We start from the raw sequence: 230686 nt of genomic DNA on the forward strand, positions 1-230686 counted from the left end.
GAGCTCACCGCCCGCGGCACCCCCGTGGCCCTCCTCGACGTCCGGCGCCACTACGCGCCGCCCGACGAGGTCAGGCGCCGCACCGAGCGGCCCGAGGACGCCGCCGACCCGTACTACTGCACGCTCGCCGAGAACCCCCTCGACGACCTCTTCGACACCCCGCCCGAGGCCACCCGCCCCGACACCGGGCTGCTGCTGGTCTACGGCCCCGGCGCCGCCGTCGTACCGCACGACCTGCTCTGGTACGCCGACGTGCCCAAGCGGTACGCCGAGGCCGCCGTCACCGCCGGCGCCACCGGCGCCAACCTGGGCCTGCCCGGCGAAGCACCCGCCCTCCGGCGGCTGTTCTACGTCGACTGGCCCATGCTCGACCGGCACCGCGACGCGCTCGCCCGCCGCCTCGACGGCTGGCTCGACGTCCAGGACCCCGACCACCCCGTCCACCTCGACGGCGACGGCCTGCGCGGCACCCTCGCCGCCCTGGCCCGCCGGCCCGTACGCACCCGGCCGTACTTCAACTCCACCCCCTGGGGCGGCCACTGGGCACAGGCCGAACTGGGCTTCGCCCCCGGCGCGCCCAACACCGCCCTCGGCTACGAGCTGATCGCCCCCGAGGCCGGCATCCTCGTCGGCACCGGACCGGACGCGCAGGCCGAGGTGCCGTTCCAGCTCATGTGCGTCCTCGCCCCCGAGGACGTGCTCGGCGCCGAGGTGCACGCCCGCTTCGGCACCTCGTTCCCGATCCGCTTCGACTACCTCGACACGGTCGACGGCGGCAACCTCTCGCTGCACTGCCACCCCCGGGAGGCGTACATGCGCGAGCGGTTCGGCTGGCCGTACACCCAGCACGAGACGTATTACATGACGCTCGGCAGTGCCGAGACGAAGGTGTACCTCGGGCTGCGCGAGGACGCCGACGTCGGGCAGTTCCGCAAGGAGATCGAGAAGGCGATCACCGACGCGGTGCCCATGGACCCCGAGGACCACGTGCTGGCCTTCCCGGCCGAGCGCGGGCAGTTGTTCATGATCCCCGCCGGTACGCCGCACGCGAGCGGCGCCGGCAACCTTGTCCTGGAGATCAGCGCCACCCCGTACCTCTACAGCCTCCGCTTCTACGACTGGCTGCGGCCCGGCGCCGACGGCAGGCCGCGGCCCATGCCGTACGAACACGGGCTGGCGAACCTCGACACCGAGCGCCGCGGCGAGGCCGTGGCGAGGCAACTGGTCCAGGCACCGCGCGAACTCCGCTCGGGTCCCGGCTGGCGCGAGGAACTCCTCGGCGCGCTCGACGAGATGTTCTACGAAGTCAGGAGGTACACCCTGGACGAGGGCGCCGAGGCCGGCGACGACACCGAAGGCCGCTTCCACGTCCTCAACGTGGCCGAGGGGGAGGGCGTGACGGTGCACACCGCGGCCGGCGACACCCACGAGCTGTCCTACGCCGAGACGCTGACGGTACCCGCGGCGGTCGGCGGCTACCGGCTCGTGGCCGCCGCGGGCGGCGGCCCGGTGCGGGTCGTCAAGGCCCTCGTCCGCAAGGCCGCCGGGCGTTGATCCCCGTCCTGGAGATCGGCGGCACCCACGTCACCGCCGCGCTGGTCTCCCCGCGGACCGCCGCCGTGGCCACCCGCGTGCGGCGCCCGCTGGACGCGCAGGCCCGCGCCGGGGACATCCTCGGCGCGGTCCTGCGCTGCGCGCGCCGCCTGCCGGCCGCGCCGGCGGGGGCGCGGTGGGGCGTGGCCGTGCCCGGGCCCTTCGACTACGCGAAGGGCGTCGCGCTCTTCGCGGACGTCGGCAAGTTCGACGCGCTGTACGGGGTGGACGTGCGGGCGGCACTGCTCGACGGGCTGCCGGGAAACCCGTCGGACGTCGCCTTCCGCAACGACGCGCACGCCTTCCTCGCCGGGGAGTGGACCGCCGGTGCCGCCCGCGGCCACACCCGCGCGGTCGGCATCACCCTCGGCACGGGCGTCGGCTCGGCGTTCCTCGCGGACGGCGCGCTGCGCACGACGGGCCCGGGGGTGCCGCCGGAGGGCCGGATGGACCTGACCCGGACCGGCGGCAGGCCGCTGGAGGAGGTCGTCTCCCGCCGGGCGATCCTGTCCCGGTACGGCGCCGCCGCCGGCGCGGCCGTCGACGTACGCGAGATCGCGGAACGGGCGCGGGCGGGGGAGGAGCGGGCGCGCCGGGTGCTCGACGCGGCGTTCGGCGCGCTCGGCGCCGAACTGGGCCCGCGGCTGGCGGCGTTCCGCGCCACGGTGCTGGTCGTCGGCGGCTCGATGGCGGAGTCCTGGGACCTGGTCGCGCCGCCGCTGGCCGCCGCCCTGGCGGCGGGCGGCTGGCACCCGGCGGTGGAGGGAGCGGTGAGCCCCACCGACGCCGTGCCACCGCGCGGCGAGCACGGGGGCGACGTCCCCGGTGCGTCGCACCCCGACAGTCGGCCGCGAGCCGTCAGCCCGGCGCGCCACGCCCCCTCGGCCGGCGGCCCGCCGCTTCGCGGCGAGAGCGACGCGGCGCGGGAGACGAGCCGTACGCCCTCCGGGTCTCGTCCCGGCGACCCGCCCGGCCCCGCCGGGCCTCAGGTGGCCCGCCTGTTGGTACGTGCCCTGCTCGGCGAGGACGCCGGGCTGATCGGGGCCGCCGCCGCGGCCGGGGGTGCCGGATGACGCCGCGCGCCGGTGCCGGCGGCGCGGGCGGCGGCAGCGGCGGCCCGCCGGGCGCGCGGGAGGCGCAGCCCACGCTGCGGGACGTCGCGGAACGCGCCGCCGTCAGCGCCATGACCGTCTCCCGCGTCCTGCGCGACGACCCCAGGGTGCTGCCCGCCACCGCCGCCCGCGTCCGCGCCGCCGTCGCCGAACTCGGCTACCGGCGCAACGAGGTCGCCCGCAGCCTCCGCCTCGGCAGCGGCACCGGACTCGTCGGCCTCGTCGTCACCAACCTCGCCAACCCCTTCTACTCCCGCCTCGCCCTCGGCGTCGACTCCGTCGTCGCCCGGCACGGCCTGAAGGCCGTCATCGGCAACACCGGCCAGGACCCCGACACCGAACGCAGCCTCGTCGAGGACCTCGTCGCCCGCCGCGTCGACGGCATCGTCGCCGTCCCCGCCGGCGTCGACCAGCGGCACCTGGCCGCAGCCGCGGCCGAGGGCGTGCCCGTCGTGCTGGCCAGCCGGCCGCCCGCCGGGTTCGCCGCCGACCACGTCCTCGTCGACGACTACGGCGGCGCCCGCGCGGCGACCGAGCGGCTGCTCGCCGCCGGGCACCGCCGCATCGGCTTCCTCGGCTCCCCGCCCGCCGTCTACACCGGCACCGAGCGGCTCCGCGGCTACGCCGCCGCGCTCGCCGGCGCCGGGCTGCCCGTCGACGACATTTACGTACGGCAGGGGCAGCAGCAGACCGCGGAAGCCGCCCGCGCCGCCGCCGGGCTGCTCGCGCTGCCCGACCCGCCGACCGCGCTGTTCTGCTCCAACAACCGCAACACCATCGGCGCCTTCCGCGCCATCCGCGCGGCGGGCACCGCCACCGCGCTCGCCGGCTTCGACGACTTCGAGATGGCCGACACCCTCGGACTGCCGCTCACGCTCGTCGCGTACGACACCGACGAACTCGGCCGCGAAGCCGGCCGCCTGCTCCTCGCCCGCCTCCGCGAACGCGCCGGCGGGGGCGCCGCACCGGCGCCGCCGGAACGCCGGACCATGGTCCCGACCACCCTCGTCGCCTACGGCACCTCCGACCCGTGAGGGGTTCCGCGCCCTCGACCCCTTCTGCCCATGTAACATCCGCTATCTGGATGAGCCATCTTCCCGTCGACGGGAACGGGGCCGGGACCGGGAACGGAGGTCGCGATGGCGGCAACGGGAGGCACCGCGTCGGGCACGCAGAGCGTCGAGCGCGCCCTGTCGCTGCTGTCGTACTTCACCGACGAGCAGCCCGAACGGCGCATCGCCGAACTCGTCGAGCTGAGCGGCCTCGGCCAGTCCACGGTCTCCCGGCTGGTCGCGGCCCTGGAGTCGCTGGGCTACCTCGTCCGCGACGAGCGCAGCGGCCTGCACCGCATCGGCCCCAAGGTCGTCGAGCTCGCCGGCGTCGCCCTCAACCAGTCCACCGTCCACCGCGCCGCCCGCCAGGTCGCCCAGAACCTCGCCCACGAACTCGGCCTCGGCGCCAACGTCGCCGAGCGTCACGGCGACCGCATGTTCTATCTGTGCCACTTCGAAGGCCCCCTCGCGCCGCGGACCTTCACCCTCACCGGCCGCTCCGCGCCGCTGCACGCCACCGCCATGGGCAAGGCGCTGCTCTCCGGCCTGCCGGAGGACGAGGTCCGCGACGTCATGGGCCCGGACTACCCCGCGTACACCGGCAAGACCATCACCGGCCTCGCCGGGCTGCTCGACGCGCTGGCGGAGACCCGGGCCCGCGGCTACGCCACCGAGGTCGAGGAACTGGCCTTCGGCCGCGCCTGCCTCGCCGCGCCCGTACGCGACCGCTCCGGCGCGGTCGTCGCCGCGCTGTCCGTCTCCGGCTCGCTGTCCACGATGGACCTGACGGCCCGTCAGGACACGCTCGCGGCCCGGACCGTCGAGTACGCCGACCAGATCTCCACCGGCCTCGGCTTCCTCGCCCACGCCCGCCCCGCCGCCCCCTGACCGGAGCCTCGGCTCAGGCGCCCAAGCCCGCCCGGGTGCTCCCTGTGCGGCTACTGGCTGCGCTGTTACCGTGGCGTTCGGTCATCAGGACCCAGAAGGAGCACGGGTGTTGGAGCAGACCCTGGCGGCGCTGGCCATGGCCGGCGGTACCGCGGTGGTGGAAGCGGCGGGCACGGACCTGTGGGGCGGGTTCCGCGACGCGATGGCCCGGTGGTTCGGCCGCGGCGACGACCGCCGCGAGCAGGCCGAACTGGAGCGCCTGGACCGCACCGCAGCCGAGCTGGAGTGCGGGCAGGGCGCCGGCGACGAGCGGGCCCGCGTCCGCCAGGAGGTGTCCTGGCAGACCCGCATCGAATCCCTCCTGGAGGACCTCGACGGGCCGGCCCGTGCCGCCGCCGCCGAGGACCTGCGCGCCCTGCTGACCGCACACGGCCCGCAGGGCCACGTCACGGCCGCCGCCGGCGGACTGGCGGTCGGCGGCGACCTGACCGTACGGGCCGAGACGGGTTCGATCGCGGCCGGGGTGGTCCAGGGCGCCGTACGGCTCACCCCGGCCCCGCCGCGGGCCCCCCGCCCGGCGACGACGCCGGCGCCCGGCCAGGACGCGGTCTACGCCGCGGGCAACAGCGTCGCCATCGGCAGCGTCGGCCAGGTCGTCTACCAGCAGGCGCCCAGGTCCGCGGTGAACTGGCCGCACCAGGTGGGCATCGTGCCCCGGGCGGCCGAGCACTTCCGGGACCGCGCGGCACTGCGCCGGCTGCAGCGGCCCGCGACGGACGGCGCCGCCATCCCCGCCCAGGTGCTGGCGGGAGCCGGCGGCGTGGGCAAGACCCAGCTCGCCGCCCAGCACGCCCGCGCGCTCTTCCAGACCGGGCAACTCGACCTGCTCGTCTGGGTCACCGCCACCACCCGCTCCGCGATCGTCGAGGCGTACGCCCAGGCCGCCGAGGAGGTCCTGGGCGCCGATCCCGCCGACCCGGAGCGGGCCACGCGCAAGTTCCTCACCTGGCTCGAACCCCACCCCGGCCACCCCCGCTGGCTGGTCGTGCTCGACGACGTCGCCGACCCCGCGGACCTGCGCGGCCTCTGGCCCCCCGTCAGCGCCCAGGGGTTCACCCTGGTCACCACCCGCCGCCGCGACGCGGCCCTCAGCGGCACCACGCGCCGCATGCTGCCCGTCGACCTGTTCACACCCGAGGAAGCGGCCACCTACCTCGCCACCGCCCTGGCCGACCACGCCCCGCCCCCGGCGCACGAGTCCCGGGCCCTGGCCGCCGACCTCGGCTACCTGCCGCTCGCGCTGTCCCAGGCAGCCGCGTACCTCATCGACGCCGGCATGGACATCCCCGGCTACCGCCGGCTGCTCGCCGACCGGGCCCACAGCCTCGCCGAATCGCTGCCCGACCCGTCCGGGCTCCCCGACGACCAGGGCACCACGGTGGCCGCCGCCTGGGTCCTGTCCGTGGAGCGGGCCGAGGGGATACGCCCGGCCGGCCTGGCGCGCCCCATGCTCGGCCTCGCCGCGATGCTGGACCCCAACGGCATACCCGAGTCCATCCTCACCCCCGCGCCCGTCCTCGAGCACCTCCACGCGGCCGGCGGCGAACCCACGTCCGACGGCTCCTTCCCCCGGCGCCGCGACGCCATCGGCGCCCTGCGCGCCCTGCACCGCCTCAGCCTCATTGACCACGCCCCCGGCACCCCCCGCGCCGTCCGCATCCACCAGCTCACCCAACGGGCCGTACGGGACTCTCTCGCGCCCGGCGAATACCGCGGGCTCGCCCGGATCGCGGCCGACTCCCTGCTCGCGGCCTGGCCCGCCCTCGAACGCGACCCCGAACTCGCCCAGGCCCTGCGCGCCAACGCCGACGTCCTGGCCCGGCACGCCCACGAGGCCCTGTGGCAGCCCCGCGGCCACCCCGTGCTCTTCCGCGCCGGGCTGAGCCTCGCCGAGTCCGGCCAGGCCACCGCCGCCGTCGCCTCCTGCCGGCAACTCGCCGACACCGCCCACCGGCGCCTCGGCCCCGACCACCCCCAGACGCTCGGCGCCCGGCACGCCCTCGGCTACCTGCGCGGCGAGGCCGGCGACCCCGCGGGCGCCGCCGCGGCCCTCGGCGAACTGCGCGACCACATGGCGCGCGCCCTGGGCCCCGACCACCTCCAGACCCTGGGCGTACGCCACGACCACGGCCACTGGCGGGGCGAGAGGGGGGACGCCGCCGGCGCCGCGTCGGTCTTCGCCGAACTCCACGCGGACCGCGAAAGGACCCTGGGCCCCGGCCACGCGCACACCACCGCCGCGTGGCACGGCATGGCCCGCTGGCGGGGGATCGCGGGCGACCCGGCCGGCGCCGCCGCCGCGTTCACCGAACTGCACGCGAACGGGCTGCGGGCCCTGGGCCCCGAGCACCCCCGGGTCCTCGCCGCTCGGCACGCCCTCGGGCACTGGCGGGGGCGGGCAGGCGATCCGGCGGGCGCCGTGGCCGTCCTCGGCGACCTGCGCGACCACATGGTGCGCGTGCTGGGCCCCGGCCACCCCCAGACGCTGGCGACCTGGCGGGATCTCGCCCTGTGGCGGGGCGAGGCGGGTGACCCGGCCGACGCCGTCGCCGAACTGACCGAGGTGCTCCAACACCTGCTCGGTGTCCGGGAACCCGACCGCGAGGACGTGCCGGGGGCGCGCAGAGACCTCCCCTACTGGACCGGGGAGACGGCGGAGGCCGACGGCCTGGTCGCCGGGCTGGCCGACCTGGTCGAGCACACCCTGCGAAGCGTCGGCCCCGACCATCCCCACACCCTCGGCGTCCGGCAGGACCTCGCCAACTGGCAGGGGCGGGCCGGGAACCCGGCCGCGGCCGTCGACGCCCTGACGGAACTGCTCACGGACAGGGAACGGCTCCTGGGCCCCGGCCACCCCGACACCCTGGCCGTCCGGCGAGACCTCGGCCGCTGGCGGCAGTGACACCGGGCCCCGGGCCCCGGGCCCCGGGCGCTGCGGCCCCGCAGCCTCGCGGTGACGCGGGCGCGGTCCCGCGCACCCGCGGGTGAGCCCGGTCCCGGGGTGCGGCCCTCGGGACCGGGCTCCGGCGGCCGTCGGCCGAACCCTCGACGGCGACGGCCGCCCGCTTCACCTGGAGGCGCTCACGGCCTCCCGCCCACCAGCCGGTAGTCGTGCCCCGCGCGCAGCGGGAACCCGACCGCGCCGGTGACGGGGTCCACGGAGAAGTCGACCGCGCGGGAGGCGGTCGTGTCCAGCACCTTCAGCGACTTCGCATGCCAGCCCGCGTTCGCGTTCACGATCCTCGAACTCCGCTCCCCGTCACCGTAGTCGTACACCGAGTCCCGCGTCACCGGGAAAACCTGCGCCGTGAGCCGCGCCGACGAGCCCGCGTCCACCCGCCGCACCAGCACGCCCTTCCCGCCGACGAACGCCGGCACGTCACCCCGGGCCACCTCGTGGCCGGTCAGCGTCACCGGACCCTCGTGCCGCTCGCCGGTGTTGACGTCGATCCACGTCCCCGCCGGCAGGTACACGTCCCGCCCGGTCGCCGTCGCGAAGTCCGACCCCCACACCGGCGCCGCGAGCAGCGACTCACCGAGCATCCACTGGTAGCGCCGGGTCGACTCGTCGACGAGCCCGTACGTCTCCTCGTCGGCCGGGTACGCCAGGTGCAGCGGCGTCATCGCGTACGGGAAGCCGGAGGCGTGGCCGTCGAGGACCGCGTCGTAGATGTACGGGTGCAGCGAGTCGTGCCACAGCGCCAGCTTCTTCGCGTCCGCCGCCACGTCCTCCCCGAACACCCACGGCCCCTGGCCGAAGCCCAGCACCGGGGTGAGCGCGTTGAACTGCACGTTGCGGGCGAAGTACGCCCGGTACGCCGGGTCGGTCGGCTCCGCCTTGCCGGGGGTGCCGCCGACGAAGTCCGGATAGAGGTTGCCGAAGCCTGCGGCGGCGATGTTCAGCAGGTTCACCGGCATCCGGTCCGGGTCCTCGTGGTACACCGCGCCCGTGCCGTAGATCGTGTCGTTGATACGCGCCCAGTCACCGGGCAGCGAGTAGGCCGTGTTGCGGACCATCACGGCGTCCCCGGCGTCGTGCAGCGCCTTCAGCAGCGCGTTCCAGTTCCCGTCCCGCCACAGGTCGGGGCTGTAGAGCATGGTGTCCTCCTTCCACCCGTCCACACCCCACGCCCGGGTCCGCGCCACGTACCAGTCCACGGCCTCCGGTTTCCGGCCGTCCAGCACGTACGACGCACCGGAGGGGAACTGCGCCCTGGTGACCTTCACCGGCTCGCCGTCCGCGCCCGTCAGCAGATAGCCCTTGCGCCGGGCCTCCGCCATGAAGCCGCCGTCGGTGACCGGGTTGTGGTTGCCGCCGTCCTCCGCCGCGGCCTTGAAGTTGTTGCGGGCACCGAGCAGCAGCGCCACGTCGTTCTCCGCGAAGAGCCGCTTCAGCGCCTCCGGGTCCGGGTAGCGAGGGTTGGGCAGCCCGTCGTCGCGGCCCTCCTCGGCGGTGTCGTCCCACATGCCGAAGGAGTTCGTCGTGCCCTCCGCCGGGTCGCCCCGCTCGCCCGGCCAGAAGCCGGAGCCGACCACGCCCCAGCCCAGGGGATAGCCGTGGGCGAGGAAGTCCCGCACGGTGCCCTCCACCGACGACTGGTACGTGTTCCAGCCCAGCGCCCCGTACGCCTCCCAGCCCAGCTCGAACATCCGCGGCCGGGGCTTCGCGTCCACGTAGCCGGCGGCGTGCCTGGCCCGGCGGTAGTCCGCGTAGAGCTGCTTGACGTCCGTACCGAGGAAGTAGTGCAGCCCGTCGACGCCGTCGGCGCCCGCCACCCCCAGCCGGTTCTCCGTCGCCGTCAGGCCGACGCGCTTCTGCCCCTCTGTGAACAGCACCTCGGCGAAACTCTGCCGCGGGAAGACCGCGAACGTCGACACGAAGCGCTTGCAGGAGCCCTGGTTGGTGACGTTGTCCAGCACCAGCCCGGTCAGCTCGGCCCGCGGGCGCGCCTCCACCCTGCCGCTGCACGGGGTGCCGGTCTCCGGCCGGCCGTCCCCGAACGAGCCGTGGTCGCCCAGCCCGTACGCCGGGCCGACGTGCCCCGTGCGCAGGTCGACCGTGCTCGACCCGGGCACCCTGGTCACCGCCACGCCCACCGAGCGGGCCCGCGGCCGCAGCACGACGCGCATCGCATCGCCGTCGGCGAGCCGCACGTCCAGCACCGCCGCCGACCGGCCCGCCGTGACGAGCCGGACGGACTCCGCGTCCGCGAACTCCGCGTCTCCCGGGCTCTTCACCCGCAGCCCGGACACGGCGTGCGGCGGCGCCACGGCCGTGCCGTCGCGCCGCTCGAAGCCGTAGCGGAAGCCGTCCTGCGCGATCGTCATCCGGTACGTCGCGCCCGTGACGACCAGGCCGGGCCCCCGCTCGGTGACGCGGTACCCCACCGGGCTTCCCGCCGACCCCGCCACGCCGGGGACCCCGGCCCCCAGTTCCGCGGGCGCCGGCTGCGCCGCCTGCGCGAGCGGCAGCGCCGGCAGCAGCGTACGGCGCACCGCGCGCGCTCTGCGACCTCTGCGCACGCTCACTCCTCGATCAGGCGGGCGACGTCGTCACCGGCCGTCCTCATCGCGTCCTTCGCCGAGGAGTCGCCCACCAGCACCGCCTGCACCTGCTTGGCCACCGCCTCCTCGATCTGCGCGTTGTTCGCGTACGTCCAGAACGGCCCCGGCGTCGCCGTCGCGGTGATCTTCTCCGTCCACTCCGTGGTGAACGTGTCCGACGCCACCTCGCGGGCCGCAAGCCCCTCCGCCGTCGTCGGCGGCAGCGCCAGCTTCCCGAAGTAGTCGACGACCGTGGCCTGGTCGGAGGTGGTGTGCACGGCGAAGTCCGTGGCCGCGGCGGAACCCTCGCCCTTCGTCACCACGAGGACGTGCCCCCACAGCAGCGCCTGCGGGTCGTCCCCCTTCCTCAGCACCGGCCGCGGCACCGCGACCATCGCCTCCGCCAGCGACTCGTCCGCCGCCTCTGCCAGCGTCGCGCCCTTGCCGACCAGCGCGTCGTCGTAGAAACCCACCTTCCCCTGGGCGAACAGCGCGCGGGCGTCGAACCGGTCCACCGCCTTCGCGATCAGCTTCTCGTCGTAGAGCTTCTTGAACCACTCCACGGCGTCCACCGAGGCGTCGTCGCCGATCGCGACCTCGCCGTCCGCCGTGATCGGGCAGCCGAAGGTCTGCATCCACGGGAAGATGTCCTTGAGCTGCTCCACCTTCGTCGCCGCCGCGTACGGCGTCACCCCGCCGCCCAGGTCCTTCAGCGCCCGCAGCGCGTCCTCGAACTCCGCGATCGTGCCGGGCAGCCGGCGGATCCCTGCTTCGTCCAGCAACTTCCGGTTGCCGATCAGCCCGATGGAGCCCGTCGTCCACGGCAGCCCGTACTGCACCCCCTCGTACTGGCCGCTCTGCAGCGCCACGTCCGTGTAGCCCGCCCCGGCCGCCGCGTCCCCCAGGTCCAGCAGCGTGCCCATCTGCGCGACCGCTGCCAGCCACGCGATGTCCAACTGCACCGCGCCGCTGATCTCCCCGCTGCTCAGCTTCAGCGTCAACTGCTTCAGATACTCGTTGTACGGATACTCCGTGGTGGAGACCTCCACCTTGCCGGCCTTCTCCCAGGCCGTGATGATCCCCTCCACGACGGGCTTGCTGGCCTCCTCGTTGAGCGCCCAGGACGTGAAGCCGAACTTCTTGGCGTCGGCGTCGCCGCCGTCGCCCGAGCCGCCCCCGGAGGGGGCGCAGGCGGCCAGGGCGCCGGGCACGGCGAGCCCAAGTGTGCCCAGGCCCAGCAGTTTGAGGGTGTCGCGGCGGGGTAGTGCGTGGCGGGACATGCCGACTCCTTGAAGGTGGGGAAGCGTGGCGCGATAGGGGACCGGGCGCGGCGGCGCCGGTCAGCTCTTGACGGCTCCGGCGGTCAGCCCGCCGACGAGGTAGCGCTGCAGGAACATGAACGCGACGACCACCGGCACCGAGACGATCAGCGACGCCGCCATCAGCGCCGGCCAGGCCGTCTGGAACTCGCCGATGTACGTGTTCACCAGGCCCGGCGGCAGCGTCATCGTGTCCTCGCCGGAGAGCGTCAGCGCGAAGATGAAGTCGTTCCAGCCGCGGACGAACGCGAACAGCCCGGCCGCGATCATCCCGGGCGCCGCGAGCGGCGCGACGATGCTGTGCAGGGTGCGCCAGCGGGACGCGCCGTCGATGGCCGCTGCCTCCAGCAGCGCGTCCGGGACCGTGTCGAAGATGCCCTTCAGCATCCACACGCACAGCGGCATCGTGAACGTGGTGAAGGACAGGATCAGCGCCGTGTACGTGCCCAGCAGGTCGAACTGGCGGAACACCGCGTACAGCGTGATCAGCAGCAGCGCCTGCGGGAACATCTGCGAGGCGAGCACGAAGTTCATCAGCGACTTGCGGCCGCGGTAGCGGAACTTGGAGAACGAGTAGCCCATGTACGTGGAGACCACCACGCTCAGCAGAGCGGTGACCCCGGCCACGATCACGCTGTTGACCATGTAGTCGAAGAGCTTGTCGTTCTCCGCGAACGCCTCGAAGTGGGCGAACGTGATCTCTGTGGGGAAGAACCGCGGCGGGAAGCGGAACGCCTGCCCCGGCGGGCTGAGCGCGGTGACCAGCATCCAGTACATCGGCAGCAGGCCGAAGAGCCCGATAACGCCGACCGCGGCCCACGCGGCGACGGAGGAGCGGACCTGGTCTGGGCGGCGCGGGCCGCGGCCGCGGGGGCGGCCGCCGGCGGGGGGCCTCGGCTCGCCGGCGGGCGGGCCCTTGGGGGACGCGCCGTCGGCCCTGGTGAACTGGGCGGTGGTCACGAGTGCTTGTCCTCCCGCTCGGAGGTCTTGAGGTACACCCCGACGAGGACCAGGAGCAGCAGCATCCACAACCCGCCGAGCGCGGCCGCGTGGCCGAGGTCGAAGCCCTTGAAGGCGTCCTGGTAGACGGCGACCGCGAAGGTCTCCGTGGCGCCGGCGGGGCCGCCGCCGGTGAGGACGTAGATGGTGTCGAAGTGCTGGAAGTTCCAGATGAACTCCAGCAGGATCACGATCGCCGCGACGCCCCGTACCCCCGGCCAGGTGACGGCGCGGAACCGGCGCACGGCCCCCGCCCCGTCCACGGCCGCCGCCTCGTGCAGCTCGCGCGGCACGGTCTGCAGGCCGGCCAGCATCATGACCATCATCCACGGGAAGCTCGCCCAGGTCTTGGTGACGATCACGGCGACCATCGCCGTCGTCGGCTCGCCGAGCCACGAGACGCTCTCGTCGATGATGCCGAGTTCCAGCAACGCGCCGTTGAGGACGCCGTAGTTCGCATTGAAGATCCACATCCAGAGGAAGGACACCACGACGCCGGGGATCACCCAGGGGAAGAGGAAAAGCCCGCGCAGGAACCCGCTGCCCTTCAGCCCGGTGTTGAGCGCCAGCGCGAGCGCGAACCCGACGGCGAACGGCGCGAGGGTGGCGCCGACGGTGAAGACGAGGGTGTTCTCCAGCACCGGCCAGAAGTCGCGGTCGAGCACGTCGGCGTAGTTGTCCAGGCCGACGAACGTACGTCCCGGCAGCCGCAGATCCTGGTCGAAGAAGCCGGTGACGAGGGAGGCGACGAGCGGGTAGAAGACGATCGCCGCGAAGAGCGCCAGACCCGGCACGGTGAGGAGGAAGGCGAAGGCGCCGTTCGACAGCCGCTGCCCCTCGTGCCTGGACCGCCTGCGGGCGGGGGCCGGCGCCGGGGAGGCGGCGGGCGGCACCGGGGCCGCCTGCTTCGGGGAGGCGGTCGGGGGCGGCGTCACGGCCGGCTCCTCTCGGGCTCGCGGGGGTGGCCCGGCCCGTTGCCGTGCCCGTTCCCGTTGCCGGATCCGTGGCCGGTCCGGGCGGGCGGTGCGGCGCGCGGGCCGACGTAACCGAGCCCGACGCTCACGGAGTCGGCGGCCTCGACCGCGGCGCGGGACAGCTCCTCCTCGCGCCGGTCGAGCGCGACGGTGGACAGCGGCCCGGAGATGGAGATGGCCGCGACGATGTCGCCGGAGCGGTCCCGGATCGGCGCGGCTACGCAGGAGCGGCCGTGCGCCAGTTCCTCGACCTCGGTGGCGTAGCCGCGCCGGGCGACAGCCGCCAACTCGGCGTCGAGAGCGGCGTGCGAGGTGAGGGTGGCCTGCGTGTAGCCCGGCAGCCCGTCCTCGGGGAGCAGTTCGCGGCGGCGTTGCGGAGCCAGGCCCAGCAGCAGGCACTTGCCGAGGCCGGTGGCGTGCAGCGGCTTGCGCTGGCCGGTGAGCACGGTGGACCGCGGGGCCAGCCGGCCTTCGAAGTTGAGCAGGTAGAACAGCGCGGCGCCCTGCCGGACGGCGACGTTGGCGCCGAGGCCGAGACGGGCCGCGAGCTCCTGGGCGAGCTGGCGTGCCTCGCGGTGGACGGGGTGGTGGTTGACGGCGGCGCCGCCGAGGGTGATGGGGGCGGTGCCCAGCCGGTACAGGCCGCTGACGGCGTCACGTTCGACGTAGTCCAGCGACTCCAGGGTGGCCAGCAGCCGGGAGGTGGTCGAGGTGCCGAGGCCGGTGAGGCGTACGACGTCGGAGACGCGCAGCTCCGGGTGGCCGTTCTGGAAGACCGCGAGCACGGCCACCGCGCGCTCGACGCTCTGGTTGTTGCCCTGATCCGATGCCATCCGCGACTCCAGTGAATCTGCTTTGCAACATGCGGGATCGTTGCCCACATATTGCGACGGCGTCAACCCTTGTGGCCGGGCTTCTGCGCCAACGGACCGGATCCGGGCCGAGAATGACACCCGGCTTCTCGTGCGGCGGGGGTTGACGGCCGTGCAACATGTGGACACTCTTCCTGTATTGCGGATGCCATTTGCGAAATGGGGAGCGTGTCATCGATGCCCAGCCGCCGGAGTTTCGTGAAGGCCGCGGGAGTCACCGCCGTGGCAACGTCAGCCCAGGCAGGGGCGGTTGCCGCCGCGGCGCCCGCCCCCGGGAACCAGGACACCGGCCCCGGGACCCTGCACCTCGACGGCGAACGCGTCCGCATCACCTGGAGCCGCACCGACGCCGGCTGGCGCGCGGTACGGGTACGGATCCGCACCCACCGCGGCTGGCGCGAACTCCCCGGCGCCCTCGGCGAGTACGGCCTCACCCACCACGCCGGCGCCGAGCCGCCCGACGCGGCGCAGGTCCGCCGCGAGGAAGCCGGCACCCACCACGCCTTCCTCCCCGCCGAGGCCGCCGTCGAGCGCACCGGCGGGGGAACCGCGGTCGTCTTCCGCCACACCCACGCGCTCGGCACCCTCGACGCCCGCTGGCGCATCGACCGCCGCCACCCCCGCGACGTCCGCGTCACCCTCACCTGGACCGCCGCCCGGGACGGCTGGGTCAGCCTGCGCACCCCCACCCTGTGCGCCCTGCCCGAGCAGGCCCTCGCCTTCGGCTGCGTCCCCGGCGGCTGGTACGGCCACGAGGCCAACCCCGACCTGCGCATGGCCGCCGAGTACGGCCACGGCCTGCCCGCCGTACCGCACCTGTTCTACGACGACCTCGCCACCACCCTCGCCCCGGTCCTCAGCACCACCGAAGGACTCACCCTCGCCGCCGTCGCCGAACCCGGCATGGCCCGCGACCCGTACGCGGCCGACCGCGTCACCCATCGCGACGTGCGCCTGGCCCTGTCCACCCGCGACCGCGCCGGCCGCCTCACCCCGCACCTCGCCCGGCCCATCCTCGGCTGCGCCGACTCCCGCTGCACGGCGGGCGACACGCGGGTCCTCGACTTCCGCTTCACCCTCACCGACGCGGACTGGTTCGAGGCGCTGCGGCACGCCGCCACCGACGTCTACGGCTTCGGCCGCTACCTCGAACTCGCCGCCAACAAGCACGCCCTGACCGAGCGCCTGGCCCGAATCCAGGCCACCTACATCGCCGACCCCGTGCTGTCCCAGTGGCTCACGGACGAGTACGAGGGCACCGTCATCGGCGCCCAGAAGTACAACGGCTTCGTCCAGGGCGCCGAGAACGACGCGATGAAGAACTCCGACATCGGCGCCATGTGGGGCCTGGCCGCCGCCACCTCCGACCCCCTGCTGGAACGCGACCGGCTGCCGTACGTACGCGCCTTCAAGCTCGCCCAGCAGCAGACCGCCGCCGGCCACTACCGCGGAGCGCTCAAGGGCCAGTACTACCTCTTCGACTCCGACCGCTTCGTCGAGGAGGGCAACCCCGACGCCGACATCGCCGACTACGTCGAACCGCTGGCCACCGCGTACTACGTCATCACCGACCTCGCGCACATCCTGCTCTTCCACCCCGGCGACGCCGAGCTGACGGGCCGCATCCGGCTCGCCGCCGACCACCTCGCCGACGCCCAGAAGCCCGACGGCTCGTGGGAGGTGGCCACCGACAAGGAGCCGCCGTACGCGGTCACGTACCCGCACCTGACCGAGGACCTGCGGCCCACCTGGTACGGACTGCTCGTCGCCCACCACGCCCTCGGCGACCGGCGCTACCTCGACGGCGCCGTGCGCGGCGCCGACTGGTACCTGGCGCACGCCGTCGAGCGCGCCCGCTACCTCGGCTCCACCGGCGACTCCGGCTTCCGGATGGACCTCTCCCTCTCCCAGGGCATCCAGGGCCTGCTCGACCTCGCCGAGGCCACCGGCGAGCGCCGCTACCGCGACGCCGCCGTCGAGGTCGCCCGCCTCCACACCACCTGGATCTACACCCACCCGGCGCCGTCCACCGAGCCGCGCATCCGCGCCGGCGCCACGTACGAGGCGTGGCAGCTCACCCAGCTCGGCCTGCAGAGGGAACAGAACGCCAGCGCACCGGGCAACGGCCCCATCCTGCTCTCCAGCTTCGCCGGCACTTACCTGCGCGTGCACCGGCTCACCGGCGACCCCCTCTTCCGCGACATGGCCCGCGCCGCCGCCCTCGGCCGCGACGCCTTCGTCGCCGAGGAGCCGGGCGTGCACTCGTACTACTGGGTGAAGTTCACCGACGGCATCGGCTCCTTCCCGCACCACGCCTGGTGGCAGATCGGCTGGATCCTCGACTACCTGCTGGAGGAGGTACGCACCCGCACCGGCGACCGGGTCGGCTTCCCCCGCGGCTACTTCACGCCCAAGGTCGGCGGCCAGCTCACCTACGGCTTCGCCCCCGGCCGCGTCCACGGCACCCCCGCCACCCTGCGCATCCCGCCGCGGCTGCTGACCGCCGACACCCCACACGCCGAGACCCTCGGCGCGCTGGCCACCGACGGCGGCCGGCTCTTCGCGCTGGTGCTGAACAGCAGCGCCCGGCCGCTGACCGCCACCGTGACCGCCGACCCGGCGCTGGCGCACCCGGACGGGCCCCGCACCCTCACCGGCATCCGCGCCGTCTCCGGCCGCCTCCTCGCCGCCGACGCGCCGCGCTTCACCGTCGGGCTGAAGCCCCACGGAATTGCGGTGGTCGCGCTCGACCTCGCCGAATAGTTCTGCCGCCGACGTGAACGGAAGGACGACCCATGCCCCGTGCCACCCCCCTCGTCGCGGCGGTCGCCGTCGCCGCCGCCCTGCCGCTGCTCGCCGCCGCCCCGCCCCCCGCCGCCTCACCGGCCCCCGCCGCGCCCGCCGCGGCGGAGGCCGCGGGGCCGCCCGGGGCCGGCTGGACCCAGGTCTTCGGCGACGAGTTCGCCGGCACCGCCGTCGACACCGCGAAGTGGAACTTCCGCACCGACGTGAAGGCCAACAGCGCCCAGCGCCCGCAGAACGTCTCCCAGTCCGGCGGCGCCCTGCACGTCGCGCTCAGGAAGGAGGACCACGCCGGCAAGCAGTTCACCGGCGGCGGCGTCATCTCCAGGAAGCACCTGCGCTACGGCTACTACGAGACCCGCGCACGGATCAACGACGGCGCCGGCTGGCACACCGCCTTCTGGCTCCAGGCCGGCGACGGCAGCACCACGTTCCCGGCCGAACAGCGCACGGAGATCGACGGCTTCGAGACCGACTCGGTCAACCCCACCAGGACCTCGCACAACGTGCACGGCTGGGTGGGCAGCGGCGTCCACGGCCCGGTCACCTACGGCTCCGGGACGTACGACACCGGCCTCGACCTCAGGCAGTGGCACACCTACGGCATCGACTGGTCCGAAAGCGGCGTCCGGTTCTACGTCGACGGCAGCCTCACGTACACGGCCCCGTACACCCCCGGCCAGTGGATGCACGACTACACCGCGGTCTGGCTCACCAGCATCGCCACCGGTTCGCTGCCCGACGCGGGCAAGCTGCCGTCGGCCGCCTCCTTCGACTACGTCCGCTACTGGCAGCGCGACTACTACGTCGACAACGACGGCGCCGCCGCCTACGGCCACTCCACCACCGGCACCTGGCAGCCCAGCGCGCTCACCGGCTGGACCAGGGACTCGCCCGTCTCCTACGGCTGCGCGGCGGGCGCCGAGGCGACGTGGCGTCCGCGGCTGCGGGCGGCCGGCACGTACGAGGCGTTCATCCGCAAGTCCGTCTCCTCAACCGGCGGCGACCCGGCCGCGCAGGTGACCCTGGACAACGGCGGCGCCGTGTCCACCCGCACCCTGGACGAGCGCTCCGGCAGCCCGGGCTGGGTCTCGCTGGGCACCCAGGAGTACGAGGCCGGCACGGGCGCGTCGGTGTCGCTCACCGCGAGCGGTACGGGCTGTGCGCACGCCGACGCGGTGAAGTTCGTACGCCGGTAGCGCCCGCAGCCCGCAGCCCGCAGCCTGTAGGGGACGTTTCGCGGATGCCGGTCTCGTCATACGGGACCGGCATCCGGCTCCAGGAAGCGCTCCCGCAGGTCGGGGCGGAGCCAGGCGGCGGGGGAGGAGATGCTGAGGCCGCCGTCGACCGGCAGGACCGCGCCCGTGACGAAGGACGCCGCGGGCGACGCCAGGAAGTGCACGGCCGCGGCGACCTCCGGCGGCGTGCCGGTGCGGCCCAGCGGATAGCCCTCGGCCACGTGCGCCAGGGGCGGGGCGCCGATCATGCCCGGCGCCACCGCGTTGACGCGGATGCCGCGCGGGCCGTAGTCCAGGGCGAGCTGACGCACCAGGCCCTCGACGCCCGCCTTCGCCGCCGCGTAACCGGGCAGTCCGGGTGCGGCGAGGAAGGCGTTCACCGAGGTGACGGCGACGACGGCCGACCCGGGCGGGAGCCGGGGGAGCGCCGCGCGGGCGACGAAGAACGCCGTGTCCAAGGTGGCGGACTGGGCCAGCCGCCACTGCGCGTCGGTGGTCTCGGCGGCCCGGGCCACCGGCTGGGCCGCCGCGGCCAGCACCACGACGTCGAGCCGCCCCAGTGCCTCCGCCGCCGTCCGCACACAGCGGGCCGCGATCGCCGGGTCCGCGCAGTCGGCGGTGGCGTACGCGGCGTACGACGGGTGCGCGCAGTCCGTCAGCCCGCAGCCGGCGACCCGGTCGCCGGCGTCGGCGAAGGCGTCCGCCACCGCGAGCCCGATCGCCGAGTCGCCCCCGACGACGAGGACTCCGCGCGCCTGCCCGCGCCGGACCGCGTCCTGTCCGCCCGGCGCCTCCCGCCTGCCCGCGGCGTCCGCCGGGCCCGCCGCGCCCGGCGCCCCGCCCGCGCCGCTCACCGCGCCCCGCCCGCGGCCACCGGCGGCAGCGCCAGCCGCGACAGGATCCCGTCCAACTGCCCCCGCAGCGGCTCCGTGAGCCCCTTCGCCGGCAGCCGGACCGCCGCGGAGCCGATCACCCCGCGCCGTACCAGCACCTCCTTGTGCACCGCCCAGGCGAACCCCGCCTGCATGCCGAACCGGATCAGCGGCAGCAGCCGTTCGTACGCCCCGTGCGCCTCCGCCGCCCGCCCCGCGGCCCAGGCGTCCAGCACCGGCCGCAGCGCGTCGGTGAACTCGCACGCCGGCATGGTCCCCACCGCGCCCGCGGCCAGCTCCTCCAGCAGGAAGAAGGCGTTCTGCCCCCCGAGCACGTCGAACCCCGCCGGGGCCGCGGCCACCGTCTCCGCGATCTTCGGTACGGTCGGCGCCGACTCGACCTTCACCGAGTCCACCCCTTCGAGCTTGGCGAACTCCGTGACCAGCGGCACCGGCATCGCCACCCCCGTCGTGGCGGCGGCGTCCTGCACCATGACCGGCGCACCCGCGCGCTCCCCGAGTGCCCCGTAGAAGTCGACGAGCTGCCGGGCGCCGGGCTTCGCGAGGTACGGCGGCAGCACCATCAGCGCGTCCGCGCCGCCCGCGACGGCCTGCCCGCACTGCTCCAGGGCCGTCGCCAGGCTCGTCGGGCTGACGCCGGCCACCACCGGCACGGCGCCGGCGACCACGTCCCGTACGTCCGCGAGGACCGCGTCCCGGTCGGCGGCGGTGAGCGCGAAGCCCTCGCTCGCCATGCCGAAGACCGCCACCCCGTCCGCCCCGGCGCTCAGTTGGAACGCGGTGAGCCGGCGCAGCGAGGCGCGATCGAGGCTCCCGTCCGGGTGGAAGGGGGTCGCGAGGACGGGGACGAGACCTCGTACGGGCCGGCTCATGCTGGGGTCCTTTCGTTCGCCCGGCCGGCCGCGCGGCGGGTCGGCGCGGCCTCGCCGCGGTCGGGTCGGGGTGCGGGGTGCTGCGGGGCGGGGGACGCGGCGCCGCGGCCGGGCGGCCCGGTCTCGGCGCCCCTCACCCGGTGATCTCCTGCGCGTGCCGTACGACGAACCCGGCGTCCACCTCCACGCCCAGGCCGGGCCCCGCGGGCAGCGGGATGCCGGTGTCGGGGCCGCCGGCGAGCGGGGTGCGCAGGATGCGGCCGGCGACCTGCCAGGTGGTGGGCTGGTACTCGAAGTACGGCATGTCGGCGACCGCGGCGGCGAGGTGCAGCCCCGCGGCGGTGGCCACGCCGAGGCCCGTGGAGTGGTGCGGGGCGACGGGGACGTGGTGGGCGGCGGCCAGCTCGGCGACGGCGAGGGCTTCGGTCAGGCCGGTGCGGCCGGCGTCGGGCTGGGCCAGGGCGAGGGCGCGGCGGCCCAGCCAGTGCGCGAACTCGTAGCGGTTGCGCAGGGCTTCGCCCACGGCTATCGGGAGGTCGAGGCGGCGCTGCAGGTCGCGGTGGCCCTCCACGTCCTCGGGGGCCAGGGGGGCCTCCAGGAACAGCACCCGGCCGCGCCGCTGCAGCTCGCGGCCGAGCCGCGCGGCCTCGGCGGGGGTGTACGCCCAGTGCGCGTCGACGGAGACGCGCAGCCGCTCGTCGGCGGCGAGCACGGCGTCGACGGTGGCGAGGTCGGCCTCGACGCCGCGGCCGAGGTGCAGCTTGATCCGGTACGCGCCGCGTGCGGCCCACTCGGCGGCCAGCCCGGCGCGCTCGGCGTCGGTGCCGCGGGGCAGCCCGGAGACGTACGCGGGCAGCACGGCGCGGAACGCGCCGCCCAGCAGCTCGGCGACGGGCAGGCCGGCGCGGCGGCCGGCGAGGTCCCACAGGGCGATGTCGACGGCGGCGAGCGCGTCTGCCTGATGGCCCGTCAGGTGCCCGCGTTCGCGCATGAGGTCGCGCAGCCGGTGCCAGGCGGGGCGTACGGCGCCGGCGGGCGCGCCGAGCAGTGCGGGGCGCAGCAGGGTGGCGACGGCCTGCCCTGCCACCTCGGGGCCGACCGGCGCCAGCGCCTCCCCCCAGCCTTCGGCGCCGTCGTCGGCGACGACGCGGACGAGGAGGGTCTCGAAGCGGGCGGAGTACAGGCTGCGCCAGGGTGCGCGCACCACGTACCCGCGGTCCTCGGTGAGGTCGCTGCCGTCGTCGAGCCGCCCCAGGTACGCCTCGCCGTGCGGCAACTTGAGCGCGTAGACGCGGACATCGGCGATGCGGGCCATGCTCACCATCCCTGCTTCGGCAACGGGCTCGGGTGATGGCAGATTCCCACATCATGCAAGCGATATGCAAGAAGTGCATTGACCTTTACGGGCAGGAGGAACCCGGTGGGCGGCAACACCCCTGAGCCGCCCACCGGGTGTTCGTGGACCCGCGCCGGGCGTCAGGCGGCCCGCACCAGCCGCATGTACTTCGTCCAGTTCCAGTTGGCGCCTGGGTCGGTGTGGGTGGCGCCGGGGACCTCGTTGTGGCCGATGACGTGGTCGCGGGTGCGCGGGATGCCGTAGCGGTCGCAGATCGCGGCGGTCAGTTGCGCGGACCGCCGGTACATCACGTCGGTGAACCAGGCCGGCTTGTCCACCCAGCCCTCGTGCTCGATGCCGATGCTGCGGGTGTTGTAGTTCCAGTTGCCGGCGTGCCAGGCGATGTCCTTCTCCCGGACGAGCTGGGCGATGTAGCCGTCGGCCGAGGCGATGAGGTAGTGCGAGGAGACGTCGCGGCCGGGGTTCTGGAAGATGTCGACGGCGTCCTGGAAGTACTCCTGGGTGACGTGGACGACCACGAAGTCGAGCGGGTACGCGGAAGGGCGGCTGGAGACCGTGTAGTTGGACCGGTCCGCCGGTATCCAGTGCGTCGGGGGGTATTGCGAAGAAACGGCCTGCGCGGGGGTGGCGGCGAGCCCGCCGAGGCCGGTCGCCGCGGCGGTGGCGGCGGCACCCTGGATCAGCCGTCTGCGGGGGAGGTTCGCGAAGTCCATGGGGCTCCTGACAGCGGAGGGACATTTGCGCGTACATGACAGTCCGAAATCCATCATGAGGACACGTCGGGCCCGTGCCAAGACATGGCAGGTCATGCCAATGGGCGCACCAAAGGCGGTGGTTGGGGGCGGGGCGAGGGGCGCGCCGGGAGGGTCAGCCGGCGGCGACGGTGCCGGGCGTCTCCATGACGGCGTCGACCTCGCTCAGCGCCGCCCCGAGCAGCGGCCCGTCGGCGCCGAGCGCCGAGACGGTCAGCCGTACGGTACGGGCCGGGTCGGCGACCCGGCGGCCGAGTTCGCGTTCGACCGCGGGCACCACCCAGGGCGCGAGGCCGGCGAGCGCGCCGCCCAGCACGACGGTCTCCGGATCGAGGATGTTCACGGCGCCGGCGATCGCGATGCCCAGCGCGCCGCCCGCCTCGCGCAGCGCCGCCCGCACCCGGGCGTCGCCGGCGGTGGCGCGGGCGGCGAGCACGGCGATCCGCCCGCCGGGGCCGGGGTGTGCGGCGCGGGCCCGCTCCGGGTCGATGCCGGAGGCCCGCAGCACGGCCTCCTCGCCCGCGTACTGCTCCAGGCAGCCGCGCCCGCCGCAGGCGCACGGCTGCCCCTGGGGGCGTACGGGCACGTGGCCCAGCTCCCCGGCGAACCCGTGTGCTCCGCGCAGCAGTTCGCCGTCCATGACGACCGCGGCGCCGATGCCGATCTCGGCGGAGACGTGCAGGAAGTTCCGCCCGGGCCCGGGGGAGCGGCCGCCTTCCGCCGGTATCGCCGCGGGTGGCCGATCCGCCGCGGCTGACTCCCCGTCGCCGACGGTGCCGGACGGCTCCGCGGTGCCCTGCTCCAGCCGCTGTTCGGCGAGCGCGCCCAGGTTCGCCTCGTTGCCCACGCGGGCCGGCGGGACGACCGGGAGCAGCGGGGCGAGGTCGACGCCCTGCCAGCCGAGGTTCGGGGCGCGCACGACCGTCGACTCGTCGCGCGCGATCAGCCCCGGCACCGCCACCGTCAGCCCGGTCGGCGTCAGGCCCTCGCCCCGTACCTCCGTCACGACCTGCTCGATCAGCCCGGCGAGCCGCTCCAGCACCGGCCCCGGCGGGTGGTCGCGGTTCGCGGCGTCCGCGGCGACCCGGGCCCGTACACGCCCGCTCAGGTCCACCGCGCAGACCGCGAGGTGGTCCACGCCGATCTCGGCGCCGAGCCCGCAGGGCCCCCGGTCGTTGAGCGCCAGCGCGCTGCCGGGCCGGCCCACCGTGCCCGGGCGGCCCGGGCCCAGCTCCACCAGCAGCCCGGCGCGCAGCAGCTCGTCGACGACGGCCGCGACCCCCGCCCGCGTCATCCCGATCCGCGCCGCCACGGCCGCGCGCGACAGCGGGCCCCCGGCGGCCACGGCGCGCAGGGCCAGGGAGAGGTTCCGCTGCCGCAGCGCCTGCTGCGTGCGGGGAGAGGGCGCCGACACGGGCGGCTCCTTCCTGGCGGGGGCCGTGAACGGCGGTGATGACCGTCACGCGGGGCTCGGGCAGGACGACCCTACGGCCTGGCGGCGCGGTTCCGGAGCATGGGAGACAGGCTCGAAACCGTTAGTTGCGCGGACTGCGCAGAAAATCTTGGAAGACTGCTTGTTTCGCGCAGGTTGCGCGTGCATGATGTGCCTGTCCGAACGGACGTCCCCAGCAAAGTCGGAGGAGATCGGCGTGGATCTTCAGCTCTTGGCGGCGCTCGTGCTCGGTATCGCCACGATCATCGTCATCGTGCTGCGCACCAGGCTCGACGCCTTCGTCGCACTGCTCGTCGCCTCACTGGTGACCGGCTTCGTCGCGGGTGCGCCCGCGACGGACATCCTCGATTCGATCACCGCCGGCTTCGGCACGACGCTCGGATCCATCGGCATCGTGATCGGCCTGGGCGTGGGCCTGGGCAAGATCCTCGAGGTCTCGGGCGCCGCGGACGCGCTGGCCAGGGCGTTCGTCCGGGCGTTCGGCAAGGGCCGGGAGCCGTGGGCGATGGGCACGACCGGCGCGGTCGTCTCGATCCCCGTCTTCTGCGACTCCGGCTACGTGATCATGAACCCGCTCGCCCGCTCCATAGCCCGCGTGAAGCGCGCCGGGTACGTGACGCTCGCGCTCGCGCTGGGCTGCGGCATGACGCTCACGCACCACCTGGTGCCGCCGACGCCCGGCCCGCTGGGCGTGGCCGGCATCCTCGACGCGGAGCTGGGCGCGCTGGTGCTCGCGGGCCTGGCCTTCTCCGTCGTGCTCCTGCCCGTCGTGATCGGGTACGCGCGCTGGATCGGGCCGAAGCTGGAGAGCGAGGTCTCCGACGAGGTCCGCGAGGCCGTCTACGGCAAGGCCGCGGTCACCGCCGGCGTGGGCGCGGGCCCGGGCTCCGCGGGGGCACCCGCCGACCCGTCCACGGGCGGTGACGGCGCCGAAGACCCGGAGCCGGAGCCGGAGCGCGACCCGGCCGCCGCCCTCGGCACCCCGCCGCCCGGCGCCAAGCCGCACCGGATGAGCCCCGGCCTGGCCGTGCTGCCGCTGCTGGTGCCGCTGCTGCTCATCGTCGCCAACACCGTGGCGTCCGCCATCGACCAGAGCAACCAGGGCGCGGTCGGCTCCGACGACTACGAGCCCTCGGCCCTGCCGAAGGCCCTGGCCTTCATCGGCAGCCCCGTCGTGGCCCTCCTGATCGGCATCGTGCTCGCCGTCTACGTGCTGCTGCCCCGCTGGACGACCCGTACCCAGGTCAGCGGCTGGCTCTCCGAGGCCGCCGCCTCGGCGGGGCTCATCATCCTCATCACCGGCGCGGGCGGAGCGCTCGGCCAGGTCCTGCGCGACACCGGCGTGGGCGACGAACTGGCCGAGGCCATCTCGTCCTGGAACCTGCCGGGTGTGCTGGTCCCGTTCCTCATAGCCTCGCTGGTGCGGGTGGCGCAGGGCTCCGGCACGGTGGCGATGATCACCGCCGCGTCCGTCACCGCACCGCTCGTCGACGGTCTCGGGATCTCCGCGCTCCTGGCCGCACTGGCCTGCTGCGCCGGCTCGATGGTCTTCAGCTACTTCAACGACTCCTACTTCTGGGTCGTCACCCGCTTCACCGGTCTCGACGGGATCGCGGCCATCCGCGGCTGGTCCGGCATCACCACGGCCGTGTGGCTCGGCTCGCTGCCGCTGCTGCTGATCGCGAGCACGTTCATATGAGCGGGTCGGCGGGCGCGCGTCCGGGCGGCAGGCGAGCGGCCGTGCTGGTGGCCGCGGACGACCTGACGGGTGCGAACGCCACGGCGGCGGGCTTCGCCCGGGCCGGGCTGCGCGCCGTCACCGTCGGCGCCGACCAGGGTCCGGACGTCCTCGCCGGGCTCGCGGAGCGGTTCGACGCCGTGGTGGTCAGCACCGACAGCCGCCACTGCCCGCCCGCCGAGGCGGCGCGCCGGGTGGCCGGTGCCGTACGCGCCGGCTGGCCGGCCGAACTGGTCGGCAACCGCGTCGACTCCACCCTCCGCGGCAACGTCGGAGCCTCCACCGCGGCCCTGCTGGAGGCTGTGCGCGCGGCCTCCGGCCGGCGGGCCGTGGCCCTGTGCGCGCCGGCCCACCCCGAGGCGGGCAGGCACACCGTGCAGGGCACCCAACTGCTCGACGGCGTAAGGCTGGAGGAGACCGAGCTGGCCCGCGACCCGCGCTCCCCGGTGCCCACCTCGGACGTCGCGGAGCTGCTGCGCCGCCAGGCGGACCTGCGGATCGCCCGCGTGCCGCTGTCGGTGGTGACCGCCGAGACCGGGACGCTCCAGGCCCGTCTGGACAAGGCGGTCGCCGAAGGCGCAGAGGTGATCGTCGCCGACGCGCTGACCGTGGAGCACCTGGAGCGCACGGCCGCGGCGGCCGTCGCCGCCGGCGGCGACGAGATCGTGTGGACCGGCGTCGACTCCGGGCCCGGCTCGGTGGCGCTGGCCCGCGCGCTCGGCATCACCGGCCGCGCCGCCGGCGCTCCGGTGCTGGCGGTCTCCGGCTCCGCCACGGCGCTGACCCGCACCCAGCTCGCCCGGCTGCGGGCCGCCGGGCCGGTGCGCGTCGTACGCCCCGTCACCGCGCCCGGCTCCCCCGTCCCCGAGCCCGCCGCCACCGCCGGGGCGCTGGCGGCGGAGCTGGCCGCCGCGGGCCCCGGCGAGGTCGTGCTGCTCGCGACGGTGCTCGACGAGGCCGACGTCGTCGCGCTCGACCCGGCGGACGCGGCGCGGCTGCCGGCGGAGCTGGCCCGCACGGTCCGTACCGCCCTCGAACGACAGCCCATCGACGGCCTCTTCGCCACCGGCGGGGACGTCTCCGCGGCCCTGTTCGCCGCGTTGGGCGCGGCCGGGCTCGACGTCGAGGAGGAACTGGAGCCGCTGGCGGTCGCCGGCAGCTTCGTCGGCGGCGACTGGGCCGGGCTGCCGGTCGTCACCAAGGGCGGCCTGATCGGGGACGCGGACACCACCGTCGCCTGCGTCGCCCACCTGCGCCGGGCGGCGGCCGCCGCCCGGCGGCACGTTCCGGCCGCCGGTAGACGTTGAACGGCTGAACACGTGAACCGAACCGCTGAACCGTGAACCCGTGAACACCCACCGGCCCAGGGAGTTCGGGCCGACCGCACCGCACCGGACGGCGAGCGCACCGCGCCGCCGCACCACGAGGAGGAACCACCGATGACCCGTCCCGTCCTCGCCGTGACCCTCGGCGACCCCGTCGGGATCGGCCCGGAGATCACGGCGCGCACCCTCGCCGAGGTCGCCGGGCAGACCGGGCACCACGGCATCGCCGTCGGCGACGCCGAGGCGCTGCGCCGCGGCGCCCGCGCCGCCGGCCTGGACGCCGAGGTGCGCGCGGTGAGCGGCTTCGACGCCGAGCCCGCGGGCCCCGGCGTCATCGACGTCTTCGACACCGGCGAACTCGGCGCCGACGTACCGGAGTGGGGCAGGGTCGACGCGCGCGCGGGCCGCGCCGCCGTCACCGCCATCGAGGTCGCCACCCGCGCCGCGCTCGACGGCCAGGTCTCCGGGATCGTCACCGGTCCCATCAACAAGGAGGCCATCTGGAAGGCCGGCTCGAAGCACCTCGGCCACACCGAGATGCTCGGCGAGCTGACCGGGGTGACCCGCCAGGACACCATGTTCGTCGTGCGCAACACCGCGGCCGAAGGCCATCACCTGCGCATCTTCTTCACCACCCGGCACGTCGCGCTGCGCACCGCGCTCGACCAGATCACCGCGGAGCGCGTCGGCAAGTCGATCCGCGAGGCCGTCACCGCGCTCAAGGTCTTCGGCACCGAGTCGCCCCGCCTGGCCGTCGCCGCGATCAACCCGCACGGCGGCGAGAACGGCGCGTTCGGCGACGAGGAGATCGTGCACCTCGCCCCCGCCGTCGAGGCGGCCCGCGCCGAGGGCCTGGACGTCAGCGGCCCCGTCCCCGCCGACTCGGTCTTCCACCAGGGCCTGGTCGGCCGCTACGACGGGGTCCTGTCCCACTTCCACGACCAGGGCCACATCCCCGCCAAGACCTACGACTTCGACGGCACCATCTCCGTCACCGTCGGGCTGCCGATCCTGCGCACGTCCGTCGACCACGGGACGGCCTTCGACATCGCGGGCACCGGCCGCGCCGATCACGGCACAATGCTCTCGGCGTATCTCGCGGGCGTGGACTACAGCCCGTTCGCGGAGCGGATCCGCCGGACGTACGGCTGACCCACCCCGCCCGCCGCGGGACCCGCCGCGGCGGGTCCCGCGGCGGGCGGACACGACAGACGGAGGCACGTGTGGCCCACCCGACGGCGCGACGCGGCACGCGCGAGCGGCACGAAGCGATGCTGCGGCTGCTCCGCGAAGGCACCACGCAGGTGGAGGAGCTGGCCGCGGCCCTCGCCGTGTCGCCGTCGACCGTACGGCGCGACCTGGGCCGGCTCACCGAGGGCGGCCGGGTGACGCGCACCTACGGCGGCGCCGTGGTGCCCGAGGCGTTCCCCGAGCGGCCGGTGGGCGAGAGCGCGCTGGTACGGCTGCACGCGAAGGCCGCGATCGCGGAGGCGGCGCTCGCGCTGGTGCCGGCCGGCGGCGCGGTGTTCGTCGACGCGGGCACCACGTGCGCGGCGCTCGCCCGCCAGTTGCTCGACGCCGACGCGCACGCCGGCGGCAGCGTCGTCGTCACCCGCGGCCTGGAGACCGCGCAACTGCTCGCCGGGGCCCGGGACATCGACGTGGTGATGCTCGGCGGGAGCGTACGCCCGCTCAGCCACGGCCTGGTCGGCCCGCTCACCGACCTCGCGCTGGACCGGCTGTCGTTCTCGGTGGCGTTCCTCGGCGCGGACGCCGTCGACCCCGAACGCGGGGTCGGCGAGCCGACGCTGGAGGAGACGGCGGTCAAGGAGCGCGTCGCCGCCCGGGCGCACCGCGTCGTGGTCCTCGCCGACGCGACGAAGCTGGCCGTCGACGACGCCCCCGCCTGGACCCGGCTGCACCGGGGCTGGACGCTGGTGACCGACGCCGAGGCGCCCGCGAACCTGGAGGAGCGCTGCGCGGCGGCGGGCGTGACGCTCGTGCGCGCGGGCTGATCCTGCGCGGACCGATCCGTTCTGATCCGGACTGAATGCCGCCCCGGTCCGTATGCCCCTCAGCCCGCCCGGCGCAGCAGCGCGCCCGCGTCCGCGAGGACCGCGCCGATCCGCTCCAGTGTCGCGTCGTCCCGCTCCACCGGCTCGTAGGTGCGCCCCTCCGCCGTGGACCAGCGCCGGGCCACCGCCGCCGGGTCCTCGTCCAGAAGCAGTCCCGTCGCCTGCGCCGCCGCGCCGAGCGCCACCAGCTCCTGCGCCCGCGGCACCTGCACCGCACGGCCGGACAGCCGCCGCACCGTCTCGCGCCACGCCGCGCCCTGCGCTCCGCCGCCGATGAGCAGCAGCGGCGCGTCGGGGTCGGCGTCCGGGCCGGAGACCTCCGCCAGCGCCGTCAGCAGCGCGTGCACCGCGCCGTCGTACGCGGCCTGGAGCACCTGCCCCGGCGTGGTGTCGTGGCGCAGCCCGTGGACGAGACCGGAGGCGTGCGGCAGGTCGGGGGTGCGCTCGCCGTCGAGGAAGGGCAGCACGACGGCGGAGCCGCCGGGCCGCACCTCCTCGCGGTAGCGACCAAGCAGGGCGGCGATCCGGTCCACGGCCTGCGTGCAGTTGAGGGTGCAGGCCAGCGGCAGCCAGTCGCCGCGCGCGTCGGCGAAGCCGGCGACGGTGCCGGTGGGGTCGGCGGGGCGGTGCCCGGAGACGGCGTAGACGGTGCCGGAGGTGCCGAGGCTGAGCACCGGCTGCCCGGGGGCGAGCCCCAGCCCCAGGGCGGCGGCCATGTTGTCGCCGGTGCCGGGGGCGACCAGCGCCCCGCGGGGGACGGGCAGGTCGTCGACGCGGACGGTCCCGGCCGCCTCGCCCGGCCGCAGCACACGCGGCAGCCGGGCGGGGGAGAGGCCGACGTGCTCCAGCGTCGCGGTGTCGTACGTCTCCGTGGCGGCGTCCCACCAGCCGGTGCCCGAGGCGTCGCCGCGGTCGGTGACGGCCTCGCCGGTGAGCCGCTCCGTGAGGTAGTCGTGCGGCAGCCGCACGGCCGCGGTGGCGGCGGCGGAGTCCGGCTCCTCCTCGGTGAGCCAGGCCCACTTGGTGACGGTGAAGGAGGCGACCGGCACGCTGCCGGTGCGCTCCGCCCAGCCCTTCGGCCCGCCCAGCTCCGTGACCAGCCGGTCGCGCTGGGCCGCCGAGCGCACGTCGTTCCAGAGCAGCGCGGGACGCACCGGACGCCCGTCGGCGTCCAGCGTCACCAGCCCGTGCTGCTGCGCGCCGACGGCGATCGCGCCCGCCTCCCGCGCCGGCTCGCCGCAGGCGGCCAGCGCCGTGCCGAGCGCCTCCCACCACTGCTCCGGATCGCTCTCCCGCCGGCCGCCGGCGCTGACGGCGTGCGCGGCCTGGCCGTGCGCCACCACCTGCCCGGTTTCACTGTCGACGACCAGCGCCTTGGTGGACTGCGTCGAGCTGTCGACGCCGATGACGAGGGGCCCCATGCTGTGTCCTCCGCGACTCGTGGGCCGGCTCTTCCCTCCGACCCGGTCGGCATCCTATTTTGTAAAGCGGCCTTACGAAATAGATCCGCCGAAGGAGCCGTCATGTCGTATACCCCGACCCCCGAGGACAAGTTCAGCTTCGGCCTGTGGACCGTCGGCTGGCAGGGCCGCGACCCCTTCGGCGACGCGACCCGCGCGCCGCTCGACCCGGTCGAGAGCGTCCGCCGACTGGCCGAGCTGGGCGCGTACGGCGTCACGTTCCACGACGACGACCTCATCCCCTTCGGCGCCTCCGAGACCGAGCGCGAGTCGCACGTCAAGCGCTTCCGGCAGGCGCTCGACGCCACCGGAATGGCCGTCCCCGCGGCCACCACGAACCTCTTCACCCACCCCGTCTTCAAGGACGGCGCCTTCACCGCCAACGACCGCGACGTCCGCCGCTACGCGCTGCGCAAGACGATCCGCAACATCGACCTGGCGGTGGAGCTGGGAGCGAAGACCTACGTCGCCTGGGGCGGCCGCGAGGGCGCCGAGTCCGGCGCCGCGAAGGACGTGCGCGTCGCGCTCGACCGGATGAAGGAGGCGTTCGACCTCCTCGGCGAGTACGTCACCGGCCAGGGGTACGACCTGCGCTTCGCCATCGAGCCCAAGCCCAACGAGCCGCGCGGCGACATCCTGCTGCCCACGGTCGGCCACGTGCTGGCCTTCATCGAGCGGCTGGAGCGCCCGGAGCTCTACGGCGTCAACCCCGAGGTCGGGCACGAGCAGATGGCCGGGCTCAACTTCCCGCACGGCATCGCCCAGGCGCTGTGGGCGGGCAAGCTGTTCCACATCGACCTCAACGGCCAGAACGGCATCAAGTACGACCAGGACCTGCGCTTCGGCGCAGGCGACGTACGGGCCGCGTTCTGGCTGGTGGACCTGCTGGAGACGGCCGGCTACGCGGGACCGCGCACCTTCGACTTCAAGCCGCCGCGCACCGAGGACACCGACGGCGTGTGGGCCTCGGCTGCGGGCTGCATGCGCAACTACCTCATCCTCAAGGAGCGCGCCGCCGCCTTCCGCGCCGACCCCGCCGTGCAGGAGGCGCTGCGCGCCTCGCGCCTGGACCAGTTGGCGCAGCCCACCGCCGACGACTCCGGCCTCGCCGGGCTGCTCGCCGACCGCGGCGCGTACGAGGACTTCGACCCGGAGGCCGCGGCGCGGCGCGGCATGGCCTTCGAGCACCTCGACCAACTGGCGATGGACCACCTGCTGGGCGTCTGAGCCCCGCGGGGCCGCGGCCCCGCGGCACCGGCCGCGTACGGGGCCGGCACCCCGTACGCGGCCCCCCGGCGCTCTGACCGGCGGCGGAGTGTCGCAAACCTGTCACGACCCCGGCGGAGGCATCCCGTCCGCCGCCGCCGCGGGCAAAGCTGGGGCCATGAGCTACCCGCCGCCCGCAGACGCCCCGCCGCCGGACCACACACCTCCGGCCGGCAGCACGCAGCAATGGCCCGCACCTCCCCCGCCGCCGCCCCCCGGCGGGGATCGGCACCGGAACAAGCTGGTGCTGGCGGTGGCCGCGGCGGTCGTGGTGCTCGCGGGCGGCGTCGGCGTGACGTACGCCGTGCTCAGCGGCGGCGACGACGACGAACCGACGTGCGCCTGCACGCCGCCGCCGAGCGAGAGCCCGTCCGCCGGTCCCGACGACCCCAAGCTCCCCGAGGACATCCCGACCGAACTGCTGCCCAGCGGAATGGACCCGGAGGACATCCCGACGGAACTGCTGCCCAGCGGGCTCGACCCGGAGGACATTCCGACCGAGCTGCTGCCCAGCGGGATGGATCCGGAGGACATCCCGACCGAGCTGCTGCCGGAGGGCGTCTCCTAGGCCGCCGGGGTCCGCCCCCGGTCCGCCGGTCGCCGCGGTGCGTCGCCGCCGTAGGATCGATCACCATGACGACCCGGGCGGAGACCGTACGGCGGGCCGAGCGGCACGAGTTGACGTATCGCGGGCGCCGCCGGCGCTTCCTCTTGCTCCGCCCCGGGCCCGGCACCCGCGCCGGCGCCGACGACGCCGCCGGGCCCGCACCGCTCGTCGTCGACCTGCACCCCAGCGGCCTCGGCCCCTCCGCCCAACTGCGCGGCAGCGGCCTCGGGGAGCTGGCCGCGCACGGCTACGCCGTGGCGGCGCCGCAGGGAGCGCTGCCGTACCGGGGCGGCTGGGCATGGGCGCTGCCCGGGGTGCCGCTGGCGGGGGAGGAGCGGATACGCGACGAGGCCGCCGACGTCGACGACGTCGGCTTCCTCGGCGCGCTGCTCGACACCCTCGACGGCCTGCTCCCGGTCGACCCCGCCCGCCGCCACCTGGCCGGTTTCTCCGGCGGCGCCCGGCTGGCGAGCCACGCCGCCGTCGCCTTCGGCGGCCGGCTCGCGTCGGTCGCCTGCGTCGGCGGCGTCCGCCGGCCGGGCGGTCCCGACGACCCCGCCCCGCCGCTGCTCGCCGTCCACGGCCTGCGCGACGACACCAACCCGTACCGCGGCGCCGCCGGCCCCCGCTGGGACGAGCCCGTGCCCGACGCCGTCGCCCGCTGGGCCACCGCCGCGGGCTGCGCGGCGGAGCCCGTACGGACCGAACCCGCGCCGGGCGTCACGGAGTTCCGCCACCGCGACACCGCGGGGCGCGAGCCCGTCCGCCTCGTCGCCGTCACCTCCCTGGGCCACGCCTGGCCGGGCACCCCCGACCCGCTGCTGGGCGGGCACGGCAGCGGCGGGGACAGCGACGCGTACGACGCCTCGGCGGCCGTACGCCGCTTCTTCGGCGAGTTCGGCGGGACACCGGCCGCGCCCCGAGCCTGACCCCGAGCCGAGCGGCACGGGCGGGGGCAGCCCGCCCTACAGCTCCCCGACCTCCGCCGCCGCCGGGTCGAGCACCCGCGCCAGGAACGTCCGGGTCCGCGCGTGCTGCGGGTTGCCGATCACCTGATCCGGCACCCCCTGCTCCACGATGGCGCCCTCGTCCATGAACACCACCCGGTCCGCCACCTCCCGCGCGAAGCTCATCTCGTGCGTGACCACCAGCATCGTCATGCCGTCGTCCGCGAGGTGCCGCATCACCGCCAGCACGTCGCCGACCAGCTCGGGGTCGAGCGCCGAGGTCGGCTCGTCGAAGAGCATCAGCTCCGGCTCCATCGACAGCGCCCGCGCGATCGCCACCCGCTGCTGCTGCCCGCCGGACAACTGCGCCGGATACGCCTTCTCCTTGTCCGTGAGCCCCACCCGCACCAGGTTGGCCCGCGCCACCTTCTCCGCCTCCGACCTGCTGCGCCCGAGCACGCGCCGCTGCGCGATGGTCAGGTTGTCCAGCGCCGTCAGGTGCGGGAAGAGGTTGAACGACTGGAAGACCATGCCGATCCTGCGCCGTACCCGGTCGATGTCGACGTCCGGGTGGGTGAGTTCCGTGCCGGCCACGGAGATCCGCCCCGCGCTCGGCTCCTCCAGCAGGTTCACGCATCGCAGCAGCGTCGACTTGCCGGAGCCCGAGGGGCCGATGACGCACACCACCTCGCCGGGCGCGACGGTCAGGTCGATGCCGCCGAGCACCTCCAGGTCGCCGAACGACTTGTGCAGCCCCTCGACGCTGATGGCCGGGGCGTCCGCGGCCCCCTTCTCCACGGTGGTCACCTGGCCTTCGCCGCCTTCGCCTCTAGCCGCCGGACGAGGTGCCCGAGGGGGATGGTGATGATGAGGTAGCACAGCCCCGCGACGAGGATCGGCGTCAGGCTCAGGTTGTCGTTGAGCGCGTCGCGCCCGAACTTCGTCAGCTCCTGCTCGTCCACCGTCAGCCCCAGCACGTAGACGAGGGAGGAGTCCTTCGTCAGCAGGATCAGCTCGTTCGTCAGCGGCGGCAGCACGATCCGGAACGCCTGCGGGATGACGATCGTGACCATCGCCCGCGTCTGCGACATGCCCAGCGACCTGGCCGCCTCCACCTGCCCCTTCGGCACGGCCTGGATGCCCGCGCGGATGGTCTCCGCCATGTACGCGGCGCCGACCAGGCCGAGGGCGAGCATCGTGGTGACGAGCAGGTTGATGTTCACCTGGAAGGCCAGCGGCACGCCGTAGCCGAGGGCGATGAACACCAGCAGCGCGGGCACGCCGCGGAAGAGCTCGATGTACCCCGTCGCCAGCCACCGGTTCGGCGGCACGGACGACAGCTTCATCAGCGCCAGCACCAGCCCGAGTCCCAGCCCGAAGACGAAGCCGAGCGTCGTGTACGTGACGGTGTTGACGAGCGCGGTGGTGATGACGTCGGGGAACTGGTCCTGCGCGACGTCGAGGTTGAAGAACGCGTCCTTGACCTCGCCCCAGTCGGCCAGCAGGCCGACCGCGACGGCCGCCGCGAGCAGCGCCCCGTACTGCGCGCCGCGGGCCAGCCTCACCCGCTGACGCCGCGTCAGGGACCTGCCCGCGGGCTGTGTGCCGGGCTCTTTCACTGGGGCGCCTCGCCGAACCACTTCTGGTAGATCTCGTCGTAGGTGCCGTCGTCCTTCGCCTTCGCGAGGACGTCGTCGATCACCTTCAGCAGTTCCTCGTTGTCCTTGCCGACGCCGATGCCGTACTGCTCGCCGGTGTCGAACTCGGTGGAGACCTCGAAGTCCGGGCGGTCCTTGACCCAGTCGTAGAGCACGCCGTTGTCGTTGATCGCCGCCTGGATCTGCCCGCCCTCCAGCGCCTGCAACTGCAGCCCGAGGTCCTCGTAGTCCTTGACCTCGGCGCCCTCCGCGTTCTCCTCCGCGTACATCTGGCCCGTGGTGTCCATCTGCACGCCGAGCCGCTTGCCCTGCAGCGCCTCCAGCGAGTCGAGGCCGGAGCCCTTCTTCGTCGCCAGCGCCTGGGTGGCGTCGAAGTACGGGTCGGAGAAGGCGAACTTCTTCTGCCGCTCCTCCGTGATGGTCATGCCGGCCGCGGACAGGTCGCACTTGTTGGAGGCGAACACCGCGCCGGACTCGATGCCTTCGAAGGGCGTGTCGATGACTTCCTGCTCGACGTCCAGCTCCTTCGCGACGAGATCGATCAGCTCGATGTCGAAGCCGACGATGTCGCCGCTCTTCTTGTCCTTGTACTCGAACGGCTCGTACGGCAGTCCGGTGCAGTTGAGCAGCTTGCCGTCCTCGACGAGCGACACGTCGCCGCTCTGCCCGGACTTCTCGGTGCTGCTGCACCCGGCGAGGAGCAGGGCCGCCGCACCGACGGCTATGAGCGGCAGCGGGGGGCGGTACGACACGATGCCTCCTGGGCAGGTCGGCCTGGGTGAGTGCTGCTGGAATGCGCATCCTGCCACCGGTCTACGCGCGTGTCGCCGCCCGGGTCATTGCGAGCAGGTAACGGCGGTGTTCACATGATCCGTAACGCTCCCTATGGGAGGGGTTGTTCGGGGGGCGGACCGGTGTAACGGCCGCTCGGACGCATGCGCAGGGGGCGCTCGGCGTACTCCTCCAGCGCGTGCGCGATCCAGCCTGCCGTGCGGGCCACGGCGAACACCGTCTCGCCCGCCTCCGCCGGCATGTCCGCGGACACCGACAGCACGGCCAGCGCCAGGTCGACGTTCGGCCGTACGGACACGTGCCGCGCGGTGATCTCGGCGACCTCGCGGGCGGCGGCCAGCGCCGCGGCGGCCCGCGGGATCCGCTCCAGCAGCGCGAACAGCGCCTCGGCGCGCGGGTCCTCGCCCGCGTACAGCCGGTGGCCGAGACCGGGGACGCGGCGCCCGCCGCGCAGGTGGTCGGAGACGACGGCGGCGGCGCTGCCGCGCGCGAGCGCCTCGGCGAGCATCCGGTGCGCGAGGCCGCTCGCGGCGCCGTGCAGCGGGCCGTCGAGGGCGCCGAGTCCGGTGGTGACGACGGCGTACGGGTGCGCGCGGGCTGATGCGGCGACGCGGGTGGCGAGCGTGGAGGCCGCCAGGTCGTGGTCGATGAGCAGGGTGAGGGCGGTGTCCAGGCAGCGTACGAAACCGGCGTCGGGCGGCAGCGCCGTCAGCCGCGCCCACAGCCGGCGGGCCACGGGCGCGGACGGGGCGTGCGCGGGGCCGGCCGGGGGGAGCGCGGTGGCCATGGTGGCGACCAGGCCGCGGGCGGTGGCGCGGACGGCGTCGTCGGCGAGGTCGAAGCGCAGCGGGTCGGCCGCGGCGGCGGCGACCGCGGCGGCGCGCAGCCGGTCGACGGGGCCGGCGTGGGCGGGGAGCGCGGCGACGGCGGCGGTGGCGGCGGCCAGCAGCTCGGGCGGGGCGGTGAAGCGGACGCCGGGGGTGAGCCGGCCGGTCCACAGCCAGTCGGCGACCTCCTCGTAGCCGTACGCGGCGGCCAGCGCGGTGGCGTCGACGCCGCGGAAGAAGTAGCGGTCGCGCTCGATGAGGGTGATGCCCGTGCGGACCGGGGTGCCGGCCGGGGTCTCGGTGTCCTGCGCGACGGCGTGCGGCCGGCGGTGCCGGCGGGCCAGCGCGTCGACCTCCCGGGCGTCGAACCGGCTGCCGCGGCCGCCGGGCGCCTTGCGGCTGCTCAGCAGGCCCCGGCTGACGTAGGCGTAGACCGTCTCGGGCTTCACGCCCAGCCGCTCGGCCGCCTCGCGCGTGCTCAGTTCGTCCACCGGCCTTTTCCTCCGCGTGTTGATCCGATCAAGATTGACAGCCATTGAATCAAGGGTGGACAGTCGAATCAATATCGGAGAGAGGAAAACCGTCATGGCCACACCCCGGGCCGACGCCCCGGCCCCCGCCCCGCGGGGGCTCAGCGGCGTCGTCGTCACCGAGACCCGGCTGGGCGACGTACGCGGACGCGAGGGCTTCTACCACTACCGCCAGTACTCCGCGGTGGACCTCGCCCGCGAGCGCACGTTCGAGGACGTCTGGTACCTGATGTTCGAGGGCGAACTGCCGGACGCCGCGCAGCGCGCCGCGTTCACCGCGCGCACCGCGGAGCTGCGCCACCTGCCGGACGACCTGCGCGACGCGCTGCCGGGCATCGCCCGCTCCAGCGTCCTGGCGGGCCCGCTCGCCGGGCTGCGCACCGCGCTCTCCCAGGCCGGCGCGGCGGCCGGCTTCCGGCCGCTGTACGACCTCACGCCGGCGCGGCGCCACGAGAACGCGCTCGCCGCGTGCGCGATGGTGCCCACGCTGCTGACCGCGCTGCACCGCATCAGCCAGGGGCAGGAGCCGGTCGAGCCGCGCGACGACCTGCCGTACGCGGCCAACTACCTGCACATGCTCACCGGCGAGGAGCCGGACCCCGCCCGCGCGCGGGCGATCGAGGCGTACCTGATCTCCACGGTCGACCACGGCTTCAACGCCTCGACCTTCACCGCCCGGACGATCGCCTCCACCGGCGCGGACCTGGCGGCGTGCCTCGTCGGCGCGGTGGGCGCGCTGTCCGGGCCGCTGCACGGCGGCGCGCCGAGCCGCGCGCTGGACGCGCTCGACGCCATCGGCACGCCGGACCGCATCGACGCGTGGATCCGCGAACGGGTGCTGGCGGGCGAGCGGATCATGGGCTTCGGCCACGCGGTCTACCGCACGGAGGACCCGCGTTCGCGGCTGCTGCGGGGGTTCGCGGAGTCGTTCGGCGGGCCGCTGGTGGAGTTCGCGGTCGAGGTCGAGCGACGGGTGGTGGAGATCCTCGCGGAGCTGAAGCCGGGGCGGGAGCTGCACACGAACGTGGAGTTCTACGCGGGCGTGGTGATGGAGCAGTGCGGGCTGCCGCGGGAGATGTTCACGCCGACGTTCGCGTCGGCGCGCGTGGTGGGCTGGAGCGCGAACGTCCTGGAGCAGGCGGAGGACCCCAAGATCATCCGTCCCGCGGCCCGCTACGTGGGCCCGCCTCCGCCGCAGCCGATCCCGGCGGTGGCCTGAGGTCCGGTCCCGCCCTCGGCCCGGCTCTCCGGCCCCGCCCTCCGGTCCCGGACCGGGCCGGGCCGGAGGGCGGGCGAGGGGTCAGCCGGCGAGGAAGTCCCGTACCTCGGCCAGCATCCGCTCGCGACCGAAGGCCGGGCGCTCCAGGTGGAGGTAGTGCGACGCGCCGGGCAGGGTGCGCACCCGGGCCTCCGCGGCGCGCGAGAGGTGCCGCCCGAGCAGCTCGGCGTCCTCGGGCCGGGACCAGAAGTCGTCCGCCCCGCGGAGCACGAGGGTCCGGGCGCGGATGAGGCCGGCGTCGTAGAACTGCCGCCCCTGCGCGAGGTAGAAGGCGTCGACCAGCGGCCCGGTCGGGTTGCGGAAGCTCTGCGGTGCGGGCGTGCCGGCCGGCGGGCCGTGGCGCAGCGCGGCCTCGCGGTACGCGGCCCGTACCGCCGGGTCGCGGCGCGCGTCGGGTGGCTCGCCGGCGGGCAGCCCGGCATCCCAGCGGGCGGTCAGCGAGTCGGCCGTGACCGCGCGCCAGCCCGGCTGGGGCAGCGGCTCGCCGGGGCGGCCGGGGTCCTCGAGCTCACCCTGCAGCGGCCAGTGGCTCGTGCCCGCGTAGAGGGTGTTGAGCACGATCAGATCGGTGATGCGGTCGGTGTGCAGCGCGGCGTACATCCCCAGCCAGTGCCCGCCGGTCGCCCAGCCGAGGGCGGCGAGCCGCGGGGAGCGGTGGCGGCGGCGGAGGAAGGCGACGGCGGTGCCGATGTCGGCGACGGCCGCGTCGGAGCGGACCTGCGGCTCGGCGCCCTCGGCCGGGGCGCGCATGCCGGGCGGCAGGTCGGAGCGGCCGAAGCCGCGCAGGTCCATGACGTAGACGGGGCGGTCGGTGGCCCGTACGAGGTCGGCGGCGAGGGAGCCGCCGGGCACGGGGAGGTCGAACGCCGAGGTGCCGTCCGGCCGGGCGCCGTGCACGAGGAGCAGCGGTGCTCCGCGGCCGGTCCGGCGGGGGGCGGTGACCTCACGGACGAAGATGCGGACGCCGTCGGCGCCGCGGGTCGTGAGGTCCCGGCGTATCAGGCCGTCGTCGTGTCCGTGGACGGCCGCGGTTCGCGTCGCGGCGCCGGTACGGCGGGAAGCGGCGGCCGCGTAGGGGGTCGCCGTGGCGGCGAGGCCGCCGGCGCCGGCGGCGGCGCCCAGGAAGTGTCGTCTCCGCATGCCGGTGACCGTAGGCACGGGTCGGTGAGACGAACAAGTTATCTGTGCTTATCAATTGATCGCCGATGCTTATAACCTGACGTCATGGAGCTGCGTCAGTTGCGATACTTCGTCGCCGTCGCCGAGGAGCTGCACTTCGGCCGGGCAGCGGGCCGGCTGGGCATCGCCCAGCCCGCGCTCTCCCAGCAGATCCGGCGGCTGGAGACCGGCCTCGGGGTGGAGCTGCTGACCCGCAACCGCCGGCGGGTCGCGCTGAGCCCGGCGGGGGCGGCGTTCCTGCCGGAGGCGCGGGAGACGGTCGCCCGCGCCGCGCACGCGGCGCGCGTGGCGCAGCGCACGGCGGCCGGCGAACTCGGGCGGCTCGCGCTGGGCTTCGTCGGCTCGGTGACGGACGAACTGCTGCCCCGCGCGATGCCGGTGATGCGGGCGCGGTACCCCGGCCTGGACGTCGCGCTGCGCGAGCTGACCAGCTCCGAGCAACTGGCCGGCCTCGCGCGCGGCGACCTGGACCTCGGCCTCCTCCGCCCGCCGTCACCCCTCCCGGCGGGTCTGCGCACCCGGCTGCTCACCCGGGAGCCGCTGGTCGCCGCGCTCCCCGCCGGCCACCGTCTCGCCGGGCTGCCCCGCCTCGGGGCCGCGGACCTGCGCGGCGAGCCCTTCGTCCTCTTCCCGCGGGCGAAGGGCGCCTGGCTGCACGACCTCATCACCGACTACTGCCGCGGCGACGGCGGCCCGCCGCCCGAGGTGGCGCAGGAGGCGGTGATGATGCAGACGATCACGGCCCTGGTGGCGGCGGGCACGGGCGTCTCCCTCGTGCCCGCCTCCCAGCGAGCCCTGGCCCGGCCGGGGGTGGCCTTCCGTCCGCTGGTGTCCGCGCCCGTGGTGGACCTGGTGGCCGCCTGGCCGCACGCCCACCCCAACCCGGCCCGCGCGGCGGCCCTGGAGGTGCTGACCGCGGTCGCGCCTGCGCCGGGGTCCGCGGCGCGGGGCCCGTGGCCGGAGAGCTGACCGTACGTCCCACGCGCCGCGGCCGTGGCGCGGGGCGGGGAACGAGCGGCGGTGCCGTGCCGCGCGCTCCCTGCCGGACGGGTCAGGCGTCCTCCAGGACCGTTGCCAGCGCCGTCGCCGGGTCCGGGGCCGGGGGGCCCGCCGGGGTCCAGGCGGTGCCCTCCTTGCGGTACGGCCACCAGCGGCCGTCCGGGCCGTAGCGGAGCTGGGCGCCGGTGCCCACCGCCGTCCAGCGGCCGCCCGCCGCGCGCAGGCGGGGGCGGCTGCCCGGTTCCCAGGCGGCGGCCAACTGGTCCGTGGCGCGGGCCAGGGCCGCCGGGTCCGGCGTCCAGTCCTCCTCCAGCACCGCGAGGCCCGCGGCCCCGCCGTGCCGCCAGGCGCGAACCGCCCGCTCCATCCCGCCCCGGTCCCGCCCGGTGCCCCGGGCCAGCCGTACGGCGATACGCGCCGCCGGCCCGCCCGCCGCCATCCGCACCGCGTCCTGTGACACCGTCAGCTCCGGCGGCGGCGGCGTACGGCCATGGTCCGGCGCCAGCGCGTCGGCCAGCAGCCGCCGGGCCCGTACCGCCGTGTCCGCGGCCAGGAACTCCAGCGCCGCCACGTCCAGCCCCGCCGCCGGCTCCGCGCCGCCGGTGAGCACCGGGGGCGTACCGGCCCCTGCGACCGGTCCCACCGCGGGCAGCGGCGGCAGCGAGCCCGCCTCCGCGTACGCCACGTCGGCCCGCACGCCCGGCGCGCCGCCGGGACCCGTGTCCTGCTCCGCCCGCGCCGCGCTGCGCTCCTGCAGGTCCGCCAGCAGCCGCGCCTCGCCCCGCCCCCGCATCAGCAGCAGCACGAACGGGTCCGCGTCCAGTAGCCGCGCGACCAGATAGCTCAGCGCCGCCGTGTGCTCGCAGTGGTCCCACTCCCCGCACCCGCACTCCGGCTGCAGGTCACCGATGCCTGGCAGCAGCGACACCCCGGCCGCCGCCGCGTCCTCGTCCAGCTCCGGCGGCATGTCCCGGTCCAGCAGCGCCGCGATGTGCCCCGCGCGGTCGGCGATGGTGTCCAGCAGCCGCTCCCAGTCGGCGTCATCGAGTTGCTGCACGAGCACGTCCGTGCGGTACGGCGTCCGGTCCGCGCCCAGCACCCGCGCCGTGATCCGCCCCGGTCGCACCGCGACGGCGCCCACCGCGCCCGCGCGCGCGTGCTTGCGCCCGCGGCGCAGCAGCGTGGCGTCCAGCACCGTGTCCTCCAGCGCCTGCTGCCAGGCCCGCCCCCACCACGTACGGGCGAACCCGCGGCCCTGGCTCGGCGGCAGCGCCTCGAAGGTCAGCTCCTCCTGCTCCGTCATCACTCGCCCCCTCGCGGCCCGGCCAGCCGGACCAGCTCCGCCAGTTCACGGTCGGACAGTTCGGTGATCGCCGCCTCGCCGCCGCCGAGGACGGAGTCCGCGAGGCCCTGCTTGTGCTGGAGCATCTGCGCGATACGGTCCTCGATGGTGCCCTCGGCGACCAGCCGGTGGACCTGCACGGGCTGCGTCTGCCCGATGCGGTACGCGCGGTCGGTGGCCTGTGCCTCGACGGCGGGGTTCCACCAGCGGTCGTAGTGCACGACGTGGCCGGCGCGGGTGAGGTTGAGGCCGGTGCCCGCGGCCTTCAGCGAGAGCAGGAAGACCGGCGGGGCCTCGTCCGGAGGGCAGTCCTGGAAGCGCCGTACCAGCTCGTCGCGCTCCGCCACCGGCGTTCCGCCGTGGAGCAGTTGGACGGGTACGCCGCGGGCGGCGAGGTGGGTCCGCAGCAGCCGGGCCATCTGCACGTACTGGGTGAAGACCAGCGCGCCGCCGCCTTCGGCGAGGATCACGTCCAGCAGCTCGTCGAGGAGTTCGAGCTTCCCCGAGCGCCCGGAGATGCGCGGGTCGTCCTCCTTGAGGTACTGCGCGGGGTGGTTGCAGATCTGCTTCAGGGCGGTCATCAGCTTCAGGATCAGCCCGCGTCTGGCCATGGCGTCCGCCTCGGCGATCGCCGCCAGCGTCTCGCGCACCACCGCCTCGTAGAGCCCGGCCTGTTCGGGCGTGAGGGCCACGGCCCGGTCGGTCTCGGTCTTGCGCGGCAGCTCCGGCGCGATGCCCGGGTCGGACTTGCGGCGGCGCAGCAGGAAGGGGCGGACGAGCCGGGCCAGCCGCTCGGCGGCGTCGGCGTCCGCACCCGACTCGGCCGCGTCGGCGTAGCGCGTACGGAACCGGCGCAGCGGGCCGAGCAGCCCCGGAGTCGTCCAGTCGAGGATCGCCCACAGCTCGGAGAGGTTGTTCTCCACCGGCGTGCCGGTCAGCGCGACCCGCGCCCGGGAGGGGATGGTGCGCAGCGCCCTGGCGGTCGCCGAGAACGGGTTCTTCACGTGCTGGGCCTCGTCGGCGACGACCAGGGACCAGCCGGCCTCGGCGAGACGCTCGGCGTCGAGCCGCATCGTCCCGTACGTCGTGAGGACGAACTCGCCGCCCGCCAGGGCGTCCAGCGAACGCCCGCCGCCGTGGAAGCGGCGCACGGGCGTGCCGGGGGCGAAGCGCTCGATCTCCCGCTGCCAGTTGCCCAGCAGCGAGGCCGGGCAGACCACCAGCGTGGGGCCCGCGGTCTCGTCCCGCTCCTGCCGGTCGAGGTGCAGGGAGATGAGCGTGACGGTCTTGCCCAGGCCCATGTCGTCCGCGAGGCAGGCGCCGAGGCCGAGCGAGGTCATCCGGCGCAGCCAGCCGAGCCCGCGCAACTGGTAGTCGCGCAGGGTCGCCGCGAGGGCCGCGGGCGGGGCGGTCGGCTCGGTCTGCCGCTCGGGGTCCGCGATGCGCTTGCGCAGCGTGTCGAGCCAGCCGCTCGCGGCGACCTCGACGTGCCCGCCGGGCACGGCCGGGTCGTCGATCTGGCCGGTGAGCGCGGCGCCGAGGGCGTCGACGGGGGTGAGGTCGGCGTCCTTGCGGTCCAGCGCGCGGCGTACGGACTCGGGGTCGACCAGCACCCAGCGGTCGCGCAGCCGCACCACCGGGCGGGCGGCCTCGGCGAGCCGGTCCAGCTCGGCGCGGGTCAGCTCCACGTCGCCGACCGCGTAGCGCCAGCCGAACGCGACGAGCGCGTCGGCGGACAGGTAGGAGGGGCCGGGGTGCCGGCCGTCCGGGTCGTCGGCGGGGCCGACGACGGCGCGGGCGGTGAGGTGGCGGGTCAGGTCGCGGGGCCAGTGGATCTCGACGCCGGCCGCGGCCAGGTCGCGGGCCCCCGGGCCGAGGAGCGCGGCCAGGTCCTCGTCGCCGAGGTCGACGGCGTCGGGCACGGCGGCGGAGAGCAGCGGGGCGAGGGCGTCCCAGGCGTGGGCGGCGCGGCGGAGCGTGAGCAGGGCCTGCATGCGGGCGCCGGGGCCGAAGTGCGCCGCCGTGCCGGCCCAGACGTCGGCGGCGTCGGCGAGGAGGGTGGGGTCGGCGGTGCCGTGCAGTTGGACGACGGCGCGGAAGGCCGGGCGGGCGCCGGTGGTGTCCATGTCGATGCGCAGGGAGACGCGTACGCCCGCGTCGTGTCCGGCGGCGACGTCGTCGGCCCAGGCGCGCTGCTCGGGGACGTGGCGCGGCTCGGGCGCGGCGAAGGCCCGGCCGCCGGCGGCGAGCACGGCGGCGGGGGAGCGGGGCAGGCCGTCGGCGACGGCGTCCAGGAAGGCGCGCAGCAGGTGCCCGGGCTCGGGGAGGAGAAGCGGTGCACCCGGTGGGCCGTCCGCCGGCTGCGGCGCCGCGTGCGCCTCCGGCGGCATCGCCGCCGCCAGCTCCCGCAGGTCCCGTACGTCGTCCTCGCCCAGCGGGCCGCAGCGCCAGGCGTCGTACGCGCCCTCGCTCAGCCCCGGCAGCAGCTTGCCGCGGGCGGCGAGGCGCAGCGCCAGCAGTGCGGCGGTGCCCCAGAACACCGCGGCCGGGTGCACGCCGTCCGCGCCGGCGGCGTGCGCCGCCCGGGCGCGGGTGAGCACGGGCACCGCGTCCGCGGCGGACAGCAGCAGCGCCGGCACCTCGCGGGCGCCGCCGCCGGGGACGGCGACGGTCAGCTCGGCGCGGGTGCCGCGGGCATGGTCGGGCGGGCCGGCGGGGTGGGTGGCGGGGCCGGTGGCGGGGTCGTAAGCCTGGTCCGGGAGCCAGAAGGCCATCCGGCCCGTGCGAGCGGGGTCGGCGGAGAGGAAAAGGGCGGCGCAGCGGGAGAGCGGGGGAAGGGCGGTCACGTACGGACGCACTCCTCAAGTTTGACTACCGGGCGGTCGAGGGTACCCCAGGCGCCGCCGCGCCGGACGTCGCCGAGGAGTGATCAACTTCACTTTTCCGTGTGCGGGGTGGCGGGGGGTGTATCTGGCACTACCTTGTGCCGGGTGGATTGCACCCGGGCGTTCCGGGTGCTGACGTCACCGCGCCGCGCTGTCCGGTTCCGTAGCGTCGAGGTCCTCGCACCGAGAGACCGGAGGCGCCATGCCGCAGGCCGCTGTCACGCCGACCGCCAACAGGTCGGCCACCGCCAGGAGTTCGGAGTTCACGCCGCTGCTGCGGGAGGTGAAGGCCGCCGGGCTGCTGCGCCGGCGCCGCGGCTGGTACGGGTTCAGCATCGCGGTCACGCTGCTGTCGCTGGCCGCCACCGGCGTCGCGATCCACGCCCTCGGCAACACCTGGTGGACCCTCTTCCTCGCGGTCCCCGCCGCGGTCTTCACCACCCGTGCCGCCTTCATCGGCCACGACTCCGGCCACGCGCAGATAGCCGGCACCCGCCGGGTCAACCGCGCGTTGGGGCTCTTCCACGGCAACCTGCTGATCGGCATGAGCTACCACTGGTGGACGGACAAGCACAACCGCCACCACGCCAACCCCAACCACGTCGACAAGGACCCGGACGTCGGCGTCGGCGCGCTCGTCTGGACCCAGCGCCAGGCCGCCCAGCGCGAGGGCTTCGCCCGCTGGCTCACCCGCAACCAGGCGGCCCTGTTCTTTCCGATGCTGCTCCTGGAGGGCATCGCGCTGAAGGTGTCGAGCTGGCAGGACCTGCGCCGGCAGGACGGGCGCGAGCGCCGGCTCGAAGCGCTGCTCCTCGGCGCCCACGTGATCGGCTACGCCGCCCTGCTGCTGACCGCCATGTCGCCCGGCAAGGCGGTGGTCTTCGCGCTGGTGCAGCACGCGGTCTTCGGCCTGCACCTGGGGATGTGCTTCGCGCCCAACCACAAGGGCATGGAGATGCCCGAGACCGGCGACGACGACTGGGGCCACCTGCGCCGCCAGGTGCTCACCTCCCGCAACGTGCGCGGCGGGACCGTCACCGACTGGCTCATGGGCGGCCTGAACTACCAGATCGAGCACCACCTCTTCCCGAACATGCCCCGCCCCCACCTGCGCCGCGTCCAGCCGCTGGTGCGCGCGCACTGCGCGGCGCTCGGGCTGCCGTACGCGCAGACCAGTGCCGTCGACTCGTACCGGCTGGCACTGGCGCACATGCACGAGGTCGGCGAGCCGCTGCGCACCCCCGCCGCCCCGTAAACGGCGCCCGTCCCGTAATGGGCCCCTCATCCACATGTATGACGCCCTTCTGCCCGGGTCATGGGATAAAGGAACCGGGGGAGCGGCGCGGCCGTTCCCCAGTCGAGGGCGGTGTGCCGCCGCTGTAGGAGGCAGGAAGATGTCGAACCGAGGGAAAGTCGCGGCCGGCGGGGTGGCGGTCGGCTTGCTGCTGTGGTGGTTGACCTCGTTCTGGATCGCCGTGCTGGTGATCGTCGGTGTGCCGGTGGCCGCCTATCTGGCGCTCGACCCCGGGCAGCGCCGCAGGCTCAAGAGGGTGACCCGCAAGGAACTCGGCCGCTGATCTCGCGCCCCCGCGGAGGCACGCGACCGCGAGGCATGTGCCAGAACAAATTTGCCAGGGATGTGCCTCTTTAGGCTCGGCCTGATCGGTCGAGGGCATGACTCTGTCAAATTCAGTCAGGTTTGGCATGCGCCCCGGTCGTGCGCCCCCGACCGGACTAGCGTCCCTGAAACATGGGACACCTCGACCACGCAGCCTACGGGTGGCTGACACCCGTCCTCTCGTACGCGATGGCGTGCTTCGGCGCCGCGCTCGGGCTGCGCTGCACCGTCCAGGCGCTGGCGGCCCTCACCGCCCGCTCCCGGCGCAACTGGCTGCTCGCCGCCGCGTCCGCCATCGGGACCGGCATCTGGACGATGCACTTCATCGCCATGCTGGGCTTCACCGTCGGCGGCACCGAGATCCGCTACGACATCCCCCGCACCGTCCTCAGCCTCCTCGTCGCCATGGCCGTCGCCGGAGCCGGCGCCTTCGCCCTCGGCTACGGCCGCGCCCGGGGCCCCGCGATGCTGGTCGCCGGACTCGCCACCGGGCTCGGCGTGGCCGCCATGCACTACATCGGGCTGTCCGCCGTACGCCTGCACGGCTCGATCGGCTACGACCTCCCGGCCGTGGCCCTCTCCGTCCTGATCGCGGTCGCCACCGCCACCGCGGGGCTGTGGACGGCGCTCAACGTCCGCTCCTCGCTCGCCGTGGGCCTCGCCTCCCTGGTCATGGGGGCAGCGGTCACCAGCATGCACTACACCGGGATGGCCGCCGTGACCGTGACCGTCACGCCCTCTCCCGAGGCCCTCGCCGGAGCCACCGCCTCGCAGTTCGTCTTCCCGCTGACCGTGGGACTCGGCGCGTACCTCTTCCTCACCTCGGCGTTCGTCGCGCTCACGCCGACCGCCGCGGAACGCGCCGCCACCGTCTCCGCCCAGCGCCCGACCCGAGCGCCCGGCGCGGTCTAGCAGGCCGCGCCGCGTCCGCACACCGGCCGGACGGACCCCGCGGAGCGGGCCGGTCCCCGCAAACCCGATACGAGGTGGCCATGCGAACCCCGGACAGCAACCCGCCGAGCGGCTCGTCCGGCACGCCGTCCGGAACCCCGGCCGCGCGGCCCGCGGAGGGCGGGGCGGGCGGGGCGCCGCCGGTGCCGGCGCCGGTGCGCGGCCGGCGGGCGCACGCGGGGCCGCCGGCCGACGAAACCGGGGCGGAGCCGAGCGCCTGGGAGCGCACGTACCTGCCGGGCGGCCCGGGCACGGGGAGCGCCGGCGACGCGGCGGGGCCGGGAGGTTTGGATGAGGGGAGTGCACTGAAGACGCCGGCGTCCGGACACCGCGGGCGGCGCCGGCCGCTCGGGCCCCGTACCGTGCGCGCCAGGGTCATCTGCCTGCTGACCGTCCCGGTCGTCTCCCTGATCGCGCTGTGGGGCTACGCCACCGTCGGCACCGCCCAGGACGTCGCCCGGCTGCGTCAGGTCGAGCAGGTCGAGACCCGGGTGCGGCAGCCGCTCGCCGCCGCCGTCGCGGCGCTCCAGGACGAGCGGCGCGCCGCGGCCGGCTATCTCGCCGCCCCCGGCGGCGACCTCCGCGGCGCCTACGGCGCGGCGGCCGACCGCACGGACCGGGCCGTCGACCGGCTGCGGCTCGACGGCGGCCACACCGTGGCCGAGGGCGCGGGCCTGCCCGGGGACGTCACCCGGCGGCTCGACCGCTTCGTCGCCGGTACGGAGTCACTGGGCCGGCTGCGTACCGGGGTGGAGGCGCGTACGACGGGCTGGTCGCGGGCGTACGCCGCGTACACCCGGGCCGTCGACCGCGCCTTCGGCGTCTCCGGCGCGCTGACCGGCATCCAGGGCGCGGAGGCGGCGTCCGAGGCCCGGGTGCTGCGGGAGTTCGGCAGGGCCGGCGAGATGCTCGCCCGCGAGGACGCGCTGCTGGCCGCCGGCCGGTCCCCCGGGGTCCTCGGCGCCGCGCACCACCGCGCCTTCGCCGAAGCCGCGTCCGCCCGAGCCGTGCTGGAGCAGGGCTCGGCCGCCGATCTCGGCGGCGCTGAGGCGGAGGTCTGGCGGCGGGCCCGCGAGAGCGAGGCGTACCGCACGCTCGGCGAGTTGGAGAAGGCCGTCACCGCCGCGGACTCCGGCACCGCCGCCGTCGCCGCCGCCCCCGCGCGGGCGTGGGAGGGTCCGTACGAGGACGTGGCCGGCGCCTTCCGCGACGTGGCACGGGAGCACGCCGCGGACGCCGGCCGCACCGACCCCTTCGTCGACGGCATGCTCACCCCCTCCGGCGCGGCGGCGGTCCTCGGCCTCGCCGCCGTGGGCGCGGCGCTCCTCATCTCGGTGCGGATAGGGCGCGGACTGATCGTCGAACTCGTCGGCCTGCGCAACACCGCGCTCGAACTCGCCCGCCGCAAGCTGCCCCACGCGATGCGCAGGCTGCGCGCCGGACAGGAGATCGACATCGCCGGCGAGGCCCCCGCGGGCGACCCGGGCGACGACGAGATCACGCAGGTCGGCGAGGCGCTGACCACCGTGCACCGGGCGGCGCTGCGCGCCGCCGTCGAGCGGGCCGAGCTGGCGAACGGCATCTCCGGGGTGTTCGTCAACCTCGCCCGCCGCAGCCAGGTGCTCGTCCACCGCCAGCTCGCTCTGCTGGACAGCATGGAGCGGCGCGCCGAGGACCCCGAGGAACTGGACGACCTCTTCCGGCTCGACCACCTCACGACCCGCATGCGCCGGCACGCCGAGAGCCTGATCATCCTCTCGGGGGCGGCTCCCGGCCGCGCCTGGCGGATGCCGGTGCCGCTGCAGAGCGTCGTGCGGGCGGCGGTCTCGGAGGTGGAGGACTACGCGCGCGTCGAGGTGCGGGCGCTGTCGGACGTGGCGGTGACGGGCGCGGCGGTGGCCGACCTGACGCATCTGCTCGCGGAACTGGTGGAGAACGCCGCGCAGTTCTCGCCGCCGCACACCAAGGTGCGGGTGTACGGCGAGCAGGTCGGCAACGGCTACGCGATCGAGGTCGAGGACCGCGGTCTGGGCATGGGCAAGGAGGCGCTCGGCGCGGCGAACCGGCGGATCCGGCAGTCGGAGGCGCTGGACCTTTTCGACAGCGACCGGCTGGGGCTGTTCGTCGTCAGCCGGCTTGCGGCGCGGCACGGAATCCAGGTCAGTCTGCGGCGTTCGGCGTACGGGGGGACGACGGTGGTGGTGCTGCTGCCCACCGCGCTGCTGCAGGCGGCGGTGGAGGGGGCGGTGGATCCGGGGACCCGGACGCGGGGCGGGGCGGCGCGGCCGGTCCCCGGCGGGCCGGTCCCGGGGCTGCCGGGCGGTTCGGGGGCGACGGGGCTGCCGGGGGCGACGGCGCGGCGCGGGGGCGGTGCCGGGGCGCACGGCTCGGAGAACGGGGTGCGGGGCGCGGAGAACGGGCTGCCGGAGCGGCGGGCCGGGCGGGCGTTGCCGGGGCCGTGGAGCACGGGGCCGGGGCCCGCAGAGCCGGCGGCCGGGCCGGCGGGGGAGCGGCCGGTGCTGGCGTCGCGGGAGGACGTGGTCCTGTTGCGGGCCCGGCTCGGTGTGGATCCGGCGGACGGGACGGATGGTGGTGGTACGGCCGGTGGTACGGCGGACGGAGTGGACGGCGGCGCAGGGCCCGGGGACGGCGCGGGGGTGGCCGCGGGCGAGGCGGCGGCGGACCACGGACCCGGCGGCGGATCCGGGACGTACGCCGGGCGCGCCGGGCAGGCGGCTGCCGCCGTCCAGTCGCCGGGGGACGTCACCGAGCTGCCCAGGCGCGTACGACAGGCGAGCATGGCGCCGCAGTTGCGGCTGGAGCCGGACCCGAACGGCGGTGCGGCCGCCCGGGACGACGCGGACTCCGCGGCGGGCACCGGCACGGGGGACGGGGACGCCGGATCGCACGGGAAGCCCGGCGCCGCGGGCACACCCGTACCGCGGGAGCGCACGCCCGAAGAGGCGCGCGCACGCATGGCCGCGTACCGCAGCGGCTGGTTACGCGGCGGCGGCCTTCCCGCGGGCCGCCCGTACGACGGCGAACCGGGCGACGGGCGCCGGGAGTCGGACGAGACCGCGCACACGTCGAGGGAAGGAGATCGCCCATGATCGAGCCGGACACCGTGCACACGCAGAGATCCGGAGGGCTCGGCTGGCTGCTGGACGACCTCGTCGGGCGCGTCGCCGACGTGCGCCACGCCGTGGTGCTCTCCGGCGACGGGCTCGCGGTCGGCAACTCCAGAACCCTCTCCCGCGAGGACGCCGAGCACCTGGCGGCGGTCGCGTCCGGCTTCCACAGCCTCGCCAAGGGCGCGGGGCGGCACTTCCGCGCCGGGGGCGTACGGCAGACGATGGTCGAGATGGACGACGGCTTCCTCTTCGTGGCCGCGGCCGGGGACGGCTCCTGTCTTGCCGTTCTCAGCGCGGCGACCGCGGACATGGGCCTCGTCGCCTACGAGATGGCCCGCCTGGTCACACGGGTGGGCGAACATCTATACACCGCTCCGCGTACAGCCGCAGCGAAGCCGCGGAATCCGGGCTGAGCACGGCGGTGACACGTTATGACTGAAGATATGAGTGGCACCCCTCCGCATCACGGCAGTCACTGGTACGACGCCGAGGCCGGCCCGCTGGTCCGCCCGTACGCGATGACCGGCGGCCGGACCCGGCCGGTGACGACCACGGTGCGGTTCGACCTCATCGCGCTGATCGACCTGGAGGAGGAGGCGCTCGAGGCCGTGCCGGCGGGGAAGGAGGCCGAGACGTTCGGGCCCGAGCACCGGGCGCTCATCGACCTCTGCCGGATCGAGACCCAGTCCGTCGCCGAGCTGGCGGCGGAGACCGATCTGCCGGTGGGGGTGGTACGGGTGCTCCTCGGCGACCTGGTCGAACTCGGCTGCGTACGGGTCAGCAGGCCCGTACCGCCCGCGCAGCTTCCCGACGAGAAGATCCTGAGAGAAGTGATCGATGGACTCCGCGCCCTCTGACCGCAGGGTCGACGACGCGCTGGCGCTGAAGATCCTCATCGCCGGCGGCTTCGGGGTGGGCAAGACCACCCTGGTCGGCTCCGTCAGCGAGATCCGTCCGCTGCGCACGGAAGAGCAGTTGAGCGAGGTCGGCACCGCCGTCGACGACACGGGCGGCGTGGACGAGAAGACCACGACCACGGTGGCGATGGACTTCGGCAGGATCACGATCCGCGCCGGGCTCGCGGTCTATCTGTTCGGCACGCCCGGCCAGGACCGCTTCTGGTTTCTCTGGGACGAGCTGGCCACCGGCGCGCTGGGCGCGGTGGTGCTGGCCGACACGCGCAGACTGCAGGACTGCTTCCCGGCGGTCGACTACTTCGAGCATCGCAGCATCCCGTTCATCGTCGCCGTGAACTGCTTTCCCGAGTCGCGCAGTTACGGCGCCCACGAGGTCGCCCGTGCCCTCGACCTCGACCAGGGCACTCCCGTCGTGCTGTGCGACGCCCGCGACCGCGACTCCGGGAAGGAGGTGCTGATCAGGCTCGTCGAGTACGCCGGGCGCGTGCACTCCGCCCGGCTGCTCGACACGGTGGGCACGGAGCCGGTGGGGTGAGCGCGGCCCGGCGGGGCGGCGGGCGTCACTCGGCGACGCGTGCCTCGGAGACCACCGTGTCGATGCCGACGCGGACGAGGAGTTCGCCGGGGACGGCGTTGCGTACGCCGAAGGCCTCGGCGCTTTGCCGGTCCACGTAGCGGGCGGCGATGACCGTGGCCCAGCGGCGCATCTCGTCCAGGTCCTCGCTGAGCCGGGCGCGGCCGGAGAGCACGGCGAACGAGTACGGCATGCGCTCGTCGTCGACGCAGAGGGCGGCGCGGCCGTCGCGCGCGAGGTTGCGGGCCTTGACGCTGTTCGCGCCGGTGGTGATGACGACGTCGTCGCCGTCGAGCACGAACCAGACGGGGGCCACGTGAGGGCTGCCGTCGGCGCGGACGGTGGCCAGCTTGCCGGTGCGGGTGCCTGCGGAGACGAAGGTGCGCCACTCTTCGTCGGTCATCTTCTCGCCCATGGGAGCACGTTATCCACAGGGGGACGCGGACCGGAGGGCGACGCGCTAGGCTCGTCACTGAGAGTAATCGAGATGGCGCTTTTCGAGCGACACGACGGGGGAGATGGTCATGGCGGTACGGACCGGTGCGGGGACGGGTGCGCGGGCGGCGGGGGACGCGGAGGAGCCGGCGGAGCCGCTGCCGTTCGGCCGGGCGGCGAAGGAGCTGGGCCTGCTGCCGCGGGAGTTGGAGCTGGCCGTGCAGCTCGGGCTGGTGCTGACGGAGCCGCCGCGGCGGGCCGGCGGGCGGCGCCGGGTGGCGCGGGCCGAGGTGGCGCGGCTGCGAGCCGGCGACAGCGCGGGCGGCCCGGGCGGCCCGGGCGGCACAACGGGTGGTGCCGGGGGCGCCGGTGCGTGCGCCGTGACGGCTGCGCTGCGTGAGCGGCTGCGGCTGGTGGGGACGGTGGCGGGCGCGGAGGAGCTGGGCATCTCGGCCGGCCGGTTCACGCGGCTGGCGCGGGCGGGATGCTTCGCCCCCGCGCGGTTCTACGTGAACCGGTATCGCGTCGTGGTCTGGCTGTATCTCGCGACGGAGGTGGAGCGGTTCGGGGAGCGGGAGCCGGGGCTGCTGCGCGGACCGCTGCCGCCGGCGATGCGGGCGGAGCTGGCGGACGGCGCGGACGCCCGCGCCCGCGGCTGGCGGCAGCGGCGGGTGGAGCAGTTGCTCGCGGAGCGCGTGGACCCGTGGGAGCGGGCGGGCGCGTACGCGGCGGTGCTGAGCGACGCGGAGCTGGCGGAGGAGGTGCCCGACGCCGGCGAGCGGGCGCGGATCGTCGAGCACCGGGCGGAGCTGGTCGTCCCGGTGCCCGGGGGCAGCGAGACGGCCCGCCGGGTGGCGGAGGACGTGCTGCTGGCGGAGTCCGACGCGGAGGCGCTGGGCTTCCGGCTGGGCCTGGCGGTGGAACTGCAGGCGGCCCGTGCCGAGCGCCCGGTCCCGCAGGCGGCTCCGCTCCGGGCCCCGGCGGCGCCCCCGGGCGGCGCCCCGCCGGCGCGGCCGGGGGGCGGGAACCGGCCACGGCGCGGCAGCCTCACCTGGCTCCGCCGCGGTCGGCGGCGCCGCACGGGGCTGCCGCGCTGACGGCGGGTCAGCCCGCCGCCCGGCTCAGCGGGCCGACGTCGGTGACGCGCAGGACGGCGCGGCCCTCGGCGTCGGAGGCGGTCAGGTCCACCTCCGCGGAGATGCCCCAGTCGTGGTCGTCCTCGGGGTCGGCGAAGGTCTGGCGGACGCGCCACAGCGCGTGCTGCGGGTCCTCCTCGATCCGCAGCAGCCGCGGCCCGCGGGCGTCCGGTCCGGTGCCGATGTCCTCGTACTCCTCCCAGTAGGCGTCCAGCGCCTCGCCCCAGCGCTCCGCGTCCCAGCCGGACTCCTCGTCCAGCGCGCCCAGCTCGTCCGCGTCGTCGAGCGCCGCCAGCTCCACCCGGCGGAACAGCGCGTTGCGGACGAGGACCCGGAAGGCGCGCGCGTTGGCCGTGACCGGACGCACCTGGTCGGCGTGCTCCATGGCCTGCTCGGCGGTCTCCTCCGCCGGGTTGGCCAGTTGCTCCCACTCGTCCAGCAGGCTGGAGTCGACCTGGCGGACCATCTCGCCGAGCCAGGCGACGATGTCCTCGAAGTCCTCGGACTTCCGCTCGTCCGGCACCGTGTGGTCCAGCGCCTTGTACGCGCCGGCCAGGTAGCGCAGCACGATGCCCTCGGTGCGGGCCAGTTCGTAGAAGGAGACGAACTCGCCGAAGGCCATGGCCCGTTCGTACATGTCACGGATGACCGACTTGGGGGAGAGGGGGTGGTCGCCGACCCAGGGGTGGCTCTTGCGGTACAGGCCGTAGGCGTGGGAGAGCAGTTCCTCCAGGGGCTTGGGGTAGCCGACGTCCATCAGCCGTTCCATCCGCTCCTCGTACTCGACGCCGTCCGCCTTCATCTGGGCGACCGCCTCGCCGCGCGCCTTGTTCTGCTGGGCGGCGAGGATCTGCCGGGGGTCGTCGAGGGTGGACTCCACGACGGAGACCATGTCGAGCGCGTAGGAGGGGGACTCGGGGTCGAGGAGGTCGAAGGCGGCCAGCGCGAAGGTCGACAGCGGCTGCTGGAGGGCGAAGTCCTGCTGCAGGTCGACGGTCAGGCGCACGATGCGGCCCTGCGCGTCCGGCTCGTCGAGCTGCTCCACCACGCCGCCGTCGAGGAGGGAGCGGTAGATGGCGATGGCGCGGCGGATGTGGCGGAGCTGCTTCCTGCGCGGCTCGTGGTTGTCCTCCAGCAGCCGGCGCATGGCGGTGAAGGCGTTGCCCGGCCGGGCGATGACCGACAGCAGCATGGCGTGGGTGACGCGGAAGCGGGAGGTGAGCGGTTCGGGATCGGCGGCGATGAGCTTCTCGAAGGTGTTCTGCGACCAGTTGACGAAGCCCTCCGGCGGCTTCTTGCGCACCACCTTGCGGCGCTTCTTCGGATCGTCGCCGGCCTTGGCGAGCGCCTTCTCGTTCTCCACCACGTGCTCGGGCGCCTGCGCCACCACGAGCCCGGAGGTGTCGAAGCCGGCCCGCCCGGCGCGCCCGGCGATCTGGTGGAACTCGCGGGCCCGCAGGGTGCGCACCCGGCTGCCGTCGTACTTGGTCAGCGCGGTGAACAGCACCGTGCGGATGGGCACGTTGACGCCGACGCCGAGGGTGTCGGTGCCGCAGATGACCTTCAGCAGCCCGGCCTGCGCCAGCTTCTCCACCAGCCGCCGGTACTTCGGCAGCATCCCGGCGTGGTGGACGCCGATGCCGTGGCGGACGTAGCGGGAGAGCTGCTTGCCGAACCGGGTGGTGAAGCGGAAGTTGCCGATGAGGGCGGCGATCTCGTCCTTCTCGGCGCGGCTGCACATGTTGATGCTCATCAGCGCCTGCGCCCGCTCCACCGCCTGCGCCTGGGTGAAGTGCACGATGTACACCGGCGCCTGCCGGGTCTCCAGCAGCTCCGTCAGCGTCTCGGTGAGCGGGGTGGTGCGGTACTCGTACGACAGCGGGACCGGCCGGGTCGCCGAGCGGACCACCGCGGTGGCGCGGCCGGTACGCCGGGTCAGGTCCTCCTCGAAGCGGGAGACGTCGCCGAGCGTCGCCGACATCAGCACGAACTGCGCCTGCGGCAGCTCCAGCAGCGGGATCTGCCAGGCCCAGCCGCGGTCCGGCTCGGCGTAGAAGTGGAACTCGTCCATCACCACCTGGCCGACATCGGCGTCCCTGCCGTCGCGCAGCGCGATGGACGCCAGCACCTCCGCGGTGCAGCAGATGACGGGTGCGTCGGCGTTGACGGAGGCGTCGCCGGTGAGCATGCCGACGTTCTCCGTGCCGAAGACCTTGCACAGGTCGAAGAACTTCTCCGACACCAGCGCCTTGATCGGCGCGGTGTAGAACGAGACCTGGTCCCGGGCCAGGGCCGCGAAGTGGGCGCCCGCCGCGACCAGCGACTTTCCGGATCCGGTGGGGGTGGACAGGATCACGTTCGAGCCGGAGACGACCTCGATCAGAGCTTCTTCCTGCGCCGGATAGAGGGAGATGCCCCGCTCCTCGGTCCAGGAGGAGAACGCCTCGAAGAGGTCGTCGGGGTCGGCGGTGGGCGGCATCTGATCGATAAGGGTCACCCGTCCATACTGCCCTCAGCCGACCCCGAAGTGTGAACCCCCGGGATGTGTGAAGATCACCCACGCTAGGCTGTGCCGCCGACGGGCGGCGGCGGTGGGGCCAACGGCCGTGCACCACACGGGCGGACGAGGGACGGGGGAGCGTTCATGATGGGTCCAGCGCACTCGCTTTCGGGGGCGGCGGCGTGGCTGGGGGTGGGCGCGGCGGCCACCGCGGCGGGGCACGGGATGCCCTGGCCCGTCCTCGTCGTCGGCGCCCTCATCTGCGCCGGCGCCGCGCTCGCGCCGGACCTCGACCACAGGTCCGCGACGATCTCCCGCGCCTTCGGCCCGCTGTCCCGCATCCTCTGCGGGATCATCGACAAGCTCTCCTACGCCGTCTACAAGGCGACGAAGAAGCGCGGCGACCCGCGCCGCACCGGAGGCCATCGCACCCTGACGCACACCTGGCTGTGGGCCGTGGCGATCGGCGCCGGCTTCTCCGCCCTCGCGGTCCTCGGCGGCCGGTGGGCGGTCCTCGGCATCCTCTTCGTCCACATGGTGCTGGCCGTCGAGGGGCTGCTGTGGCGGGCCGCCCGGGTCTCCAGCGACGTGCTCGTGTGGCTGCTCGGCGCCTCCAGCGCCTGGATCCTGGCCGGCATCCTCGACGAGCCGGGCAACGGCGCCGGCTGGCTGTTCACCGAGCCCGGCCAGGAGTACCTGTGGCTGGGCCTGCCCATCGTCCTCGGCGCACTCGTGCACGACATCGGTGACGCCCTCACCGTCTCCGGCTGCCCGATCCTGTGGCCGATCCCGGTGGGCGGCAAGCGCTGGTACCCGCTCGGCCCGCCGCGCTTCATGCGCTTCCGCGCCGGAAGCTGGATCGAGCTGAAGATACTGATGCCGGCCTTCATGCTGGCCGGCACCGCCGGCGGCCTCACCGCGATGGGCGTCATCGGCTGACGCCCCGGCCGGGGGGCACGGAAAACTTCCCGTCCGGTGCGCGTGCGAGGGTGCGGGCGGGCGCCGCCCGCACGCCGGTGCGGTCAGCCGTGCCAGGAGCGCCACAGCGCGGCGTACGCACCGTTCGCCGCGACCAGTTCGTCGTGGCTGCCCAGTTCGCTGATGCGGCCGTCCTCGACCACCGCGATCACGTCCGCGTCGTGCGCGGTGTGCAGCCGGTGGGCGATGGCCACGACCGTGCGCCCGTCCAGCACCTTCGCCAGCGACCGCTCCAGGTGCCGCGCCGCCCGCGGGTCGAGCAGCGACGTCGCCTCGTCGAGGACCAGCGTGTGCGGGTCGGCCAGCACCAGCCGGGCCAGCGCGATCTGCTGCGCCTGCGCGGGGGTGAGCGCCGCGCCGCCCGAGCCGACCTCCGTGTCCAGGCCGTCGTCCAGCGCCCGGGCCCACTCACCCGCGTCGACCGCGCCCAGCGCCGCCCACAGCTCCGCGTCGCCCGCCCCGGTGCGTGCCAGGCGCAGGTTGTCGCGCAGCGAGCCGACGAACACGTGGTGCTCCTGGTTGACCAGCGCCACGTGCTCGCGTACCCGCTCCGCCGGCATCCGCGCCAGCTCCGCGCCGCCGAGCCGTATCTCGCCGCGCCGCGGCGAGTAGATCCCGGCGAGCAGCCGCCCCAGCGTCGACTTGCCCGCGCCCGAGGGGCCGACCAGCGCCAGCCGGCTGCCCGGCCGCAGCCGGAGCGAGACGCCGTGCAGCACGTCCGCTCCGGCGCGGTAGCCGAAGCGGACCTCGTCGGCGTGCACCTCCCGGCCGCCCGGCCGTACGGCCGCGTCGCCGGGCTCCGCCTCGATGTCCCGTACGCCCACCAGCCGGGCCAGCGACACCTGGGCCACCTGCAGCTCGTCGTACCAGCGCAGGATCATGCCCACCGGCTCCGTGAGCATCTGCGCCAGCAGCGCGCCCGTGGTCAGCTCGCCGACGCTCATCCAGTCCTGGAAGACGAACGCGCCCCCGATCAGCAGCACCGAGCCGAGGACCACGATGTGCGTGGCGTTGAAGACGGGGAAGAACATGCAGCGCAGGTAGAGCGTGTAACGCTCCCACGCCACCCACTCCTTGACCCGCTGGTCCGACAGCGCGACCCGGCGCGCGCCCAGCCGGTGCGCCTCCACCGTCCGCCCGGCGTCCACCGTCTCGGAGAGCGCCGCGGCCACCGCCGCGTACCCCGCGGCCTCCGAGCGGTACGCGCTCGGCGCCCGCTTGAAGTACCAGCGGCAGCCCGCGAGCAGCACCGGCGCGGCCAGCACCACCGCCACCGCCAGCGGCGGCGCCATCACCACCATGCCGCCGAGCACCAGGGCGACCCACACCACCGCGATGGTGAGCTGCGGCACGGCCTCGCGCATCGCGTTCGCCAGCCGGTCGATGTCCGTGGTGATGCGGGACAGCAGATCGCCGGTCCCGGCCCGCTCCAGCACGCCCGGGGGCAGGCCCACGGACCGGACGAGGAAGTCCTCGCGCAGGTCCGCCAGCATCCGCTCGCCCAGCATCGCGCCGCGCAGCCGCACCAGCCGGACGAAGACCGCCTGGAGCGCGAGCGCGACCGAGAACAGCACCACCGCCCGCGTCAGATGGAGGTCCCGGGCGCCCGCGGACAGGTCCTCGACCAGGCCGCCGAGGAGGTACGGGCCGGTCATCGAGGCGCCGACGGCGACCGCGTTCACGGCGACCAGCAGCAGGAACGCCGCCCGGTGCCGGCGCAGCAGCTCCGCCACGTAGCCGCGCACGGTCGCCGGCGCGCCCACCGGCAGGGTGGTCGCGGTGCGCGGGGCGGCCGGGTCGTACGCCGGCGGTCGCACGCCGATCATGCGGTCTCCTCCATCATCTGCGGCAGGCCGCCGTCGTCGCGTACGGCGTCGCCGTCCCGTACGCGGTCGGCCGCCTGCTTCTCGTCGTCCGTCTCCCTGGTGACCACGGCGCGGTACGTGACGTCGCCGTGCAGCAGCTCACGGTGCGGGCCCTCGGCGGCCACCGCGCCGTCCTGCACGAACACCACCGTGTCGGCCCGGTCCAGCAGCAGCGGGCTGGAGGTGAACACCACCGTCGTGCGGCCCGCGCGGATCTCCCGCAGGCTCTCGGCGACACGCGCCTCGGTGTGCGAGTCGACCGCCGAGGTCGGCTCGTCGAGCACGAGCACCTCCGGGTCGGCCACCAGCGAGCGCGCCAGCGCCAGCCGCTGGCGCTGGCCGCCGGAGAGCGACCGGCCGCGCTCGGTGATCGGCGCGCCCATCGGCGCCCCGTCGCCGTCCGGCACCTCCGCCGCCGCCTGGGCCAGCGCGGTCAGCACGTCGCCGCACTGGGCGGCGGCCAGCGCCGCGGCGGGCTTGACGGAGCCGGACGCCGGTACGTCCAGCAGGTCGGCCAGCGTCCCGGACAGCAGCATCGGGTCCTTGTCCTGCACCAGCACCGCCGCCCGCGCCCCCGCCAGCGGCACGCCGTCCAGCTCCACGCCGCCCAGCCGGACCGACGGCAGCCCGCCCGGCTCCGCCGGGTGCCCGCCGAGCCGGTCGGCGAGCCGCCCCGCGGCGTCGGGGTCTCCGCACACCACGGCGGTCAGCCGCCCCGCCCCGGCGCGCAGCCCGGTCGCCGGGTCGTACAGCTCGCCGCCGAGCACGCCCCGGCCGGCGGTGTCGCGGTTGTCGCCGGTGCTGCCGTCGCCGCCCGTGGTGGTGCGGGCGAGCCCGAGCACGCGGGCGGCCCGCTTGGCGGACGGCCGGGAGAAGGAGTACGCCATGGCCAGTTCGGCGAAGTGGTGCATCGGGAAGAGCAGGAACGTCACGGCCCCGTAGACCGTCACCAGCTCGCCGACCGTGATCGCCCCGCTGCGGGCGAGGCCCACCCCGTGCGCGACGACGACCACCAGCAGCACCCCCGGCAGCGCCACCTGCACGGCGTGGATCAGCGCCCACATCCGCGCGCTGCGCACCGCGGCGGTCCGCACCTTCTGCGACGCCTCCCGGTAGCGGTCGAGGAACAGCTCCTCGCCGCCGATGCCGCGCAGCACCCGCAGCCCCGCGACGGTGTCGGCGGCCAGCTCGGTCGCGCGGCCGGCCTTGGCCCGCTGGTCGTCGGCGCGGCGGGTGGCGTACGGCAGCAGCGGCAGCGGCGCGAGCGCCAGCACGGGCAGCGCGAGGGCGACGACGACGCCCAGCTCCGGCGCGTAGACGACGAGGCCCACGGCGACGGCGAGCGCGGTGACGAGCGCGGCGGTGAACCGCGAGAACGACTCGACGAACCAGCCGATCTTCTCCACGTCGCCCGTGCTCACCGCGACCACCTCGCCGGCCGCCACCCGCCGGGTGAGCACCGAGCCCAGCTCGGCCGCCTTGCGGGCCAGCAACTGCTGGACCCGCGAGGCGGCCGTGATCCAGTTGGTCACCGCCGCGCGGTGCAGCATGCTGTCGCCGAGCGCGACGAGCACGCCGAGGACGATCAGCAGCGCGCCGGCGCCCGCCAGCCGCCCGCCGTCGCGGTCCACGACCGCCTGCACGGCCATGCCCACGGCCAGCGGCATCGCCCCCAGGGGCAGCATCCACACCAGGCCCCACAACAGCGCGGCGACCTGCCCGCCGAGCTGCATGCGGCCGAGCCAGACGAGGAAGTGGCGGCCGGATCGGACGTCGGGTTCACCGGGGTCCGTGTGCGGCAGGTCGCGCAACTGCATGGCATCCCAAACAGGTCGTCTCGGGTGGGGGGTGAGCCGTGCAAGGCTGGCGGTTTACGGACCGGTTTTCAACCGGTTTTCCCCCGTGGCGCGCCTTTGCGGCCACGGGGCGCGGGGCCCGCCCGGCGGAGCGCGGGACGCGGCGTGTGACGATGGGCGTATGCGTGCGTACGGGACGAGCGGGCGGCTGCCGCGCCGGACGGCCGCCGCGGCGGTGGGACTGCTTCTGCTGGCGGGCTGCGGCGGTGCCGGCGACGGCGGCGGTGACCCGGGCGGTCCGGGCAAGGGCACGGACACCGGCGGCGCGAGCGCGTCCCCCGCCACCGCGCCCGGCGACATCCCCGGCGTCGGGCCCCGGTTGAACGGGCAGGTGCCCGAGGACTCCCGCCAGGCCGTCGCCGTCTACGGCAAGGGCCCCGACTCCGCCGACGCCACCGTCGTGCTCTACGAGAAGCGCGGCGGGAACTGGCAGCGGCAGGAGAGCTGGCCCGCGCACAACGGCAAGAAGGGCTGGACCCCGAACCACCGCGAGGGCGACAAGCGCAGCCCCGTCGGGGTGTTCACGCTCTCCGACGCCGGCGGCGTCCTCGCCGACCCGGGCGCGAAGCTGCCGTACCTGGAGAGCCCGGCCTTCGCCGCGCCCCACTACTGGCCGAAGACGCACTGGAACGACTTCGACCTCGTCATCGCCATCGACTACAACCGCGTACGGGGCACCTCGCCGCTCGACCCCACCCGGCCGCGCGGGCAGGAGAAGGGCGGCTCGATCTGGTTCCACATGGACCACGGCAGCGGCACGTCCGGCTGCGTCAGCATCTCCAAGGCGGGCATGACGAAGCTGCTGACGACGCTGGACCCGAAGAAGGACCCGGTCGCCGTGATGGGCGACCGGGCCTCCCTGGCCGGTTAGCGGCGCACACGCCGATCAGCCGTCAGCCGTCGGCCGACAGCCGGCGGCGCTCACGCCTCGTCGGGCTTCTCGGAGTCCACGCCGGAGCGCTTGTCCTTCCACCCGCCGCGGGTGAAGTCCGGCATCGGCAGCGGCCTGCCGCCCGCCTTGATCGACAGGTGGCTGAGCGGCACGGGCGCGGTCCACGTCACGGCGTCGTAGACGTCGAAGTCCGGGACCAGGCCGAGCCGCATGCACTGCATCAGCCGGAAGATCATGATGTAGTCCATGCCGCCGTGTCCGCCGGGCGGGTTGGAGTGCTCCTTCCACAGCCAGTGGTCGTACTCCGCGAACTCGCCGAAGTCGTGCCACTGGTCGTCGGTGTGCCCCGGCTCCAGGTAGATGCGCGGCTCGTAGTCCTCGAACACGCCCTTCGTGCCGCCGAGGGAGTTGATCCGGCTGTAGGGGTGCGGGGTCGAGACGTCGTGCTCCAGCCGGATCACCCGCCCCTTGGCGGTCTGCATCATGCTGAAGGTGCGGTCGCCCTTGATGTACGTCTCCTTCCAGCTCGGGTCGCCCGGGGGCATGTTCGCCTCGCGGTACTCGGCGAGGGTCAGCGCCGGGGTGCCGAAGCTGGAGATGTGGGTGACGCGGTCGCCGCGGTTGACGTCCATGTAGTTGGCGGCCGGGCCGAAGCCGTGGTTGGGGTAGAGGTCGCCGCGCAGCCGGGTGTGCCACAGCCGGCGCCAGGGGCCCTCGTAGTAGTCGGGGTCGAACATCAGCCCGCGCAGGTCGTGGTTGTACGCGCCGGCGGCGTGCAGCAGCTCGCCGAAGAGCCCGGCGTGCGCCATGCGCAGCACCCGCATCTCGTTGCGGCCGTAGCAGCAGTTCTCCAACTGCATGCAGTGCCGGCGGGTGCGCTCGGAGAGGTCGACGAGGTCCCACAGCTCGTCCAGGCGCATCGCGATGGGGCACTCGACGCCGACGTGCTTGCCGTTCTCCATGGCCGCCTTGGCCATCTCGAAGTGCCAGTCCCACGGGGTGGCGACGTAGACGAAGTCGATGTCGCCGCGGGCGCAGAGCTGCTCGAAGTCGTGGTCGCCCTTGGTGTACGTGGCGGGCGCCGGCTGGCCTGCGTCGACGACCTTCTTCGCGGCCCGCTCCACCTTGTCGACGACCGGGTCGCACAGCGCGGTCACCTGCACGCCCGGCTGGGCGAGGAACAGGTCGATCATGCCGCCACCACGGTTGCCCAGGCCGATGATCCCGACCCGTACGGTGCCGTGGCTCTCGAACGGCACACCGATCATCGTCTTGCCGCGCCGCGGCGGTGCCGCCGGTGCGGCGGCCTCCCCGGCTGCCCCGGCCTCCGCCGCCTGGGCCTGCGAGGCGCCGAAGGCCCCCAGGCCGAGCCCTGCACCGGCGATGCCCGCCGAGCGCAGAACCGAGCGGCGGGAGTAGCCGTCGTCGGAATCGCCGGGTCTCGGGGTGGGGTTCTCCTCGCGCATGCGTCCTCCGGATGGTGTGCGGACGGTTCGCGGCCACCCTCGCCGGACCCGGGCGCGCCGACAAGAGGTCTGCACCACTGAGGAGTTGGACTTACCGCCCGGGCCGGATGGACTTCTCCACCGGGGGTGTCAGCGGCGCTCCCGCACGCCCGCGGGGCGGGTGGCGCGCTCCAGCTCCAGCAGCACGGAGCGGTAGGAGCGGCCGGTGGCCCGGTCCATGCCGATCTCGCACATCCGGTTCGCCGACAGGTGCGTGTCGTAGTCGCGGGCGGTGACCTCCGCGGCCTCGCGCGCGGTCGCGGACGCGGTCAGCTCCTTGTGCAGCATGCCGCGGTCGCCGGCGAAGGCGCAGCAGCCCGCGTCGTCGGGCACGACGACCTCGTCGGCGACCGCCTCGGCCAGGGCGGTGAGCCGGCCGGTGTTGCCGAGGTGGCGCATCGAGCAGGTCGGGTGGACCACGGCGGCGGGCGTCCGCCGCTCGACCGTCAGCCGGGGCAGCAGCTCGTCGGCGGCCCAGTCGAGCGAGTCCAGGACGGTGAGCCGCGCGTGCAGCGCGCGGCTCACCTCCGTCAGGTACGGCACGACCTCGTGCGCGAGGCCCAGGGTGCAGGACGAGGCGTCGACCACGACCGGCAGCCGGCCGCCGTCGGTCCACCGCCAGGCGGCCTCGACGATCCGCTCGGCCATCAGCCGGGTGCCGTCGTCGTACCCCTTGGAGTGCCAGATGGTGGCGCAGCAGGTGCCGGTGACGTCGCCGGGGATCCACACGGGCCGCCCGGCGCGGGCCGAGACGGCGACGACCGCCTCCGCCAGGTTCGGCCCGCGGGCGTCGTCGGGGCCGCCGAAGATCCGGTTGACGCACGCGGGGAAGTAAACGGCGGCGGTGCCCTCGCGGGCGGTGGCGGGCAGCCGGCGCGCGGCCGGACCGGGGATCTCCGGCAGCCACTCGGGTACGAGGTCGGGGCGCACCGCCCGGCGCGCGAGCCGGGTCGCGGCGCCCGGCACCCGGTCGCCGAGCCGGTGCGCCACGGCGACGGCGAGCCGGGCGGCGCGTTCGACCCGGCGGAAGCGCCGGGCCGTGCCGGCGGCGGCGCGCTCCTCCCGGGCGGAGTGCCGCGCGTGCCGGAAGTCCTTCATCATCCGCCCGGTGTCGATGCCGACGGGGCAGTCCAGGCCGCACGTCGAGTCGCCGGCGCAGGTGTCGACGGCGTCGTACCCGTACGCCTCGAGCAGGCCGCCGGTGACCGGCGCGTCCGGCGGCTGGCGCAGCATCTCCCGGCGCAGCACGATGCGTTGCCGCGGGGTGGTGGTGAGGTCGCGGCTGGGGCAGGTGGGTTCGCAGAAGCCGCACTCGATGCACGGGTCGGCGACGTCCTCGATCCGCGGGATCGTCTTGAGCCCGCGCAGGTGCGCCTTCGGGTCGCGGTCGAGCAGGACCCGCGGGGCCAGGATGCCGCTCGGGTCGACCAGCTCCTTGATCCGCCACATCAGCTCCGTGGCCCGCTCGCCCCACTCCAGCGCGAGGAACGGGGCGATGTTGCGGCCGGTGGCGTGCTCGGCCTTCAGCGAGCCGTCGAAGCGCTCGACGGTCAGCCGGCAGAAGTCGTCCATGAAGGCCGCGTAGCGCTCGACGTCGGCGGCCTCCGCGGCGTCGAAGGCGAGCAGGAAGTGCAGGTTGCCATGGGCGGCGTGGCCGGCGACCGCGGCGTCGAACCCGTGCCGCGCCTGGAGTGAGAGCAGCGCCTCGCACGCCTCGGCGAGCCGGCCGGGCGGCACCGCGAAGTCCTCGGTGATGAGGGTCGTACCGGCCGGGCGGGAGCCGCCGACGGCGGTGACGAACGCCTTACGCGCCTTCCAGTAGCCGGCGATACGGCCGGGGTCGCGGGTGAACGCGTTGCCCGTGGCCGCGACGGACTCCACCGGCGCCACGAGGTCGAGGCCCGCCAGCACCTCGCCCGCCGCCGCCTCGTAAGCCTCGCGCGCCGCCTCGTCCGGCGCCCGGAACTCCACCAGCAGCGCCGCCGTCTCCTTCGGCAGCTCCGCCCAGTCGGCGGGCACGCCGGCGACGCTCACCGAGGCGCGCAGCGTGTTGCCGTCCATCAGCTCCACGGCCCGTGCTCCGGCGGCGTTGAACCCGGGCACCGCGGCGGCCGCCGCCTGCAGGGTGGGGAAGAACAGCAGCGCGGTGGCGGTGTGCCGGTCCAGCGGCAGGGTGTCGAAGACGGTGTCGGCGATGAAGCCGAGCGTGCCCTCGGAGCCGACCATCAGCCCGCGCAGGATCTCCACGGGGGTGGCGCCGTCGAGGAAGGCGTCCAGCCGGTAGCCGTTGGTGTTCTTGATCTCGTACTTGGCGCAGATCCGGGCCGTCAGCCCCTCGTCCGCCTCGATCTCCGCCTTGAGCGCGAGCAGCCCGCGGCACAACTCCGGCTCGGCCGCGGCCAGGTGCGCGTCGGCGTCGGGCGCGGCGGTGTCCACGACGGTGCCGGAGGGGAGCACGAAGGTCAGCGAGGCGAGGGTGCGGTAGGAGTTGCGCGTCGTGCCGGCCGTCATGCCCGAGGCGTTGTTGGCGACGACGCCGCCGAGGGTGCAGGCGATGGCGCTGGCCGGGTCCGGGCCGAGGACGCGGCCGTGCCGGGCGAGGGTGGCGTTGGCCCGTACGACCGTGGTGCCCGGGCCGACGCGGACCCGTGCCGCGGCGGCGTCGAGCACCTCGACGCCCGCCCAGTGCCTGCGGACGTCGACGAGGATGTCCTCGCCCTGCGCCTGCCCGTTCAGCGACGTGCCCGCCGAGCGGAAGACGAGCTTGCGGCCGCGCTCGCGGGCGAACCGGAAGAGGGCCGAGACGTCCCTCACCGTCTCGGCGACCGCCACGGCCCGCGGCACGAACCGGTACGGGCTGGCGTCCGAGGCGTACCGCACCAGATCCGAGACGCCCGTCAGCACCTTCTCCGCGCCCAGCAGCGCCGTCAGCTCCCCGCGCAGCGGCTCCGGCGTACCCCCGGCGAGGTCGTCGGCGACCCGGTCCGGCGCCGGCGCGGGGCCGCGGCCGGGGCGCAGCGCCGAGGGCTTGGGCTGGAGCAGCGGCATGGAGCGGACCCTTCAGCAGGCGTGGCCGTGCGTGTCGACCAGGGGGGCGATGAGCCCCAGCAGCTTTTCACGCTGCCTTTCCGACAGCGGCTCCAGGACGTCGGCGGCGGCGGCGAGGCGCGCCCGGTGCAGCTCGGCGAGCGCCGTGCGCCCGGCCTCGGTGGTCTCGATGCGGATCACGCGCCGGTTGGCCGGGTCCGGCACGCGCCGGACCAGGCCGCTCGCCTCCAGCGCGTCCACGTGCGTGGTGACGGCGCGGGGCACGACGCCGAGGCGCTCGGCGAGGTCGGCCATCCGCGGGGGCTCCGCGTGGCGCTCCAGGGTGCGCAGCAGCCGGGACTGGGCGGGCGTGATGCCCAGCGGCTTGAAGTGGTGCTTCTGCGCGTAGTGGATCTTCCGGGTGAGCAGCAGGAGCTGCTCCGCCAACTGGCCGGTCACGTCTGCGGGGGGCGGGGGCGACTGGGACACGCTCCGAGGATAGCAGGACCATATTCATTGTGCATATAGGTAACAATGAGCTATCCTCCAAAGTCGTCGTACTCTCCTAGGAGGCTCATGCCGCACGATCCCCTCGACGGGTGGACACCCCCGCCCTCCGATCCGGAGCAGCCCGCCCAGGTGCGCCGGATCCTCGCGCTCTTCCGCCCGTACCGCGGCCGCCTCGCCGTGGTCGGGCTGCTGGTGGCCGCGTCCTCACTGGTCTCGGTCGCCTCGCCCTTCCTGCTCCGCGAGGTCGTCGACACCGCTCTGCCGCAGGGCCGCACCGGCCTGCTCAGCCTGCTCGCGCTCGGCATGGTCGGCGTCGCCGTGCTCGGCGGCGTCTTCGGCGTCCTGCAGACCCTCATCTCCACCACCGTCGGCCAGCGCGTCATGCACGACCTGCGCACCGCCGTCTACGCCCAGTTGCAGCGGATGCCGCTGGCGTTCTTCACCCGCACCCGCACCGGCGAGGTGCAGTCCCGTATCGCCAGCGACATCGGCGGCATGCAGGCCACCGTCACCACCACCGCCACCTCGCTGGTCTCCAACCTCACCAGCGTCATCGCCACCGTCGTCGCCATGCTCGCGCTCGACTGGCGGCTGACCGTCGTCTCGCTGCTCCTGCTGCCGCTCTTCGTCTGGATCGCCCGCCGTGTCGGCCGCGAGCGCAAGAAGATCACCGCGCAGCGGCAGAAGCAGATGGCCGCCATGGCGGCGGGCGTGACCGAGTCGCTGTCGGTCAGCGGCATCATGCTCGGCCGCACCATGGGCCGCTCCGACAGCCTGACCCGCGGCTTCGCCGACGAGTCCGAGGGCCTGGTGGACCTGGAGGTACGGGCCAACATGGCGGGCCGCTGGCGGATGGCCGTCATCGGCGTCGTCATGGCCGCCATGCCGGCCGTCATCTACTGGACCGCGGGCCTCGCCTCCAGCACCGCCGGGCAGGGCGTGTCCATCGGCACCGTCGTCGCCTTCGTCTCGCTGCAGCAGGGGCTCTTCCGGCCCACCGTCAGCCTGCTGGCCACCGGCGTGCAGATGCAGACCTCGCTCGCCCTCTTCCAGCGCATCTTCGAATACCTCGACCTGCCCGTCGACATCGCCGAGCCCGAGCACCCCGTGCGGCTGGCGAAGCCCCGCGGCGACGTGCGCTTCGAGAACGTCGACTTCGCGTACGAGCCGGGGCGGCCGACGCTGCGCGACGTCGCGCTCACCGTGCCGGCCGGCAGCAGCCTGGCGATCGTCGGCCCCACCGGCGCCGGCAAGTCCACCCTGGGCTACCTGGTGCCGCGGCTGTACGACGTCACCGGCGGCCGGGTCACGATCGACGGCACCGACGTGCGCGACCTCGACTTCGACTCGCTCGCCCGCGCGGTCGGCGTCGTCGCCCAGGAGACGTACCTCTTCCACGCCTCCGTCGCCGACAACCTGCGCTTCGCCCGCCCGGACGCCACCGACGCCGAGATCGAGGCCGCCGCCCGCGCCGCGCAGATCCACGACCACATCGCCGGCCTGCCCGACGGCTACGACACCCTCGTCGGCGAGCGCGGCTACCGCTTCTCCGGCGGCGAGAAGCAGCGCCTGGCCCTCGCCCGTACGATCCTGCGCGACCCGCCGGTGCTCATCCTCGACGAGGCCACCAGCGCGCTGGACACCCGCACCGAGCGCGCGGTGCAGCAGGCGGTCGACGCGCTCGCCGAGGGCCGTACCACGATCACCATCGCGCACCGGCTCTCCACGATCCGCGACGCCGACCAGATCGCGGTCCTGCACGACGGCCGCGTCGCCGAACTCGGCACGCACGACGAGCTGATGGCCGCCGGCGGCCGGTATGCGGCGCTGGTGCGCCGGGACCTCGACGCCGCCGCTCCGGACGCCGCCACCGCGGACACCGCCGCGCCGGACGAAGCCGCCGCCGACGCCGTCGCGGAGGGCGCGTCGGTGACGGTCTGACGCGCCGCACGGGGCGGCGCCCGGCGCCGGCCCCGTGCCCGTACTACGGTGGCGGCATGGGTGTGCTCACGGCCGTGCGCGGCGACATCACCGGCCAGGAGGTCGACGCGGTGGTCAACGCCGCGAACTCCTCGCTGCTGGGCGGCGGGGGCGTCGACGGCGCCATCCACCGCAGGGGCGGCAAGAGCATCGTGCGGGAGTGCCGCGAACTGCGCGCCTCCGCGTACCCCGACGGCCTGCCCGCCGGCGGCGCGGTGGCCACCACCGCCGGGCTGCTGCCGGCCCGCTGGGTGATCCACACGGTCGGCCCGGTCTGGTCGCGGACCGAGGACCGCTCGGCGCAACTGGCCTCCTGCTACCGCGAGTCGCTGGCCGTCGCCCGCGAACTGGGGGCCCGCACGGTCGCGTTCCCCGCAGTGTCCACCGGCGCGTACGGCTGGCCGCTGGACGACGGGGCCCGGATCGCGGTAGCCGCCGTCCAGGAGGCGGTCGGCAAGGAGGACTTCGACGAGGTGCGCTTCGTGCTCTTCGACGACCGGTCGTACGAGTCGTTCGCCCGGCGCATCGGCTGACGCGGCCGCGGGCGGGTCCGCTCCCGGCATTCCGGGGGCGTGATCTGTTGCGTTCATTCTCGGTCGAGAAATGCGCAACTTTGAGCGCGTTCTGGTCAGGTCTTGGCTCCCGCCGGTGTTTTCCCCGGCGAGGCTCAGCCCACAGGTTGCACTGTGAGGCACGTCACGATCCGGGATTGGTATAGACCCCGGCCGAATCGGCTTGGTGAACTCGCAGTTCATGCCGCGTTACCGCCGGTTATTGAGCGGACGTGAGGAGAATTCGTTGATCACCGGGCGAAATCGGAGCGCCGCGTATGCGTGTGCGCCCATTCCGTCCGGTTGGCTGGGGTGCAGCAGTTCATCGGGTGACGCAGGTGTCACCCGATGCTTCATATCGGCCCCGCTCGAAGAGGATTCATGACCGAAGAAGCTCCCGCAGAGGACCATGGCAGTCCGGTGACGCACGCCATGTTGCACGTCCCGCCGGTGTGCGAGGCGCTGTACCTGGCCAACGCGGACGCCTACTACACCTACGCCCAGCACTGGCTCGACGACGACACCGCGGTGGAGGCCGTCGGCCTGACGTTCCACCAGATCCGTAACCGCTGGGAGGAGCTGGGCCGCCACGGCGACCTGCGGCAGCAGGCGTGGGCGATCCTCCGCCGCGTGGTCGCCTCGTACGTGGAGGAGTCCGAGGTCCGCCGCGAGATAGCCGGCGTGCTGGCCGCGTACCAGGGGCTCCTGGCACAGCAGATCGAGGGGGTCGGGCTCTACGAGGCCATCGCCCGGCTGTCGCCGCGGCAGTTCGACGTGATCGTCCTGCGCTACCTGTGCACGTTCCCCACCGAGCGGATCGCCTGGTACCTGGGCGTCACGGCCAGCACGGTCGACTACCACTGCCGCCGCGCCACGAAGCGCCTGGAGCGGGACCTGGCGCAGTTGCTGAAGAAGGAGGGGGGCACCCGGTGAGTGACCACAGTCCGACGGTGGAGCAACTCCTGGCGGGGGCCGGGAAGATCATGACGGCGGGCCGGCGGCCGTTCGACGTGGCCGCGGGCCTGAGGCGGCTGAGGGAGGGCCCGGCCGGACACACGGCGCCCGGTACGGACGCCTCACCCGTGGTGCAGGCACGGGACGAGCTGTCCGTGCTGGTGCGCTGGACCGTCAACCAGGCGGGGGCCACCGGCTTCGTCGGCCGGCTGGCCAGCCTGCTCAGCGACCACGGTCCGCAATACCACGAAGTATGGCTGGAGGAGTCGCAGATAGACGGGGCGATCGACGGAATGCAGGTGTTCGCCTGCATGCTGTACCAGGCCGATCACCGGGAAAGCGCCCAGTTCTGGTGGCAGTTGGCCGCCGGCGCGGGAAATCGCGCCGCCGCCTATTGCCTGCACCTGCATCACCTCGGCCTGGGCGAGCCCGCCGAGGCCGGCCACTGGCGGACCCAGCTCCAGAAGGACGGCGGTCCCGACGACGAATTCATCTACGGCATCAGCCGGTTCGCCGATTACGTCGACCGCAACTGCGCACCCGGCTGGGAGCCGCACATGCACCGGGAAATCCAGCGCCTGGCGTCCCGGGAGGATGTCCGCGACGCGCTGGTCTGCCGCCCGGAAAGCGAGATCGCCGACCGCTTTCACCGCTGCTGCGAACAGTACTGACGCGGACGGCGAATCCCGCACGGTCACCGGTCACCGGTCACCCGGCCGCCGCCGCGGCCGGGTTCCGGTGTCCCGCCCGCGGTCAGCCGCCGAAGCGGGTGCCGTAGCGCGGCGAGCCGTCGATGGAGATGCCCAGGTCGGGCGGGTAGATGGCGGACGCGCCGATGCCGCCCGCGGTCGTGCCGTCGGAGCGCAGGGAGTGGACCATGCCGTTGCCGTCGTTCTCGCCGGGCGAGCCGACGGTCACGTCGTCCTTGCGGTCGCCGTTGTGGTCGCCGACGTGCACCTCGGCGCCGAAGACGTCGTCCGCCTCGTTGTCGTTGGGGACGCCCGGGGCGTTCTGGTGCAGGAGCTCGCTGGTGTGGGCACCCTCGCCGGCGTGCAGGTCGTAGAGCACGGTGACGGTGCCCGTGTCCGCGATGCTGCCCCTGTCCTCGTACGGCGCGCCCACGGCCAGGTCGAGGTGGCCGTCGCCGTCGATGTCGCCGAGGTGCAGGTCGGAGCCGAAGCCGTCGCCCTCCTCGGAGACGCCTTCGACGCCCGGGGTGTCCTGGTCGAAGCGGGTGATCCGGTCGGGCCCGGCGGCGGAACCGTAGGTGATGCTGACGCCCCCGCCGAGGACGCCGTCGGGGTGGCCGCCGTCGCCGAACGCGTCGTGGGCCAGGCCGGTGACGACGTCGCCGTAGCCGTCGGAGTTCAGGTCGCCGATGTCGGTGGCGGTGCCCGCGGGGAGTGCCACCTCGCCGGTCCTGGTCAGGCCGTCGGCCGAACCGGGCAGGAAGCGGTTGGTGTCGTAGTAGTCCGGGCCGAGGCCGGCCACGACGAGGTCGTCCATGCCGTCGCCGTTGACGTCGCCGGCGCGCAGGTGCTTCGCACCGCCGCCGTCCCCCGCACCGCTGCGGATGTTCGGCGCGACGACGTAGCGGGAGTCGTAGGTGCCGGTGGACTTGTCGAAGGGGCCGCGGAAGACGTCGACGGCGTTGGTCGCGGAGCCGACCGCGAGGTCGGTCGTGCCGTCGCCGTCGAAGTCGCCGGTTTCGAGCGTGCGGCCGAACTGGTCGTGCTTCGACGGCCGCGGGTCGGCCAGCGTGACGCTGCGGGACAGACCGCCGCCGGCGCCCCACAGGATCTGCACGACCCCGTTGCCGGGGTCCCCGGTGATGTCCTCGCCGGGGGCGCCGACGGCCACGTCGGACAGGCCGTCGCCGTCGAAGTCACCGGTCGCGACGGCCTCGCCCCAGGCGTCGTCGGCCTCGGCGTTCGCGGGGACGCCGTTGCTGTCCTGGCTGAAGGTGTGCGAGTGCTCGGCGGACAGGCCGGCCCGGGCGCGCTCGGCGGCGGAGCCGTAGTGGGCGACGATCTGCCCGGCGGCGCTGTGGCCGCCGACGTGGGCGCCGGGCGCGGAGACGACGAGGTCGGGCAGGCCGCCGTTGAGGTCGGCGACGGGGCGGGCGGCGTCGGCCGTCGCGGGCGCGGCGGCGACGGCGAACAGGCCGCCGGTGAGCGCGGCGGCGGTGGCGGTTGCTAAGGCGATGCGGAGCCGCTCGGACATGGGTGTCTCCTGGAGCGTGCGGGGATGCGGGTGGCGCATCCGGTCGGATGGGCCCGCTGCCGGTGACGGGGGGTCGGTCGCCTGGGATCGCCGGTCAGTCGGCGCTGAGGAGACCCGCGGACGGAGCGGAGGGTTGTGCGGATTTGCGAAGTCCCGCGCAATGTCCCGGTCTGCTCGTCGAACCGGTGTCACCCGGGGAAAATGTCAGTGACGGGGAGGTGGGCAGCAGGCCACCGGACTGCCGGCCGCCGGCCGCGCGTACGGTGCGCCCGGAACCCCGGCCGCACCCGGCGCAGCGCTCGGCCGCACGGCCCCGAGTGCGCTTGCATCCGCTCTTGTGCTGGTCAAGACTCGTCTGCAGCGGGGTGATCTCGCCCCGGTGGACGAAAGGTGACCCATGAAGTTCGCAGTGATCGGCGGCACTGGTCTCATCGGCTCCAAAGTGGTGGAGAAGCTGAACGCGGGCGGCCACGAGGCGGTGCCGCACTCGCTGTCCTCGGGCGTCGACGTGATCAGCGGCCAGGGCCTGGAGGAGGCGCTGTCCGGCGCCGACGTCGTCGTCAACCTGACGAACTCGCCGACGTTCGACGACGCCTCCCCGGACTTCTTCCGCACCTCGATGGAGAACCTGCTGGCCGCCGCGCAGAAGGCCGGGGTGCGGCACGCGGTGATCCTCTCCATCGTCGGCGTGGACCAGGTGCCCGACCTCGTCTACTACCGGGCCAAGGCCCTCCAGGAGGAGCTCCTCACCGCCGGACCGATCCCGTACTCGATCGTCCGGGCCACCCAGTTCATGGAGTTCATGGACGCGACCATGTCCTGGACCACCGAGGGCGACACCGTCCGGCTGCCGGCCACCCCCATCCAGCCGATCGCCGCGCAGGACGTCGCCGACACCGTCGCCGAGGTCGCCGCCGGCAGCCCGCTGAACGGCATCCTCAACGTCGCGGGACCCGAGGTCTTCACCCTCGACGAACTCGGCCGGGTCACCCTGGCCGCCCGCTCCGACGACCGCACCGTCGTCACCGACGCCGCCGCGGGCATGTTCGCCGCGGTCCCCGGCGACGTCCTCATCGCCGGGCCCGACGCGCGCCTCGCCACCACCCGCTACCGCGACTGGCTCTCCTGACCCCCCGCCCGCGGCGGCCCGCCGCCGGGGTCCGGTCGTCCGCCGCGGGGCGGACGCTGCGATCCTGGCGGCGTGCAGAACTCCGCGCCCGTCACGCCCGACGCCCCGCATGCCGTACGTTCCCCGCTGCTCACCCAGCAGTGGCTGGACCTGACGTTCGTCCACTGGGCCGCCGAGCCGGCCGCCGTGGCGCCGCTGCTGCCCCGCGGCACGGTGCCGGACACCTATGACGGGCTCACGTACGTCGGGCTCATCGCGTTCCGGATGGACCGCGTCGGCTGGCTGCGGCTGCCCCCCGTGCCGTACCTCGGCAGCTTCCCGGAGACCAACGTGCGCCTGTACTCGGTCGACGCGCACGGGCGGCGCGGCGTCGTGTTCCGGTCGCTGGACGCCGCCCGGCTGGTCCCCGTGGTGCTGGGGCGGCTCGGCTTCGGGCTGCCGTACGTGTGGTCGCGGATGTCCGTCAGCCGGGCCGGCGACACCGTCGCCTACACGAGTGCCCGCCGCTGGCCGGGACCGCGCGGCGCGTCCAGCCGCCTGACGGTGCGCCCGGGTGAGCGCGTCGGCGAGGCGAGCGGTCTCGAGCACTTCCTCACCGCGCGCTGGGGGCTGCACCGGGCCTTCTTCGGCAGGACGGGCTACCTGCCCAACGAGCACCCACGCTGGCCGCTGCACCGCGCCGAGCTGATCGAGTGCGAGGAGGACCTGGTCGCGGCGGCGGGCCTGCCCGCGCCCGCCGCCGACCCGGTCAGCGTCCTGTACTCGCCGGGCGTCCCGGTACGTCTCGGCCGCCCGGCGCGCGCCCCGGGCATCCCCGGTCGGTGACAGGTCCGACCGGGGGGCCTCAGGTCAGCGGACGCCGCCGATGATGGCGTCGATCCGGGACTTCACCGACGTCACGTCGCCGTAGATCGCCGGCGAGACGGCGCAGGTCCCGGCCGTGCCGCGGCTCGTGGCACCGACGAGACGCCAGTCGCCCGGGCCGCCGACGACCGCCGGGCCGCCGGAGTCGCCGTAGCACGCGCCCCGGCCGCCGCCGCCGTTCACGCACAGCTCGTACGCGCCCTGGATGCCGCCGCAGGAGGAGTCGCCCAGGACCGTGGTGTCGAGCTGCCGCAGCCCCACGGGCGGGGCGCCGCAGCCGCGGGTCGGGCAGGTCTGGCCCCAGCCGATCAGCCGGGTCGCCGAGCCGGGCGGCGCGGAGGCGGCGATGGGGACGGGCGTCTTCGTCGACGGGGTGGCGAGCCGCAGCAGGGTCATGTCGGCGGCGAGCTGGCGGCGTTCGACGACGCGGCGGACCTCGCCGCCCGCGGTGCGGTCGGTGGTGCCGATCCGCACCTGGTACGGGGTGCCGCAGTGCGCGGCGGTGACGACCCAGCTCGGGTCGACCAGGCTGCCGCCGCAGGTGTGGCCGCCCGACGCGCTCTGCAGGGAGGCCATGAAGGAGTACGTCTCGGAGGCCGGCTGGCCGCCCACGATCCGCGTGCTCGGCGGGGGCGCGGGCTCGGAGCCGCCGGCGGCCACGGCAGCACCCGACATCGACAGCAGGGCCGCCACGGCGGTCGTTAAGCCGCCGAGGCGCAATATGGTGCGCATTCGTCCGTTCATTCGCGTCTTCCTCCCATGGGGACTTCGGCGTGGATACGCGGAAGGGGATGGCGGGATCGTAAACACGAGCCGCGTGGCACGTAAACAGTGCACGGGCGGACGCGGGAATTGGCGAACCCTGAAATACCCGCGCTGAGCTGGGAGTTCGGCATCCGGAAATTCATGTTCCGCGACCCTGGTGCAGAAATCGCTTACATAACGCGGCGTTATGGCCATCGAATAATGGAAGCCGGTGTGGGTGACGGGAATTACCGCCTCGGTGGTGCGGTGGCGGGTCCGGAAGTCGGTGGCCCCGCCGCGGCGGGATTCCCGGGTGGCCGCGGGCGTGCCCGCGCCCAACTGCCGGATGCCGGGTGCCGGTACGTCCCCCCGCCTGCCGCTAAAACTAAGCGAACGATCGTGCTATCTTCTGCCCATGAAACCTGTCGTCACCGCGCTCACAGGCAAGGTCCTCAACGCCACCGCCGCCGTCCTCCCCGGCCTCGCCGGCCGCGGCGCCCTCGTCCTCTACCGCTATCCGCGCGCCGACCGCTCCGTCGAGGACGCCGAACGCCGGCTGCTCGACGGCGCGTTCACCGGCAGCCTCACCGTGGCCGGCAAGAACGTCGTCACGTACTGCTGGGGCGACGGCGAACGGCCCGTGCTGCTCGTGCACGGCTGGCGCTCCCGGGCGGCGCACTTCGCGCCGTACGTCACCGCCCTGCGTGCCGCCGGCTACACGCCCGTCTCCTTCGACGCCCCCGCCCACGGCGCCTCCGCGGGGCGGCGCACGACCGTGCTGGAGTACCGCGAGATCATCGCGCGGCTGTACGAGGAGCACGGCAGGTTCGAGGCCGTCGTCGCGCACTCCCTCGGCGGCTCCGCCGCCTTCCTCGCGCTGCGCGGCGCCGCGGCGGCGGACCGGCTGGTCGTCGTCTCCGGCGTCGCCGACTTCGACCACGTCGTCGACGTCTTCTGCGCCGGCCTCGGGCTCGGCCCGCGGGTGAAGGCCGCGCTGCGGCGGCGCATCGAGATCGACATGTTCCCCGGCGAGCACGACCTGTGGCGGCGCTTCGACGTCACCTACCGGCCGGCCGAGGTCACCCTGCCGATCCTCCTGATCCACGACGAGAAGGACCGCATGGTCGCGGCCGCGCAGGCCGACAAGACCGCCGCCGCCTACGGCGATCAGGTCCGGCAGCACCGCACCAGCGGCCTCGGCCACCGGCGGATCCTGGCGGACCCGGAGGTGGTGCGCACGGCGCTGGAGTTCGTCTCAGCCGGGGAGCGCGTCCGGGACTGAGTCCGGGTCCGCGGCCGCCGCGCGCAGCCGTGTCACGACGGCGGTGGCGGCGAGGTCGTACGCGTCCGGCGCGCCGTGCAGCAGCGACAGCAGGTTGGCGTGCTCCAGCAGCGCGATCAGCTCGAAGGCGAGCCCGGCCGGGTCGGTCTCCGGCCGCAGCTCGCCGGCGGTCCGGGCCTCCTCGGCCGTGCGCGCCACGTACGCCGCCCAGTCGCGGTGCGCCGCCGCCACCGCGTCGTGCACGGGGCCGCTGCGGGAGGCGAACTCCGCCGCCGCGCCGTAGAAGAAGCAGCCGCCGGGGAAGACGCGCTCGCGCGAGTAGCGCAGCCAGTGGGCGCAGAGCGCCAGCAGCCTGCCGACCCCCGGCGGCCGGTCCTGCACGGGCACCACCACGGCCTTGGCGAACACCGCCCCCGCGGCCCGTACCGTCGCGAGCTGCAGCTCCTCCTTGGAGCCGAAGAGCGCGAAGACCCCGCTCTTGCTCAGCCCCAGCTCACCCGCGATCCGGCCCAGCGACAGCCCTTCCAGGCCCTCCACCGAGGCGATGTCCATCGTCCGGCGCAGCACGAGCCGGCGCGTCTGGTTGCCCCGCTCGACCCGCCCGTCCACCCGCGTACCGGCCACCCCACTCGCCTCCTCTTCGGTGCCCGCCAGTCTACTGACCAGCGCCGTCACCGACCCCGACCGGCGAGCGCAGGGAGCGTGCGCTCCCGGGCCGCCCGCCCGGGGACCGTCCCCGGCGGCGGGCAGCACACTGGGTCGGCATGGGTGACACGCGAACCGCGAACGAGGAGCTGAGCGGGCTGTGGTTCTCCACCGGCGACGAGGACGGGCCGATACCCACGCGCGCGCACGGACCTCGGGCGGGCGCCTGCCGCGGGGCTCGCGGCTGATCGCGATCGGCGCGGTCGTGGCCGGGCTGCTGCTGGTCAGCGGGGTGTGGGCGGTGCTGGGGGACGAGGAGCGGAGCGCGGGGGCGCCGGTGCCGGGCGCGGTCCTGGTGCACTTCGAGTCCGGTCACGGGTACGAGCCGGTGCGTACGGTGCTGCGCTCGCGCGCGGACCTCGCCGCCTTCGCGGACCGTTTCCCGTCGGCGGCCCGGGGCGGCAGGGGCCCGGGCCGTCCGGCCGGGCGGCACTTGGGGACCGAGGCGCTGGTCGCCTTCGCCTGGCGCACCGGGTGCACCCGGGCGGACTCCGCCGAACTGCGCAGCTCCGCCGAGCAGGGCCTGTTCGCGGTGCCCGCCGGCAAGACGGCGCAGCGGGCCTGTGCGGAGCCCTGGGACGCGCTCGCCGTGTTCGCGGTGGAGCGGGCGCGGGTGCCGCACGACGTCGAGCTGGCGGGCGCGCCGCCGGACCCGCCCGGGCCGCCCGCGGGGGCGGCAGACCGGCCGTGACGGCCCGTCAGAAGAACTCGTCCAGCAGGGTGTAGAACTCCATCCGCGCCGGGTCGACGCGGACCTCGTCCGCACCCGCCGCGCGGTACGCGCGCAGGAACAGCTCGGCCGCCGCCGGGCCGTGCTGCGGGTTCAGGTTCTCGTCCGCGAGGCTGCGGAAGGCCAGGGCGAGGTCCAGGTGCCGGTCGGCGACGCCGAGGCGGCCCAGGTCGATGACGCCGGAGACCTCCAGCGTCCCGGGGTCGACCAGCACGTTCGGCGCGCACAGGTCGCCGTGGCAGACGACGAGGTCCTCGGCTGCGGGGCGGGTGCGCTCCAGCTCGGCGAGGAGGCCGGCGGCGCTCCGGCCGCGCCGCTCGGCGTCGAAGTCCCCCTCGTCCACGAGCCCGGCGGCGACCGCCGCGCCCGCGAGAGGCACCGTCACCGCCAGGTCCCGGACGAACGGGCAGCCGTCGACCGGTAGTCCATGCAGTCGGCGGGCGAACCGTGCCAGCGCCTCGACGGCTGCGCCCCGCAGGTGCTCCGGCCACGGTTCGGCGAGCGACCGCCCCGGCCGCGCCTCGGTCACCAGCCACGCCGTCCCGTCCGCCGCCCCGGCGTCGACCACCTCGGGCGCGGGCAGTCCCTGTGCCCGCAGCCATCCGGCGCACGCCGCCTCGTGCCGCAGACCTGCCCCGGGCCCGGCGTGCTCCTCCTCCGCCGCGGTCTTCACGAACAGCTCGCCGGGCCCGCTGAGCCGCCACACCCCGGCGCCCGACATGCCGTCGGTCACCGGCCGCCAGTCGTACGCGGCGTACCTCGCCCGCAGCGCGGTCGTCACCGCTCCTTCTCGAAGACGCAGAACTCGTTGCCCTCGGGGTCGGCCATGACGTGCCAGCCGATCTCGTCGTCCCGCCGGCGGACCATCGTCGCGCCCAGCGCCAGCAGCTCCTCCGGGGCACCCCAGACGTCGAGGTGTATCCGGTTCTTGACCGTCTTCTCCTCCGGGACGGGATTGACCCAGATCAGCGGGCCGCGCCCGGCCGGGTCGTGGATGGGCACCGGCCACTCGGCCGGCCGCGGCTCGCCGGGGTCCTGCCGGCGGGCGTAGCCCAGGGCGGCGCACCACCAGTCGGCGAGCGCCTGGTGGTCCCGGGCGTCCAGCGCGAGATCCTTGAAGCGTGCGGGCATACGCGTGATCTTAACCACCCGCGGGCCGCCGGGGCCCGCCGCGGCGCGGGCCCCGGGGGTGCCGTCAGCGGTAGAGGAGGTGGCGCCGGCGGCGCCGGGCGAAGTCGGCCAGTTCCTCCCGCCAGGCCGCCACGACCTCGGCCACGTCCCGGCCCTCGTCGATCATCGTGCGCATCCGCGGCGAGCCCGACAGCTTGTCGATCCAGAACGGCCGCTGGGGATCCCAACTGTCCTGCCGCCAGGCGAACTCCGCGTAACGCCTCGCCTCCACGAGCATCGCCACCGCCGCGGTCACCGGCTCGTAGTGCCGCCGGTCGACGACGTGCACCTGCACGCCGGCGCACGTCTCGCCCTCGTGCTTGCCGAACGTCGGCACGAAGTACGCCTCGCGGAACTCCACCCCCGGCAGGTCGCGCGCGTTGAGCCGGTCGCTGTAGTGGTAGTCCAGGTACGGCGCGCCGATCCACTCGAACGGGCGCGTGGTGCCGCGGCCCTCGGAGAGGTTGGTGCCCTCGAAGAAGCAGGTGCCCGCGTACACCAGCGCCGTGTCGGCGGTCGGCATGTTCGGCGACGGCGGCACCCAGGGCAGGTCGTTGTCCTGGGCGTACGACTCCGGGTCCCAGCCCCGTACCCGTACCACCTCCAGCTCCACCCGGCCGCCGGCGCCCTCGTCCGGCAGCAGTTCGCCGTTGAAGTAGCGGGCCAGCTCGCCGACCGTCATGCCGTGCTGCTGGACGATCGGCTTGAGGCCCACGCCGGAGGTGAAGCCCGGGGTCATCATCGCGCCGTCGGCACGGCGGCCGATCGGGTTGGGGCGGTCGAGGACGACGAAGGCGGCGCCGGTGTCGCGGGCGGCGACCATCGCGTGGTACATGGTCCAGATGTAGGTGTAGAAGCGCGCGCCGACGTCCTGGATGTCGAAGACGATCGTGTCCGCACCGGCCTTGGTGAACAGCTCGGCCATCTTCGCGGCGTTCGCGCCGTACGCGTCGTAGACCGTCAGGCCCGTGCGCGGGTCGATGGTCTCCGGCTCGGCCTCCCCGGCCTGCGCGCTGCCGCGGAATCCGTGTTCCGGGCCGAACACGCCGGCGATGTCGAGGGTGCCGGAGGCGTGCATGGAGTCGACGACGTGGCGGGTGTCGCGCAGGACGCCGGTCGGGTTGCTGACGATGCCCAGCCGGCGGTCGCGCAGCAGGGACCAGCCCTGCGCGGCGGCGGCGTCGGCGCCGGTCAGCACCTCGCCGGGCCGCCCGCCGCCGCGAGCGTGCGCGGCGGCTGCCCCGCCGGGTGCGGCGCCGGCGAGCAGGGGGGCGGCCGCGCCGGCGGCGGTGCCCGTCAGGAGCGTACGGCGGGACGGTGCGGAAGGTCTCGGCATGGCGGAGAAGCTAACCGACCGCGGGGGAGGCGACCAGGGGCCCGGCGGGTTGCCAGAGGTGTACAACTCTGGTGGCGGCAGGCGACCGGGTCCTGTGTCTCCCGGAGCTACGGCGAAGTGACGAGGAGCGCTCTGCAGCACAAGTCGGGGGCGACCCGTGGGGGTTCGCGCTGCTGCTGAAGTTCCGAAGGGGTGTACGCCATGTGGTAGGCGGCGAAAGGCCGGCCGGCGGTACTCTCGCGCTCTCAGGCGGCTCCGTCCCGGCACCGGCGGGCCACCGCCCCCCGGGCGGGGCCATCCGGGTGCCACCCGCCCCCCGCCCGGCGCAGCACCGCGCGCCGGGCGCCGGTGGCCCGGTCTACGGTCGCCACATGGCGCCCGCAACGCCGCACAGCGAGCCGAGCCCCGTCCCGCCGACCACGCCGCCCGCGTCGAGCCCGTCGGGCGACACCCAGACACGCGTCGCCCTGGTGATGAACGGCGGGGTCAGCCTCGCCGTGTGGATGGGCGGCGTCACCCACGAGTTGGACCTGCTGTGCCAGGCGTCGCGAGGGGACCGCAAGCGCGTCCCGGCCGGCAAGGACGCCGGCGTCCTGGCGCTCTGGCGCGAGCTGACGGACCAGGCGAGGAGCGAGTTCCTCGTGGACATCGTCTCCGGCACCTCGGCGGGCGGCCTGAACGGCCTGATCCTGGCCACCGCACTGGGCCGCCGGGCGGCGCTGCCGCGCCTGCGCGACGTCTGGGAGCGGTCCGCCGCCCTGGAACAGCTCCGGGGAAACCCCTCGGAGCCGAGCCTGCTCAGTGGCCACGCCTTCCGCGAGAAGATCGAGGCCGAGGTGCGGCGGATCGGCGAGAGCGACGCGGGCGTGAGGCCGCCGCAGCCGGTCACGCTGTTCGTCACGGCCACCGCGCTGGACGGGCTTCCACGCTCCTACACGGACGGCTTCGGCAACCACTTCGACGTCCGCGACCACCGCCGCCTCTACCGCTTCGCCTGCGAGACGAGACTGCGCTACGCGAGGAGCGGCGACGGCGACGGCGACCGCGAGGAGCGATGCGCCGAGCCCGGCGTGACCTGGCGATTCATGCCCCACGAGGTGAACGACTTCAACCGGCACAGGACCGACCACCTGGTCACGGCCGCCCGGGCCACCGCAAGTTTCCCCGTCGCGTTCTCGCCCATCAGCGAGCGGTGCCTGATCGACAACCGGGAGATTCCCCAACTCTCCCGCAACGACCGGGCGAGCTGCGTCATCGACGGCGGCATCCTCAACAACGCCCCCTTCCTGCCGGTCCTTGAGACGATCACCCGGCGTCCGCTCGCGAACAAGCCCGTGCGGCGAGTGCTGGTGTTCGTCGTCCCGACGGCCGGGCGGCTCGGACGGGAGAAGGCCGGCGCCGAGCAATGCGAGGACACCCCGTGGATGAGGGTCGGGATCAGCGCCATGAGCTACCGAAGCGAGGCGGATCTGCGATCCGGCACGGAGGAAGTCTGGCGGCGCGTCGCGGGAGACGCGAAGGACACGCAGCTCGGGCTGTTCGAGCGCGCCCGCCTGGACCCGCGCCTGGCCGGCACCCTCATGGACATGGCCGGCAGGGCGCTGCCCGAGTACCGCCGCAACCGTGTCCGGGGCGTGCTGGCCGAACTCCGCAGGGAACTCGCCGACGCCCGGTCGGTCACCACGCTGGCGCGCGACCCGGAGCCGGCCTCCGGCCCCATCGAGGCCGTCCTGAACGGCGACCCCCTGTGGGTGCCGCGGGACTCGGAACGGGAGCTGTCCCAGCCCTGGGCCGATGGCTGGCGCTGGGGACTGGGCACCTGCGAACGCGTCCTGCAGAGCCTCCAGGACAACCTGCGGGATCTGCCCCGCGCCCACATCGAGCTGAGCCATGAGCAGCGCAGGGCGCTGGCCCGCGGCGCCACGCGGGTCAGCGCGGGGCTGACGAAGGCGCTGGCCGTCAACGCCGCCGTCCGCGAGGAGGTGCGGCGGCGCGTCCCGGCCGAGCGCGCCGACACCCTGCCCGACGAGGAGGCGGCCGAACTCATCCAGCAGACCTTCACCCTGATGCGGATCCCCCAGCAACTCGGTGCCCTCGTAGCCGAGGCGGCGCAGGACTACACCGAAGCACTCCGGGCGGCGGGGCAGGGCGGCTGGCAAGACGCGACGGGCGCCGTGCAGGTGTGCCTGGCCGTCGACGTCCTCACCCGCGCCTTCGCCTCGCCGCAGGCCATGGTCGAACCCCTCGGCCCGGGCTTCGACTTCCTGCGGCTCGGGCCCGACGCCATGAGCCCGCTGTTCAACGAGGACAGGTTCGCCGACATCGGCGCCCGCAAGCTGTACGGGCTGCGCTTCGGGCACTTCGGCGCCTTCGTCCACGCCCCCTGGCGTGCCTCGGACTTCACTTGGGGACGCCTGGACGCCGCCCACCACCTGCTGCGCCTGTTCGGCCTGCCCCCCGCCGAGCGCCGGTCGTGGGAGGAACGCCTCCACGACGCGATCCTGCGCGCCGAGGCACCGGAGGGCGAGGACCACCGTGACTGGATGTACCGCCACCTGCACCAGTTGCGGGAGCCGACGGACAACGGACTGCTGCGGGAGCTCAAGAAGGACCGGAAGACCTCCGGCAGCGCCTGGAGGTCCCTTCGCCAGCTCACCAGGGAGTCGCTCCGCCTGCTCCCCCTGCGCCCCCGGGCCCTCCTGGCCGTCCGCGCCCTCACCAAGCCCATGCGGAACGCCGCGTGGCGCGCGTACCTGAGAGACCCGCGCACCGTGCGGAACCGCGTGAAACGGGCGGCGTACGCGACGATCACCACGCTGGCCCTGGTGGTGCTGCTGCTCGGCGGCGTGCTGGGCTGGGCCTTGGAGCGGATCACCTGAGAGCGCCGAGCCGTCTCGCCGGGATGCGTCTCCCGCCGCTTCGTCCGCCTCCTCGACGAGCTGACGGACCCCCTTCCCGCCGAGGCCCCGGGCATCGCCACCGTCGTCGAGGAACTGTCCCGTACGCCGGTCAGGACGGAGCCCGCCGCGCCGTCATCCCTCCCCGGCCCGCCGGACCGCGCGCGACGCCTGGTCAAGGAAACCCGCGCGGCCGCCCTGGCCTACCTGGAACGCACGGTCGACCCGGAGCGGGATGACCGGCTGATCCCCGGCGACCTGACCGCCTTCGAGACCAATCCGCCGTCGGTCGCGCACGGCGCGGCCGGCGTCCTGCACGCGTTCAGCCGCATGTGCGGAGAGGCGCCCCCGGAACCGGTGGCGTGGACGACGCGGAAGAAGGTGACGAACGAGCAGTATCCCCGGGCTTGTACGCCGGGCAGGCGGGCATCGCGTGGGTGCTTCACGAACTGGGCCACTCGGACGACGCCGTCCTGATCATGCGCGACGCACGGCGTCACGAGCTGCTCATGAGGACCCCCGACGTCCTCCACGGCGCGGCCGGGCCCTGGCGGTGCACACTGGCGTGACCGGAACGGTGACATCCCGCTCGGGTGCGCCCGCGGTGGGAGCGGCATCGCCCTTTTCCTGCTGATGCTGCACCGGGCCACCGGCGACGAGCGGCCCCTCGCCACAGGACGCTCGGCGCTGGGCTTCGACCTCGGCCACGCGGTCTGGCAGGGGGAGGAACTCGCCGGATTCCCGGCCCTGATGCCGCAGGACGTCCCCGCGGAGCTGATCGTGCCACGGTGTTACTGGGACTCCGGGTCCGCCGGGATTCTCACCACCCTGGCCCGCTACCTGACCGCCGTCGCGGAACACGACATGTCACTTCGCCGTCGCTTCGGGAGAACAGGGCCGGCTGACGGGGTGTCAGTCTGTGACGAGCACGACCTCCAGCGTCCGCGGCCCGTGCACCCCCTCCACCCGGTCCAGCTCGATGTCGCTGGTCGCCGACGGCCCGGAGATCCACGTCAGCGGCCGGGCCGGGTCCAGCCGCTCCATCGCCTGCGGCAGCGAGTCCACCACCTGCTCCGGCACCCGCACCACGCACACGTGGTGGTCGGGGATCAGCGTGATCCGCCGCCTGCCCTGGCCGGGCCCGGCGTCCAGCACGAGTGTGCCCGTCTCCGCGACGGCCAGCGCGCAGCCCGTCAGCACGCTGTCGACGGCGTCCAGCTCCCGGGCGGTTGCGGCGGCCCGGTCGGGCACGCGGTCGGCGTCGACCGCGGCGGTCCAGGCCGGCGGCAGCCCGTCCGGTACGAGCAGGGTCCGCGTGCCCCGCTCGGCGAACAGCCGCGCCAGCAGCTCCGGCAGGCCGGCCGCGTCCGTACGGTGCACGAGGGCGCGGTAGTCGGCGAGGTTCTCCGCGAGCAGGTCCGCGGACTCGGCGGGGGAGCGGTCGCCGTGCACGCGCAGGTAGTCGCGCGGCACCGGCGGCCCGGGTGTGCCCGCGGCGTCGCGGGTGGCGGCCCGTACCCGCGCGAGGATCGTCTCCCTGCTGCTCACGGCGTATCCCTTCCCCTCACGAGCCCGCTCCCCGGGTGCGCCGCCACCAGGCGCGGAACGACTCCGGCGGCACCGTCGGCAGCTCCCGGCTCGCCGACCACGCTTTTCCCGGGCCCGGAAGCCGGCGCGGGTGCAGCCGCCGGGTGCCGGTGGTGGTGCGCAGCACCGCGCCCCAGGCGCGCGGGTGGGCCATCGTCCAGCGCGCCGCGCGCATCGCGGCCCGCTCCGCGGCGTGCCCCTTCGCCGGCTTGATCACTGCCTTCGTCCCGCGCACCGTGTACGCGCCGCCCTCCGCGACCCGCGTGCGCAGGTGCACCAGCACCTCGGGGATGTCGATCGCGACCGGACACACCTCGTAGCACGCCCCGCACAGCGTCGAGGCGTACGGCAGCGAGGCGTCCAGCGCGCTGGCGGTGCCACGCAGTTGGGGGGTGAGGATCGCCCCGATCGGGCCCGGGTAGGCGGAGCCGTACGCGTGCCCGCCGGCGCGCTCGTACACCGGGCAGACGTTGAGGCACGCCGAGCACCTGATGCACCGCAGCGCCTGGCGTCCGACCCGGTCGGCCAGCGTGTCGGTGCGCCCGTTGTCGAGCAGGACGAGGTGGAAGTCGCGCGGCCCGTCGTCCTCGGCGGGGCCGGTCCAGGTGCTCGTGTACGGGTTCATCCGCTCGGCGGTCGAGGAGCGCGGCAGCAGTTGGAGGAAGACCTCCAGATCGCGCCAGGTCGGCACCACCTTCTCGATGCCGACGACGGAGATCAGCGTCTGCGGCAGCGTGAGGCACATCCGGCCGTTGCCCTCGGACTCCAGCACCACCAGCGTGCCCGTCTCGGCGACCATGAAGTTCGCCCCGGAGACGGCGACCCGGGCGCCGAGGAACTTCTCCCGCAGGTGCAGCCGCGCCGCCTCGGCCAGTTCCGCGGGCCGGTCGCCGAGCCCGGCGGGCGCGGGGCGGCCCCAGTCGCCCATGCGGTCGCGGAAGACGTCGCGGATCTCGCCGCGGTTCTTGTGGATGGCGGGGACCAGGATGTGCGACGGCTCGTCGTCGGCGAGCTGCACGATCAGCTCGGCGAGGTCCGTCTCGTACGCGCGGATGCCGGCCGCCGCCAGCGCCTCGTTCAGCCCGATCTCCTGCGTGGCCATCGACTTGACCTTGACCACCTCGTCGGCGCCGGTCTCCCGCACCAGCCGGGTGACGATCGCGTTGGCCTCCGCGGCGTCGACGGCCCAGTGCACGTGCCCGCCCGCGGCGGTCACCGCCGCCTCCAACTGCTCCAGATAGCGGTCCAGGTGGCGCAGCGTGTCGTCCTTGATGGCGGCGCCCGCCGCGCGCAGCCGGTCCCAGTCGGCGAGTTCGGCGACGGCCGCCGCGCGCTTGCCGCGGATGGTGTGCGTGGCGTGGGTGAGGTTGGCGCGCAGGGTGGCGTCGGCGGTGGCCGCGGCGGCGGCCCGCGGGAAGGCCGCGGGGCGCCCGCGCGGCATGCCCAGGAACGTCCGGGCGTCCCCGGGCCCCGCTGTCTGTGCCGTCTGTGCTGTTTTGGAACTCTCTGCGCTGCCGCGGGTGCCGGTCACCGGACGTCCCCCTCCGTGCTCGCCAGGATCTCCGCGATGTGCACCGGCCGGACCGGCGAGCCGCGGCGGGCCAGCGTGCCGCCGATGTGCATCAGACAGGAGTTGTCCGCCGCGCACACGGCATCCGCGCCCGAGTCCTCCACGTGCCGGGCCTTGTCGGCGCCCATCGCGGCCGAGACCGCCGGGTTCTTCAGCGAGAACGTGCCGCCGAACCCGCAGCACTCGTCCGCGCCCGCCAGCTCGCGCAGCGTCAGCCCCTTCACGTGCTCCAGCAGTTGCCGCGGCCGGTCACCGAGGCCCAGCACGCGCAGCCCGTGACAGGTCGGATGATAGGTGACCGTGTGCGGGTAGTACGCGCCGACGTCGGTCACTTCGAGGACGTCGGTGAGGAACTCCGTCAGCTCGTACGTGCGCGGCGCGACGGCCGCCGCGGCGGGCTCGTCGAGCCGCGGATAGTTGTCGCGGACCATCGCCGCGCACGAGCCGGACGGCGTCACGACGTACTCGTAGTCGGCGAAGACGTCCGCGTAGCGGCGCGCGAGCGGCCGGGTCTCCTGCCGGTATCCGGTGTTGAACTGCACCTGTCCGCAGCAGGACTGCGCGAGCGGGAAGTCGACCGTCACCCCCAGCCGCTCCAGCAGGGTCACGACGGCGCGCCCGGTGTGCGGATAGAGCGTGTCGTTGACACACGTCACGAAGAGCGCAACGCGCATTCCGCTTCCTCCCAGGCCGATGAGCCGCCGCCGGGTTCATACTCCCTCAGCGACTGCGTTCTGTGAAGCAGAGATCGGAGGTCTGAAAGGGTGCCGTCGATCGCGCCGGCCGCCCGCGCCTGCACGAGGACGTTGCCGAGCGCCGCCGCCTCCACGGGTCCCGCCACCACCGGCAGCCCGCAGGCGTCCGCCGTCAGCCGGCACAGCAGCCCGTTGCGCGCACCGCCGCCGACGACGTGCACCACGCGCACCGTACGTCCCGAGAGCCGCTGCGCGTCGGCCACGGCGCGGCGGTGCGCCAGGGCGAGCGAGTCCAGCACGCAGCGCACGGTCTCCGCCGCGGACCGCGGCTCCGGTAGTCCCGCCCGCCGGCACGCCGCCGCGATCCGCTCCGGCATCCGGCCCGGAGCCAGGAACGCCGGGTCGCCGGCGTCCACGTACGAGCGCAGCGGGGGCGCCGCGGCGGCGCCGGCCAGCAGCGCGTCCAGCTCGTACGGGTGCCCCTCGGCGTCCCAGGCTCGCAGGCACTCCTGGAGCAGCCACAGGCCCATGATGTTGCGCAGGTAGCGCACGGTGCCGTCCACGCCCAGCTCGTTGGTGAAGTTGGCGGCGCGGCTCTCCTCGGTGAGCACGGGGGCGGTCAGTTCGACGCCGGCGAGCGACCAGGTGCCGGTGGCGATGTACGCGAAGTCCGCGTCCCGCGCCGGTACGCCGACGACTGCCGAGGCGGTGTCGTGCGAGCCGACCGCGGTCACCGGCACCGGCCCGGTCAGGCCCGTCTCCTCCAGCACCGCGGGCAGCAGCTCGCCCGCGGGATCGCCGGGGCGGCGCAGCGGCGGGAAGAGCCCGAGGTCGATGCCCGCGGCCTCGGCGACGCGGCGCGAGAACACGCCCGTGCGCGGGTCGACCAGCGCCGTGGTGGAGGCGTTGGTGAGCTCGGTGCCCGCCTCGCCCGTCAGCCAGTACGCGACGAGGTCGGGGACGAGCAGCAGGCGCCGGGCCGCGGCCAGCGCGGGGGTGCCGCGGGCGGCGAGGAGCTGGTAGACGGTGTTGAACGGCAGGCGCTGCAGGCCCGTCGCCCGGTACAGCTCCGCCGCCGGCAGCACCGCGTCGAGCTTCGCCGCCATGCCCTCGGTGCGCGCGTCGCGGTAGTGCACCGGGTTGCCGACGAGCGCGCCGGAGGCGTCGAGCAGGCCGTAGTCGACCGCCCAGGAGTCGACGCCGGCGCCCGCGAGCCGGCCCCCCGACCGCCGGCCCGCGGCGCGCAGGCCGTCCAGCACGCCCGCGTAGAGCGCGAGGACGTCCCAGTGGAGCGTGCCGGCCAGCCGTACGGGGCGGTTGGGGAAGCGGTGCACCTCCTCGATGTGCAGCTCGCCGCCGCCGGCGCGGCCCAGCATCACGCGCCCGCTGGCGGCGCCGAGGTCGACGGCCGCGAACGGCAGCGATTCCCCGTCGCCCGAGCCGTCGCCCGCGCCGCCGCCCGCCGCCGGCCGCCCGTACGCCCCGCTCACCGCAGGAACGCCGCGGCCACGCCCGCGTCCACGGGGACGTGCAGCCCGGTCGTGTGGCTCAGCTCGCCGGCCGTCAGCGCGAACACCGCGTTCGCCACGTGCTCCGGCAGCACCTCCCGCTTCAGCAGCGTCCGCTGGGCGTAGAACTCGCCGAGCTTCTCCTCCGGGACCCCGTACACCGCCGCCCGCCGGGCGCCCCAGCCGCCGGCGAAGATACCGGAGCCGCGCACGACGCCGTCGGGGTTGATGCCGTTGACGCGTACGCCCAGCTCACCCAGCTCCGCGGCGAGCAGCCGGACCTGGTGCGCCTGGTCGGCCTTTGCGGCCCCGTACGCGATGTTGTTCGGCCCGGCGACCACGCCGTTCTTGGAGGCGATGTAGACGATGTCGCCGCCCATGCCCTGCGCGGCCAGCACCCGCGCCGCCTCGCGGGAGACGAGGAACGAGCCGCGCGCCATGATGGCGTGCTGGGTGTCCCAGTCCGCCGCCGTGGTCTCCGCCAGCGGCTTGGAGACCGAGATCCCGGCGTTGTTGACGACGAGGTCCACGCCGCCGAAGGCGAGCACCGCGGCTCGGAAGGCCGCCGCGATCTGCTCCTCGTCGGTCACGTCCACCACCGCCGCGACGGCCCTGTCGGGCCCGCCCAGTCCGGCGGCGACCGCCTCGGCGCCCGCCGCGTCCCGGTCGGCGACGACGACGCACGCGCCCTCCGCGGCCAGCCGCTGGGCGATGGCCCGGCCGATGCCGGAGCCCGCGCCGGTGACCAGCGCCACCCGGGCCGCCAGCGGCTTCGGCGGCGGCATGCGGCGCAGCTTGGCCTCCTCCAGCTCCCAGTACTCGATGCGGAACTTCTCCGCCTCGGCGATGGGGGCGTAGGAGGACACGGCCTCGGCTCCGCGCATCACGTTGATCGCGTTGACGTAGAACTCGCCCGCCACCCGGGCCGTCTGCTTGTCCTTGCCGAAGCTGAACATGCCGACGCCGGGGACGAGGACGATCGCCGGGTCGGCGCCGCGCATGGGCGGCGAGCCGTCGTCGGCATGGCGCTCGTAGTAGGCGCGGTAGTCGTCGCGGTAGGCGGCGTGCAGTTCCCGCAGCCGTGCGACGGCCTCGGCCACCGGCGCGTCCGGCGGCAGGTCCAGGACCAGCGGGCCGACCTTGGTGCGCAGGAAGTGGTCCGGGCAGGAGGTGCCCAGCGCGGCGAGCCGCGGATGCTCCTCCCGCGCCAGGAAGTCCAGCACGGCGTCGGTGTCGGTGAAGTGCCCCACCTGCGGCCGGTCGGTGGAGGCCAGCCCGCGGACGACCGGCGCCAGCGCGGCGGCCCGCTCGCGGCGTTCGGCGGCGGGCAGCGGCCCGTAGCCCTCGACGGGCGGGCCGAACGGGTCGGGCCGCCCCTGCTCGGCGAGGAACCGCTCGGCGGTCCGGATGATCTCCAGCGAGTTGCGCTCGCACTCCGCGGAGTCCGCCCCCCACGCCGTGATGCCGTGGCCGCCGAGTACCACCCCGATCGCCTCGGGGTGCGCCTCGTACACGGCCGCGATGTCCAGGCCGAGCTGGAAGCCGGGCCGCCGCCACGGCACCCACACCACGCGCTCGCCGAAGCACCGCCGGGTCAGCTCCTCGCCGTCCGCGGCGCAGGCCAGGGCGATGCCCGAGTCGGGGTGCAGGTGGTCGACGTGCGGGGCGCCGACCAGCGCGTGCATGGCGGTGTCGATCGAGGGCGCGGCACCACCGCGACCGTGCAGGCAGTAGTCGAACGCGCCCACCATCTCGTCCTCGCGCTCCACCCCCGGGTACGTGCCCGCCAGCGCCCGCAGCCGGTCCAGCCGCAGCACCGCCAGGCCCGCGGCCGTGAGCGTGCCGAGGTCGCCGCCGGAGCCCTTGACCCACATCAGCTCCACGCCGCCCCCGGTCACCGGGTCGGTCGCGGTGCCCTTCGCGGAGGCGTTGCCGCCCGCGTAGTTGGTGTTGCGCGGGTCCGACCCCAGCCGGTGCGCCCGCGCCAGCAGGTCTGCCACCGGGTCGTACGCGCCGGGCCCCCCGCTCACGCGCCCCACCCGGCCTGCGTGCCGCCGACCCGCTCCGCGACGATCCGCTCGGCCCACCTCGAGCGCCGGTACGCGGCCATCGGGTCCGGGTCGAGCCCCATCTCCTCGCGCACCTCGGCCAGCAGCGGCCGTACGTCCGTGTTGTAGGCGTCCATCAGCACGGCGTTGGCGGCCAGCACGTCGCCCTCGCGCTGCGCGGCGGCCAGCGCCTCGCGGTCGACGAGCAGCGCCTTGGCGGTGGCCTCCTGGACGTTCATCACCGAGCGGATGATCGCGGGGATCTTCGGCTCGATGTTGTGGCACTGGTCGAGCATGAACGCCACGTCGGGCCCGAGGCCCCCGCCCCGTACGACCTCGTACATGATCCTGAACAACTGGAACGGGTCGGCGGAGCCGACCATCAGGTCGTCGTCGGCGTAGAAGCGGGAGTTGAAGTCGAAGCCGCCGAGCTTCCCCTCCCGCAGCAGCACCGCGACGATGAACTCGATGTTGGTGCCCGGCGCGTGGTGCCCGGTGTCCACGACCACCTGCGCCCGGTCGCCCAGGCGCAGGCAGTGCGCGTACGCCGTGCCCCAGTCCGGCACGTCGGTGTGGTAGAACGCCGGCTCGAAGAGCTTGTACTCCAGCAGCATCCGCTGCCCCTCGCCGAGGCGCTCGTACACCGCGGCGAGCGCCTCGGCCAGCCGGTCCTGGCGCTCGCGCACGTCGTCCTGGCCGGGGTAGTTGGTGCCGTCGGAGAACCAGAGCTTCAGGTCCCGCGAGCCGGTGGCGTCCATGATGTCGACGCACTCCAGGAGGTGCGCCAGCGCCTTGCGCCGCACCGCCGGGTCCGGGTGGGTGACCGAGCCCAGCTTGTAGTCGTCGTCCTGGAAGACGTTCGCGTTGATCGCGCCGAGGGCGAGGCCCCGCTCCTTCGCATACGCCGCGAGCGCCGCGTAGCCGTCGGCGCCCTCCACCCGGTCCCAGGGGATGTGCAGCGCGACGGACGGCGCCACGCCGGTGTGCTCGTGCACCCGGGCGGCGTCGTCCAGCTTCTCCTGGGGCGTGCGCGGCACCCCCGGCTGCGCGAAGACCTTGAAGCGTGTGCCGGAGTTGCCGTACGCCCAGGACGGTGTCTCGACTGCCTGGGACTTGAGTGCCGCTTTCACGGTCATCGCGAAGCCTTTCCGCGCGGGGTGTCGCTGTCAGGTGGGGTGTCGTCAGTTGGTGAAGCGGTGCGTGCCCGCGTCCGCGGCGAAGACGGCGCAGCCGTCCTCCGTCCGCAGGAAGCGGGCGCGGCCGTGGGAGACGTCCGCCGCGGACCGGGCGGGGACCCAGACCTCGGCGGTGGTGTTGAAGGGGAGCGTCACCTCCAGCCGCAGCCGGCCGTCGCGCTCGCGCCAGTCGGTGGTGACGGGGCCGTAGAGCGTGGTGAGCCGGCCGGTGGCCCGGTCGACCTCGCCGCCGGGCCGGGGCCGGATCAGCACCTTGCGGAAGCCCGGCTCGGCGGGGGCGATCCCGGTGATGTGCCGGTACATCCACTCGCCGACGCAGCCGTAGGCGTAGTGGTTGAAGGAGTTCATGCCCGCGTCCTGGAACGAGCCGTCGGGCTTGATGGAGTCCCAGCGCTCCCACATGGTGGTGGCGCCGCTGGCGATCTGGTAGCCCCAGCCGGGGAACGTGTCCTGGTGCAGCAGCCGGTAGGCGACGTCGTGGTGGCCGGTGGCGGTGAGCACGGGCAGCAGCCGCGGGGTGCCGAGGAAGCCGGTGGACAGATGCCAGTCGCGGGCCTCGATCAGGGCGACGAGACGGTCGGCGGCGGGCCCGCGGGCGTCCTCGGGCAGCAGGTCCATGGAGAGCGCCAGCACGTACGCGGTCTGCGTGTCGCCCTTGATCCGGGCGCCGCCTTCGGAGACGTACGCGGCCCTGAACGCCTCCCGTACGGCGCCGAAGAGCGCGTCGTACGGCGCCGGGTCGCGGCCGAGGACGCGGGCGATCCGGCCGACGAGGTCGGCGCTGTGCGCGAAGTACGCGGTGCCGATGACGTCCTTGGGAGTCTCGTCGTCGGTGTTGAGCCAGTCGCCGTAGCCCTCGGCGGGGCGCAGGTGGCCGGTGCTGTTGCGCTTCAGGTACTCCAGCCACGCCAGCATCGAGTCCCACGACTGCTCCAGCACCCGGGTGTCGCCGTACGCCTGGTACAGCGCCCACGGCACGGTGGTGCCGGCGTCGCCCCAGCCGGCGACGCCCTTGCCGACGGGGCCGACCCACGGGGCGACGTCGGGGTACGCGCCGTCGTCCGCCTGGTCGTCGCGCAGGTCGTACAGCCACTTGGTGAGGAAGCGGGCGGACTCCATCGTGTACGCCGCGGTGGGCGCGAAGACGTTGATGTCGCCGGTCCAGCCGAGGCGTTCGTCGCGGGCGGGGGTGTCGGTGGGCACGGACAGGAAGTTGCCGCGCTGGCCCCAGGTGATGTTGGAGTGCAGCTTGTCGAGCGTCTCGACGTTGGTCGCGAAGTCCATGGTGAACGGCGCGTCGGTGTGCATCACCCGGCCGGTGACGGCGTTCTTCTCCGGCCTGCCCGGATAGCCGGTGACCTCGACGTAGCGGAAGCCGTGGAAGGTGAACTTCGGCTCATAGACCTCGCCGTCGTCCGCGCCGCGCAGGGTGTACGTGTCGGTGGCGCGGGCGGTGCGCAGGTTGGCGGTGTACAGGGTGCCGTCCGGGTTGAGGACTTCGGCGTGGCGCAGCGTGACGACGGTGCCGGCTTCGCCCCGCACGCGCAGCCGGACGGCGCCGACCAGGTTCTGGCCGAGGTCGAAGACGAACACCCCGGGCGCGGGCTCGGTGACCTTCCGCGCGGGCAGCTCGCTGACCACCCGGGTCGGCGCGTCCACCTGCGCGACGATCGCCGTGCCGCCGCCGTCGGCGGCCTCGGCGGGCCCCCAGCCGGAGTCGTCGAAGCCGGGCGCGGTCCAGCCGGGGGTCTCCAGGCGCGCGTCGTGGTCCTCGCCGGCGATCAGGTCCGCGGCGGTCACGGGGCTGCCGGCGGCGCGCCAGCCGGTGTCCGACAGGATCCGCTCGACGCCGCCGTCGGCGTACGTGACCTCCAACTGCGCCAGCAGCGCGGGGCGTTCGCCGTAGTGGTGCGGGCCGAACCAGCCGAGGTTGCCCGCGTACCAGCCGGCGGCCAGGTCGACGCCGACGGCGTTGGCGCCGGGCCGCACCAGGCCGGTGACGTCGTACGTCTGGTACTGCACCCGCGTGTGGTAGTCGCTCCACCCGGGCGCGAGCACGTCCTCGCCGACCCGGCGGCCGTTGAGGTGCGCCTCGTACAGCCCGAGGGCCGTCGCGTACAGCCGCGCCCGGGCGATGGGCCGCGCCGGCAGCCGGAACTCGTGCCGCAGCCGGGCCGCGGGCAGCGAGACGGGCACGGTGACCTCGCCCCACGGGCCTGAGCCCCAGGGAGCCAGGACCTTCGCGGCGGACCACGCCGAGTCGTCGAAGTCCGGCGCCGTCCAGCCGTCGGCGGGCTCGGCGTCGGCGGCCTTCCAGCCGGCGTCGGTGACGCGGGTGGTCACACCGTCGGCGGTGGTGAGTTCGAGGGCGCCGAGCAGCCCGGCGGGTCCGGCGGCGCCGTTGGTGGCGGCGACGGCCACGACGACGGTGCCGGCGCCGAGCAGGCCGGTGACGTCCACGACGTCGGGGCGGTTCCAGGCCGTGCCGGCGGCGACCTCGGTGCCGTCGACGTACGTGGTGTGGCGGTCGTCGGCGGCCACGGCGAGCCGGGCCCGGGTGACGCCCTCGGGGACGTCGAGCCGGGCGCGGAACCAGCGGGTCTCGGCGGGGGCGCTGTTCGCGGGGTCCCCCTCGGGGAACCAGATCCACGAGGCGCCGGTGATGTCCGGCGCGTCGGTGGGCAGGTCGGGCGCGGCGATCCAGGTCGCCGCCCACTCCTCGCCGCGCAGTCCGGTCTCCCACCAGGTGGGCTCGCTCCAGTCGGAGGCCGTGCCGTCCCGGTCCCAGACGCGGACGGTCCAGTGGTAGCGGGTACGGGGCCGCAACGCGGGCCCGCCGTACGGCACGAGGACGGAGTCGGCCGAGGCGACCTTGCCGCTGTCCCACACGTCGGGGTCGCCCAGCCGGTCCGGCGAGGTGGCCACCCGGACCTGGTACGCGCTCTGCGCGCCGCCCGGCGCGCCGGACTCCACCGGCCAGCTCAGCCGGGGCCGGTCGACGTCGAGACCGAGGGGCCGGACCGCGTACTCGGCGGTCGGCCGGGTCACCTCCGCCCTCCGGACCGCATCAGTCCCGGCTGCCGTGGCAGCGCGGGCGGCGGGCGCGGCGCCGGTGGCGGCGGCGGTGCCGAGGGCGGTGGCGGTGCCGAGGAGTCGACGTCTGCTGATCACGGGGTCCTCCGGGGGACGACGCGAGCATGAATCGTTTCAGATCACGAAGTTAAGGAGGCGTGGAAGGGGTGTCAAGGGGCTGCGGGCGATGTGGTGTTGCCCGGAAGGTTTCCATGTCCGACCCATTGACGGGCCTGTTGGGGGAGGTCTAGCTTCCGTGAAAACTCATTGAAACCTTTCACGACCGCCGACCGCAACGGTGCTGACCATGACAGAAGTGCCCGTCCTGGCCGCGCGCGGCCTGAGCAAGTCCTTCGGGGCCGTACGCGCCCTGCAGGACGTCTCCCTCACGCTGCACGCCGGCGAGGCACACGCCCTCGCCGGCGAGAACGGCGCGGGGAAGTCCACCCTCATCAAGATCCTCGCGGGCGTCCACCGCCCCGACGCCGGCCACCTGCTCCTCGACGACGCCCCGGTGGCCTTCCACGGCCCGGCCGACGCCCGCGACGCGGGCATCGCCGTGATCTACCAGGAACCCACGCTCTTCCCCGACCTGTCCATCGCCGAGAACATCTTCATGGGCCGCCAGCCCCGCCGCACCCTGCGCCGCATCGACCGCGCCTCGGTCCACGACGCCACCGCCGCGCTCATGCGCCGCCTCGGCGTGGACCTCGCCCCGGACCGCCCGGCGCGCGGGCTGTCCATCGCCGACCAGCAGATCGTGGAGATCGCCAAGGCGCTGTCGTTCGACGCCCGCGTCCTGATCATGGACGAGCCCACCGCGGCGCTCACCGGCAGCGAGACCGCCCGTCTCTTCGCCGTCGTCGAGGCGCTGCGCGCCGAGGGCGCCGCCGTGCTCTTCATCTCGCACCGGCTGGAGGAGATCTTCCGGCTCTGCCGCCGCGTCACCACGCTGCGCGACGGCCGCCGGATCGCCACCGACGAGGTCGACGCGCTCACCGAGGACGCCCTCGTACGCCGCATGGTCGGCCGCGACCTGGCCGAGCTGTACCCCAAGCAGGACGCCGACCTGGGCGAGACCGCCCTGTCCGTGCGGCGGCTCACCCGCGAAGGCGTCTTCCACGACGTCTCCTTCGACGTCCGCCGCGGCGAGATCGTCGCGCTCGCCGGCCTCGTCGGCGCCGGCCGCAGCGAGGTCGTCCAGGCCGCGTTCGGCGTCGACACCCCCGACGCCGGCGAGGTGCACGTGGCCGGCCGGCCGCTGCGCCGCGGCTCGCCGACCGCCGCCATGGACGCGGGGGTCGCCCTCGTCCCGGAGGACCGGCGGCAGCGCGGCCTGGTCATGGAGATGTCCATCGAGCGCAACATCGGCCTCACCGGCCTCGGCCGCCTCGGCTCCGCCGGGCTCGTCAAGCGCGCGCTGGAGCGCGGCCGGGCCGCCGACTGGGCGGCGCGGCTGCGGCTGAAGTACGGCAAGCTCACCGACGACGTCGGCGTGCTCTCCGGCGGCAACCAGCAGAAGGTCGTCCTCGCCAAGTGGCTGGCCACCGAGCCGTCGGTGCTCATCGTGGACGAGCCGACCCGCGGCATCGACGTCGGCACCAAGGCCGAGGTGCACCGGCTGCTCTCCGAACTGGCCGCCGGGGGCCTCGCCGTCCTCATGGTCTCCTCCGACCTGCCGGAGGTCCTCGGCATGGCCGACCGGGTGCTCGTCATGCACGAGGGCCGCCTCGTCGCCGAGATCCCCCGGGCCGGGGCCACCGAGGAGTCGGTGATGACCGCCGCGACCGGCCGCGGCGCCAGGGGGGCGGCGGCATGAGCGCGACCGCACAGAAGACCGGGCCCGCCCCCGCGGGTGGCGACGAGCGCTCCGCACGCTCGCTCGTCGACGCCGTCTTCCGCGCCCGCGAACTCTCCATCGGCGGCGCCCTCGTCCTGCTGATCCTCTGCACCTGGATCGCCAACCCAGGTTTCCTGGACGACCAGGGTGTCGAGGACCTGCTGCTCAACTCCTCGATCCTGGTGCTGCTCGCCGTCGGCCAGTCCGTCGTCGTCATCACCCGCAACATCGACCTGTCCGTCGGCTCCGTCGTCGGCCTCACCGCCTTCGCCTGCGGCGACTTCGTCTCCGGCACCGACCACGGCGCGTTCACCGTCGTGCTGCTCGGCATCGCGCTGGGCACCGCGTGCGGACTGGTCAGCGGGCTGCTGGTGAGCTTCGGCAAGGTGCCCGCGCTGGTCGTGACCCTCGGCATGCTCTACGTCATCCAGGGCCTGGACTACTGGTGGGCGGGCGGCGAGCAGATCAACGCCGCCAACCTCCCCGACGACGTCCTCTCCCTCGGCACCGGCAGCGTCCTCGGCATCCCGTACCTGCCGCTGATCACCTTCGCCGTCCTCGCCGGCACCGCGTACTACCTGCGCTCCTACACCGGCGGCCGGGAGCTGTACGCGATCGGCTCCAACCCCGAGGCGGCGCGGCTCGCGGGCATCCCCATCCGCCGCCGCGTGCTCGGCGCGTACGCCTTCTCCGGCGCCGTCGCCGGCTTCGCCGGCGCGCTGTGGCTCGCCCGCTTCGGCACCGTCGTGGCGGACGCGGCCAACGGCTGGGAGCTGACCGTCGTCAGCGCCGTCGTCGTCGGCGGCGTCGCCATCACCGGCGGCGTCGGCTCCGTGTGGGGCGCCGCGCTCGGCGCCGCGCTGCTCACCACCATCGGCAGCGCGCTGGTCGTGCTCAAGGTCAGCTCCTTCTGGCAGCAGGCCATCACGGGCGTGCTGCTGCTCGCCGCCATCACCACCGACCGCATCGTGCAGCGGCGCACCACCAGCGCGCTGCGGAAGAGGAGGCGGCAGTGAAGTCGCTCGGCACCTACCTGCGGTGGGACACCGCCGTCGGCATCCTGCTGATCGCGGTGTTCCTGGCCGGCACCTCGTCCACCGACGGCTTCGCCTCCACCGGCAACATGTCCGCCGCGCTCAACGACACCGCCGAGATCGCCCTCATCGCGCTGCCGATGACGCTGCTCGTCGTCGCCGGCCAGGTCGACCTGTCCGTCGCCTCCATGCTCGGCCTGTCCAGCGCGCTCGCCGGCTCGCTCTGGGACGCCGGCTACGCCTTCGAGCTGATCGTGCCGGTCTGCCTGCTCGCCGGCGCGGCCGGCGGACTGCTCAACGGCTGGCTCGTCACCCGGGTCGGGCTGCCGCCGCTGGCCGTGACCATCGGCACCCTCACCCTCTACCGGGGCCTGGCCTCGGTGGTCCTCGGCGACAAGGCCGTCGCGGGCTTCCCCGACGACTACGCCAAGTGGGCCTCCGCCACCGAGACCGTGCCGGGCACCTTCGTGCCGTACCCCATCGCGCTCTTCGCGGTACTCGCCGTGCTCGCCGCCGTGCTGCTGCACATGACCGGCTTCGGCCGCTCGCTGTACGCCATCGGCGCCCAGGAGGAAGCCGCCTGGTTCGCCGGCATCCGCGTCAAGCGCATCAAGCTCGCCCTGTTCGTCGTCTCCGGCCTGACGGCGTCCTTCGCCGGCATCGTCTACACCCTGCGCTACGGCAGCGCCCGCGCCGACAACGGCCTGGGCCTCGAACTCGTCGTCATCGCCTCCGTGCTCCTCGGCGGCGTCGACTTCAACGGCGGCAAGGGCACCCTCGGCGGCGCCGTCGCCGGCGTGCTCCTCATCGGCCTGCTCAACAACCTGCTCACCCTCAACGACGTGGCGAACGAGATCCGCGTGATCGTCACCGGGCTGCTGCTCATCGCCTCCGTCCTCGCCCCGCGCGCCGTCGCCGCGCTCGCGGACCGCCGCAACCGCCGCCTCGCGGCGGCCCCCTGACCCACCGACCCTCGTCCGACTCTGCTCCGCGACTCGCGGAACCGAACGCGAAAGGTTCACCCGCATGCGTAACAAGAGCCGCACCCTCGCCGCGACAGCCGCGCTGTGCGCCCTCGCCCTGGCGGCCGGCGCCTGTTCGGGCACCACCAAGGACGACGCGGAGAACGACGCCGCGGAGCAGGTGTCGGACGCCACCGCGAACCCGGACGCGCCGCTGAAGAAGGGCCTGAAGATCGCGTTCCTGCCCAAGCAGATCAACAACCCGTACGAGCAGATCGTCGACGAGGCCGGCATCGAGGCCAGCGCGGAGTTCGACGCCGAGGCCAAGGAGGTCGGGCCCTCCGACGCCAAGGCGTCCTCGCAGGTCTCGTACATCAACACCCTGATCCAGCAGCGCCAGGACGCCATCCTCATCGCCGCCAACGACCCCAACGCGGTCTGCGGCCCGCTGAAGACGGCCATGCAGCAGGACATCAAGGTCGTCGCGTACGACTCCGACACCGCCAAGGACTGCCGCCAGCTCTTCATCAACCAGGCCAGCTCCGAGGAGATCGGCCGCAGCCAGGTGCGGCGGATCGCCGAACAGCTCGACCACAAGGGACAGATCGCGATCCTGTCGGCGACGCAGAACGCCACGAACCAGAACACCTGGATCAGGTTCATGAAGGACGAGCTGAAGAAGCCCGAGTACAAGGACATGGAGCTGGTCAAGGTCGCCTACGGCGACGACGACGACCAGAAGTCCTTCCAGGAGACCCAAGGCCTGCTCAAGGCGTACCCCGACCTGAAGGGCATCATCTCGCCCACCACGGTCGGCATCGCCGCCGCCGCCCGCTACATCAGCTCCTCCGACTACAAGGGCGACGTCGTGCTCAACGGCCTCGGCACGCCGAACCAGATGCGCAAGTTCGTCAAGGACGGCACCGTCGAGGAGTTCTCCCTGTGGGACCCCAAGGACCTCGGCTACCTCGGCGCGTACGCCGCCGCCGCGCTGGCCTCCGGCCAGATCACCGGCAAGGAGGGCGAGAAGTTCGAGGCGGGCCGGCTCGGCGAGTACACCGTCGGCAAGGACGGCGAGGTCATCCTCGGCCCGCCGACCGTGTTCGACGAGAAGAACATCGACGAGTACGACTTCTGAGGAGCGCGGCGCGATGCCCCGCGTCTGCTTCCTGCTGAAGGTGCACGCCGACCGGCTGGCGGAGTACCGCGAGCGGCACGCGGCCGTGTGGCCGGACATGCTCGCCGCGCTCTCCGCCGCCGGCTGGCGCAACTACTCGCTCTTCCTGCGCGACGACGGCCTCCTCGTCGGCTACCTGGAGACCGACGACTTCGCCGCCGCGCAGGCCGCGATGGCCGCGAGCGACGTCAACGCGCGCTGGCAGGCCGAGATGGCCCCGTTCTTCGAGGCGCTCGACGGCGCCGCGCCGGACGCGGCCGTACGCCCCCTCGCAGAAGTCTTCCACCTCGACTGAGGACCCCCCATGAGACTGCTCTCGCACCCCCTCGTGAAGCCCGCGCTCCTGGCCGCATCGCTGCTGCTGACGGTGACCGCCCTCCCCGCCGCCGCGGCGCCCGGCCCGGCCGCCGGCCCCCGAACCGCCGCGGCCCCCGGCCCGTCGCTGACCCGGATCGCGGACACCGAACCCGACCCGGAGGCGATCTTCTTCGTCTCCTTCGACGGCCTGGTCAACAACAGCTCCTTCACCAAGAACGGCATCCTCACCCACGCCGGCCACCAGTACGCGGCCTGGTACACCGCCGACCGCAGCGCCGTCCTCGGCCGCCGCGCGCCCGGCGAACGGGACTGGGAGACCGTCACCCTCGACCACAAGCTCAAGTACGACGACTCCCACAACGTCATCTCCCTCGGCGTCTCCGCCGCCGACGGCCGGCTGCACGTCAACATGGACTCGCACGCGGACGGGTACTTCTACCTCAAGTCCGTGCCGGGCCTGATGAACCGCCCCGGGGCGCACGACTGGACGGCGGACGCCTTCGGACCCGTCCAGACCACGCTGGACGGGCTCACGCTCACCGACCGCTTCACCTACCCCCAGTTCGTCGCCACCCCCGACGGCGGCCTGCTGCTCAGCTACCGCGAGGGCGTCTCCGGCAACGGCCGCAACGCGCTGGCCGCGTACGACGGGAAGCGGTGGCGGGAACTCGGCGTGTGGTCCGGCTCCACCGGCACGTACACCACCGCCCACGGCAGCAGCAACGCCCGCAACATGTACCTGCACGGCATCGACTACGGCCCGGACGGCACCCTGCACGCCTTCTACACCTGGCGCGAGCAGAACGCCGCCGTGATGTGCGCCCCCGGCGGCCTCAGCAACCACGACACCGGCTACGTGCGCTCGACCGACGACGGCCGCACCTGGACCAACGCCGAAGGCCGGGTCGTCGGCACCACCGGCGGCGCGGACGCCGTCGCGTTCGACGACCCCGGCACCGTCGCCGACCCGCTCGCCCCCGACCACGCGCTGATGAACCAGGAGCACCAGGCCACCGACTCCGAAGGCCGTCCGCACGCGCTCATCAGCTACGTCCCCGGCCGCTTCGGCCAGTGCTCCACGAACTACGTCGCCGACCGCAAGGCGAACGCCCGCGCCTTCCACGTCCACCGCGACGACGCCGGACGCTGGCACAAGACCGAGATCCCCGTGCCCCTGGAGTCCAGCCAGCGCGGCAAGCTCGCCTTCGACCGCCACGACAACGCCTACGTCGTGCTGCCCTACGGCCGCGTCGTCGCCGCCTCCGCCGCCTCCGGCTGGACCGACTGGAAGGTCCTCTTCGACGGCGCGGACCTCGACGCCTTCGGCGAGGTGAACCTCGACGAGACCCGGCTCGCCCGGGACGGCGTCCTGTCCTTCATGTACCAGCAGAAGTCCACCGGCACCACGCCCTCGCCGCTGCGCACCGTGGACTTCGCCCTGCCCCGCTAGGAGCCACCGATGACGACCGCACGCACCCCCGCCACCGCACGCAAACCCAGGATCGGCCTGGTCGCCGGCGGACTCGGCGCGTACTGGCCGCAGTTCCCCGCACTGCTGCCGCAGCTCAAGCGCTCCGCCGCCCGGGTCGCCGAGCGGCTGGCGGGCTTCGACGCCGACGTCGTCGACGCCGGCTTCGTCTCCGACGCCCCCGAGGGCGCCGCCGCCGCGGAGAAGCTGCGTGCCGCGGACTGCGACCTGATCGTCGGCTTCCTCACCACGTACATGACCGCGACCATGCTCGTCCCCGTCGCCCGGCGCAGCGGCGCGCCCGTCCTGCTGATCAACCTGCAGCCCACCGAGGCGATGGACCACGCGAGCTTCGACACCGGGCAGTGGCTCGCCTACTGCGGCGCCTGCCCGCTGCCGGAGATGGCCAACGCCTTCGAGCGCTGCGGCGTCCCCTTCCGCTCCGTCTCCGGCCACCTGGAGGACGAGCGGGCGTGGACCCGCATCGGCCGCTGGATCCGGGCGGCGGGGGTGCGCGCCGCGCTGCGCGGCGGCCGGCACGGGCTGATGGGCCACCTCTACCCGGGCATGTACGACGTCTCCACCGACCTCACCATGGTCACCGCGAACCTCGGCGGGCACGTCGAGGTGCTGGAGTTCGACGACCTGCGGGTACGGGCCGAGAAGGCTGGCGACGCCGAGGTGGCCGCCAAGCTCGCCGAGACCCGCGGGGTCTTCGACCTCGACGAGACCGTCGACCCGGACGACCTCGCCTGGGCGGCGCGGGTGTCGGTGGGTCTCGACCGGCTCGTGGCCGACTTCGACCTGGACTCCCTCGCGTACTACCACCGCGGCCTCGACGGCGAGACGCACGAGCGGCTGGGCGCCGGCATGATCCTCGGCGCCTCCCTGCTCACCGCCCGCGGCATCCCCGCCGCCGGCGAGTACGAGCTGCGCACCTCGCTCGCCATGCTCGTCGCCGACCGGTTCGGCGCCGGCGGCTCCTTCACCGAGATGCAGGCGCTCAACTTCCGCGACGGCGTGGTGGAGATGGGCCACGACGGGCCCGGACACCTGGCGATCAGCGAGGGCCGGCCGCTGCTGCGCGGCCTCGGCGTCTACCACGGCAAGCGCGGCTGGGGGGTGTCCGTGGAGTTCGACGTACGGCACGGGCCCGTCACCGCCGTCGGCCTCGGCCAGACCCGCGACGGCCGCTACCGCCTCATCGCCTCCGCGGGCACCGTCACCGCGGGACCGCTGCTGGCCATCGGCAACACCACCTCCCGCGTCGACTTCGGCCGCGACCCCGGCGAGTGGTGCGACGAGTGGAGCGCCAGCGGCGTCGGCCACCACTGGGCGCTGGCCACCGGGCACCTGCTGCCCGAGCTGCGGGCGCTCGCGGACCTCGCCGGCCTCGACCTGGTGGAGGTCGCGGGGGCCGGCGCACCCCGTGCGTAGCATGAGCGGCGGGCCGCGGCCGGGGCGCGCCGCGTACGACCGGCTGGACGGCTGAAGGGGAACGCGCGTGGGGCGCATGGTGGGCATCAAGGACGTCGCGCGGCACGCGGGCGTCTCCGTCGGCACCGTGTCGAACGTCATCAACCGGCCCGACAGCGTGGCCGCCGCCACCCGCGAGCGGGTGCAGGCGGCCATCGACCGGCTCGGCTACGTGCGCAGCGAGTCGGCGCGGCAACTGCGCGCCGGCCGCAGCCGCATCATCGCGCTGCTCGTGCTCGACATGACCAACCCGTTCTTCGTCGACGTCGCCACCGGCGCCGAGCGCGCCGCGCGCGCGGCCGGCCTCGGCGTGATGCTCTGCAACAGCGCCCAGAGCCCCGCCGAGGAGGCCGAGTACCTGGGCCTCTTCGCCGAGCAGCGGGTCCGCGGGGTGCTCGTCACCCCCGCCGACACCAGCGGGCGCACCCTGGAGTCCTTCGGCCGGCACGGCATCCCGTACGTCTTCGTGGACCGCACCGTCGCCAGCGCCGACGCCTGCTCGGTCTCGCTGGACGACGTCCAGGGCGGCGTGCTCGCCGCCCGTCACCTGATCGGCGCGGGCCACACCTCCCTGGTCTACGTCAGCGGCCCCATGCAGCTCCCGCAGTGCCAGGACCGCCACACCGGCGCCCTGGCGGCGCTCGCCGAGGAGGGGCTCGGCCCGGAGTCGCTGGTGCACGTCGAGACCGAGCAGATGGACGTCGCGGCCGGCCGCGACGCCGGCGCCCGGCTGCTGGGCATGTCGCCGCGCCCGTCGGCGGTGTTCTGCGCCAACGACCTCCTGGCCCTCGGCGTCCTCCAGACCCTCTTCGCGGCGGGCGTCTCGGTGCCGGGCGACATCGCGCTCGTCGGCTACGACGACATCGAGTTCGCCGCCGCGGCGGCGGTGCCGCTGACCTCGGTGCGCCAGCCGGCGCACCGGATGGGGCGGGAGGCGGCGGAGCTGCTGATCGAGGAGACGGAAGAGGGCGTGGAGCACCACGACCACCAGCGCATCGTGCTGCAACCGGAGTTGGTCGTCCGCAGCTCCAGCCTCAGACAGCAGCGCTGAGCGCGCCGCGCGCCCCGGGTGCGGGGCCGGGGCCCGGCGGATCGGCGAGGAGGCGGGTCAGGTCGCGGGCCGCGGTGCGGCCGGCGCGGTTGGCGCCGATCGTGCTCGCCGAGGGGCCGTAGCCGACCAGGTGGATCCGCGGGTCGCGGGCCGCGCGGGTGCCCTCCACGCGGATGCCGCCGCCCGGCTCGCGGAGCTTCAGCGGCGCCAGGTGGTCGACGGCCGCGCGGAAGCCCGTCGCCCACAGGATCGCGTCCGCCCGGAAGACCGTCCCGTCCGCCCAGGCCACGCCCTCCGGCGTGATCCGCTCGAACATCGGCCGCCGCGCCAGCACGCCCGCGGCGCGCGCCGCGCGGATCTCGTCCGTCAGCGGCAGCCCGGTCTCGCCGACCACGCTCATGGGCGGCAGCCCGGCCCGTACCCGCTCCTCGACCCTGGCCACCACGGCCCGGCCCCAGTCCTCGTCGAACGGGCCCTCGCGCCACACCGGCGGCCTGCGTGTCACCCAGGCGGTCTCCGCCGCGGTGCCCGCCAGCTCCAGCAGGTGCTGCGTGCCCGAGGCGCCGCCGCCGACGACCACCACCCGCTGCCCGGCGAACTCCTGCGGGCCGCGGTACTGCGCCGTGTGGAGCTGCCGGCCGCGGAACGTCTCCTGGCCCGGGTAGCGCGGCCAGAACGGCCGGTCCCAGGTGCCCGTGGCGTTGACCAGCGCGCGCGCCGACCACGTGCCCGCGTCCGAGACGACCAGCAGCCGCCCGGCCTCCGTCCCGGTGCCCTCGCGCACCTCCGCGACGTCCACGGGCCGGCGCACCGGCAGTTCGAAGGCGCGCTCGTACGCGGCGAAGTACTCGGCGACGACCTCCGCGGCCGGCAGCCTCCCGTCGCTCTCCGCGGCGGCCAGCGGCATGCCCGGCAGGTCGTGGACGCGGTGCGCCCTGCCGTACGTCAGCGTCGGCCACCGGAACTGCCACGCGCCGCCGGGTCCGGGGGAGTGGTCCAGGACGGTGAAGTCCAGGCCCGCGCGGCGCAGGAAGTACGCCGTCGACAGCCCCGCCTGGCCGGAGCCGATCACCACCACCTGCGTCCGTACGATGCCGCTCATGTGTGCGCCAACACCCGTGGCGGCACGGATCTTCCCCATGCGCGATGCTGACCCCATGACCGACTTCAGGACCCACTCGCTCCGGATCACCACGGGGGCCGGCGAGACCGTGCACGATCTCACCGCCGACTGCGACGCCTTCCTGCGCGAGGCGGCCGACGGCCGCGACGGGCTGCTCAACGTCTTCGTCCCGCACGCCACCGCCGGGATCGCGATCATCGAGACGGGCGCCGGCAGCGACGACGACCTCCTCGCCGCGCTGCACGACCTGCTGCCCGCCGACGACCGCTGGAACCACCGGCACGGCAGCCCCGGCCACGGCCGCGACCACGTGCTGCCCGCGCTGGTGCCGCCGCACGCCACGCTGCCGGTGATCGGCGGCCGGCTGGAGCTGGGCACCTGGCAGTCGGTGGTGCTGGTCGACACCAACCGCGACAACCCGCAGCGCAGCGTGCGGCTGTCGTTCCTCGGCTGAGCGGGGGGCGCCGCGCCGGGACCCGGGACTCAGGACCCGGCGCCGGAACACCCCTACGACGGCGCCGCCGACGGCCGGCGGCCCGCGGCCCGGGCCATTCGGGGACGTCCCCGAGGAATACCTGCGGCCGATCGCGGCATACTGATTCGTAAGCAACCCGGTCGAACCCGCCGGGCCGCCGCGGCGGTTCCCCGCTGACTGCCCCGCGACGCCCCCGGCCGGCTCCCTCCGCTACCCGGGACCGAGTCGGGCGCGGCAGCTCCGCCAGGGGCGCGCGCACGAGGGGCGGAGGTGGAGCCGCTGATGGCGACCGAAGCGGAGCGGACGGCGGGGGCGGACGACAGTGACCGGGCGGCGCGCGGGGCGCGTGCGGACCGGCTGGCGCGCGCGGGGTGGCCGGCGGTGCTGCCGCTGCACACCGGCCCGGCCCGCGACCCCGACCGCGCCGGGGCCAAGGCCGCGAACCTGGCCCGTGCCGCCGCCGCGGGGCTGCCCGTACTCCCGGGCTTCGTGCTCACCGACCCCGCCCTCGCGCCCGGCGTCCCCGCCGGCCCCCGCGCGCTGCGCGCCGCCTGGCGGGACCTGAGCGAGGCCGGGCAGCGGCCGCTGATCGTACGGTCCTCCTCCGCGTACGAGGACGCCGCCGACTCCTCGATGGCCGGCTGGTACGAGACCGTGCCCGACGTCCGCGGCTGGGAGGACTTCGCCGCCGCGGTGCGCCGCGTGCTCGACTCGGCCGCCCGCGGGCTCGTCGGCCCCGCCGCCGCGCCCCGCGAGGCGCCGCTGCGGGCGGGGGCGCACGCGCGCATGGCCGTCCTCGTGCAGCCCATGCTGCGCCCGGCGGCCGGCGGCGTCATGTTCGGCGCCGACCCCGTCGCGGGACGGCACGACCGGCTGCTGGTCAGCGCCGTCGACGGCGGCCCCGACACCCTCGTCGACGGCACCGCGCAGGGCATCCGCTACCAGCTCAACCGCCGCGGCCGGCGCGTCGCCGTCGATCCCGCCGAGCCGCCAGGGGAGGGGCTCCTCGGCCGCGGCGAGCTGGCCCGGCTGGCGTCCCTGGCCCGGCGCGCGGAGCGGGTCTTCGGCGGGCCGCAGGACGTCGAGTTCGGCTTCGACCCCGACGGGCGGTTGTGGCTCTTCCAGTCCCGGCCCATCACGGCGATGCCGCCGCGCCCCCCGCGTACCGCCCGGCTGCTGGGCCCCGGACCCGTCGCCGAGACCTTTCCCGCGGTGCTCCAGCCGCTGGAGGAGGACCTGTGGGTGGCGCCCATGGCGCACGGCCTGGCCGTGGCCCTCGACATCGCCGGCACCGCGCCCCGGCGGCACCTGCGCGCGCTGCCCGTCGTCACCACCGTCGACGGCCGGGCCGCGGCCGACCTGAGGCTGCTCGGCGCGGCGAAGCCGGCGCACCCGGTACGGGACTTCCTCAACCCCCTGCGCGGTGCGCGGCTGCTCGGCGCGGCCTGGCGCATGGGGCGGCTGCGCACCGCGCTGCCCGCGCTCGCCCTCGACCTCATGGCCGAGGTCGACGAGCAGCTCGCCGCGGTGCCCGGGCCAGCGGCGGCCGGCGGCCGGCTGCTGGACGCGGCGGGCTGGGGCCGTACCGTGCTGTCCGCGCTGCACGCCCAGGAGTCGCTGGCCGGCGCGCTGCCCGGCGCGGGCGCCGGGGCCACCGCGGCGGGCGAGGCGCTGGCGGTGCTGGCGGAGGAGGGACGGGACGGGGCGTACGACGACGCCGAGTTGATCGCCCGGCACCCGGTGCTGCTGGCGCTGCTGCCGCCGGCGCTCGGTGCGGCGCCCGTGCTGCCGGCACGGACCCGGTGGAGCGGGGTGCCGCGCGGGGTGGGCGCGCTGCCCGTACGGGAGGGGCTGCGGCTGCGGATCCGGTGGGTGCAGGAGATGCAGAGCCGGGTCGTCGCGGAGCTGGCGGAGCGGCTGGTGGCGGCGGGGGCGCTGGACGAGGCGGCGCGGGTGGCGCTGCTCCGGTGGCCGGAGCTGGTCGCGGTCGCCGAAGGCAGGGGGCTGCCGCGGGACTTCGCGGAGCGGCTGCCGCGGCCGGAACGGCTGGTGCTGCCCGCGGCGTTCCGGCTGGCCGGCGGGCGGCCCGTCGCGGAGCCGGGGCGCACGGCGGGCGCCGCCGGGGCGGCGGGCGGCGGGCAGGGCGCCGGGGGCGGCGCCGGCGCGGGGGTGGCGTGGGACGGGACGGGGGAGCGGCCCCCGAACGCGGTGCTGGTGGTGCCGGTGCTCGACCCGGGGCTGGCGCCGCAGCTCGCCGGGCTCGCCGGGCTGGTCGCCGAGACCGGCAGCGCGCTGTCGCACCTGGCGGTGCTGGCCCGGGAGTTCGGGGTGCCGACGGCCGTGGGCGTACCGGGCGCGGTGGGCCGCTTCCCGCCGGGCACGGCGCTGACGGTGGACGGCACGACGGGCGCGGTGACGGCCGCCGGGGGTGAGGCACGTACCGGCGACGGGGCCCGCGGGGACAGCCGCGAGGCCGCGGCGTGACCGGCATAACCTGCGCGACCGGCGGCACCCGCTGCCCGGCCGGCACGGCGGGGGAGGCGGCGTGAGGTACGCGGGCTACGTCATCGGCGGGCTCTCCGGCGCCGCCGCGGGCGGCTACTTCGTGCTCTACCTCTACCGCTGGGAGTGGCAGCGCGCGCTCATCAGCGGAGTGCTGCTGCTGGCCGTCGAGGTGCTGCTCGTCGGCATCGTGCTGCACACCCGTGTCTCCCGGCTCCGGCGCGAGGTCGCCGCCGGCCGCGACCGCACCGAGGAGATCCTGCGCGGCCTGGAGCGCACCAGGACCGAGCCGTCCCCGCGGTTCCGCTGGCTGGAGGGCCGGCGGACGGACGGCACGGACCGCACGTACGTCTTCGTCCCCGTGCTGATGGCCGCCGGCGCGGTGATGTCGGCCGCCGCCTGGGCGGTGCAGAAGGTCGCCGCCGCCACCGGCCGCCCCGCCGACCGCCGTACGGCCGCCCGCCTCGCCGGCCTCGCGGCCCCGCCCGGCGGCGTGGCGCGGGCGGAGCCGCTGGAGGCTCGCCCCGCGGTACGCCGCCCGCCCCGGGTCCGTACGCTCGTCGTCGGCGTACTGGCCCTGGCCGCCCTGGTCCTCGGCCTCGGCCTGCTCGCGGACGCCACCCGGACCCGGTCCCAGCAGCGCCCGCCGGCCGCGGCGACGACGGTCGTCTTCGAGGTCGCCGTGCGCGGCTCCGCCGACGCGGCGGCGGGCCGGATGGCCGCGCGCGACCTGTGGGAGAGCTGCCGCCGCGCGACCCGCGTCCCCGCCCGCCACGCGCCGCTGAGCCGGCTGGAGGGCGACGTCTGGGTGGGCAGCGTCCGTCCTGCGCTCGGCGACCATGACCGCATGCGCCTGCGCGGCTGCCTGGGCGACGCCACCGCCGAACGCACCACGGCGAAGGTCCTCGGCGACGGCCAGATCGGCGGCTGAACCGTCCGGGCCGCGACGGGTGACCGCCCGGACGGCCCGCCCGCGGTCAGCTCGCCGCGCCCGTCACCCACGCGAAGGCCCGCTCCGCCGAGAACTCCCGCTGCCCGCCCCCGAACACCAGCCCCGCGCCCGCGGCGACCGCCTCGTCCGCCTGCTCCGGCAGATACGGCACCGCCACGCACCGCATCCCCGCCCGGCGCGCGGCCTCCCAGCCCGGCGGCGCGTCCTCCACCACCGCGCAGTCCTGCGGCCGCACGCCCAGCCGCCGGGCCGCCTCCAGGAACACGTCCGGCTCCGGCTTGCCCCGCGCGACCTCCTCCGCCGAGACCAGCGTGGTGAACAGATCGTCGAGGCCCGCCGCGGGCAGCACCGCCTCGATCGCGGCGCGCGAGGAGCCGGACGCGACGGCGATCGGGCACCCGGCCGCCCGCAGCATCGCGGCGAACGTCCGCATCTGCGGGTACGCCCGGGTCGAGGTCCGGGCCAGCCGCAGGTACGCGGCGTTCTTCTCCGTCAGCAACTCCGCCACCGGCGCCGCCAGCCCGTACCGCTCCCGGAGCGTGCGCAGCGTCTCCCGGGTGCCCACGCCCAGGAACCCGGCGTGCTCCTCCCAGGTGAAGCCCGTGACGCCGTGCCGCTCCAGGACACGGCGCCCGGCCTCGTAGTAGTTCGGTTCGCTGTCGACGAGGGTGCCGTCGAGGTCGAAGACGACGGCGGTGGTACCGGTGGCGCTCATGCGGCAAGCATGCCAAGGCCGGCTCGAAGCGGACGGTCCGGGTCCGCCGGCCCGGGGGAGGGGTCAGCCGGTGACCGGGATCCCGGGGTTGACCAGGCCGCGGCCGCCGGTGACGGTGTTGCTGCCGGAGACGGTCACGGGGCAGCTCTGCGCGTCGTGGTTGGTGACGTTGATCGCGTACCGGTCGGGGCCGGTCGCGCCGGTGAGGTCGGACCTGTTGTTGCGGAACGTGGCGTTGCAGCCCCAGCCGTCCTGCACCTCGTGGGTCTGGTAGCCGTCGTTGGTCGTGCCGCGGCCGGTGTTCTGTGCCACCAGCACGTCGTCGCCCTTGATGTCGACCCACGAGTCGTCGTAGTTCGCGCCGGTCAGGCCGCTCCCGTCGAAGGTGTTGCCGATGATCCGGGCGCCGGTGGTGCCTTCCTTGATGTCGACGTTCTCGCCGCCGACGCCGGGGCCGATCGTGTTGCCCTCGATCAGGATGCGGTCGCTGCGGTCGTCGGTGCCGCCCGCGCTGCCGACGTACACACCCTCGCCCATGCCGCGGCCGTCCTGCCCGGTGTCGTGGATCCGGGAGTCGGTCAGGGAGCCGTCGGAGCTGGAGTTGCGGAAGTGCACCGCCTCCATGTCCAGGTCGTGCACCGTGACGGAGGCGATGTCCACGTGGTCGGCGTCGTCGAGCACGATGCCCTTCTGCCCGCCGGTGACCGTGAACCCGGTCAGGTTCCAGTACGAGGAGCCGTCCAGGTGCAGCCCGTAGCCGCCGCCGGCGACCAGCACGGCGGCCCCGGAGCCGGTGAGGGCGGCGGGTGCGGAGTCGCTGCCGGAGGCGGTGACGTCGAAGTTGCCGCGGTAGGTGCCGTCGGCCATCCGGATCGTGTCGCCCGGCCCTGCGGCGGCGAGGGCGGCCTCCAGTTCGCCGGCGGTCGACACGTCGACCACGTCGGCGGCGTCCGCGGGCCGGGCGGCGGCCGTCGTCTGGAGGCCGCCCAGGAGTGCGGCGGCGGACACCAGGGCGTACGCGATCCGGGTGCTGTGCGCTCCGTGCATGCTGAGTCTCCTCACGTCCGGTGGTCTCACGGTGCGCGGCCCCTGCGCGTACGGCATTGTCCTGCACCCGCGCCGTACGCGATACGGAAAACGGCCTTCCGCCGGCGGCGCGCGGGGCGGTTCCGGGCGGCGGTGGCGGCGTGCGGAGTTGGCCGGACGGGCGGGAGATCGTCGGGTAGGGTCGCCCGGACCGGCTCCGGACCTGCTGGAAGGGGAAGACGCATGGATGAATCGGTTCTGCGGGCTTGTGTCGGCTCGTTCTCCAGCGAAGGGGGCGCCGGGATCACCGTCGCCGACGTCGACCCCGCGACGGGCGCCCTCACCCCGCGGCACTCCACCGACGCCGTGCGCGACCCGTCGTTCCTCGCCGTCGCCGAGGGCGGCGGCATGCTGTACGCCGTGAGCCAGACCGAGGGCGGCACCGTCGCCGCGTTCCGGCTCGTCGACGACAAGCCGGAGCCCGCCGGCGACCCCGTGCCCGTCAGCGGCGACCACCCCACCCACCTCGCGCTCGCCGGCGGGCACGTCCTCACCGCCAACTACTCCTCCGGCAGCTTCAGCACCGTGCCCGTCACCCCCGACGGCACCCTCGCGGGACCCGCCGCCCTGCTGCAGCACGAGGGCGGCGGCCCGGTCCCCGAGCGCCAGGAGGGCCCGCACGCCCACCAGGTGGTCCCCGACCCGTCCGGCCGCTGGATCCTCGGCGTCGATCTCGGCACCGACTCCGTGCTCGTCTGCGCCCTCGACGCCGACCGCGGCGCCCTGCGGCTGAACCACGAGGTGCCGCTGCGCCCCGGTACCGGCCCGCGCCACCTGGCCTTCCACCCCGAAGGACACCGCGTCTACGTCGCCTGCGAGCTGGAGCCCGTCGTCACCGTCTGCTCCTGGGACGCCGCCACGGGCACCCTCGAACCGCTCGCCGAGGCCCCGATGCTGACGGACGAGACGGCCGGCTCCGACGAGACTCCGTACGCCTCCGGCATCGCCGTCTCCCCGGACGGCCGTTTCTGCTGGACCGCTGTGCGCGGCCCCGACGTCCTCGCCACCCTCGCGCTCGACGGGGACGGCGGCGTCCGCGCCCTCGTCTCGAACGTCCCCTGCGGCGGTACCTGGCCGCGGGACCTCGCGATCGACCCGGCGGGCCGGCACCTCTACGCGGCCAACGAGCACTCCGGGGACGTCACCTGGTTCGAGATCGACGCCGAGACCGGGAGCCCGCGCCGCACCGGCTCGGCCGCGATGCCGGCGGCGTCGTGCGTCGTGTTCACCTGAGCCCTCGCCCACCCGCCGGCCCGTACCCCGGGCCCCTGACGCGACGGAGCCGCCGGCCCCCGCCGGCGGCTCCCGGTGTCCTGCTCCCGCCCGATGTCCTGCTCCCGGTGTCCCGCACGGGGCCCGCGCGCCCCGCCTCCTGCGCCCGCCTCGGCGTCAGCGCATCGGCGACCCGGCGGGCTGCGGCGCGATGCCCAGCGTCGTCGTGTACTGCGTCAGCGCCAGTTGCCCCACCGACGGGTACGGCCCCAGCGGCTCCGCCGCCTCGCACGCCGCCTCCTGCGCCGCGGCGGCCAGGAGCTCCGCCGACAGCTCCGGGCCCAGCGCGAACGGCGCGAGCGCGAGCCGCGCGGAACCCGAACTCCGCAGCGACTCCGCGACCTCGGCCACCGCGCCCGCCCGGTCCAGCGGTGCCGCCATCACCGGCACCGCCAGCCGCGCCGAGAGCAGCATGCCCGTCACGCCCGCCGCCTGCACGGCCTCCTCGCCGCCGACCGCGCCGAGGATGATGCCGTCCGCCGCCGTCGCGACGGTGAACAGCCGCGCGCGGTCCGCGCGGGCCAGGCCCGCCTCGGAAAGCCGCACGTGCAGCGCCTCGGCGAGCAGCGGATGCGGCCCGAGGACGTCGGTGAGCTCGACCGCCGCCCCGCTCGTCGCGATCGCGTCGCGCAGCCGGTCCAGCACCACCGGGTCGGGGCCCGCGAGCAGCGGCACCACGACGGCCACCGGCACGTCCTCCGCCACCTCCAGCGTCCCCGCCTCGGCGAGCGCGGCGCGCTGCGCCGCGGCCTGCGCCAGCACCGCCGTCAGCGGCGGGAACTCCTCGTTCCCGCCCTCGACGTAGGCGACCCGGCCGTCGAGCCCCGGAAGGTCGGAGCGGGCGATGCTGAGGACCTCCTCCGCCATGCTGCGGATGGCCGCGGAAGGTGCCCCGGGCACGGCCAGAACCAGCGCCGGCGCGCCCTCGGGCGCGCTCGGCCGCTCCGGCTTGCGGTGCCGCCCCGGCTGACGGCGGGGCATACGTACGGGCAGACCGGCTGCGTGTCCATCGGCAGAGCTCATGGCGCCGCATGCTAACGCGTCACCGCCGTCCGCCACATGCCCGGGGTCGCCATTCGCCCGCGGGCGTGACCACGGGAGCACGGCGGCGGACAGGCGGTGACGGGTCTCGTACGGACCGTCCCCGCGCCGCTACCCGCGGTCGCCGCACCGGCCGCCCGCCGCACGGGAGAGACCGGCTACCAGACGTCGAGCATGCCCCGCTCCACGGGCAGCACCAGCTCCTCCGCCGCGAGCGCGGCGGCGATGCGCAGCGCCCCCGCGAGCGGCGTCGCCGTCGCGCTGGAGACCCGGGCCCGCGGCAGCCGTACCGCCAGCTCCGCGCGCAGCGGCGCGAGCAGGGGCTCCCCGATGCCGAAGAGCCCGCCCGTGAGCGCGACCGAACTGCCGGGGTCGGCGGGGCAGACCGCGACGGCCGCGGCGGCGATGTGCTCGCCCGCCTCCGTGAGGATCCCGGCCGCGACGGGGTCGTGCGGGGCGCAGCGGGCGACTTCCGGGGCGAACGACGCCAGCACCGCCGGGCGGTCGGTCCGCGGATACAGCAGGCCCGGCATCTGCGTGCCGGTGCCGAACACCGCCTCCATCCGGGCCAGCAGCGCCGCGGAGCCCCCGCGGCGGCCGTCGAACGCCCGCATCGCCGCCTCGAGACCGGCCCGCCCGATCCACGCGCCGCCCCCGCAGTCGCCCAGCAGGTGCCCCCAGCCGTCGGCGCGCCGCCACCCCGCCGCGTCGAGGCCGGTGCCGACCGCGATCATGCCGGTGCCGGCGGCGACGACGGCGCCGGGGTGCTGTCCGACGGCGCCCGCGTACGCGGTGACCCCGTCGGCGGCGAGCGCCAGGCGCCGTACGCCGAGCGCGTCCCGCAGGCCGCGGGGCAGCCGGGCGCGCAGATCGGCGCCGAGGGAGGCCATGCCGGCGGCGCCGACGCACACGGCGGTGAACGACCCCGCGCCGGCGGCGTCCAGGAGCCGGCGCGCGGCGGGCAGCACCTTGCCGAGGAGGTCGTCGGCGTCGATCCCGCCGTCCCCGGTGGCGACGGGCTCCGCGGTCTCCACGGCGTCGCTCTCCACCGGGTCGCCGCCGTCCGCGGGGACGGCCGCCGCGGCGATGCGCAGCCCCGAGCCGCCGGAGTCGACGCCGAGCACCCATCGGGCCGTGTCGGTGGTCATCGCGGCTATCCGTTCGTCGGCAGCGTCCAGTCCACCGGCTCCGCGCCCTGCTTCTGCAGCAGCTCGTTGGCCCGGCTGAAGGGGCGGGAGCCGAAGAAGCCGCGGTCGGCGGACATGGGGGAGGGGTGGGCGGACTCGATGGCGGGGTAGTCGCTGAGCATGGGGCGCAGGTTGCGCGCGTCCCGGCCCCACAGGATCGCCACCAGCGGCCGGCCGCGGGCGGCCAGCGCCCGGATCGCCTGCTCGGTGACCTGCTCCCAGCCCTTGCCGCGGTGCGCGGCGGGACGCCGGGGCGCGGTCGTGAGCGCCCTGTTGAGCAGCAGCACGCCCTGCGCGGTCCACGGAGTGAGGTCGCCGTTCGCGGGGCGGGGGTGGCCGAGGTCGTGGTGCAGCTCGCGGAAGATGTTCTCCAGGCTGCCGGGCAGCGGGCGCACGTCGGGGGCGACGGAGAAGCTGAGGCCCACGGCGTGCCCCGGGGTGGGGTACGGGTCCTGGCCGACGATGAGCACCCGTACGTCGTCGAACGGCTGCTGGAAGGCCCGTAGCACGTGGGGCCCGGCGGGCAGGTAGGTGCGCCCCGCCGCGATCTCCGCGCGCAGGAAGTCGCCCATGGCGGCGATCTGTTGGGCGACCGGCTCCAGGGCCTTGGCCCAGCCGGCTTCTACGGTGTCGGGGAGAGGACGTCCAGCCATGGCCGGTCACTCTACTGGCTCCGCGACCCCGCTCCCGCCACGCGCGGGGCGCTCACCGCCTCCCCCGGCGGCCTCCCTCGCGCTCCTTCACACCCCCGCACGCCCGCCTCACACCGCGGCCGCCCGGACGCACAGCACGTCCGGCAGGTGCGCGGCGAGCTGCTGCCAGCTCTCCCCCTCGTCGGCGCTGGCGAAGACCTCCCCGTTGCGGTTGCCGAAGTACACCCCCGCGGGGTCGGCGTCGTCGGTGCAGAGCGCGTCGCGCAGCACCGTGCCGTAGTGGTCCTCCTCCGGCAGCCCCGCCGACAGCGGCTCCCAGGTCGCCCCCGCGTCCGACGTGCGGTAGACCCGGCAGCGGTTCTCCGCGGGCACCCGGTCGGCATCGGCGGTGATGGGGAAGAGGTACGCGGTGTCGCCGCGCGAGGGGTGCGCGGCGACGGCGAAGCCGAAGTCCGAGGGCAGGCCGGCGCCGATGTCGGTCCAGGTGGCGCCGGCGTCGTCACTGCGGTAGACCCCCCAGTGGTTCTGCAGGTAGAGCCGGTCCGGGTCGACCGCGTCCCGGGCGACCTTGTGCACGCACTGGCCGAACTCCGGGTACTTCTCAGGCTGGAAGACCACCTGCACCCCGGAGTTCGACGGGGCCCAGCTCGCCCCGCCGTCCAGCGTGCGGTACACCCCGCCGGCGGAGACGGCGACCGTCACGGCCTCCGCGGCCCGCGGGTCGGTGACCACCGTGTGCACCGCGAGCCCGCCGCCGCCCGGCTCCCACTTCTCCCGCGTCGGGTGGTCCCACAGCGAGCGCACCAGCTCGAACGTCTCGCCGCCGTCCGCGGACCGGAACAGCCCGCCGGGCTCCGTGCCCGCGTACACCACGCCGGGCGCCTCGGCCCCCGCGGGCTGCAACTGCCAGACCCGCTCCAGCGAAGTGCCGGTGTCCTTCGGGTACTTCACCGGCTGCCGGCGGGGCTCCTCCCACGTGCCGCCGAGGTCGTCGGAGTGGAAGACCGACGGGCCCCAGTGCGCGCTGTCGCCGCCGGCGAGCACCCGGGGCACCGCCCCGCGGGTGTCGATGCCGACCGAATAGATCGCCTGGGCCCTGAAGTGCGGCCCGTCGAGCTCCCATGCACCGCCCCGGCGCCGTCCCAGGAACAGCCCCTTGCGCGTTCCGACCGCCATCACTACGTCCTGCATCCGGATCCACCTCCGTGGGACCTCGTCGTCCACGGGCCAGTCTGCACCCGGCCACTGACACCGCCCACGAGACGCGCGGAGCCCGGGCAGGACCTAGGCCAGCTTCTCCATCCGACCGATCTCGCTCACCTGCTGGGCGATCACCCCGGTCGCCAACTGCTCGACGTACTCGTTGTTGCCCTCGCCGAGCACCTCCTCGGCCATCGTCACCGCGCCCTCGTGGTGGGCGATCATCAGCTTGAGGAACAGCGCGTCGAACTCCTCGCCGCGCGCCGCCCGCAGCCGGTCGAGGTCCGCCTCGCTCGCCATCCCCGGCATCGACGCGTGGTCGTGCCCGTGGCCGTCGCCGTCCCCCGGGTTCTCCTCCACCCACGCCTCCATCACCGCGATCTCCGGCTGCTGCCCGGCCGCGATCCGCTCGCCGATCCTGCGCACGTCCTTGGCGTCGGCGTGCTTCTTCGCCAGGTCGGTCATCACGACCGCCTGCCCGTGGTGTTCGATCATGCCGCGCATGTACGTGACGTCCGCCGCGTTGGGGCGGTCCTCGCCGCGCGCCTCGTCGACCTCGTCCGCGGGGATCGTGGCGGCCTCCTCGCCCGGCTTCCCGGGCGCGATGACGGATGCCCCGCCGTCGCCCCCGGCGTCGTCGGAGGAGTCGCCTCCGGTGCAGCCGGCGAGCAGCAGCGCTGCGGTGAGCGGGACGAGGGAGGCGAGTGCCCGGCGGTGCCGCAAAGTGACCTCCGTACAGGTGGTTCGGGCGTGGTGCCAGGTACGTCCTAGCACGGGCGTGCGCTGTCAGGACCAAAACTTTGCATTACGGCTGTGTTTCCATCTGTTGTTCTGTACATGCTTGGCGGGATACTGCCTTGATTTCAACTGCCAAGGCGCCACCACAGGAGGGAATCACGTGACGTCGTTGCACAGATCGCGCACGCGGCGCAGAGGTCTTGCCGCGGCCGCAGCCCTGATCGGGCTCGTGGGCTCGCTGCTGACCGCAGGTTCTGCGACGGCCATCCCGGGCCCGGGTGACGAGCCGCTCGCCCCCAAGAAGCTGAGCAGTAGCGAACGGTCGCAGGCACAGGCCGCCATCGAGCGCGGTGACGTGCCGGGCGTGGACGAGATCGACAAGTCCGACAACATCGACCACGTCGCCCACGTGGACAAGCGCGCCCTGCAGGGCACCAACTCCGACATCGCCTTCCAGGGCCGCTACGCCTTCGCGGGCAACTACGACGGCTTCGTCATCTACGACATCTCCAAGCCCAAGAGCCCGAAGATCGTCAGTGAGGTGCTCTGCCCCGGCTCGCAGAACGACGTGTCGGTCTCCGGCGACCTGCTGTTCCTGTCCACGGACTCCTCGCGCAGCGACGAGTCCTGCAACAGCACCACGCAGCCCGCCACGGAGAAGGACTCCTGGGAGGGCATGAAGGTCTTCGACATCAGCGACAAGCGCAACCCCGAGTACGTCGCCGCCGTCGAGACCGCCTGCGGCTCGCACACCCACACGCTGCTGCCCGAGCGCAGGAACATCTACATCTACGTCTCCTCGTACTCGCCCAGCGACACCTTCCCCGACTGCCAGCCGCCGCACGACGGCGTCTCGATCGTCAAGGTGCCGCGGTACGCGCCGGAGCGCTCGGAGGTCATCGACTTCCCGGTGCTCTTCCCCGACGGCGGCAACCCGGGGAGCACGGGAAAGTCGGCCACGACCGGCTGCCACGACATCACCGCCTACCCGAAGCTCGACCTCGCGGCCGGGGCCTGCATGGGCGACGGCATCCTGCTCGACATCTCCGACCCGGAGGAGCCGGAAGTCATCGACCAGGTGCGCGACTCCGAGAACTTCGCCTTCTGGCACTCGGCGACGTTCAGCCAGGACGGCAGGAAGGTCGTCTTCACCGACGAGCTGGGCGGCGGTGGCGCGCCCACCTGCAACGAGGAGATCGGCCCGAAGCAGGGCGCCAACGGGATCTACGACCTGAAGCGCCGCGGCCACGACTCCGAGCTGGTCTTCCGCAGCTACTACAAGATCCCGCGGCACCAGGCGGACACCGAGAACTGCGTCGCGCACAACGGCTCGCTGGTCCCCGTGGCCGGCGGGCGCGACATCATGGTGCAGGCCTGGTACCAGGGCGGCGTCTCGGTCTGGGAGTTCACCGACTCCCGCCGGCCGAAGGAGATCGGCTACTTCGAGCGCGGCCCGCTGTCCGACACGGACCTCGTCGGCGGCGGCTCCTGGTCCGCGTACTACTACAACGGCTACGTCTACTCCAACGACATGGCCAAGGGCCTGGACGTCCTCAGGATCGACGACCGGCGCACCGACAGCGCGCGCTGGGTGTGGCTGCACGAGCTGAACACGCAGACGCAGCCCGACTACCGCTGATCGGCGCGCCCCGCTGATCCGCACCGCTCCGCCCCGCGCACCGGCGGTGGTCGCGTCCCGCGGCTACCGCCGGTGCGTGGCCTGCACCGGCGTCCCGTCGGAGGGCAGCACGCCCTCCGGCGGCTCGCCGAGGTGCCAGTCCAGCCCGTAGCGCCGGAACAGCTCGCCGCGCAGCCGGTCGAGCGGCATCGGCACCCCCGGCAGCAGCAGCGCGAAGACCGCGCCCATGAGCTGCGCGCGCAGCATCGGGTACTCGGTGTCCGGGTCGGGCGAGCCCCAGCTCGCGACCGTCTCGCGCAGCAGGAACGCGAGCCGCTGCTGCTCCGCGCACTGGATGAACCCGTCCGCCTGCAGAATGCCGGCCATGTGGTGCCGCATGAGCACGGGGTGGTCCTGCGAGAGGCCGAGGACCGCGTCGATGGCGCGGGCCATCCGCTCCTGGCCGTCCTCCGTGCGCGACGGGCGCTCCAGCGCCTCCGCGAGCGTAAGATGCATCAACCTGTGCACGGCGGACTGCACCAACTGGCGTTTGCCGGGGAAGTAGTACGACACGAGACCGCGCGCCGACCCCGCGCGTTCCGCGATGTCTCCCAAGGTCGTGCCCTCGAAGCCCCGTTCGTCGACCAGCTCCACCGTGGCCTGCAGCAGACGCTCCCGGGAACGCCGTCGGAGTTCTTCATTGACTGCGGGCCTGCGGGGGGACATCCTGTAACTCCTGCCTTCACTGGCTGAGAGCCAGTATACTCAGTGAGGCTTCCGGCACCGACGTGAGCATGTCCGGTGCCGGGCGGAGCGGTGGGCTCGGGCGATGCGGGGGATCGCCTGAGCCCACCCTGCCCGTGGCAGAGAATTTTTCTTCCTGCCGGGAACCCGGAGCCCACGTCGGCCGTTTGACGGTGTGAGGCCCCGCGCTCCCCCGTCGCGGGGCCTCACCAATTGCCCCGCGGGCGGCTCGCCCCGGCGGAGTGCCCGGGGGACGCGCACGGGAGGAAGGGCATGCTGACACCGGGCCGCGAGGTCGAGGTCACGCTGGTCAAGCAGCTCCGGCCGGGTCTGAGTTACCCGGCCGTCGTCGTCCGCGACGACGGCAACCACGCTGTCGTACGGGCCCCCTGGGCCGGCTCGAAGGAGCGCGACGCCGGGTACGTGCGCTTCGAGCGGGGCGACGTGTGGACCGAGCACTTCTGGCGCGACCGCTGGTACTCGGTCAAGGAGATCCACGCCGCCGACGGCCGCCTCAAGGGCTGGTACTGCGACGTGGCCCGGCCCGCCCGCGTCGACGAGGACCGGGTCACCGTGCACGACCTGGAGCTCGACCTCTGGCTCTCCGGCGACCGGCAGACCCTCCTCCGGCTCGACGAGGACGAGTTCGTCGCCAGCGGCCTGCCCGAGCGGGACCCCGGGACCGCCGCCCGCGCCCGCGCCGCGCTCGACGAGCTGGAGGACCTGGCCCGTGCCGGTCTCGACGAGCTGCTGGCCGCCTGACGTGGCCGTGCACGACGCGGCCCGCCCGCTCCTCGACCGCTTCCTCGCCGCCCTGCGCACCGCCGTGCCGCTGGAGGCCCTGTGGGCCCACGGCTCGCTCGCCCTCGGCGACTACCGGCCGTACCGCAGCGACCTCGACCTCATCGCCGTCGTCCGCGAGGACGCCGGCGCCGACCCGGCCGCCCGCGAGCGGCTGAAGGCGCTGCACCGCAGGCTCCACCGCGAGGTGCCGCTCGCCGCCAAGCTGCACTGCTCGTACGTCGCCGTGGACCGCCTCGCCGGCGCCGGCCTCGACCACCTCACCTGGGCCCACGCCGAGCTCTTCAGCCGCCCGGTCACCCCCGTCACCCGCCGCGAGCTGCACACCGGCGCGCTCGTGCTGCACGGCCCCGGGCCCGAGGGGCTGCTCCCGGCGCCGCCGGACGCGGAGTTGCGGGCGTTCATCCGCAAGGACCTCGCGGAGTACTGGCTGCCGACGACGGCAAAGAAGCGGCTGTGGCTGCGCGACGTGTGGGTCGACCTCGGCCCGGTCACCGTCGCCCGCGCCGGCGTCACCCTGCGCGAGGGCCGGCTGATCACCAAGGGCGAGGCCCTCGACGTCCTCGCCGCGACCGGCGCCCCCGCGCGTCTGGTCGCCGACATCCGCGACCGCCGCTACGCCGAGCACCCGGCCCGCACCGCGCCGCTCTGGCGCCTGCGCCGCGCCACGCTGGCCCGGGAGTACGTCCGCTCGCGCATCCCGGTCACCCTCGCGGAGCCCGACGCCACCGCTTGACGGGGAGCGTGCGCAGTTGTGCGTGCGCGGTCCCGCGCGCTTCCCCACACCCGGACCCGGCCGGACGCCCCGCCTCAGCCGACGAGCCCCAGCACCGGCCGCAAGCCGTCCGGGCGTTCGCCGGCGGGCAGGTGGTCCACCGGGAAGTAGCCGCAGCCCAGGGCCGCGGCGCCGCCGTCGGCGCGGCGGTCGTCGCCGACCATCAGCACGTCCTGCGGCGCCTGCCCCAGCGCCTCGCACGCGGCCCGGAACAGCCGCGGGTCCGGCTTCTGCACCCCGTGCTCGCAGGACAGCGTGTACGCGTCCACGTATGCGTCGAGGCCGTGCGCGCGGAACACCGGCCGCAGGTCCCAGCCGATGTTGCTCACCACCCCCACCCGCACGTCGCGCTCCCGCAGCCCGCGCAGCACGGCCGCCGCGTCGGGGTACGGCTCCCACGCCGCCGGCGCCATGTGCCGCTCGTACAGCGCGTCGTACACCGCGTCCGGCCACGGCAGCGGAACCAGCCGGGCCAGGGCCGTGTACGCGGCCCGGTGCCGTTCCGCGCCGCGGTCCCGGGTCCGCCACATCTCGTCCAGCCACTCCGGTACGCGCTCGGGGAACGCGCCGCCCGGCAGTGCGCCGGCGCGCTCCAGCGCGGCGGCGTAGCGCGTGCACGCGGCGTCGTCGGCGGCCACGCCCGCGGCGCCGAGCGCGGCGCGCAGCCAGCGCTCCGCGGGCTCGATGCGGAACAGCGTCCCGGAGAAGTCGAAGAGCACGGCCTTGGGACTCATCCGCGGACCTCCACCCGATCCTCGCGCGCGGCCGGTGCCCTCGCGCCGTACGCCACCGCCGTGATCGCCGCGACCGCGGCGCCCATCAGGGTCCCGCCCACCACGTCGCTCAGCCAGTGCACCCCGAGCCACACCCGGGTGAAGCACACGCCCGCCACCGACACGGCCGCCGCCGTCCACGCGGCGTACCTGAGGCCCGGCGGCACGCCGTCCGCGCGGCCCAGCACCCACAGCAGCAGCCCGCAGACCAGCGCGACGGTCATGGCGTGCCCGGAGGGGAACGCGGCGTGCGAGGCGGAGTCGACCGGGTCGCTCCACTTCGGCCGGTCGCGGCCGACCGCCGCCTTCATGCCGTACTGCAGCACCCAGCCCACCGCGACCGCGCCGGCCAGCCACAGCGGCAGCCGCCGCGCGCCGCGCCACAGCAGCCAGAGGATCACGGCCAGGATCAGCAGGCGCATCGTCGCGGGGTCCCAGACCCAGTCGGTCAGCACCCGGTTCGCCCTCGTCCAGCCGGGTTCCGACACGGCGGCCGAGTGCAGTCGCCGCGCGACGCTCCGGTCGGTGTCCGTCAACGGCTGCCAGGTGGCGGCCACCAGAGCCGTGAGCAGGGCGCTCAGCAGCGTGAGGACGGCGGCGGTGGTGCGCAGGGCGGGGGAGGGGTGGCGCGGCGCGGCGGCTGTCACGCCGCCGACCCTACGTGAGCGCGCTGAGCCCCGGGCCGAATGCGACGAGCAGGGGTACGGCGGGCGCCGCCAGCGCGGCGACGGTCAGCCGCAGCCGGCGGGCCGGGGTGAAGCGCGGCGCCGCCGCCAGCAGCCGGTCGACGCGCTGCGGGAGGTGGGCGTGGTGACCGTGGCCGGGGCCGGGGCCGAACACGCCGCGCTCCTCGTTGAGTTCGACCAGCGCGGTGGCGAACGTCATCCGGCCGAAGCGGCGCGAGGCGACGTCGTCGGCGGCCAGTTCGCACAGCCGGTGCACCTCGTCGCGGAACGCCCGGAAGACGGGCATGCGCGGCACGCCGGCGAGCGCGCCCGCGCAGTGCTGCAGCCAGTGGTGGCGCGCCCGGCTGTGCCCCTGCTCGTGCGCGAGCACCGCGTCGAGCTGGCGCTTCTTCAGCCGGCGCAGCGCGGCCGTGGTGATGATGAGCTGGGCGGCCTGCCGGCCGGGCAGCCACCAGGCGTCGGGCCGCTCGCCCTCCAGCACCACCAGCGGCTCGGCGCCGGTGTCCTCGCCGGGCAGCAGCGGCGCCCGGCGGCGCAGTTCCTCGCGGCGCCGGCGGTGCTGCGCGCGGGAGGTACGGACCTCGCGGACGAACATCACGGCCGTCCACAGCCCGCCCGCCGCCAGCGCCACGGCGAGCGCCGCGGCCCACGGGGCGCCGGTCGCGTCGCCGTACGCGTCCCGCACCGCGGCCGGCGCCGGGGCGAAGACCCCGCTGTGCACCTGCGCCCAGGCCACGGCGGCGCTCAGGGACATGGCGAGCCCGCAGCACAGCAGCACTGCGGCGACGACGCACTGCCACACCCACAGCGCCAGCACCGGCTCGCGCTCCGCCCACGCGGCGCGGGTCAGCAGCCGGGGCGCGACCGCGGCGACGAGGGCGGCGATGGCCAGCAGCGTGAGCGGGATCACCATGTGATCAGCGTACGGAGCGGGGGCGCCGGCCGGTACGTGTGTGCCCGTGAAGTGACGGACGACACCGGGGAGTCAGAGGGCGAGGAGCATCGCGACCATGCCCGCCGCCATGCAGACCCGGCACGCGCCCGCCAGCTCCGGCCGCACCGCCCAGCCGCCACCGCCATCGGCGCCGGGACCGGCCCCGCCCGTCCGCGGCGGACCCGCCGCCCCCGCGGCGACCGGCCGCAGGCCCCCGTGCAGCACATAGAGCACGAAGTACGCCAGCAGCCCCGCGGTGACGGCCGGCAACCCGGCGGCGGCGTGCCCGCCGTGGTCCGCCGCGGCCATCGCCACCGCCATGTACACCATCGCCAGCGCGCCGATCGCGTGGTGCAGATGGTGCCCCGCCGCGCGCAGCGGCAGCAGGGCCCGTAGGAACGCGGCCCCGAACACCGCCGCGAACGCGCCCGCCGTCCACGCCGCCGGCCCCGGCAGCCCCGCGGGCAGCGCCATCGCCGCCATCCCCAGCCCCATGAGCGCGTCCCCGGCGGCGCCGCGCCGCTCCTCGGCGGCGACGGCCCGCATCCGCAGCAGACAGAGCCCGCCGACGGCCGCGCACAGCGCGGTCAGCAGCAGGCCGACGAGCGGCGGTCCGTGCATCCGCGGGCCCCCTCGGACGACGACGGCGGCGGCCCCGCGGCACGGCTGCGGGGGACCGGCCGGCGCCGGCCCGGGGCGCTTTCCGGCGGAAGGCTGCCCACGCCCGTACACCGCATGCCGGCGCACGGGCGCAGGGAGCGGGCGCAGTGGAGCGCGCGACGGCGGCTCAGGCGGTGAAGCGCACCGAGTGCTTCATCCCGGGGAAGTCCGTGACGACGCCCTGCAGCCCCAGGCCGCGGGCGAGCTTCAGCTCCTCGGGGGTGTTGACGGTCCAGGCGATGACGTTCAGCCCCGCCTCGTGTGCGCGGTCCGCCAGCTCCAGCGTCAGCCGGCGGATGTTCAGCGACAGCATTCCCGCACCGACCTCGCGGGCGCGCTCGACCACCCCGAGCCCGTAGTGGCTGGCGACCAGCACCCGCGGCACCTCGGGCAGCAGTTGCCGCATCTCCGCCAGCGCCTCGTCGTGGAACGACAGCACCTCGACCCGGCCGACGAGGTCGTGTGCGGTCATGGCCTCGGCGAGGGCCTTCGCCGCGGCGACGTCCTTGATCTCGACCTGCAGCCGGCCCTTCACCGCCTCGACGACCTCGTCGAAGGTCGGGATGCGCTCGCCCTGGCCGGCGTCCAGCTCGCGCAGCTCGGCGAGGGTGAAGTCGGCGACGGGGCCCTGGCCGTCCGTCGTGCGGTCCACGTCGGGGTCGTGCATGACGACCAGGTGGCCGTCCTTGCTCAGATGCAGGTCGAGTTCGATGGCGTCCATGCCCTCGCGATCCGCGCGAACGAAGGAGCGGAGCGTGTTCTCCGGCTCGACGCCCATCAACCCGCGGTGACCGATGGTCAGAAATGACACTGCGCTCTCGCCCTCCGTCGGCGGTCCGTCACAGACTGGCGCAAAGCCTAGGCCAATTCGGGGAGATCGACACCGGTCGTGCGGGGCCGCGCGGCGGGGTCGCGGCGGAGCCCCGCGCCGGGTCACCCGGACGCGGGAGTGCCCGCCCGCGCGGCTGCCCTGAGCCTCGTCAGCCCCGCCCGGCGCGCGTGCCGGGAAGGACCTGGGGCTAAACCGCGATGCACCGGAAGATTTACGTTTCGTGCGGCCCAGGAGCGCAAGGTTTCCCGGGGCCCGCTTGAGGGAGGTGTGCCGCCGGGGATACGGTGGGGTGACAGGAAGTTCTTAACGTAGGAGTGGTCCATGACGGAAATTCTTGCTTCCGCAACCGCGGAAGGTGACGTTCTGTCCGCCGCGGACGCCCCGCGCGTAGTCGAGCACCCCGCCTGGGCACGGCTGAAGGCCGCTGTCGAGGAGATCCGCCCCTGGCAGTCCAAGGACGGCTCGATCGACTTCGAGGCCGAGGGCGCCCCGGCGCGCCCCGCCGCCGAGGACGCCGTCGAGCGGGTCGCCGCCGCGGTACGGGAGCTGTCCCCTCTGGTGCCGCACGACTCCGCCTACCACGACGCCGTCATCGCCGACCTGCGCCACTGGGCCGCCGACGGCTTCGGCGTGCCCGACTTCCTGGACTCGGTGCTCGCCTTCCACCCCGCGGACCACCGCGCCGACGGACTGCAGCACCTCGTCGTCTTCCCCATGTACACCCAGAACGGCAACCCGGACCGCAACGTCGAGGCCGTCGTCATCCGCGTCGTCTGGCCCGGCTGGCTCGCCGAGCTGGAGCGCACCCGCTACGACAACCCCATGTTCCTCGGCATCACCTTCGAGGACTTCACCTCCGGGTACGACACGAACTCCGCCGTGCTCTTCCCCGAGACCATCGCCATGCGCGAGGTCCCCGCGCGCTTCACCTGGGGCGCCATCTTCTGCGACCGCGAGGCCGCCCGCTTCCGCCGGGTCAGCACCGCCGCCGTCGGGGCCACCGGTCTGGAACTGCCCGAGGAGGCCCGCGGCCTGCTCACCGACCAGGAGCGCGCCCAGCAGACGTTCGTGCTGTGGGACATGGTCCACGACCGCACGCACAGCCACGGCGACCTGCCGTTCGACCCCTTCATGATCAAGCAGCGGCAGCCGTTCTGGATGTACGGCATCGAGGAGCTGCGCTGCGATCTCACGGCCTTCCACGAGGCCGGCAAGCTCGCCGCCGACGGCTTCCCGCAGGGCCGCGACGTGCAGTACGCGGTGCTGATGGACCGGCTCTTCCGCTTCCCGGTCACCGGCGAGCGCAACCGCAACTACGACGGCCTCGGCGGCCAGCTCCTCTTCGCGTACCTGCACAAGCACGACGCGCTGCGCTGGACCGACAACCGGCTGTCCGTCGACTGGGACCGGGCCCGCGAGGTCACCGGCCGGCTGCGCAACGAGATCGAGACCCTGTACCGCGAGGGCATCGACCGCCCGAAGCTGGTCCACTGGTTCAAGGCGTACGACCTGGTGTCCACCTACCTCGCCCCGCACCCCGGGTCCACCTGGGCCAAGGGTCCGGACGCGCTCGACCTGGGCAAGCCGCCGCGGAAACTCGTGGACGACGTGCTGCCCGACGAGTTTCCCCTCAGCATGTTCTATGAGGCCCTTGCCAAGAAGCTGCGCAAGGTGATCGAGTCGACGCGGGGCATCACGGCCGAGAGCGCCGAACTGGCGGACGCCGCGTGACGGACCCCGCGGTCGGCAGGGCAGCCGAGGAGGAGATCGTCATGAGCCCCGGGGCGAACGGCAGGAACGGAGGCGGCGGCCCGCTGGCCGGAGCGGTCGTGGCCGTGGCGGGAGCGGGCGGGCCCGCGGGCCGGGCGACGCTGTGCCGGCTCGCCCGGGCCGGCGCCTCCGTCGTCGGCTGCGACGCGGACGCCGAGCGCCTGGCCGAGGCCGTCGCCGCGGCGCGGGCCGAGGGCGGGGAGGTGCCCGTCACCGGTGACACCGTCGACCTGCTCGACCCGGCCGCGGCCCGGGCCTGGGCGGAGCGCATCGAGAAGGACTACGGCCGCGTCGACGGCCTGGTCCACCTCGTCGGCGGCTGGCGGGGGTCGCGGTCCTTCGCCACCACCGACCTGGCCGACTGGACCGTGCTGCACGACCTGCTCCTGCGTACGGTCCAGCACACCTCCCTCGCCTTCGACGAGCCGCTGCGGCGCAGCGACCGCGGCCGGTACGTGCTCGTCAGCGCCGCCGGCGCGAGTCAGCCCACCGCGGGCAACGCCGCCTACGCCGCCGCCAAGGCCGGCGCCGAGGCGTGGACGCTGGCCATGGCCGACGGCTTCCGCAAGGCGGGAGAGGCCGAAGGGCTGGACCGGCCCGCCGCGGCGGCCGTCATCCTGGTCGTCAAGGCGCTGGTGAACGACGCGATGCGCGAGGCCAAGCCGAACGCGAAGTTCGCGGGCTTCACCGACGTCGACGACCTCGCCGACGACATCGCGGAGGTCTGGGACAGGCCCGCGCAGGAACTGAACGGGACCCGCCTGTGGCTCACCGCCCCGTCATGACCGCGACGACCACCCCCGCCGGGGGAGACACCGCAGGCGGGCATCCGCCGCGCACCGACGCCAAGCGCCGTCACGACCCGGCGGCGCGCGGCTTCGCCAGCGACAACTACGCCGGCGCGCACCCCGAGATCCTCGCCGCGCTCGCCCTCGCCAACGGCGGCCACCAGGTCAGCTACGGCGAGGACGACTACACCGACCACCTGCAGCACGTCTTCCGCGGCCACTTCGGCATGGACGCCGAGGTCTACCCGGTCTTCAACGGCACCGGCGCCAACGTCGTCGCGCTGCAGGCCGTCACCGACCGCTGGGGCGCGGTGATCTGCGCGGACACCGCGCACATCCACGTCGACGAGTGCGGAGCCCCCGAGCGCGTCGGCGGGCTGAAGCTGCTGACCGTACCGACGCCGGACGGCAAGCTCACCCCCGAGCTGATCGACCGCGAGGCGCGCGGCTGGGACGACGAGCACCGCGCCATGCCGCAGGTCGTCTCGATCACCCAGGCCACCGAGTACGGCACGGTCTACACCCCGGACGAGATCCGCGCCGTCTGCGACCACGCACACCGCCGCGGCATGCGCGTCCACCTGGACGGCGCCCGGATAGCCAACGCGGCGGCCGCCCTCGACGTGCCGATGCGCGCGTTCACCAACGTGGTCGGCGTCGACATCCTCTCCTTCGGCGGCACGAAGAACGGCATGCTCCTCGGCGAGGCGGTCGTCGTGCTCGACCCCGGCGCCGTCCGCGCGATGAAGCACCTGCGCAAGCTGTCGATGCAGCTCGCCTCCAAGATGCGCTTCGTCTCCGCCCAGTTCGAGGCGCTGCTCGCCAAGGACCTGTGGCTGCGCAACGCCCGCCACGCCAACGCGATGGCCCGCCGCCTCGCCGACGGCGTACGCGACATCGACGGCGTCGACGTACTGCACCCCGTGCAGGCCAACGGCGTCTTCGCCCGGCTGCCGCACCACGTGTCCCTGGCACTGCAGAAGGACTTCCGCTTCTACTTCTGGGACGAGGCGGACGGCGTCGTGCGCTGGATGTGCTCCTTCGACACCACCGAGGAGGACGTCGACACCTTCGCCGCGGCGATCGCGGAGGAAATGCGGAAGACGTAGCCGCCGCATGCCTATACGCTCCCCTGCATGGAACTCCAGCAGGAGCGGCCCGGCCTGTCCGCATACCTCGCCGCCGACGCGGTCGTCGACCACGAGCACCCGCTCGTGGCCGGGACGGCCCGCCGGCTGCGCGAGGTCGCGGAGGAGCCGGAGGCGTACGCGAAGGGGGCCTACGCGTTCGTACGGGACACGATCCCGCACTCCAACGACGCCGGCGACCTGCGCGTCACCTGCCGCGCGTCGGACGTGCTGAGGGCCCGCACCGGGATCTGCTACGCCAAGGCGCACGCCCTCGTCGCCCTGCTGCGCGCCCAGGGCATCCCGGCCGGCTTCTGCTACCAGCACCTCGGCGTGCTGCACGGCCTGGTCGCGCTGCGGCTGCCCGGGCGGGACTGGATCCGCCAGGACCCGCGCGGCAACAAGCCGGGCGTGGACGCGCAGTTCCGCCTCGACCGCGAGCAGTTGGCGTTCGTGCCGGACGCGTCCGCCGGCGAGCGCGACGACCCGCTGGTCCGCGCGGCGCCCCATCCGGCTACCCTCGAAGCCCTCCGCGTGGCCACCGACCGCCGCCACCTGGACCGCATACTCCCCACCGCCCTGTGAACCGCACGGCCCCGCATCCCTCACATCCCCCGCACGCCCGCCCAAGGGTAGGCCGCCCCGCCGACAGAGCCGCCGCCCCGAACCGCCGCCCGCACCACCGCCCGCCGCCGAACCGCAGAAGGACCGCATGACCCTCCGCACCCACGTCGCCGACGACGTACGCGCCCTCGCCCCCGGCTTCGCCCACGTCGCCGTCGTCGCCCGCGGCCTCGTCGGCGGCCCCAGCGACGAGGCCGGCACCGCGCTCCTCGACGACGCGGCCCGCCGCCTCGCCGCCCGCCTCGGCGACACCCCGCCGCAGCAGGACCCGCACATGCAGGCGTGGCGGGCCGCGTACGCCGCCTTCGGCGCCAAGCCGTCGAAGTTCCGCAACTCCGCCGAGGCGCTGGCCCGCCGCGCCCTCGCCGACGCCGGGCTGCCGCGCATCAACCGGCTCGTCGACATCTACAACGCCGTCAGCGTCGCCCACCTCATCCCCGTCGGCGGCGAGGACACCGACCACATCGACGGGGACATGCGCCTCGTCCGCGCCACCGGCGAGGAGCGCTTCGACGAGGAGCACCCGGAGCCCGGCGAAGTCGTCTGGTGCGACGGCACGGGGGTGACCTGCCGCCGCTGGAACTGGCGCCAGGGCGTACGCACCCGCCTCACCGAGGAGTCGACGAACGCGCTGTTCCTGCTGGAGCGGCAGGAGCCGATGTCGTACGAGGAGCTGACCGCGGCGGCGCAGGAGCTGGCCGAGGCGCTGCAGAAGAGTTCGCCCGGCGCCGAGATCGAGATCCGCGACCCGGCCTGAGGCCCGCCCGCCGCCCAGCGGCCGCCGCGCAGCCGCTTCTCAGCCGCTGCCGCCCAGCCGTCGTTCAGACCCCCGGCGCCGGCGCGCTGCCGCCCAGGTGCGCGGGCTGCCACCAGCCGTCCCCGGGCCCGTCGGGGCGGTCCGGGTATGCCCGCTGCGCCGCCTCCAGCAGCTCCTGGATCCGGCCCTTGAGCCGCTCCGTCAGCTTCTCGGCGTCCTCGTGCGTCCCGTCGGCCGGTGCGTCCGTCACCCCGTCCCCCGTCGGCACCGGCGCGCCCAGGCGCAGCGTGATCGGCAGGTGGTTCCGCCCGAAGTCGCGCGGCCGGCCCTTGGTCCAGATCCGCTGCGTCCCCCACACCGCCATGGGCAGCAGCGGCACCCCCGCCTGCTGCGCCAGCCGCGCGGCGCCCGACTTGAACGACTTCAGCGTGAACGACTGGGAGATCGTCGCCTCGGGGAAGACCCCGACGACCTCGCCCGAGCGCAGCGCACGCAGCGCGTGCGAGAACGCCTGCCCGCCCTGCGCGCGGTCGACCGGTATGTGCTTCATCGCGCGCAGCAGCGGTCCGGAGACGCGGTGACGGAAGACCGACTCCTTGGTCATGAAGCGCACGAACCGCTTCGCCGGCCGTGCGGCGTAGCCGCAGAAGACGAAGTCCAGATAGCTGATGTGGTTGCTCACCAGGACGGCGCCGCCGCGGCGCGGCACGTGCTCCTGGCCCTTCAGGTCGATGCGCAGGTCCATCGCCTTGAAGGCGGATCTGCAGATGCCGACGACGGGCGGGTAGACGAGGTCTGCCATGCCGGGCTGGTCCCTTCTCCGGCCCGGAGGGTCAGGAGCTCCCGGCGGAAGTTACGCGTGCGTAGGTACGTACTCCCCGATCGTGCCCGACGCGTGCGCCCGGCGCCAGACCCACCCCTTCGGCGTGATCGGCCCTTGCCGTCGTCCCGCGGCGTTGCTGCATGCTGGAGGGCATGGCGGACGGCACGGCGGAGCGGGCGGCGGAGCGGCTGACGGCGGCGGACCTGGACACGGCGGCGCTCGGGGAGCGCGCCACGCTCGTGCAGTTCTCCAGTGCTTTCTGCCGCCCCTGCGCGGCAACGCGGCGGATCCTCGCGGACGTGGCGGGCATGGTCGAGGGCGTCGCGTACGCGGACGTGGACGCCGAGAGCCACCTCGGACTCGTCCGCAGGCTGGGGGTGGAGCGGACGCCGACCGTGCTGGTGCTGGACGCGGACGGCCGGGTCGTGCGCCGCGCCACGGGCCTGCCGCGCAAGGCCGACGTCATCGCCGCGCTGGGCGCCGCGCTGCCGGGTCAGTCGCGGGACACGTAGGAAATGTCACAGCCGAGCAGGCTTGAACGGTGGGTGTACGCACGGGTGTACTGGCGAGTAATAAACTGGACGGTGCCCACCGGATCCGCCCGGTGGCAGCCGTCGATGGCGCCTATGCTGCCAGCACGGCAGTGTCTCGATACGAAGCGGTAGGAGAGCCGGCGTGAGCTTGAGGATCGTTGTCTGTGTGAAGTACGTGCCCGACGCCACCGGCGACCGGCACTTCTCCGATGACCTGACCACCGACCGCGAGGCCGTCGACGGCCTGCTGTCGGAGCTGGACGAGTACGCGGTCGAACAGGCCCTGCAGATCTCCGAGGCCGCGGACGACGCGGAGATCACGGTGCTGACCGTGGGCCCCGAGGACGCGCGCGACGCGCTGCGCAAGGGCCTGTCCATGGGCGCGGACAAGGCCGTACACGTCGAGGACGACGACCTGCACGGCACCGACGTGATGGGCACCTCGCTGGTCCTGGCCAAGGCGATCGAGCACGTCGGCTACGACCTCGTCGTCTGCGGCATGGCCTCCACCGACGGCACCATGGGCGTGCTGCCGGCGATCCTCGCCGAGCGCCTGGGCGTGCCCCAGGTGACCCAGCTCTCCACCGTCGCCGTCGCCGACGGCAAGGTCACCGGCCGCCGCGACGGCGACGCCGCGAGCGAGCAGTTGGAGGCGGCGCTGCCGGCCGTCGTGTCCGTGACCGACCAGTCGGGCGAGGCCCGCTACCCCTCGTTCAAGGGCATCATGGCGGCGAAGAAGAAGCCGGCGGAGACCCTGGACCTGGACGACCTGGGCGTCGACGCCGAAGAGGTCGGCCTCGCGGGCGCCTGGACGAAGGTCGAGGACGCCACGCAGCGCCCGCCGCGCACCGCCGGCACGATCGTCAAGGACGAGGGCGAGGGCGGCAAGCAGCTCGCCGAGTTCCTCGCGGGCCAGAAGTTCATCTGAGCCCCCGCATCCCCTCCGCCGTTCCGCCTTCCGCCCTCGTATCGCAGGAGAACGAGATCCATGAGTGAAGTCCTCGTCTACGTCGACCACGTCGACGGCGCCGTGCGCAAGCCGACGCTGGAGCTGCTGACCCTCGCCCGCCGGATCGGCGACCCGGTCGCCGTCCACCTGGGCACCGGCGTCGAGGCCGCGGCGCCCGTGCTCGCGGAGCACGGCGCGGTGCGCGTGCTGACCGCCGACGCCGCCGAGTTCGCCGACTACCTCGTCGTCCCGAAGGTCGACGCGCTGAAGGCCGCGTACGACGCCGTGCAGCCGGCCGCCGTGCTGCTGCCGTCCTCGGTGGAGGGCAAGGAGATCGGCGCCCGCCTCGCGGTCCGGATCGGTTCCGGCATCATCACCGACGCCGTGGACGTCAAGGCCGGCGACGACGGGCCGGTCACCACGCAGGCCGTGTTCGCCGCCGCCTTCACCACCCGGTCCCGCGTCTCGCGCGGCACCCCGGTCATCACCGTCAAGCCCAACTCCGCCGCCCCCGAGGCCGCGCCCGTCGAGAGCGCGGTGGAGCAGTTGACGTTCGGCTTCGGCGAGTCCGCGGCCGGCACGAAGGTCGTCGGCCGGACGCCGCGCGAGTCGACGGGCCGCCCCGAGCTGACCGAGGCGGCGATCGTCGTCTCCGGCGGCCGGGGCGTCAACGGCGCCGAGAACTTCCGCCTCATCGAGGAGCTGGCCGACTCCCTCGGCGCCGCCGTCGGCGCCTCCCGGGCGGCGGTGGACGCGGGCTGGTACCCCCACTCGCACCAGGTCGGCCAGACCGGCAAGACGGTCTCGCCGCAGCTCTACATCGCGGCCGGCATCTCCGGCGCGATCCAGCACCGGGCCGGCATGCAGACCTCGAAGACGATCGTGGCCGTGAACAAGGACAACGAGGCGCCGATCTTCGACCTCGTGGACTACGGCGTGGTCGGCGACCTGTTCACGGTCGTGCCGCAGCTCACCGGGGAGGTCCGGGCCCGCAAGGGCTGACCGGCCGGGGCGGCTCGCCGCGCCCGCCGTTGCTCACTGCCGAGCGGAAGGGCCCGCGGTTCCGCGGGCCCTTCCGCGTGCCCGGACGCCGCGGGGAGGGCCCGGCGTTGCCGCCGGGGCGCCGCGGTGACGCCGTGGTCGGGGGTGTGCCGTGCGTGGGAGGATGCGGCGCATGAGCGGGAGCGGTGGCGCGAGCCCGTACGCCTGGCTGCCGCGGGGCGCGCGGGATTGGAGTCCGCCCTACGGCGGCGTGCCGGGCACGTGGCCGCGGTTCACGGCGGCGTACGCGCTGCTGGTGCTGCTGCGGATCACCGGGGACGTGCCGGTGCCGTGGCTGCTCGGGGCGGCGGCCTTGGTGGGCACCGCGAGCGCGGCGGGGTACCGGCTGCGCCGGCGCGGCTTCCGGCCGCGGGGCGGCAGTTGGGTGGTCGCCGGGCCGGGTGCGGCGTCGCTGGTGGTTCCGGCCGGTGCCGCGGGGGCGGCGGTGCGTACGACGGTCGCGGGCGGGGGCCGGGTCCTCGGCGGGGCACAGGCGGCGTCCGCGCTGCACGGGGCGGAGGCGCTGCTGCGCTCGGCGGGCCGGGACCCGGCGGCGCTCGCGGCGGTCGGTTCCGGACCGCGGCGGGACGGCGGTGCGCAGTACGTCGTGTACGACGAGCGCGCGGCTTTCGTGCTACGGGCCGATGGCCCCGGCGCCCCCGGCGCTCCGCCCGCGGGCCGGCCGGGCGGGAAGCCGGAGCGGGGCGCCGGCGCCCGGCAGCGGGCGCTGCTCACCGACGTGGCCGCGGAGTTGGGCACCGAGGTGCCGCCGCCGGACGGCGCGGGCGGCCCCGGTGACGTACCGGACGCGCTGTCGCCCGCCGGGCGCGCCGCGGCGTCCCTCGCGGCGTCGGCCGCCGCGGCCGGCGGGCCGCCGCTGCCGGGCACGGATCCCGACGTACGTCCCCTGCCCTGGCCGCCGCACCGCACCGCCGCCGCGACGGCGGACAGTGTGCTGCGCCTGGTGACGTTCGCCGTGCCGGTCGCGCTGTGGACCGCCTGGCTCGCCGGCGCCTGGTCCTGAGGACGCGGGCCCCTCGGCGCCCGGCGGCCGTTGACGCGCACCGGAGGCCCGGATACGTTCGATTCAACTTTTTGTTGAAATCCGGGAGGGCGCATGGTGGCGCAGGACGACTCGGCCGCGACGTCGATCGGCGCCCCCGTACGGGCCCGGATCGCCGCCTCCCTCGCCCCCGTCGACGCCGAACTCGCCCGCCGGTACCCCGGCGACCCCGGCACCCGCCAGCCGGTGCACACCGTCTACGTCCCCGCCGACGCCTTCGGCGCCCGTACCGTACGGGAGTGGGGCCGGCGGGCCCTCGACGCGCTCGACGCGCACGCGCCCGACGCCGCCGTGCTCGCCGCCGCGCTCGGGCTGCAAGAAGGCGCGGCGGCTGAGGTGTACGACCGGGTGCGCGCCAAGCTCGTGCGCGAGCCGGTCGAGGACCTGCGGATCGACTTCGAGGACGGGTACGGCCCGCGCCCCGACGACGAGGAGGACGCCGCGGCCGTGGCCGCCGCCCATCTGGTCGCGGACGCCGTCGCCGAGGACGGCGCGCCGCCGTACGTCGGCATCCGCGCCAAGTGCCTGGAGGCCGCCGTCCGCGACCGCGGGATCCGCACGCTCGACCTCTTCCTCACCGCGCTGCTGCGGGCCGGCGGCGGCGCGCTGCCGGACGGGCTGGTGCTGACGCTGCCGAAGGTCACGTACCCGGAGCAGGTGAGCGCGATGGCCGCGCTCCTGGAGGAGTTCGAGCGGGCGCACGGCCTCGCGGCGGGGCGGCTCGGCTTCGAGGTCCAGATCGAGACGACGCAGGCGATCCTCGGCGCGGACGGCCGGGCCACAGTGGCGCGGATGATCGACGCGGCGGGCGGGCGGGCGACGGGGCTGCACTACGGGACGTTCGACTACAGCGCGGCGTGCGGGGTGGGCGCGGCGTACCAGTCGATGGACCACCCGGTGGCGGACCACGCGAAGGCCGTGATGCAGGTGGCCGCGGCGGGCACGGGGGTACGGCTCTCCGACGGCTCGGTGAACGTGCTGCCGGTGGGCGACACGGCGCGGGTGCACGCGGCCTGGCGGCTGCACCACGGGCTGGTGCGGCGGTCGTTGGCGCGCGCGTACTACCAGGGGTGGGACATGCACCCGGGCCAGTTGCCGACGCGGTACGCGGCGGTGTACGCGTTCTGCCGGGAGGGCCTGGACGCGGCGTGCGCCCGGCTGGCGGCGTACGCGGAGCGGGGGGCCGGCGCGGGCGGCGGGGCCGGGGGCGCACCCGTGGTTCCCGACGTACTCGACGAACCGGCGACGGCGCGGGCGCTCAGCGGCCACCTGCTGCGGGGGCTGGACTGCGGGGCGGTGGACGCGGCGGAGGTCACCGAGCGGACGGGACTGGGGCGTGCGGACCTGGACGCGCTGGCGGGACGTCTGCCGCGGGCGTGAGGGCGGGGTCCGGCGGGCGTTCGGCGGACCCGGCTCCGGTACGGGGCCGGCCTGCTGCCGGCGAAGCGTGCTTGTCGGAGGGGCGGCCTACCCTTGGGCGGGAGTGCGGGGGACGAGTGACGTGTGACGAGTGCGGGGGAGGCGCGCCCTGGTGCCCGGCGGGGCGGGGCCTGACGCGGCCCGGGCCGGCCTGGCCTGACGCGGCCGGCGTGGCCTGACGCGGCCCGGGACGCGGGCGGGGCCGCGCACCGCGGGGTGCCGGGCCCGGTGGGGGCGGGCCGGTCACGGCGTCGGCGCCGCCCGGAGCAGGCCGCGGCGGGCGAGTCCGGCGTACAGGTCGCGTATGCCCGCCTCCCACGGCGGCGCCTGCTCGCTGGTGGTGACGGTGTTGCGCAGGGTGCCGAGCAGCGGGGTGGAGATCTCCACGACGTCCCCCTCACGGTGGGTGAAGCCGCTGCCGGGGGCGCCGCGGTCCGCGGTGGGCGCGAAGAGCGTGCCGGTGAACAGCACGACGCCGTCGGGGTATTGGTGGCGGCGGTTCACGGCCTGGGCGACCAGGGTCTCCAGCGGGCGGCTGATGCGCGCCATGTCGGAGGAGTCGCGCAGGACGATGCCGTCGTCGCCCCGCACCGCCAGGGCGATCGTCGCGTCGCGTACGGAGTCGACGGTGAAGCCGTCGCCGACGAGGCGGACGAACGGGCCGAGGGCGGTGGAGGCGTTGTTGTCCTTCGCCTGGGGCAGCAGGAGGGCGCTGCGGCCCTCGACGTCGCGGAGGTTCACGTCGTTGCCCAGGGTGACGCCCGCGATGCGGCCGTCCGAGGCGACGACGAGGACCAGTTCGGGCTCGGGGTTGTTCCACTCGGAGACCTCGGCCACGCCGATCCGCGCCCCGTACCCCACGGCCGACAGCACCGGCCCCTTGGTGAAGATCTCCGCGTCGGGCCCGAGCCCGACCTCCAGGTACTGCGACCACAGGCCCTGTTCGCGCAGCCACGCCAGCAGCTCGACGGCCTCCGGGCTGCCGGCCCGTACGGTCTCCAGCCGGGTGCCGAGCCGGGCGCCGATCCGCGCGCGGATCTCGTCCGCCGAGGCGGCGACGCCACCGGCGCGCTCCTCGATGACCCGCTCCATCATGCTGTCCGCGAACGTCACCCCGGCCGCCTTGAGCACCTGGAGGTCCACCGGTGCCAGCAGCCGCGCCCGGTCCGCGTCCCCGGCGGCGGTGGCCGCCAGCACTTCGCCGAGCGGCCAGCTCCGCCCGTCCGCCGCGCCGCGGACGCGGGCGGCGGCGTCGGGGTGCTCCAGCAGGTCCGAGACGGTCGGCCCGAGGGCGGTGACGTCGACGAGGACGTCGCCGCGGACGGTCACCAGGCTGGGGCCGCCGTCCGCGGGGTCGAGGAGGCGGCCGACCAGAAGGGCGGCGTCCGCGTCGGTGGGCAGGACGCCCGCGGGAAGGACCTCGGCGGGGGTGGAAGCGATCTCACGTGAGGCCATGGGGATCCGGCCTTTCTGTGCGCGTGGCGGCGTGCTCGTGCTGACTTCGCATGATGATCGGAACACGGCCGCCGGGGAAAGGGGGAGCCCCCGGCCGGAGCTCTGCGGACCCGCGGGGCTCTCCGCCGACGTGCCACGCCGCTCCGGGCGCGCCGCCTCAGTCCGCGGGCGGGCGTTCGCCCGAGCCGCGGGGGATCAGCCGCGTCGGCAGCACCAGCCGCTCCGGGTCGCCGGCCGCGCCCTCGAGCCGCTGGAAGAGCCGGGCCGCCGCGCGCCTGCCCAGCTCCGCCGGGTCCTGGGCGACGACGGTGATCCCGGGGGAGAGCAGGTCGGCCATCTCGAAGTCGTCGAAGCCGACGAGCGCCGCCGTCCGGCCGCCGGCCGTCAGCGTGCGCACCGCGGTGACGGTCACCCGGTTGTTGCCGGTGAACAGGGCGGTCACCGGATCGGGGCCCGACGTCATCCGTACGCACTCCGCCGCCACCCGCGCCGGCTCCGTGCTGCCCAGCGAGGTCCACGTCCCTGCCACCGGCAGCCCGGCGTCCGCCATCGCCGCCCGGTAGCCGCGCAGCCGCTCGGCGGCGGTGTGGATGCGGGGGTGGTCGCCGATGAAGCCGATCCGGCGGTGCCCGTACCCGACGAGGTGCTCGACCGCTTGGCGGGCGCCGCCGTAGTTGTCGGACAGCACGGTGTCGGCGCTGACCCGCCCCGGCGGCCGGTCGACGAACACGGCGGCCACGCCGGCGGCCAGCTCGGGTTCCAGATAGCGGTGGTCGGTGCTGGCCGGGACGACGACCAGCCCGTCCACGCGGCGCGCGCACAGCGCGAGCACCAACTCCTCCTCCCGCGCGGGGTCCTCGCCGCTGGAGCCGTGGATGAGCAGGGAGCCGTGCGCGCGGGCGACCTCCTCGACGGCCCCGCTCAGCGGCGCGTAGAACGGGTCGGCCAGGTCCTCCAGCACCAACCCGACGGTGGCGGTGCGGCCCTTGCGCAGGATGCGCGCGCTGTCGTTGCGGCGGAAGCCGAGCGCGTCGATGGCGTCCCGCACCCGCCGCTCGGTCGCCTGCGTGACGCCGGGCTCGCCGTTGACCACCCGCGAGACGGTCTTGAGGCCGACGCCCGCGCGTGCGGCGACGTCCTTCATCGTCGGACGGCTGCCGTAGCGGGGCCGCTGCGGGCCGGGAAGGTGATCGGACACGCGCCCGATGATAAGGGCTAGACAACGTTGTCACGATAGGGGCAGACTAACCGCGCACCGCATCCGCCCGCCCCGCTCCTCCAGGAGATGCCACGATGGTCGCCGCCCAGCCGACCGAGCTCGTCGCCGCGCTCGACATCGGCGGTACGAAGACGGCCGCGGGCCTGGTCGACGTCGGCGGCCGGCTCCTGGCCCGGGCCCAGCGGCCGACGCCCGCCGCCGCGGACGGCGAGACGATCGCGGCGGCCGTGACCGGCGTGCTGCGCGACCTCGCCGCCGCCGACCCCGCGGGCTGGGCCCGCGCGACCGCCGTGGGCATCGGCAGTGCCGGCCCCGTGGACGCCTCGGTGGGCACCGTCAGCCCCGTCAACATCCCCGGCTGGCGCGACTACCCGCTGGTGGCCACGGTCCGCGAGGCCGCGGGCGGGCTGCCCGTGGTGCTCGTCGGCGACGGCGTCGCCATGGCCGCCGCCGAGCACTGGCAGGGCGCCGCCCGCGGCCGGTCCGCGGCGCTGTGCATGGTCGTCTCCACCGGCGTCGGCGGCGGGCTCGTCCTCGACGGCCGCCCGTACCCAGGACCCACGGGCAACTCCGGGCACATCGGCCACATCTCGGTCGACCTCGACGGCGACCCGTGCCCCTGCGGCGGGCGTGGCTGCGTGGAGCGGATCGCCTCGGGGCCCAACATCGCCCGCCGCGCGCTGGCCGCCGGCTGGACCCCGGGCCCGGACGGCGACGACACCGCCGCCGGCGTCGCCGCGGCGGCCCGGGCGGGCGACCCCGTGGCGCTCGCCTCCTTCGACCGGGCCGCCAAGGCGCTGGCGGCGGGCATCGCCGCCACCGCGACGCTGGTCGAGATCGAGGTCGCGGTGATCGGCGGCGGCGTGGCCGCAGCGGGCGAGCTGCTGTTCGCGCCGGTACGGCAGCACCTGAAGACGTACGCCGCGCTGTCGTACGCCGCCGACGTGGCGGTGGTCCCGGCACACCTCGGTACGGACGCGGGCCTGATCGGCGCCGCCGCGGCGGCGGCGCAGGAACTGGGTCTGCGGCGGTTCACCGCGCCCGGCTGACGGCCGGGGGCGGTGCGGGGCAGTGGCCCGGCGCGTACGGCAGCGGGTGCTGCCGGGCCGGTGCCCCGCGGGCGGGTGCGGCGCCGCGTGCGTCAGGCGCGGCGGCGCACCCGCCCCTTTCGCGGCGGTGCCTGAGCGGTGCCGCCTTACGGGGCGTCAGCAGGTGAACCGCGCGTCCGCCCAGTCGGCGTGGTCGTGGTCGATCCCGTCACCGCCGTCGGTGACGACCAGCCGCACGGTCTGCGCGCCGCCGACGTCCGCCGACAGCGGCTGCGCCGGTCTGTCGTTGGTCAGCACGCCGGACTCCGCGACCTTGGCGTCGTCGGCCCAGACCTCGAAGGCCACGGAACCGTCGCCCCCCGACTCGTCGTCCAGCCCGACGTCGGCGGCGAACGTCTCGCACTCCTCGGCGGTGTAGTAACCGATCTCGCCGGGGGCGTGCACGCCCAGGCCCTTGGCGTACGTCTCGCCGCCGACGGTGAGCGGTGCGCCGTCGCCCGCCGGCCGCTCGCCGACGCTCGTGTCCCGCTCCGCCGGACCCCAGCCGTTGCGCGCGAGGTACCACTCCCAGTCGCTCGCGAACGTCGTGCCCGCGGGCGGGGATCCGGCGTCCGCGTCCGGCCAGACGCGGTAGAGCACGGTGCCGTGCGCGGGCACGGCCGCGGTGATCTCGCCGCCGGAGTCGCGGTCCTGGTGCTGCCACAGGTCGCGCAGCCGGTAGCCGCCCGCCGCGGGCAGGCCGACCTCGCCAGCGGTCGTGGAGATCTCCTGCGGCGAGCCCGACTCGTTGAACAGCGCCACGGTGCGGCTGCCGTCCGCCATCTCCTTGCTGACCACCCAGCGGCCGTCCTCGGAGGAGACCACGGTGCCCTGCTTGCCGAGCGGGTCCTGGTCGACGGCGATGACCTCCTCGTTGCCGAGGATCTCGAAGGTCGCCTCGTCGGCGCCGCGCAGGTCGGAGCCGATGAGCAGCGGCGCCGCCATGATCGACCACATGGAGAAGTGGGTGCGGTACTCGGTGTCCGTCATGCCGCCGTTGCCGACCTCCAGCATGTCCGGGTCGTTCCAGTGCCCGGGTCCCGCGTGTTCGGCGAGCGGCAGGTTCTGCTTCATGATGCCCAGCACGCTCGACCAGTTGTCGCTGATGTCGCCGGTGGTGCGCCACAGGTGGCCGACGTCGGCGGCCCACTCCCACGGGTCGTTCTCGCCCCACTCGCAGATGCTGTACACGATGGGCCGGCCCGTGGCCTTGAGCGCGTCGCGCATCTTGGTGTAGCGCTCGACGGCGTCGACGCCCTGGTTGTTGCAGTTGTCGTACTTGAGGTAGTCGACACCCCAGTCGGCGAACTGCTGCGCGTCGGACTCCTCGTGGCCCAGGGAGCCGGGGAAGCCGGCCTGGTTGCACGTCTTGGTCCCGGCGCTGGTGTAGATGCCGAACTTCAGCCCCTTGGAGTGCACGTAGTCGGCGACCGCCTTGATCCCGTCGGGGAAGCGCACGGGGTCGGGGACCAGCTTGCCGTTCGCGTCGCGCTCGGGCAGGGCCCAGCAGTCGTCGATGTTGACGTACTCGTAGCCCGCGTCCTTCAGGCCCTTCTCGACGAAGATGTCCGCGATGCCCTTGACCATCTCGTGGTCGAACTCCGCCCGGCAGTGGGTGGAGTTCCAGTTGTTGAAGCCCATCGGCGGGGTCTGCGCCAGCCCGTCGGGCAGCCGGACCTCCGGCCCCGCCGCCGCCGTGGCGGCGGTGGTCTCGCTCTGCGGCTGCGTTCCCGGGGGTGCCGCCGCGGTCGGCACGGTGAGCACCGCGCAGACCGCGACCGCCCCCGTGATCCCGGTCAGCACGCGCGTGTACGGTCTGGCGACCCTTCGTCCGGACGGTGGGTTCCGCATCGGATCCACTCCTCTGCATGGGGGGTTCGGGAACGGTTTCGGTCATGGACGCGTCACACGAGCGTTTACGGTAGAGCTTGTTCGAGTCTGTCGGAAGAGATGCGATAACAGTTGGCCGAGAGTCGGTCAAAACCCTTGACAGTGCCCCTGGGTGGAGGTGTGATCCCACAATCTTCGTTCGGTTGTGTTTGGTTAACACTCCATCGGAAGGGGAGCGATGAGCGCCTCATCTTCTGCGAGCAGGACTGCAGGCCGCCCCACCACCGCACCACCGATGACGCGCCGGAGTCTGCTGCGGGGAGCCGCTCTCGGCGCCGGTGCCGTCACCCTCCCGACGCTGCTCGCCGCCTGCGGAAGCGGCCCGGGCGGCGACGGCAAGACAGTGACCCTGGGGTCCAACGCCTCCGACGAGGTGCCCCGCAAGGCGTTCCAGGACGTGTTCGACCTCTTCGAGAAGAAGTCGAAGAAGACGGTCGAGGTCAACACCGTCGACCACAACACGTTCCAGGAGAACATCAACCGCTACCTGCAGGGCCGGCCCGACGACGTGTTCATGTGGTTCGCTGGCTACCGCATGCAGTTCTTCGCCGAGCGTGGGCTGCTCAGCGAGATCGGCGACCTGTGGAAGGGCTTCGACGGCTTCTCCGCCGCGCTCAAGGACCAGTCCACCGGCGCCGACGGCAAGCAGTACTTCGTGCCGTTCTACTACTACCCCTGGGCCGTCTTCTACCGGAAGAGCGTCTTCGACCAGGGCGGTTACGAGATACCGACGACCTTCGACCAGTACACCGCCCTGGCCAGGCAGATGCAGAAGGACGGCCTGGTCCCGTTCGCCTTCGGCGACAAGGACGGCTGGCCCGCCATGGGCACGTTCGACTACCTCAACATGCGCGCCAACGGCTACGACTTCCACAAGTCGCTGATGGCCGGCGAGGAGTCCTGGACCGACCCGCGGGTGCACGAGGTCTTCGACCTGTGGCGCGGCCTCATGCCGTACCACGACGAGGGCGCCAACGGCCGCACCTGGCAGGAGGCCGCGCAGTCGCTGGCGCAGAAGAAGACCGGCATGGCGGTGCTCGGACTGCCGCACCCCGGCCAGCAGTTCTCCGAGGCCGACCGCGAGGACCTCGACTTCTTCCCGTTCCCGGAGATATCCCCCGAGCACGGGCAGGACGCGGTCGAGGCGCCCATCGACGGCTTCCTGATGTCGTCCAAGGTCAAGAACGAGGAAGGTGCGCAGGAACTGCTGAAGTTCCTCGCCACCCCGGCCGCCGAGGACGCGTACCTGAAGTCCGACCCCAACAACGTCGCCGTGCACTCCGGCGCCGACACGTCCTCCTACTCGACGCTGCAGAAGAAGGCGGCGGAGCTCGTCTCGAACGCCAAACAGATATCCCAGTTCCTCGACCGGGACACGCGCCCCGACTTCGCCTCGACGGTCATGATCAAGGCGCTGCAGGACTTCATCGACGACCCCGACGACATCGACGGCCTGCTCAAGGGCATCGAGGGCCAGAAGAAGACCATCTTCGCCGAAGGCCAGGAGTAAGCCGCCGTGCCGCTCGTCACCCACGCGCGGCGCACCCGACGGCGGGGTCGGCGGCGGTTCACCGCGCGCGACCTCGCCGTCATCGGCGTGCTGCTGGGCTTCGCCATCCTGCTGGACCTGTTCATCATCTGGGGGCCGACCGTCGCCTCCATCACCCTCTCCTTCTCCTCCTGGGACGGCCTGTCCGACCTGAGCTGGGTCGGCGGCGACAACTACGACACGCTCGCCGGCGGGGACTACCCGCCGTTCTGGCCCGCGGTCCGCAACAACCTGCTGTGGATCGCGTTCCTCGGGCTGGTGGCCACGCCCTTCGGGCTGCTGCTCGCGGTCGTCATCGACCGCGGCGTGCGCTTCTCGCGCTTCTACCAGTCCACGATCTACCTGCCGGTGGTGCTCTCCCTCGCCGTCGTCGGCTTCATCGCCCAACTGGTCTTCTCCCGCGACCAGGGCGCGCTCAACGCCATCCTGGGCAACGAGAACAACCCCACCGACTGGCTCGGCGACCGCGACCTCAACATCTGGATGGTCCTGCTGGCCGCCGGCTGGCGGCACACCGGCTACGTGATGATCCTCTATCTGGCCGGACTCAAGGCCGTGGCCCCCGAACTGAAGGAGGCCGCCGCGATCGACGGCGCGAACGAGCGGCAGACCTTCCTGCGCGTGGTCTTCCCCACGATGCGGCCGGTCAACGTCGTCGTCCTCGTCATCACCGTCATCGAGGCGCTCCGCGCCTTCGACATCGTCTACGCCATCAACAAGGGCAGAAACGGCCTGGAGCTGCTCTCCGTGCTCGTCACCGACAACATCATCGGGGAGGCCAGCCGCATCGGCTTCGGCTCCGCCATCGCCGTGGTGCTGCTCACCGTCTCCCTGGGGTTCATCGTGACGTACCTGGTTCAGGAGATGCGCGGGGAGGAGCGCCGATGAGCGCCGACGTCCCCACCGCCGCCGGGCCGCGGCCGGCCGCCGCGGCGCCGGCCAAGACGCCGGACCCGCCGGCCGGGCGCCGGCCGCGCCGCGGCCGGTTCGGCGTGCACATCTTCCTCGGCGGGGTCTCGCTGGCCTTCCTGGCCCCGCTGCTGCTCGCCGTGTACGCCTCGCTGCGCCCCTACGAGGAGACCGCCGAGCACGGCTATTTCTCCTTCCCCCGCAAGCTGTCCTTCGACTACTACCGGCAGGCGTTCTCCGACTCGGAGATGAGCAAGTACTTCGTCAACTCGCTCATCATCGCGGTGCCCGGCGTGCTGATCGTGCTCTTCCTGGCGTCGTTCGCCGCCTTCGTGCTGGCACGGCTCCGCATCCGCGGCGGGCTCTTCCTGCTCATCCTCTTCACCGCGGGCAACCTGCTGCCGCAGCAGGTCATCGTCACGCCGCTGTACGTGATGTTCAACCGCATCGAGCTGCCGTACTGGATGTCCGAGTCGATGACGATGTACGACTCGTACTGGGCCGTCATCTCCGTCAACGTCGGCTTCCAGCTCGGCTTCTGCGTGTTCGTGCTGGCGAACTTCATGCGCGCGCTGCCCACCGAGATCCTGGAGGCCGCGGTCGTCGACGGCGCCGGGGTGTGGACCCAGTACTGGCGGATCACGCTGCCCCTGTGCCGCCCGGCGCTGGCGGCGCTGGGGACGCTGCAGTTCACCTGGATGTACAACGACTTCCTGTGGGCGCTCGTCTTCATCTCCGACGGCGACAAGCTCCCGATCACCTCGGCGCTCAACAACCTGCGCGGGCAGTTCTTCACCGACTACAACCTGCTCGCCGCGGGCTCCGTGCTGGTCGCGCTGCCGACGATCATCGTCTTCCTGCTGCTGCAGCGTCACTTCATCGCCGGGCTGACGCTCGGCTCCACCAAGGGGTGAGGGGCGGGGAGGCGGGCGGCGGCCCGCCGGGAACAAGACGACGGCGGCCCGGGGGGAGCCTTCGGCCAGCCCTTCTGACCTCCGGACCGGGCCGCCGGTCCGGCCCGCGCGAAGCGAGCAGGTGAGCGCCAGCCTGCCCGGCGGGCGGAGTGTCTTGGAGGGGCCGAACGGTCCCTTGCCGGACCCCGTACGGCCCGATTGGACCGCACGCGACGGAGCCCGGGAGCATGTCCAGCCCCCGGGCTCCAGATTGCCACCCATTTGCGCACACCGGCGGCGTTGAAGAACCGCGGGTCATGTTGAGATCGACGTGTTCTGCCTTTGAACTACAGCGCCGCGAGAGAGGCGCCGGAGGGACTTGAACCCCCATCCGTCGATGTTCGCCCACGCTCGGTCGATCCGGTGTTCGGCGGCGAATACTGAGACTGGAGCGAGAACCTGAGTTTCACGGGGCCGCCTCTGCCAGGCTTGGGCCACCCCCGCACGTGGTGCGGGGAGAGGGATTCGAACCCCCAACTGACACCCCTCCATCAGCTTCGACATCAGTTTCAGCTTGCGCTCATCGCGCACCCTCCGCTCGCGGCGGAGGGCGTGTGCGGGGGCTACCCGAAGAGGTAGCCGAACACCGTGTCGCCGATCCGCTGGTCGGTGACCTCGGTGTTGTTCGCCTCCTCGCGGGCGAACTTGACGGACTGCTGGAGCTTCTCGACGCGGTCGAGGAGCTCGTTGACCCGCCGGGCGGGCAGGGCGCCGGAGAACTTCACCGTGGTCCAGTAACCGACCGGAACATCCTCGTAGTACACCTCGACCTGCGCCGGGTGCTGCTCCGTGGCCTCGGCCTTCACGTGGTTGCGCGGAACCTTCTTCGTGCGGATGGTCCGCACCGGGTCCGTCTTCCACGCGTCCGTCGACGGGTCGAGGTTCCACGACTCGGAGGCGTCGAGCACCGGCAGCTTGCGCACGAAGGTGTGCAGGTCGGTGAGTTGCTTCTCCAGGAACAACAGATAGGGGACCGGCACCTGGGGCAACAGCACCGTACCGTCGACCACCACGTCGGCGACCGCGGACCGGTTCGCCCAGTCCTTCGTCGCGGTCACGTCGAAGAGCCGCGTCAGCGTCCCGGCGGTCGACCGCAGCGCGTCCTCGGCCTTGATCTGCACCCGCGTGGACTCGGGCGGCAGTTGCTCGCCCTCCTCGTCCTTGGGCTGGTAGGTCCGGGAGATACCGGCCAGCAGGGCGGGCTTCTGCACGTCCTGGTGAACCTGGGTGAGCTCCTGGAGGGCCTTGGACTTGACGCCCTTCTCGACCGCGATGATCTGATTCAGCTTCGGCACACGGCAAACCTAACAACCCCGCGCCGCACGCACATCCGATTAAGCCTTCCCCGTCACTTCCGTCCTCGGTGGTCCGAGAACGCGCGTCGAGGCGCCGTGCGGGCCGTCGCGACGCGGGGAACCTTCTCGGCCACCAGCACTAGCCGACCGGCCGCGCGGGTAGTTCAGAGAAGCCCGGCGGCCAAACTCTTCGCACGGAGTTTCCCCGGGAGCAGGTAGCGGGCAACTCTCTGGGGGCGGCTGAGAGGGGGAACATGTGATCGTCTGGCTGAACGGCGCATGGGATACGGGTCTGCGCCGCGTCGCGCACGAACTGGTGGAGCTGACCCCGGGGAGCATCCTCTACGACCCGGAGCTGACGGGCGGGCAACTGCGCGCGCTGCTGCCGCAGAAGCGCCTGGACGAGGTCGGGGACGAGCGGGAGCTGCCGTCGTGGCGGCGGCTGGTGGTGGAGACGGCGGCGGCGCTGCTCGCGGAGGCGGACGGTCCGCTGGTGGTGCCGGCGGCGCTGTGGCGCCAGGAGCACCGCGACGAGATCTTCGGGCGGCTGGCCTCTCGCGGCTTCGACGTGCGGCATGTGCTGGTCTCGCTAGACGAAACGATCCTGCATGCCGAGCCCTTCCCGCCCTGGCTCGCCGGCGACGCCCACCTCGTCGACGCCGCGGGTCAGACCCCCCGCGAGGCCGCCGAGGAGATCGCCTCCTGCCTGCGCGCCGGGGCCGGCCACTGCGACATCGTGCAGAACTCCGAGCCCACCGGCGAGACGCTCGCCGCCGGCGTGCTGCTCTTCGACGAGGAGGACCGGGTGCTCCTGGTCGACCCTACGTACAAGCCGGGCTGGGAGTTCCCCGGCGGCGTCGTCGAGGCCGGCGAGGCGCCGGCGCGCGGCGGTGTCCGGGAGGTGGCGGAGGAGCTGGGGCTGACCCTGCGGCGGGCGCCCCGGCTGCTGGTGGTGGACTGGGAGCCGCCCCGGCCGCCCGAGTACGGCGGGCTGCGGCTGCTCTACGACGGCGGCCGGCTGGGCCCCGCGGAGGCGGCCGGCGTCCTGCTGCCGGGGCCCGAGCTGCGGGCCTGGCGGTTCGTCACGGAGGACGAGGCGGGCGTCCTGCTGCCGTCGGTGCGGTACAGCCGGCTGCGCTGGGCGCTGCGGGCCCGGCGGCGGGGGGCGGCGGTCTACCTGGAGGGCGGCGCGCCGGTCCCGGACGGGGCGTAGGCAACCCTATTGGCCCTGCTATTGCCCCATTCAGCACTTTTTGAGTGTGTGTCAATGCCTTCGCCTGCTTAGCGTCTCTGCTAGCGGCGGCCCACGTCGTCGCGTCCCCCCACTTCAGGAGCTAACGAGCGATGCGGATCATAACCACGGTGCTGGCCGCCGCGGCGGTCGGCGCCCTCGCCGCCGGCCTCACGGCCACGGTGGCGACGGCGCAGGACAACGACAGCAACATCACCTCCTTCGGTTTCAGCGTCACTCCCAAGACCGTCAAGCCGGGCGGCACGGTCGACCTGACCGTGACGGAGTGCCGGCAGGAAGCCACGGCCTCGTCGGCGGTCTTCGACAAGACGACCCTCGGCACCGGCGGCGGCACCCAGAGCGCGCAGGTGAAGGTCGACCTGGACGCCAAGCCGGGCGCCGTGTTCGACGTGACGTTCACATGCGGCAACGAGTCCGGCACCGCGCCGCTGACCATCGCCGCCGCCGGCGGCGACGGGTCGGCGGTCGCAGCCACCTCCCGGCCGGGGAAGGAGCCCGGCAAGGAGGCCGCGCCGGGCCAGTCCGCCCGGCCGGCGCAGCCGGGCAAGGAGGGCAAGGAGGGCAAGGAGGCCGCGCAGCCGGTCCGGCCCGCCGAGCCGGTGAAGCCCACCCGGCCGGCCCGCGGTGGGCTGGGCGGCTCGCAGGAGGAGAGCGTCGCGATGCTCTCCGGCGGCGCCGGGCTCACGGCCGCCGGTGCGTTCGGCGGGGCGCTGCTCCTGCGGCGCCGGGAGGCGCCCGGCCGCGACTGACCCCGCGGCGCAGGCACCGGTCCGCATCGCGCGTGCCGCCCCGCGGCCTCCCGGCCGCGGGGCGGCACGCGCAGGCCGCACCCGACTCCCCACCCGGCTCCCCGCGCGGTTCCCTGCGCAGAAACGGTCCGCACCATGCACGAGCAACGCACCGCCGACCCCTACGCCACGATGCCCTACGGCATGACCCCCCACGGCACGCCGCCCCACGACACGACCGGGTACGGGGCCACCCCGAACGGCACCGCGCCCGGCGGTCCACCCCCGGACCCCGGCGGGGCGGGCGAGGGCGGCGGGAGCGTGGCCCGTGCGCTGCGCAACAAGTTCGCCGCGGGCGTCGTGATCTGCGTGATGCTCCTCGGCATCGGCATGATCCACACCGCCCTCACCGGGGGCTTCGGTCCGCCGCAGCCCTCCGGGCAGAGCGCACTCACCGACGACGGCCCGCCCGCCCACCCGCCGCTGCCCACCTCGCCGCCCGCCGCGATCCGTATCCCCGCCATCGGCGTCGACGCGCCGCTGACCGAGGTGGGACTCGACCGCGACGGCTGGCTCGCGGCGCCGCCGCCCGGCGTGCGCGACCTCGCCGGCTGGTACCGGGACGCTCCCACCCCCGGCGCCGCGGGCACCGCCGTCGTCACCGGGCACGTCGACGACGCGGCCGGGCCCGCCGTCTTCTACCGCCTCGGCGGCCTGAAGCGCGGCGAGGTCGTCAGGGTGGACAGGAAGGACGGCCGCACGGCGGAGTTCACCGTGTACGCCGTCGAGGTCTTCGACGCCGACGACTTCCCCAGCCGGCGCGTCTACGGCGACTCCGACCGCGCCGAACTGCGCGTGCTCACCTGCGGCGGCCGCTACCGCGAGGGGAACGACCCCGGCTACGAGGGCAACGTCGTCGTCTTCGCCCGGCTCAGCGACGTCGCCTGACGGCCGGTCCCCGGCGGGCTCCGCCCGGAGCCGGCCCCGGCGTCAGCCCGCGCGCCCGGCCGCGTACCCGTGCAGGAACAGCGCCTCGGCGAACGACAGCCGCTCCAGCTCCTCCGGCGACACGCTCTCGTTCACCGCGTGGATCTGCGCCTCCGGCTCGGAGAGCCCGATCAGCAGGATCTCCGCCCGGGGGTACAGCTCGGCCAGGGTGTTGCACAGCGGGATCGTGCCGCCCTGCCCGGCCACCTGCATCTCCTCGCCCGGGTACGCCGCGCGCATCGCCTCGGCCATCGCGCGGTACGCCGGGCTGGTGACGTCGGCGCGGAACGGCTCGCCCGAGCCGTACGGCTCGGTGGTCACCCGTACGCCCCAGGGCGCGTGCGCCTCGAAGTGCGCGGTCAGCCGCTCCGTCGCCTCGGTCGCGTCGTGGCCCGGCGGCAGCCGCAGGCTCACCAGCGCCGCCGCGGTGGCCTGCACCGAAGGCGTGGCCTCGGCCACCGACGGGACGTCCATGCCGATGACCGTCACCGCGGGGCTCGCCCAGATGCGGTCCGCGACGCTTCCCGAGCCGATGAGCTCCACGCCGTCGAGCACCTTGGCGTCGCCGCGGAAGCTCTCCTCCGGGTAGGCCAGGCCGTCCCACCGGGAGCCGGGTGCGAGGCCGTCGACCGTGGTCGAGCCGTCGGGTGCGCGCAGCGAGTCGAGGATCCGGATGAGCGCGGCGAGGGCGTCGGGGGCGGCGCCGCCGAACTGGCCCGAGTGCAGGTTCCCCGCCAGCGCGTCCACCTGCACGCGCAGCATCGTCATGCCGCGCAGCGTCGCCGTGACCGTCGGCAGCCCCACGCGGAAGTTGCCGACGTCGCCGATGACGATCGTGTCGGCCGCCAGCAACTCCGGGTGCTGCACGGCGTACTGCTGCAGACCGCCGGTGCCCTGTTCCTCCGAGCCCTCCACGATGACCTTGACCGAGACCGGCACGCCGCCGTTCTCGCGCAGCGCGCGCAGCGCGGTCAGGTGCATGAGGACGCCGCCCTTGCAGTCCGCGGCGCCGCGCCCGTACCACCGGCCGTCGCGCTCGGTCAGCTCGAACGGCGGGCTGAGCCACGCCGATTCGTCGAGCGGCGGCTGTACGTCGTAGTGGGCGTAGAGCAGCACCGTGGGGGCGCCCGCCGGTCCGGGCAGGTATCCGTACACCGAACGGGTGCCGTCCGGGGTGTCGAGCAACTGCACGTCCGTGAAGCCCTCGGCGGTCAGCGAGTCCGCGACCCAGCGTGCGGCGGCGTCGGACTCGGTCGCCGGGAAGCGCTCCGGATCGACGAGCGCGACCGAGCGGAAGGAGACCAGCTCGGCCAGTTCGGTACGGGCGCGCGGCAGCAGTCCGGCGACGGTGCCGGCGAGCCGATCGGTGTCCATGGGAACGCTCCTCGGGCGAACTGCGTTGTGTCCTGCGGTGTCGGGTCCCCGGGTCGGGGCGAGCGGTGACGATCATCGCACAGCGGTGCGTCGTTCTAGGATGCGGCAGGTGGGCGCCCCTGTGTGGGGGTGGCCGGAAACAGGAGCAGAGAGCCAACGTGACCAGCGAGAACGAGGCGGGCAACGAAGCGGGCGAAGCGGCGGACGGCCGGTCGCCGGGCGAGGGGCGGGACGCGGCGCCGGACGGGACACCGGGTCCGGCGCCCGGGGAGCGGCACGGCCCCGGTCCCGGTGACGAGGCCGGCGGGGAGCCGGCCGTCTGGGACGTCGTCGTGATCGGCGCGGGCCCCGCCGGAGCCTCCGCGGCGTACGCGGCCGCCGGCCAGGGCCGCCGCGTGCTGCTCCTGGAGCGTTCCGAACTGCCCCGCTACAAGACCTGCGGCGGCGGCATCATCGGGCTGTCCCGCGAGGCGCTCCCGGAGGGCGTCGAACTGCCGCTGCGCGACCGCGTCAACGCCGTGACGTTCACCATGCGCGGCCGGCTCGGCCGTACGCGCCGCTCCCGCCGCACGCTTTTCGGGCTCGTCAACCGCGCGGAGCTTGACGCCCGGCTGGCCGAGGCGGCGCAGCGCGCGGGGGCGCGGCTGCGCACCGGCGTGACGGTCGCCCGCGTCGAGCAGCACGGGCCCGACGTGCCGGACCGGCGCACGGTGGCCGTCCACCTGGCGGGCGGGGAGAAGGTGCTGGCCCGCTCCGTGGTCGGCGCGGACGGCAGCGCGGGGCGGACCAGCAGCCACGTCGGGGTGGAGCTGGAGCAGGTGGACCTGGGCCTGGAGGCGGAGATCCCGGTGCCGCCGGAGGTCGCCGACGACTGGCGCGGCCGGGTGCTCATCGACTGGGGCCCGCTGCCCGGGAGTTACGGGTGGGTCTTCCCCAAGGGCGACACCCTGACGGTCGGCGTGATCTCCGCCCGCGGCGACGGCGCGGCGACCAAGCGCTATCTGGAGGAGTTCACCGCCCGGCTAGGCCTGGCCGGCTTCGAGCCGAGCCTGTCGTCGGGGCACCTGACCCGCTGCCGCGCGCACAACTCGCCGCTGTCCCGCGGGCGGGTCGTGGTCTGCGGCGACGCCGCCGGGCTGCTGGAGCCGTGGACCCGGGAGGGCATCTCGTACGCGCTGCGCTCCGGCCGGCTCGCGGGGGAGTGGGCGGTGCGCATCGCGGAGGCGCAGGACGCGGTGGACGCGCGGCGCCAGGCGCTCAACTACGCGTTCGCCGTCAAGGCCGGCCTCGGCGTGGAGATGGCCGTGGGGCGGCGGATGCTGGCGGCCTTCGAGCGGCACCCGGCGGTGTTCCACGCGGTGCTGACCGGGTTCCGGCCGGCGTGGCACATGTTCGCGAAGGTCACGCAGGGGTCGACGACGCTCGGCGAGATCGTCCGCACCCACCCGGCGGCGCACCGGATGCTGTCGCTGCTGGACCGGAAGGGCGCGCTCAGCGGGTCTCGGTGAGGCGGAAGACCGGGTGGTCGGGGGCGGCGGCGCGTAGTTCCTCGTCGGAGGAGGCGGCCGTGACGCCCTGGAAGTACTGGTCGACCTCCCAGCCCCAGCGCTCCAGGTAGCTGCGCAACACGGGCACGGCGGTGTCGGGCGGCACCTCCTCGACGGTGAAGGGGCGCACCTTGCGCCCGACGCGCAGCTCGCCGCCGCCGGCCGCGCGCATGTTCCGGACCCACTGGGAGTGGCCGCGGGCGGAGACGAGGTACTGCTCGCCGTCGTGGTGGTGGGGGTTGACGGGCAGGCGCAGCATCCTGCCGGACTTGCGGCCGCGTACGGACAGCTCCGCGGTGCCCATGAAGCTCATGCCGTGGCGCGCGAGCCAGCCCACCGCCTTGTTGAAGCGCGAGGCCAGGGGGCCGGCCTTGAGGTAGTAGGGGTGCGTGTGCGTGGTCATCGTGACCTCCCGGTGTGAGCGCTGATCCGAACCGAGAGCAGTGCTCTCGCCTAAGAGAAGTGTGCCTCGGAGCGGCGCTGCAAAGCAAGAGCAGTGCTCTCGTTTTTGTGCACTGCTCTCGATGGTGTGCACTGCTCTCCCGATGGCAGACTGCCCCCATGACGAGGGTCACCGGAGCCAGGGAGCGCGCCCGCGGCGAGATCGCCGAGAGCATCAAGGCCGAGGCCAGACGCCAGCTCGCCGACGCCGGCGCCGCCCGCCTCTCCCTGCGCGCCGTCGCCCGCGAGCTGGGCATGGTCTCCTCCGCGCTCTACCGCTACTACCCCAGCCGCGACGACCTCCTCACCGCACTGATCATCGACGCCTACGACGCCGTGGGCGCCGCCGCGGAGCGCGCCGTCGCCGCCGCGCCCGCCGCCGATCCCGTCGTCCGCTGGACCGCCGCCTGCCACGCCGTACGCCGCTGGGCGCTGGCCCACCCGCACGAGTACGCCCTCATCTACGGCTCCCCCGTCCCCGGCTACGCCGCCCCCGAAGCCACCACCGACCCCGCCTCCCGCGTCGCCCGCGCCCTGATCGGCGTCGCCGCGGAAGCCGCCGACGCCGGGCTGCTCGCCCCCGCGACCGTCGAGTCCGCCGACGTGCTCCGCGACGCCGAGCAGCTGGTGCGCCGCCTGGGCGTGCGGCTGCACCCGGCGGCGATGGCGCGGCTGGTCGCCGCCTGGTCCCAGCTCTTCGGCCTCGTCGGCTTCGAGGTGTTCGGCCAGTTCCACGAGGTCGTCCACGCCCGCGAGCAGTTCTTCGACCGGGCCGCGGCGGACCTGGGCCGCGGCGTCGGCCTGCGCACCCCCGCTGCGTAAGCCCCCGCCCGCCTGCCGGCCCCCACGCAGCCCCCGGCACCGGCACAACCGCCGGCCGTACCCCGCTGAGCAGGTACTCCACCGGGAGTACGGCGGATGTCCGCGTACGGCTGACGCCCGAAGCCGCCGCCGCCGGTTAGCGTTTCAGCCATGCGACGCGGAGGACCCCCCTGGTGGGGGCGGGACGACGGGGCCGGCGGCCGGTGGTGGCCGGGGCCCCCGGCCGGCGGGCCCCACGCCCCCGGCGGCGGCGCCGACGGTCCCGACGACCCGGCCGCCCGCCCGCTGCCCGGCATACTCGGCCGGCTCTCCGGCCGCGACCGCCTGCCCTGGCGCTCCACCCTCTTCCTGACCCTCTTCATGATCGCCGGCACCCGCGGCGCCGCCCAGTCCACCGACCGCGTCGACCCCTTCCCCGGCGCCCTCGGCTTCCTCCTGGCCGCCGCCGTCCTCCTCCTGCTGCGGCACCGTTACCCCCGCACCGCGGCCTTCGGCACCGTCGCCGTCTGCCTCGGCTATCTGGCCGCCGGCTTCCCGTACGGGCCGGTCTTCCTCAGCGCGGCCGTCGCCTGCTTCGCGGCGATCTCGGTGGGGGAGCGGCACGCCGTCTGGGGGGCGCTCGCACTTCTCTTCGCCGGCCACGTCGCGTACACCTCCCTTCTCTACCGCTGGCTGCCGCCCGGCGACGACGGCGGCGGCCACTGGGGCCAGGTGCTGTTCGTCGTCGCCTGGGTGCTGGCGGTGGTCGCGGGCGGCGAGTTGATGCGTACGCGCCGCGAGCAGTGGGCGGCGGTGAGGGCCGAGCGCGAGCAGGCCAGGCGCCGCCGCGCCGACGAGGAGCGGCTGCGCATCGCGCGCGAGCTGCACGACGTGCTGGCGCACAGCATCTCCGTCATCAACATCCAGGCAGGCGTCGGCCTCGCGCTCCTCGACCAGCAGCCCGAGAAGGCCCGCGAGGCGCTGACCACCATCAAGTCCGCCAGCAAGGAAGCGCTCGGCGAGGTCCGCCAGGTGCTCGACGCGCTGCGCACCCCCGGTGGCGCCCCGCGCTCGCCCGCCCCCGGCCTCGACCGGCTCGGCGAGCTGAAGGAGCAGGCCGCCGCGGCCGGCCTCACCGTGGACGTCAGCGTCGAGGGGGCTCGCGCCCCGCTGCCGCCGGGCACGGAACTCGCCGCGTTCCGCATCGTCCAGGAGGCCCTGACCAACGTCGTCCGCCACTCCGGCTCGCGCACCGCCCGGGTCCTGGTCCGCTACGCCCCGGCCCTGCTGGAGCTGCAGGTCGACGACGACGGCCCCGCCACCGCGAGCGGCCTCACCGGCGGCGGCAACGGCCTGGTCGGCATGCGCGAGCGCGCCTCCGCGCTCGGCGGCACCGTCGACGCCGCCACCCGCCCCGACGGCGGCTTCCGGGTACGGGCCCGCCTCCCGCTCCCGGCGGATACCGTGAACGCCGGCCGCGCGACCCCTTCCCGCGACACCCCCGCCCGCGACACCCCCGAGGAGCGCAAGTGATCCGCGTGATGCTCGCCGACGACCAGGTGCTCGTACGGGCCGGCTTCGGCGCCCTCCTCGACGCCCAGGAAGACGTGGCGGTGTGCGGCGAGGCGGCCGACGGCGAGCAGGCCGTGGCCCTCGTCCGCGAACAGCGCCCTGACGTCGTCCTCATGGACATCCGCATGCCGGTCCTCGACGGCCTGGAGGCCACCCGCCGGATCACCGGCGACCCGGACCTGGCGGACGTGAAGGTCGTCATGCTCACCACCTTCGAGCTGGACGAGTACGTCTTCGAGGCGATCCGCTCCGGCGCCTCCGGCTTCCTGGTCAAGGACACCGAGCCGGAGGAACTGGTGCGCGCGGTACGGGCGGTGGTCGAGGGCGACGCACTGCTGTCCCCGGGCGTCACCCGCCGGCTGATCTCCGAGTTCGCCGCCCGCTCCAAGCAGCCCGCGGCGGCCGCGGCGCTGGACGAGCTGACCGACCGGGAGCGGGAGGTCATGGCGCTGGTGGGCATGGGCCTGTCCAACGAGGAGATCGCCCGCAGGCTGGTGGTCAGCCCGCTGACCGCCAAGACGCACGTCAGCCGGACCATGGTCAAACTCGGCGTACGGGACCGGGCGCAACTGGTGGTGCAGGCCTACGAGTCGGGGCTGGTACGCCCCGGCTGGCTCGGCTGACCCGGGAGCCGTGACAGGGGACCCGGCCCCGTGCCCCGGGTCCCCGCGCCTGCCCGCCGCCCCGGGCACTCACCCCCCGGCCCACGCCGCCGGCCGTGCCGCCGCCGTGCCGAGCCCCGCCGGCGCCCCGCCCGGCAGCCCGGGGCCGCCCGCGTCCTCCGCCAGCTCGGCGGCGCCGTACCGCCGCACGTGCAGGTGCCAGTTGCGGATCCCGGCCATCCAGTTCTGCAGGTCGCGCACGTAGGTCTCGACCGCCGCGCGCGTCTCCTCCGGCGCCCCGAGGTCCTCGTACAGCACCGGCAGCCCGGCTTCGAGGACGTGCTCGAACTGCCGCATCCGCCCCACCGTGAGGTCGTGCACGATCCGCACCGCCGCCGGATAGCCGACGCCGAAGAAGTGCTGCACCACCAGAACGCCGTTGTGGAGGTCGCCGTCGTACTCGATCTCCTTCTGGTAGGAGAACAGGTCGTTGAGCAGGCAGGCGTAGTCGACGGCGGTCTTCTCCAGCGCGCGCACCGGCCCGCTCTCGTACACCTCGGCCGGCACCCCGGGTCCGCGGCGCAGCCGGCACAGGTACATCGTCAGGTCCGCGCCGAACGTCGCCCGGCGCATCTCGATGTAGTCGACCGGGTCGGGAACGCGGTTCTGGGCCAGGTTGGACAGCTCCCACAGCCAGGCGTCGAGCATCACGTCCACGGCCGCCCGGAAGTGCGCCCGCCGCTCCAGTGGCATCGGCCCGGCAGTCCGCCGCCACAGGTCGGCAAGGCCGCGCTCCAGCGCGTTCGCCGGGGGCGGCGGGGCGGTGCCGCCGGCCGTCGGCATGCACTGCTTCAGCCGGTCGTTCGAGGCCCGCGCGCCGGCCAGGTCGCGGGACCGGCCGAAGACGGCAGGGTAGTAGTCGTCCCCGTACGTGCCCCAGGCCAGCCACTGCGACGCCAGGTCCAGTTCCTCCTCGTCGGCGTCCGGGTGCAGCCCCGCGGCGCAGAGCGGAAGGTCGTAGCCCCGGTACCGGCGGGCGTCCCACACGTACGAGCCCGGCACGCCCGGCTGCGGGGCCAGGATGCCCATCCGGCGGACCCAGTCGAGCGTCCGGGCCCGGGCCGCGTCGAGGTGGTGCGAGAGCCGGAGACGGTACGGCATGGGCAGCTCCGGCACGATCGACGGGCCGGTCCGCCGGTGCGGCACGTGCGCGTACGAGCGCAGCCGCGTCGCCCCGGTCGCGGTCAGCAGCCCGCGCAGGCTCACGTCCGCGGCGCCGGGTCCGCCGGGCGCGTACGGCGAGGCGGCCACGGCGCCCTCGTTCATGTAGCGGCTGGAGCGCAGGTGCCACTCGTGCCCGCCCGACTGCCAGTCCTGCAGCCCCTTCGCGTACGCCGCCACCCGCGCGCCCTCCGCGGGCGTCAGCCCCTCCTCCGCGCCGAGCACGGGCACCTCGGTGAGCGCCGTGTGCTCGAACTGCTGCATCCGGGAGGTCAGCAGGTCGTTGACGCGCTCGGCGGCCTCCTGCGTGCCGCAGCCGAGGAACGTCTCCATCACCAGCACGCCGTTGCTCAGCTCACCCTCGTCCTCGACCTCGCGCTGGTACGAGAAGAGGTCGTTGCGCAGGTGCACGGCGTCGGCGAAGGTGTCGCGCAGCACCAGCAGCGGCCGGGACGCGGCCACCCGGTCGGGCACCTCCGCCGCGGCGGCGTACTCCACCAGCCCCGCGGACCACGGCGCCCCGCCGACCTTGCGCCGCATCTCGACGTACTCGACGGGGTTGGCCACCCGCCCCTCGTCGATGTTGGCCAGCTCCCACAGCGACTCGTCGAGGAGGTTGACCGTGCTCTGCGCGAACCGCCGCCGCCACCCCGCCGACATCGCGGGCACGGTGCGCGCCCACAGGTCCGCGAGCCCCGCCTCGACCGGGTTGCGCGGCTCCGGCACGTCCGCGCCGCCCGTCCCGGTCGTCTCCAGCGGCATGAACGCCGGCAGCCGGTCGAGGTGAGCCTTGGCGCCGGCCCGGTCGCGATCGCGCTTGAACGCCTCCACGAAGTGGTCGTCGAAGAAGAACACCCACACGTACCAGTCGGTCACCAGCGACAGCACGTCGGCCGAGCAGTCGGGGTGGGTGTACGCGCACAGCAGCGCGTAGTCGTGCGCGTCGAGGTCCGCGGTGTTCCAGACCCCCGAGCCCTCCAGCATCCCCATCCCGCGCGCCCAGGCCCGCGAGTGCATCCGCGCCTGCTCGACGTGCGGGTTGAGCCGCGCGGGCCACGGCAGGTAGAAGGTCGGCAGTTCGAACGGCTGCTTAGGCGGCATCCGCCCCTCCCCGGGTTCGTTCGCGTCCAGCGCCCGGGGCAGCACTACCCCCGCCGTCGCCCCGGCACCCCGGCAAGCACCCGCAGGGGTGACGTACGGGCTGCGCGTGCGGGTCGCGTACGGGCGCGTCCGCGAGGGTACGGGCCGCGCGCGGGTGCTCCCGCGCCGGCGCGCGGCCGTCCGCGTACGCCTCAGGCGGACCAGCGGTAGCGGTGCTCGGGCCGTCCCGTGCCGCCGTACTTCAGCGACAGCTCGGCGCGGCCGGAGTCGGCGAAAAACTCCAGATAGCGCCGGGCGGCGACCCGGGAGATCGCCGCCGCCTCCGCGCACTCGCTGGCCGACAGCCCGTCGGGGTGCGCGCGCAGCACCCGCTCCACCAGCTCGGCGGTGCGCGCGTTGAGCCCCTTGGGCAGCGCCCCCGAGACGGTGGGGCGGGCGCTGAACAGCCGGTCGACGTGGGCCTGCTGGACGCCGTCGGCCTCGTCGAGCGCGTCGAGCCGGGCCCGGGTGGCGGCGAAGTGGCGCAACTGCTCCTGCAGCGCGGCCTGGCTGAACGGCTTGATGACGTAGTGCAGCGCGCCGCCGTGCAGCGCGCCGCGGATGGTTTCGGCGTCCCGCGACGCGGTGATCACGAGTACGTCGGTGTCCGCGTGTTCCCCCGCGCGCAGCCGCCGCAGCACCCCGATGCCGTCCATGTCCGGCAGGTAGACGTCGAGCAGCACCAAGTCGGGGCGCAGCCGCGCCACGGCGCGCAGCGCCTCGGCGCCGCTGTGCGCGACGCCTGCCACCTCGAAGCCGTCGGTCGCCGCGACGTAGCGGCTGTGCAGCCTGGCCACCATGAAGTCGTCGTCGACCACCAGTACCCGGATCACGGCGGTCAGGCTAGCGCCCCGGAGCGGCCCGCGCCGGGACCAGAACGACCAGAAGTTTCCTTGCGTTCACAAGCGCGACACGCGGCGGTCGCGGCGGGAGCATGTGGCGACATCCGGACCCCAGTGATCATCCACGGCTCCGCGGAGCCGGCTCCTCGACGAAGAGGCGGTGACCCGAACCGTGCGTCTGCCGGCCACTCTACGCACCCCGTTCGCGCTCGCGGCGGCGGCGCTCCTGGTGCTCCTCGGCCCGCCCCTCCTCACGGAGGGGGACGGCGCGGCGGACGGCAGCAGGATCCCCGGCCTGGAGCTGATGGTGCCCAACACCCCGGGGGGCGGCTACGACATCACCGCCCGGACCGTCGCCAGGAACATCGAGGACGCCGATCTCGGCAGCAACGTCGAGGTCTTCAACCTCCCCGGGGCCGGCGGCACCGTGGGCCTGTCCCGGCTGGTCAACGAGCACGGCAACGGCAAGCTCGCGATGTCCATGGGGCTCGGGGTCAGCGGCGCGGTCCGTACCAACACGACCGGCCACACGCTCGCCGACACCACCCCCCTCGCGCGGGTCACCGAGGAGCCCGACATCGTCGTGGTCCCCGCCGACTCCCCGTACCGGACGTTCGAGGACCTGCTGGCCGACTGGAAGGCCGCCCCGGGCAAGACCCCGGTCGGCGGCGGCTCGTCTCCCGGCGGTCCGGACCATCTGGCGCCGATGCTGATGGCCCGGGCCGCCGGGATCGTGCCGAAGGAGGTCAACTACGTGCCGTACGACGGCGGCGGCGAACTGCTCGCGTCGATCCTCGGCGGCAAGGTCGCCTTCGGCGTCTCCGGCGTCGGCGAGTACCTCGACCAGATCGAGGCGGGCGACCTGCGGGTGCTCGCCGTCACCGGTGGCCGGCGGCACCCGGGCATCGACGCGCCGACGCTGCGCGAGACGGGCATCGACGTGGCGTTCACCAACTGGCGCGGCTTCGTCGCCCCGCCGGGGCTGTCCGACACCGAACGCAAGAACCTCATCCACCTCTTCGAGAAGCTGCACGACACCGCCGAGTGGCGGCAGTCGCTGAAGAAGAACGGCTGGACCGACGCCTTCCTCACCGGCGAGAAGTTCGGCGACTACCTCGACGCGCAGGACCGGCGCGTGGTCTCGGTGCTGAAGGAGCTGGGCCTGTGACGAACGAGCCGACCACGGACGGCACCCGGATGCCCGGAGGGCCGCCGGACGACAGGGACGCCCCGGACGGGGCCGCCGGCGGGCCACTCGCCGCGTTGCGCGGCAGGTCCGAACTCGGCGTCTGCGTCCTGCTGCTGGCCCTCGGCGTGGTGGTCCTGACCGACGCCCTGACCATGGACACCGACTACGCCCAGCGCGGCCCCGTCGGACCCGAGGCCGTCCCCACCGTCGTCGGGACCGCCCTCCTCGTCGTCGCCGCCCTCCTCGCCGTGGACGTGCTGCGCGGCGGCAAGGGTGAGGCCGAGGGCGGCGAGGACGTCGACCTCGACGCGCCCTCCGAGTGGCGCACCGTGCTGCTGCTCGCCGGGGTCTTCCTCGCCACCGCCTTCCTCATCGGCGAGGTCGGCTTCCCCGTCGCCGGAGCCCTGCTGTTCTGGGGCGCGGCCTACGCGCTGGGCAGCCGCGCGTTCGGCACCGACCCGCTCGTGGCGGCCGTGCTGTCGGTGACCACGTACCTCGTCTTCAACAACCTGCTGGGTGTCCCGCTGCCCGGCGGGCCCCTCATGGAGGTGCTGTGAGATGGACTCCCTCACCTCCCTCGTCGACGGCTTCGGCACCGCGCTGACGCCCGCCCACCTCCTCTGGGCCGCCGTCGGCGTCCTCCTCGGCACCGCCATCGGCGTGCTGCCCGGTATCGGCCCCGCGATGGCCGTCGCGCTGCTGCTCCCCGTGACGTACGGGCTGGAGCCCACCGCGGCGCTCATCATGTTCGCCGGCATCTACTACGGCGGCATGTTCGGCGGCTCCACCACCTCGATCCTGCTCAACACACCGGGCGAGAGCGCCGCGGTGGTCGCCGCCATCGAGGGCAACCCGATGGCCAAGGCGGGCCGCGGCCCGCAGGCCCTGGCCGCCGCGGCCATCGGGCACTTCGCCGGCGGCATGATCGGCACCGTCCTGCTGGTCGCGCTGGCGCCGGTGATCGCCGACCTGGCCGTCGACATCGGCGCGCCGGACTACTTCGCCCTCATGGTCCTCGCGTTCATCGCGGTGACCTCCGTGCTGGGCCGCTCCCGCATCCGCGGCTTCGCCTCCCTGCTGGTCGGGCTGACGATCGGCCTGGTCGGCCTCGACCAGATGACCGGCCAGGAGCGGCTGACGTTCGGCTCCCTGCAACTCGCCGACGGCATCGACGTCATCATCGTCGCGGTCGGCCTCTTCGCGGTCGGCGAGGCGCTGTGGGTGGCCGCCCGGCTGCGCTCGGGCACCCAGGGCCCCATCCCCGTCGGCCGGCCGTGGCTGGCGCGGGCCGATGTGCGGCGCACCTGGAAGCCGTGGCTGCGGGGACCGGCGATCGGCTTCCCGTTCGGGGCGATCCCGGCGGGCGGCGCGGAGATCCCCACGTTCCTGTCGTACGTGACGGAGAAGCGGCTGTCGAAGCACCCGGACGAGTTCGGCAAGGGCGCCATCGAAGGCGTCGCCGGGCCGGAGTCGGCGGCGTCCGCGTCCGCGGCCGGCACGCTGGTGTCGATGCTCACGCTCGGCCTGCCGACGACCGCGACGGCCGCCGTGATGCTGGCCGCGTTCCAGCAGTACGGCATCCAGCCGGGCCCGCTGCTCTTCGACCGCGAACCGGACCTGGTGTGGGGTCTGATCGCGTCGCTGTTCGTCGGGATGTTCCTGCTGCTGCTCATCAACCTGCCGCTGGCGCCGGTGTGGGCGAAGCTGCTGCGCATCCCCCGGCCGTACCTGTACGCGGGCATCCTGTTCTTCGCGGCGGTCGGCGCGTACGCCGTCAGCGGCGAGGCGGTCGACCTGGTCATCCTGCTGGTGATCGGCCTGATCGGGCTCGGCATGCGGCGCTACGGGCTGCCGGTGCTGCCCGCGATCGTCGGCGTCATCCTCGGCCCGGCGGCCGAGCAGCAGATGCGCCGGGCGCTGCAACTCAGCGACGGCGCCCTGAGCGGCCTGGTGAACACCCCGTTCGCCGTCACCGTCTACGCCGTCATCGCGCTGATCCTGCTCTGGCCCCTGGCCAGGCTGCTGGTCAGGCGGCAGGTCACCAGCGACGGAGAACGAGCCCGACGCGGATCACGAACGCCGTAGCCCCCGCCGCCTTCGCGGCCGTGAGAACCCCCACCCTTGCGTCGCCGCGCACCGCGTCGAAGAACAGCGCGGGCGCGGCGACGGCGAGGAACACCGCCCCCGCCAGAAGCGCCCCCGTGACCGCCGCGTACACGATCTCGACGGTCACGGCGTCCCGTTGGCTCTGCGTCCGCGGCCCTGTCATATCCAGCCCCCTCATGCAACGAAGGATATCCGCGCGACCCCGTGTTCAATCCGTTGCACACCGGCCGTCACATCCCGCTCACGGGCTGGTACGGTGCCATGCCATGGCAACGGGGAGCGCCGAGGGCGCGGTCGTTTCTCAGTGGCGGGAGATCCGCGCGGTGCACGCGCGGGCTGTGGGCGAGTTGGACCGCGAGCTGCATCGATACGGCATCGGGGCCAGTGACTTCGAGGTGCTGGACGTGCTGCTCGGCATGGCGGACGCCGGCGACAGGGCGAGCCTGCGGGTCCAGGAGCTGGCGGACCGGGTGCACCTCAGCCAGAGCGCGCTGTCCCGCCTCGTCGGCAGGCTGGAGAAGCACGGGCTGGTGACCCGCGGCATGTGCCCCGAGGACCGCAGGGGCGTGCAGGTGTGCGTCACCGACGCGGGCCGCACGCTGCACGCCGAGGCGCTGCCGGTGCAGCGGGCGGTCCTCGCCCGCACCGTCGGCGTCAGGTGACCCGCCGGCCCCGCCGCCCCCTCACCTCCGGCGCGCGCCCGCCGCTTGCTGCCCTGCCTGCATGGCGTACGCGATGACCGACGCCGCCCCGGCGAGCAGCGCGACCGTGCTCAGCGCGGCGCGCAGCGAGAACCAGTCGGCCAGGAAGCCGATCGCCGGCGGGCCGAGGAGCATGCCGCCGTAGCCGAGGGTGGACGCGACGGCGACGCCGTGGGGTCCGGCGAGTTCGCCGGCGCGGCCGATGGCGATGGGGAATATGTTGGCCAGGCCGAGGCCGGTGAGGGCGAACCCCACCAGCGCGCCCCAGACGGACGGGGAGAAGGAGCCGAGCAGCATGCCGGCGCAGGCGGTCGCGCCGCCGGCGACCAGGGCCCGGTTCTGGCCCAGCCGCAGCAGCAGCGCGGTGCCGGAGAGCCGGCCGGCGGTCATGGCGAGGGCGAAGACGGAGTAGCCGGCGGCGGCCAGGCCGGGGCCGGCGTCCAGGGACTCCTTGAGGTGCAGCGCGCTCCAGTCGGCCATGGCCCCTTCGCCGTAGGCGGTGCACAGGGCGACGAGCCCGAGCACGGCGACGAGGAGCCGGGTGCGCCCGGCGGTCGGCTCCGCCGCGGCCGGCCCGCCCCCCGGCTCTCCGCCGGGCACGCCGGGTGCGTCGGCGTCGGTGTCGGACCCTGCCGGGGCCGGGGCGGGCGGCGGCTTCGCGGCCGGGAGGGCGAGGAGCGCGGGTCCGGCGAAGGCGGTGACGGCCAGCCCGAGCAGCGCGAGGAGCAGCAGGTGCCGGGTGGGGGAGAGGTGGCCGGCGACGAGCGCGCCGAGCCCGGCGCCCAGCATCCCGCCCAGGCTGAACGCCGCGTGGAAGCTGGGCATCACGGGCCGCCGCAGGGCGGCCACCAGGTCGACCGCCGCGCTGTTCATGGCGACGTTGATGGAGCCGAACGCGGCGCCGAAGACCAGCAGGACCAGCCCGAGCGCGAGAGCCGAGCGGGTCAGCGGCGGCAGCATCACGCCGACCGAGAGCAGGACGGCCGTGCCCACGGTGACCGCGTGGGCGCCGTAGCGGCGGATGAGCCCGCCGGTGAGCACCATGGTCGCCACCCCGCCCGCGGACACGCCGAGCAGCGCCAGGCCCAGGGCGCTGGGCGAGGCGCCGGTCTGGTCCTTGATGTCGGGGATGCGGACCACCCAGCCGGCGAAGACGAAGCCGTCGAGGGCGAAGAAGACGGTCAGGACGGTACGGAGACGGGCGAGCCGTGCTCCGGCCGGGCCGCGGGGCACGGGGGTGCCGCGCAGTGACCGGGGGAGCGCCGCCCGTATTTTGTTTAGCGTCGGCACAAAGACAGAATAGGAGGGTGACGCCGACTCGTACAAGGCCCGCGCGACCCGAGAGGGGCCGCGGCGCGCTGGGGCCCGCGCTGGAGCTCGTCCACACCGGGCGGGCGCCCACCCGCGCCGTGCTCACCGCCGAGCTGGGCGTGACCCGGGCCACCGCGGGCGCCGTCGCCGCGGAACTGGAGGCGCTCGGCCTCATCACCGTCGACTCCCGGCCCGCCGCCGCCGGACACCAGGGCCGGCCCTCGCACGGCCTGTCCGTGAACGCCCAGGGTCCCGTCGTGCTCGCCGCGCAGGTGCACGCGGATGGCTTCCGGGCCGCGCTCGTCGGCCTCGGCGGGCGCATCGTCGCCACCGCACCCGGCTGCGGTACGGTCCCGGAAGATCCCGCGCACGTACTCGCGGCCGTCGTCGAGGAGGGCGCGAAGCTGCTGCGCGCCACCGGGCGGCCGTGCGTGGGCGCGGGTCTGGCGGTGCCGTCCGCGGTCGCCGAGCCGGACGGCGAGGCCCTCAACCCGCTCCACCTCGCCTGGCCCGCGGGCGCTCCCGTACGCAGGATCTTCCACGAGTGCCTGAGGGACTCGGGCATCGAGTTCGCCGCCGCCCCGCGGGCGTTCACCGGCAACGACGTCAACCTCGCCGCCCTGGCCGAGCACCGCCACGGCGCCGGCCGCGGCTCCGCGCACCTGCTGTGCGTCGCCACCGGCCACCGCGGCGTCGGCGGGGCGCTCGTCCTCGACGGGCGGCTGCACACCGGCAGCGCGGGACTCGCTCTGGAGGTCGGCCACCTGACCGTCAACCCCGACGAGGGCCTGCCGTGCCACTGCGGCAGCCGCGGCTGCCTCGACGTCGAGACCGACCCCCTCGCGCTGCTCACGGCCGCGGGCCGGGCGGCAGGACCCGAGGTCTCGCTGCTCCAGCAGGCCCGCGAGCTGGTACGCGACGAGTACGCGGACCCGGCCGTAGCCGCCGCCGTCGCGCTGGTCGTGGACCGCCTCGGCCTCGGCCTCGCGGGCCTGGTCAACATCCTCAACCCCGACCGCATCATCCTCGGCGGCCTGCACCAGGTCCTGCTGGCCGCCGCGCCCGAGCGGCTGCGCGCGGTGGTGGCGGACCGCAGCCTGTGGGGGCGCAGCGGCGGAGTGCCGGTGCTGGAGTGCACGCTCGACCACAACAGCCTGGTCGGGGCGGCCGAACTCGCCTGGCAGCCGGTGCTCGACGACCCCCTCGGAGTCCTGGCGGGATGACGGCGCGGCCGGACCGCCGCGACGCGCACCGATGACTTCCGGGCCCGCCGCCGGTCTCACCGTCAGACTCGACGGTCTGTACCCACGGAAGGAAAGGCGGCCCCATGGCGAAGCTGCTGTACTCGGCCACCATGTCGCTCGACGGCTTCATCGCGGGACCGGGCGGCGACATGTCCTGGCTCGCCGACCACCTCGGGGCCAACCCCACGGTCGACGGGCTGATCCCGCAGGTCGGCTCGATCCTCTCGGGCGCCCGCAGCTTCCGCGGCGACGACCCGCACCGCGGCACGGAGCACGAGGGCGAGGCGTTCGGCGGCGGCTGGGAGGGGCAGCAGTTCGTGCTCACCCACCACCCGCCGGCGGAGCCCGTCCCCGGCGTCACCTTCGCCGGCGACCTCGACACCGCCGTCACCGCGGCGAAGGCCGCTGCCGGCGACGGCTACGTGAACGTCATCGGCGCCGACGTCGCCCGCCAGTGCATCGAGGCGGGTCTGCTGGACGAGGTGCTGGTGTTCACCGCGCCGGTGTTCCTCGGCGACGGCGTCCGGCTCTTCGACCGCCCCGGCGGCGCCCGGGTCCGGCTGGAGCAGGTACAGGTGTCCGCCCTGCCGCACTGCACCGGGATCTGGCTGCGCGTCGTCGGCTGAGCGACCCGGAGCGCCCGGGGAGCCCGGAGCGCCCGGCCGGTCGAACGGCCCCCGAACCGGTCACGGACGTCCGCGGGCCGGACCGCCGTCCGGTCCGCGGCGCCCGCGCCGGTGGGGGTTGCCGTCCGCCCGGCCGGCCGGGTGCCGGGTCCGGCGCGACCGGGCGGAGCGGCTACGGAACCGCCGCCAGGCTGCGGGGAAGCGAGCGGACCCGATGCCGCACAGTCAACTCGCCACCCGTGCCCACCGGGAGGGCGCACACGCCACGACTGCGGGCGCGCACTTCACACCCCGTGTGAAAGGCCCTCGGTTACGCTGGCGAACACCCTGCTCGCAGGAGGGCACATGGAGCCCAACACCCTGCTCGACGCGGCACTCGACGAAGCCGGGATCTCCCACGCCGGGCTCGCCGCGCACGTCAACCGGGCCGGCGCCGCCCGCGGCCTGCGGCTGCGCTACGAGCACACCGCCGTCGCCCGCTGGCTCAAGGGCCAGCGACCACGCGGCCAGGTGCCCGACCTGATCTGCGAGGTGCTCGCCGAACGGCTCGACCGCCCCGTCACGTTGGACGACATCGGCTTCGGCGCCGCGGGCGGCCCCTCGGCCGCCGCGCCGCTGGCCCGCTTCGTCGAGCGCGCCACCGCCCTGTGGCGCTCCGACGAGCAGCAGCACCCGCACGTCGTCGGCGCCCGCGCGCTCACCGGCACCCCCGCCGTCATCCCGGTGTGGGAGTGGGAGAACCCGCCCGAGGACGGGGACGTCTCCCGCACGGGCCCGGTGCACGTCAGCGAGGCCGACGTCACCACCCTCCAGGCCGCCCGCGCCCACTACGAGCAGATGTACCGCAAGGCCGGCGGCATGGCGACCCGCGCCCGCGTCGTGCGCTTCCTCAACTCCGAGGCGGCGCCGCTGCTGCGCGGGTCGTACGGCGACGACCTCGGCCGCCGGCTGCACCGGGCCACCGGCGGCCTCGTCGCGGTCGCCGGCATCTGCGCGTACGACTCGGACGCACTCGGCCTCTCGCAGCGCTACTTCCACCAGGCGCTGCGGCTGGCCAAGGCCAGCGGGGACCGCGGCTTCGGCGCGTACGTCATCGCCATGCTCGTCAACCAGTCGCTGTTCCTCAGGGAGTACCGCCAGGCGGTGGCGTTCGCGGAGGCCGCGCTGCGGGCCGCGGACCAGGACGTCAGCCCCGCCCTGGCGGCCGATCTGTACGCGATGCAGGCCAAGGCGTACGCCTTCCTCGGCGACCGCTCGGGCACGCTCGCCTGCATCCGTCGCGCCGAGTCCGCCGCCGGGCGGATCAGCGCACGCCAGGAGCCGGCCGAGACGGACTACGTCCAGCCGGGTCTGGTCAACGTGCAGGTCGCCGAGGCGCTCTTACGCATCGGGGACCTGCGCGCCGCCCGCGAACAGGCGGCGACCGCCGTGCACCGGCCCGCGCACGACCGGGGGCGGGTGCACCGGCTGGCGATTCTGAGCCACGTCGAGCTGCGTCAGGGGGACGCCGAGGAGGCGGCGCAGTCGGCGCTGGAAATGGCAAGGGCGGCCAGAGGGATGGAGTCGCAGCGGCTGCGGGACAGGTTGCGCGCGGTCCGTCGCCATCTGACCGAGACCGGCGGAGGAGGGACCGCCGAGGCGGCAGAGCTGATCGACGCAGCGTTGCGCGTTCCGCTCTGAGGGGGGCCGTCACCGCCACTGGACGGCGACAAGGGGGATTACGTGCGATGGAGGAATCTCAGGGAGCACACCGTGTACGAAAACCGATGGTTCCGCGTCAACCTGGCCGACGTGGAACTCCCGGACGGGCGCCACCTTGATCACTATCTGATCCGCCTGCGACCCGTCGCCGTGGCGACCGCGGTCAACGAGGCGAACGAGGTGCTGCTGCTGTGGCGGCACCGTTTCATCACCGACGTCTACGGATGGGAGCTGGCCGCCGGGGTGGTGGAGGACGGGGAGGACCCCGAGGCCGCCGCCGCCCGCGAGATGGAGGAGGAGACCGGCTGGCGGCCCGGCCCGCTCACGCACCTGATGACCGTCGAGCCGTCCAACGGCCTGACGGACGCGCGCCACCTCATCTACTACGCCACGGAGGCGGTGCAGATCGGCGATCCCGAGGACGACTTCGAGTCCGACAGACGCGAGTGGGTGCCCCTGAAGGGGGTGCCCGACATGGTGGGCCGCGGGGAGGTGCCCGCGGCGAACATGGCCGCGGCGCTGCTGATGCTCCATCATCTCCGCCTCGGCCCCTGACCGGCCCACGCCCGGCCGCCGGCCCCGCCACGGCGGGACCGGCTGCCGGCGATCGAGGGCCGCGCGCGCCGCTCAGCGGCCCACGGCCTGCCATAACGCCAGCACCATTGCCGCAGCGCCGGTCAGCGCGGCGATCGACGGCAGTGGCCAGCGCGAGTGCTCCAGCGAGGTGACGCGTGCCGTCAACTCGTCGATATCGCGTTCCATCTGCTGACTGCGCTGTGACAGCAGTGCGAGCCGCCCGTCGATGCGGGCCAGGCCCACGTCGAGCGAGCGCCGGATCTCGGCGAGCTCGGACACGACCGCACTCGTGTCGGGTTCGGTGGCCACGGTCTGCTCTCCTTCGTCCCGTCCGTGCCCCCGCGTCCACCATCCATGGAAGCCCCACCAGGGGGGCGCACGGCAGCGTGTGGAGGGTGCATGTGCACGTGCAACGGATGCGCCCCGTGTGAATACGTCACGCACGGTGACGAAAGCCGGCGTACTGACCGGCGCGGGCCGGCGCGGGAGGGCGCGGGAGGCCCGCGAAAGGCGGGCGGGAAGCAGCCGGAGGCCGCCCGGATACTCCACCGGGAGCAGGCCGGGTGCCGCTGGCCGTACGACGACCCGGACCCCCTCCGGGCGGGAGTCTCGATGGTGTTGGCAACACGGAAACCATCGAGGAGTTGAGACCGATGAACACCCTGGCGCACTGGAACGACGGCGGACCCGGTCCCTGGATCCTGCTCTTCCCGCTCATGTGGGCGCTCGTCATCGGCGGCCTGTTCTTCGGCGTCGGCCGCGTCGTCCGGCGCGGCCGCGGCGCCCCCTGGCAGCGGTTCCGCGGCGGCCCCGGCGGTCCGGGCTACGGCGAGCAGTCGCCGATCGCCGTCCTCGGCCGCCGCTTCGCGGCCGGCGAGATCGACGAGGACGAGTACTGGCGCCGGCTGTCCGTCCTGAACGAGGAGTTCGGCCGCCACGCCGAGGGCAAGGGCGGTGCGGCATGACACCCGCCACCGCCCCCGTCCTCACCGGCGCCGCCGCCCGCGTCGTCGACGCGGTCAAGGTCTACGGCACCGGCGACACCGAGGTCCGGGCGCTCGACGGCGTCGGCGTCGCCTTCCCCGCCGGGCGGTTCACGGCCATCATGGGCCCCTCGGGGTCCGGGAAGTCCACGCTGATGCACTGCGCCGCCGGCCTCGACACGCTCACCGCAGGCGCCGCCTTCATCGGCGACACCGAGCTGGGCGCGCTCGACGACAAGCGGCTGACGATACTGCGCCGCGACCGGATCGGCTTCGTCTTCCAGGCGTTCAACCTGCTGCCCACGCTGACCGTCGCGGAGAACATCACCCTGCCGATGGACCTCGCGGGGCGCCGAGGCGACCCCGCGTGGATCGACTCCCTGATCGACGTGGTCGGCCTGCGGGACCGGCTGCACCACCGGCCGGCCGAGCTGTCCGGCGGGCAGCAGCAGCGCGTCGCCGTGGCCCGCGCCTTCGCCGGCCGCCCCGACGTGGTCTTCGCCGACGAGCCCACCGGCAACCTCGACTCGCGCTCCGGCGCCGAGGTCCTGGGCCTCCTCGCCGGCACCGTACGCGAGCTGGGGCGCACCGTCGTCATGGTCACCCACGACCCGGTCGCGGCGGCCTACGCCGACGAGGTGGTCTTCCTCGCCGACGGCCGCCTGGTCGACCGCATGGCCTCGCCCACCGCGGACCGCGTGCTGGACCGCATGCAGCGCTTCGTGGGCGAGGGCCCCCGCACCGCCCGTTCCCTGGACACCACCGCGGAGAGGAAGAGTCCGTCATGAGCGGTACCCGCGCGTCGCTGCGGCTGAGCATGGCCGGACTGCGCACGCACAAGCGCCGGTTCGCCGGCACGTTCTTCGCCGTGCTCCTCGGCGTCGCGTTCCTCGGGGGCACCCTCGTCATGGGGGACACCCTCAGGTCCGGCTTCGACGCCATGTTCGGCCGCGCCACCGGCGGTACGGACGCGGTGGTGCGCGGCGACGACATGATCACCACGCCCGGCGAGTCGTTCGGCACCCGCAGGACCGTCCCCACCGGGCTGGCGGACGAGATCGCGCGGATGCCGGGCGTCGCCGCCGCCGAGCCCCGGATCGAGGGACCCGGGCAACTCCTCGACAAGGACGGCGAGCCGGTGGGCGGCGGGGGCCCTCCGACCCTGGCCGGCAACTGGATCGCCGACGAGGACCTCAACTCGTACCAGATCGACGAGGGCCGCACGCCCGAGCGCTCCGGTGAGGCGGTGATCAACCGCGGCGCCGCGAAGGACGCCGGTCTGGGGATCGGCGACACCACCACCGTGCGCACCCCCGACCCGCTGAAGGTGACGATCGTCGGCATCTCCACCTTCGGCGGCGAGGACGCCATGGGCCAGACCAGCTTCACGGCGCTGACCCGGGCCGACGCGGAGAAGTACCTGACCGCCGAGCCCGGCCGGGCCACCAGCATCCAGGTGCGCGCGGGGCCGGGGCAGAGCCAGGCCGAGCTGGTCGAGTCCCTGTCTCCCGCGCTGCCCGACGGCATCGAGGCCGTCACCGGGCAGGAGGTCACCGAGGAGAACCAGGACCAGATCGCCGGCCAGTTCCTCAGCGGCTTCACCGCCGGCCTGCTCGGCTTCGCGGGCGTGGCCATGCTGGTCGCGACGTTCAGCATCTACAACACCTTCGCGATCGTCGTCGCCCAGCGCACCCGCGACAACGCCCTGCTGCGTGCGCTCGGCGCCACCCGGCGCCAGGTCGTGGCCCAGACCATGGCCGAGGCCCTGGTCGTCGCCGTGCTCGCCTCGCTGGTGGGCCTCGCCGGCGGCGTGGGGATCGCGGCCGGACTGCAGGCGCTGTTCCCGGCGGTCGGCTTCCCGTTCCCCGACGGCGCGCTGGTGATCAGCGGGCTGTCGCTCGCAGTGCCGTTCGCCACCGGCGTGGTGGTGTGCCTGGCCTCCGCGCTGGCGCCCGCCGTCCGCGCCGGCCGCACGTCGCCGCTGGCGGCGCTGCGCGAGACGACCGTGGACGACTCGGGGTCCTCGCGGGTACGCGCCCTGGTCGGCGGCGTGTTCATCGCCGCGGGCGCCGCGCTGACGGTGTACGGGGCCGTGCCCCGCGGAGACTCCGCAGAACCGTCGGTGACGCTGACGGTCGCCGGCGCGGTGGTGACGCTCGCCGCGTTCGTGGTGCTGGGCCCGGTGGCGTCCTCGTACGCGGTACGGATCCTCGGCGCCCCGCTGCGCCGCATGAACGGCCGCCTGGCCCGCCGCAACGCGCTGCGCAGCCCCAAGCGCACCGCGGCCACCGCGACCGCGCTGATGATCGGCGTCGCCGTGGTGTCCCTGTTCACGGTCTTCGGCGCCTCGCTGAAGGCCACGATGGACCAGACCGTCTCGCGCGCCTTCGCCGGCGACGTGGCGGTGCGGGTGCCGGCCTTCGGCCCGGAGAGCGGCGCGCTCAGCCCCAAGGTAGCCCCCGCGGTCGGGAAGCTGCCGGAGGTCGAGCACGCGCTCGGCCTCGGCACCGGGGTGGCGCGGGTGGACGGTGGGGGGCGGGCGCTGACCGTCACGGACCCGGAGCGGATGGGCGGCGTGCTGGACCTCGGCGCGGTCGAGGGCAGCCTGACGGACCTGGGCACGAACGGCGTCGCGGTGTCGAAGAGCGAGGCGGACGACCATGGCTGGAAGGTCGGCAGCACCGCGCGCTTCACCTTCACCGACGGCGAGAAGCAGCCTTTCACCGTTCGGGCCGTCTACGACCAGGCGGACCTGGCCGGGGACTACGTCGTCACCCGCGAGGCGTGGCAGCCGCACCGGACGCAGGACTCCGACTCGCTGGTCGCGGTCGCGTTCCGGGACGGCGTGACCGAGGCGGACGGCAAGGCGGCCGTGGAATCCGTCGCGGAGCGGTACGGCAACCCGGAGGTGCAGACGCGGGACGAGTTCGCCGAGTCCTCGGCGGCGGGCGTCGACATGATGCTGACGCTGGTCTACGCGCTGCTGGCGCTCGCCGTCCTCATCGCCCTGCTGGGCATCGCCAACACCCTGACGCTGGCCGTGCACGAGCGCACCCGCGAACTGGGCCTGCTGCGCGCGGTCGGCCAGACCCGGGCGCAGCTTCGCGCCATGGTCCGCTGGGAGTCGGTGCTCGTCGCTGCCTTCGGCACGGCGGGCGGGCTGACGCTCGGCGCGTTCCTCGGCTGGGCCATGACGAGGGCCACGGACTCCTCCGGCGACGGGGTGTTCACGGTGCCGCCGCTGCAGTTGGCGATCGTCGCGCTGGTCGGCCTCGCGGCGGGCGCACTCGCGGCCTGGCGCCCGTCCCGGCGGGCGGCGCGGCTGGACGTCCTGGGCGCGGTCGCGACGGAATGACCTGCGGCCCGCACCGCCGCGGGTGGCCGTCCGGCTCCTCACGGGGAGCCGGCCGGTCACCGCGCCGTGTTCGCGGGCGAAGCCGGGGGCTCAGCCGAAGTCCGCGGCTCCGTGATCGCGGCCGCGCGCGGCGCGTACCGCTTCGAGGAAGCGGCCCGCCGCCTGCGCGCCCGACTCCCCGCCCGGGTCCCGTTCGCCGGTCAGCGTCAGGACGTACTGCCTGCCGTTGACCGACGCCAGCGCCCGGTCGCCGCGGCCGAACCACGGCCGGCCCGCGCGCACCTCCCGCACCGGGGCGCTGTCGATCTGGGTGCCGTAGCTGGTGAGCAGCTCCAGCCGGCCGTCCTTGATATGCACCTGTCCCGCCCGGGTCAGCGAGCGCAACCAGCGCCCTATCCGTACCCCGCGAGCCGTGTACTCCGTCTCCGCCACGCCGACCCTCCTCGGCTCCCCCACAGCGCTCCCCCTGGAGCGATGAGCGCGCATGGGCGGCACCACCCGCGGGCGGCACCAGCACTCCTGCCAGTGTGCCCACGACCGGCCGGGGTGGCCAGAGGCCCCGCATAGGATCGGGTCGTGACCGCCAGCGCACCACCCCCGGCCGCCGTGCCCGGCGGCGCCCTCCCCACCCTCGACGTGGACCGCAGCGACCCCGGCGCGCGCGCCTGGCTGAAGGAGGCCGTCCGCAAGGTGCAGGCCGAGGCCAACCGCACCGCCGACACGCACCTGCTCCGCTTCCCGCTGCCCGAACGCTGGGACATCGACCTGTACCTGAAGGACGAGTCCACCCACCCCACCGGCAGCCTCAAGCACCGCCTGGCCCGCTCGCTCTTCCTCTACGGGCTCTGCAACGGCTGGATCCGCCGCGGCAAGCCCGTCATCGAGGCATCCTCCGGCTCCACGGCGGTCTCCGAGGCGTACTTCGCCGATCTCATCGGCGTGCCCTTCATCGCCGTCATGCCGCGCACCACCAGCCGGGAGAAGACCCGGCTCATCGAGTTCCACGGCGGCACCTGCCACCTGGTGGACGACCCGCGGACGGTGTACGAGGTGTCCGCCCGGCTGGCCGAGGAGACCGGCGGCCACTACATGGACCAGTTCACCTACGCCGAGCGGGCGACGGACTGGCGCGGCAACAACAACATCGCCGAGTCGATCTACACCCAGCTCCGCCTGGAGCGCTTCCCCGAGCCCGCCTGGATCGTCGCCACCGCGGGCACCGGCGGCACGTCGGCCACCATCGCCCGCTACGTGCGCTACCTCCAGTACGACACCCGCGTCTGCGTCGCCGACCCCGAGAACTCCTGCTTCTTCGCCGGCTGGGAGAGCGGCGACCCGGACGTCGGGGTCGACCGCGGCTCACGCATCGAGGGCATCGGCCGCCCCCGCATGGAGCCCAGCTTCCTGCCCGCGGCCATCGACCGGATGATGAAGGTCCCCGACGCGGCCACCGTCGCGGCGGTACGCGCCCTGGAGCGGGCCATCGGCCGCCGCGCGGGCGGTTCGACCGGCACCGGGCTGTGGAGCGCGCTGAAGATCGTCGGGGAGATGGTGGCCGAGGGCCGCGCCGGCAGCGTCGTCACCCTGCTCTGCGATCCGGGCGACCGCTACCTCGACAAGTACTACTCCGACGACTGGCTCGCCGGGCAGGGCCTCGACATCGGCCCGTACGCCGCGCACCTCGACGCCTTCCTGGCCACCGGCCGCTGGACCTGCTGAGGACCCGGGCGGGGGATGGGGCCGGGGATCCGGCGGGGGACCCGCCCCGAGACCGGCCGCTCAGCCCTCCGCCGGCTCCGCCGGCTCGCCCGCGACCACGACCTCCGGCAGGTGCTCCGCCATCTCCTCGCGCGCCTCCGCCCGCACCGCCGGATCCGTGACCAGTGCGTCCACCGCGTCCAGCGACGCGAACGAACTCAGGCCCACCGTGCCCCACTTGGTGTGGTCCGCCACCACCACGACCCGCCGCGCCGCCCGCACCAGGTGCCGGTTGGTCTCCGCCTCCGCCAGGTTCGGCGTCGACAGACCCGCCTGCACCGATATGCCGTGCACCCCGATGAACAGCACGTCGAAGTGGAGCGTGCGGATCGCCTGGTCCGTCACCGGGCCGACCAGTGAGTCCGACGGCGTGCGGACCCCGCCCGTCAGCACCACCGTCGCGCCGCGCGTCCCCGGCTGCTGGGCCGCGTAGAACACCTCGGCGACGCGCACCGAGTTGGTCACCACGGTCAGGTCCGGCACCTCCACCAGATGCCGCGCCAGCGCGAACGTCGTCGTCCCGCCCGAGAGCGCGATGGCCGCGCCCGGCGCCACCATCTGCGCCGCCGCGTGGGCGATCTCCTCCTTCGCGCCCGTCTCCCGGGAGGACTTGGCCTCGAAGCCCGGCTCGTGCGTGCTCGCCTCGGCCAGCGGCACCGCGCCGCCGTGCACCTTCTCGACGACCCCCTGGCGCGCGAGCGCGTCGAGGTCGCGCCTGATGGTCATGTCCGAGACGTTCAGCCGGCGCGTCAGCTCGTTCACCCGGACCCCACCGCGGCGCCGGACCTCGTCCAGGATGAGGGCGCGGCGCTGCTCCGCGAGCAGGTTCTGGTTGTCGCTCACGCCGTCCGCCCTTCGTCCCGGGGTCGCTTGTGGGTCATCCTCCCATGCGTGTCCGACCCGTGGCCGGGGGTGTTCGGCCGGCGGGGGAACGCCGCGTCACGATTCTGCGTCGCCTCCCGCGCGGGACGCTGCACCGGACGGCCGATCCCGGGATGCTGGTGGAGGCACGTGACCGAGGGCAGCACCGGGGGGCGAGAGGCATGCAGCCGGAGGCGCTGAGCGCCAAGGGGCGCACACCGCTGGACAGGACGGACGGACCGGCGGGCACGGACGGACCGGCGGCCACGGCCCGCACGGCGCCGCAGCCGGCGCTGGAGCTGCTGGTCCACGGCGTGGGCGGGGCCACGCCGCAGGAGATGCTGGGGGACCCGCGCACGGAGCTGGTCACCGGCGACGGCACGGCCGGCATCCACCGCCGTTCGGACGACGTGCGGGCAGACGAGCCCGCGGGGGAGGAGCGCGGAGAAGATGCGTCCCGTACGGCATCCCGTACGGAGCCGGTGCAGGAGGCGTACTGCTGGTCGAACCTCACCTCCGGCAACGGCGCCCGCGCGCTGTGGCTGATCCTGCTCCCGTTCATGATCGCCAACCTCGTGCACTGGATGCGCCCCGCGGCCCCGGCACGGCACCCCGCCCACCGGGCGTACGACGTACTGGTGCGGATCTTCGCGCTCACCCTCACCGTGCAGCTCGTACTGGCCGCCGGCGAGGTGACGCTCGACCTGCTGGCCTGGCAGTGCGCGGGCAGCGCGCACTGCGTCGCCGACAAGTCGTGGCTGGGCTTCATGTCCGCGGACTCCGGCGGCTGGTTCGGCGCGCCCGGACGGCGGCTCGCCCTGGCCGCGCTGGTGCCCGTACTGCTGACGGGCCTGCTGTGGTGGCTGTCGCGGCGCACCTGGAGCATCTACGAGTCGGCCAAGCCGTCCCCGCGCGCCGGTGCGCCCGGCGCCGCCGGCGAGCAGCCCGCGCTGTCCCTGCCCGGCTTCTGGTACGGGCGCCGGCTGGTCGCCCGGCTGCGCGCCGCACACACCGCCACCGGGCTGCTCGCCGTCGCCTCCGCGCTCGTCACCGTCACCGCCGCGGCCGACGACGACACCGGCGGCGGGCTCCGGGCCGCCGGGTGGGTGCTCGGTGCCCTGACCGCCGCCGGCTGGGTCGCCGTCGTCGTCCTGGTGTGCCGCTCGGGGCGTACGGAGGCGGAGCCGGACATGGGCGAGGACCGCCGCGCCGTACGGGCCCTGCCGCTCGGCGCGCTCGCGCTGCTGGCCGCGGTGCTCGTGCACACCGCCTGGTCCCGGCCCGACTGGGTCTCCACCGGCCGGCTGCCCGGTACGTCGGTCTTCGCCGGCCTCGCCGTGACGCAGGGCGCCCTCGCCGCCGGGCTCGCGATCACCGGCCTGCTCCTCCAGCGGCGCGCCACCGGCGAGCGGCCCGCCCTGCGCGGCCTCGGGGGCGCGTGCGTCGCGCTGCTGGCCAGCGCCGTGGCCGGGGTCCTCTCCGGCGGTGTCGCCCAGCGCGTCGCCGACTGGCTGGACCGCGGCGCCACCCCCGGCGAGAGCGGCCCGCTCGCCGGCCCGCCGGTGGTGCTGTCCTGGCAGGCCACGGCCATCCCGCTGGTCGCCCTGCTCGTGCTGCTGCTGGCGCTGGCCGGCGCCTGGCGGACGTGGGTGCTGCGCCGCCGGATCGGCACCGAGGTCGCCGGGCTCTACCCCACCGAGCACCGCTACACCGAGGGCAACGACCCGCGCACCGGCCGCATCGCCGGCGCCATCGCCCGCGCCCGGCTCACCGACGACGCGCCGGCCGCGATCGGCGCCGCCGCGCTCGCCACCCTGATCCTCGGCGCGGGCGCGGTACTCGGCGCCCGCCTCCACGACGAGGTCCCCGGCAAGGCGGCCGAGGGCGCCCCGGACCCGCTGCCCGGGCTGGCGCAGACCGGGCAGGCGCTCGGCTCCTGGATGATGGGCGCGGGGGTCATCCTGCTGCTGGCCATGGGCCGGCGGGCGTACCGGGACCCCAAGTCGCGCCGTACGATCGGGATCCTGTGGGACGTCGGCACCTTCTGGCCGCGCGCCGCCCACCCCTTCGCGCCCCCCTGCTACGCCGAGCGCGCCGTGCCCGACCTCGCCTGGCGGACCAGCACCTGGACCACCCGCACCGGCGGGTGCCTGGTCATCTCCGGGCACTCCCAGGGCAGCGTGCTCGCCGCCGCCGCGGTCTGGCAGCTCGACCCGGACATCCGCGCCCGGGTCGCCCTGCTGACGTACGGCTCACCGCTGCGCCGGCTCTACGGGCGGTGGTTCCCGGCGTACTTCGGCGACCGGGCGCTGGCCGGACTCGACGACCAGACGCACGCCTGGCGCAACCTGTGGCGGCTGACCGACCCCATCGGCGGACCGGTACGGGCCGCGGACCCGGACGGGCGGCCCAGCGACGTCGACCGCAAGCCGCTGAAGGACCCGCTGGCCTTCGAGCGCACGCCCGAACACCCGCTGCCCGCCGCGATCAACGCGCACTCCGACTACCAGGCGGACCCGGCCTTCGCCGCCGAGCGCGCCGAACTCCTCGCGCGCGTCGCCGCCGCCCCCGGCGCGCCCGCGGAGGAGTGGCCGCGCCAGGTGCCGCGGCCCGCCGGCGAGCCGGACACGGAGACGGAGACGCAGACGCCGAGCGAGAGCGCCGACGGCGCGGCGGCGGCTCAGGGCAGCGCCGGGATGTCGTCCGCGTAGAGGAGCGTCAGCTCGTCGGTCGTGGGGTCCGGAAGCTGGGCCACGCGGCCGGCGTGCCGCTCCACCATCGCCTCGAACGTCTGCCGCGCGGTACGGCCGTTGCCGAAGCCGGCGCCCTTGGGGATCACGGTGAAGTACTTGAGCAGCGCCTCGCCCGTGCCGTCGCCGAGGCGGTACTCGTGCTCCTCGGCCTGCTGGGAGACTATCCGCAGCAGCTCCTCCGCGGTGTAGTCGCCGAAGGTGATGGTGCGCGAGAAGCGCGACGCCACCCCGGGGTTGACGGCGAGGAACCGCTCCATCTCCGTGGTGTACCCGGCGGCGATCACCACGACCGACTCGCGGTGGTCCTCCATCAGCTTCACGAGGGTGTCGATGGCCTCGCGGCCGAAGTCGCGGCCGGAGTCCTCGGGCGCCAGCGCGTACGCCTCGTCGATGAACAGCACGCCGCCGTGGGCCCGTTCGAACGCCTGCTGGGTGCGGATGGCCGTCGAGCCGATGTGCTCCCCGACGAGGTCCACCCGGGAGACCTCGACCAGGTGCCCGCGCTCCAGCACGCCGAGCGAGGAGAGGATCTCGCCGTACATCCGCGCCACCGTCGTCTTGCCGGTGCCGGGGGAGCCGGTGAAGACCAGGTGGCGGCGGACCGAGGCGGCCTTGAGGCCCGCCTGCCGGCGCCGCCGGCCGACCTCGATCATGTCCGTCAGCGCCCGCACCTCGCGCTTGACGTTCTCCAGACCGACCAGCGCGTCCAGCTCCGCCAGCACCTCCCGGGCGGGCCGGGCCGCGGCCCGCGCCTCGGCGACCGGCCGCCCGGCACCCGCCGCGCCCGCCTGCTGCGGCGCGAACGCGCCGAGCAGACCGTCCGGTTCCGGCTCGGTGCGGGCGGCGGGCACGGTGGGGCGGGCGCTCGCCGTCTCCGCGCTCTCGTCGCTCGTGCAGTCCACCACGACGGGTCCGCCGCCGGAGCCCTCGGGGGCGGTCGGGCCGGCGTCCGCGAACTCGTAGCCGCCGCGCGCGCACCGCTCCGTACGGCAGCGGGTCAGGGCCGAACGGCAGCCGTCGATGACGTGGAAGCCGTACCCCAGGCTGCCGGTGACCCGGCAGTCGGTGAACGAGCCGCGGCCGGCGGCCGAGACGAACACCCCGGCCTCGGTGGGCGAGGTGATCGAGCAGCCCTCGACCGCGGGGTCGGCGCCCTTCGTGACGATGATCCCCGAGGCGACGGAGTCGACGGTGGTGTCCCGGACCGTGCCGCCGCTGCCGTGGTCGCGGAACCACGCGCCGGTCGCCGCGTCCCGGATCCGGCACTGCTCCAGCGCGACCGTGGCGCCGTCGCTCACCGACACCGCCGTGCCGCGCACCTGGGCGAGGTCGGTGTCGCTGGCCTCGACCGCCGAGCCGCGGTCGAGGACGACGAGCGCGTCCGGCACGTCGTGCACCCGGCAGGACGTGAACGTCGCGGCGGCGCCGTCGCTCACCCACACCGCGGGGTAGTCGCCGGTGCCGTCGTGGATCTCGCACTGCGCCGCCTCGGCGCGCGTGCCCGCGTCCCACACCGACAGGCCGTTGCGGCCGAACCGGCGCACGGTGACCCGCACCAGTCGCGCCTGCGCGCGTGAGCGCAGGTCCACGGCGTTCTCGGGGACGTCGTGTACCTCGCAGTCGGTGAGCTTGACGACGGCCTCGGTGTCGAGCGAGACGCCGTCGCCCGAGGTGCGGTGCACCGTGCAGTCCGTCAGTTCCCCGGAGGCGCGGGACGTCAACTGCACGCCGGCGCCCTTGATCTCGTAGACCTCGCAGCCCACCGCCTCGACCGTGCTGCCCTCGCCGGTGAGCAGCAGCCCGGCGCCGCCCGCGTGGTGGATGCGGCACTGCGACAGGTGCGCGCTCGACCCGCCGCGTACCGCGACCCCGCTGCGCCCGGCGGCCAGCACCTCGCAGCCCTCCAGCACGCCGCCGGACCCGTCGGCGAACGTGACCCCCGTACCCGCCGGATTGTCGACGGCGCAGCGGCGGACCGTGGGCCGCGCGTCGCCGCGGACCTCGATGCCCGCGGCGGAGCGGGTGACCACCCGCAGGCCGGTCAGCTCCGGCCGGCCCGCCTCGACGAGCACCGCGGGGACCGCCGCGTCCTCCCCCTCCACGTGCAGCCCCTCGACCACCGCGGACGCCCGGACGGTCAGCGCCACGCCGTCGGCCGGCGCGATGCGGACGGAGCCGACCGCGCCGCCCGGGCCGCGCAGCGTCACCGCCCGCTCCAGCACGACGTTCTCCCGGTACGTGCCCGGGGCCAGCGACAACACGTCGCCGTCGCCGGCGGCCTCCAGGGCCGCGGCGAGCGACCCGTACTCCCCGGTGCGCCGGCGCCATCGCCCGGCGCGCGCGGCGCCGGTGTGCGTGACCTGGACGGAGCCCTGTGCCATGTCCTGCTCTGCCCCCACCTCGTGCGTCGGCTTGGCTGAGGCACCACCGTAGCGCGCGCGGCGAGGTCGGCCGGCCACCGTTCAGGGCCGGCCGGTGCTCAGTAGCGCTGTCCGTCCTGGTAGTACGGGCGGGCGTACTGGTCCGCGTACGTCTGGTGGGACGCCGGCCGGGCGGGCTGCGCCTGCTGCGGCGGCGCCGGCCGCGGGGCGACGGGCCGCATCGCCTCGTACCCGGGCGGGGGCGCCGCCTGCTGCTGCGGGCGCGGCTGTTGCGGCTGGGGGCGCTGCTGCTCGTACCCCTGGTCCCAGCGGGGCTGCTGCGCCTGCTGCGGGATGAACGGCTGCGGCGGCGCCGGCTGGGGGGCGGGCTGGTGGCCGTAGACCGGGGGCTGCGGGGTGTGCGCGACGTGCCCCGGGTGGGTGTGGTGCGGCGCGGGGGCCGGCGCCGGTACCGGGGCGGGCGGCAGGGCGGCGCGGGGCGCGGGCAGGGCCGGCAGGTGGTGGCCGGTGTCGTACGAGGGGACCCGGATCGGGGCGATCTGGGGGGTACCCCGCTCTTCGACCAGACTGTCGTAGATCGGGGTGTCAGGGAAAGCCGGCGCGGCATAGTAGCCGCCGCCGTACGGGCGGGGGGAGGTCATACCGCATAAGTTAAGCCCACGATGTGGTCGTTGGGGAGACCGATAAGAGGGTTGTTTTGCGGGTTCGAAGTGACCGACCCTTATCAATGCGCGTGTACCGGGGTGATTCGGGCTTCTCGCCGTGTTGAGATTCTGTAAAGACCAGGTGGACGGGGGAAGTTGACCTACCCGCGCGTAGGTCACGCGTACGTCCGGCCCTTCCATGCGGCGCCCTTGCCGCGGTGGTGGCGGACGGCCGAGTCCACCGTCATGAGCAGATACAGCCCGGCCGTGAACGGCAGCAACGCGGCGGCCCACGGCGGCTGTCCGTAGTACCGCAGCACGGGCAGGTACGTCCCCGCCATCACCGCCCACGCGAGCGTCCCGGCGACGGCGACACCGGGCGCGCCGCCGAGGAGCCCGGCGGTCAGCGCCAGCGGCGGCACGAGGTAGACGAGCGCGAGCCCGCCGACGGCGGCGGCCAGCAGCAGCGGGCTGTGCCGCAGTTGGGCGTACGCGCTGCGCGCGACCATCGCCCACAGCTCGGCCAGCCGCGGGTACGGCCGCACGCTGTCGACCCGCTCGGCGAGCCCCAGCCAGATCCGCCCGCCGGTGCGCTTGACCTCCCGGGCCACCGACACGTCGTCGATGAGCGCCCCGCGCACCGCCTCGGGGATCCGCGCCCTGCGCGCGGCGTCCGCCCTGAGCAGGACGCACCCGCCGGCCGCGGCGGCGGTCCTGCCGCCGGCGCGGTTGACCCAGCGGAACGGGTAGAGCTGGGCGAAGAAGTACACGAACGCGGGTACGACCAGCCGCTCCCAGCCGGTGGCGGTACGCAGCCGGGCCATCTGCGACACCAGGTCGTACCCGCCGGCCTCGGCCGCGGCGACCAACTCGCGCAGGCTCTCCGGCCGGTGGGCGATGTCGGCGTCGGTGAGCAGCAGATACTCGGCGTCCGCCGCGTACGCCTGCTCGATCCCGTGGCGCAGCGCCCAGAGCTTGCCGGTCCACCCGGGCGGGGGCTCGCCGGGGGAGGAGACGGTGAGGGGCAGGGCTGCTCTTCCGGCTTTCCCGGCTTTCCCGGCTTTCCCGGCTTTCCCGGCTTCCCCGGGTTCTCCGGCTTCTGCGGCGAGCGCGCGGGCGGTCCCGGCGGTGCCGTCGGTGCTGCCGTCGTCGACGAGGAACACGCGCGCCTGACCGGGATACGCCTGTGCCAGCAGGGACGGCAGGCTGTCGGGCAGCACGGCGGCCTCGTCCCGCGCCGGCACGACCACGGCCACGCTGGGCCACCGGGAGGGCGGCGGCCGCAGCGGCAACCGCACGTCGGTCCGCCAGAACAGCCCCTGCCCGAGGAGCAGCCAGGCCCAGGAGAGAAGGGAGAGCAGGGCGATCCACGAGAGGAGAGTCACGCCCCGAGTCTCCCGCGACACCCCCCGCGGGGCGAGCACCGCGGGGCGGGTCGGAGCCGGGCCCGGTGCGGCCCGTCCCCGCGCGCCGGGCCGGAGGCCGCCCGTCGACTAGGGTGACCCCCGTGAAGATCGCGCTTGTGGATTCCGGGCTGGGGCTGCTGCCCGCCGCCGCCGCGGTGCGGCGGTTGCGGCCCGATGCCGAGCTGGTGCTGTCCAGCGACCCCGACGGGATGCCCTGGGGGCCGCGGGAGCCCGGGGACCTGGGGGAGCGGGTGCTCGGCTGCGCGCGGGCCGCCGCGGCGTACGAGCCGGACGCGCTCGTCGTCGCCTGCAACACCGCATCCGTGCACGCGCTGCCCGCGCTGCGCGCGGAGCTGGAGCCCGCGCTGCCCGTCGTCGGGACCGTGCCCGCCGTGAAGCCGGCCGCCGCCGGCGGCGGCCCGCTGGCCGTCTGGGCGACGCCCGCCACCACCGGCAGCGACTACCAGCGCCGGCTGATCCGCGACTTCGCCGGCGGTGTCGCCGCCACCGAGGTGCCCTGCCCCGGCCTCGCCGACGCCGTCGAGCACGGCGACGAGGCCGCCGTCGACGCCGCCGTCGCCGCGGCGGCCGGGCGCACCCCCCGCGACGTCACCGCCGTCGTCCTCGGCTGCACCCACTACGAGCTGGTCGGCGAGCGCATCCGCGCCGCCGTCCGGCAGCCCGCCGCGCCGCCCCCGGCGCTGTACGGCTCCGCCGATGCCGTCGCCGGGCAGGTCCTGCGCCGCATCGGCGCCGCTCCCGACCCCGCCGCGGCGCCCTCCGGCGGCCTCACCGTGCTCCTCTCCGGCCGTCCGGGCGCCCTGCCGCCCGCCGCCCTCGGGTACGCGGAGGGACGCCTGCTGGCCGGTGCCCCGGCCCGCTCCGGGGCCGTACCCGGATAGCCGCCGGAGGACTGCCGCCGCCGCCCGGCTGGCGTACTCTCGGTGACATGAAGGACGACCGCCCCCGCGTGTGGACCGGGCGGGCCACGAGCCGTGTGCAGTGGCTGCTCGCCCTGGTCGGCGCTGCCTGCATGGCCCTCGGCATCGAGCTGGCCGTCGCGGCGCCCTGGACCGGCGGGCTCGCCCCGCTGGTCATGTCCGTCGTCGGCTGCATCGCCGCCGGCCTGCTCGTCCTGGCCGGGTCCCTGGCCTTCGTCCACGTGGCGGTCCGCGTCGACGACCACGCCCTGGAGATCCGCTGCGGCCACTTCGGGCTGCCGCGCCGCCGCATCCCCCTCACCGAGGTGCTCGCCGCCGACTTCGAGCCCCGGGTCACGCCCCGGCACTGGGGCGGCTGGGGCTACCGCTGGCGCCCCGGCAAGGGCACCGCCGTGGTCGTGCGCCGCGGCGAGGGCCTGGTGCTGCGGCTGGCGAACGACCACGACTTCACGATCACCGTCGACAACGCCGAAGAGGCCGTACGCGCCATCCGCGACCGCCTGCGCCACCCCCTGACCGGCGGCGCCGCGGGGGCGTAGCCCGCACCGCCGAGGCGTAGCCCCACGGTCACGCCGCGTTTCCCGGCAGCCTGCCGGGTCCGTTTACGCTTGCGGCCATGGCGACACCCGACTTCATCCGCGAACTGCGCGCGACCGCCGGCCAGCAACTGCTCTTCCTCCCCGGCGTCAGCGCCGTCGTCGTCGACGACGGCCGGGTGCTGCTCCACCGGCGCGCCGACACCGGGCGGTGGTCGATCATCGGCGGCATCCCGGAGCCCGGCGAGCAGCCCGCGCAGACCGCCGTGCGCGAGGTGTACGAGGAGGCGGGGGTCGTGTGCACGGCGGAGCGCGTCGTGCTGGTGGAGGGGCTGGACCCGATCCAGTACCCGAACGGGGACAAGTGCCAATTCATGGACATCACACTGCGCTGCCGCGCGACGGGCGGCGAGGCCCGGGTCAACGACGACGAGGGACTGGAGGTCGGCTGGTTCGACCCGGACGCCCTGCCCGAGGGCCTGGAGGACTTCGCCCGCCACCGGATCCGGCTGGCCCTTGCGGACGGACCGACGTGGTTCGCGGAAGCGGCGGCTACGCCCGGCGTCTAGCGGCGGCGGGCCGGCGCGGAGTGCCGGGGCGCGTACGGGACGTACCACCGAAAGCGCTTCCGCGCGCCGCGTCCGCCGGACCGCGCCCGCCGTCGCCCCGGGCCTCCGGGCCGCGCCGTGCCCCTCTCAGCCGCTCTTCGTCGCCGCCGTCAGCTCCGCCAGCAGGTCCGCGCCGCTCCACCGGCGCATCTCGCCCGAGCGCCGGGACTCCGCCTGCAGGACCAGCTCCATCAGCCGGGAGTTCGCCGGTGTGCGCATCCCGTGGCGCCCCGCCAGCACCGCCACCTCGCCCTGCAGCGTGTCGATCTCCGTGGGGCGGCCCCGCTTCAGGTCGTCCCACATCGACGAGCGGGCCTGGTCGTCCACGCGCAGGGTCGCCGCCGCCAGGCGGCGGAAGAGCCAGTCGGGCAGGCGCAGCACCAGCGGCATGAGGCCGGGCGGCACCGGGCCGAGGCGGGCGGGGGCCAGGTTCGCCGCGCGGAACGCCCCCAGCGCCTCGCGCTGGCACAGCGCCAGACAGGCGCGGTACGAGCGCTGGCCGAGCTGGTCCTTCAGCGGCAGCCCGGACAGCGCGTTGATCGCGTTGTTGAGGTTCATCAGCAGCTTCGCGTGCTGCACGTCGGCCATGTCGTCGCGCTGCTCCACGTCGAGCCCCGCCTGCGCCATCGCCACCACCAGCGGTGCCGAGCGCTCGCCCCCGTCGACCATCAGCACGCCCGCCGTGCCCTGGTGGAAGACGCCCGGCGCCGCCTGCACCACGTTGTACGGGACCATGCCCGCCAGCACCGTCCGGCCGGGCAGCCCCTCGCGCAGCAGCCCCGGGTTGCGCAGCCCGTTCTGGAAGCTGACGACCGTCGCGCCGGGGGCCAGGTGGCCGGCCAGTTCGCGGGCGGCCTGCTCGGTGGCCGCGGACTTCACGGTGACCAGCACGTAGTCCGCCCCCGCGGCGGCCTCCGCCCGGGTCGCCAGGCGTACCTCGGCCGGTGCGACGCGGCGCTCCGCCCGGCCGCCGCCGGTCAGCAGGAGCCCGCGGGAGCGCAGAGCGTCCATCGCCGCCGGCCGGCCGACTAAGGTCACGTCGGCCACCTCCGCCAGCATGCCGCCCAGATGGCAGCCGATGCTGCCGGCACCGAACACGGCTATCTTCACTTCCCGCCCCCATCTTCGTCCGGCGGCGCCTCCACGCACCGCCGACCTCCGCGGCGCACCCGGGCGCCGCCCGTACCTCCGACTGTGTTCCCCGCTCCGAGCGCTCTCATCCGGACCACGGCCACCGGATCACCCCGGGCACACCCGGCCCCGGTCACCTCCCGAGTGGCCGGCCGCCTCCGGCGCCCCGCCCGCGGGCCTCACACCTTGCGGTACCCGTACGCCTCCTGCGCCGCCGCCTCCACCGCCGTCATGTCCGCCCCCGTCGACGCCGTGACCACCGCCGCCACCGCGCCCTCCACGAACGGCGCGTCCAGCAGCCGCGCCCCAGCCGGCAGCTCTCCGTCCTCCACCAGCGACTTCACCGTGAGCACCGCGCTGCCCAGATCCACCAGCAGCCCCACGCCCGCGCCGCGGTCCGCCGCCCGCGCCGCCGCCGTGATGCGGGCCGCGTCCGTGCCGAAGCCGCCGTCCGCCGTGCCGCCCGCGTGCTCGACGGTCACCGTGTCCACGCCCGCCAGCGCCACCGTCAGCCGCGCCACGGACTCGGCCACCGCGGCGCTGTGCGAGACCAGCACGAGGCCGACCAGCGGGCCCTCAGCCACCGGACCCCGCCTCCGCCGTCTCGGCCAGGGCGCCGACCAGCAGCGCCGACGACGTCGCGCCCGGGTCCCGGTGCCCGATGCTGCGCTCGCCGAGGTACGAGGCGCGGCCCTTGCGCGCGCGCAGCGGAACGGTGTCCTCCGCGCCCTGTTCCGCGGCCGCGTGCGCCGCGGCGTAGCCGTCGCCGAGCGCCGCCACGGCCGGCACCAGCGCGTCGAGCATCGTCTTGTCGCCGGGCGCGGCGCCGCCGAGCTTGGCGACCGCGCCCACCCCCTCGTCCAGCGCCTCGCGCAGCGCCGCGTCCGTGACCTCGGCGTCGTCGCCGAGGGCCTTGCCGGTGCCGCGCAGCAGCGTGCCGTACAGCGGGCCCGAGGCACCGCCCACCTTCGAGATCAACTGCCGCCCGGCGAGCACCAGCACCGCGCCCGGGGTCTGCGGCGACTCCTCCTCCAGGGCCGCGCGTACGGCGGTGAAGCCGCGCTTCAGGTTGGCGCCGTGGTCGGCGTCGCCGATCGCCGAGTCGAGCTCGGTGAGGCGGTCGGCCTCCCGGTCGACGGCCGCCGCGGTGGTGAGCATCCAGCGGCGGAAGAATTCCGCGTCGAGCACGTGCCCCATCCCTTCTCGTACCTGCTTCTCCGGACTTCCGCGAAGTCCGGCGACCCTGTTCCACGGACGCCGCCCGCGGCCGCCGCGAGAAGGCCCGCCCTCACAGCCCCCAGCGCAGCGCCGGCGTGCGCACCGGCGCGTCCCACAGCCGCAGCAGCTCCTCGTCCGCCTGGCACAGCGTGACCGAGCAGCCCGCCATGTCCAGCGACGTCACGTAGTTCCCGACGAGCGTACGGGCCACCGACACGCCCCGCTCCGTCAGTGCCCGCTGCACTTCGGCGTTGTAGCCGTACAGCTCGATGAGCGGGGTGGCGCCCATGCCGTTGACCAGCGCCAGCACCGGGCCCGAGGGCCGCAGGTCCTCCAGCACGGCGTCGACCGACACGTCGGCGATCTCGCGCGCCGTCATCATCGGCCGCCGCTCGCGGCCCGGTTCGCCGTGGATGCCGATGCCCAGCTCCAGTTCGCCCTCCGGCAGGTCGAACGTGGGGCTGCCCTTGGACGGCGTCGTGCAGGCGCTCAGCGCGACGCCGAAGCTGCGCGAGGACTCCACGACCTTGCGGGCCAGCGCCTCCACCCGCTCCAGCGGCGCGCCCTCGTCGGCGGCGGCTCCGGCGATCTTCTCGACGAACAGCGTCGCGCCGACGCCGCGGCGGCCCGCGGTGTACAGGCTGTCGGTCACGGCGACGTCGTCGTCCACGAGCACCTTGGCGACCTGGATGCCCTCGTCCTGGGCGAGGTCGGCGGCCATGTCGAAGTTCAGCACGTCGCCGGTGTAGTTCTTCACGATGAACAGCACGCCCCGGCCGGCGTCCACGGCCGCCGCGGCGCGCGTCATCTGGTCCGGCACGGGCGAGGTGAAGATCTCGCCGGCGCACGCGGCGTCCAGCATCCCGCGGCCGACGAAGCCGGCGTGCAGCGGCTCGTGCCCGGAGCCGCCGCCGGAGACCAGGCCGACCTTGTCGGTGACGGGCGCGTCCCGCCGCACCACCACCCGGTTCTCGACGTCCACGGTCAGGTCGGGGTGGGCGGCGGCGATGCCGCGCAGGGCGTCCGGCACCACGGTCTCCGGCACGTTGATGAGCATTCGCATGGGGTACCTCCGGTGGCGTTCACGCCCGGTCACGATCGTCTCTGGCTTGCCCAGTATCACGGCAGCGGCGGCCCCGGTCACTCCCTGCGCGGGCGTCGGAGGTACGCCCGCGCAGGAGGGTGCGGATGCGTCACCCGAACGGCCCTGTCCTGCCTTGCGCATGCGTCGCCGGCCCCTAGACTCTGCGGCCATCATCCGTGCCCGTTCAACTGGCATTCACCAGGGGTGCACATTGCCGCACAAGAATCTGACCGCAAACCGGACAAGCCTCACCCACCGCGTCCGCTACGCCGCCCGCCACCCCGACCGCGTCCCCCGCTACCTCGCCCGCGCCGGCCGCGACGCCTGGCTGCGGCTGCGCCACCGCGACAACCACGTCGCGTACTACCGCGCGGTGATGCGCTCCGACTCGGCCGTGAACCCCGAGGCGGCCGTGGGCAGCAAGACCCACGACCGCTGGCTGGCGCTGGGCAAGATGCAGTTCGACTACCTCGTGGAGCACGGGCTGCGGCCCGGCGACCGCATGCTGGAGATCGGCTGCGGCAACCTGCGGGCCGGCTGGCGCTTCATCGACTACCTGGAGCGGGACCGCTACTACGGCCTCGACATCTCCCCGGACATCCTCTTCGCCGCCCAGGACACCCTCGTGCGCCACGAGTTGCAGGACAAGCTGCCGCGCCTGACGCCCGTACGCGACCTGACGTTCGCCTTCCTGCCGGCCGCGCACTTCCGCGTCGTCCACGCCCACAGCGTCTTCTCCCACTCCCCGCCGCACGTCATCGACGAATGCCTCGCGCACGTCGGCCGGGTGCTGAGCCCCGACGGCTGGTTCGACTTCACCTTCGACCGCACGGAGACCCAGGAACACCACGTGCTGCGCGAGGACTTCTACTACCGCACCGAGACGCTGGTGGCGCTGGCCGAGAAGCACGGCCTGCGGGCGGAGTTCATGGCGGACTGGGAGAAGCTGCCGCACGGCCAGTCCAAGATCCGCGTACGCCTCCCCGCCGCCTCCTGACCCGGCGACGCCCCTTCCGCCCGTACGCACCGGTCGAGCCCGTACGCACCGGACCGTGACCCGGGCGCTGGCGCGCGCCCCCGGCGGGTGACAATGGACCCGGCGCACGGCGGGCGCCCGCGCGCCGTTGGGGAGGGGTCCGCATGGCCGTGCCCGAGGGGCTCACCGGGTCCGGGAATCCCGGAGGGCCCGTGGGGGAGCCGGATCCGGGCCTGTTCGGGCCCGCCTCCGTCACCTGGCAGTTGCACAGCGACCCGGTGATGTGGATCGCCGGAGTCCGCGCGCTGTACCTCCAGGCCCTGCACCCGCGCGCCGTCCGCGGCGTCATGCAGAACTCCGACTTCCGCGCCGACGCCTGGGGCCGGCTCCTGCGCACCGCCGCCTTCGTCGGCACCGTCACCTACGCCGCCACCCCCGCCGCGGAACGCGCCGGCGCCCGCGTCCGCGGCATCCACCGCCGGCTGCGCGCCGTCGACCCCGCCACCGGCGACCGCTACCGCGTGGACGAGCCCGCGCTGCTGCTCTGGGTGCACTGCGCCGAGATCGACTCCTACCTCCACGTCGCCCGCCGCTCCGGCCTGACGATCCCCGACGCGTACGCCGACGCCTACATACGCGAACAGCGCACCGCCGCCCGCCTCGTCGGCCTCGACCCGGCCGCCGTCCCGGGCGACGACGCCGGCCTCGCCGCGTACTTCGAACGGGTGGCTCCCGAGCTTGCCGCCACCCCCGAATCCGGTGAGGTCGACGCCTTCCTGCGCCGCCCGCCCGTCAGCCCGATCCTCGTCCCCGCCCGCGGCCTGCTCTGGCGCCGGATCTCCGGCCTCGCGTACGCCACCCTGCCGCCGATCGCCCACCGGCTCTACGGCCGCCCCGTGCCCCCGCCCGCGGTGGTCGACCGCAGACTGCGCGCGACGGCCGCCGTCCTGCGCGCCGTCCCCGCGGGGCTGCGGTGGCGGCTGCCGCCGCGCAACATACTGAAAGCCATGGACCGCCTCGGTCCCGCATCGCGGCCGTCGCCTTCCAAGCTCGTACGGACGGCAGCCATACTGGACGAGTCGGGGGATAAGACCACGGGTAACACCCACGAATGACGACGAGGCGGCGACGGCGGGGGCGGCAGCGGAGATGGCGGAGACCAGGCTGATCCAGGGCCGCTACCGGCTCCTCGAACTCCTCGGCCGCGGCGGCATGGGCGAGGTCTGGCAGGCCCGCGACGAGTCGCTGGGCCGCCGCGTCGCGGTCAAGTGCCTCAAGCCCGCGGGCCCGCACCGCCAGGGGCACCCGCTCTCCACGGCGATACAGGAACGCTTCCGCCGCGAGGCCCGGGTCGCGGCGCTGCTCCAGCACCGCGGCGTCACCGTCGTGCACGACTTCGGCGAGGACGAGGGCGTGCTGTACCTCGTCATGGAGCTGCTGCAGGGCCGCAACCTCAGCCAGTTGCTGGAGGCGGCCGGGCACCGGCCGCTGCCGGTCGAGGAGATCATCGACATCGCGGAGCAGGTCGCGGCGGCGCTCGCGTACACCCACGACCAGGGCGTGGTGCACCGGGACCTGAAGCCCGCGAACATCATGCGGCTCGGCGACGGCACGGTGAAGATCCTCGACTTCGGCATCGCCCGCCTCGCGCACGACATCGGCTTCACCTCGCGCCTCACCGGCGCGGGGGGCATGGCCATGGGCACCCCGCACTACATGTCTCCCGAGCAGATCTCCGGCGGCGGGGGCATCGACCACCGCAGCGACCTCTACTCGCTGGGCTGCGTCCTGTACGAACTCGCCACCGGCGTCCCGCCGTTCGACATGGACGACGCCTGGGCGATCCTCGTCGGCCACCGCGACACCCCGCCGGAGCCGCTGCGCACGCACCGCCCGGAGATCCCGGAGCCGCTGGAGCGGGTGGTCCTGGACCTGCTGGCGAAGGCCCCGGAGGACAGGCCGGCGGACGCGGCGGACCTGTCGAACCGGCTGCGGGGCAGCCGCGCGGCGGCGGAGGCGGCGGGGTCGGGACGCGGCAACGGCGCGGCGCCGGGCGGCGCCGGCAGCGGGGCGCGGAGCGGGGTCGACGAGGAGAGCCGGGAGGGCCGGGAGGGCCGGGAGAGCGGCGCGTCCCGGTTGCCGGCCTGGACGGCGGGCATGACGACGGGCGCCCGTTCCGTACGCGCGACCCGCACCACTCCGCCGCCCCGCCCCGAGGACGCGCTGCTGCGCACCTGGCCCCCCGCGAACGGCACCGCGCCCGGTACGGCCCCCGGGGGCGCCCCCGGCACGGCCCCCGGCACAATGATGCCGCCGCCCGGATGGCCGGAACGCGGCACCGGCCCCGGCGTGGCCACGCACAGCGCTCCCCACACCGGGCACCACCCCTTCTCGCACGCGCCCCCCTCCTTTCACACTCCGCCGCACTCCACCCATCCGCCGCACCCCTACGCACCCTCCGTCGCCCCGGCCCTCTCGTCCGGCGGGCCGGCCGCGCCCCAGCACGTGCTCGACGCCTTCGCCGGGCGGCACGACGCGGCCGTCAGCCTCGCCCGGCTCGGGCGGTGGGAGGAGGCCGCCGCCGCCCACCGCGCCCTGGCCGCGGAACGGGGCGCCGCGCTGGGCGGCGACCACCCCGACACCCTCGCCAGCCGGCACCAGACCGGCCTGTGCCTCGCCCGCCTCGGCCGTACCGCTGAGGCCCTGGAGGAGTTCCGTGCCGCCGCCGAGGGCAGGGAGCGGTGCCTCGGGCGGGAGCACACCGACACGCTGGCCGTACGGCAGGAGACCGCGTACGCCCTCGGCCAACTCGACCGGCACGCCGAGGCGCTGGAGGTGTACGGCGGCGTGCTCGCCGACCGCGAGCGCACCATGGGCCCCGAGCACCCCGACACCCTGCGCTGCCGCCACAACCTCGCGTACACCCTCAGCCGCCTCGGCCGCTACGAGGAGTCCTACCGCGTCGCCGGCGAGGTCACCGCCGTCCGCACCCGCGTGCTCGGCGCCGAGCACCCGGACACCCTCGTCAGCCGCTACGAGGTCGCGCACGCGCTCGGCAGCCTCGGCCACTGGGAGCAGGCCCTCGCGACCTACCGCGACGTCGCCACCGCCCGCGCCGCCACCCTCGGCAGCGAGCACCCCGACACCCAGGCCGCCCGCTACGAGGCGGGCATCTGCCTGGGCCGCCTCGGGCGGCACGAGGAAGCCCTCGGCCACTACGAGGCGCTGATCGCCGACCGCACCAGGACCCTCGGCACCCGCCACCCCGAAACGCTCCGCGCCCGCCACATCCGCTGCGTCACCCTCGGCCGCCTCGGCCGCTGGCACGAGGCGCTGACCGAGGCCCGCGAGGTCACCGCCGTACGCGAACGGGTCCTCGGCCCGGAGCACGCCGACACCCTCGCGGGCCGGCGCGAGACCGCCGTCGCGCTGGGCTGGCTGAGCCGCTGGGCGGAGGCGCTGACCGTCCACCGCGAGGTGGCCCGCGCCCGCGAACGCACGCTGGGCGCGGCGCACTCGGAGACCCTGTCGAGCCGCCACGACGAGGCCCACTGCCTGGAGCAACTGGGCCGCACGGCGGAAGCGGCGGAGGTGTACCGCCTGGCGGCCTCCCGCCGCGCCACGGGCTGAGCCGGGCCCCGCCCGATCTCACCCCGGTCGCCGGCCTCGGCGCGCCCGTGTCCTCTGGCCCACCGCGATCTTCCGTGTTACCAAGAGCCATGTCCCTGCGCAGCAGCTACGACGCCGTCGTCGTCGGCGGCGGTCACAACGGGCTCGTCGCCGCCGCCTACCTCGCCCGTGCCGGGCGTTCCGTGCTCGTGCTGGAGCGCCTCGACCGCACCGGCGGCGCCGCCGTCTCCGCCCGTACGTTCCCCGGCGTCGACGCCCGGCTGTCGCGTTACTCGTACCTCGTCAGCCTGCTGCCCCGCGCCATCGTCGACGACCTCGGGCTGAGCTTCGCCGTGCGCCGGCGCGCCGTCTCCTCCTACACCCCGGCCGTACGCGACGGCCGTCCCACCGGCCTCCTCGTCGAGACCGACGCCGGCTCCGCCACCCGGGCGGCCTTCGCCGCCCTGACCGGCGACGACCGGGAGTTCGACGCCTGGCGGCGGTTCTACGGGATGACGCGGCACGTCGCCGGGCGCGTCTTCCCCACTCTCACCGAGCCCCTGCCCACCCGCGGGGAGCTGCGCGCCCGCGTCGGCGACGACGACGCCTGGCGCGCGCTCTTCGAGGAGCCCCTGGGCCGGTGTGTCGAGGCGGCGTTCGCCGACGACCTCGTGCGCGGCGTCGTGCTCACCGACGGGCTCATCGGCACCTTCGCCTCCGCCCACGACCCGTCCCTCGCCCAGAACCGCTGCTTCCTCTACCACGTCATCGGCGGCGGCACCGGGGACTGGGACGTGCCCGTCGGCGGCATGGGCGCGTTGACCGACGCCCTCGCCGGCGCCGCCCGGTCGGCCGGCGCGGAGATCGTCACCGGACACGAGGCCGTCGCCCTGCACACGGACGGCGCGCAGGCGGAGGTCACGTACCGGACGGCGGAGGGAGAGGGGACCGTCGCCGCGCGTACCGTGCTCGTCGGCGCCTCCCCCGTCGCCCTCGCCGAGCTGCTGGGGGAGGAGCCGCCGCGCCCCGCCGCCGAGGGCGCGCAGCTCAAGGTGAACATGCTGCTGCGGCGGCTGCCGCGGCTGCGGGACGAGCGCGTCGATCCGCGGCGGGCCTTCGCCGGCACGTTCCACGTCGCCGAGGGCTACGCGGACCTGGAGACCGCCTACCGCGAGGCCGCCGCCGGCGGGCTGCCGCAGGCGCCGCCCTCAGAGGTCTACTGCCACTCGCTGACCGACCCGTCGATCCTCGGCGACGACCTGGTCCGCGACGGCTACCAGACCCTGACCCTCTTCGGCCTGCACGCCCCCGCCCGCCTGTTCGCCGAGGACAACGACGCCGCACGGGAGGCGTTGCTCCGCGCCACCCTCGCCCAACTCGACGCCCACCTCGCCGAGCCCCTGGCCGACTGCCTGGCCACGGACGCCGAGGGCCGCCCCTGCATCGAGGCGAAGTCCCCGCTCGACCTGGAGCGGGACGTGCGGCTCCCGGGCGGCAACATCTTCCACCGCGAGCTGGCGTTCCCGTACGCGACGGAGGAGACGGGCCGGTGGGGCGTCGAGACGAAGCACGCGAACGTGCTGCTGTGCGGCGCGGGCGCGGTACGGGGCGGGGGCGTGAGCGGGATCCCGGGGCACAACGCGGCGATGGCGGCGCTGGGGCGGTAGGCCGGAGGGCGCCCGGCGCGGCGCCGGCGCGCCCGCCCCGCCCTCAGTCCGCCGACGCCGTCCAGCCGTCGAGCTGCACCCGCTCCGCGTCGCCCCGGCGCCCGTCGTCGAACAGCACCCGGTGCCCGTCCCGCACGCGTACGTCGTCCACGTACACCCCGCGCCCGACGTACTGGCGGTCCGTCACATACCGCCACCGCAGCCGCACCGGCCGCCCGTGCCACGCGCCCAGCTCCGCGGACGCCCGGTGCCACACCCGCCCGGACCACCCGTCCGCCGTGCCCTCCGGATGCTCCCGCACACCGCCGCCACCGCGCAGGCGGCGGCTCGTGAACGGCACCGGCTCCCACGTCCCGCCGTCGTCCGCCGACGCCTCCAGGTGCACCTTGTCCCACTGCGGCTCGGTGTCCCACCACAGCGCGAACTCCAGCTCCGCCCGCGGGTCCCGCACCGTCACCGCGGGCAGGGTGAGCGTGGCCGTCTTCTGGTTCGCCATTCCGCCGAACCACGCCGTGCGCCCGTCCGCAGGCCGTACCGCCACCGCGCGCGCCAGGTTCGTCCCCGCCGCCGCCCGCGGCGCGCTGCCGGAGCGCCAGTTGCGCACGGGGTGCACGGAGTTGCCGAGGAGGACGAGGAACGTGTCGGTCGTCGGGTCGATGACCAGCGCCGTGCCGGTGAAGCCGGTGTGCCCGGCCGATCCCGGGGTGGCCATGGCGCCCATGAACCAGTGCTGGTACAGCTCGAAGCCGAGCCCGTGCTCGTCACCCGGGAAGTCCGAGTTGAAGTCGGTGAACATCAACTCCACCGACTCGCGCCGGAGAATCCGCGTCCGCCCGTAGGCGCCGCCGTTCAGCAGGGTGCGGCAGAGGACCGCCAGATCCCACGCGGTGGAGAACAGCCCGGCGTGCCCGGCGACCCCGCCGAAGGAGTACGCGTTCTCGTCGTGCACCTCGCCCCGCACCATCCCGCGGTCCAGCCCCGACCACGGCTTGCGCGCGTCCTCGGTGGCGGCGATGCGGGGCAGCCACTCGGCGGGCGGGTTGTAGCGGGTGTGGCTCAGACCGAGGGGTCCGGTGATCTCGTCGGCGAGGAGCCGGTCCAGGGGTCTGCCCGTGATCTTCTCCAGGACGAGCTGGAGGCTGATCAGGTTGAGGTCGGAGTAGAGGTACTTCGTCCCGGGCGGGTTGACGGGCGCCTCCCGCCACAGCCGGGCGAGCTTCGCCTCCCACGTCGGCTCCGCGTACAGCGGGATCCAGGAGGTGAACCCGGAGGTGTGCGTCAGGAGCTGGAGGACGGTGACGTCCTGCTTGCCCGCGGCGCCGAACTCGGGGAGGTAGGAGGCCACGGTGGCGTCGAGCGCGAGCGCGCCGCGCTCGATCTGCTGGACGGCGAGGAGGGAGGTGAAGAGCTTGGAGACGGAGGCGAGGTCGAAGACGGTGTCCATCGACATGTCGACTTGCTGCTCCTGGGGCAGCTCGACGCCCGTGTCGGTGGCCTCGTCGTACGCCGCGTAGCGCACGGCCTTCCCGATCGCCCGCTCCAGCGCGACCGTACGCCCGCGCCCGGCGAGAACGACGGCCCCCGCGTACCAGGGGTACTTCGGGGACGGCCCGAGGAACGTCTCGGCGTCGGCGACCAGTTGCCGCAGGTGCGGCTCCAGCAGCCCGGCACGCGCGGCGCTTCCCCGCCGCAGCACGGGCGCCGCACCGCCGGCCGTCGTTTCCGCGGCGTGAGCGGGCAGGCCGGTGGAACCGGGGACCACGAAGAGCGCACCTCCAGTAGCGAGTACACCGGCGGCGAAGCGCCGCCGGTCCAAACGGTCCCATCCTCTGCCAGACGGTGCGTTCGTCATGATTCCGACCCCTCCTGAAAGAATCCTTCCGGGCGCCGCGCGAACGGTGAAACTTTCTGCCAGGGGGTGGGTGATGTCAAGACCACCGGACAACGGCGGTGGCGGGTCCGGCACCGGGCCTTCGGGGATGCCGCCTCACTCCGGTACGAGACAGAACGGATGGCCCGCCGGGTCCGCGTACACGCCCCAGTCGCCCTCGTCCCGCAGAACCGTCGCGCCGGCCGCCAGCGCGTCGCGCTCGGCCGCCTCCAGATCGTCCACGGCGATGTCCAGGTGCACCTGCTGCGGGTGGGCGGGGTCCGGCCAGCGCGGCGGCCGGTGGTCCCCGGACCGCTGGAAGCCCAGCACCCCGCCGTCCGGCAGGTGCAGCGTGGACCAGTCGTCGTCGAGGGACCAGCGGCGGTCGGCGCGGTCGACCTCGCCGCCGAGGAGGGCCTGGTAGAACGCGGCGAGTTCCCGGGGCCGCGGGCAGTCGAGCACGAGGCACTGCAAACTGCGCGTCATGCCCCGACCCTACGCCGCGCGCGGAACGCGGCCGGGCGACTTGCGCGCGCAGGGAGTAACCCCCGGGTCGACCGACCCGCTCACCCGCCCAGCGCCCGCCGGAGCCGACGCGCCTCCGCCGGCGTGAGGTTGGGGTCGGCCAGCCGGGCAGGGAGTACGCGGGCGTAGCCGGGGGCGGCGTCCGTGGCGGTCGTGCGGAGCAGGGCGCGCAGCAGGACCCGTACGCCGAGGCCCTCCGGCGGGGCGAGTTCGGCGCCGCGCAGGATGCACACCGTCATCGCCACGTCGCAGGCCGGGTCGCCCGCGGCGGCGTTGCACCAGTCAACGACGTACGGGCCGCGGGCGGTGAGTATCACGTTGTCCGGGTGCAGATCGAGATGGAGCACCCGGTCGCCGCTGCCGGAGGCGGGGGAGGGCGGCAGGAACGCCGGGGCGGGCACGGCGTGCAGGCTGTCGTGCAGCCGGGCGAGCATCCGCCCGTACGCGCTCCAGCGCCACGGGCGGCGGCGCAGCGCGGTGAGCATGGTCGGCCCTTCGAGGCGGTCCAGCACCTGGTCCGTGGCGTTCGCGTCGTACACGCGCGGCACGGGGAAGCCCTGTTCGCCGAGGTAGGTCATCAGCCGGCCCTCCGCCTCGGCCCTCGCCGGACCCCCCGCCCGGTACCGCCGCAGGACCCGGCCGTCGGCCAGCGCGTAAACGTCGGCGTCTCGTCCCCGCCCGATCAGCTCCATCCCCGCGACTCTCGCACATCATTCCGGTCTCGTAGAGATAGCCTCTGATCGGAAAGCAGGCCCGTGGTAGGGATACGAACGCATGATCCGCGTCATGACCTGGAATCTCTGGTGGCGCTTCGGGCCGTGGCAGGAGCGGAGCAAGGCCATCCTCCAGATCCTCCGCGACGAGCGCCCGGACGTCGTCGGGCTGCAGGAGGTCTGGGGCCGGGACCGGGACAACCTCGCCGGGTGGCTCGCGAGCGAGCTGGGCATGCACTGGGCCTGGGCGCCCTCGCCGGAGCCCGGGCGGTGGCAGCGGCGTATCGACGATCCCGCGGTCGACGTCGGCAACGCCGTGCTGAGCCGCTGGCCGATCACGGAGCAGGAGACCGTCGTGCTGCCCGCGGGTGAGGAGGAACCGGACGGCCAGCAGGCGCTGTACGCGCGCGTGGCCGCGCCCGGCGGCGTGACGGTGCCGTTCTTCACCACCCACCTCATCTCCTATCCCCACGCCTCCGCCACCCGCTGCGCCCAGGTCTCCGCGCTCGCCCGGTTCGTCCACGAGCGGCGCGGCGACGGGGACTTCCCGCCCGTGGTCACCGGCGACTTCAACGCCGAGCCCGACTCCGACGAGATGCGGCTGCTCTGCGGCACGAAGACCGCGCCCGTCGTCCGCGGGCAGGTCTTCCTCGACACCTGGCGCTACGCCCATCCGACCGCCGTCGGCGCGACGTGGGACCTGGCCAACCCCTATGCCGCACGGACCCTGGAGTGGCACTCGCGGATCGACTACGTGCTGGTGGGGCCGCCCGGTCCGGCGGGGGAGGGGCACGTGCGGGGCGTGCGGCGGGCGGGGGACGGCGCGGTCGAGGGAGTGTGGGCGTCGGACCACTGCGGGGTCGTCGCCGACCTGGCCACGGACGCCGGCGGACGCGGGGCCTGAACCACCCCGCCGCACCGCCCGCCACCACCCTTCCCGGTCCCTCTATCGTGGCCTGTTCCGTCGCCCGCCGTCCTGGATACCCTGGCTGCGGACGACGCTCACCGGGAGGAGCAGGACGTGGCCAACAGCACCACTCAGCAGCCGGCGGCGGGCAGCGGGAAACCGCAGCTCGATCTGACAGGCGCCACGTGGCAGTCGAGCAGCCAGGGGGTGGGAGACGTCGAGATCGCGTTCGTGGAGGGCTACATCGCCATGCGCGACGGGCGCAACCCGGAAGGGCCCGCGCTGATCTTCACCCCGGGGGAGTGGCGTGCCTTCGTCCTCGGCGCCCGTGACGGGGAGTTCGACCTGACCTGACCCGTCACCCCGGCCCGTCCGGCACATCCGCCGCATCCGTCACCGCGGCCGCGGCCCGGCGGGTCACGCCAGCACGGCGCAGCCCCGCTCGCGCAGCGCGACGAGCGGGGCTTCGGTGCCTGCGACCTCGTTCCAGCGCAGATCCAGTTTCTCGAGCGCGGGCAGGTGCGCCAGCCACGGCGGGACGTCGCGGATCGCGTTGGCCCGCAGATCGAGGCGGCGCAGCAGCGGCAGCCCGGCCACGGCGGCGGGCACGGCCCGCAGCGCGTTCTCGCGCAGCTCCAGCTCGCGCAGGTCGCGCAGGTCCGCCGCCGAGTCGGGCAGTTCCGTGAGCGCGTTGCCGCGCAGCCACAGCTCGCGCAGGCGGGACAGCCGCCCGATCGACTCCGGCAGCCCGGTCAGCCCGCAGTGCTGCGCGCGCAGCTCCAGCAGGCCCGCCATGTCGCCGAGCTCCTCGGGCAGGGCGGCGAGGGGGTTCTCGCCGACGTTGAGGTAGCTCAGCGTGCGCAGCCGGCCGAGCGCGGCGGGAAGCCGGGTCAGCCGGTTGTCGTGCAGGTACAGGCAGCGGGTCAGGGCGGGCAGCGACCCGATGGCCTCCGGCACCGCGGCGAGCGCGTTGTGCCCGAGGTCCAGGGTGTGCAGCCGGGTCAGGGCGGCGATGTCGTCCGGGACGTGCGTCAGCTCGTTGCCGGCCAGGACGAGCACTTCCGCGCCCGTCTCGCGCCACACCTCCGGCGGTACGGCGGTGAGGCCGGACCGCCGGAGGTGCACCGCCCGGGTCACGGCCAGGGGCCCAGTTCGGGCAGCCGTCCGTCGAGCCGCTGGTGCGGCTGGCGGCCCGCAAGCCATGCGGCGAGGTCCGTGAGCCGGCCCCTGACCACCGGCGCGCGGCCGGCGGTGTCTTCACCGCTGCCCGCACCGCCGTCGTCACCGCTGTGTTCACCGCCGGGCTCGCCGCCGTCGGCGCGGACATCCCCGGCGCCGAACGTGTGGCGTACGCGCCCGTCCGATTCGACCAGCGTGAGCCCCGCGGGCGCCCGCGGGGCGAGGAACTCGAAGAGGTGCAGGCACAGCTCGCGCGGCCAGGCCGCCGAGCAGGTCGCCAGGTTCGCGTCCGCGGTGTGCACTTCCAGCTCGCGCCACCAGCAGTGCAGGGCGCCCAGCAGGTCGCCGTCGCGATAGCGCACCGGGCGGTCCCAGTCCGTGTCTCCCACCGACCCCCAGACGGTCTCCGCGTCCGCCAGGGTGGCCGTGACCGCCGCGGTCAACTCCGCGGCGCTTCGTACCGCACCGGCCTCGATACCCGCGTCGCGGGCCGGCCGGCCGCCGTCGTACACCTCGATCAGCTCGCCCTTCAGGGCGTACCGCGCCTGGCGGGTGAGCGCCCGGCCGATGCCTTCGATGTGCGACAGCACGTGTGCGCGTGTCCAGCCCGGCAGTCTGGACGATCCGCGCGCTTTCTCTTCGGTGAGCTCTGCCAGCGCGATGCGCAGCCGTTCGTGCCCGTCCAGCACGTACGCCCACACCTCCGGTCCCCGCAGCAGGCCCCCGGCCAGCGCCATCCGACCCCTCCTCTGTCGTCGACGGAGAGACCTTACTCGCGCGGCGGCCTCCGTACGCCTCTTCCGGCAATGCCGGATCGGCAGTACGGCGCAGACCGCCCCGGGGACCGGTGGTGCCGGGGGACCCGTACGATTGGTGCATGGCATTTCTCCGCCGCCGCAGCAGCGCCGCCAAGCCCGCGGGCCCGGACTTCGACGTCCTGGCCATGGACCCGGGCGACTGGCCCGGCGACCTCGGCGCCGGCCTGCTGCCCGGGCCGGACGGGAGCTGCCAGGGGGTCTTTCTGCGGTACGACCTGTTCGGCGGCCGGGGCCCCGCGATGATCATCGGCAACCTGCCGGAGGGCTCGCCCGCGCGGGACGTGCCCGAGGGGCAGCCGCCCTTCGAGGTGGCGCAACTGCTGCTGGCGCTGGAGCACGAGGAGCCGGTGACCGTCACCGAGGTCGAGGACGCGCCCGTGATGCAGGGCGACAATCTGCTGATCGTGCGCCGCCTCAAGCTCTCCGAGAGCCGCGTCGCCTGCGTGCAGTTCGACCGCAGCGACAACGTGCTCGTCACCATCGCGGCCTGGGACCGGCCGATCTCCGAGGATCTGTACGCGCTGCTCAAGCCGCTGCCCGCGGAGCTGTTCCAGCAGGGCTGAAACCCCGCCCCCGACCGGCAACGCGCGTGCACGGCGCGCACCTACACGTGCGGCCGGCCGACGCGCCCCGGCCGCGTCACGGTCACCTCGGCCGCCTTCACGTACCCGAGCCGGTGGCCCACCTGGATCTGGTGCCACAGGGTGCGGTCCCGGATCACGCGGCTCGCGGCGCCGGTCCCGTCGGTGAGGCCGGGGGCGTGGAAGTACTCGCCGGGCATGGTGTCGCCGACGACGTAGCGCTGGCCAGGACGCAGCTCGTACGGCAGGGGACGCGGCCGCTTCGGCTCGATGCCCGCCGGGTACGCGGACGCCTCGGGAAGCGCGAGGCCGTACACCCGCACCGGTCCGGCGCCCGGGCGCGGGGTGAGCGTGGCGCCGTCGTCCTCGAACGCGGTGGGGGCGGCGGCGGGGTTGTGGAACCACGCCCTGCGGCCCAGGTACCAGATCGCCGTCCAGTCGCCGCGGCGGCCGGCGACGGCGAACCGCTGGCCGGTGGAGGCGCGCGCTCCGGTGTCGTTGACGCCGGTGGAGGAGGGAGCGTCGCCGTGCAGCCCGGCGTCGCGGACCAGCGGGGCGTCCGGCGCGGGGCGGGTGCGCAGGCGGACGGCGCCGGAGCCGTGGGGCGGGCAGGCGGCGTCGTTCGCGCAGGCGGTGTAGGCGGGGCGGTGCGAGGCGTAGTCGGGGCGGATCGTCACGATCCGGCCGTCGGCGTGCGCGGCCGGCTTCAGCGGGGCGCCGAGCAGGTCGAAGTAGTGCGCCCAGTCCCAGTACGGGCCGGGGTCGGTGTGCATGTCCGGGACGTGTGCGGGGTCGGGGGCGGGGACGTTGTCGTGGCCGATGACGTGCTGCCGGTCGAGCGGCACGTCGTACTCGTGCGCCAGGTAGCGCACGAGCCGCGCCGAGGACCGGTACATCGCCTCGGTGAACCAGGCGTCCGGCTCGGTCAGCCGCGCCTCGTGCTCCAGGCCGATCGACTGCGCGTTGACCTGCCAGTTGCCCGCGTGCCAGGCGACGTCACCGGTGCGTACGTGCTGGGCGACGTGGCCGTCCGAGGAGCGCAGGGTGTAGTGCCAGGAGACGAACTCGGGGTCCTGCACGGCCTGGACGGAACCGTCGTAGCCGCCCTCGGTGTCGTGCACGACGATGTAGCGGATGCGCTGGTCGTGGGGGCGGCGCGCCTTGTCGTGGTTGCCGTAGTCGGGTTCGCCGTCCTTCCCCTCGAAGACCTCGTACGGCGCGGGCAGCCACTCGCAGGCCAGCTCGCGGGGGCACAGGGTCCCGTCGGCGGCGGCCCGGTGGGCGGCCGGGGCCGCGTCGGTGCCGGCGGCGGGTGTACCGGCGGCCGGCGTACGGGCGCTGGCGTCGGCCGGGAGCGTGACCGTCTCGCCGGAGTCCGTGGTACGCCGCGCGCCCGCCCGCAGCACCGCGTACACCTCGTCCGCGAACACCCGCGCCGTCGCGGCGTCCGGCGCCTGCGCGTACGCCGCCACGGCCGGGTACCAGCCGGCCGCACCGCCGTGCGGCTCCGCGCCCAGCCGGCGGCCGTGGTCGGCGAGCAGCGCCGCGCCGCCGTGCACGTTGGCCTCCGGGTCGCCGCGCAGCCGGGCCGCCGGGATCCCCGACAGCCGTGCCGCGCGCTGCACCGTCTGCGTGCCCTCCCCGCCGCCCGAACCCTTCGCCGCACGCAGGTCCGTCAGATGCATCGGCCCGTAACCCCCGGCCACGCTCGGCGCACCGGCGTGCGCGTCCCACCGCGACTCCAGATACGCCACCCCCAGCAGCACGCTCTCCGGCACCCCGTAGCGCCGCGCGGCCTCGGCGAACGACGCCTGGAGCGACGCCCCGGCCCCGGATTCCCCACCGCCCGCGGCGGGCGACCCGGCGGCGAGCAGCGGAAGCAGGACGGCGGTGGCGGCGATGGCGGCGGCGCGGCGCGCGAGGCGTCCTGGCACGGGGTCCTCCGGTGCGTAGGCAAGTGATCACCCAGCACTATCGGCCGACCTGACAGTACGTCAATCATCTCGGTGGCGAGTCGCCGCACGTCAGGCCGTTTGCGCGGGCCCCTGGGAGGGGGTGGGGTGGCGGGGTGGCGGTGTCACGGCCCGCCACCCCGCCGGACTCACCGCGTGCCGACAGCCGCCCGCACCGCGCGGCGGGCCATCTGCACGTCGTCGTGGAGCCGGCGCAGCAGCAGCCGGTGCTCCTCCCCTGCGGTCATCCCGCTGTGCACCCCGACGGGCGGCGCGGGGTCCTTCATCGCGCGCTGCACGGCCGCCTCGTACGTACGGACCTCCCGTACCAGCACGAGCATCAGGTTGATCAGGAACCCGTCACGGTGAACCGTTCCGCCCGCCTGTGCGAGCTGGCTGATCTGCCGCCGGGCGGGCGAGCCCTCGCCGAGCACCGCCCAGAGCGTCGCCAGGTCGTACCCCGGGAGGTACCAGCCGGCCTGCTCCCAGTCGACGAGGACCGGGCCCGCGGGGGACAGCAGCACGTTCGACAGCAGCGCGTCGCCGTGGCAGAACTGCACCTGCCCGGGGCCGATGCCGTGCAGCAGCGTCTGCAGGTCACCCATGTCGCGGTCGGTGAGCAGCCCCAGTTCGTGGTACCGGCCGAGCTGTGTCCCGTAGTCGAGCGGCGCGCCGAACGCGCCGGCGGGGGGCCGCCACATCCCGATCCGCACCAGCGCCGCGAGCGTCGCGCGCACGTCGGCGTGCGGCGGGACCTCCAGCGGGTGGCGCTGGAGCGCCGCGGCGCGGCCGGGGGTGCGCTCGATGACGAGCGTGCAGTTCTCCGGGTCTGCGGCGATGAGCCGCGGCACCCGCACGGGCGGGCGGGCCCGGACGAACGTGCGATAGGCCGCTATTTCCTGCTGGAGCTTCTCCGCCCGCGCGGCCGACTGGTCGACCGGGCACTTGGCCACCGCCGTGGTCCGGCCCGCGGAGCCGACCAGCAGCACCGTGCGGCTGCTGCGGCGCAGCACCTGCACGGGGTGGAAGTCGGGGACGACGCGGTGCACCGAGTCGACGGCCGCGCGCAACAGCGCCCCCTGCGGGCCGGTCAGGTCGAGCCGGCCGCTGACGGGGCGGCGTGCGGTGGCGGGAAGCTGTCGCAGGCGTGCCCCGGCGGCCGGTGCGCGGCCCGGGTCGAGGAACGGCGCGCCGCCGGCCGCGGTCCGGTGCGGGGCCGGGGGGTGTCCCGTACGGACGGGTGCGGACACGGATGCCGATGCTGCGTACATGGGCGAGACAGATCCCTTCAGGCACGGGCCGGTTGCGCGCCGCCCCGGCCACCGGACGCCGCCGTACCCTCCTGTCGCTCGTCCGGGTGACCGGCTGGGGGTCCGGTCCCCCGGCGCCGAACTCGGGAGAGGTGGGCGGTGGTGCCGCTGGCATGTGCCCCGCTTTCCGGGGCCGGTTGGCGCAGTCATAGCCCACACCGCTATACGGGTGGCACACCATCTGGCGCACCCTGGCGAACCCTGGCGAATGCTCGCCGGGCCCTGGGCCCGTCGCTACTGTCAAGTGAGCCGAGACCCTGGGGGCTTGACGTGAGCAAGGGACCCAACACCAGGCTCGCCGACCTGTTCGGGATGACGGGCTGGTCGAAGGGCGAGCTGGCGAGGCTGGTCAACCGGCAGGCGGCGGCCACCGGCCACCCCCAGCTCGCGACCGACACCTCGCGGGTGCGGCGCTGGATCGAGATGGGCGAGATCCCGCGCGAGCCGGTGCCCAAGGTGCTGGCGGCCCTGCTCACCGAGCGACTCGGCCGTGTCGTGACCACCGAGGATCTCGGGTTCGAACGGGCCGCAGGGCCCGGCAGGGTCAGGCGGCAGTCCGACGACGCACTGCCCTGGGCGCCCGAGCGAACGGCCGAGGTCCTCACGGAATTCACGGGAATGGACCTCATGCTCAATCGACGCGGCCTGGTGGGCGCGGGAACGGCGCTCGCGGCCGGCTCCGCCCTGACCAGTTCCCTGCACGAGTGGCTGCACTCCGACCCCGCCGCCCCGGGCGCCCCCGCCCCGGGCACCCCCGCGGGGGGCGGCACCGCCTCCGCGGAACCGGCCCGCTTCGGCAGGTACGAGGCGACGCCGGTCGGCGCCCAGGAAGTCGAGGCGCTGGAGCGTTCCGTGGAGGTGTTCCGCGCCTGGGACGCCGAACGCGGTGGCGGGCTGCAGCGCAAGGCCGTCGTCGGCCAGCTCAACGAGGTCGGCGGCATGCTCGCCTACCGGCACCCGGAACCGCTGCAGAGCCGGCTGTGGGGCGTCGCGGCGAACCTCGCCGTGCTGGCCGGCTGGATGTCCCACGACGTGGGCCTGGAGCCCACCGCCCAGCGGTATTTCGTCATCGCGGCGCACGCCGCGCGCGAGGGCGGCGACCGGCCCCGCGCCGCGGAGGCGCTGTCGCGCGCCGCCCGGCAGATGATCCACCTGGGCCGCCCCGACGACGCGCTGGAGCTGATCGGGCTGGCCAAGTCGGGCACCGGGGCGGGGGCCCACCTGCGTACCCGCTCGATGCTGTACACCATCGAGGCGTGGGCGCAGGCGGCGAAGGGCCGGACGGGGGCGGTGCAGCGCACCCTGGGCGAGGCGGAGGACCTCTTCGCCGCCGACGGCGAAGGCGCCGCGGCGCCCACCTGGATGCAGCTCTTCGACGAGGCGGACCTGCACGGCATGCAGGCGCTGGCGTACCGCACGCTCGCCGAGCACGACGCCTCCGCGGCGCGCCGCGCGCGCACACACGGGGAGCTGGCGCTCGCCAGGCGGCCGGAGGGGCGTCAGCGCTCCCAGATCCTCGACTACGTGTCCCTGGCCGCGACCGGCTTTCTCGCCGGCGACCCGGACCGGGGCGAGGGCTACGCCCGGCTCGCGCTGGAGCGCATCGGCGAGAACTCCTCGCACCGCACCTGGGACCGGTTACGGGAGACGTACCGGCTGACCGCGCCGTACGCGGACGACGCCGCCGTGAAGGCGCTGCGCGAGGAGATGAGGGACACGCTGGCGAGCGCGCCGAAGGCGCGCACGGGCCCCATCTGACGGCGGCCTCGCACCGCTGCGCCGTGCACGGGGCGAGGACGCCGTACGGGGACGGGTGGGGAGACGGGCTGAGCCGCCGCGGTGCGGCGGCTCAGCCCGTCACCTTCGCCACGAGCACGCACGCCTCGTCCCCGCGGCGCCCGCCGCCGAACTCCTCGACGACGGCGCGCAGGCAGTCCTGCGCGGCGGGTGCGGCGGCGAACCGCGGGGCGAGCGCGAGCAGCCGCTCGCGGGTCGGCTCCGGGCTGCGGGCGCCGAGGCCCGCGGTGTGCAGCAGAAGCAGGTCGCCGGCCCGTAACACCTCGCTGACCTGCGTGTACGACGCGTCCGCGGTGGCGCCGAGCAGCACGCCGTCGGGGGCGGTCAGGGCGTGGCCCGCGCCGTCGCGGAACAGCAGGGGCGGGGTGTGCGCGGCCCGGGCCCAGCGCAGCGTGCGCGCCACCGGGTCGTAGCGGCAGCAGACCGCGCCGACGAGCACCGGCTGTGCGGAGACCTCCAGCAACTCGTTGACCCGGGCGAGGAGCGCGGCCGGGTCCGCGCCGCCCAGCGCCATGCCGCGCAGGGCGCCGAGGAGCATCGTCATCCCGGCGGCGGCCGGGACACCGCGGCCGGCGACGTCACCGACGCCGAGCAGGGTGGTGCCACCGGGCAGCGGCAGGGCGTCGTACCAGACACCCCTGACGGGGGTGTCGGCGGCGGCCGGAAAGTGATGCCCGGCCACGGTCAGCGCGGCCGGATCGCCCGCCGGCAGGTGCACGGCGCCGCGCCACGGGGGCAGCACCGACTCGTGCAGTTCCCGGGCGATGCGGCGCTCGGCGTGCGCGAAGTGCCGCTCGCGCTGGAGCGCGGACTCCGACTCCCGCACCGCCTGCCGGCTGCGGCGCAGCTCGGTGACGTCGCGTACGACCGTCCACATCGACTCGGTCGCCCCGCCCGCGTCGAGGACGGGCTCGCCGACGACGTGCAGGGTGCGCGGGGCGCCGTCCGGGCGGCGGATGCGGAACTCGCCGTCGATCGGCTTGCCGTCGACCAGGCAGTCCGTGACCATCGCGGTCAGCCGCGGCTGGTCGGCGGGGTCGAACCAGGAGGGCAGGTCGTCCAGCGACAGCGGGCCGTCCCCCGGGTCCCTGCCGAAGATGTCGAAGAGGTCGTCCGACCAGTCGACCTCGTCAGAAAGCAGATGCCACTCGGCGCTGCCGACACGGGCATGCGGCCGGTCCCGCGGGTCCGCGGCGGCCTCCGCGCGGCGGCCCGTCCCCTCTCTGTCGCGGTCCCCTTCGACCGGGTGACCCTCGCGCAACTGCCCGAGCTGGAGGGTCAGGGAGTCGAGCTGCCGCGCCGCGAGGTCGCACAGGGCCCGCTGCCAGCGCAGCTCGGCCTCCTCGGCGTCGCCCGCGGCGGCGACCGTCTCCCGCCGTACGGCCTCCAGGCTGCCGCGCAGCCGGGCGATCTGCGCCAGCAGCGTGGCCACGGGGCTGCGCTCGGGCTGCCGCGGTGCGTGCGGGTCCGCGGCGCTGGGGAGTCGTGCGGCGGCGGCCATGGCGTGATCTCCGATACCTTCCGGCCCGGGCTCCGGCGTCGCCGCCGGTCTGCTGTTCGCCGTTACGACTGTGGCACAGGCGGCGACGCTGCGTAAGGAGTTTCGCGAGACCCGAGCAGATGCGTGCGGCATATGCCCACCGGCCGGTTCACGACCGCACTTCACCCCGTCACCGCACTCCAGTAAGCTGCCGCGGCAATGGAGCCGGCAGCCGGTCGGTGGCCCGGTCTGTCCGTTCCGCGGAAAATTCCGTTGCCAGCGGTCCCACCACCCCGGATGCTGACGTCATGTTCGAGCCAGCCATAGCGCCCAGCGGCACCCTCCTCGGCCTCCTCCAGCGAGGCCGGGGCGACGGGACCCTGCACGCACTCGCCGCGCCCAGGGCCGAAGCCCTCCAGGCGCTGTACAGGTGCGTGCTCGACGACCCACGGCACGACTGGCAGGTGGAGAACCGCTCGCTCTATTACGCCCGGCTCTGCCTGGAGCTGGACGCCCCCGTGGACGCCCTCGCCGACCACCTCTTCGCCCCCGACGACGTGCTGCGCCCCGACGAGCAGCGCACCGGGCTCACCCTCTCCGTCCTCGGCCACCTCGCCTCGTACGGCCGTGACGACGCCCTGCGGCTCCTCCGCCGCTACGCCGCCGCCGGCGGCTGCTGGCAGTGGGCCCTGGACGAACTGGCGCTGCGCGACGACGACGCCGGGCTGTGCGCCCTCGCGCCGCACGTGCTGGCCCGCTTCCCGCGCACCCCCGAGGGCGACCGCGAGCTGGCCGAGGAGATGCGCGGCGCGTTCGAGCCGCGGCCCTGGCGGCTGTGGGCCGAGGACCCCGAGCTGGGCGCGCGCGTGCGCGCGGCCCGGGAGCAGGGGAGTTTCGACCGCTGGCAGCGCCAGCTCCGCTCCCGCGGCCCGCGGCCCGGCTGGAGCGTCACCGAGATCCTTGAGTGGGCGCAGAACGGCCTGGAGCAGTACCCGGCGCAGCCGCGGCACGCCGCCGCGGCCCGCTGCCTCGCCGCCGTCGCCGGTCCCGAGGACCGGCCGGAACTGCTCGCCGCGGCCCGCGCCGGCGGCGACGGTGCCCGGGCCGCGGCCCTCGCGCACCTCGCGGCGACCGGCGACCCCGAGACGTACGACCTCATCGAAGCCGCCGCCTGCGCGCCCTCCGAGACCCTCGCCGAGGCCGCGCTCGCCACCTTCGGCAGGATGTGCTCCACCGCCGCGCTCGGCACCGCCCGCCGCTGGGCGTCCCGCGAGGACGCGCTCGGCACCGCCGCCGGCGTCATGCTCGCCCGCCGCGGCGCCGCGCGCGACGCCCGTGCCGTACGGGCCGTGCTGCTGCGGTGCGTACGCGACGAGGGCCCGGACGCGCCGGAGTTGTGCGATCTGGTCGCCGGCGCCGGCCGGCTGGCCATCGCCTCCGCCGCCCCCGTGCTGCGGCACATCTACCGCGAGACGGGCAGCTCGCAGCTCCGCGGCGTCACCGCCCGCGCGCTGGCCGCCACCGACCCGTCCTTCCCCGCCTCCTTCGCCGTCGAGTGCCTGTGGGACTGCGAGGACGCCACCCGCGAGATCGGCGCCCGGCACGCCGAGACCGCCGACGCGCGCGTCGTCGCCCGGCTGCGCAGCCTGGCCGCCGACCCGGCCGAGGACGGTGACGTGCAGAGCACCGTGCGCACCCGCATCACCCCGGACGGCGCCGCGGGCTGACTCCCGTCACGGGTCCTTCACGTACGGTCGCGGACTGCGACAATGAGCGCATGACAGGGCGCTGGCAGTTCTGGGTCGACCGCGGCGGCACGTTCACCGACATCGTGGGCAGACGGCCGGACGGCACTCTCGTCGCCCGCAAGCTGCTCTCGCACGACCCGGGCCGGTACGGCGCCCACGACGACGCGGCGGTCGCGGGCGTGCGGCTGCTGCTCGGCCTCGGCCCGGACGAGCCGGTGCCAGGGGAGCGCGTCGAGGTGGTCAAGATGGGCACCACCGTCGCCACCAACGCCCTCCTCGAACGCAAGGGCGAGCCCACGGTGCTCGTCGTCACCGAGGGGTTCCGGGACGCGCTGCGGATCGCGTACCAGAACCGGCCGCTGCTCTTCGAGCGCCGCATCCTCAAGCCGGAGGCGCTGTACGAGCGGGTGATCGAGGTCCCCGAACGCGTCGGCGCGCACGGCGAGGTCGTGCGCGCCCCGGATCTCGGCGCCGCGCGCGCGGCGCTGGCGGACGCGTACCGCGACGGGTACCGCAGCGCGGCCGTCGTCCTCGTGCACGGCTACCGCTACGCGGCGCACGAGCGGGCCGTCGCCGAGGAGGCCCGCCGGGCCGGCTTCACACAGATCAGTTGCGGCCACGAGGTCAGCCCGCTGATGAAGCTCGTCCCGCGCGGCGACACCACCGTCGTCGACGCCTATCTCTCGCCGATCCTGCGCCGCTACGTCGACCGCGTCGCGGCCGAACTGCCCGGCATCCGGCTGCAGTTCATGCAGTCCAACGGCGGCCTGCGGGAGGCCACCCACTTCCGCGGCAAGGACGCCGTGCTCTCCGGGCCCGCCGGCGGCGTCGTCGGCATGGTCCGCTCCTCCGCGGAGGCCGGCCACGACCGCGTCATCGGCTTCGACATGGGCGGCACGTCCACCGACGTCTCGCACTACGCCGGCGAGTTCGAGCGAGACTTCGACACGCGGGTGGCGGGCGTACGGATGCGCGCGCCGATGCTCAGCATCCACACGGTGGCCGCCGGCGGCGGCTCCGTCCTGCACTTCGACGGCCGCCGCTACCGCGTCGGCCCCGACTCCGCCGGCGCCGTCCCCGGCCCCGCCTGCTACCGCCGGGGCGGGCCGCTGACCGTCACCGACGCCAACGTCATGCTCGGCCGCGTCCAGCCCCGCCACTTCCCGGCCGTCTTCGGTCCCGGGGGCGACCAGCCGCTCGACGACGAGGCGGTGCGGCGGGCGTTCACCGAGCTGGCCGAGACCTCCGCCGCGGCCACCGGCGACCGGCGCTCCCCGGAGGAGGTCGCGGCCGGGTTCTTCGACATCGCCGTGCTCAACATGGCCAACGCGGTCAAGAAGATCTCCGTGCAGCGCGGCCACGACGTCACCCGCTACGCGCTCACCAGCTTCGGCGGCGCCGGCGGCCAGCACGCCTGCGCCGTCGCCGACGTGCTCGGCATCTCCACCGTCGTCGTGCCGCCGCACCCCGGGGTGCTCTCCGCGTACGGCATCGGGGTGGCCGCGGCGACGGCCATGCGCGAGCAGGCCGTGGAGGCCGAGCTGACCGGGGCGTCGATGCCGCGGATCCGGCAGGTCTGCGCGGAGCTGGCCGAGCGGACCGCCGCGGACCTTACGGACGAGGGCATTCCGGCGGATGCCGTGGACACGGCGGCGCGGGTGCACCTGCGGTACGCGGGCACCGACTCGGCGATCGCCGTGCCGCTGGCGGACGAGGCGCAGATGCGGGCGGAGTTCACCGCGGTGCACCACAGGCGGTTCGCGTTCACGATGGACAAGCCGATCGTCGCCGAGGCCGCGTCCGTCGAGGCCGCCGCCGAGCAGGCCGCGACCACGCGGGAGGAGGTCGGCGGGGCGGCCCGCGCCGGGGGCGCGCCCGAACCCGCCGACCGGGTGCGGATCTTCGCCGACGGGCAGTGGCGCGAGGCCGGGCTGTACCAGCGCGCGGAGCTGCGCGCCGACGACGCCGTCACCGGTCCCGCGATCCTCGCCGAGGAGGGCTCCACCACCGTCGTCGACCCCGGCTGGCAGGCCGCCGTGCACCACCGCGGCCACCTCACGCTCACCCGCGTCCGCCCCCGGCCCGCGACGCAGGCGGTCGGCACGGGCGTCGACCCCGTGATGCTGGAGGTCTTCAACAGCCTCTTCATGGCCATCGCCGAACAGATGGGCGTACGGCTGGAGAGCACCGCGCACTCCGTCAACATCAAGGAGCGGCTCGACTTCTCCTGCGCCCTCTTCGACGCCGAGGGCAACCTGATCTCCAACGCCCCGCACATGCCCGTACACCTGGGATCGATGGGCGAGTCCATCAAGGAGGTGCTGCGGCGCAACCGGGACACCGCCCACGGGCTGCGGCCGGGCGACGTGTACGCCATCAACGACCCGTACCACGGCGGCACGCACCTGCCCGACGTCACCGTGGTCACCCCCGTCTTCGACACTGTGACATCAGCGGCTGGCGCCGCGGGGGGGAAGGAACTGCTCTTCCTCGTCGCCTCCCGCGGCCACCACGCCGAGATCGGCGGCATCACCCCCGGCTCCATGCCCGCGTTCAGCCGCACCATCCAGGAGGAGGGCATCCTCTTCGACAACTGGCTGCTCGTCCGCGACGGGCGGCTGCGCGAGGCCGAGACGCGCCGGCTGCTGACCTCCGGCCCGTACCCCTCCCGCGCGCCCGACGCCAACCTCGCCGACCTGCGCGCCCAGATCGCCGCCAACAACAAGGGCATCGACGAACTGCACCGCATGATCGGCATGTTCGGCCTCGACGTGGTCCGCGCCTACATGGGGCACGTGCAGGACAACGCCGAGGAGTCCGTGCGCCGCGTCATCGCCGCCCTCGGGGACGGCGCGTACCGCTACGAGACCGACGCGGGGGCGGCCGTCGAGGTCGCCGTCCGCGTCGACCGCGACGCGCGCAGCGCCGTCGTCGACTTCACCGGCACCTCCCCGCAGCAGCCCGGGAACGCCAACGCGCCGAGCTCGGTCGTCATGGCCGCCGTGCTCTACGTCTTCCGCACCCTCGTGGCCGAGGACATCCCCCTCAACAGCGGCTGCCTGAAGCCCCTGGACGTGCGCATCCCGCCCGGCTCGATGCTCGCGCCGGAGTTCCCCGCCGCCACCGTCGCGGGGAACGTCGAGACCTCCCAGGCCGTGACGGGCGCGCTGTACGCGGCCCTCGGCGTGCAGGCCGAGGGCTCCGGGACGATGAACAACGTCACCTTCGGCAACGACAAGGCGCAGTACTACGAAACCGTCGCCTCCGGCTCCGGCGCGGGCGACGGCTTCGCCGGCGCGGACGTCGTGCAGACCCACATGACCAACTCCCGCCTCACCGACCCCGAGGTGCTGGAGTGGCGCTACCCGGTGCGCGTCGAGGAGTTCGCCGTACGCGCCGGCAGCGGCGGCGGGGGCCGCTGGGCCGGCGGGTGCGGCGCGGTGCGGCGCATCCGGTTCCTGGAGCCGATGACGGTGACGCTGCTGACCGGGCACCGGCGGGTGGCGCCCTACGGGATGGCCGGCGGCGCACCGGGTGCGCTCGGGCGCAACGCGATGGAGCGGGCCGACGGCACGGTGGAGCCCCTGGAGGGGTGCGACACCGCCGAGGCGGGGGCGGGGGACGTGCTGGTGGTCGAGACGCCGGGCGGCGGCGGGTACGGCGTGCCGGAGTGAACGGGGGCGCGGCCCGCTCCGGGACAGCCGCGCGGACGCGCGTGGCGCTACGCGGCCCGCACCCGGCAGTTGAGTCCCTCCGCCGGCCGGCGTCCGGCCCCAGCCACCACTGCGCGCCCTCGGCCCGTCGCCTCCGCCCCGCATCCGTTCGGTCCGCCGCCGCCCGCCGCGCGGCCCCGCGCTCATCCAGCCGCCCGGGCCGGTGGCCGGTGCGTGCCGTTTCGGCCGGTGTCGGTGGCACCGCCTAATCTGTCCGACGTGACTGCTCCGACCACCGCGACGCCCGCCGCCGGCGCGCGCCGGCCCGCCCCGGGCCCGGCCGCCGACGAGGGCCTGGCCCGCCGCCTGCGCGCCCTGGCGTGCACGGCCCCGCTGCACGACCTCGACGCCCGCAAGGCGATGCTCGCGGGCGAGTTCGGGGTGTACGCGATGGCGGAGGTGGCGCTCTCCGCCATCGATCTGGTCACGCTGCAGATGGACTTCGACACCGGCGCAGAACCGGACGAGGTCATCGCCCGGCTGCTGCCGCGCGTCGCCGCCCAGGCGCCGCTGCGGCCCCGTGCCGAGCACGAGCGCGTGGCGCACTGGGTGCTGGACAGCCTCGTCAACGTCGGCAGCGTCGACCGCGGCTTCCGCGCGGTGTACGGCACGTTCGGCCACGACGGCGCCTACGTGCGCAGGGAGTACGACTTCAAGCTCCTGGAGGAGGTCCCGGGACCCGGCGGCGCCGTCTATCTGCGCACCACCGACGAGGCGGTCAACGTGCTGGTGGGCGCGCTCGACACCGATGTCACCAGCGCGCAGATCGCCGCCGAGGTCAAGCTCGAAGTCCTCATCAGCCGCGGCCGGCTCGCCGACGCGCAGCTCGCCGCCGAGCAGGCCCGTTACCGCACCGTGCAGTACGCCGAGACCCTGCGCCGCGCCCTGGAGGCCACCCGGCGCAACGTCCGCGCGGTCGACTGGCTCCAGACCGTGCCGGCGATGATCGACGAGGCGCTGGACCACGTCGCCGACCGCTACCGGCACGAGAACGCCATCCTCACCAACATCCGCCGCGCCCGCGACGAAGCGGAAGCTGCGCCTGATTCGAAGACGGGCGACCACAAGCGCCGCGCCGCCGAACTCGTCGACATCGTCAAGGACTGCATCCGCCGCCACACCCAGCTCCAGACCCGGTTGCTGGACGCCGGCCCGCTGTTCCGCGCCGAGCAGGACCGGCAGGCGTTCGCACCGCCCGCGGTCCGCACCGGCGTCGACCTCTACGGCCAGCTCCTCGCCCCGGTGCTGCCGCTGCCCGTCTCCGACGCCCACCGTGTCACCGACGCCTTCTTCGCCCGCGGCACCGGCCTGCGCGCCCCGCACGCCGTGCGCCTCGCCGACCTGGCGGAGCTGCTGCTCACGCCGCCGCTGGAACGGGCCCACCTCGGCGCCGAGATGCCCGAGCCGGACCTCGTCGCCACCCCGGACGACAGCCGCTTCAGCGAGGAGCAGCTCGCCGCCGCGGGCGAGCTGCTCGACCTGCCGCCGGACGCCCCGCGCCGGCTGTCCGGGCTGCTCGCCGACGCCCGCCGCCGCGACCCCGAGCTGCCGTACCTCGTCGCCCTGCTCGCCGTGCACGCCGCGGGCCCGGCGGTGGGGACGGCGTACCGGCAGGGGGACGAGCGGCTGCTGTTCGCCGTGGACGACGGAACGCAGATGGAGGACGCCGAGTTCGGCGGTGCCGACCTGATCGTCGGCGTGGCACTACTGGACGCCGCCGGGATGGCGGCCGGGCGCTCGGAGGCCGCCTCGTGATCCCCGACCCCGCACCCGGCGCCGGGACGGCCGCCGTGACCGCGGGCACCGGCGAGCAGGCGCCCGCGGTCACCCCCGCCGACGCCGCCGACGCCGCCCGCCTCGTCTCCTTCGGCCTGCAGCCCAAGCTGCTGCCCGCCCGCGACCTGGAGTACGCGGAACTGCTCCGCCGCTACCGGGAGGAGCCGCCCTTCGCCCGCCTCGCCGACGCCGTCGCCACCGGCCTCGGCCTCGTCGTGCTGGAGGTCTCGACCCGTACCGGCATGGCCGTCACCGCCGCCGAGGACTCGGTCTTCGCCGTCCGCATGGGCGACTACGCCCGCCGCGCCGCCACCGACTCCGCCGACCGCTTCCTGCACGGCCTGGCCCATCTCGCCGTCGCCGCCATGGCGTTCCCGCGCCCCGAGGACCTGGCGGACGACGGCTACATCGGCCGCGTCAGCGTCAACGGCGTCGACGCCTTCGTCCGCCAGGCGTGCCGCCGCCTGGAGGAGCGCGCCGAGGAGACCGGTGTGAACACCGACCCGGCCGAGGGTGAGCGCGGCCTGGAGGCCGCCTGGCGGGTGTACGCGCGCCGCAGCGCCACCGGCGCCACGAAGGACGCCCGCCGGCTCGCCGGCTCCACCACCGGCATCATCGGCAAGGCGATGGCGTTCCTCACCGACTCCGGCTTCCTGCAGCGCACCTCGGACGACGCCGGGGGCACGTACCGCACCACCGCCCGCTATCAGTTGCAGGTGCGGGACATGGCGGGCGGCGCGGCCATGTCCGAGCTGCTGGAGCTGGGCGTCGTGCCCGTCGCCGACGGCAGCGCCACCCTGGTGCCCGCCGCAGACGACGGCGAACCCGCCGGCGGCGCGCTGCCGTTCTTCCCCAGCCAGCACGAGCGGGCCTGACGGCCGGTCGAAACGAACGAGCGAAGGCCGCAATCGCATGTACGAGCTGTCCCGGATCCGCCTCTACTCCATCGGACCCGCCGGTGCGCGGTACGCCGACACCGTGCTCGACCTGCGCGGCGTCGGTGGCGAGGTGCCCCGTCCCGCGCCCGCCCAGGGCGACTTCTTCGCCGCCGAGCCCGCCGGGCCGCCGCGCCGGCCGGCACCCGCGGGCGTGCTGTTCCTGGAGAACGGCGGCGGCAAGTCCGTCCTGCTGAAGCTGATCTTCTCCGTGATGCTGCCCGGCCACCGCAACACCCTGGGGGGAGCCAGCTCCGGCGTGCTGCGCAAGTTCCTGCTCGCCGACGACACCGGGCACGTCGCGCTGGAGTGGCAGCACACCGTGACCGGCGAGCAGATCGTCGTCGGCAAGGTGAGCGAGTGGCGCGGCCGGCAGGTCTCCGGCGACCCGCGGAAGTTCGCCGAGGCGTGGTATTCGTTCCGCCCCGGCCCCGGGATGGGCCTGGACGCGCTGCCGGTCGCGGAGATGTCGGCGGCTGCGGTGCGCCCCGCCGTCGAGGGCGCGTCCGGCGCGCGCGGGCGGCGCCGCACGATGAAGGGCTTCCGGGACGCGCTGACCGAGGCCGGCAAGGCGTACCCGCACCTGGACGTGGCGTGGGAGGAGATCCACGAGAGGTGGAACGAACACCTGACCCGCCTCGGACTCGACCCCGAACTCTTCCGCTACCAGCGGGAGATGAACGCCGACGAGGGCGAGGCCGCCGGCCTCTTCGCGGTGAAGAACGACTCCGACTTCACCCACCTGCTGCTCCGCGCCGTCACCGACACCCGCGACACCGACGGCCTCGCCGACCTCGTCCACGGCTTCGCGCACAAGCTGGGCCGCCGCGCCGAGCTGACCGCGGAACGCGACTTCACCGCCGGCTCCCTCGACCTGCTCGCGCACCTCGTGACGGGTGCGGAGCAGCGCACCCGCGCCCGTGACGTGCTCGGCGGCGCCGAGCGCCGGGCCCGGGCGCTGGCCGCGCGGCTCACGGCGCGGGCCGGTGCGGAGCGCGCCCGGGCGGCGGAGCTGGCCCGACAGGAGCGGACGGCGGCGGAGCGGGCCACGGCCGCGGAGTCGTCCCTCGGCCACAGCGAACTGATCGCCGCGGAACTCGCGTACCGGCACGCGTCGCTGGCCCTGGCCGCCGCCGAGAAGAGCGCCGCGGGCAAGCGCCGCGAGCTGACCGACGCCCGTACGCTGCACGCCGCCTGGCAGGCCGCCGAGGCGGTGCTGCGGCACCGCGCCGCCGCCGACCGCGCGGCGCGCGTCTCCGTCGCCATCCGCGAGGCCGAGCGGGACGCCGCCCCGGCGCTGGCCGCCCGCGCGGCGGCGGCCACCGGGCTCGTACGCGCGCTGCACGCCGCCGCCCGCGACGGCGAGGCGCTGGCGGCGGAGCAGGAGGAGCGTTCGGCCGTGCTGCAGCAGGAGTCGGAGACGGCGCACGCCGACGCGGTCGCCGCCGCCACGCGGGCGCAGCGCGCCCGCAGCGAGACCGACCACCTGCGTCAGCGGCTCACGGAGGTCGAGCAGGAGACGGCCGAGGCGGTACGGGCCGGCTGGCTGGACGCCGCCGACGACGCCGCCCCGGACACCGCCCTCGACAAGGACCCGGCCCGCGCGGCGCTCGTCGCCGGCGACGCCGAGAAGGCGGCGGTCGCCGCCTGGGACGAGGCCCGCGAGTCGGCCCGCACGGCGACGGACCGGGCCCGCGAGACGGCGGAGGCGCTGGCCCGCGCGGAGCTGGCGGCGGCCCGCGCCAGGGACGCGGCGGAGGCGTCGGCGGCGGCCCACGACACGGCCCGCGGCGCGGCGGAGTCGCTGGCGGCGGAGCCCCGGCTGGCGGAGCTGCTGGGGCTGCCGGAGCCGGACGGGGAGCACCGGGCGCTGAGCGCCGTGGAGTTCGACAGGTCAGCGGACGAGCTGCGCGCGCTGCTCGACGCGCGCGTCACCGACGACGAGCGGCGGCTGTTCGACCTGCGCACCGCCGCCGCGGACGACGCCCGCATCCTCGCCGCCCTCGGCGACGGCGGCCTGCTGCCGCCGGGTCCCGACGTCCTGGCCGTCGTGGCCTGCCTCGGCGAGCACGGCATCCCGGCGCTGCCCGGCTGGCGTTACCTCGCGCAGGCCGTCGACCCGGCCGACCACGCGGCCGTGCTCGACGCCCGCCCGGAGCTGGTCGACGGCGTGGTCATCACCGACCCGGACACCCACGCCCGCGCCCGCGACGTGCTGCGGGAGGCCGCGCTGCTGCCCCGCTCCGCTCTCGCCGTGGGTACGGCCGCCGCCCTGCTCGCGCCGCCGCCGCCCACCGGGGAGCGCGACGGCGGGGTGTTCCTCGTGCCGCCCAACCCGGCCATGCACGACGAGCGCGCCGCCGACGACGAGCGCCACGCCCTGCGCGCCCGCGCCGCCGACCGCGACGAGCAGATCCGTGCCTTCGCCGCCCGCCTCGCCGCGGACCGGGCCCTGGCGGCGCGGCTTGCGTCGTGGCGTGCGGGCTGCCCGGCCGGCCGCCTGGCCGAGCTTGCCGCAGCCGCCGGGTCGGCCCGTACGGCGGCTGCCGCGGCGGACGAGACGCTGACGCGCGCCCGGGCCGACGCCGAGGACGCCGCGGCAGCCGCCGAGGAGAGCACCCGGGCCCGCGAGGATCGCCAGGAACAGGCCCAGCGCGCCCGCCGCAGCGCCGACGCCCTCGCGGGCCTGGCGCACCGCCTGCGCGAACGCGCCGGCTGGCAGGCCCGTCTGCGCGAACTCGCCGACGAGGCCCTGGAGTACGAGGCCAGGGCCGCCGACTGCGTCGCCCGCGCCCGCGCCGCCGACGAGGACCGGCGCGCCGCCCAGCGCGCCGCCGACGACGCCCGGCGGACATCCCGCGCGCTGCGCGCGGAGCGGGCGGAGATCGCGGGGGTCGCGGAGGAACTGGAGGCGGAGGCCGCGGACGAGGCCGCGGCGGCGGAGGCGGCCGGGGCCTCGTCCGCGGTGGCCGACGGCGGGGCCGGTACGGGGGGCGAGCCGGACGGTCGAACGGTGTCCGGCCCGGCCGGTGCCGGCGTCGATGCCGCCGCCCCGGCCGCGGCCGGCCCGGCCTCCGCGGGCGGAGGTGCCGGGGGCGGGTCCGCCGGCCGGACCGGTTCCGGTCGCGCGCACGCCGCGGCGTCCGGCTCCGCCGGCGCGGATGGCGCCGTGCCGCAAGCGGCCGGCCCGGCTCTCGCCGACGCCGGGGCCACCGCGGATGCCGTTACCCCTGACGCAACCGGCACCGCACCCGCCGCCCGCCCGGAGGGCGCCCGGCCCGAGGGCAACGCCCGCCGCCGGGCCCGCCTCGCCCGGGCCGCCGCCGCGGACGCGGCGCGGGCCTCGCTGCCCGCCCTGCGGGAGGCGTACCGTGCCGCCTCGCAGGTCTACGAGAAGGTCGGGGTCGGGGCCGACCTGCGCGCCGAGCAGGCGCGGGCCGAGAGCGAGGAGTCCGCCGCGCTGGCGGAGTTGAACCGGCTCAGCAACAAGGTCCGTACCCGCGCCGCCACCCTGCTCGCCGGGCCCGACGGTGCCGACGCGCCGTCGCGGCAGGCCGCCGCCGCGCGCGCGGAGTCCGTCGTCCACCTGCTGGAGTCCCGCTCCGCCGCGGCCAGCGAGACCCTCGGGCGGCTGCGCGGCGACGCCGAACGGCTCGCGCCCGCCGGCGGCGACGCGCACACCGAGTTGCCCGAGGACCTCGTGCCCGACGGGGCCGAACACGCCCAGGCGCTGCTGCGGTCCGCCGCCGCGACCGCGGCGGAGCGCGCCGACGACCTGGCCGCCGCCACCGCCGCGCACGCCGAGCTGCGCCGTGCCTGCGCCGCGGCCGAGGATGCCGCCGGCGCCTTCGCCGAGACCGCCGCCATGCTGCGGGACCTGCTCCGCGGGCCCGCCGCCGGTGACGAGCAGGACGACGCGGACGAGGCCGAGCCGTTCCCCGGCGGGCTGGAAGGCGCACGGCAGGCCGCCGCCGAGTCCCGCCGTTCCCTGCGCGGCTGCGCTGCGGACCTTGCCACCGCCGAGTCCGCCCTGCGCGACGCGTGCGACGTCCTCGTACGGCACGCCAACTCCACCCGCTACGAGCAGGTGCGCACCCCCGCCCGGCAGCAGATCCGCGAACTGCCCGCCGCCGCGCTGCCGGAGCACGCCGCCGCCTGGGCCGCGGCCTTCGCGCCGCGGCTGCGGGTGCTCACCGACGAGCTGGCGCAGTTGGAGCGCAACCGCGACGGCATCGTCGACCGGCTGCGCGGTCTGGTCGAGTCCGGCCTCGCCACGCTGCGCGCCGCGCAGCGGCTGTCGCGGCTGCCGGAGGGGCTGGGGGAGTGGTCCGGGCAGGAGTTCCTGCGCATCCGCTTCGAGGACCCCGACCAGGCGACCCTGTCCGAGCGCCTGGGCGAGGTCATCGACGAGGCCACGCGCGCGGCCGTACGCAAGAACAGCGACCTGCGCCGCGACGGCACGACGCTGCTGCTGCGCGGCGTGGACGCCGCGATGGAGCCCAAGGGCGTCTCCGTGGAGATCCTCAAGCCCGACGCCGTGCTGCGCGCGGAGCGGGTGCCGGTCGGGCAGATGGGCGACGTGTTCTCCGGCGGCCAGTTGCTCACCGCCGCCATCGCGCTGTACTGCACGATGGCCGCCCTCAGGGGCAACGACCGGGGCGACGACCGGCACCACCACGCGGGCACGCTCTTCCTCGACAACCCCATCGGCCGCGCCAACGCCACGTACCTGCTGGAGCTGCAGCGCGCCGTCGCCGACGCGCTCGGCGTCCAGCTCCTCTACACCACGGGCCTGTTCGACACCACGGCGCTGGCGGAGTTCCCCCTCGTGATCCGGCTGCGCAACGACGCGGACCTCCGCGCGGGGCTGAAGTACATCACCGTCGAGGAACACCTGCGCCCCGGGCTGCCGGCGCAACGGGAGGGAGTGGAGCCGTCGGTCGGCGAGGTGACGGCGACCCGCATATTCCGCCGCCCCCCGGCCACGGCGCCGTAGTCAGTCGCCGCCGCCCTGACGCATGTCCGGTGAGGGACCGGCCTCACCCCGGGCGCGTCCCGGCGCCTCCCGCCCCTGGGACAGCGCCTCGGCCACCTCCCGCTCGTCCCGGTAGCGCGTGCGCAGCAGCTCCTCGATCCGGTCCCGCAGGCGGCAGGTCTCGTCCAGGTGCCCGCCGTCGCGGTGCAGGTCGCGGTCGATGCGCAGCAGCTCGGGGCCGTCCGCCTCCACGACGAAGCTGCGCAGCTCGGCCAGGTCCAGCCGGCGGTTGAACTCCCGTACCGCGTCACGCCACTTGTGCAGCAGCGCCACCAGCTCGTGGTGGCCGCGCCCGGCCAGGACGCCGGAGACCAGCGTCGCGTCCGTCGCCGACAGCACGGGCCGCGGGAAGACCCGGTGCACCGGGCGGGCCGGGTCGAGGGGCGCGAACCGCGGGTCGGCGAGGATGGCGGTGTTCTTCACCAACTCCTCGGCGAGCGCGCGCAGCGTCTGCTTCTCCCGCTCCCGCGCCGCCGCCCGCCGCTCCGCGATCACCCCGCTCATCGCCGCGAGGATCGCCGGCACCTGGATCGCCGGTTCCCACCGGCCGCCGTCCGAGGCGCGGACCAGCCAGGTGACGCACAGCCCGAGGGCGACGAGGAGCGCGGTGGCCGTGAACACCCCGTAGAACGCGCTCCGTGACGGACGCACCATCCCCCCGCGGCCCCGGCTCAGCCGAACGGGTTCGGGGCCGGGACCTCCGCCGGGGACTCCTCCCCGCCTTCCGCCGCCGCGGAGCGCAGCAGCACCAGGTCCATGCCGAAGCCCGTCTCGCCGAACCCGGCGTGCAGGCCGGAACTGGTCCGGGTCACCTCCGCGGCCCCGGCGTCGGCCAGCAGCTTGTCGAGGCCGCCCGCCGAGTACTTGCGGGTGGTGTAGAGGCGGATGGTGTCCCCGCCGGGGAACTCGACGCCGCTGCGGTCGGGCAGGGTGAGGAGCATCTGCTCGCCGGTGCGGTTGCGGTAGACGACCTTGACCTTCAGCGCCCTGTCGTCTTCCACCGAGGGTTCGTACGTCAGGCTGGCCATGTCGATCTGCAGGTCCGTGTACTCCATGACGGCGCTGGTGACGAACTCGGCGAAGCGCGGGCTCGACCGGTACTCGCTGGCCGCCTCCCGCGCGGCGTCGTCGTCCAGCGCGTCCGAGCGCGCGACCTCCAGCAGGAACCGGTCCTGCGGCCGCAGCAGGCTGCCGGTCAGCATCGTCAGCAGCCCCGTGTCGTCGGTGAAGTTGGCGAGCGTGTTGCCCAGCAGCGAGTACAGCACCGGCTCGTCGCCGACGAGGCGCTCCACCAGCCCGCGCAGCTCCCGGACGCTGCGTACGTTCGCGAAGTCGAGCTGCACCGGTACGACCCCGCCCACCGGCAGGTCGAGGTGGCGCAGCGCCTCCCGCCGGCCCAGCCGCAGCATCTCGGGGCTGACGTCCACGGGCACGTACGTCAGCGCGCCGGGCTCCCGGTCGCGGCGCAGCCGCTCCAGTATCGTCTGGTCCTTCTGCCCGGTCCCCGTGCCCAGGCTCACGTAGTGGCGCGGCTCGTCGTCGAGCTCGCCGGCGATCTGCCGCCAGCGCTGCGCGAAGGACTCGATGCTCTCCCGCATCACCGGGTAGAACAGGTCGGAGCAGGCGTGCACCCACGCCATCGTCGACGCCACGCCCCAGTACGAGAACCCGGACGCGATGTACTTCCCGTCGCCCGTCTCGGAGTACGGCTCCCGCAGCGCGCTGCTCATCTGGGAGAACTTCTGCGACTGGTCCTCGCCGACCACGCAGAGGGACCAGGGGGAGTCCCGCGCGGACAGTGCGGCCTCAAGGCGGTCAAGCCCCCTGCTGCCTGTGGTCATACGAAACGGCCGCCCTATGAAGAAGTTCCGACTCCTGCTGGCAGAACCGTAGTTGGCGGCTGCAACGACAACAAGCCGGACCGGTGCGGGGACACCCCCTTTCCAGCCGCTTCCAGCCGCCGGCCGGGCCGGTGCCGCCCGCGGGGCGTGCGGCGGCCGGCCCCCGCGACCCGCTCAGACTCCCGCCGGCACCGCTCCGGGCGGCCGGTCGCGCTGCGTACCGCGCCCGCCGCGGCGCTCCCTGCGGGCACGGCGGGCCGCGCTGCTGGGCCGGGACTCCACCCCGTGCCGCTGCTTCCATACCTGCCGTGTCACCCACACGTCCAGCACGCCCCAGGTCGCGACCACCGTGCTCACGACCGTGCTCACCAGCAGCGGGAAGGCGGCCCACGACCCGGTGACGGTGAAGAGCATGGCCGCCATCGCCTGCGTCAGGGTCACGGACACGATGATCACGGCGCGGACGGCCGCCGTCCGTACCGGGTCCGGAAGCCTCGGTGTGCCGACGGGCTCCTCCACCCAGAGCGGCGATTCGAGGCGCCGCAGCTCCTCCTCCGCAGCCATCAGTACCCTCCCGCTCGACTGCCGGGTGCCCGGAGTCACTGCCCCGCACGGGGGGTGACGAAAGCTCCGGGTACCCATGTTCACACGTTCCGATGTGTCAACGTTCGAAGGGGGCTACGAGTTGCCGGGGCGACGGTAGTAGGCTGCGCCGACTGGGGAAGGGACGCGGGCATGGTTGTGCAGGGTGGGAACAGACAGCAGCCGGCGGGGAGCCGGTTGAACTGGCTGCTCGACGATCTGGTGGGGCGGCTGGCGAGCGTACGGATGGCGCTGGTGCTGTCGTCGGACGGGCTGCCGATGAGCGTGTCCGAGGACGTGAGCAGGGAGGACTCCGAGCATCTGGCGGCGGTGGCCTCCGGCATCCACGGCCTGGCCAAGGGCGTGGGCACCCACTTCGAGGCGGGTTCCGTACGGCAGACGCTCGTGGAGCTCGACGACGCGTTCCTCTTCGTCACCGCGGCGGGCGACGGCAGTTGCCTCGCGGTGATGGCGGCGTCGGACGCCGACATCGGGCAGATCGCGTACGAGATGACGCTGCTGGTCAAGCGGGTCGGCGAGCATCTGGCGGCGGCGCCGCGGGGCAGCCGGTCCTGACGGCGGACGGCCGCGCCGCGGCGCCGTGGCGTCAGCCGGCCCCGTCCTCCCCGTCGTCCTGCCAGCCGAAGCTGCGCTCGACGGCCTTGCGCCAGTTGCGGTATTCGCGCTCCCGGGTGCCCTCGTCCATCCGCGGCGTCCACTCGGTGTCACGCTTCCAGTGGGACCTCAGCTCGTCCTGGTCGCGCCACACGCCGGTGGCCAGGCCCGCGGCGTAGGCCGCGCCCAGGCAGGTGGTCTCGGCGATCACCGGCCGCAGCACCGGCACGCCGAGGACGTCCGCCTGGTGCTGCATCAGCAGATTGTTCGCGGTCATCCCCCCGTCCACCTTCAGGTCCGTCAGCCGCACCCCCGAGTCCTGGTACATCGCGTCGACGACCTCGCGGGTCTGCCAGCTCGTCGCCTCCAGCACGGCACGCGCCAGGTGCGCCTTGGTCACGTACCGGGTCAGACCCGTGATGACGCCGCGCGCGTCGCCGCGCCAGTACGGGGCGAACAGACCGGAGAACGCCGGGACGATGTACGCGCCGCCGTTGTCGTCGACGCTCGCCGCCAGCGTCTCGATCTCCTCGGCGGCGGAGATGATGCCGAGCTGGTCACGGAACCACTGCACCAGCGCCCCGGTGATGGCGATGGACCCCTCCAGGCAGTAGACCGGGGCCTCGCCGCCGATCTGGTAGCCCATGGTGGTCAGCAGCCCGCTCTTCGACGGCACCGGCCGGGTACCGGTGTTGAGCAGCAGGAAGCTGCCGGTGCCGTAGGTGTTCTTGGCCTCGCCGACGCCGTAGCAGGTCTGTCCGAAGATCGCCGCCTGCTGGTCGCCGAGCGCGGAGGCCACGGGCACCCCGTCGAGCTGGCCGGTGCAGGTGCCGTAGACCTCGGCGGAGGAGCGGATCTCCGGCAGCATCGCGGCCGGGACGTTCATGGCCGCGAGTATCGAGGCGTCCCACTGGTGGGTCTCGATGTTCATGAGCATGGTGCGGGAGGCGTTGGTGACGTCGGTGACGTGGACGCCGCCGTCCGCGCCGCCGGTGAGGTTGTAGATCAGCCAGGAGTCGACGGTGCCGAAGGCGATCTCGCCGTTCTCGGCGCGGCGGCGCAGACCCGGGACGTTGTCGAGCAGCCAGGCGGCCTTGGGGCCGGAGAAGTAGCTGGCGAGCGGCAGCCCGGTGCGGTCGCGGAAGCGGTCCTGGCCGTCGGTGCCGCCGAGTTCGGTGCACAGGGCCGCGGTGCGGGTGTCCTGCCAGACGATGGCGTTGTGCACCGGTTTGCCGGTGGCCCGGTCCCACAGCACGGTCGTCTCGCGCTGGTTGGTGATGCCGACGGCGCTCAGCTCGTCGGCCCGCAGGCCCGCCCTGGCCAGCGCCCCTGCGACCACGGCCTGGGTCTTGGCCCAGATCTCCGTGGCGTCGTGCTCCACCCACCCGGGTCTGGGGAAGATCTGCCGGTGCTCGCGCTGGTCGACGGCGACGACGGCGCCGTTCTGGTCGAAGACGATGCAGCGGCTCGATGTGGTGCCCTGGTCGATGGCGGCGACGTACTTGTCCGTCATGACGTCCCCTTGCTGCTAGAAGGCGAGTTTGTAGATCAGCGCGCTCAGCACGCCGCCGATCAGCGGCCCGGCCACGGGTATCCACGCGTAGTTCCACTCGTTGGTGCCCTTGTTGGGGATGGGCAGCAGCGCGTGCGCGATACGGGGACCCAGGTCGCGGGCCGGGTTGATGGCGTAGCCCGTGGGACCGCCGAGCGACAGGCCGATCCCGACGACCAGCAGCGCGACGATCAGCACCTGGGTGCCGGACTCGCCGAGCCCCTCGGTGAGGCCGAAGGCGAGGATCGGCAGCACGAGGCCGACGGTGGCGATGATCTCGGTGACGAGGTTCTGCCACGGGTTGTAGATCTCCGGGCGGGTGGAGAAGATGCCGAGCGTCTCGACGGCCGTCTCGCGGTTCGCGTTGCGCGCGAACTGGCCGTAGTAGACGAGCCACGCGAGCGCGGCGCCGATGAGCGCGCCGAGCATCTGCGAGGCCATGTAGAGCGGGACCTTCCCCCAGTGCTCGTTGCTCTCGACGGCGACGCCGAGGGTCACGGCCGGGTTGATGTGCCCGCCGGACAGCGGCGCGGCGGTGTACGCGCCGGCCAGCACGGCGAAGCCCCACCCGAAGGCGATGACGACCCAGCCGGAGGCCTTGGCCTTCGACTTCTCCAGGGTCACGGCGGCGCAGACGCCCGCGCCGAACAGGATGAGAATGGCGGTGCCGATGACCTCACCGGCAAAGATGTCCCCGTTGGGGTAGTCCATTGCGACTCCTCGAGCTCACCCGCCGGGACGCCGTCCCGGCCGGGTCGGAAGGGTGCGTTCTTCCCTGGCTGCTGCGATGACGTCGAGCGCCGGCGGGGGAGGGCGTGCACACCCCGTCCGGCGTCTGTTGCGAGCGCGCGTCAGCGTGGCGTGTCGCCGGTGGGAGACAGGGCGGCGGGGTCGTCGTGCGGCGATGCCCGACTGACATCCGGCAGTGTTCACCTGGCCTGATGGGCCGTCAAGACAATGGACACGACAGCCTCATATGTATTCCGGGGCCACGGGTCCGAGGCCGGCGGCGGCGCCGGACGCGCTGAGGGCAACCGGACAGTGCGCTGCAAGTTTTCACTCGTTCATTGCAATTTTGCGACGGCATGATTACGCTGCTCTGCGATCGACCGGAATTTTCCACCTCGTCCATGCCGCCGACGAGGGGGCGCCCGCGTCCCGCTTCGGAGTGCGCCGATGAGCACGGAGCCACTCGTCCGCTGATGTCGTGTTCGTCCGGCCACTCTCACCGGGAGATCCCGATGCCCGCCTTCCGGCGCCACCCGCTGCGGTTCCGCACCGGCCGCTCCGTCACCGGCCCGCTCACGTGGGGACAGCTTGCGATCTGGGACGTGATCAGGTGGCTGCCCGACAACGGCAGCAGCCTCAACTCGGCCGCGCGCCACGAGGTGCCGCCCGGCACCTCCATGACCGACCTCCTGGGCGCGCTCCGCGCGCTGGTCGAACGGCACGACTCGCTGCACACCCGCTACCACGGGAGTCCCGGTGGCCCGTGCCAGACGGTCGTCGGCGAGGCCGAAATCGACGTCCGGGTACGGGAGATCGGCGCGGAACCCGTCGACCGGGCGGCCGAGCGCGTCGCCGAGTCCGTCCGCGTCCTCCCCTTCGACGTCGCGGTGGACCTCCCGCTGCGGCCGGTGGTGCTGACCCGCTCCGCGGCTCCGGTCGCCGTGCTCATCGTCGTCAGCCACATGGCCGTCGACGGCTGGAGCCTGGCCATCATCGGTGCGGACCTCGCCGCGCTGCTGCGGGCGGAGCGGCTTCCGCCTCCGTCGGAGCAGCCGCTGCAGCGGGCGCGGTACGAGACGACCGACCTCGCCCGCTCCCGGGAGCGCAAGGCGCTGGCGTACTGGCGCGAGGAGGTCGAGTCCCTGCCGGCCCGCATGCTCGGGCCGGTGGACCCGGTGGCTGCGCCGGCCACGGGGGCCGGACCGGAAGACGAACTGCTCTGGTCGCGGATGGAGTCGTCCGCCCTCGCGTGTGCCGTCCGGGCGCTGAGCCTGCGGACCGGCGCCGAAGCCGGGGTGATCGTCATGGCGGCCACGGCGGCGCTGCTCGCCGCCCGCACCGGAGAGCGGGAAGCGGGGCTGCGCGCCATCGTGTCGACCCGTTTCCGTCCGGAGGACCGGCGGCTGGTCGGAGCCTTCAACCAGAACGCGATGTTCCGCATCGGTCCGCGGGAGGAGACCTTCACGGCGTTCGTCCGGCGGGCCCGGAACATCACTCTGCGCGCGTTCCGTCACACCGAGTACGACCCCCGGAAGCTCGAACCGATGATCGCCGGCATCGCGCGGCGACGGGGCATCGAGGCGGGGCGGTACTGCTTCTTCAACGACATCCGGTTCGCGGCGTCACGGCGGCTCGGCCCGCCCGACCCGGCCGCCGCGGACGCCGCCGCGGCCGGCATCACGCGGCGGCTGGGCGGGACGGTCGTCGGCGTCCCACCGCTGCCGAGCCCGCCGAAGGGGGCCGGGTTCTTCGCCTTCCTCGACGGCGACACCGGCAACACCGTCGTCACCGTGGGCGTCGCGGACCGCTTCCTCGCCTCCGGGGGACCGGCGGAGTTCCTGCGGGATCTCGAACGGCTCGTGACGCGGGGGGCCCTCACGCCGGAGTCGGTACGCACCCTGTGCGCCGCACCGGCCCCCGGCGCCGAGGACGACGCGTGGGCGCGTACGAACAGGAGGGAGAGTGCATGACGGTCTTCACGGATCCCGGCGCACGGTTACCCGCGGGGTCACGACTCGACGGGGCCGGCGACCCGCGCGCCCTCGCTGAGCAGGCCGGCGACCGTGTCCGCGGACAGAACGCCGGCCAGGGGCTGCCAGAAGTCCTCGTCGGGGTCGGCCACCGCCTCGATGCGGCTGCCGTCGAGCCAGGACGCGTCGAAGCCCAGCCGCCAGGAATGCAGATGAGTCCTGGCACCTGCCGCCGCGGCGGCCTTGTCGAAAAGAGGGTCGCCCAGAATCGCGTGGCCGATCCAGGCGAGGTGGACCCGGATCTGATGACGCCGGCCGGTGACCGGAAGGGCGACCAGCACCGAATACCCGCCGTCGCTCCAGAGCGTCCTGAATCGCGTGGTCGACGGATAGTTCTTCACGTCGAGGAGGTCGCCTTCCGCGACCCACCATCGGCCTTCTTCCTCGTCGAACCGAATATCCTCGCGGGCCGCGGCGATACGCACCCTGTTCTTGCGTCCGACGCTGAGCGGCAAATCGACCGTGCCCCGGTCGGGCAGTCCGGCGGTCCTGGTGACGACCAGGTACGCCTTGTCGACGGTCCGCTTGTTGAACTGCCGGGTCAACCCACCGTGCGTGGCCAGGTCCTTGGCGAAGAGGACGACACCGGACGTCACCTTGTCGACACGATGAGCCGGGAACAGCTCTTCGCCCGCCTCTTCGGCAAGCTCGACGAGATCGGTGCCGTGCCGCTCGCCCATCACGGAAATTCCGGCGGGTTTGTTCAGCACCAGGACCGCGTCGTCCTCGAATAGTGCCTGCGTGCTGCGGACTTCCCGCCAAGTGGGCACTGTCGTCCTCATGTCTCTCATCGAATTCACCGGGCAACGCCGTAGTTTACCAGGCCGACGGAAAGCCGACCTCTCTGATGCAGGCCGTAGGGGGCCGTACCATGCACTCGGATGACATAACCGCGACCACCGCCGATCCCAGGGAAATCGCAGAACGGCTGCGAAAAGGCGCCGAGACGGGACTCGTCGAAGAACTCGGGAAGCTGCCCGACGACCTCAAGGTGTCCGTCGTCCAGCAGTTCTTCCGGCACGTGGAGCAGGGCACGCACACCACGGAGTACGACGCCCGGATGGTGCCGATGCTCCTGTCGGAGTGGTTCGGCATCGAGCTGCCGCCCACGGGCCCCCGCGCCGCGGCTGCCGCCGACGCGCCCGCCGGCCCCGGGCTGCCGGGCCGCGCACCCCACCCGGACGTCTGCCACGTCGACTTCGGCGGCACCGACCTGTTCTTCCACATGAGCACCGGGGGTGAGCAGGCCGCGGGTGAGCTGGTGGAGGCGATCACCACCGACACCGTGCTGTCGGTCGCCCGGACGTCGCCGCCCTGCGAGATGGCCGAGGTCGTGCCGCTCTGGCTGCAGGACCGCGGCCGGCCGGCCGCGGACTACTACCTGAGCGAACGGACGGACCACCCGGTCGCCGCCTACTTCGACCGCGTCACGGACGGGGTGCGCACCGAGCTGGGGGTGGAGATGACCGAGCGCTCCACCGAGATGGCCATCGTCGCCAACGCGGACGCGCTGCGCTTCCACCGGGACCGCCTCGTCAACCAGTACGCCCGTCTCGCCGAGACCGGCGCCGACACCGGCTCCTACCGGCTCGTTCAGCAACTCTCCCTCATCGACTGGGACATGCAGCCGGGGACGGTCTCCGGCACGGTCGTCGACCACCCCGGCGGAGACCGCTTCCTCCTGCCGCTCGGTCCCGGTGAGGTGACCGGCTTCTTCTTCACCGAGCCCGTGCGGCCGCCGGGACCGATGATGATGCCGTACCACTGCGCCCTCCCGGTCTTCGACCGCTCGGCCGGGTTCACCGTCGGCCCGGCCCGGGGCAAACGGCTGAGTGCGCTCGTACGCGGTCTGGCCCCCGCCGCACAGACGGCGCGGCTGCGGGAGCGGTCGGTCGGGCTGAGCCTCGACGCCCCGGCGGAAGCCGGTGCCGCCCGCACGTACGCCAGCGGTATCGAGATCCGCGCGGCCGACGGGCTGCCGGCGACGCGGCCGGTGCCCACGGCACTCCCGGCGAACGACGAGGGCCTGTCGGTCGTCGAGCTGAGCACGGAACACAACGCGGACCTCCTGCGCGCGGTGGCGCCGGGCTCGGCCGCCGGGGCGCGGCTGTACCGGGTGGAGAAGCACGGCGACGGGTTCTCGAACCTCGCCCGGGCGATTCCCGGTCTCCCGGCCGGTGCCCGGCTGTTCCTGGTCAGCAGGGCCCGTAACGAGACCGGCTCGCGGACCGTGTACCCGCTCACCCTCGACCACACGGTACGCAACCGCCCGTGGCTCCAGCTCCTGCCGCTTCCGCAGGACGCGGTCGTCACGGTTCCGCCCGGCGCGTTCGACCTGGTCCACCTCACCCCGCCGGACGAACTGCTGCACCGGTCCGCGCTGCTCGACTCGTTCCATCCCGCCACCAGTCTCGGGAAGCGGGTCCGCATCGCCCTCGACCTCGTCGTCATCCCCTAGGCACCTCCGCGTAGCCCGACACCTACGAGAGGACACCCATGGACACCGAAGGCCGTTTCGCCGAGAAGACCACGCTGCACATCCGCTCGCTCTCCGCCAAGAGCCCGGCCATGCGGGCCATGTACGACTACGACCCGGAGCACGAGAACATCCCCGCGAACACCGAACGGGACCTCCTCCTCGAAAAGGTCGCGCCGCCGGTCTTCGGCGTGGTCCGGAAGTTCGACGGGCGACTGCTGGTCCTGCTCTCCTACACCTGCGCCGCGCACTGCCGTTACTGCGAGCGGCAGGACCGCGTCGGCGTCGGCCTGGACCGGATGGGGCGGCTGACCACCCAGCAGCTCGACGACGTCATCGACTACGTGCGGTCCGACGAGTCGATCACGGAGGTCATTGCCAGCGGCGGCGACCCGCTCACCCACCCCAAGGGCCTGGAGTACCTCTTCGGCGCCCTGCGGGAGGTCGAGCACGTCAAGGTGCTGCGCATCCACACCCGCT

192 protein-coding genes (2 of these 192 running past the window's edge) are annotated in these 230686 nt (G+C 74.7%); 105 read left to right on the top strand and 87 right to left on the bottom strand.

Features of this window, described 5'->3' with window-relative positions; genetic code table 11:
* From O7599_RS34730 to O7599_RS34750, 5 genes are all read left to right on the top strand, one after another.
* On the top strand, nucleotides 1-1554 hold the 3' portion of the coding sequence (locus O7599_RS34730) for a hypothetical protein (RefSeq protein ID WP_281619572.1). Its footprint begins 159 nt before the window's first position; the window shows 1554 of its 1713 coding nt (coding positions 160-1713); its start codon lies beyond the left edge, outside the window; its stop codon occupies nucleotides 1552-1554.
* A complete protein-coding gene (locus tag O7599_RS34735; protein ID WP_281619573.1) occupies nucleotides 1551-2666 on the top strand; it encodes an ROK family protein in 1116 nt (371 codons plus the stop codon). Before O7599_RS34730 ends, O7599_RS34735 begins: the two co-directional genes overlap by 4 nt.
* A complete protein-coding gene (locus O7599_RS34740) occupies nucleotides 2663-3739 on the top strand; it encodes a LacI family DNA-binding transcriptional regulator (RefSeq protein WP_281619574.1) in 1077 nt (358 codons plus the stop codon). Before O7599_RS34735 ends, O7599_RS34740 begins: the two co-directional genes overlap by 4 nt.
* A gap of 105 nt (nucleotides 3740-3844) precedes the next feature.
* Complete coding sequence (locus tag O7599_RS34745; protein ID WP_281619575.1) at nucleotides 3845-4645, top strand: IclR family transcriptional regulator; 801 nt, start codon at nucleotides 3845-3847, stop codon at nucleotides 4643-4645.
* A gap of 106 nt (nucleotides 4646-4751) precedes the next feature.
* A complete protein-coding gene (locus tag O7599_RS34750; protein ID WP_281619576.1) occupies nucleotides 4752-7607 on the top strand; it encodes a tetratricopeptide repeat protein in 2856 nt (951 codons plus the stop codon).
* Between the two features lie 179 nt (nucleotides 7608-7786).
* On the opposite strand, the gene O7599_RS34755 is transcribed toward O7599_RS34750, so the two are convergent.
* The 5 genes from O7599_RS34755 to O7599_RS34775 are packed head-to-tail and all read right to left on the bottom strand — an operon-like array spanning nucleotide 7787 to nucleotide 14374.
* A complete protein-coding gene (locus O7599_RS34755) occupies nucleotides 7787-10228 on the bottom strand; it encodes a TIM-barrel domain-containing protein (RefSeq protein ID WP_281619577.1) in 2442 nt (813 codons plus the stop codon).
* A 2-nt stretch (nucleotides 10229-10230) separates the two neighbouring features.
* Nucleotides 10231-11529: an extracellular solute-binding protein gene (locus tag O7599_RS34760; RefSeq protein WP_281619578.1), complete on the bottom strand. Its 1299-nt coding sequence runs from the start codon at nucleotides 11527-11529 to the stop codon at nucleotides 10231-10233.
* Between the two features lie 60 nt (nucleotides 11530-11589).
* The gene (locus O7599_RS34765; RefSeq protein WP_281619579.1) at nucleotides 11590-12528 is read right to left on the bottom strand and encodes a carbohydrate ABC transporter permease; all 939 of its coding nucleotides are present in this window, start codon (nucleotides 12526-12528) and stop codon (nucleotides 11590-11592) included.
* Entirely contained in the window at nucleotides 12525-13460 is a 936-nt protein-coding gene (locus tag O7599_RS34770; RefSeq protein ID WP_348652639.1) for a sugar ABC transporter permease, read from the bottom strand. Before O7599_RS34770 ends, O7599_RS34765 begins: the two co-directional genes overlap by 4 nt.
* A gap of 38 nt (nucleotides 13461-13498) precedes the next feature.
* Entirely contained in the window at nucleotides 13499-14374 is an 876-nt protein-coding gene (locus O7599_RS34775; RefSeq protein ID WP_281619581.1) for an IclR family transcriptional regulator, read from the bottom strand.
* Between the two features lie 261 nt (nucleotides 14375-14635).
* Here O7599_RS34775 and O7599_RS34780 point away from each other — a divergent pair, with 261 nt between their 5' ends.
* Both O7599_RS34780 and O7599_RS34785 read left to right on the top strand, forming a co-directional pair.
* Complete coding sequence (locus tag O7599_RS34780) at nucleotides 14636-17176, top strand: hypothetical protein (RefSeq protein WP_281619582.1); 2541 nt, start codon at nucleotides 14636-14638, stop codon at nucleotides 17174-17176.
* Between the two features lie 32 nt (nucleotides 17177-17208).
* The gene (locus O7599_RS34785) at nucleotides 17209-18414 is read left to right on the top strand and encodes a glycoside hydrolase family 16 protein (RefSeq protein WP_281619583.1); all 1206 of its coding nucleotides are present in this window, start codon (nucleotides 17209-17211) and stop codon (nucleotides 18412-18414) included.
* 56 nt (nucleotides 18415-18470) lie between these two features.
* On the opposite strand, the gene O7599_RS34790 is transcribed toward O7599_RS34785, so the two are convergent.
* The 5 genes from O7599_RS34790 to O7599_RS34810 all read right to left on the bottom strand — a co-directional run bounded on the left by O7599_RS34790 (nucleotide 18471) and on the right by O7599_RS34810 (nucleotide 23741).
* On the bottom strand, nucleotides 18471-19307 hold the full coding sequence (locus tag O7599_RS34790) for an SDR family oxidoreductase (RefSeq protein WP_281619584.1): 837 nt from the start codon (nucleotides 19305-19307) through the stop codon (nucleotides 18471-18473).
* The gene (locus O7599_RS34795) at nucleotides 19304-20218 is read right to left on the bottom strand and encodes a dihydrodipicolinate synthase family protein (RefSeq protein WP_281619585.1); all 915 of its coding nucleotides are present in this window, start codon (nucleotides 20216-20218) and stop codon (nucleotides 19304-19306) included. Before O7599_RS34795 ends, O7599_RS34790 begins: the two co-directional genes overlap by 4 nt.
* Nucleotides 20219-20351: 133 nt before the next feature.
* Complete coding sequence (locus O7599_RS34800; protein ID WP_281619586.1) at nucleotides 20352-21533, bottom strand: mandelate racemase/muconate lactonizing enzyme family protein; 1182 nt, start codon at nucleotides 21531-21533, stop codon at nucleotides 20352-20354.
* Between the two features lie 161 nt (nucleotides 21534-21694).
* On the bottom strand, nucleotides 21695-22288 hold the full coding sequence (locus tag O7599_RS34805) for a peptidoglycan recognition family protein (RefSeq protein WP_281619587.1): 594 nt from the start codon (nucleotides 22286-22288) through the stop codon (nucleotides 21695-21697).
* A 154-nt stretch (nucleotides 22289-22442) separates the two neighbouring features.
* Entirely contained in the window at nucleotides 22443-23741 is a 1299-nt protein-coding gene (locus tag O7599_RS34810) for an ROK family protein (RefSeq protein ID WP_281619588.1), read from the bottom strand.
* Nucleotides 23742-23976: 235 nt separating this feature from the next.
* Between O7599_RS34810 and O7599_RS34815 the strand changes: the two genes are divergently transcribed.
* The 4 genes from O7599_RS34815 (at nucleotide 23977) to O7599_RS34830 (ending at nucleotide 28858) form a co-directional block, all read left to right on the top strand.
* Nucleotides 23977-25479 (top strand): SLC13 family permease, encoded by a 1503-nt coding sequence (locus O7599_RS34815; protein WP_281619589.1) that lies wholly within the window; start codon nucleotides 23977-23979, stop codon nucleotides 25477-25479.
* Nucleotides 25476-26825 carry a four-carbon acid sugar kinase family protein gene (locus tag O7599_RS34820; protein ID WP_281619590.1) on the top strand — a complete coding sequence of 450 codons (1350 nt, stop codon included), beginning with the start codon at nucleotides 25476-25478 and terminating at the stop codon, nucleotides 26823-26825. Before O7599_RS34815 ends, O7599_RS34820 begins: the two co-directional genes overlap by 4 nt.
* A gap of 132 nt (nucleotides 26826-26957) precedes the next feature.
* Complete coding sequence (gene pdxA / locus O7599_RS34825; RefSeq protein WP_281619591.1) at nucleotides 26958-27995, top strand: 4-hydroxythreonine-4-phosphate dehydrogenase PdxA; 1038 nt, start codon at nucleotides 26958-26960, stop codon at nucleotides 27993-27995.
* A 71-nt stretch (nucleotides 27996-28066) separates the two neighbouring features.
* On the top strand, nucleotides 28067-28858 hold the full coding sequence (locus O7599_RS34830) for a DeoR/GlpR family DNA-binding transcription regulator (protein WP_281619592.1): 792 nt from the start codon (nucleotides 28067-28069) through the stop codon (nucleotides 28856-28858).
* A 59-nt stretch (nucleotides 28859-28917) separates the two neighbouring features.
* Here O7599_RS34830 and xylB read toward each other — a convergent pair whose 3' ends face one another.
* Complete coding sequence (xylB, locus tag O7599_RS34835; RefSeq protein WP_281619593.1) at nucleotides 28918-30339, bottom strand: xylulokinase; 1422 nt, start codon at nucleotides 30337-30339, stop codon at nucleotides 28918-28920.
* Nucleotides 30340-30441: 102 nt separating this feature from the next.
* Between xylB and xylA the strand changes: the two genes are divergently transcribed.
* From xylA to O7599_RS34850, 3 genes are all read left to right on the top strand, one after another.
* Nucleotides 30442-31605 (top strand): xylose isomerase, encoded by a 1164-nt coding sequence (gene xylA, locus O7599_RS34840; protein ID WP_281619594.1) that lies wholly within the window; start codon nucleotides 30442-30444, stop codon nucleotides 31603-31605.
* 157 nt (nucleotides 31606-31762) lie between these two features.
* Nucleotides 31763-32212 (top strand): hypothetical protein, encoded by a 450-nt coding sequence (locus tag O7599_RS34845; protein ID WP_281619595.1) that lies wholly within the window; start codon nucleotides 31763-31765, stop codon nucleotides 32210-32212.
* Nucleotides 32213-32277: 65 nt separating this feature from the next.
* Nucleotides 32278-33180: a hypothetical protein gene (locus O7599_RS34850; protein ID WP_281619596.1), complete on the top strand. Its 903-nt coding sequence runs from the start codon at nucleotides 32278-32280 to the stop codon at nucleotides 33178-33180.
* A 36-nt stretch (nucleotides 33181-33216) separates the two neighbouring features.
* On the opposite strand, the gene O7599_RS34855 is transcribed toward O7599_RS34850, so the two are convergent.
* From O7599_RS34855 to O7599_RS34870, 4 genes are all read right to left on the bottom strand, one after another.
* Nucleotides 33217-34005, bottom strand: a complete 789-nt coding sequence (locus O7599_RS34855) for an amino acid ABC transporter ATP-binding protein (protein WP_281619597.1) — start codon at nucleotides 34003-34005, stop codon at nucleotides 33217-33219.
* Entirely contained in the window at nucleotides 34002-34781 is a 780-nt protein-coding gene (locus O7599_RS34860; RefSeq protein ID WP_281623641.1) for an amino acid ABC transporter permease, read from the bottom strand. The genes O7599_RS34855 and O7599_RS34860 overlap by 4 nt, the downstream gene beginning before the upstream one ends.
* Before the next feature lie 32 nt (nucleotides 34782-34813).
* Nucleotides 34814-35608, bottom strand: coding sequence for a basic amino acid ABC transporter substrate-binding protein (locus tag O7599_RS34865; protein WP_281619598.1), 795 nt, complete (start codon nucleotides 35606-35608; stop codon nucleotides 34814-34816).
* A 131-nt stretch (nucleotides 35609-35739) separates the two neighbouring features.
* Nucleotides 35740-36966, bottom strand: coding sequence for a citrate synthase family protein (locus O7599_RS34870; protein ID WP_281619599.1), 1227 nt, complete (start codon nucleotides 36964-36966; stop codon nucleotides 35740-35742).
* Nucleotides 36967-37060: 94 nt separating this feature from the next.
* On the opposite strand from O7599_RS34870, the gene O7599_RS34875 reads away from it, so the two are divergent.
* A complete protein-coding gene (locus O7599_RS34875; RefSeq protein WP_281619600.1) occupies nucleotides 37061-38224 on the top strand; it encodes a citrate synthase/methylcitrate synthase in 1164 nt (387 codons plus the stop codon).
* 81 nt (nucleotides 38225-38305) lie between these two features.
* Here the strand turns inward: O7599_RS34875 and O7599_RS34880 are convergent, their stop codons facing one another.
* The gene (locus O7599_RS34880) at nucleotides 38306-39424 is read right to left on the bottom strand and encodes an alpha/beta fold hydrolase (protein ID WP_281619601.1); all 1119 of its coding nucleotides are present in this window, start codon (nucleotides 39422-39424) and stop codon (nucleotides 38306-38308) included.
* Nucleotides 39425-39508: 84 nt separating this feature from the next.
* On the opposite strand from O7599_RS34880, the gene O7599_RS34885 reads away from it, so the two are divergent.
* Nucleotides 39509-40432 (top strand): LysR family transcriptional regulator, encoded by a 924-nt coding sequence (locus O7599_RS34885; protein WP_281619602.1) that lies wholly within the window; start codon nucleotides 39509-39511, stop codon nucleotides 40430-40432.
* 82 nt (nucleotides 40433-40514) lie between these two features.
* Here the strand turns inward: O7599_RS34885 and O7599_RS34890 are convergent, their stop codons facing one another.
* Entirely contained in the window at nucleotides 40515-41768 is a 1254-nt protein-coding gene (locus tag O7599_RS34890) for an SWF or SNF family helicase (RefSeq protein WP_281619603.1), read from the bottom strand.
* Complete coding sequence (locus tag O7599_RS34895) at nucleotides 41765-44650, bottom strand: DEAD/DEAH box helicase (RefSeq protein WP_281619604.1); 2886 nt, start codon at nucleotides 44648-44650, stop codon at nucleotides 41765-41767. Before O7599_RS34895 ends, O7599_RS34890 begins: the two co-directional genes overlap by 4 nt.
* A 241-nt stretch (nucleotides 44651-44891) precedes the next feature.
* Between O7599_RS34895 and O7599_RS34900 the strand changes: the two genes are divergently transcribed.
* From O7599_RS34900 to O7599_RS34930, 7 genes are all read left to right on the top strand, one after another.
* Nucleotides 44892-45944, top strand: a complete 1053-nt coding sequence (locus tag O7599_RS34900; protein ID WP_281619605.1) for an acyl-CoA desaturase — start codon at nucleotides 44892-44894, stop codon at nucleotides 45942-45944.
* Between the two features lie 139 nt (nucleotides 45945-46083).
* A complete protein-coding gene (locus O7599_RS34905) occupies nucleotides 46084-46266 on the top strand; it encodes a hypothetical protein (protein WP_027746601.1) in 183 nt (60 codons plus the stop codon).
* A gap of 173 nt (nucleotides 46267-46439) precedes the next feature.
* Nucleotides 46440-47219: an MHYT domain-containing protein gene (locus O7599_RS34910; RefSeq protein WP_281619606.1), complete on the top strand. Its 780-nt coding sequence runs from the start codon at nucleotides 46440-46442 to the stop codon at nucleotides 47217-47219.
* A 401-nt stretch (nucleotides 47220-47620) separates the two neighbouring features.
* Nucleotides 47621-50368, top strand: coding sequence for an ATP-binding protein (locus tag O7599_RS34915; RefSeq protein WP_348652640.1), 2748 nt, complete (start codon nucleotides 47621-47623; stop codon nucleotides 50366-50368).
* Nucleotides 50365-50802 (top strand): roadblock/LC7 domain-containing protein, encoded by a 438-nt coding sequence (locus O7599_RS34920; protein ID WP_281619607.1) that lies wholly within the window; start codon nucleotides 50365-50367, stop codon nucleotides 50800-50802. The genes O7599_RS34915 and O7599_RS34920 overlap by 4 nt, the downstream gene beginning before the upstream one ends.
* An 18-nt stretch (nucleotides 50803-50820) precedes the next feature.
* Nucleotides 50821-51246 carry a DUF742 domain-containing protein gene (locus tag O7599_RS34925; protein WP_281619608.1) on the top strand — a complete coding sequence of 142 codons (426 nt, stop codon included), beginning with the start codon at nucleotides 50821-50823 and terminating at the stop codon, nucleotides 51244-51246.
* Nucleotides 51227-51841: an ATP/GTP-binding protein gene (locus O7599_RS34930; RefSeq protein ID WP_281619609.1), complete on the top strand. Its 615-nt coding sequence runs from the start codon at nucleotides 51227-51229 to the stop codon at nucleotides 51839-51841. The genes O7599_RS34925 and O7599_RS34930 overlap by 20 nt, the downstream gene beginning before the upstream one ends.
* A 25-nt stretch (nucleotides 51842-51866) precedes the next feature.
* On the opposite strand, the gene O7599_RS34935 is transcribed toward O7599_RS34930, so the two are convergent.
* Entirely contained in the window at nucleotides 51867-52295 is a 429-nt protein-coding gene (locus tag O7599_RS34935) for a PPOX class F420-dependent oxidoreductase (protein WP_281619610.1), read from the bottom strand.
* Nucleotides 52296-52404: 109 nt separating this feature from the next.
* Here O7599_RS34935 and O7599_RS34940 point away from each other — a divergent pair, with 109 nt between their 5' ends.
* A complete protein-coding gene (locus tag O7599_RS34940; protein ID WP_281619611.1) occupies nucleotides 52405-53412 on the top strand; it encodes a DUF6397 family protein in 1008 nt (335 codons plus the stop codon).
* A 7-nt stretch (nucleotides 53413-53419) separates the two neighbouring features.
* Here O7599_RS34940 and O7599_RS34945 read toward each other — a convergent pair whose 3' ends face one another.
* On the bottom strand, nucleotides 53420-55948 hold the full coding sequence (locus O7599_RS34945; RefSeq protein ID WP_281619612.1) for a DEAD/DEAH box helicase: 2529 nt from the start codon (nucleotides 55946-55948) through the stop codon (nucleotides 53420-53422).
* A gap of 147 nt (nucleotides 55949-56095) precedes the next feature.
* On the opposite strand from O7599_RS34945, the gene O7599_RS34950 reads away from it, so the two are divergent.
* Entirely contained in the window at nucleotides 56096-56890 is a 795-nt protein-coding gene (locus O7599_RS34950; protein WP_281619613.1) for a metal-dependent hydrolase, read from the top strand.
* 83 nt (nucleotides 56891-56973) lie between these two features.
* Here O7599_RS34950 and O7599_RS34955 read toward each other — a convergent pair whose 3' ends face one another.
* On the bottom strand, nucleotides 56974-58755 hold the full coding sequence (locus O7599_RS34955) for an ABC transporter ATP-binding protein (RefSeq protein WP_281619614.1): 1782 nt from the start codon (nucleotides 58753-58755) through the stop codon (nucleotides 56974-56976).
* Nucleotides 58752-60611, bottom strand: a complete 1860-nt coding sequence (locus tag O7599_RS34960; protein WP_281619615.1) for an ABC transporter ATP-binding protein — start codon at nucleotides 60609-60611, stop codon at nucleotides 58752-58754. Before O7599_RS34960 ends, O7599_RS34955 begins: the two co-directional genes overlap by 4 nt.
* A gap of 160 nt (nucleotides 60612-60771) precedes the next feature.
* On the opposite strand from O7599_RS34960, the gene O7599_RS34965 reads away from it, so the two are divergent.
* On the top strand, nucleotides 60772-61521 hold the full coding sequence (locus tag O7599_RS34965; RefSeq protein WP_281619616.1) for a L,D-transpeptidase family protein: 750 nt from the start codon (nucleotides 60772-60774) through the stop codon (nucleotides 61519-61521).
* Between the two features lie 50 nt (nucleotides 61522-61571).
* Here O7599_RS34965 and O7599_RS34970 read toward each other — a convergent pair whose 3' ends face one another.
* The 3 genes from O7599_RS34970 to O7599_RS34980 all read right to left on the bottom strand — a co-directional run bounded on the left by O7599_RS34970 (nucleotide 61572) and on the right by O7599_RS34980 (nucleotide 66563).
* Nucleotides 61572-63008: a Gfo/Idh/MocA family oxidoreductase gene (locus O7599_RS34970; protein ID WP_281619617.1), complete on the bottom strand. Its 1437-nt coding sequence runs from the start codon at nucleotides 63006-63008 to the stop codon at nucleotides 61572-61574.
* Nucleotides 63009-63137: 129 nt separating this feature from the next.
* Complete coding sequence (locus tag O7599_RS34975) at nucleotides 63138-66095, bottom strand: FAD-binding and (Fe-S)-binding domain-containing protein (protein WP_281619618.1); 2958 nt, start codon at nucleotides 66093-66095, stop codon at nucleotides 63138-63140.
* Nucleotides 66096-66107: 12 nt separating this feature from the next.
* Complete coding sequence (locus tag O7599_RS34980) at nucleotides 66108-66563, bottom strand: MarR family transcriptional regulator (protein ID WP_281619619.1); 456 nt, start codon at nucleotides 66561-66563, stop codon at nucleotides 66108-66110.
* 87 nt (nucleotides 66564-66650) lie between these two features.
* Here O7599_RS34980 and O7599_RS34985 point away from each other — a divergent pair, with 87 nt between their 5' ends.
* From O7599_RS34985 to O7599_RS35000, 4 genes are all read left to right on the top strand, one after another.
* Entirely contained in the window at nucleotides 66651-68525 is a 1875-nt protein-coding gene (locus tag O7599_RS34985; RefSeq protein ID WP_281619620.1) for an ABC transporter ATP-binding protein, read from the top strand.
* A gap of 56 nt (nucleotides 68526-68581) precedes the next feature.
* Complete coding sequence (locus tag O7599_RS34990; protein WP_281619621.1) at nucleotides 68582-69097, top strand: O-acetyl-ADP-ribose deacetylase; 516 nt, start codon at nucleotides 68582-68584, stop codon at nucleotides 69095-69097.
* Nucleotides 69098-69496: 399 nt separating this feature from the next.
* On the top strand, nucleotides 69497-70048 hold the full coding sequence (locus O7599_RS34995; protein WP_281619622.1) for a sigma-70 family RNA polymerase sigma factor: 552 nt from the start codon (nucleotides 69497-69499) through the stop codon (nucleotides 70046-70048).
* Nucleotides 70049-70065: 17 nt separating this feature from the next.
* A complete protein-coding gene (locus tag O7599_RS35000) occupies nucleotides 70066-70740 on the top strand; it encodes a hypothetical protein (RefSeq protein WP_281619623.1) in 675 nt (224 codons plus the stop codon).
* Nucleotides 70741-70822: 82 nt separating this feature from the next.
* Here O7599_RS35000 and O7599_RS35005 read toward each other — a convergent pair whose 3' ends face one another.
* Nucleotides 70823-72292: an FG-GAP-like repeat-containing protein gene (locus tag O7599_RS35005; protein WP_281619624.1), complete on the bottom strand. Its 1470-nt coding sequence runs from the start codon at nucleotides 72290-72292 to the stop codon at nucleotides 70823-70825.
* 397 nt (nucleotides 72293-72689) lie between these two features.
* Between O7599_RS35005 and O7599_RS35010 the strand changes: the two genes are divergently transcribed.
* A complete protein-coding gene (locus O7599_RS35010) occupies nucleotides 72690-73421 on the top strand; it encodes an NAD(P)H-binding protein (RefSeq protein ID WP_281619625.1) in 732 nt (243 codons plus the stop codon).
* A gap of 72 nt (nucleotides 73422-73493) precedes the next feature.
* Entirely contained in the window at nucleotides 73494-74246 is a 753-nt protein-coding gene (locus O7599_RS35015) for a DUF2071 domain-containing protein (RefSeq protein WP_281619626.1), read from the top strand.
* A gap of 24 nt (nucleotides 74247-74270) precedes the next feature.
* Here the strand turns inward: O7599_RS35015 and O7599_RS35020 are convergent, their stop codons facing one another.
* Entirely contained in the window at nucleotides 74271-75017 is a 747-nt protein-coding gene (locus O7599_RS35020) for a trypsin-like serine protease (protein ID WP_281619627.1), read from the bottom strand.
* Nucleotides 75018-75444: 427 nt separating this feature from the next.
* Between O7599_RS35020 and O7599_RS35025 the strand changes: the two genes are divergently transcribed.
* A complete protein-coding gene (locus tag O7599_RS35025) occupies nucleotides 75445-76311 on the top strand; it encodes an alpha/beta hydrolase (RefSeq protein WP_281619628.1) in 867 nt (288 codons plus the stop codon).
* Here the strand turns inward: O7599_RS35025 and O7599_RS35030 are convergent.
* Nucleotides 76285-76935, bottom strand: coding sequence for a TetR/AcrR family transcriptional regulator (locus O7599_RS35030; protein ID WP_281619629.1), 651 nt, complete (start codon nucleotides 76933-76935; stop codon nucleotides 76285-76287). The two genes, O7599_RS35025 and O7599_RS35030, sit on opposite strands and share 27 nt — an antisense overlap.
* Before the next feature lie 140 nt (nucleotides 76936-77075).
* Between O7599_RS35030 and O7599_RS35035 the strand changes: the two genes are divergently transcribed.
* Both O7599_RS35035 and O7599_RS35040 read left to right on the top strand, forming a co-directional pair.
* A complete protein-coding gene (locus O7599_RS35035; protein WP_281619630.1) occupies nucleotides 77076-77204 on the top strand; it encodes a hypothetical protein in 129 nt (42 codons plus the stop codon).
* 17 nt (nucleotides 77205-77221) lie between these two features.
* The gene (locus O7599_RS35040) at nucleotides 77222-77707 is read left to right on the top strand and encodes a hypothetical protein (RefSeq protein ID WP_281619631.1); all 486 of its coding nucleotides are present in this window, start codon (nucleotides 77222-77224) and stop codon (nucleotides 77705-77707) included.
* Between the two features lie 7 nt (nucleotides 77708-77714).
* On the opposite strand, the gene O7599_RS35045 is transcribed toward O7599_RS35040, so the two are convergent.
* From O7599_RS35045 to O7599_RS35055, 3 genes are all read right to left on the bottom strand, one after another.
* Nucleotides 77715-78527 (bottom strand): APH(3') family aminoglycoside O-phosphotransferase, encoded by an 813-nt coding sequence (locus O7599_RS35045; protein WP_281619632.1) that lies wholly within the window; start codon nucleotides 78525-78527, stop codon nucleotides 77715-77717.
* Nucleotides 78524-78877, bottom strand: a complete 354-nt coding sequence (locus O7599_RS35050) for a VOC family protein (protein WP_281619633.1) — start codon at nucleotides 78875-78877, stop codon at nucleotides 78524-78526. The genes O7599_RS35045 and O7599_RS35050 overlap by 4 nt, the downstream gene beginning before the upstream one ends.
* A 64-nt stretch (nucleotides 78878-78941) precedes the next feature.
* On the bottom strand, nucleotides 78942-80252 hold the full coding sequence (locus tag O7599_RS35055; RefSeq protein WP_281619634.1) for a DUF1343 domain-containing protein: 1311 nt from the start codon (nucleotides 80250-80252) through the stop codon (nucleotides 78942-78944).
* 371 nt (nucleotides 80253-80623) lie between these two features.
* Between O7599_RS35055 and O7599_RS35060 the strand changes: the two genes are divergently transcribed.
* The gene (locus O7599_RS35060) at nucleotides 80624-83131 is read left to right on the top strand and encodes a DUF3376 domain-containing protein (RefSeq protein ID WP_281619635.1); all 2508 of its coding nucleotides are present in this window, start codon (nucleotides 80624-80626) and stop codon (nucleotides 83129-83131) included.
* Between the two features lie 930 nt (nucleotides 83132-84061).
* On the opposite strand, the gene O7599_RS35065 is transcribed toward O7599_RS35060, so the two are convergent.
* The 7 genes from O7599_RS35065 to O7599_RS35095 all read right to left on the bottom strand — a co-directional run bounded on the left by O7599_RS35065 (nucleotide 84062) and on the right by O7599_RS35095 (nucleotide 94924).
* Entirely contained in the window at nucleotides 84062-84697 is a 636-nt protein-coding gene (locus O7599_RS35065; protein WP_281619636.1) for a lactate utilization protein C, read from the bottom strand.
* A gap of 16 nt (nucleotides 84698-84713) precedes the next feature.
* The gene (locus O7599_RS35070) at nucleotides 84714-86177 is read right to left on the bottom strand and encodes a lactate utilization protein B (protein WP_281619637.1); all 1464 of its coding nucleotides are present in this window, start codon (nucleotides 86175-86177) and stop codon (nucleotides 84714-84716) included.
* Nucleotides 86178-86263: 86 nt separating this feature from the next.
* Entirely contained in the window at nucleotides 86264-86980 is a 717-nt protein-coding gene (locus tag O7599_RS35075) for a (Fe-S)-binding protein (protein WP_281619638.1), read from the bottom strand.
* Nucleotides 86959-88491 (bottom strand): rhamnulokinase family protein, encoded by a 1533-nt coding sequence (locus O7599_RS35080; protein ID WP_281619639.1) that lies wholly within the window; start codon nucleotides 88489-88491, stop codon nucleotides 86959-86961. Before O7599_RS35080 ends, O7599_RS35075 begins: the two co-directional genes overlap by 22 nt.
* Nucleotides 88488-90548, bottom strand: coding sequence for a bifunctional aldolase/short-chain dehydrogenase (locus O7599_RS35085; RefSeq protein ID WP_281619640.1), 2061 nt, complete (start codon nucleotides 90546-90548; stop codon nucleotides 88488-88490). The genes O7599_RS35080 and O7599_RS35085 overlap by 4 nt, the downstream gene beginning before the upstream one ends.
* Complete coding sequence (gene rhaI, locus O7599_RS35090) at nucleotides 90536-91693, bottom strand: L-rhamnose isomerase (RefSeq protein WP_281619641.1); 1158 nt, start codon at nucleotides 91691-91693, stop codon at nucleotides 90536-90538. Before rhaI ends, O7599_RS35085 begins: the two co-directional genes overlap by 13 nt.
* A gap of 45 nt (nucleotides 91694-91738) precedes the next feature.
* Nucleotides 91739-94924 carry an alpha-L-rhamnosidase gene (locus O7599_RS35095; protein WP_281619642.1) on the bottom strand — a complete coding sequence of 1062 codons (3186 nt, stop codon included), beginning with the start codon at nucleotides 94922-94924 and terminating at the stop codon, nucleotides 91739-91741.
* 208 nt (nucleotides 94925-95132) lie between these two features.
* Between O7599_RS35095 and O7599_RS35100 the strand changes: the two genes are divergently transcribed.
* The 8 genes from O7599_RS35100 to O7599_RS35135 all read left to right on the top strand — a co-directional run bounded on the left by O7599_RS35100 (nucleotide 95133) and on the right by O7599_RS35135 (nucleotide 104151).
* Nucleotides 95133-96644, top strand: coding sequence for a sugar ABC transporter ATP-binding protein (locus tag O7599_RS35100; protein WP_281619643.1), 1512 nt, complete (start codon nucleotides 95133-95135; stop codon nucleotides 96642-96644).
* On the top strand, nucleotides 96641-97681 hold the full coding sequence (locus O7599_RS35105) for an ABC transporter permease (RefSeq protein ID WP_281619644.1): 1041 nt from the start codon (nucleotides 96641-96643) through the stop codon (nucleotides 97679-97681). The genes O7599_RS35100 and O7599_RS35105 overlap by 4 nt, the downstream gene beginning before the upstream one ends.
* Nucleotides 97678-98661, top strand: coding sequence for an ABC transporter permease (locus tag O7599_RS35110; RefSeq protein ID WP_281619645.1), 984 nt, complete (start codon nucleotides 97678-97680; stop codon nucleotides 98659-98661). Before O7599_RS35105 ends, O7599_RS35110 begins: the two co-directional genes overlap by 4 nt.
* Nucleotides 98662-98725: 64 nt before the next feature.
* Complete coding sequence (gene rhaS, locus O7599_RS35115; RefSeq protein WP_281619646.1) at nucleotides 98726-99799, top strand: rhamnose ABC transporter substrate-binding protein; 1074 nt, start codon at nucleotides 98726-98728, stop codon at nucleotides 99797-99799.
* Between the two features lie 13 nt (nucleotides 99800-99812).
* The gene (locus O7599_RS35120) at nucleotides 99813-100133 is read left to right on the top strand and encodes an L-rhamnose mutarotase (RefSeq protein WP_281619647.1); all 321 of its coding nucleotides are present in this window, start codon (nucleotides 99813-99815) and stop codon (nucleotides 100131-100133) included.
* 9 nt (nucleotides 100134-100142) lie between these two features.
* Nucleotides 100143-101606 carry a BNR repeat-containing protein gene (locus O7599_RS35125; protein WP_281619648.1) on the top strand — a complete coding sequence of 488 codons (1464 nt, stop codon included), beginning with the start codon at nucleotides 100143-100145 and terminating at the stop codon, nucleotides 101604-101606.
* Nucleotides 101607-101615: 9 nt separating this feature from the next.
* Entirely contained in the window at nucleotides 101616-103061 is a 1446-nt protein-coding gene (locus O7599_RS35130) for an L-fucose/L-arabinose isomerase family protein (RefSeq protein ID WP_281619649.1), read from the top strand.
* A 76-nt stretch (nucleotides 103062-103137) separates the two neighbouring features.
* Nucleotides 103138-104151, top strand: a complete 1014-nt coding sequence (locus O7599_RS35135) for a LacI family DNA-binding transcriptional regulator (protein WP_281623643.1) — start codon at nucleotides 103138-103140, stop codon at nucleotides 104149-104151.
* Here O7599_RS35135 and O7599_RS35140 read toward each other — a convergent pair.
* Nucleotides 104135-105253, bottom strand: a complete 1119-nt coding sequence (locus O7599_RS35140; RefSeq protein WP_281619650.1) for an FAD-dependent oxidoreductase — start codon at nucleotides 105251-105253, stop codon at nucleotides 104135-104137. The two genes, O7599_RS35135 and O7599_RS35140, sit on opposite strands and share 17 nt — an antisense overlap.
* Nucleotides 105254-105308: 55 nt before the next feature.
* Between O7599_RS35140 and O7599_RS35145 the strand changes: the two genes are divergently transcribed.
* The 3 genes from O7599_RS35145 to O7599_RS35155 all read left to right on the top strand — a co-directional run bounded on the left by O7599_RS35145 (nucleotide 105309) and on the right by O7599_RS35155 (nucleotide 109182).
* Complete coding sequence (locus O7599_RS35145; RefSeq protein ID WP_281619651.1) at nucleotides 105309-105728, top strand: secondary thiamine-phosphate synthase enzyme YjbQ; 420 nt, start codon at nucleotides 105309-105311, stop codon at nucleotides 105726-105728.
* A gap of 303 nt (nucleotides 105729-106031) precedes the next feature.
* The gene (locus O7599_RS35150; RefSeq protein WP_281619652.1) at nucleotides 106032-108233 is read left to right on the top strand and encodes a PEP/pyruvate-binding domain-containing protein; all 2202 of its coding nucleotides are present in this window, start codon (nucleotides 106032-106034) and stop codon (nucleotides 108231-108233) included.
* Nucleotides 108234-108294: 61 nt separating this feature from the next.
* On the top strand, nucleotides 108295-109182 hold the full coding sequence (locus tag O7599_RS35155; protein ID WP_281619653.1) for a hypothetical protein: 888 nt from the start codon (nucleotides 108295-108297) through the stop codon (nucleotides 109180-109182).
* A 46-nt stretch (nucleotides 109183-109228) separates the two neighbouring features.
* Here O7599_RS35155 and O7599_RS35160 read toward each other — a convergent pair whose 3' ends face one another.
* Nucleotides 109229-109918, bottom strand: a complete 690-nt coding sequence (locus O7599_RS35160; RefSeq protein WP_281619654.1) for an HAD family phosphatase — start codon at nucleotides 109916-109918, stop codon at nucleotides 109229-109231.
* Nucleotides 109919-109981: 63 nt separating this feature from the next.
* A complete protein-coding gene (locus O7599_RS35165) occupies nucleotides 109982-110965 on the bottom strand; it encodes a right-handed parallel beta-helix repeat-containing protein (protein ID WP_281619655.1) in 984 nt (327 codons plus the stop codon).
* 222 nt (nucleotides 110966-111187) lie between these two features.
* Between O7599_RS35165 and O7599_RS35170 the strand changes: the two genes are divergently transcribed.
* A complete protein-coding gene (locus O7599_RS35170) occupies nucleotides 111188-112237 on the top strand; it encodes a lactonase family protein (protein ID WP_281619656.1) in 1050 nt (349 codons plus the stop codon).
* Between the two features lie 156 nt (nucleotides 112238-112393).
* Here the strand turns inward: O7599_RS35170 and O7599_RS35175 are convergent, their stop codons facing one another.
* The 5 genes from O7599_RS35175 to O7599_RS35195 form a co-directional block, all read right to left on the bottom strand.
* Nucleotides 112394-113299, bottom strand: coding sequence for a hypothetical protein (locus O7599_RS35175; RefSeq protein WP_281619657.1), 906 nt, complete (start codon nucleotides 113297-113299; stop codon nucleotides 112394-112396).
* Between the two features lie 176 nt (nucleotides 113300-113475).
* A complete protein-coding gene (locus tag O7599_RS35180; protein ID WP_281619658.1) occupies nucleotides 113476-114465 on the bottom strand; it encodes a BadF/BadG/BcrA/BcrD ATPase family protein in 990 nt (329 codons plus the stop codon).
* 5 nt (nucleotides 114466-114470) lie between these two features.
* On the bottom strand, nucleotides 114471-115157 hold the full coding sequence (locus tag O7599_RS35185) for a uracil-DNA glycosylase (RefSeq protein ID WP_281619659.1): 687 nt from the start codon (nucleotides 115155-115157) through the stop codon (nucleotides 114471-114473).
* Between the two features lie 108 nt (nucleotides 115158-115265).
* Nucleotides 115266-116348 carry an exo-alpha-sialidase gene (locus O7599_RS35190; protein WP_281619660.1) on the bottom strand — a complete coding sequence of 361 codons (1083 nt, stop codon included), beginning with the start codon at nucleotides 116346-116348 and terminating at the stop codon, nucleotides 115266-115268.
* Between the two features lie 93 nt (nucleotides 116349-116441).
* Nucleotides 116442-117080 (bottom strand): DUF305 domain-containing protein, encoded by a 639-nt coding sequence (locus O7599_RS35195; protein ID WP_281619661.1) that lies wholly within the window; start codon nucleotides 117078-117080, stop codon nucleotides 116442-116444.
* 244 nt (nucleotides 117081-117324) lie between these two features.
* Here O7599_RS35195 and O7599_RS35200 point away from each other — a divergent pair, with 244 nt between their 5' ends.
* The gene (locus tag O7599_RS35200) at nucleotides 117325-118734 is read left to right on the top strand and encodes a hypothetical protein (RefSeq protein WP_281623644.1); all 1410 of its coding nucleotides are present in this window, start codon (nucleotides 117325-117327) and stop codon (nucleotides 118732-118734) included.
* Nucleotides 118735-118797: 63 nt separating this feature from the next.
* Here O7599_RS35200 and O7599_RS35205 read toward each other — a convergent pair whose 3' ends face one another.
* A complete protein-coding gene (locus O7599_RS35205) occupies nucleotides 118798-119439 on the bottom strand; it encodes a TetR/AcrR family transcriptional regulator (protein WP_281619662.1) in 642 nt (213 codons plus the stop codon).
* A 291-nt stretch (nucleotides 119440-119730) separates the two neighbouring features.
* Here O7599_RS35205 and O7599_RS35210 point away from each other — a divergent pair, with 291 nt between their 5' ends.
* Both O7599_RS35210 and O7599_RS35215 read left to right on the top strand, forming a co-directional pair.
* Nucleotides 119731-120219, top strand: a complete 489-nt coding sequence (locus tag O7599_RS35210) for a DUF402 domain-containing protein (RefSeq protein WP_281619663.1) — start codon at nucleotides 119731-119733, stop codon at nucleotides 120217-120219.
* A 1-nt stretch (nucleotide 120220) separates the two neighbouring features.
* The gene (locus O7599_RS35215) at nucleotides 120221-120994 is read left to right on the top strand and encodes a nucleotidyltransferase domain-containing protein (protein ID WP_281623645.1); all 774 of its coding nucleotides are present in this window, start codon (nucleotides 120221-120223) and stop codon (nucleotides 120992-120994) included.
* A 74-nt stretch (nucleotides 120995-121068) separates the two neighbouring features.
* Here O7599_RS35215 and O7599_RS35220 read toward each other — a convergent pair whose 3' ends face one another.
* The 5 genes from O7599_RS35220 to O7599_RS35240 all read right to left on the bottom strand — a co-directional run bounded on the left by O7599_RS35220 (nucleotide 121069) and on the right by O7599_RS35240 (nucleotide 124897).
* Nucleotides 121069-121767 carry an HAD family hydrolase gene (locus O7599_RS35220; protein WP_281619664.1) on the bottom strand — a complete coding sequence of 233 codons (699 nt, stop codon included), beginning with the start codon at nucleotides 121765-121767 and terminating at the stop codon, nucleotides 121069-121071.
* Nucleotides 121764-122453, bottom strand: a complete 690-nt coding sequence (locus O7599_RS35225; RefSeq protein ID WP_281619665.1) for a phosphatase PAP2 family protein — start codon at nucleotides 122451-122453, stop codon at nucleotides 121764-121766. The genes O7599_RS35220 and O7599_RS35225 overlap by 4 nt, the downstream gene beginning before the upstream one ends.
* A 10-nt stretch (nucleotides 122454-122463) precedes the next feature.
* A complete protein-coding gene (locus O7599_RS35230) occupies nucleotides 122464-123405 on the bottom strand; it encodes a M56 family metallopeptidase (RefSeq protein WP_281619666.1) in 942 nt (313 codons plus the stop codon).
* Between the two features lie 72 nt (nucleotides 123406-123477).
* Nucleotides 123478-124047 (bottom strand): DUF5134 domain-containing protein, encoded by a 570-nt coding sequence (locus tag O7599_RS35235; RefSeq protein WP_281619667.1) that lies wholly within the window; start codon nucleotides 124045-124047, stop codon nucleotides 123478-123480.
* Nucleotides 124048-124213: 166 nt separating this feature from the next.
* On the bottom strand, nucleotides 124214-124897 hold the full coding sequence (locus tag O7599_RS35240) for a glycerophosphodiester phosphodiesterase family protein (protein ID WP_281619668.1): 684 nt from the start codon (nucleotides 124895-124897) through the stop codon (nucleotides 124214-124216).
* Nucleotides 124898-125239: 342 nt separating this feature from the next.
* On the opposite strand from O7599_RS35240, the gene O7599_RS35245 reads away from it, so the two are divergent.
* The 5 genes from O7599_RS35245 to O7599_RS35265 all read left to right on the top strand — a co-directional run bounded on the left by O7599_RS35245 (nucleotide 125240) and on the right by O7599_RS35265 (nucleotide 129984).
* Complete coding sequence (locus tag O7599_RS35245; RefSeq protein WP_281619669.1) at nucleotides 125240-126649, top strand: DUF6421 family protein; 1410 nt, start codon at nucleotides 125240-125242, stop codon at nucleotides 126647-126649.
* Between the two features lie 41 nt (nucleotides 126650-126690).
* Nucleotides 126691-127473 (top strand): SDR family NAD(P)-dependent oxidoreductase, encoded by a 783-nt coding sequence (locus tag O7599_RS35250; protein WP_281623646.1) that lies wholly within the window; start codon nucleotides 126691-126693, stop codon nucleotides 127471-127473.
* Complete coding sequence (locus O7599_RS35255) at nucleotides 127470-128585, top strand: low specificity L-threonine aldolase (protein WP_281619670.1); 1116 nt, start codon at nucleotides 127470-127472, stop codon at nucleotides 128583-128585. Before O7599_RS35250 ends, O7599_RS35255 begins: the two co-directional genes overlap by 4 nt.
* 27 nt (nucleotides 128586-128612) lie before the next feature.
* Entirely contained in the window at nucleotides 128613-129188 is a 576-nt protein-coding gene (locus O7599_RS35260; protein ID WP_281619671.1) for a transglutaminase family protein, read from the top strand.
* 127 nt (nucleotides 129189-129315) lie between these two features.
* Nucleotides 129316-129984, top strand: a complete 669-nt coding sequence (locus O7599_RS35265; RefSeq protein ID WP_281619672.1) for a phenylalanine--tRNA ligase beta subunit-related protein — start codon at nucleotides 129316-129318, stop codon at nucleotides 129982-129984.
* Between the two features lie 64 nt (nucleotides 129985-130048).
* On the opposite strand, the gene O7599_RS35270 is transcribed toward O7599_RS35265, so the two are convergent.
* A complete protein-coding gene (locus tag O7599_RS35270; RefSeq protein WP_281619673.1) occupies nucleotides 130049-130786 on the bottom strand; it encodes a lysophospholipid acyltransferase family protein in 738 nt (245 codons plus the stop codon).
* Nucleotides 130787-130947: 161 nt separating this feature from the next.
* Between O7599_RS35270 and O7599_RS35275 the strand changes: the two genes are divergently transcribed.
* The 5 genes from O7599_RS35275 (at nucleotide 130948) to O7599_RS35295 (ending at nucleotide 135773) form a co-directional block, all read left to right on the top strand.
* Nucleotides 130948-131319, top strand: coding sequence for a thioredoxin family protein (locus O7599_RS35275; RefSeq protein ID WP_348652581.1), 372 nt, complete (start codon nucleotides 130948-130950; stop codon nucleotides 131317-131319).
* 163 nt (nucleotides 131320-131482) lie between these two features.
* Nucleotides 131483-132268: an electron transfer flavoprotein subunit beta/FixA family protein gene (locus O7599_RS35280; protein ID WP_281619675.1), complete on the top strand. Its 786-nt coding sequence runs from the start codon at nucleotides 131483-131485 to the stop codon at nucleotides 132266-132268.
* A 60-nt stretch (nucleotides 132269-132328) separates the two neighbouring features.
* Nucleotides 132329-133291, top strand: a complete 963-nt coding sequence (locus O7599_RS35285) for an electron transfer flavoprotein subunit alpha/FixB family protein (protein WP_281619676.1) — start codon at nucleotides 132329-132331, stop codon at nucleotides 133289-133291.
* Nucleotides 133292-133463: 172 nt separating this feature from the next.
* Nucleotides 133464-134354, top strand: coding sequence for a hypothetical protein (locus O7599_RS35290; protein WP_281619677.1), 891 nt, complete (start codon nucleotides 133464-133466; stop codon nucleotides 134352-134354).
* Between the two features lie 93 nt (nucleotides 134355-134447).
* A complete protein-coding gene (locus O7599_RS35295) occupies nucleotides 134448-135773 on the top strand; it encodes an aldolase/citrate lyase family protein (protein ID WP_281619678.1) in 1326 nt (441 codons plus the stop codon).
* Between the two features lie 282 nt (nucleotides 135774-136055).
* Here the strand turns inward: O7599_RS35295 and O7599_RS35300 are convergent, their stop codons facing one another.
* Entirely contained in the window at nucleotides 136056-137267 is a 1212-nt protein-coding gene (locus O7599_RS35300) for a fumarylacetoacetate hydrolase family protein (RefSeq protein ID WP_281619679.1), read from the bottom strand.
* 157 nt (nucleotides 137268-137424) lie between these two features.
* Nucleotides 137425-138411: a LacI family DNA-binding transcriptional regulator gene (locus O7599_RS35305; RefSeq protein WP_281623647.1), complete on the bottom strand. Its 987-nt coding sequence runs from the start codon at nucleotides 138409-138411 to the stop codon at nucleotides 137425-137427.
* 149 nt (nucleotides 138412-138560) lie between these two features.
* On the opposite strand from O7599_RS35305, the gene O7599_RS35310 reads away from it, so the two are divergent.
* A complete protein-coding gene (locus O7599_RS35310; RefSeq protein ID WP_281619680.1) occupies nucleotides 138561-139535 on the top strand; it encodes an ROK family protein in 975 nt (324 codons plus the stop codon).
* Between the two features lie 156 nt (nucleotides 139536-139691).
* On the opposite strand, the gene O7599_RS35315 is transcribed toward O7599_RS35310, so the two are convergent.
* Nucleotides 139692-141425 (bottom strand): NPCBM/NEW2 domain-containing protein, encoded by a 1734-nt coding sequence (locus tag O7599_RS35315; RefSeq protein WP_281619681.1) that lies wholly within the window; start codon nucleotides 141423-141425, stop codon nucleotides 139692-139694.
* 274 nt (nucleotides 141426-141699) lie between these two features.
* Here O7599_RS35315 and O7599_RS35320 point away from each other — a divergent pair, with 274 nt between their 5' ends.
* The 3 genes from O7599_RS35320 to O7599_RS35330 are packed head-to-tail and all read left to right on the top strand — an operon-like array spanning nucleotide 141700 to nucleotide 144836.
* A complete protein-coding gene (locus tag O7599_RS35320; protein ID WP_281619682.1) occupies nucleotides 141700-142974 on the top strand; it encodes an ABC transporter substrate-binding protein in 1275 nt (424 codons plus the stop codon).
* Between the two features lie 6 nt (nucleotides 142975-142980).
* On the top strand, nucleotides 142981-143901 hold the full coding sequence (locus tag O7599_RS35325; RefSeq protein ID WP_281619683.1) for a sugar ABC transporter permease: 921 nt from the start codon (nucleotides 142981-142983) through the stop codon (nucleotides 143899-143901).
* Complete coding sequence (locus tag O7599_RS35330; protein WP_281619684.1) at nucleotides 143898-144836, top strand: carbohydrate ABC transporter permease; 939 nt, start codon at nucleotides 143898-143900, stop codon at nucleotides 144834-144836. Before O7599_RS35325 ends, O7599_RS35330 begins: the two co-directional genes overlap by 4 nt.
* 602 nt (nucleotides 144837-145438) lie before the next feature.
* On the opposite strand, the gene O7599_RS35335 is transcribed toward O7599_RS35330, so the two are convergent.
* Nucleotides 145439-146170: a hypothetical protein gene (locus O7599_RS35335; RefSeq protein WP_281619685.1), complete on the bottom strand. Its 732-nt coding sequence runs from the start codon at nucleotides 146168-146170 to the stop codon at nucleotides 145439-145441.
* 256 nt (nucleotides 146171-146426) lie between these two features.
* Between O7599_RS35335 and O7599_RS35340 the strand changes: the two genes are divergently transcribed.
* From O7599_RS35340 to O7599_RS35350, 3 genes are all read left to right on the top strand, one after another.
* On the top strand, nucleotides 146427-147383 hold the full coding sequence (locus O7599_RS35340; RefSeq protein WP_281619686.1) for an NUDIX hydrolase: 957 nt from the start codon (nucleotides 146427-146429) through the stop codon (nucleotides 147381-147383).
* A 131-nt stretch (nucleotides 147384-147514) separates the two neighbouring features.
* Entirely contained in the window at nucleotides 147515-148171 is a 657-nt protein-coding gene (locus tag O7599_RS35345) for a hypothetical protein (protein WP_281619687.1), read from the top strand.
* 135 nt (nucleotides 148172-148306) lie between these two features.
* A complete protein-coding gene (locus tag O7599_RS35350; protein WP_281619688.1) occupies nucleotides 148307-149098 on the top strand; it encodes a class F sortase in 792 nt (263 codons plus the stop codon).
* Nucleotides 149099-149140: 42 nt separating this feature from the next.
* Here the strand turns inward: O7599_RS35350 and O7599_RS35355 are convergent, their stop codons facing one another.
* Nucleotides 149141-150511: a dipeptidase gene (locus O7599_RS35355; protein WP_281619689.1), complete on the bottom strand. Its 1371-nt coding sequence runs from the start codon at nucleotides 150509-150511 to the stop codon at nucleotides 149141-149143.
* A 332-nt stretch (nucleotides 150512-150843) separates the two neighbouring features.
* Between O7599_RS35355 and O7599_RS35360 the strand changes: the two genes are divergently transcribed.
* The gene (locus O7599_RS35360; protein ID WP_281623648.1) at nucleotides 150844-152019 is read left to right on the top strand and encodes a geranylgeranyl reductase family protein; all 1176 of its coding nucleotides are present in this window, start codon (nucleotides 150844-150846) and stop codon (nucleotides 152017-152019) included.
* Here O7599_RS35360 and O7599_RS35365 read toward each other — a convergent pair.
* Nucleotides 152003-152461, bottom strand: a complete 459-nt coding sequence (locus tag O7599_RS35365; RefSeq protein WP_281619690.1) for a nitroreductase family deazaflavin-dependent oxidoreductase — start codon at nucleotides 152459-152461, stop codon at nucleotides 152003-152005. The genes O7599_RS35360 and O7599_RS35365 overlap by 17 nt on opposite strands.
* A 158-nt stretch (nucleotides 152462-152619) precedes the next feature.
* On the opposite strand from O7599_RS35365, the gene O7599_RS35370 reads away from it, so the two are divergent.
* From O7599_RS35370 to O7599_RS35380, 3 genes are all read left to right on the top strand, one after another.
* Complete coding sequence (locus tag O7599_RS35370) at nucleotides 152620-153321, top strand: TetR/AcrR family transcriptional regulator (RefSeq protein WP_281619691.1); 702 nt, start codon at nucleotides 152620-152622, stop codon at nucleotides 153319-153321.
* Nucleotides 153322-153471: 150 nt separating this feature from the next.
* Nucleotides 153472-154833: a sensor histidine kinase gene (locus O7599_RS35375; RefSeq protein ID WP_281619692.1), complete on the top strand. Its 1362-nt coding sequence runs from the start codon at nucleotides 153472-153474 to the stop codon at nucleotides 154831-154833.
* The gene (locus O7599_RS35380; protein ID WP_281619693.1) at nucleotides 154830-155495 is read left to right on the top strand and encodes a response regulator transcription factor; all 666 of its coding nucleotides are present in this window, start codon (nucleotides 154830-154832) and stop codon (nucleotides 155493-155495) included. Before O7599_RS35375 ends, O7599_RS35380 begins: the two co-directional genes overlap by 4 nt.
* A gap of 69 nt (nucleotides 155496-155564) precedes the next feature.
* On the opposite strand, the gene O7599_RS35385 is transcribed toward O7599_RS35380, so the two are convergent.
* The gene (locus O7599_RS35385) at nucleotides 155565-157796 is read right to left on the bottom strand and encodes a germacradienol/geosmin synthase (RefSeq protein ID WP_281619694.1); all 2232 of its coding nucleotides are present in this window, start codon (nucleotides 157794-157796) and stop codon (nucleotides 155565-155567) included.
* 191 nt (nucleotides 157797-157987) lie between these two features.
* On the bottom strand, nucleotides 157988-158668 hold the full coding sequence (locus tag O7599_RS35390) for a response regulator (protein ID WP_281619695.1): 681 nt from the start codon (nucleotides 158666-158668) through the stop codon (nucleotides 157988-157990).
* Between the two features lie 181 nt (nucleotides 158669-158849).
* Here O7599_RS35390 and O7599_RS35395 point away from each other — a divergent pair, with 181 nt between their 5' ends.
* The 3 genes from O7599_RS35395 to O7599_RS35405 are packed head-to-tail and all read left to right on the top strand — an operon-like array spanning nucleotide 158850 to nucleotide 161951.
* On the top strand, nucleotides 158850-159845 hold the full coding sequence (locus O7599_RS35395) for a tripartite tricarboxylate transporter substrate binding protein (protein ID WP_281623649.1): 996 nt from the start codon (nucleotides 158850-158852) through the stop codon (nucleotides 159843-159845).
* 29 nt (nucleotides 159846-159874) lie between these two features.
* Nucleotides 159875-160423: a tripartite tricarboxylate transporter TctB family protein gene (locus O7599_RS35400; RefSeq protein ID WP_348652641.1), complete on the top strand. Its 549-nt coding sequence runs from the start codon at nucleotides 159875-159877 to the stop codon at nucleotides 160421-160423.
* Between the two features lies 1 nt (nucleotide 160424).
* Nucleotides 160425-161951, top strand: a complete 1527-nt coding sequence (locus tag O7599_RS35405; protein WP_281619697.1) for a tripartite tricarboxylate transporter permease — start codon at nucleotides 160425-160427, stop codon at nucleotides 161949-161951.
* Here the strand turns inward: O7599_RS35405 and O7599_RS35410 are convergent.
* Nucleotides 161905-162150, bottom strand: a complete 246-nt coding sequence (locus O7599_RS35410; protein WP_281619698.1) for a DUF6332 family protein — start codon at nucleotides 162148-162150, stop codon at nucleotides 161905-161907. The genes O7599_RS35405 and O7599_RS35410 overlap by 47 nt on opposite strands.
* A gap of 88 nt (nucleotides 162151-162238) precedes the next feature.
* Between O7599_RS35410 and O7599_RS35415 the strand changes: the two genes are divergently transcribed.
* On the top strand, nucleotides 162239-162634 hold the full coding sequence (locus tag O7599_RS35415) for a MarR family transcriptional regulator (protein WP_281619699.1): 396 nt from the start codon (nucleotides 162239-162241) through the stop codon (nucleotides 162632-162634).
* 21 nt (nucleotides 162635-162655) lie between these two features.
* Here the strand turns inward: O7599_RS35415 and O7599_RS35420 are convergent, their stop codons facing one another.
* On the bottom strand, nucleotides 162656-163906 hold the full coding sequence (locus O7599_RS35420; protein ID WP_281623650.1) for an MFS transporter: 1251 nt from the start codon (nucleotides 163904-163906) through the stop codon (nucleotides 162656-162658).
* Between the two features lie 74 nt (nucleotides 163907-163980).
* Between O7599_RS35420 and O7599_RS35425 the strand changes: the two genes are divergently transcribed.
* The 4 genes from O7599_RS35425 (at nucleotide 163981) to O7599_RS35440 (ending at nucleotide 168110) form a co-directional block, all read left to right on the top strand.
* Nucleotides 163981-165207: an ROK family protein gene (locus O7599_RS35425; RefSeq protein ID WP_281619700.1), complete on the top strand. Its 1227-nt coding sequence runs from the start codon at nucleotides 163981-163983 to the stop codon at nucleotides 165205-165207.
* A 104-nt stretch (nucleotides 165208-165311) separates the two neighbouring features.
* Nucleotides 165312-165854, top strand: coding sequence for a dihydrofolate reductase family protein (locus O7599_RS35430; protein ID WP_281619701.1), 543 nt, complete (start codon nucleotides 165312-165314; stop codon nucleotides 165852-165854).
* A 345-nt stretch (nucleotides 165855-166199) separates the two neighbouring features.
* Nucleotides 166200-167534 carry a transcriptional regulator gene (locus O7599_RS35435; RefSeq protein WP_281619702.1) on the top strand — a complete coding sequence of 445 codons (1335 nt, stop codon included), beginning with the start codon at nucleotides 166200-166202 and terminating at the stop codon, nucleotides 167532-167534.
* A gap of 42 nt (nucleotides 167535-167576) precedes the next feature.
* Nucleotides 167577-168110: an NUDIX domain-containing protein gene (locus O7599_RS35440; protein ID WP_281619703.1), complete on the top strand. Its 534-nt coding sequence runs from the start codon at nucleotides 167577-167579 to the stop codon at nucleotides 168108-168110.
* A 72-nt stretch (nucleotides 168111-168182) separates the two neighbouring features.
* Here the strand turns inward: O7599_RS35440 and O7599_RS35445 are convergent, their stop codons facing one another.
* On the bottom strand, nucleotides 168183-168440 hold the full coding sequence (locus O7599_RS35445; protein WP_281619704.1) for a hypothetical protein: 258 nt from the start codon (nucleotides 168438-168440) through the stop codon (nucleotides 168183-168185).
* A 344-nt stretch (nucleotides 168441-168784) separates the two neighbouring features.
* Between O7599_RS35445 and O7599_RS35450 the strand changes: the two genes are divergently transcribed.
* From O7599_RS35450 to O7599_RS35460, 3 genes are read left to right on the top strand one after another with little or no spacing between them, the layout of a single operon-like run.
* The gene (locus O7599_RS35450; RefSeq protein ID WP_281619705.1) at nucleotides 168785-169096 is read left to right on the top strand and encodes an SHOCT domain-containing protein; all 312 of its coding nucleotides are present in this window, start codon (nucleotides 168785-168787) and stop codon (nucleotides 169094-169096) included.
* The gene (locus tag O7599_RS35455) at nucleotides 169093-169902 is read left to right on the top strand and encodes an ABC transporter ATP-binding protein (protein WP_281619706.1); all 810 of its coding nucleotides are present in this window, start codon (nucleotides 169093-169095) and stop codon (nucleotides 169900-169902) included. The genes O7599_RS35450 and O7599_RS35455 overlap by 4 nt, the downstream gene beginning before the upstream one ends.
* Nucleotides 169899-172469 carry an FtsX-like permease family protein gene (locus tag O7599_RS35460; protein WP_281619707.1) on the top strand — a complete coding sequence of 857 codons (2571 nt, stop codon included), beginning with the start codon at nucleotides 169899-169901 and terminating at the stop codon, nucleotides 172467-172469. The genes O7599_RS35455 and O7599_RS35460 overlap by 4 nt, the downstream gene beginning before the upstream one ends.
* 90 nt (nucleotides 172470-172559) lie before the next feature.
* Here O7599_RS35460 and O7599_RS35465 read toward each other — a convergent pair whose 3' ends face one another.
* Entirely contained in the window at nucleotides 172560-172901 is a 342-nt protein-coding gene (locus O7599_RS35465; protein WP_281619708.1) for a hypothetical protein, read from the bottom strand.
* 144 nt (nucleotides 172902-173045) lie between these two features.
* Here O7599_RS35465 and O7599_RS35470 point away from each other — a divergent pair, with 144 nt between their 5' ends.
* The gene (locus O7599_RS35470; protein ID WP_281619709.1) at nucleotides 173046-174188 is read left to right on the top strand and encodes a PLP-dependent cysteine synthase family protein; all 1143 of its coding nucleotides are present in this window, start codon (nucleotides 173046-173048) and stop codon (nucleotides 174186-174188) included.
* Between the two features lie 60 nt (nucleotides 174189-174248).
* On the opposite strand, the gene O7599_RS35475 is transcribed toward O7599_RS35470, so the two are convergent.
* Nucleotides 174249-175070, bottom strand: a complete 822-nt coding sequence (locus O7599_RS35475; RefSeq protein ID WP_281619710.1) for a DeoR/GlpR family DNA-binding transcription regulator — start codon at nucleotides 175068-175070, stop codon at nucleotides 174249-174251.
* Between the two features lie 200 nt (nucleotides 175071-175270).
* Between O7599_RS35475 and O7599_RS35480 the strand changes: the two genes are divergently transcribed.
* The gene (locus O7599_RS35480; RefSeq protein WP_281619711.1) at nucleotides 175271-177799 is read left to right on the top strand and encodes a hypothetical protein; all 2529 of its coding nucleotides are present in this window, start codon (nucleotides 175271-175273) and stop codon (nucleotides 177797-177799) included.
* Here the strand turns inward: O7599_RS35480 and O7599_RS35485 are convergent.
* The 3 genes from O7599_RS35485 to O7599_RS35495 form a co-directional block, all read right to left on the bottom strand.
* Nucleotides 177769-180222 carry a right-handed parallel beta-helix repeat-containing protein gene (locus O7599_RS35485; protein ID WP_281619712.1) on the bottom strand — a complete coding sequence of 818 codons (2454 nt, stop codon included), beginning with the start codon at nucleotides 180220-180222 and terminating at the stop codon, nucleotides 177769-177771. The two genes, O7599_RS35480 and O7599_RS35485, sit on opposite strands and share 31 nt — an antisense overlap.
* A gap of 98 nt (nucleotides 180223-180320) precedes the next feature.
* Nucleotides 180321-180863 (bottom strand): DUF6643 family protein, encoded by a 543-nt coding sequence (locus tag O7599_RS35490; protein ID WP_281619713.1) that lies wholly within the window; start codon nucleotides 180861-180863, stop codon nucleotides 180321-180323.
* Nucleotides 180864-181042: 179 nt separating this feature from the next.
* On the bottom strand, nucleotides 181043-182251 hold the full coding sequence (locus tag O7599_RS35495) for a glycosyltransferase (protein WP_281619714.1): 1209 nt from the start codon (nucleotides 182249-182251) through the stop codon (nucleotides 181043-181045).
* A gap of 122 nt (nucleotides 182252-182373) precedes the next feature.
* Between O7599_RS35495 and O7599_RS35500 the strand changes: the two genes are divergently transcribed.
* From O7599_RS35500 to O7599_RS35510, 3 genes are all read left to right on the top strand, one after another.
* Nucleotides 182374-183174, top strand: a complete 801-nt coding sequence (locus tag O7599_RS35500; protein ID WP_281619715.1) for an aspartate/glutamate racemase family protein — start codon at nucleotides 182374-182376, stop codon at nucleotides 183172-183174.
* A 47-nt stretch (nucleotides 183175-183221) separates the two neighbouring features.
* Nucleotides 183222-183752, top strand: a complete 531-nt coding sequence (locus tag O7599_RS35505) for a hypothetical protein (RefSeq protein ID WP_281619716.1) — start codon at nucleotides 183222-183224, stop codon at nucleotides 183750-183752.
* A 77-nt stretch (nucleotides 183753-183829) separates the two neighbouring features.
* Nucleotides 183830-184318: an NUDIX domain-containing protein gene (locus O7599_RS35510; RefSeq protein WP_281619717.1), complete on the top strand. Its 489-nt coding sequence runs from the start codon at nucleotides 183830-183832 to the stop codon at nucleotides 184316-184318.
* A gap of 126 nt (nucleotides 184319-184444) precedes the next feature.
* On the opposite strand, the gene O7599_RS35515 is transcribed toward O7599_RS35510, so the two are convergent.
* The 4 genes from O7599_RS35515 to dhaK all read right to left on the bottom strand — a co-directional run bounded on the left by O7599_RS35515 (nucleotide 184445) and on the right by dhaK (nucleotide 187769).
* Nucleotides 184445-185467 carry a 2-dehydropantoate 2-reductase gene (locus O7599_RS35515; protein ID WP_281619718.1) on the bottom strand — a complete coding sequence of 341 codons (1023 nt, stop codon included), beginning with the start codon at nucleotides 185465-185467 and terminating at the stop codon, nucleotides 184445-184447.
* Nucleotides 185468-185667: 200 nt separating this feature from the next.
* On the bottom strand, nucleotides 185668-186072 hold the full coding sequence (locus O7599_RS35520; RefSeq protein WP_281619719.1) for a PTS fructose transporter subunit IIA: 405 nt from the start codon (nucleotides 186070-186072) through the stop codon (nucleotides 185668-185670).
* Nucleotides 186065-186676, bottom strand: a complete 612-nt coding sequence (dhaL, locus tag O7599_RS35525; protein ID WP_281619720.1) for a dihydroxyacetone kinase subunit DhaL — start codon at nucleotides 186674-186676, stop codon at nucleotides 186065-186067. The genes O7599_RS35520 and dhaL overlap by 8 nt, the downstream gene beginning before the upstream one ends.
* A 100-nt stretch (nucleotides 186677-186776) precedes the next feature.
* A complete protein-coding gene (gene dhaK, locus O7599_RS35530; RefSeq protein ID WP_281619721.1) occupies nucleotides 186777-187769 on the bottom strand; it encodes a dihydroxyacetone kinase subunit DhaK in 993 nt (330 codons plus the stop codon).
* 232 nt (nucleotides 187770-188001) lie between these two features.
* On the opposite strand from dhaK, the gene O7599_RS35535 reads away from it, so the two are divergent.
* The 4 genes from O7599_RS35535 to O7599_RS35550 all read left to right on the top strand — a co-directional run bounded on the left by O7599_RS35535 (nucleotide 188002) and on the right by O7599_RS35550 (nucleotide 194042).
* Entirely contained in the window at nucleotides 188002-188787 is a 786-nt protein-coding gene (locus O7599_RS35535) for a class I SAM-dependent methyltransferase (protein ID WP_281619722.1), read from the top strand.
* A 143-nt stretch (nucleotides 188788-188930) separates the two neighbouring features.
* Nucleotides 188931-189881, top strand: coding sequence for an oxygenase MpaB family protein (locus tag O7599_RS35540; RefSeq protein ID WP_281619723.1), 951 nt, complete (start codon nucleotides 188931-188933; stop codon nucleotides 189879-189881).
* 34 nt (nucleotides 189882-189915) lie between these two features.
* Nucleotides 189916-192396, top strand: a complete 2481-nt coding sequence (locus tag O7599_RS35545) for a serine/threonine-protein kinase (protein WP_281619724.1) — start codon at nucleotides 189916-189918, stop codon at nucleotides 192394-192396.
* Between the two features lie 89 nt (nucleotides 192397-192485).
* Nucleotides 192486-194042 carry an NAD(P)/FAD-dependent oxidoreductase gene (locus tag O7599_RS35550; protein WP_281619725.1) on the top strand — a complete coding sequence of 519 codons (1557 nt, stop codon included), beginning with the start codon at nucleotides 192486-192488 and terminating at the stop codon, nucleotides 194040-194042.
* A 43-nt stretch (nucleotides 194043-194085) separates the two neighbouring features.
* Here the strand turns inward: O7599_RS35550 and O7599_RS35555 are convergent, their stop codons facing one another.
* The 3 genes from O7599_RS35555 to O7599_RS35565 form a co-directional block, all read right to left on the bottom strand.
* Nucleotides 194086-195894, bottom strand: a complete 1809-nt coding sequence (locus tag O7599_RS35555) for a serine hydrolase (protein ID WP_281619726.1) — start codon at nucleotides 195892-195894, stop codon at nucleotides 194086-194088.
* Nucleotides 195895-196029: 135 nt separating this feature from the next.
* A complete protein-coding gene (locus tag O7599_RS35560; RefSeq protein WP_281619727.1) occupies nucleotides 196030-196398 on the bottom strand; it encodes a VOC family protein in 369 nt (122 codons plus the stop codon).
* An 80-nt stretch (nucleotides 196399-196478) separates the two neighbouring features.
* On the bottom strand, nucleotides 196479-197129 hold the full coding sequence (locus O7599_RS35565) for a phosphotransferase (protein ID WP_281619728.1): 651 nt from the start codon (nucleotides 197127-197129) through the stop codon (nucleotides 196479-196481).
* 82 nt (nucleotides 197130-197211) lie between these two features.
* Here O7599_RS35565 and O7599_RS35570 point away from each other — a divergent pair, with 82 nt between their 5' ends.
* Complete coding sequence (locus O7599_RS35570; RefSeq protein WP_281619729.1) at nucleotides 197212-198054, top strand: endonuclease/exonuclease/phosphatase family protein; 843 nt, start codon at nucleotides 197212-197214, stop codon at nucleotides 198052-198054.
* A gap of 117 nt (nucleotides 198055-198171) precedes the next feature.
* Nucleotides 198172-198411, top strand: coding sequence for a DUF397 domain-containing protein (locus O7599_RS35575; protein WP_027757485.1), 240 nt, complete (start codon nucleotides 198172-198174; stop codon nucleotides 198409-198411).
* Between the two features lie 63 nt (nucleotides 198412-198474).
* Here the strand turns inward: O7599_RS35575 and O7599_RS35580 are convergent, their stop codons facing one another.
* Both O7599_RS35580 and O7599_RS35585 read right to left on the bottom strand, forming a co-directional pair.
* Nucleotides 198475-199182: a leucine-rich repeat domain-containing protein gene (locus O7599_RS35580; RefSeq protein ID WP_281623651.1), complete on the bottom strand. Its 708-nt coding sequence runs from the start codon at nucleotides 199180-199182 to the stop codon at nucleotides 198475-198477.
* A gap of 8 nt (nucleotides 199183-199190) precedes the next feature.
* The gene (locus tag O7599_RS35585) at nucleotides 199191-199973 is read right to left on the bottom strand and encodes a maleylpyruvate isomerase family mycothiol-dependent enzyme (RefSeq protein WP_281619730.1); all 783 of its coding nucleotides are present in this window, start codon (nucleotides 199971-199973) and stop codon (nucleotides 199191-199193) included.
* A gap of 140 nt (nucleotides 199974-200113) precedes the next feature.
* Here O7599_RS35585 and O7599_RS35590 point away from each other — a divergent pair, with 140 nt between their 5' ends.
* On the top strand, nucleotides 200114-200617 hold the full coding sequence (locus O7599_RS35590; RefSeq protein WP_281619731.1) for a hypothetical protein: 504 nt from the start codon (nucleotides 200114-200116) through the stop codon (nucleotides 200615-200617).
* Nucleotides 200618-200658: 41 nt separating this feature from the next.
* Here the strand turns inward: O7599_RS35590 and O7599_RS35595 are convergent, their stop codons facing one another.
* Together O7599_RS35595 and O7599_RS35600 are read right to left on the bottom strand one after the other, a co-directional pair.
* The gene (locus O7599_RS35595; RefSeq protein ID WP_281619732.1) at nucleotides 200659-202569 is read right to left on the bottom strand and encodes an N-acetylmuramoyl-L-alanine amidase; all 1911 of its coding nucleotides are present in this window, start codon (nucleotides 202567-202569) and stop codon (nucleotides 200659-200661) included.
* 167 nt (nucleotides 202570-202736) lie between these two features.
* Entirely contained in the window at nucleotides 202737-203858 is a 1122-nt protein-coding gene (locus O7599_RS35600) for an aminoglycoside phosphotransferase family protein (protein ID WP_281619733.1), read from the bottom strand.
* A gap of 309 nt (nucleotides 203859-204167) precedes the next feature.
* On the opposite strand from O7599_RS35600, the gene O7599_RS35605 reads away from it, so the two are divergent.
* The gene (locus O7599_RS35605; RefSeq protein ID WP_281619734.1) at nucleotides 204168-205655 is read left to right on the top strand and encodes a hypothetical protein; all 1488 of its coding nucleotides are present in this window, start codon (nucleotides 204168-204170) and stop codon (nucleotides 205653-205655) included.
* 91 nt (nucleotides 205656-205746) lie between these two features.
* On the opposite strand, the gene O7599_RS35610 is transcribed toward O7599_RS35605, so the two are convergent.
* Nucleotides 205747-207195: a SpoIIE family protein phosphatase gene (locus O7599_RS35610; protein WP_281619735.1), complete on the bottom strand. Its 1449-nt coding sequence runs from the start codon at nucleotides 207193-207195 to the stop codon at nucleotides 205747-205749.
* Between the two features lie 287 nt (nucleotides 207196-207482).
* Between O7599_RS35610 and O7599_RS35615 the strand changes: the two genes are divergently transcribed.
* The 5 genes from O7599_RS35615 to O7599_RS35635 all read left to right on the top strand — a co-directional run bounded on the left by O7599_RS35615 (nucleotide 207483) and on the right by O7599_RS35635 (nucleotide 220342).
* Entirely contained in the window at nucleotides 207483-208901 is a 1419-nt protein-coding gene (locus O7599_RS35615) for a HEAT repeat domain-containing protein (RefSeq protein WP_281619736.1), read from the top strand.
* Between the two features lie 50 nt (nucleotides 208902-208951).
* Nucleotides 208952-212596, top strand: coding sequence for a hydantoinase B/oxoprolinase family protein (locus tag O7599_RS35620; RefSeq protein ID WP_281619737.1), 3645 nt, complete (start codon nucleotides 208952-208954; stop codon nucleotides 212594-212596).
* A 258-nt stretch (nucleotides 212597-212854) separates the two neighbouring features.
* Nucleotides 212855-214390: a hypothetical protein gene (locus tag O7599_RS35625; RefSeq protein ID WP_281619738.1), complete on the top strand. Its 1536-nt coding sequence runs from the start codon at nucleotides 212855-212857 to the stop codon at nucleotides 214388-214390.
* 35 nt (nucleotides 214391-214425) lie between these two features.
* Nucleotides 214426-215286: a hypothetical protein gene (locus tag O7599_RS35630; RefSeq protein WP_281623652.1), complete on the top strand. Its 861-nt coding sequence runs from the start codon at nucleotides 214426-214428 to the stop codon at nucleotides 215284-215286.
* Nucleotides 215287-215323: 37 nt separating this feature from the next.
* Entirely contained in the window at nucleotides 215324-220342 is a 5019-nt protein-coding gene (locus tag O7599_RS35635) for a hypothetical protein (RefSeq protein ID WP_281619739.1), read from the top strand.
* Here O7599_RS35635 and O7599_RS35640 read toward each other — a convergent pair whose 3' ends face one another.
* The 3 genes from O7599_RS35640 to O7599_RS35650 all read right to left on the bottom strand — a co-directional run bounded on the left by O7599_RS35640 (nucleotide 220343) and on the right by O7599_RS35650 (nucleotide 222786).
* Nucleotides 220343-221002: a hypothetical protein gene (locus tag O7599_RS35640; protein WP_281619740.1), complete on the bottom strand. Its 660-nt coding sequence runs from the start codon at nucleotides 221000-221002 to the stop codon at nucleotides 220343-220345. It abuts the gene before it with no gap.
* Between the two features lie 50 nt (nucleotides 221003-221052).
* On the bottom strand, nucleotides 221053-222222 hold the full coding sequence (locus O7599_RS35645; RefSeq protein WP_281619741.1) for an L-histidine N(alpha)-methyltransferase: 1170 nt from the start codon (nucleotides 222220-222222) through the stop codon (nucleotides 221053-221055).
* A 174-nt stretch (nucleotides 222223-222396) separates the two neighbouring features.
* Complete coding sequence (locus O7599_RS35650) at nucleotides 222397-222786, bottom strand: hypothetical protein (protein WP_281619742.1); 390 nt, start codon at nucleotides 222784-222786, stop codon at nucleotides 222397-222399.
* A 171-nt stretch (nucleotides 222787-222957) separates the two neighbouring features.
* Here O7599_RS35650 and O7599_RS35655 point away from each other — a divergent pair, with 171 nt between their 5' ends.
* Complete coding sequence (locus O7599_RS35655; RefSeq protein WP_281619743.1) at nucleotides 222958-223380, top strand: roadblock/LC7 domain-containing protein; 423 nt, start codon at nucleotides 222958-222960, stop codon at nucleotides 223378-223380.
* 31 nt (nucleotides 223381-223411) lie between these two features.
* On the opposite strand, the gene glpK is transcribed toward O7599_RS35655, so the two are convergent.
* Both glpK and O7599_RS35665 read right to left on the bottom strand, forming a co-directional pair.
* A complete protein-coding gene (gene glpK / locus O7599_RS35660; protein WP_281619744.1) occupies nucleotides 223412-224932 on the bottom strand; it encodes a glycerol kinase GlpK in 1521 nt (506 codons plus the stop codon).
* Between the two features lie 15 nt (nucleotides 224933-224947).
* Nucleotides 224948-225682, bottom strand: a complete 735-nt coding sequence (locus tag O7599_RS35665) for an MIP/aquaporin family protein (RefSeq protein ID WP_281619745.1) — start codon at nucleotides 225680-225682, stop codon at nucleotides 224948-224950.
* 530 nt (nucleotides 225683-226212) lie between these two features.
* On the opposite strand from O7599_RS35665, the gene O7599_RS35670 reads away from it, so the two are divergent.
* Entirely contained in the window at nucleotides 226213-227670 is a 1458-nt protein-coding gene (locus O7599_RS35670; RefSeq protein ID WP_281619746.1) for a condensation domain-containing protein, read from the top strand.
* Nucleotides 227671-227708: 38 nt separating this feature from the next.
* On the opposite strand, the gene O7599_RS35675 is transcribed toward O7599_RS35670, so the two are convergent.
* Nucleotides 227709-228512, bottom strand: a complete 804-nt coding sequence (locus O7599_RS35675; RefSeq protein ID WP_281619747.1) for an RNA pseudouridine synthase — start codon at nucleotides 228510-228512, stop codon at nucleotides 227709-227711.
* 89 nt (nucleotides 228513-228601) lie between these two features.
* Here O7599_RS35675 and O7599_RS35680 point away from each other — a divergent pair, with 89 nt between their 5' ends.
* Both O7599_RS35680 and O7599_RS35685 read left to right on the top strand, forming a co-directional pair.
* Nucleotides 228602-230188: a hypothetical protein gene (locus O7599_RS35680; RefSeq protein WP_281619748.1), complete on the top strand. Its 1587-nt coding sequence runs from the start codon at nucleotides 228602-228604 to the stop codon at nucleotides 230186-230188.
* Between the two features lie 38 nt (nucleotides 230189-230226).
* Nucleotides 230227-230686 carry the 5' end (the start) of a radical SAM protein gene (locus tag O7599_RS35685; protein WP_281619749.1) on the top strand. It continues 524 nt past the right edge of the window, so only the first 460 of its 984 coding nucleotides appear in the window; its start codon is at nucleotides 230227-230229; its stop codon lies beyond the right edge, outside the window.

This window comes from Streptomyces sp. WMMC500 (assembly GCF_027497195.1).
Classification (GTDB): Bacteria; Actinomycetota; Actinomycetes; order Streptomycetales; family Streptomycetaceae; genus Streptomyces.

Bases quoted from the DNA above. Each gene is read 5' to 3' on its own strand.
- O7599_RS34740 (WP_281619574.1), top strand. From the start codon at position 2,663: ATGACGCCGCGCGCCGGTGCCGGCGGCGCGGGCGGCGGCAGCGGCGGC.
- O7599_RS34745 (WP_281619575.1), top strand. From the start codon at position 3,845: ATGGCGGCAACGGGAGGCACCGCGTCGGGCACGCAGAGCGTCGAGCGC.
- O7599_RS34760 (WP_281619578.1), bottom strand. From the start codon at position 11,529: ATGTCCCGCCACGCACTACCCCGCCGCGACACCCTCAAACTGCTGGGC.
- O7599_RS34775 (WP_281619581.1), bottom strand. From the start codon at position 14,374: ATGGCATCGGATCAGGGCAACAACCAGAGCGTCGAGCGCGCGGTGGCC.
- O7599_RS34785 (WP_281619583.1), top strand. From the start codon at position 17,209: ATGCCCCGTGCCACCCCCCTCGTCGCGGCGGTCGCCGTCGCCGCCGCC.
- O7599_RS34795 (WP_281619585.1), bottom strand. From the start codon at position 20,218: ATGAGCCGGCCCGTACGAGGTCTCGTCCCCGTCCTCGCGACCCCCTTC.
- O7599_RS34800 (WP_281619586.1), bottom strand. From the start codon at position 21,533: ATGGCCCGCATCGCCGATGTCCGCGTCTACGCGCTCAAGTTGCCGCAC.
- O7599_RS34805 (WP_281619587.1), bottom strand. From the start codon at position 22,288: ATGGACTTCGCGAACCTCCCCCGCAGACGGCTGATCCAGGGTGCCGCC.
- O7599_RS34820 (WP_281619590.1), top strand. From the start codon at position 25,476: ATGAGCGGGTCGGCGGGCGCGCGTCCGGGCGGCAGGCGAGCGGCCGTG.
- pdxA (WP_281619591.1), top strand. From the start codon at position 26,958: ATGACCCGTCCCGTCCTCGCCGTGACCCTCGGCGACCCCGTCGGGATC.
- xylB (WP_281619593.1), bottom strand. From the start codon at position 30,339: ATGGGGCCCCTCGTCATCGGCGTCGACAGCTCGACGCAGTCCACCAAG.
- xylA (WP_281619594.1), top strand. From the start codon at position 30,442: ATGTCGTATACCCCGACCCCCGAGGACAAGTTCAGCTTCGGCCTGTGG.
- O7599_RS34845 (WP_281619595.1), top strand. From the start codon at position 31,763: ATGAGCTACCCGCCGCCCGCAGACGCCCCGCCGCCGGACCACACACCT.
- O7599_RS34850 (WP_281619596.1), top strand. From the start codon at position 32,278: ATGACGACCCGGGCGGAGACCGTACGGCGGGCCGAGCGGCACGAGTTG.
- O7599_RS34875 (WP_281619600.1), top strand. From the start codon at position 37,061: ATGGCCACACCCCGGGCCGACGCCCCGGCCCCCGCCCCGCGGGGGCTC.
- O7599_RS34880 (WP_281619601.1), bottom strand. From the start codon at position 39,424: ATGCGGAGACGACACTTCCTGGGCGCCGCCGCCGGCGCCGGCGGCCTC.
- O7599_RS34885 (WP_281619602.1), top strand. From the start codon at position 39,509: ATGGAGCTGCGTCAGTTGCGATACTTCGTCGCCGTCGCCGAGGAGCTG.
- O7599_RS34900 (WP_281619605.1), top strand. From the start codon at position 44,892: ATGCCGCAGGCCGCTGTCACGCCGACCGCCAACAGGTCGGCCACCGCC.
- O7599_RS34905 (WP_027746601.1), top strand. From the start codon at position 46,084: ATGTCGAACCGAGGGAAAGTCGCGGCCGGCGGGGTGGCGGTCGGCTTG.
- O7599_RS34910 (WP_281619606.1), top strand. From the start codon at position 46,440: ATGGGACACCTCGACCACGCAGCCTACGGGTGGCTGACACCCGTCCTC.
- O7599_RS34920 (WP_281619607.1), top strand. From the start codon at position 50,365: ATGATCGAGCCGGACACCGTGCACACGCAGAGATCCGGAGGGCTCGGC.
- O7599_RS34925 (WP_281619608.1), top strand. From the start codon at position 50,821: ATGACTGAAGATATGAGTGGCACCCCTCCGCATCACGGCAGTCACTGG.
- O7599_RS34930 (WP_281619609.1), top strand. From the start codon at position 51,227: ATGGACTCCGCGCCCTCTGACCGCAGGGTCGACGACGCGCTGGCGCTG.
- O7599_RS34935 (WP_281619610.1), bottom strand. From the start codon at position 52,295: ATGGGCGAGAAGATGACCGACGAAGAGTGGCGCACCTTCGTCTCCGCA.
- O7599_RS34940 (WP_281619611.1), top strand. From the start codon at position 52,405: ATGGCGGTACGGACCGGTGCGGGGACGGGTGCGCGGGCGGCGGGGGAC.
- O7599_RS34950 (WP_281619613.1), top strand. From the start codon at position 56,096: ATGATGGGTCCAGCGCACTCGCTTTCGGGGGCGGCGGCGTGGCTGGGG.
- O7599_RS34955 (WP_281619614.1), bottom strand. From the start codon at position 58,755: ATGATCGGCGTGCGACCGCCGGCGTACGACCCGGCCGCCCCGCGCACC.
- O7599_RS34960 (WP_281619615.1), bottom strand. From the start codon at position 60,611: ATGCAGTTGCGCGACCTGCCGCACACGGACCCCGGTGAACCCGACGTC.
- O7599_RS34965 (WP_281619616.1), top strand. From the start codon at position 60,772: ATGCGTGCGTACGGGACGAGCGGGCGGCTGCCGCGCCGGACGGCCGCC.
- O7599_RS34970 (WP_281619617.1), bottom strand. From the start codon at position 63,008: ATGCGCGAGGAGAACCCCACCCCGAGACCCGGCGATTCCGACGACGGC.
- O7599_RS34975 (WP_281619618.1), bottom strand. From the start codon at position 66,095: ATGCCGCTGCTCCAGCCCAAGCCCTCGGCGCTGCGCCCCGGCCGCGGC.
- O7599_RS34985 (WP_281619620.1), top strand. From the start codon at position 66,651: ATGCCGCACGATCCCCTCGACGGGTGGACACCCCCGCCCTCCGATCCG.
- O7599_RS34990 (WP_281619621.1), top strand. From the start codon at position 68,582: ATGGGTGTGCTCACGGCCGTGCGCGGCGACATCACCGGCCAGGAGGTC.
- O7599_RS34995 (WP_281619622.1), top strand. From the start codon at position 69,497: ATGACCGAAGAAGCTCCCGCAGAGGACCATGGCAGTCCGGTGACGCAC.
- O7599_RS35005 (WP_281619624.1), bottom strand. From the start codon at position 72,292: ATGTCCGAGCGGCTCCGCATCGCCTTAGCAACCGCCACCGCCGCCGCG.
- O7599_RS35010 (WP_281619625.1), top strand. From the start codon at position 72,690: ATGAAGTTCGCAGTGATCGGCGGCACTGGTCTCATCGGCTCCAAAGTG.
- O7599_RS35020 (WP_281619627.1), bottom strand. From the start codon at position 75,017: ATGCGCACCATATTGCGCCTCGGCGGCTTAACGACCGCCGTGGCGGCC.
- O7599_RS35025 (WP_281619628.1), top strand. From the start codon at position 75,445: ATGAAACCTGTCGTCACCGCGCTCACAGGCAAGGTCCTCAACGCCACC.
- O7599_RS35035 (WP_281619630.1), top strand. From the start codon at position 77,076: ATGGGTGACACGCGAACCGCGAACGAGGAGCTGAGCGGGCTGTGGTTC.
- O7599_RS35050 (WP_281619633.1), bottom strand. From the start codon at position 78,877: ATGCCCGCACGCTTCAAGGATCTCGCGCTGGACGCCCGGGACCACCAG.
- O7599_RS35055 (WP_281619634.1), bottom strand. From the start codon at position 80,252: ATGCCGAGACCTTCCGCACCGTCCCGCCGTACGCTCCTGACGGGCACC.
- O7599_RS35060 (WP_281619635.1), top strand. From the start codon at position 80,624: ATGGCGCCCGCAACGCCGCACAGCGAGCCGAGCCCCGTCCCGCCGACC.
- O7599_RS35070 (WP_281619637.1), bottom strand. From the start codon at position 86,177: ATGCCGCGCGGGCGCCCCGCGGCCTTCCCGCGGGCCGCCGCCGCGGCC.
- O7599_RS35075 (WP_281619638.1), bottom strand. From the start codon at position 86,980: ATGCGCGTTGCGCTCTTCGTGACGTGTGTCAACGACACGCTCTATCCG.
- rhaI (WP_281619641.1), bottom strand. From the start codon at position 91,693: ATGACCGTGAAAGCGGCACTCAAGTCCCAGGCAGTCGAGACACCGTCC.
- O7599_RS35100 (WP_281619643.1), top strand. From the start codon at position 95,133: ATGACAGAAGTGCCCGTCCTGGCCGCGCGCGGCCTGAGCAAGTCCTTC.
- O7599_RS35105 (WP_281619644.1), top strand. From the start codon at position 96,641: ATGAGCGCGACCGCACAGAAGACCGGGCCCGCCCCCGCGGGTGGCGAC.
- rhaS (WP_281619646.1), top strand. From the start codon at position 98,726: ATGCGTAACAAGAGCCGCACCCTCGCCGCGACAGCCGCGCTGTGCGCC.
- O7599_RS35120 (WP_281619647.1), top strand. From the start codon at position 99,813: ATGCCCCGCGTCTGCTTCCTGCTGAAGGTGCACGCCGACCGGCTGGCG.
- O7599_RS35125 (WP_281619648.1), top strand. From the start codon at position 100,143: ATGAGACTGCTCTCGCACCCCCTCGTGAAGCCCGCGCTCCTGGCCGCA.
- O7599_RS35130 (WP_281619649.1), top strand. From the start codon at position 101,616: ATGACGACCGCACGCACCCCCGCCACCGCACGCAAACCCAGGATCGGC.
- O7599_RS35135 (WP_281623643.1), top strand. From the start codon at position 103,138: ATGGTGGGCATCAAGGACGTCGCGCGGCACGCGGGCGTCTCCGTCGGC.
- O7599_RS35140 (WP_281619650.1), bottom strand. From the start codon at position 105,253: ATGAGCGGCATCGTACGGACGCAGGTGGTGGTGATCGGCTCCGGCCAG.
- O7599_RS35145 (WP_281619651.1), top strand. From the start codon at position 105,309: ATGACCGACTTCAGGACCCACTCGCTCCGGATCACCACGGGGGCCGGC.
- O7599_RS35150 (WP_281619652.1), top strand. From the start codon at position 106,032: ATGGCGACCGAAGCGGAGCGGACGGCGGGGGCGGACGACAGTGACCGG.
- O7599_RS35160 (WP_281619654.1), bottom strand. From the start codon at position 109,918: ATGAGCGCCACCGGTACCACCGCCGTCGTCTTCGACCTCGACGGCACC.
- O7599_RS35165 (WP_281619655.1), bottom strand. From the start codon at position 110,965: ATGCACGGAGCGCACAGCACCCGGATCGCGTACGCCCTGGTGTCCGCC.
- O7599_RS35170 (WP_281619656.1), top strand. From the start codon at position 111,188: ATGGATGAATCGGTTCTGCGGGCTTGTGTCGGCTCGTTCTCCAGCGAA.
- O7599_RS35175 (WP_281619657.1), bottom strand. From the start codon at position 113,299: ATGAGCTCTGCCGATGGACACGCAGCCGGTCTGCCCGTACGTATGCCC.
- O7599_RS35180 (WP_281619658.1), bottom strand. From the start codon at position 114,465: ATGACCACCGACACGGCCCGATGGGTGCTCGGCGTCGACTCCGGCGGC.
- O7599_RS35185 (WP_281619659.1), bottom strand. From the start codon at position 115,157: ATGGCTGGACGTCCTCTCCCCGACACCGTAGAAGCCGGCTGGGCCAAG.
- O7599_RS35190 (WP_281619660.1), bottom strand. From the start codon at position 116,348: ATGCAGGACGTAGTGATGGCGGTCGGAACGCGCAAGGGGCTGTTCCTG.
- O7599_RS35205 (WP_281619662.1), bottom strand. From the start codon at position 119,439: ATGTCCCCCCGCAGGCCCGCAGTCAATGAAGAACTCCGACGGCGTTCC.
- O7599_RS35210 (WP_281619663.1), top strand. From the start codon at position 119,731: ATGCTGACACCGGGCCGCGAGGTCGAGGTCACGCTGGTCAAGCAGCTC.
- O7599_RS35220 (WP_281619664.1), bottom strand. From the start codon at position 121,767: ATGAGTCCCAAGGCCGTGCTCTTCGACTTCTCCGGGACGCTGTTCCGC.
- O7599_RS35230 (WP_281619666.1), bottom strand. From the start codon at position 123,405: ATGGTGATCCCGCTCACGCTGCTGGCCATCGCCGCCCTCGTCGCCGCG.
- O7599_RS35235 (WP_281619667.1), bottom strand. From the start codon at position 124,047: ATGCACGGACCGCCGCTCGTCGGCCTGCTGCTGACCGCGCTGTGCGCG.
- O7599_RS35245 (WP_281619669.1), top strand. From the start codon at position 125,240: ATGACGGAAATTCTTGCTTCCGCAACCGCGGAAGGTGACGTTCTGTCC.
- O7599_RS35250 (WP_281623646.1), top strand. From the start codon at position 126,691: ATGAGCCCCGGGGCGAACGGCAGGAACGGAGGCGGCGGCCCGCTGGCC.
- O7599_RS35255 (WP_281619670.1), top strand. From the start codon at position 127,470: ATGACCGCGACGACCACCCCCGCCGGGGGAGACACCGCAGGCGGGCAT.
- O7599_RS35260 (WP_281619671.1), top strand. From the start codon at position 128,613: ATGGAACTCCAGCAGGAGCGGCCCGGCCTGTCCGCATACCTCGCCGCC.
- O7599_RS35265 (WP_281619672.1), top strand. From the start codon at position 129,316: ATGACCCTCCGCACCCACGTCGCCGACGACGTACGCGCCCTCGCCCCC.
- O7599_RS35270 (WP_281619673.1), bottom strand. From the start codon at position 130,786: ATGGCAGACCTCGTCTACCCGCCCGTCGTCGGCATCTGCAGATCCGCC.
- O7599_RS35275 (WP_348652581.1), top strand. From the start codon at position 130,948: ATGCTGGAGGGCATGGCGGACGGCACGGCGGAGCGGGCGGCGGAGCGG.
- O7599_RS35285 (WP_281619676.1), top strand. From the start codon at position 132,329: ATGAGTGAAGTCCTCGTCTACGTCGACCACGTCGACGGCGCCGTGCGC.
- O7599_RS35290 (WP_281619677.1), top strand. From the start codon at position 133,464: ATGAGCGGGAGCGGTGGCGCGAGCCCGTACGCCTGGCTGCCGCGGGGC.
- O7599_RS35295 (WP_281619678.1), top strand. From the start codon at position 134,448: ATGGTGGCGCAGGACGACTCGGCCGCGACGTCGATCGGCGCCCCCGTA.
- O7599_RS35300 (WP_281619679.1), bottom strand. From the start codon at position 137,267: ATGGCCTCACGTGAGATCGCTTCCACCCCCGCCGAGGTCCTTCCCGCG.
- O7599_RS35305 (WP_281623647.1), bottom strand. From the start codon at position 138,411: ATGAAGGACGTCGCCGCACGCGCGGGCGTCGGCCTCAAGACCGTCTCG.
- O7599_RS35310 (WP_281619680.1), top strand. From the start codon at position 138,561: ATGGTCGCCGCCCAGCCGACCGAGCTCGTCGCCGCGCTCGACATCGGC.
- O7599_RS35315 (WP_281619681.1), bottom strand. From the start codon at position 141,425: ATGCGGAACCCACCGTCCGGACGAAGGGTCGCCAGACCGTACACGCGC.
- O7599_RS35320 (WP_281619682.1), top strand. From the start codon at position 141,700: ATGACGCGCCGGAGTCTGCTGCGGGGAGCCGCTCTCGGCGCCGGTGCC.
- O7599_RS35330 (WP_281619684.1), top strand. From the start codon at position 143,898: ATGAGCGCCGACGTCCCCACCGCCGCCGGGCCGCGGCCGGCCGCCGCG.
- O7599_RS35345 (WP_281619687.1), top strand. From the start codon at position 147,515: ATGCGGATCATAACCACGGTGCTGGCCGCCGCGGCGGTCGGCGCCCTC.
- O7599_RS35350 (WP_281619688.1), top strand. From the start codon at position 148,307: ATGCACGAGCAACGCACCGCCGACCCCTACGCCACGATGCCCTACGGC.
- O7599_RS35355 (WP_281619689.1), bottom strand. From the start codon at position 150,511: ATGGACACCGATCGGCTCGCCGGCACCGTCGCCGGACTGCTGCCGCGC.
- O7599_RS35365 (WP_281619690.1), bottom strand. From the start codon at position 152,461: ATGACCACGCACACGCACCCCTACTACCTCAAGGCCGGCCCCCTGGCC.
- O7599_RS35370 (WP_281619691.1), top strand. From the start codon at position 152,620: ATGACGAGGGTCACCGGAGCCAGGGAGCGCGCCCGCGGCGAGATCGCC.
- O7599_RS35375 (WP_281619692.1), top strand. From the start codon at position 153,472: ATGCGACGCGGAGGACCCCCCTGGTGGGGGCGGGACGACGGGGCCGGC.
- O7599_RS35385 (WP_281619694.1), bottom strand. From the start codon at position 157,796: ATGCCGCCTAAGCAGCCGTTCGAACTGCCGACCTTCTACCTGCCGTGG.
- O7599_RS35400 (WP_348652641.1), top strand. From the start codon at position 159,875: ATGCCCGGAGGGCCGCCGGACGACAGGGACGCCCCGGACGGGGCCGCC.
- O7599_RS35405 (WP_281619697.1), top strand. From the start codon at position 160,425: ATGGACTCCCTCACCTCCCTCGTCGACGGCTTCGGCACCGCGCTGACG.
- O7599_RS35410 (WP_281619698.1), bottom strand. From the start codon at position 162,150: ATGAGGGGGCTGGATATGACAGGGCCGCGGACGCAGAGCCAACGGGAC.
- O7599_RS35415 (WP_281619699.1), top strand. From the start codon at position 162,239: ATGGCAACGGGGAGCGCCGAGGGCGCGGTCGTTTCTCAGTGGCGGGAG.
- O7599_RS35430 (WP_281619701.1), top strand. From the start codon at position 165,312: ATGGCGAAGCTGCTGTACTCGGCCACCATGTCGCTCGACGGCTTCATC.
- O7599_RS35435 (WP_281619702.1), top strand. From the start codon at position 166,200: ATGGAGCCCAACACCCTGCTCGACGCGGCACTCGACGAAGCCGGGATC.
- O7599_RS35450 (WP_281619705.1), top strand. From the start codon at position 168,785: ATGAACACCCTGGCGCACTGGAACGACGGCGGACCCGGTCCCTGGATC.
- O7599_RS35455 (WP_281619706.1), top strand. From the start codon at position 169,093: ATGACACCCGCCACCGCCCCCGTCCTCACCGGCGCCGCCGCCCGCGTC.
- O7599_RS35460 (WP_281619707.1), top strand. From the start codon at position 169,899: ATGAGCGGTACCCGCGCGTCGCTGCGGCTGAGCATGGCCGGACTGCGC.
- O7599_RS35480 (WP_281619711.1), top strand. From the start codon at position 175,271: ATGCAGCCGGAGGCGCTGAGCGCCAAGGGGCGCACACCGCTGGACAGG.
- O7599_RS35485 (WP_281619712.1), bottom strand. From the start codon at position 180,222: ATGGCACAGGGCTCCGTCCAGGTCACGCACACCGGCGCCGCGCGCGCC.
- O7599_RS35490 (WP_281619713.1), bottom strand. From the start codon at position 180,863: ATGACCTCCCCCCGCCCGTACGGCGGCGGCTACTATGCCGCGCCGGCT.
- O7599_RS35505 (WP_281619716.1), top strand. From the start codon at position 183,222: ATGAAGGACGACCGCCCCCGCGTGTGGACCGGGCGGGCCACGAGCCGT.
- O7599_RS35510 (WP_281619717.1), top strand. From the start codon at position 183,830: ATGGCGACACCCGACTTCATCCGCGAACTGCGCGCGACCGCCGGCCAG.
- dhaK (WP_281619721.1), bottom strand. From the start codon at position 187,769: ATGCGAATGCTCATCAACGTGCCGGAGACCGTGGTGCCGGACGCCCTG.
- O7599_RS35540 (WP_281619723.1), top strand. From the start codon at position 188,931: ATGGCCGTGCCCGAGGGGCTCACCGGGTCCGGGAATCCCGGAGGGCCC.
- O7599_RS35545 (WP_281619724.1), top strand. From the start codon at position 189,916: ATGGCGGAGACCAGGCTGATCCAGGGCCGCTACCGGCTCCTCGAACTC.
- O7599_RS35550 (WP_281619725.1), top strand. From the start codon at position 192,486: ATGTCCCTGCGCAGCAGCTACGACGCCGTCGTCGTCGGCGGCGGTCAC.
- O7599_RS35555 (WP_281619726.1), bottom strand. From the start codon at position 195,894: ATGACGAACGCACCGTCTGGCAGAGGATGGGACCGTTTGGACCGGCGG.
- O7599_RS35560 (WP_281619727.1), bottom strand. From the start codon at position 196,398: ATGACGCGCAGTTTGCAGTGCCTCGTGCTCGACTGCCCGCGGCCCCGG.
- O7599_RS35565 (WP_281619728.1), bottom strand. From the start codon at position 197,129: ATGGAGCTGATCGGGCGGGGACGAGACGCCGACGTTTACGCGCTGGCC.
- O7599_RS35570 (WP_281619729.1), top strand. From the start codon at position 197,212: ATGATCCGCGTCATGACCTGGAATCTCTGGTGGCGCTTCGGGCCGTGG.
- O7599_RS35585 (WP_281619730.1), bottom strand. From the start codon at position 199,973: ATGGCGCTGGCCGGGGGCCTGCTGCGGGGACCGGAGGTGTGGGCGTAC.
- O7599_RS35590 (WP_281619731.1), top strand. From the start codon at position 200,114: ATGGCATTTCTCCGCCGCCGCAGCAGCGCCGCCAAGCCCGCGGGCCCG.
- O7599_RS35600 (WP_281619733.1), bottom strand. From the start codon at position 203,858: ATGTACGCAGCATCGGCATCCGTGTCCGCACCCGTCCGTACGGGACAC.
- O7599_RS35610 (WP_281619735.1), bottom strand. From the start codon at position 207,195: ATGGCCGCCGCCGCACGACTCCCCAGCGCCGCGGACCCGCACGCACCG.
- O7599_RS35615 (WP_281619736.1), top strand. From the start codon at position 207,483: ATGTTCGAGCCAGCCATAGCGCCCAGCGGCACCCTCCTCGGCCTCCTC.
- O7599_RS35620 (WP_281619737.1), top strand. From the start codon at position 208,952: ATGACAGGGCGCTGGCAGTTCTGGGTCGACCGCGGCGGCACGTTCACC.
- O7599_RS35635 (WP_281619739.1), top strand. From the start codon at position 215,324: ATGTACGAGCTGTCCCGGATCCGCCTCTACTCCATCGGACCCGCCGGT.
- O7599_RS35645 (WP_281619741.1), bottom strand. From the start codon at position 222,222: ATGACCACAGGCAGCAGGGGGCTTGACCGCCTTGAGGCCGCACTGTCC.
- O7599_RS35650 (WP_281619742.1), bottom strand. From the start codon at position 222,786: ATGGCTGCGGAGGAGGAGCTGCGGCGCCTCGAATCGCCGCTCTGGGTG.
- O7599_RS35655 (WP_281619743.1), top strand. From the start codon at position 222,958: ATGGTTGTGCAGGGTGGGAACAGACAGCAGCCGGCGGGGAGCCGGTTG.
- glpK (WP_281619744.1), bottom strand. From the start codon at position 224,932: ATGACGGACAAGTACGTCGCCGCCATCGACCAGGGCACCACATCGAGC.
- O7599_RS35665 (WP_281619745.1), bottom strand. From the start codon at position 225,682: ATGGACTACCCCAACGGGGACATCTTTGCCGGTGAGGTCATCGGCACC.
- O7599_RS35670 (WP_281619746.1), top strand. From the start codon at position 226,213: ATGCCCGCCTTCCGGCGCCACCCGCTGCGGTTCCGCACCGGCCGCTCC.
- O7599_RS35675 (WP_281619747.1), bottom strand. From the start codon at position 228,512: ATGAGGACGACAGTGCCCACTTGGCGGGAAGTCCGCAGCACGCAGGCA.
- O7599_RS35680 (WP_281619748.1), top strand. From the start codon at position 228,602: ATGCACTCGGATGACATAACCGCGACCACCGCCGATCCCAGGGAAATC.